At 67.2% G+C, this 227,772-nt stretch carries 203 protein-coding genes, 1 tRNA gene, 1 rRNA gene, 1 pseudogene and 3 riboswitches (1 of these 209 only partly in view); of the genes and pseudogenes, 105 read left to right on the forward strand and 101 right to left on the reverse strand.

The window, feature by feature from the left end:
• The 4 genes from rrf to AC1DNC_RS07385 form a co-directional block, all read left to right on the forward strand.
• A 5S ribosomal RNA gene (gene rrf / locus AC1DNC_RS07370) occupies window positions 1-88 on the forward strand; the annotation flags it as partial.
• A 656-nt stretch (window positions 89-744) separates the two neighbouring features.
• The gene (locus AC1DNC_RS07375) at window positions 745-1,032 is read left to right on the forward strand and encodes an HU family DNA-binding protein (protein ID WP_011776355.1); all 288 of its coding nucleotides are present in this window, start codon (window positions 745-747) and stop codon (window positions 1,030-1,032) included.
• Window positions 1,033-1,140: 108 nt separating this feature from the next.
• A complete protein-coding gene (locus AC1DNC_RS07380) occupies window positions 1,141-3,297 on the forward strand; it encodes a bifunctional copper resistance protein CopD/cytochrome c oxidase assembly protein (protein WP_476862613.1) in 2,157 nt (718 codons plus the stop codon).
• Window positions 3,297-5,258, forward strand: a complete 1,962-nt coding sequence (locus AC1DNC_RS07385) for an NHL domain-containing thioredoxin family protein (RefSeq protein ID WP_476861917.1) — start codon at window positions 3,297-3,299, stop codon at window positions 5,256-5,258. Before AC1DNC_RS07380 ends, AC1DNC_RS07385 begins: the two co-directional genes overlap by 1 nt.
• A gap of 107 nt (window positions 5,259-5,365) precedes the next feature.
• Here AC1DNC_RS07385 and AC1DNC_RS07390 read toward each other — a convergent pair whose 3' ends face one another.
• The 4 genes from AC1DNC_RS07390 to AC1DNC_RS07405 form a co-directional block, all read right to left on the reverse strand.
• Window positions 5,366-6,358, reverse strand: a complete 993-nt coding sequence (locus AC1DNC_RS07390; protein WP_476861918.1) for a hypothetical protein — start codon at window positions 6,356-6,358, stop codon at window positions 5,366-5,368.
• A gap of 141 nt (window positions 6,359-6,499) precedes the next feature.
• The gene (locus tag AC1DNC_RS07395; RefSeq protein WP_476861919.1) at window positions 6,500-8,200 is read right to left on the reverse strand and encodes a helicase HerA-like domain-containing protein; all 1,701 of its coding nucleotides are present in this window, start codon (window positions 8,198-8,200) and stop codon (window positions 6,500-6,502) included.
• Window positions 8,201-8,287: 87 nt separating this feature from the next.
• Window positions 8,288-8,989 carry a type 1 glutamine amidotransferase domain-containing protein gene (locus AC1DNC_RS07400; protein WP_476861920.1) on the reverse strand — a complete coding sequence of 234 codons (702 nt, stop codon included), beginning with the start codon at window positions 8,987-8,989 and terminating at the stop codon, window positions 8,288-8,290.
• A 63-nt stretch (window positions 8,990-9,052) separates the two neighbouring features.
• On the reverse strand, window positions 9,053-9,922 hold the full coding sequence (locus tag AC1DNC_RS07405; RefSeq protein WP_476861921.1) for an aldo/keto reductase: 870 nt from the start codon (window positions 9,920-9,922) through the stop codon (window positions 9,053-9,055).
• Between the two features lie 168 nt (window positions 9,923-10,090).
• On the opposite strand from AC1DNC_RS07405, the gene AC1DNC_RS07410 reads away from it, so the two are divergent.
• Entirely contained in the window at window positions 10,091-11,080 is a 990-nt protein-coding gene (locus tag AC1DNC_RS07410) for an LLM class flavin-dependent oxidoreductase (protein ID WP_476861922.1), read from the forward strand.
• A 29-nt stretch (window positions 11,081-11,109) separates the two neighbouring features.
• On the opposite strand, the gene galK is transcribed toward AC1DNC_RS07410, so the two are convergent.
• The 9 genes from galK to AC1DNC_RS07455 all read right to left on the reverse strand — a co-directional run bounded on the left by galK (window position 11,110) and on the right by AC1DNC_RS07455 (window position 23,280).
• Window positions 11,110-12,279, reverse strand: a complete 1,170-nt coding sequence (gene galK, locus AC1DNC_RS07415; protein WP_476861923.1) for a galactokinase — start codon at window positions 12,277-12,279, stop codon at window positions 11,110-11,112.
• Window positions 12,276-13,439 (reverse strand): galactose-1-phosphate uridylyltransferase, encoded by a 1,164-nt coding sequence (gene galT / locus AC1DNC_RS07420; RefSeq protein ID WP_476861924.1) that lies wholly within the window; start codon window positions 13,437-13,439, stop codon window positions 12,276-12,278. Before galT ends, galK begins: the two co-directional genes overlap by 4 nt.
• Before the next feature lies 1 nt (window position 13,440).
• On the reverse strand, window positions 13,441-15,684 hold the full coding sequence (locus AC1DNC_RS07425; RefSeq protein ID WP_476861925.1) for an alpha-galactosidase: 2,244 nt from the start codon (window positions 15,682-15,684) through the stop codon (window positions 13,441-13,443).
• 53 nt (window positions 15,685-15,737) lie between these two features.
• Entirely contained in the window at window positions 15,738-16,535 is a 798-nt protein-coding gene (locus AC1DNC_RS07430) for a DeoR/GlpR family DNA-binding transcription regulator (protein WP_476861926.1), read from the reverse strand.
• A 9-nt stretch (window positions 16,536-16,544) separates the two neighbouring features.
• On the reverse strand, window positions 16,545-18,686 hold the full coding sequence (locus AC1DNC_RS07435; protein ID WP_476861927.1) for a beta-galactosidase: 2,142 nt from the start codon (window positions 18,684-18,686) through the stop codon (window positions 16,545-16,547).
• Window positions 18,687-18,688: 2 nt separating this feature from the next.
• The gene (locus AC1DNC_RS07440; protein ID WP_476861928.1) at window positions 18,689-19,636 is read right to left on the reverse strand and encodes a carbohydrate ABC transporter permease; all 948 of its coding nucleotides are present in this window, start codon (window positions 19,634-19,636) and stop codon (window positions 18,689-18,691) included.
• Window positions 19,633-20,586 carry a carbohydrate ABC transporter permease gene (locus tag AC1DNC_RS07445; RefSeq protein ID WP_476861929.1) on the reverse strand — a complete coding sequence of 318 codons (954 nt, stop codon included), beginning with the start codon at window positions 20,584-20,586 and terminating at the stop codon, window positions 19,633-19,635. Before AC1DNC_RS07445 ends, AC1DNC_RS07440 begins: the two co-directional genes overlap by 4 nt.
• Window positions 20,587-20,628: 42 nt before the next feature.
• Complete coding sequence (locus tag AC1DNC_RS07450) at window positions 20,629-21,945, reverse strand: ABC transporter substrate-binding protein (RefSeq protein ID WP_476861930.1); 1,317 nt, start codon at window positions 21,943-21,945, stop codon at window positions 20,629-20,631.
• Window positions 21,946-22,158: 213 nt separating this feature from the next.
• Window positions 22,159-23,280 carry a GmrSD restriction endonuclease domain-containing protein gene (locus tag AC1DNC_RS07455; protein ID WP_476861931.1) on the reverse strand — a complete coding sequence of 374 codons (1,122 nt, stop codon included), beginning with the start codon at window positions 23,278-23,280 and terminating at the stop codon, window positions 22,159-22,161.
• Window positions 23,281-23,645: 365 nt separating this feature from the next.
• Here AC1DNC_RS07455 and AC1DNC_RS07460 point away from each other — a divergent pair, with 365 nt between their 5' ends.
• Window positions 23,646-25,859, forward strand: coding sequence for a discoidin domain-containing protein (locus AC1DNC_RS07460; RefSeq protein WP_476861932.1), 2,214 nt, complete (start codon window positions 23,646-23,648; stop codon window positions 25,857-25,859).
• A 50-nt stretch (window positions 25,860-25,909) separates the two neighbouring features.
• Here the strand turns inward: AC1DNC_RS07460 and AC1DNC_RS07465 are convergent, their stop codons facing one another.
• From AC1DNC_RS07465 to AC1DNC_RS07475, 3 genes are all read right to left on the reverse strand, one after another.
• On the reverse strand, window positions 25,910-26,836 hold the full coding sequence (locus AC1DNC_RS07465) for an AEC family transporter (RefSeq protein ID WP_476861933.1): 927 nt from the start codon (window positions 26,834-26,836) through the stop codon (window positions 25,910-25,912).
• Between the two features lie 153 nt (window positions 26,837-26,989).
• Window positions 26,990-27,418, reverse strand: a complete 429-nt coding sequence (gene panD, locus AC1DNC_RS07470; RefSeq protein ID WP_476861934.1) for an aspartate 1-decarboxylase — start codon at window positions 27,416-27,418, stop codon at window positions 26,990-26,992.
• Between the two features lie 93 nt (window positions 27,419-27,511).
• Window positions 27,512-28,420, reverse strand: coding sequence for a LysR substrate-binding domain-containing protein (locus tag AC1DNC_RS07475; RefSeq protein ID WP_476861935.1), 909 nt, complete (start codon window positions 28,418-28,420; stop codon window positions 27,512-27,514).
• Window positions 28,421-28,562: 142 nt separating this feature from the next.
• Between AC1DNC_RS07475 and AC1DNC_RS07480 the strand changes: the two genes are divergently transcribed.
• A complete protein-coding gene (locus AC1DNC_RS07480) occupies window positions 28,563-30,026 on the forward strand; it encodes an amino acid permease (protein WP_476861936.1) in 1,464 nt (487 codons plus the stop codon).
• Window positions 30,027-30,333: 307 nt separating this feature from the next.
• Window positions 30,334-33,876: a bifunctional proline dehydrogenase/L-glutamate gamma-semialdehyde dehydrogenase gene (locus AC1DNC_RS07485; RefSeq protein WP_476861937.1), complete on the forward strand. Its 3,543-nt coding sequence runs from the start codon at window positions 30,334-30,336 to the stop codon at window positions 33,874-33,876.
• Between the two features lie 512 nt (window positions 33,877-34,388).
• On the opposite strand, the gene AC1DNC_RS07490 is transcribed toward AC1DNC_RS07485, so the two are convergent.
• Window positions 34,389-35,243: a LysR substrate-binding domain-containing protein gene (locus AC1DNC_RS07490; RefSeq protein WP_476861938.1), complete on the reverse strand. Its 855-nt coding sequence runs from the start codon at window positions 35,241-35,243 to the stop codon at window positions 34,389-34,391.
• A gap of 156 nt (window positions 35,244-35,399) precedes the next feature.
• On the opposite strand from AC1DNC_RS07490, the gene AC1DNC_RS07495 reads away from it, so the two are divergent.
• Complete coding sequence (locus tag AC1DNC_RS07495) at window positions 35,400-36,764, forward strand: MFS transporter (RefSeq protein WP_476861939.1); 1,365 nt, start codon at window positions 35,400-35,402, stop codon at window positions 36,762-36,764.
• Window positions 36,765-36,876: 112 nt separating this feature from the next.
• Here the strand turns inward: AC1DNC_RS07495 and AC1DNC_RS07500 are convergent, their stop codons facing one another.
• The 3 genes from AC1DNC_RS07500 to AC1DNC_RS07510 form a co-directional block, all read right to left on the reverse strand.
• Window positions 36,877-38,037, reverse strand: coding sequence for a N(5)-(carboxyethyl)ornithine synthase (locus AC1DNC_RS07500; protein ID WP_476861940.1), 1,161 nt, complete (start codon window positions 38,035-38,037; stop codon window positions 36,877-36,879).
• The gene (locus tag AC1DNC_RS07505) at window positions 38,034-38,183 is read right to left on the reverse strand and encodes a hypothetical protein (protein WP_476861941.1); all 150 of its coding nucleotides are present in this window, start codon (window positions 38,181-38,183) and stop codon (window positions 38,034-38,036) included. Before AC1DNC_RS07505 ends, AC1DNC_RS07500 begins: the two co-directional genes overlap by 4 nt.
• A gap of 98 nt (window positions 38,184-38,281) precedes the next feature.
• A tRNA-Gly gene (locus tag AC1DNC_RS07510) sits at window positions 38,282-38,355 on the reverse strand.
• Window positions 38,356-39,186: 831 nt separating this feature from the next.
• Between AC1DNC_RS07510 and AC1DNC_RS07515 the strand changes: the two genes are divergently transcribed.
• The 9 genes from AC1DNC_RS07515 (at window position 39,187) to AC1DNC_RS07555 (ending at window position 53,658) form a co-directional block, all read left to right on the forward strand.
• A complete protein-coding gene (locus tag AC1DNC_RS07515) occupies window positions 39,187-40,578 on the forward strand; it encodes a sugar transferase (protein WP_476861942.1) in 1,392 nt (463 codons plus the stop codon).
• A 10-nt stretch (window positions 40,579-40,588) separates the two neighbouring features.
• The gene (locus tag AC1DNC_RS07520; RefSeq protein WP_476861943.1) at window positions 40,589-41,047 is read left to right on the forward strand and encodes an FAD synthase family protein; all 459 of its coding nucleotides are present in this window, start codon (window positions 40,589-40,591) and stop codon (window positions 41,045-41,047) included.
• A 115-nt stretch (window positions 41,048-41,162) separates the two neighbouring features.
• Complete coding sequence (locus AC1DNC_RS07525) at window positions 41,163-42,371, forward strand: DUF1972 domain-containing protein (protein WP_476861944.1); 1,209 nt, start codon at window positions 41,163-41,165, stop codon at window positions 42,369-42,371.
• Between the two features lie 368 nt (window positions 42,372-42,739).
• Window positions 42,740-43,186, forward strand: coding sequence for a DUF4352 domain-containing protein (locus AC1DNC_RS07530; protein ID WP_476861945.1), 447 nt, complete (start codon window positions 42,740-42,742; stop codon window positions 43,184-43,186).
• Window positions 43,186-44,484: a polysaccharide biosynthesis protein gene (locus AC1DNC_RS07535; protein WP_476861946.1), complete on the forward strand. Its 1,299-nt coding sequence runs from the start codon at window positions 43,186-43,188 to the stop codon at window positions 44,482-44,484. Before AC1DNC_RS07530 ends, AC1DNC_RS07535 begins: the two co-directional genes overlap by 1 nt.
• Window positions 44,477-49,996 carry a PKD domain-containing protein gene (locus AC1DNC_RS07540; RefSeq protein ID WP_476861947.1) on the forward strand — a complete coding sequence of 1,840 codons (5,520 nt, stop codon included), beginning with the start codon at window positions 44,477-44,479 and terminating at the stop codon, window positions 49,994-49,996. The genes AC1DNC_RS07535 and AC1DNC_RS07540 overlap by 8 nt, the downstream gene beginning before the upstream one ends.
• Before the next feature lie 117 nt (window positions 49,997-50,113).
• Window positions 50,114-50,878: a CDP-alcohol phosphatidyltransferase family protein gene (locus AC1DNC_RS07545; protein WP_476861948.1), complete on the forward strand. Its 765-nt coding sequence runs from the start codon at window positions 50,114-50,116 to the stop codon at window positions 50,876-50,878.
• Window positions 50,879-50,932: 54 nt separating this feature from the next.
• Window positions 50,933-52,372, forward strand: a complete 1,440-nt coding sequence (locus tag AC1DNC_RS07550) for a Wzz/FepE/Etk N-terminal domain-containing protein (RefSeq protein WP_476861949.1) — start codon at window positions 50,933-50,935, stop codon at window positions 52,370-52,372.
• Entirely contained in the window at window positions 52,372-53,658 is a 1,287-nt protein-coding gene (locus AC1DNC_RS07555; protein WP_476862614.1) for an O-antigen ligase family protein, read from the forward strand. The genes AC1DNC_RS07550 and AC1DNC_RS07555 overlap by 1 nt, the downstream gene beginning before the upstream one ends.
• On the opposite strand, the gene AC1DNC_RS07560 is transcribed toward AC1DNC_RS07555, so the two are convergent.
• Window positions 53,587-55,449, reverse strand: a complete 1,863-nt coding sequence (locus tag AC1DNC_RS07560) for a right-handed parallel beta-helix repeat-containing protein (protein WP_476861950.1) — start codon at window positions 55,447-55,449, stop codon at window positions 53,587-53,589. The two genes, AC1DNC_RS07555 and AC1DNC_RS07560, sit on opposite strands and share 72 nt — an antisense overlap.
• A 304-nt stretch (window positions 55,450-55,753) precedes the next feature.
• Here AC1DNC_RS07560 and AC1DNC_RS07565 point away from each other — a divergent pair, with 304 nt between their 5' ends.
• The 4 genes from AC1DNC_RS07565 (at window position 55,754) to dcd (ending at window position 59,608) form a co-directional block, all read left to right on the forward strand.
• On the forward strand, window positions 55,754-57,127 hold the full coding sequence (locus AC1DNC_RS07565; RefSeq protein WP_476861951.1) for a glycerophosphodiester phosphodiesterase: 1,374 nt from the start codon (window positions 55,754-55,756) through the stop codon (window positions 57,125-57,127).
• A 143-nt stretch (window positions 57,128-57,270) separates the two neighbouring features.
• Window positions 57,271-58,392, forward strand: coding sequence for a glycosyltransferase family 4 protein (locus AC1DNC_RS07570; protein ID WP_476861952.1), 1,122 nt, complete (start codon window positions 57,271-57,273; stop codon window positions 58,390-58,392).
• A 125-nt stretch (window positions 58,393-58,517) separates the two neighbouring features.
• Complete coding sequence (locus AC1DNC_RS07575; RefSeq protein WP_476861953.1) at window positions 58,518-58,967, forward strand: SRPBCC family protein; 450 nt, start codon at window positions 58,518-58,520, stop codon at window positions 58,965-58,967.
• A 65-nt stretch (window positions 58,968-59,032) separates the two neighbouring features.
• The gene (gene dcd, locus AC1DNC_RS07580) at window positions 59,033-59,608 is read left to right on the forward strand and encodes a dCTP deaminase (RefSeq protein WP_476861954.1); all 576 of its coding nucleotides are present in this window, start codon (window positions 59,033-59,035) and stop codon (window positions 59,606-59,608) included.
• A 16-nt stretch (window positions 59,609-59,624) separates the two neighbouring features.
• Here the strand turns inward: dcd and AC1DNC_RS07585 are convergent, their stop codons facing one another.
• The 3 genes from AC1DNC_RS07585 to AC1DNC_RS07595 are packed head-to-tail and all read right to left on the reverse strand — an operon-like array spanning window position 59,625 to window position 62,749.
• Entirely contained in the window at window positions 59,625-60,821 is a 1,197-nt protein-coding gene (locus tag AC1DNC_RS07585) for a cation:proton antiporter (RefSeq protein WP_476861955.1), read from the reverse strand.
• 5 nt (window positions 60,822-60,826) lie between these two features.
• Window positions 60,827-61,309 carry a cation:proton antiporter regulatory subunit gene (locus AC1DNC_RS07590; RefSeq protein WP_476861956.1) on the reverse strand — a complete coding sequence of 161 codons (483 nt, stop codon included), beginning with the start codon at window positions 61,307-61,309 and terminating at the stop codon, window positions 60,827-60,829.
• A gap of 39 nt (window positions 61,310-61,348) precedes the next feature.
• On the reverse strand, window positions 61,349-62,749 hold the full coding sequence (locus AC1DNC_RS07595; RefSeq protein WP_476861957.1) for an MFS transporter: 1,401 nt from the start codon (window positions 62,747-62,749) through the stop codon (window positions 61,349-61,351).
• Between the two features lie 229 nt (window positions 62,750-62,978).
• On the opposite strand from AC1DNC_RS07595, the gene AC1DNC_RS07600 reads away from it, so the two are divergent.
• From AC1DNC_RS07600 to mnhG, 6 genes are read left to right on the forward strand one after another with little or no spacing between them, the layout of a single operon-like run.
• Entirely contained in the window at window positions 62,979-66,011 is a 3,033-nt protein-coding gene (locus AC1DNC_RS07600) for a Na+/H+ antiporter subunit A (RefSeq protein ID WP_476861958.1), read from the forward strand.
• Window positions 66,008-66,574: a Na(+)/H(+) antiporter subunit C gene (locus tag AC1DNC_RS07605; RefSeq protein ID WP_476861959.1), complete on the forward strand. Its 567-nt coding sequence runs from the start codon at window positions 66,008-66,010 to the stop codon at window positions 66,572-66,574. The genes AC1DNC_RS07600 and AC1DNC_RS07605 overlap by 4 nt, the downstream gene beginning before the upstream one ends.
• Window positions 66,571-68,184 carry a Na+/H+ antiporter subunit D gene (locus tag AC1DNC_RS07610; RefSeq protein WP_476861960.1) on the forward strand — a complete coding sequence of 538 codons (1,614 nt, stop codon included), beginning with the start codon at window positions 66,571-66,573 and terminating at the stop codon, window positions 68,182-68,184. Before AC1DNC_RS07605 ends, AC1DNC_RS07610 begins: the two co-directional genes overlap by 4 nt.
• Window positions 68,181-68,726, forward strand: coding sequence for a Na+/H+ antiporter subunit E (locus AC1DNC_RS07615; protein ID WP_476861961.1), 546 nt, complete (start codon window positions 68,181-68,183; stop codon window positions 68,724-68,726). Before AC1DNC_RS07610 ends, AC1DNC_RS07615 begins: the two co-directional genes overlap by 4 nt.
• Window positions 68,723-68,998, forward strand: coding sequence for an MrpF/PhaF family protein (locus AC1DNC_RS07620; RefSeq protein WP_476861962.1), 276 nt, complete (start codon window positions 68,723-68,725; stop codon window positions 68,996-68,998). The genes AC1DNC_RS07615 and AC1DNC_RS07620 overlap by 4 nt, the downstream gene beginning before the upstream one ends.
• Window positions 68,988-69,380 carry a monovalent cation/H(+) antiporter subunit G gene (gene mnhG / locus AC1DNC_RS07625; RefSeq protein ID WP_476861963.1) on the forward strand — a complete coding sequence of 131 codons (393 nt, stop codon included), beginning with the start codon at window positions 68,988-68,990 and terminating at the stop codon, window positions 69,378-69,380. The genes AC1DNC_RS07620 and mnhG overlap by 11 nt, the downstream gene beginning before the upstream one ends.
• Before the next feature lie 80 nt (window positions 69,381-69,460).
• Here mnhG and AC1DNC_RS07630 read toward each other — a convergent pair whose 3' ends face one another.
• Window positions 69,461-69,724 carry a DUF4235 domain-containing protein gene (locus AC1DNC_RS07630; RefSeq protein ID WP_476861964.1) on the reverse strand — a complete coding sequence of 88 codons (264 nt, stop codon included), beginning with the start codon at window positions 69,722-69,724 and terminating at the stop codon, window positions 69,461-69,463.
• A gap of 41 nt (window positions 69,725-69,765) precedes the next feature.
• Window positions 69,766-70,305, reverse strand: coding sequence for a heme-degrading domain-containing protein (locus AC1DNC_RS07635; RefSeq protein WP_476861965.1), 540 nt, complete (start codon window positions 70,303-70,305; stop codon window positions 69,766-69,768).
• A 123-nt stretch (window positions 70,306-70,428) separates the two neighbouring features.
• Window positions 70,429-70,572, forward strand: a riboswitch (TPP riboswitch).
• A 69-nt stretch (window positions 70,573-70,641) separates the two neighbouring features.
• Between AC1DNC_RS07635 and AC1DNC_RS07640 the strand changes: the two genes are divergently transcribed.
• From AC1DNC_RS07640 to AC1DNC_RS07660, 5 genes are all read left to right on the forward strand, one after another.
• A complete protein-coding gene (locus AC1DNC_RS07640; RefSeq protein WP_476861966.1) occupies window positions 70,642-71,274 on the forward strand; it encodes an ECF transporter S component in 633 nt (210 codons plus the stop codon).
• A 13-nt stretch (window positions 71,275-71,287) separates the two neighbouring features.
• Window positions 71,288-72,889: an ABC transporter ATP-binding protein gene (locus AC1DNC_RS07645; protein ID WP_476861967.1), complete on the forward strand. Its 1,602-nt coding sequence runs from the start codon at window positions 71,288-71,290 to the stop codon at window positions 72,887-72,889.
• The gene (locus AC1DNC_RS07650) at window positions 72,886-73,689 is read left to right on the forward strand and encodes an energy-coupling factor transporter transmembrane component T family protein (RefSeq protein WP_476861968.1); all 804 of its coding nucleotides are present in this window, start codon (window positions 72,886-72,888) and stop codon (window positions 73,687-73,689) included. The genes AC1DNC_RS07645 and AC1DNC_RS07650 overlap by 4 nt, the downstream gene beginning before the upstream one ends.
• Before the next feature lie 129 nt (window positions 73,690-73,818).
• A complete protein-coding gene (locus AC1DNC_RS07655) occupies window positions 73,819-75,342 on the forward strand; it encodes a UDP-N-acetylglucosamine 1-carboxyvinyltransferase (RefSeq protein ID WP_476861969.1) in 1,524 nt (507 codons plus the stop codon).
• Between the two features lie 65 nt (window positions 75,343-75,407).
• Window positions 75,408-76,622 (forward strand): glutamate--cysteine ligase 2, encoded by a 1,215-nt coding sequence (locus AC1DNC_RS07660; protein WP_476861970.1) that lies wholly within the window; start codon window positions 75,408-75,410, stop codon window positions 76,620-76,622.
• Here the strand turns inward: AC1DNC_RS07660 and AC1DNC_RS07665 are convergent.
• From AC1DNC_RS07665 to AC1DNC_RS07675, 3 genes are read right to left on the reverse strand one after another with little or no spacing between them, the layout of a single operon-like run.
• Window positions 76,619-77,827, reverse strand: a complete 1,209-nt coding sequence (locus AC1DNC_RS07665; protein ID WP_476861971.1) for an O-succinylhomoserine sulfhydrylase — start codon at window positions 77,825-77,827, stop codon at window positions 76,619-76,621. The two genes, AC1DNC_RS07660 and AC1DNC_RS07665, sit on opposite strands and share 4 nt — an antisense overlap.
• A complete protein-coding gene (locus AC1DNC_RS07670) occupies window positions 77,824-78,261 on the reverse strand; it encodes a rhodanese-like domain-containing protein (protein ID WP_476861972.1) in 438 nt (145 codons plus the stop codon). Before AC1DNC_RS07670 ends, AC1DNC_RS07665 begins: the two co-directional genes overlap by 4 nt.
• Entirely contained in the window at window positions 78,258-78,575 is a 318-nt protein-coding gene (locus tag AC1DNC_RS07675; RefSeq protein WP_476861973.1) for a DUF1737 domain-containing protein, read from the reverse strand. Before AC1DNC_RS07675 ends, AC1DNC_RS07670 begins: the two co-directional genes overlap by 4 nt.
• 14 nt (window positions 78,576-78,589) lie before the next feature.
• Window positions 78,590-78,704: riboswitch (SAM riboswitch) on the reverse strand.
• Window positions 78,705-78,884: 180 nt separating this feature from the next.
• Here AC1DNC_RS07675 and AC1DNC_RS07680 point away from each other — a divergent pair.
• The gene (locus AC1DNC_RS07680) at window positions 78,885-79,646 is read left to right on the forward strand and encodes a hypothetical protein (RefSeq protein ID WP_476861974.1); all 762 of its coding nucleotides are present in this window, start codon (window positions 78,885-78,887) and stop codon (window positions 79,644-79,646) included.
• Window positions 79,647-79,654: 8 nt separating this feature from the next.
• Here AC1DNC_RS07680 and AC1DNC_RS07685 read toward each other — a convergent pair whose 3' ends face one another.
• Entirely contained in the window at window positions 79,655-80,617 is a 963-nt protein-coding gene (locus AC1DNC_RS07685; RefSeq protein ID WP_476861975.1) for an aminodeoxychorismate lyase, read from the reverse strand.
• Window positions 80,618-80,710: 93 nt separating this feature from the next.
• Between AC1DNC_RS07685 and cls the strand changes: the two genes are divergently transcribed.
• A complete protein-coding gene (cls, locus tag AC1DNC_RS07690; RefSeq protein WP_476861976.1) occupies window positions 80,711-82,186 on the forward strand; it encodes a cardiolipin synthase in 1,476 nt (491 codons plus the stop codon).
• Window positions 82,187-82,214: 28 nt separating this feature from the next.
• Here cls and pabB read toward each other — a convergent pair whose 3' ends face one another.
• A complete protein-coding gene (pabB, locus tag AC1DNC_RS07695; protein ID WP_476861977.1) occupies window positions 82,215-84,278 on the reverse strand; it encodes an aminodeoxychorismate synthase component I in 2,064 nt (687 codons plus the stop codon).
• The gene (locus AC1DNC_RS07700; RefSeq protein WP_476861978.1) at window positions 84,275-84,859 is read right to left on the reverse strand and encodes a low molecular weight protein-tyrosine-phosphatase; all 585 of its coding nucleotides are present in this window, start codon (window positions 84,857-84,859) and stop codon (window positions 84,275-84,277) included. Before AC1DNC_RS07700 ends, pabB begins: the two co-directional genes overlap by 4 nt.
• Before the next feature lie 203 nt (window positions 84,860-85,062).
• Between AC1DNC_RS07700 and AC1DNC_RS07705 the strand changes: the two genes are divergently transcribed.
• Window positions 85,063-85,833, forward strand: coding sequence for a DUF4386 family protein (locus tag AC1DNC_RS07705; RefSeq protein WP_476861979.1), 771 nt, complete (start codon window positions 85,063-85,065; stop codon window positions 85,831-85,833).
• Window positions 85,830-86,882: a S1C family serine protease gene (locus AC1DNC_RS07710; protein WP_476861980.1), complete on the forward strand. Its 1,053-nt coding sequence runs from the start codon at window positions 85,830-85,832 to the stop codon at window positions 86,880-86,882. Before AC1DNC_RS07705 ends, AC1DNC_RS07710 begins: the two co-directional genes overlap by 4 nt.
• Before the next feature lie 68 nt (window positions 86,883-86,950).
• On the opposite strand, the gene AC1DNC_RS07715 is transcribed toward AC1DNC_RS07710, so the two are convergent.
• The 4 genes from AC1DNC_RS07715 to AC1DNC_RS07730 form a co-directional block, all read right to left on the reverse strand.
• A complete protein-coding gene (locus tag AC1DNC_RS07715) occupies window positions 86,951-87,574 on the reverse strand; it encodes a LysE family transporter (RefSeq protein WP_476861981.1) in 624 nt (207 codons plus the stop codon).
• A 79-nt stretch (window positions 87,575-87,653) separates the two neighbouring features.
• Window positions 87,654-88,205 (reverse strand): dihydrofolate reductase family protein, encoded by a 552-nt coding sequence (locus tag AC1DNC_RS07720; RefSeq protein WP_476861982.1) that lies wholly within the window; start codon window positions 88,203-88,205, stop codon window positions 87,654-87,656.
• A gap of 126 nt (window positions 88,206-88,331) precedes the next feature.
• On the reverse strand, window positions 88,332-89,147 hold the full coding sequence (locus AC1DNC_RS07725; protein WP_476861983.1) for a methyltransferase domain-containing protein: 816 nt from the start codon (window positions 89,145-89,147) through the stop codon (window positions 88,332-88,334).
• A gap of 28 nt (window positions 89,148-89,175) precedes the next feature.
• Window positions 89,176-89,667, reverse strand: coding sequence for a MarR family winged helix-turn-helix transcriptional regulator (locus AC1DNC_RS07730; protein ID WP_476861984.1), 492 nt, complete (start codon window positions 89,665-89,667; stop codon window positions 89,176-89,178).
• Between the two features lie 175 nt (window positions 89,668-89,842).
• Between AC1DNC_RS07730 and AC1DNC_RS07735 the strand changes: the two genes are divergently transcribed.
• The gene (locus AC1DNC_RS07735) at window positions 89,843-92,077 is read left to right on the forward strand and encodes an MMPL family transporter (RefSeq protein WP_476861985.1); all 2,235 of its coding nucleotides are present in this window, start codon (window positions 89,843-89,845) and stop codon (window positions 92,075-92,077) included.
• A 67-nt stretch (window positions 92,078-92,144) separates the two neighbouring features.
• Here the strand turns inward: AC1DNC_RS07735 and AC1DNC_RS07740 are convergent, their stop codons facing one another.
• The gene (locus AC1DNC_RS07740; protein ID WP_476861986.1) at window positions 92,145-93,107 is read right to left on the reverse strand and encodes an NAD-dependent epimerase/dehydratase family protein; all 963 of its coding nucleotides are present in this window, start codon (window positions 93,105-93,107) and stop codon (window positions 92,145-92,147) included.
• Window positions 93,108-93,236: 129 nt separating this feature from the next.
• Here AC1DNC_RS07740 and AC1DNC_RS07745 point away from each other — a divergent pair, with 129 nt between their 5' ends.
• From AC1DNC_RS07745 to AC1DNC_RS07775, 7 genes are all read left to right on the forward strand, one after another.
• A complete protein-coding gene (locus AC1DNC_RS07745; protein ID WP_476861987.1) occupies window positions 93,237-93,968 on the forward strand; it encodes a TetR/AcrR family transcriptional regulator in 732 nt (243 codons plus the stop codon).
• A gap of 112 nt (window positions 93,969-94,080) precedes the next feature.
• Entirely contained in the window at window positions 94,081-94,533 is a 453-nt protein-coding gene (locus AC1DNC_RS07750) for a hypothetical protein (protein ID WP_476861988.1), read from the forward strand.
• A gap of 326 nt (window positions 94,534-94,859) precedes the next feature.
• Window positions 94,860-96,719: a molecular chaperone DnaK gene (gene dnaK, locus AC1DNC_RS07755; protein ID WP_476861989.1), complete on the forward strand. Its 1,860-nt coding sequence runs from the start codon at window positions 94,860-94,862 to the stop codon at window positions 96,717-96,719.
• A 2-nt stretch (window positions 96,720-96,721) separates the two neighbouring features.
• On the forward strand, window positions 96,722-97,390 hold the full coding sequence (locus tag AC1DNC_RS07760) for a nucleotide exchange factor GrpE (RefSeq protein ID WP_476861990.1): 669 nt from the start codon (window positions 96,722-96,724) through the stop codon (window positions 97,388-97,390).
• 229 nt (window positions 97,391-97,619) lie between these two features.
• Window positions 97,620-98,600 (forward strand): DnaJ C-terminal domain-containing protein, encoded by a 981-nt coding sequence (locus tag AC1DNC_RS07765; RefSeq protein WP_476861991.1) that lies wholly within the window; start codon window positions 97,620-97,622, stop codon window positions 98,598-98,600.
• 10 nt (window positions 98,601-98,610) lie between these two features.
• On the forward strand, window positions 98,611-99,033 hold the full coding sequence (locus AC1DNC_RS07770; protein ID WP_476861992.1) for a heat shock protein transcriptional repressor HspR: 423 nt from the start codon (window positions 98,611-98,613) through the stop codon (window positions 99,031-99,033).
• A 259-nt stretch (window positions 99,034-99,292) separates the two neighbouring features.
• Window positions 99,293-99,691: a hypothetical protein gene (locus AC1DNC_RS07775; protein WP_476861993.1), complete on the forward strand. Its 399-nt coding sequence runs from the start codon at window positions 99,293-99,295 to the stop codon at window positions 99,689-99,691.
• An 18-nt stretch (window positions 99,692-99,709) separates the two neighbouring features.
• Here the strand turns inward: AC1DNC_RS07775 and AC1DNC_RS07780 are convergent, their stop codons facing one another.
• Together AC1DNC_RS07780 and AC1DNC_RS07785 are read right to left on the reverse strand one after the other, a co-directional pair.
• Window positions 99,710-101,326, reverse strand: coding sequence for an FG-GAP repeat domain-containing protein (locus AC1DNC_RS07780; RefSeq protein ID WP_476861994.1), 1,617 nt, complete (start codon window positions 101,324-101,326; stop codon window positions 99,710-99,712).
• A 103-nt stretch (window positions 101,327-101,429) separates the two neighbouring features.
• Complete coding sequence (locus AC1DNC_RS07785; protein WP_476861995.1) at window positions 101,430-104,891, reverse strand: DEAD/DEAH box helicase; 3,462 nt, start codon at window positions 104,889-104,891, stop codon at window positions 101,430-101,432.
• Between the two features lie 162 nt (window positions 104,892-105,053).
• Here AC1DNC_RS07785 and AC1DNC_RS07790 point away from each other — a divergent pair, with 162 nt between their 5' ends.
• Complete coding sequence (locus tag AC1DNC_RS07790) at window positions 105,054-105,971, forward strand: DMP19 family protein (protein WP_476861996.1); 918 nt, start codon at window positions 105,054-105,056, stop codon at window positions 105,969-105,971.
• On the opposite strand, the gene AC1DNC_RS07795 is transcribed toward AC1DNC_RS07790, so the two are convergent.
• Window positions 105,968-106,510 (reverse strand): COG4315 family predicted lipoprotein, encoded by a 543-nt coding sequence (locus AC1DNC_RS07795; RefSeq protein ID WP_476861997.1) that lies wholly within the window; start codon window positions 106,508-106,510, stop codon window positions 105,968-105,970. The genes AC1DNC_RS07790 and AC1DNC_RS07795 overlap by 4 nt on opposite strands.
• 154 nt (window positions 106,511-106,664) lie before the next feature.
• Between AC1DNC_RS07795 and AC1DNC_RS07800 the strand changes: the two genes are divergently transcribed.
• Both AC1DNC_RS07800 and AC1DNC_RS07805 read left to right on the forward strand, forming a co-directional pair.
• Window positions 106,665-107,165 carry a sigma-70 family RNA polymerase sigma factor gene (locus AC1DNC_RS07800; protein ID WP_476861998.1) on the forward strand — a complete coding sequence of 167 codons (501 nt, stop codon included), beginning with the start codon at window positions 106,665-106,667 and terminating at the stop codon, window positions 107,163-107,165.
• Window positions 107,162-107,851 (forward strand): zf-HC2 domain-containing protein, encoded by a 690-nt coding sequence (locus tag AC1DNC_RS07805; RefSeq protein ID WP_476861999.1) that lies wholly within the window; start codon window positions 107,162-107,164, stop codon window positions 107,849-107,851. The genes AC1DNC_RS07800 and AC1DNC_RS07805 overlap by 4 nt, the downstream gene beginning before the upstream one ends.
• A 40-nt stretch (window positions 107,852-107,891) precedes the next feature.
• Here the strand turns inward: AC1DNC_RS07805 and AC1DNC_RS07810 are convergent, their stop codons facing one another.
• Together AC1DNC_RS07810 and trmB are read right to left on the reverse strand one after the other, a co-directional pair.
• Window positions 107,892-108,710: a DUF1206 domain-containing protein gene (locus AC1DNC_RS07810; RefSeq protein WP_476862615.1), complete on the reverse strand. Its 819-nt coding sequence runs from the start codon at window positions 108,708-108,710 to the stop codon at window positions 107,892-107,894.
• A gap of 170 nt (window positions 108,711-108,880) precedes the next feature.
• Window positions 108,881-109,804 (reverse strand): tRNA (guanosine(46)-N7)-methyltransferase TrmB, encoded by a 924-nt coding sequence (gene trmB / locus AC1DNC_RS07815; protein ID WP_476862000.1) that lies wholly within the window; start codon window positions 109,802-109,804, stop codon window positions 108,881-108,883.
• Window positions 109,805-110,019: 215 nt separating this feature from the next.
• On the opposite strand from trmB, the gene AC1DNC_RS07820 reads away from it, so the two are divergent.
• Window positions 110,020-111,249 (forward strand): MFS transporter, encoded by a 1,230-nt coding sequence (locus AC1DNC_RS07820; RefSeq protein WP_476862616.1) that lies wholly within the window; start codon window positions 110,020-110,022, stop codon window positions 111,247-111,249.
• Window positions 111,250-111,386: 137 nt separating this feature from the next.
• Here AC1DNC_RS07820 and AC1DNC_RS07825 read toward each other — a convergent pair whose 3' ends face one another.
• Both AC1DNC_RS07825 and AC1DNC_RS07830 read right to left on the reverse strand, forming a co-directional pair.
• Complete coding sequence (locus tag AC1DNC_RS07825) at window positions 111,387-112,676, reverse strand: MFS transporter (protein ID WP_476862001.1); 1,290 nt, start codon at window positions 112,674-112,676, stop codon at window positions 111,387-111,389.
• A 23-nt stretch (window positions 112,677-112,699) separates the two neighbouring features.
• Window positions 112,700-113,959 carry a M20 metallopeptidase family protein gene (locus AC1DNC_RS07830; RefSeq protein ID WP_476862002.1) on the reverse strand — a complete coding sequence of 420 codons (1,260 nt, stop codon included), beginning with the start codon at window positions 113,957-113,959 and terminating at the stop codon, window positions 112,700-112,702.
• 143 nt (window positions 113,960-114,102) lie between these two features.
• On the opposite strand from AC1DNC_RS07830, the gene AC1DNC_RS07835 reads away from it, so the two are divergent.
• The 3 genes from AC1DNC_RS07835 (at window position 114,103) to AC1DNC_RS07845 (ending at window position 118,892) form a co-directional block, all read left to right on the forward strand.
• Window positions 114,103-115,140, forward strand: coding sequence for an Lrp/AsnC family transcriptional regulator (locus AC1DNC_RS07835; RefSeq protein ID WP_476862617.1), 1,038 nt, complete (start codon window positions 114,103-114,105; stop codon window positions 115,138-115,140).
• A 61-nt stretch (window positions 115,141-115,201) separates the two neighbouring features.
• The gene (locus AC1DNC_RS07840; RefSeq protein WP_476862003.1) at window positions 115,202-116,608 is read left to right on the forward strand and encodes an MFS transporter; all 1,407 of its coding nucleotides are present in this window, start codon (window positions 115,202-115,204) and stop codon (window positions 116,606-116,608) included.
• 394 nt (window positions 116,609-117,002) lie between these two features.
• Window positions 117,003-118,892: a DEAD/DEAH box helicase gene (locus tag AC1DNC_RS07845; RefSeq protein ID WP_476862004.1), complete on the forward strand. Its 1,890-nt coding sequence runs from the start codon at window positions 117,003-117,005 to the stop codon at window positions 118,890-118,892.
• A 93-nt stretch (window positions 118,893-118,985) separates the two neighbouring features.
• Here the strand turns inward: AC1DNC_RS07845 and AC1DNC_RS07850 are convergent, their stop codons facing one another.
• The 5 genes from AC1DNC_RS07850 to AC1DNC_RS07870 all read right to left on the reverse strand — a co-directional run bounded on the left by AC1DNC_RS07850 (window position 118,986) and on the right by AC1DNC_RS07870 (window position 122,334).
• Window positions 118,986-119,636, reverse strand: a complete 651-nt coding sequence (locus AC1DNC_RS07850; RefSeq protein ID WP_476862005.1) for an MBL fold metallo-hydrolase — start codon at window positions 119,634-119,636, stop codon at window positions 118,986-118,988.
• Between the two features lie 20 nt (window positions 119,637-119,656).
• Window positions 119,657-120,667, reverse strand: a complete 1,011-nt coding sequence (locus tag AC1DNC_RS07855) for an aldo/keto reductase (protein ID WP_476862006.1) — start codon at window positions 120,665-120,667, stop codon at window positions 119,657-119,659.
• 145 nt (window positions 120,668-120,812) lie between these two features.
• Window positions 120,813-121,226 carry a DMT family transporter gene (locus tag AC1DNC_RS07860; RefSeq protein WP_476862618.1) on the reverse strand — a complete coding sequence of 138 codons (414 nt, stop codon included), beginning with the start codon at window positions 121,224-121,226 and terminating at the stop codon, window positions 120,813-120,815.
• Complete coding sequence (locus AC1DNC_RS07865; protein ID WP_476862007.1) at window positions 121,226-121,549, reverse strand: DMT family transporter; 324 nt, start codon at window positions 121,547-121,549, stop codon at window positions 121,226-121,228. The genes AC1DNC_RS07860 and AC1DNC_RS07865 overlap by 1 nt, the downstream gene beginning before the upstream one ends.
• A 9-nt stretch (window positions 121,550-121,558) precedes the next feature.
• Window positions 121,559-121,626: riboswitch (guanidine-III (ykkC-III) riboswitch) on the reverse strand.
• A 66-nt stretch (window positions 121,627-121,692) separates the two neighbouring features.
• Window positions 121,693-122,334, reverse strand: coding sequence for a HutD/Ves family protein (locus AC1DNC_RS07870; protein ID WP_476862008.1), 642 nt, complete (start codon window positions 122,332-122,334; stop codon window positions 121,693-121,695).
• Between the two features lie 144 nt (window positions 122,335-122,478).
• Between AC1DNC_RS07870 and AC1DNC_RS07875 the strand changes: the two genes are divergently transcribed.
• The 4 genes from AC1DNC_RS07875 (at window position 122,479) to AC1DNC_RS07890 (ending at window position 124,809) form a co-directional block, all read left to right on the forward strand.
• Window positions 122,479-123,078 carry a phosphoribosylanthranilate isomerase gene (locus AC1DNC_RS07875; protein ID WP_476862009.1) on the forward strand — a complete coding sequence of 200 codons (600 nt, stop codon included), beginning with the start codon at window positions 122,479-122,481 and terminating at the stop codon, window positions 123,076-123,078.
• A 145-nt stretch (window positions 123,079-123,223) separates the two neighbouring features.
• The gene (locus tag AC1DNC_RS07880; RefSeq protein ID WP_476862010.1) at window positions 123,224-123,775 is read left to right on the forward strand and encodes a YceI family protein; all 552 of its coding nucleotides are present in this window, start codon (window positions 123,224-123,226) and stop codon (window positions 123,773-123,775) included.
• A 75-nt stretch (window positions 123,776-123,850) separates the two neighbouring features.
• Window positions 123,851-124,252, forward strand: a complete 402-nt coding sequence (locus AC1DNC_RS07885) for a YccF domain-containing protein (protein WP_476862011.1) — start codon at window positions 123,851-123,853, stop codon at window positions 124,250-124,252.
• A 41-nt stretch (window positions 124,253-124,293) separates the two neighbouring features.
• The gene (locus AC1DNC_RS07890; protein ID WP_476862012.1) at window positions 124,294-124,809 is read left to right on the forward strand and encodes an SRPBCC family protein; all 516 of its coding nucleotides are present in this window, start codon (window positions 124,294-124,296) and stop codon (window positions 124,807-124,809) included.
• Here AC1DNC_RS07890 and AC1DNC_RS07895 read toward each other — a convergent pair.
• The 4 genes from AC1DNC_RS07895 to AC1DNC_RS07910 form a co-directional block, all read right to left on the reverse strand.
• Window positions 124,799-125,197 carry a VOC family protein gene (locus tag AC1DNC_RS07895; protein ID WP_476862013.1) on the reverse strand — a complete coding sequence of 133 codons (399 nt, stop codon included), beginning with the start codon at window positions 125,195-125,197 and terminating at the stop codon, window positions 124,799-124,801. The two genes, AC1DNC_RS07890 and AC1DNC_RS07895, sit on opposite strands and share 11 nt — an antisense overlap.
• On the reverse strand, window positions 125,194-125,346 hold the full coding sequence (locus AC1DNC_RS07900; RefSeq protein WP_476862014.1) for a ribbon-helix-helix domain-containing protein: 153 nt from the start codon (window positions 125,344-125,346) through the stop codon (window positions 125,194-125,196). The genes AC1DNC_RS07895 and AC1DNC_RS07900 overlap by 4 nt, the downstream gene beginning before the upstream one ends.
• An 80-nt stretch (window positions 125,347-125,426) precedes the next feature.
• Window positions 125,427-126,296, reverse strand: a complete 870-nt coding sequence (locus AC1DNC_RS07905; protein WP_476862015.1) for a DUF4031 domain-containing protein — start codon at window positions 126,294-126,296, stop codon at window positions 125,427-125,429.
• 9 nt (window positions 126,297-126,305) lie between these two features.
• Window positions 126,306-127,640, reverse strand: a complete 1,335-nt coding sequence (locus tag AC1DNC_RS07910; protein WP_476862016.1) for an FAD-binding oxidoreductase — start codon at window positions 127,638-127,640, stop codon at window positions 126,306-126,308.
• Window positions 127,641-127,802: 162 nt separating this feature from the next.
• Here AC1DNC_RS07910 and AC1DNC_RS07915 point away from each other — a divergent pair, with 162 nt between their 5' ends.
• The 5 genes from AC1DNC_RS07915 (at window position 127,803) to AC1DNC_RS07935 (ending at window position 132,035) form a co-directional block, all read left to right on the forward strand.
• A complete protein-coding gene (locus tag AC1DNC_RS07915; RefSeq protein WP_476862017.1) occupies window positions 127,803-128,213 on the forward strand; it encodes a TOBE domain-containing protein in 411 nt (136 codons plus the stop codon).
• On the forward strand, window positions 128,210-128,974 hold the full coding sequence (modA, locus tag AC1DNC_RS07920) for a molybdate ABC transporter substrate-binding protein (protein WP_476862018.1): 765 nt from the start codon (window positions 128,210-128,212) through the stop codon (window positions 128,972-128,974). Before AC1DNC_RS07915 ends, modA begins: the two co-directional genes overlap by 4 nt.
• Complete coding sequence (locus tag AC1DNC_RS07925) at window positions 128,971-129,816, forward strand: ABC transporter permease (RefSeq protein ID WP_476862019.1); 846 nt, start codon at window positions 128,971-128,973, stop codon at window positions 129,814-129,816. The genes modA and AC1DNC_RS07925 overlap by 4 nt, the downstream gene beginning before the upstream one ends.
• The gene (locus AC1DNC_RS07930; RefSeq protein WP_476862020.1) at window positions 129,813-130,862 is read left to right on the forward strand and encodes a sulfate/molybdate ABC transporter ATP-binding protein; all 1,050 of its coding nucleotides are present in this window, start codon (window positions 129,813-129,815) and stop codon (window positions 130,860-130,862) included. Before AC1DNC_RS07925 ends, AC1DNC_RS07930 begins: the two co-directional genes overlap by 4 nt.
• 96 nt (window positions 130,863-130,958) lie before the next feature.
• The gene (locus tag AC1DNC_RS07935; protein ID WP_476862021.1) at window positions 130,959-132,035 is read left to right on the forward strand and encodes an SDR family oxidoreductase; all 1,077 of its coding nucleotides are present in this window, start codon (window positions 130,959-130,961) and stop codon (window positions 132,033-132,035) included.
• A 22-nt stretch (window positions 132,036-132,057) separates the two neighbouring features.
• On the opposite strand, the gene AC1DNC_RS07940 is transcribed toward AC1DNC_RS07935, so the two are convergent.
• From AC1DNC_RS07940 to AC1DNC_RS07965, 6 genes are all read right to left on the reverse strand, one after another.
• A complete protein-coding gene (locus AC1DNC_RS07940; protein ID WP_476862022.1) occupies window positions 132,058-132,561 on the reverse strand; it encodes a carboxymuconolactone decarboxylase family protein in 504 nt (167 codons plus the stop codon).
• Between the two features lie 169 nt (window positions 132,562-132,730).
• Window positions 132,731-133,720 (reverse strand): glycerate kinase, encoded by a 990-nt coding sequence (locus AC1DNC_RS07945; RefSeq protein ID WP_476862023.1) that lies wholly within the window; start codon window positions 133,718-133,720, stop codon window positions 132,731-132,733.
• Between the two features lie 4 nt (window positions 133,721-133,724).
• A complete protein-coding gene (gene kce, locus AC1DNC_RS07950; RefSeq protein WP_476862024.1) occupies window positions 133,725-134,657 on the reverse strand; it encodes a 3,5-dioxohexanoate:acetyl-CoA acetone transferase in 933 nt (310 codons plus the stop codon).
• A gap of 19 nt (window positions 134,658-134,676) precedes the next feature.
• Window positions 134,677-135,441, reverse strand: a complete 765-nt coding sequence (locus tag AC1DNC_RS07955; RefSeq protein WP_476862025.1) for an SDR family oxidoreductase — start codon at window positions 135,439-135,441, stop codon at window positions 134,677-134,679.
• 93 nt (window positions 135,442-135,534) lie between these two features.
• On the reverse strand, window positions 135,535-136,854 hold the full coding sequence (locus tag AC1DNC_RS07960; protein ID WP_476862026.1) for an MFS transporter: 1,320 nt from the start codon (window positions 136,852-136,854) through the stop codon (window positions 135,535-135,537).
• Between the two features lie 119 nt (window positions 136,855-136,973).
• Window positions 136,974-138,032 carry a LacI family DNA-binding transcriptional regulator gene (locus AC1DNC_RS07965; RefSeq protein ID WP_476862027.1) on the reverse strand — a complete coding sequence of 353 codons (1,059 nt, stop codon included), beginning with the start codon at window positions 138,030-138,032 and terminating at the stop codon, window positions 136,974-136,976.
• Window positions 138,033-138,479: 447 nt separating this feature from the next.
• On the opposite strand from AC1DNC_RS07965, the gene clpB reads away from it, so the two are divergent.
• Window positions 138,480-141,137, forward strand: a complete 2,658-nt coding sequence (clpB, locus tag AC1DNC_RS07970) for an ATP-dependent chaperone ClpB (protein WP_476862028.1) — start codon at window positions 138,480-138,482, stop codon at window positions 141,135-141,137.
• Between the two features lie 146 nt (window positions 141,138-141,283).
• On the opposite strand, the gene AC1DNC_RS07975 is transcribed toward clpB, so the two are convergent.
• A complete protein-coding gene (locus AC1DNC_RS07975; RefSeq protein WP_476862029.1) occupies window positions 141,284-142,252 on the reverse strand; it encodes a hypothetical protein in 969 nt (322 codons plus the stop codon).
• Window positions 142,253-142,499: 247 nt separating this feature from the next.
• On the opposite strand from AC1DNC_RS07975, the gene AC1DNC_RS07980 reads away from it, so the two are divergent.
• Entirely contained in the window at window positions 142,500-142,733 is a 234-nt protein-coding gene (locus tag AC1DNC_RS07980; RefSeq protein WP_346959438.1) for a DUF3073 domain-containing protein, read from the forward strand.
• 288 nt (window positions 142,734-143,021) lie between these two features.
• The gene (locus AC1DNC_RS07985; RefSeq protein WP_476862030.1) at window positions 143,022-143,801 is read left to right on the forward strand and encodes a VOC family protein; all 780 of its coding nucleotides are present in this window, start codon (window positions 143,022-143,024) and stop codon (window positions 143,799-143,801) included.
• Between the two features lie 87 nt (window positions 143,802-143,888).
• On the opposite strand, the gene purM is transcribed toward AC1DNC_RS07985, so the two are convergent.
• From purM to AC1DNC_RS08000, 3 genes are all read right to left on the reverse strand, one after another.
• Window positions 143,889-145,058 (reverse strand): phosphoribosylformylglycinamidine cyclo-ligase, encoded by a 1,170-nt coding sequence (purM, locus tag AC1DNC_RS07990; protein WP_476862031.1) that lies wholly within the window; start codon window positions 145,056-145,058, stop codon window positions 143,889-143,891.
• Window positions 145,055-146,779 (reverse strand): amidophosphoribosyltransferase, encoded by a 1,725-nt coding sequence (purF, locus tag AC1DNC_RS07995; protein WP_476862032.1) that lies wholly within the window; start codon window positions 146,777-146,779, stop codon window positions 145,055-145,057. The genes purM and purF overlap by 4 nt, the downstream gene beginning before the upstream one ends.
• Before the next feature lie 76 nt (window positions 146,780-146,855).
• Window positions 146,856-147,182, reverse strand: coding sequence for a hypothetical protein (locus AC1DNC_RS08000; protein WP_476862033.1), 327 nt, complete (start codon window positions 147,180-147,182; stop codon window positions 146,856-146,858).
• 196 nt (window positions 147,183-147,378) lie between these two features.
• Here AC1DNC_RS08000 and AC1DNC_RS08005 point away from each other — a divergent pair, with 196 nt between their 5' ends.
• Entirely contained in the window at window positions 147,379-148,227 is an 849-nt protein-coding gene (locus tag AC1DNC_RS08005) for a class I SAM-dependent methyltransferase (RefSeq protein ID WP_476862034.1), read from the forward strand.
• 102 nt (window positions 148,228-148,329) lie between these two features.
• Here the strand turns inward: AC1DNC_RS08005 and AC1DNC_RS08010 are convergent, their stop codons facing one another.
• The 4 genes from AC1DNC_RS08010 to AC1DNC_RS08025 form a co-directional block, all read right to left on the reverse strand.
• On the reverse strand, window positions 148,330-149,277 hold the full coding sequence (locus tag AC1DNC_RS08010; RefSeq protein WP_476862035.1) for a hypothetical protein: 948 nt from the start codon (window positions 149,275-149,277) through the stop codon (window positions 148,330-148,332).
• Window positions 149,278-149,445: 168 nt separating this feature from the next.
• Window positions 149,446-149,925 carry a thioredoxin-dependent thiol peroxidase gene (bcp, locus tag AC1DNC_RS08015; RefSeq protein WP_476862036.1) on the reverse strand — a complete coding sequence of 160 codons (480 nt, stop codon included), beginning with the start codon at window positions 149,923-149,925 and terminating at the stop codon, window positions 149,446-149,448.
• Between the two features lie 89 nt (window positions 149,926-150,014).
• Window positions 150,015-150,815 (reverse strand): hydroxypyruvate isomerase family protein, encoded by an 801-nt coding sequence (locus AC1DNC_RS08020; protein ID WP_476862037.1) that lies wholly within the window; start codon window positions 150,813-150,815, stop codon window positions 150,015-150,017.
• A 32-nt stretch (window positions 150,816-150,847) separates the two neighbouring features.
• Window positions 150,848-151,009 (reverse strand): hypothetical protein, encoded by a 162-nt coding sequence (locus tag AC1DNC_RS08025; RefSeq protein ID WP_476862038.1) that lies wholly within the window; start codon window positions 151,007-151,009, stop codon window positions 150,848-150,850.
• 37 nt (window positions 151,010-151,046) lie between these two features.
• On the opposite strand from AC1DNC_RS08025, the gene AC1DNC_RS08030 reads away from it, so the two are divergent.
• A complete protein-coding gene (locus AC1DNC_RS08030) occupies window positions 151,047-152,030 on the forward strand; it encodes an aldo/keto reductase (protein WP_476862039.1) in 984 nt (327 codons plus the stop codon).
• Between the two features lie 9 nt (window positions 152,031-152,039).
• Here the strand turns inward: AC1DNC_RS08030 and AC1DNC_RS08035 are convergent, their stop codons facing one another.
• The gene (locus tag AC1DNC_RS08035) at window positions 152,040-152,564 is read right to left on the reverse strand and encodes a DUF488 domain-containing protein (RefSeq protein WP_476862040.1); all 525 of its coding nucleotides are present in this window, start codon (window positions 152,562-152,564) and stop codon (window positions 152,040-152,042) included.
• Between the two features lie 106 nt (window positions 152,565-152,670).
• Between AC1DNC_RS08035 and AC1DNC_RS08040 the strand changes: the two genes are divergently transcribed.
• Together AC1DNC_RS08040 and AC1DNC_RS08045 are read left to right on the forward strand one after the other, a co-directional pair.
• Window positions 152,671-153,333 (forward strand): uracil-DNA glycosylase, encoded by a 663-nt coding sequence (locus AC1DNC_RS08040; protein ID WP_476862041.1) that lies wholly within the window; start codon window positions 152,671-152,673, stop codon window positions 153,331-153,333.
• 38 nt (window positions 153,334-153,371) lie between these two features.
• Entirely contained in the window at window positions 153,372-153,647 is a 276-nt protein-coding gene (locus tag AC1DNC_RS08045; RefSeq protein WP_476862042.1) for a hypothetical protein, read from the forward strand.
• A 75-nt stretch (window positions 153,648-153,722) separates the two neighbouring features.
• Here AC1DNC_RS08045 and AC1DNC_RS08050 read toward each other — a convergent pair whose 3' ends face one another.
• The gene (locus AC1DNC_RS08050) at window positions 153,723-154,199 is read right to left on the reverse strand and encodes a hypothetical protein (RefSeq protein WP_476862043.1); all 477 of its coding nucleotides are present in this window, start codon (window positions 154,197-154,199) and stop codon (window positions 153,723-153,725) included.
• Between the two features lie 308 nt (window positions 154,200-154,507).
• On the reverse strand, window positions 154,508-155,344 hold the full coding sequence (locus AC1DNC_RS08055; RefSeq protein ID WP_476862044.1) for an alpha/beta fold hydrolase: 837 nt from the start codon (window positions 155,342-155,344) through the stop codon (window positions 154,508-154,510).
• 173 nt (window positions 155,345-155,517) lie between these two features.
• Here AC1DNC_RS08055 and AC1DNC_RS08060 point away from each other — a divergent pair, with 173 nt between their 5' ends.
• From AC1DNC_RS08060 to AC1DNC_RS08075, 4 genes are all read left to right on the forward strand, one after another.
• Entirely contained in the window at window positions 155,518-155,679 is a 162-nt protein-coding gene (locus AC1DNC_RS08060; RefSeq protein ID WP_175322402.1) for a hypothetical protein, read from the forward strand.
• 73 nt (window positions 155,680-155,752) lie between these two features.
• A complete protein-coding gene (locus AC1DNC_RS08065; RefSeq protein ID WP_476862045.1) occupies window positions 155,753-156,673 on the forward strand; it encodes a 2-hydroxyacid dehydrogenase in 921 nt (306 codons plus the stop codon).
• Between the two features lie 639 nt (window positions 156,674-157,312).
• Complete coding sequence (locus AC1DNC_RS08070) at window positions 157,313-162,832, forward strand: Ig-like domain-containing protein (RefSeq protein ID WP_476862046.1); 5,520 nt, start codon at window positions 157,313-157,315, stop codon at window positions 162,830-162,832.
• Window positions 162,833-162,926: 94 nt separating this feature from the next.
• Window positions 162,927-164,678, forward strand: coding sequence for a copper resistance protein CopC (locus tag AC1DNC_RS08075; protein ID WP_476862047.1), 1,752 nt, complete (start codon window positions 162,927-162,929; stop codon window positions 164,676-164,678).
• A gap of 22 nt (window positions 164,679-164,700) precedes the next feature.
• Here the strand turns inward: AC1DNC_RS08075 and AC1DNC_RS08080 are convergent, their stop codons facing one another.
• From AC1DNC_RS08080 to AC1DNC_RS08095, 4 genes are all read right to left on the reverse strand, one after another.
• Complete coding sequence (locus AC1DNC_RS08080; protein WP_476862048.1) at window positions 164,701-165,459, reverse strand: YcnI family copper-binding membrane protein; 759 nt, start codon at window positions 165,457-165,459, stop codon at window positions 164,701-164,703.
• Between the two features lie 118 nt (window positions 165,460-165,577).
• Window positions 165,578-166,432 (reverse strand): MBL fold metallo-hydrolase, encoded by an 855-nt coding sequence (locus AC1DNC_RS08085; RefSeq protein ID WP_476862049.1) that lies wholly within the window; start codon window positions 166,430-166,432, stop codon window positions 165,578-165,580.
• Window positions 166,433-166,504: 72 nt separating this feature from the next.
• On the reverse strand, window positions 166,505-166,900 hold the full coding sequence (locus AC1DNC_RS08090; protein WP_476862050.1) for a VOC family protein: 396 nt from the start codon (window positions 166,898-166,900) through the stop codon (window positions 166,505-166,507).
• A 44-nt stretch (window positions 166,901-166,944) separates the two neighbouring features.
• Window positions 166,945-167,382 (reverse strand): VOC family protein, encoded by a 438-nt coding sequence (locus AC1DNC_RS08095; protein WP_476862051.1) that lies wholly within the window; start codon window positions 167,380-167,382, stop codon window positions 166,945-166,947.
• 371 nt (window positions 167,383-167,753) lie between these two features.
• Between AC1DNC_RS08095 and soxR the strand changes: the two genes are divergently transcribed.
• Together soxR and AC1DNC_RS08105 are read left to right on the forward strand one after the other, a co-directional pair.
• Window positions 167,754-168,791 (forward strand): redox-sensitive transcriptional activator SoxR, encoded by a 1,038-nt coding sequence (gene soxR / locus AC1DNC_RS08100; protein ID WP_476862052.1) that lies wholly within the window; start codon window positions 167,754-167,756, stop codon window positions 168,789-168,791.
• A gap of 20 nt (window positions 168,792-168,811) precedes the next feature.
• Window positions 168,812-169,375, forward strand: coding sequence for a hypothetical protein (locus AC1DNC_RS08105; protein ID WP_476862053.1), 564 nt, complete (start codon window positions 168,812-168,814; stop codon window positions 169,373-169,375).
• On the opposite strand, the gene AC1DNC_RS08110 is transcribed toward AC1DNC_RS08105, so the two are convergent.
• Window positions 169,372-170,427: a S66 family peptidase gene (locus AC1DNC_RS08110; RefSeq protein WP_476862054.1), complete on the reverse strand. Its 1,056-nt coding sequence runs from the start codon at window positions 170,425-170,427 to the stop codon at window positions 169,372-169,374. The genes AC1DNC_RS08105 and AC1DNC_RS08110 overlap by 4 nt on opposite strands.
• 474 nt (window positions 170,428-170,901) lie before the next feature.
• On the opposite strand from AC1DNC_RS08110, the gene AC1DNC_RS08115 reads away from it, so the two are divergent.
• A complete protein-coding gene (locus AC1DNC_RS08115) occupies window positions 170,902-171,093 on the forward strand; it encodes a hypothetical protein (RefSeq protein WP_476862055.1) in 192 nt (63 codons plus the stop codon).
• Window positions 171,094-171,223: 130 nt separating this feature from the next.
• Window positions 171,224-172,327 (forward strand): phospho-N-acetylmuramoyl-pentapeptide-transferase, encoded by a 1,104-nt coding sequence (gene mraY / locus AC1DNC_RS08120; RefSeq protein WP_476862056.1) that lies wholly within the window; start codon window positions 171,224-171,226, stop codon window positions 172,325-172,327.
• Window positions 172,328-172,379: 52 nt separating this feature from the next.
• Here the strand turns inward: mraY and AC1DNC_RS08125 are convergent, their stop codons facing one another.
• The 3 genes from AC1DNC_RS08125 to AC1DNC_RS08135 form a co-directional block, all read right to left on the reverse strand.
• On the reverse strand, window positions 172,380-172,934 hold the full coding sequence (locus tag AC1DNC_RS08125; RefSeq protein ID WP_476862057.1) for a GNAT family N-acetyltransferase: 555 nt from the start codon (window positions 172,932-172,934) through the stop codon (window positions 172,380-172,382).
• Entirely contained in the window at window positions 172,931-173,764 is an 834-nt protein-coding gene (locus AC1DNC_RS08130) for a VOC family protein (protein ID WP_476862058.1), read from the reverse strand. Before AC1DNC_RS08130 ends, AC1DNC_RS08125 begins: the two co-directional genes overlap by 4 nt.
• Window positions 173,765-173,921: 157 nt before the next feature.
• Window positions 173,922-174,440 carry a hypothetical protein gene (locus AC1DNC_RS08135; RefSeq protein ID WP_476862059.1) on the reverse strand — a complete coding sequence of 173 codons (519 nt, stop codon included), beginning with the start codon at window positions 174,438-174,440 and terminating at the stop codon, window positions 173,922-173,924.
• Window positions 174,441-174,574: 134 nt separating this feature from the next.
• On the opposite strand from AC1DNC_RS08135, the gene AC1DNC_RS08140 reads away from it, so the two are divergent.
• From AC1DNC_RS08140 to AC1DNC_RS08155, 4 genes are all read left to right on the forward strand, one after another.
• Window positions 174,575-174,799: a hypothetical protein gene (locus tag AC1DNC_RS08140; RefSeq protein WP_476862060.1), complete on the forward strand. Its 225-nt coding sequence runs from the start codon at window positions 174,575-174,577 to the stop codon at window positions 174,797-174,799.
• 59 nt (window positions 174,800-174,858) lie between these two features.
• Window positions 174,859-175,134 carry a DNA gyrase subunit A gene (locus AC1DNC_RS08145; RefSeq protein ID WP_476862061.1) on the forward strand — a complete coding sequence of 92 codons (276 nt, stop codon included), beginning with the start codon at window positions 174,859-174,861 and terminating at the stop codon, window positions 175,132-175,134.
• A gap of 81 nt (window positions 175,135-175,215) precedes the next feature.
• The gene (locus AC1DNC_RS08150) at window positions 175,216-175,410 is read left to right on the forward strand and encodes a hypothetical protein (RefSeq protein WP_476862062.1); all 195 of its coding nucleotides are present in this window, start codon (window positions 175,216-175,218) and stop codon (window positions 175,408-175,410) included.
• Between the two features lie 45 nt (window positions 175,411-175,455).
• Window positions 175,456-175,824: a VOC family protein gene (locus AC1DNC_RS08155; RefSeq protein ID WP_476862063.1), complete on the forward strand. Its 369-nt coding sequence runs from the start codon at window positions 175,456-175,458 to the stop codon at window positions 175,822-175,824.
• Between the two features lie 31 nt (window positions 175,825-175,855).
• Here AC1DNC_RS08155 and AC1DNC_RS08160 read toward each other — a convergent pair whose 3' ends face one another.
• Genes AC1DNC_RS08160 through AC1DNC_RS08170 form a run of 3 tightly spaced genes read right to left on the reverse strand, consistent with a single transcriptional unit; the run spans window position 175,856 to window position 176,597 of the window.
• On the reverse strand, window positions 175,856-176,086 hold the full coding sequence (locus tag AC1DNC_RS08160; protein ID WP_476862619.1) for a DUF2087 domain-containing protein: 231 nt from the start codon (window positions 176,084-176,086) through the stop codon (window positions 175,856-175,858).
• A complete protein-coding gene (locus AC1DNC_RS08165; RefSeq protein ID WP_476862064.1) occupies window positions 175,995-176,375 on the reverse strand; it encodes a hypothetical protein in 381 nt (126 codons plus the stop codon). The genes AC1DNC_RS08160 and AC1DNC_RS08165 overlap by 92 nt, the downstream gene beginning before the upstream one ends.
• Before the next feature lie 27 nt (window positions 176,376-176,402).
• Window positions 176,403-176,597, reverse strand: coding sequence for a hypothetical protein (locus tag AC1DNC_RS08170; protein WP_476862065.1), 195 nt, complete (start codon window positions 176,595-176,597; stop codon window positions 176,403-176,405).
• Window positions 176,598-176,729: 132 nt separating this feature from the next.
• Between AC1DNC_RS08170 and AC1DNC_RS08175 the strand changes: the two genes are divergently transcribed.
• The 3 genes from AC1DNC_RS08175 to AC1DNC_RS08185 all read left to right on the forward strand — a co-directional run bounded on the left by AC1DNC_RS08175 (window position 176,730) and on the right by AC1DNC_RS08185 (window position 179,010).
• The gene (locus tag AC1DNC_RS08175) at window positions 176,730-177,008 is read left to right on the forward strand and encodes a hypothetical protein (protein WP_476862066.1); all 279 of its coding nucleotides are present in this window, start codon (window positions 176,730-176,732) and stop codon (window positions 177,006-177,008) included.
• 691 nt (window positions 177,009-177,699) lie between these two features.
• Window positions 177,700-178,149, forward strand: coding sequence for an HIT family protein (locus tag AC1DNC_RS08180; protein ID WP_476862067.1), 450 nt, complete (start codon window positions 177,700-177,702; stop codon window positions 178,147-178,149).
• A 105-nt stretch (window positions 178,150-178,254) separates the two neighbouring features.
• Window positions 178,255-179,010, forward strand: coding sequence for an ASCH domain-containing protein (locus AC1DNC_RS08185; protein WP_476862068.1), 756 nt, complete (start codon window positions 178,255-178,257; stop codon window positions 179,008-179,010).
• A 36-nt stretch (window positions 179,011-179,046) separates the two neighbouring features.
• On the opposite strand, the gene AC1DNC_RS08190 is transcribed toward AC1DNC_RS08185, so the two are convergent.
• The 4 genes from AC1DNC_RS08190 to AC1DNC_RS08205 form a co-directional block, all read right to left on the reverse strand.
• The gene (locus AC1DNC_RS08190; protein ID WP_476862069.1) at window positions 179,047-179,361 is read right to left on the reverse strand and encodes an ArsR/SmtB family transcription factor; all 315 of its coding nucleotides are present in this window, start codon (window positions 179,359-179,361) and stop codon (window positions 179,047-179,049) included.
• Window positions 179,362-179,365: 4 nt separating this feature from the next.
• Window positions 179,366-179,593 (reverse strand): hypothetical protein, encoded by a 228-nt coding sequence (locus tag AC1DNC_RS08195; RefSeq protein ID WP_476862070.1) that lies wholly within the window; start codon window positions 179,591-179,593, stop codon window positions 179,366-179,368.
• A gap of 136 nt (window positions 179,594-179,729) precedes the next feature.
• Complete coding sequence (locus AC1DNC_RS08200) at window positions 179,730-180,185, reverse strand: AAA family ATPase (RefSeq protein WP_476862071.1); 456 nt, start codon at window positions 180,183-180,185, stop codon at window positions 179,730-179,732.
• A gap of 63 nt (window positions 180,186-180,248) precedes the next feature.
• On the reverse strand, window positions 180,249-180,659 hold the full coding sequence (locus AC1DNC_RS08205; RefSeq protein WP_476862072.1) for a hypothetical protein: 411 nt from the start codon (window positions 180,657-180,659) through the stop codon (window positions 180,249-180,251).
• A 289-nt stretch (window positions 180,660-180,948) separates the two neighbouring features.
• Between AC1DNC_RS08205 and AC1DNC_RS08210 the strand changes: the two genes are divergently transcribed.
• The 14 genes and pseudogenes from AC1DNC_RS08210 to AC1DNC_RS08275 all read left to right on the forward strand — a co-directional run.
• Window positions 180,949-182,685 carry an ABC transporter ATP-binding protein gene (locus AC1DNC_RS08210; protein WP_476862073.1) on the forward strand — a complete coding sequence of 579 codons (1,737 nt, stop codon included), beginning with the start codon at window positions 180,949-180,951 and terminating at the stop codon, window positions 182,683-182,685.
• Entirely contained in the window at window positions 182,682-184,721 is a 2,040-nt protein-coding gene (locus AC1DNC_RS08215) for an ABC transporter ATP-binding protein (RefSeq protein ID WP_476862074.1), read from the forward strand. Before AC1DNC_RS08210 ends, AC1DNC_RS08215 begins: the two co-directional genes overlap by 4 nt.
• 495 nt (window positions 184,722-185,216) lie before the next feature.
• The gene (locus tag AC1DNC_RS08220) at window positions 185,217-185,498 is read left to right on the forward strand and encodes a substrate-binding domain-containing protein (protein ID WP_476862075.1); all 282 of its coding nucleotides are present in this window, start codon (window positions 185,217-185,219) and stop codon (window positions 185,496-185,498) included.
• A 242-nt stretch (window positions 185,499-185,740) separates the two neighbouring features.
• Window positions 185,741-187,249 carry a glycoside hydrolase family 32 protein gene (locus AC1DNC_RS08225; protein WP_476862076.1) on the forward strand — a complete coding sequence of 503 codons (1,509 nt, stop codon included), beginning with the start codon at window positions 185,741-185,743 and terminating at the stop codon, window positions 187,247-187,249.
• Window positions 187,249-188,247: an aldo/keto reductase family protein gene (locus tag AC1DNC_RS08230; protein WP_476862077.1), complete on the forward strand. Its 999-nt coding sequence runs from the start codon at window positions 187,249-187,251 to the stop codon at window positions 188,245-188,247. Before AC1DNC_RS08225 ends, AC1DNC_RS08230 begins: the two co-directional genes overlap by 1 nt.
• 261 nt (window positions 188,248-188,508) lie before the next feature.
• Window positions 188,509-189,579: a LacI family DNA-binding transcriptional regulator gene (locus AC1DNC_RS08235; protein WP_476862078.1), complete on the forward strand. Its 1,071-nt coding sequence runs from the start codon at window positions 188,509-188,511 to the stop codon at window positions 189,577-189,579.
• Window positions 189,580-189,656: 77 nt separating this feature from the next.
• Window positions 189,657-191,330, forward strand: coding sequence for an ABC transporter substrate-binding protein (locus AC1DNC_RS08240; RefSeq protein WP_476862079.1), 1,674 nt, complete (start codon window positions 189,657-189,659; stop codon window positions 191,328-191,330).
• A 123-nt stretch (window positions 191,331-191,453) separates the two neighbouring features.
• Window positions 191,454-192,431: an ABC transporter permease gene (locus AC1DNC_RS08245; RefSeq protein WP_476862080.1), complete on the forward strand. Its 978-nt coding sequence runs from the start codon at window positions 191,454-191,456 to the stop codon at window positions 192,429-192,431.
• 32 nt (window positions 192,432-192,463) lie between these two features.
• On the forward strand, window positions 192,464-193,390 hold the full coding sequence (locus tag AC1DNC_RS08250; protein ID WP_476862081.1) for an ABC transporter permease: 927 nt from the start codon (window positions 192,464-192,466) through the stop codon (window positions 193,388-193,390).
• The gene (locus AC1DNC_RS08255; protein ID WP_476862082.1) at window positions 193,387-194,340 is read left to right on the forward strand and encodes an ABC transporter ATP-binding protein; all 954 of its coding nucleotides are present in this window, start codon (window positions 193,387-193,389) and stop codon (window positions 194,338-194,340) included. Before AC1DNC_RS08250 ends, AC1DNC_RS08255 begins: the two co-directional genes overlap by 4 nt.
• Window positions 194,337-195,434, forward strand: a complete 1,098-nt coding sequence (locus AC1DNC_RS08260; RefSeq protein ID WP_476862083.1) for an ATP-binding cassette domain-containing protein — start codon at window positions 194,337-194,339, stop codon at window positions 195,432-195,434. The genes AC1DNC_RS08255 and AC1DNC_RS08260 overlap by 4 nt, the downstream gene beginning before the upstream one ends.
• Before the next feature lie 310 nt (window positions 195,435-195,744).
• Window positions 195,745-197,169: a glycoside hydrolase family 32 protein gene (locus AC1DNC_RS08265; RefSeq protein ID WP_476862084.1), complete on the forward strand. Its 1,425-nt coding sequence runs from the start codon at window positions 195,745-195,747 to the stop codon at window positions 197,167-197,169.
• Between the two features lie 96 nt (window positions 197,170-197,265).
• Window positions 197,266-198,225, forward strand: a complete 960-nt coding sequence (locus AC1DNC_RS08270; protein WP_476862085.1) for a PfkB family carbohydrate kinase — start codon at window positions 197,266-197,268, stop codon at window positions 198,223-198,225.
• Window positions 198,226-198,501: 276 nt separating this feature from the next.
• Window positions 198,502-199,110, forward strand: a pseudogene (locus AC1DNC_RS08275) (ABC transporter ATP-binding protein); the annotation flags it as partial.
• 157 nt (window positions 199,111-199,267) lie between these two features.
• On the opposite strand, the gene AC1DNC_RS08280 reads toward AC1DNC_RS08275, so the two are convergent.
• From AC1DNC_RS08280 to AC1DNC_RS08290, 3 genes are all read right to left on the reverse strand, one after another.
• Window positions 199,268-201,673 carry a P-loop ATPase, Sll1717 family gene (locus AC1DNC_RS08280; protein ID WP_476862086.1) on the reverse strand — a complete coding sequence of 802 codons (2,406 nt, stop codon included), beginning with the start codon at window positions 201,671-201,673 and terminating at the stop codon, window positions 199,268-199,270.
• 507 nt (window positions 201,674-202,180) lie between these two features.
• Window positions 202,181-202,882: an SCO1664 family protein gene (locus AC1DNC_RS08285; protein ID WP_476862087.1), complete on the reverse strand. Its 702-nt coding sequence runs from the start codon at window positions 202,880-202,882 to the stop codon at window positions 202,181-202,183.
• 25 nt (window positions 202,883-202,907) lie between these two features.
• Complete coding sequence (locus AC1DNC_RS08290) at window positions 202,908-203,576, reverse strand: MSMEG_4193 family putative phosphomutase (protein ID WP_476862088.1); 669 nt, start codon at window positions 203,574-203,576, stop codon at window positions 202,908-202,910.
• A 92-nt stretch (window positions 203,577-203,668) separates the two neighbouring features.
• Here AC1DNC_RS08290 and AC1DNC_RS08295 point away from each other — a divergent pair, with 92 nt between their 5' ends.
• Both AC1DNC_RS08295 and AC1DNC_RS08300 read left to right on the forward strand, forming a co-directional pair.
• A complete protein-coding gene (locus AC1DNC_RS08295) occupies window positions 203,669-205,057 on the forward strand; it encodes a sigma 54-interacting transcriptional regulator (RefSeq protein ID WP_476862089.1) in 1,389 nt (462 codons plus the stop codon).
• Between the two features lie 26 nt (window positions 205,058-205,083).
• Window positions 205,084-207,087 carry a vWA domain-containing protein gene (locus tag AC1DNC_RS08300; RefSeq protein ID WP_476862090.1) on the forward strand — a complete coding sequence of 668 codons (2,004 nt, stop codon included), beginning with the start codon at window positions 205,084-205,086 and terminating at the stop codon, window positions 207,085-207,087.
• A 28-nt stretch (window positions 207,088-207,115) separates the two neighbouring features.
• On the opposite strand, the gene AC1DNC_RS08305 is transcribed toward AC1DNC_RS08300, so the two are convergent.
• Complete coding sequence (locus AC1DNC_RS08305; RefSeq protein WP_476862091.1) at window positions 207,116-207,772, reverse strand: DUF3841 domain-containing protein; 657 nt, start codon at window positions 207,770-207,772, stop codon at window positions 207,116-207,118.
• A 153-nt stretch (window positions 207,773-207,925) separates the two neighbouring features.
• On the opposite strand from AC1DNC_RS08305, the gene AC1DNC_RS08310 reads away from it, so the two are divergent.
• The 5 genes from AC1DNC_RS08310 to AC1DNC_RS08330 all read left to right on the forward strand — a co-directional run bounded on the left by AC1DNC_RS08310 (window position 207,926) and on the right by AC1DNC_RS08330 (window position 212,433).
• Window positions 207,926-208,801, forward strand: coding sequence for an aminoglycoside phosphotransferase family protein (locus tag AC1DNC_RS08310; protein WP_476862092.1), 876 nt, complete (start codon window positions 207,926-207,928; stop codon window positions 208,799-208,801).
• 44 nt (window positions 208,802-208,845) lie between these two features.
• Window positions 208,846-210,321 (forward strand): HNH endonuclease signature motif containing protein, encoded by a 1,476-nt coding sequence (locus AC1DNC_RS08315; protein ID WP_476862093.1) that lies wholly within the window; start codon window positions 208,846-208,848, stop codon window positions 210,319-210,321.
• A gap of 126 nt (window positions 210,322-210,447) precedes the next feature.
• A complete protein-coding gene (locus tag AC1DNC_RS08320) occupies window positions 210,448-210,771 on the forward strand; it encodes a YciI family protein (RefSeq protein WP_476862094.1) in 324 nt (107 codons plus the stop codon).
• Window positions 210,768-212,003, forward strand: coding sequence for an RNA polymerase sigma factor (locus AC1DNC_RS08325; RefSeq protein ID WP_476862095.1), 1,236 nt, complete (start codon window positions 210,768-210,770; stop codon window positions 212,001-212,003). The genes AC1DNC_RS08320 and AC1DNC_RS08325 overlap by 4 nt, the downstream gene beginning before the upstream one ends.
• Window positions 212,004-212,091: 88 nt before the next feature.
• Window positions 212,092-212,433 (forward strand): YciI family protein, encoded by a 342-nt coding sequence (locus AC1DNC_RS08330; protein WP_476862096.1) that lies wholly within the window; start codon window positions 212,092-212,094, stop codon window positions 212,431-212,433.
• Here the strand turns inward: AC1DNC_RS08330 and AC1DNC_RS08335 are convergent.
• The 6 genes from AC1DNC_RS08335 to AC1DNC_RS08360 all read right to left on the reverse strand — a co-directional run bounded on the left by AC1DNC_RS08335 (window position 212,430) and on the right by AC1DNC_RS08360 (window position 219,918).
• Window positions 212,430-213,818, reverse strand: coding sequence for an MFS transporter (locus tag AC1DNC_RS08335; protein ID WP_476862097.1), 1,389 nt, complete (start codon window positions 213,816-213,818; stop codon window positions 212,430-212,432). The genes AC1DNC_RS08330 and AC1DNC_RS08335 overlap by 4 nt on opposite strands.
• Window positions 213,819-213,895: 77 nt before the next feature.
• Window positions 213,896-214,840 (reverse strand): hypothetical protein, encoded by a 945-nt coding sequence (locus AC1DNC_RS08340; protein WP_476862098.1) that lies wholly within the window; start codon window positions 214,838-214,840, stop codon window positions 213,896-213,898.
• 99 nt (window positions 214,841-214,939) lie between these two features.
• A complete protein-coding gene (locus AC1DNC_RS08345; protein ID WP_476862099.1) occupies window positions 214,940-216,772 on the reverse strand; it encodes a cytochrome b/b6 domain-containing protein in 1,833 nt (610 codons plus the stop codon).
• A 2-nt stretch (window positions 216,773-216,774) separates the two neighbouring features.
• Window positions 216,775-217,758, reverse strand: coding sequence for an electron transfer flavoprotein subunit alpha/FixB family protein (locus AC1DNC_RS08350; RefSeq protein WP_476862100.1), 984 nt, complete (start codon window positions 217,756-217,758; stop codon window positions 216,775-216,777).
• A gap of 10 nt (window positions 217,759-217,768) precedes the next feature.
• Window positions 217,769-218,545, reverse strand: a complete 777-nt coding sequence (locus AC1DNC_RS08355; protein ID WP_476862101.1) for an electron transfer flavoprotein subunit beta/FixA family protein — start codon at window positions 218,543-218,545, stop codon at window positions 217,769-217,771.
• Between the two features lie 122 nt (window positions 218,546-218,667).
• Window positions 218,668-219,918: an MFS transporter gene (locus AC1DNC_RS08360; RefSeq protein ID WP_476862102.1), complete on the reverse strand. Its 1,251-nt coding sequence runs from the start codon at window positions 219,916-219,918 to the stop codon at window positions 218,668-218,670.
• A 73-nt stretch (window positions 219,919-219,991) separates the two neighbouring features.
• On the opposite strand from AC1DNC_RS08360, the gene AC1DNC_RS08365 reads away from it, so the two are divergent.
• Window positions 219,992-220,534 carry an ArsR/SmtB family transcription factor gene (locus AC1DNC_RS08365; RefSeq protein ID WP_476862103.1) on the forward strand — a complete coding sequence of 181 codons (543 nt, stop codon included), beginning with the start codon at window positions 219,992-219,994 and terminating at the stop codon, window positions 220,532-220,534.
• 19 nt (window positions 220,535-220,553) lie between these two features.
• Here AC1DNC_RS08365 and purU read toward each other — a convergent pair whose 3' ends face one another.
• The 6 genes in view from purU to AC1DNC_RS08395 are tightly spaced (at most 27 nt apart) and all read right to left on the reverse strand, a layout consistent with a single transcriptional unit that may run on beyond the window.
• On the reverse strand, window positions 220,554-221,450 hold the full coding sequence (gene purU / locus AC1DNC_RS08370) for a formyltetrahydrofolate deformylase (protein WP_476862104.1): 897 nt from the start codon (window positions 221,448-221,450) through the stop codon (window positions 220,554-220,556).
• A 3-nt stretch (window positions 221,451-221,453) separates the two neighbouring features.
• Entirely contained in the window at window positions 221,454-222,827 is a 1,374-nt protein-coding gene (locus AC1DNC_RS08375; RefSeq protein WP_476862105.1) for an L-serine ammonia-lyase, read from the reverse strand.
• Entirely contained in the window at window positions 222,827-223,462 is a 636-nt protein-coding gene (locus AC1DNC_RS08380) for a sarcosine oxidase subunit gamma (protein ID WP_476862106.1), read from the reverse strand. The genes AC1DNC_RS08375 and AC1DNC_RS08380 overlap by 1 nt, the downstream gene beginning before the upstream one ends.
• A complete protein-coding gene (locus AC1DNC_RS08385) occupies window positions 223,455-226,430 on the reverse strand; it encodes a sarcosine oxidase subunit alpha family protein (protein WP_476862107.1) in 2,976 nt (991 codons plus the stop codon). Before AC1DNC_RS08385 ends, AC1DNC_RS08380 begins: the two co-directional genes overlap by 8 nt.
• Window positions 226,427-226,837 carry a sarcosine oxidase subunit delta gene (locus AC1DNC_RS08390; protein WP_476862108.1) on the reverse strand — a complete coding sequence of 137 codons (411 nt, stop codon included), beginning with the start codon at window positions 226,835-226,837 and terminating at the stop codon, window positions 226,427-226,429. The genes AC1DNC_RS08385 and AC1DNC_RS08390 overlap by 4 nt, the downstream gene beginning before the upstream one ends.
• Window positions 226,838-226,864: 27 nt before the next feature.
• Window positions 226,865-227,772 carry the 3' portion of a sarcosine oxidase subunit beta family protein gene (locus tag AC1DNC_RS08395; RefSeq protein ID WP_476862109.1) on the reverse strand. 313 nt of this gene lie beyond the right edge of the window, so 908 of the gene's 1,221 nt are visible here — the last part of the coding sequence; its start codon lies off the right edge, out of view; the stop codon is at window positions 226,865-226,867.

Genomic DNA, 227,772 nt, shown 5'->3' on the forward strand with positions numbered 1-227,772 from the left:
CGGTCCCATTCCGAACCCGGAAGCTAAGACCCACAGCGCCGATGGTACTGCACCCGGGAGGGTGTGGGAGAGTAGGTCACCGCCGGACATACATTAGGTCGAGAGCCTCCAACCACCAGGTTGGAGGCTCTCCCCCTTTAACCACCAAAACCACCGCACCCACAGCACTGGCGCCCGCACCGCTGGGTATACGCCGGTCCCTCCCCCGAAGTGGCCGGCACATCCCCAACCGTCCCTCAGCACCGGAGCCCAAACCACCGACGCTCCCTCAGCACCGGAGCCCAAACCACCGACGCTCCCTCAGCACCGGAGCCCAAACCACCAACGCTCCTGCAGCACCGGTGCAGATATCCCAAATGCTCCTTCAGTACCGGTGCGGTCCCGGACGAACCTCCCTCAGCTCCGGCCCGCGTAACCTGTCGGAGGTGAGGGAGCGTCGGTGCGTAACCTGTCAGAGGTGAGGGAGCGTCGGTTGGTAACCGGTCAGAGGTGAGGGAGCGTCGGTTGATAACCGGTCAGAGGTGAGGGAGCGTCGGTTGGTAACCGGTCAGAAGCGAGGCAACGTCCGCTGACGGCTGAAAAGGGCCTCTAACACCCTCGAAACCCGGACTTTTTCCCAGAAAAGGGCGAAAACACGCGGAATTTTGCCACCTCGGCGGTGGCAAGCTGGTAAGTTTTCGAAGAGTGGCTTGTACGCATGCCGTGTGCAGGCTTCAGAGATTAGAACCGTCCAGGAGGACATAAATGGCTAAGAACCGTAGTGAACTTGTTGCAGAGGTAGCTGGCAAGGCCGGCACCAGCCAGGCAGCCGTCAACTCCGTGCTCGATGCACTGTTCGAGGTTTTCGAGACCTCTGTCGCCGCGGGCGAAAAGATCACCATCCCGGGTTGGCTCGCCGTCGAGCGCACCGACCGTGCAGCCCGTACCGGCCGCAACCCGCAGACCGGCGAGACCATCCAGATCGCCGCAGGCCACAGCGTCAAGCTGACCGCCGGCTCCAAGCTGAAGGCTGCAGTCGCCAAGAAGAAGTAGTCTTCTTCGAACGCTTGAAAGGGGCGGCAACCCGATGGGTTGCCGCCCCTTTTGCGTTAACCGCCGCTTGACGGATTCGGCGCGCGGGCAGGGGTAGCGGACAATGGAATTGTGCCTTCTGCAGCGAAACCCCGAACCTCAGCAGCTCCCACCCCGACGGGCGGAGCTCGTGGTCGAGGAGTTGGCAGCCCGGGAATCTCCGGGCCCTGGCAGCTCGCCGGGCTGGCGGCGCTGTTCCTGGGCCTCGTGGTGGCGCTGCTCTTCTCCGGAGCAGCCGGAGCCCGCGCAGTGTCTGATCCCGGCTCACTGGTCCGCTGGGGCCTGCCCATCAGCAAGGCTATTCAAAACGTCTCCCTTGCCACCGTAATCGGTGGCCTAATCTTCGCCGTCGGCATCCTGCCCCGGAATCTTTCCGGGCGGCAGTCCAAGGCTAAGGATGCCCCCGAGCATCCCGCGTTCACGCGGGCCTTGGCCGTTGCCGCCGTCGCGGGCGTCGCGTGGACCCTCTCGGCCGTGTCAGTGCTGGTCCTGAGCTATTCGGACATCGCGGGCCAGACCATCTCGGGGGACCCGGAGTTCACCAAGTCCCTCGTCTACTTCATGACTGACATCGATACCGGCAGGGCCTGGCTTGCGGTGGTCATCATCGCCGCCGTGGCCACCACCGCGCTGTTTGGCGTCCGATCAAGGGGAGCGCTTGCACTCACGCTGATCCTGGCCCTTGCCGGGTTGGTGCCCGCTGCGCTGATCGGCCACTCGGCCAGCTCGAACGACCACGAAGGTGCCATCAACTCGCTCGGCCTGCACCTTGCCGGCGTCTCGGCCTGGGTGGGCGGCATCATCGTTCTGGCGCTGCTCTCCGGCATCCTGGGTGGCGCGCCCGGCACTGGAGCCCAGGGCAGGGCCGACATCACCGAGCCCACCCTGCGCCGCTTCTCAGCCCTCGCCGGCTTCGCCTTCGTCCTGGTCTTCGCCTCAGGCGTCGTCAACACCAGCATCAGGATCTCCAGCTGGAGCGACCTCTTTGGATCGGCGTACGGGCAACTCATCATGGCCAAGACTGCCGCCGTCCTGATCCTCGGCGGCGTCGGCCTGATGCACCGTCAGTGGGTCATTCCGCAGCTCGGTGTCAAGGGCGCTGGCCTGTCCGCCCGCCGCGTGCTCTGGCAGCTGGTCCTCGTCGAGCTCCTGATCATGGGGGCGACGTCGGGAATCGCCGTCGCGCTTGGCCGATCGGCCCCGCCGGAGCCCACCACCTTCGCCCCGGACGCGTCGCCGGCCTTCATTCTGTCCGGCTACGAACTTCCCCCGGAGCTGACTCCGCAGCGCTGGCTGACAGAATGGCGGTTCGACTGGCTCTGGGTCGCCGTCGCCGTCTTTGGCCTGGTCTCCTACTTCCTGGGCATCCGGACGCTGCGCCGGCGGGGCGACTCATGGTCTTGGTTCCGTACCGTGAACTGGGTGATCGGCCTGGTGGTCCTCACGTACATCACGTCCGGGCCGCCGTCGGTCTACGGCCGGGTACTGTTCTCGGCACACATGGTGGACCACATGGCCTTGACCATGGTGGCCCCGATCTTCCTGGTCCTGGGCGCGCCCGTCACGCTCGCGCTGCGGGCGCTGACCGCGCGGCGTGACAGCTCCCGGGGGCCGCGGGAATGGCTGCTGATCTTCGTGCACTCGAAGTTCTCGCAGCTCGTCACGCACCCGCTGTTCGCCGCGGCCAACTTCGCCGGCTCCATCATCCTCTTCTACTACTCGGACGCCTTCGGCTACGCCATGCGCGACCACGTGGGCCACGAACTGATGAACCTGCACTTCACGCTGACCGGCTACATCTTCGTGCTGACCATGATCGGCACGGATCCGTTGCCCAGGCGCGCACCGTACCCGATGCGGCTGCTGCTTTTGCTGGCCACCATGGGCTTCCATGCCTTCTTCGGCGTCTCCATCATGGGCGGCACCGGGCTGCTGGCCGCCGACTACTTCGGCAACCTGGGCCGCACCTGGGGGCCCTCGGCCCTGCTGGACCAGCAGATGGGCGGCGCGGTGGCGTGGGGGATCGGCGAAGTGCCCACCCTGCTGGTGGCGATCGGCGTCGCCGTCATGTGGTCCCGCTCCGACGCGCGGGAGTCTAAACGCACCGACCGCGCGGCGGACAGGAATAACGACGCCGATCTCACCGCTTACAACGATATGTTTGCCCAGCTCGCCGAACGCGACGCGAAGCTGGCAGAACGCAATTCAAAGCTGGAAGGACGCTGATGAGCGAAACCGTACGCACCCACCTCCGGGTCCGGGCCTCCGAACTTGTGGGCCGGGGCTGGCTGAACACGGGCGGCAAGTCCCTGGACCTCGAATCCCTGCGCGGCAAGATCGTGCTGCTCGACTTCTGGACCTTCTGCTGCATCAACTGCCTTCACGTCCTGGATGAACTCCGCCCGCTCGAACAGCAGTACTCCGACGTTCTGGTGACTGTCGGCGTGCACTCGCCCAAGTTCGAGCACGAAGCGGATCCGGTGGCCCTGGCCGCCGCCGTCGAGCGCTACGAGATCCGCCACCCGGTGCTGGACGACCCGGAGCTGGACACATGGAAGGCCTACACCGCTCGTGCCTGGCCCACCCTCGTGGTGATAGACCCCGAGGGTTACATCGTGGCGCACCTCTCCGGTGAGGGCCACGCGGACGGCCTGGCCGTGCTCATCCCCGAGCTGATCGCCGAGCACGAGGCCAAGGGCACCCTGCACCGCGGCGACGGCCCGTACGTGGCGCCGGAGCCGACGTCGGGCACGCTGCGGTTCCCGGGCAAGGCCCTCTATCTTCCGGCCGGCCGCGGAGACTCCGCTGCAGCCGCCGACGCCGGTTCCTGGCTGGTGACCGACACCGGCCACCACCGCCTGGTGGAGCTCTCCACCGACTTCGAGACGGTGCTGGGCACCTACGGTTCGGGCGAGAAGGGCTACGCCGACGGCGGCGCCGACGCGCGTTTCAACGAGCCGCAGGGCCTGGTCCTGCTCCCGGAGGAAGTCGCCGCCAAGACCGGCTACGACGTCGTGGTTGCCGACTCCGTCAACCACCGGCTCCGTGGGCTGTCCCTCGCGGACGGCACCGTCACCACGCTGGCCGGCAACGGGGTCCAGCGGCTGCTTGAGACCGGCCCGGCACGCGTGGACGAGGAGGGTGCCGCCTACGGCGCCCGGCTTGAAGCGGATCCGCTGCAGGTTTCACTGAGCTCGCCCTGGGACGTTGTCTGGTCCAGCAAGCTGAACGCGGTCGTGGTCGCGATGGCCGGCGTGCATCAGATCTTCAGCTTCGACCCCCTCTCCGGCGCCGTGAACATAGTCGCCGGCAACGGCCTCGAGGGTCTGCTCGACGGTCCGGCCGCAGAAGCCTGGTTCGCCCAGTCCTCCGGCCTGGCCGAGGACGCCGACGGCAACATCTGGGTGGCCGACTCCGAAACCTCGGCGCTGCGCAAACTCGTCATTTCCGACGACGGCGCCATCACTGTGGAGTCCGCCGTGGGCAAGGGCCTGTTCGATTTCGGCTTCCGCGACGGACCGGCCGCGGAGGCCCGGCTCCAGCACCCGCTGGGCGTGACGGTGCTGCCCGACGGTTCGGTGGCGATCGCGGACACCTACAACGGTGCAGTCCGCCGCTACGACCCCGCCACCGGGACGGTCTCCACGCTTGCCCGGGGCCTCTCCGAACCCTCGGACGTGATCGTGGACCACACCCATGTGGCCGGCGCCGAGCCGTTGCTGGTGGTGGTCGAGGCCAACAAGCACCAGCTCGTCTACGTGCCCATCCCCAAGGAAGCACAGCAGGTCGACGAAGGGGCGTCCCAGACCCACCGCCCCAAGAGCCCCGTCGCCCCGGGGCTGATGTCCCTGACGGTTCGGTTCACGGCACCGACCGGGCAGAAGCTCGACGACCGCTGGGGCGACCCGACGCAGCTGAAGATCTCCTCCACCCCGCCGGAGCTGCTGGTGGCGGGCGGCGGGACCTCCGTGGGCCTGCTCCGCACCCTGGAGCTCGCCGCCGACGTCCCCGAGGGCGTGCTGCACATTACTGCACGCGCCGCGGCCTGTGACGGCCCCGAAGACGCCGACGGCGAGATCCCGGACCACGCGGCGTGCCACCTGTACCAGCAGGACTGGGGCATCCCGGTGGTGCTGCAGGCGGACGGTGACACCGAGCTGGTCCTGGACCTGCGCGGCATGGACTAAACCGACCGGCATAGACACACGAAAGGCTGCCGCCCGCGACCCAGCTGGTCGCGGGCGGCAGCCTTTTGCGTGCCACGGGAGGTCCCGCGTGACGCGGTGCGGCAGTCCTAGTTGCTTAGCTGCGGGGTGAGCTTGACCGTGTCGCCGTCGATGTCCAGGCGGGTGGTGAAGCTGAAGTCGTGGACCGCGTTGAGCTCCGTGACGGCGCCGGTGAACAGGTCCTCCTGGCGGGCCTTGATCCGCGCCTTGCCGTCCAGTGGCGCGACCACCCAACGGCCGCCGAAGGGCTCGATGCTGACGGCAGGGTAGTCGGTGATGCTCCAGTCGATCGTCCCGTCCACCACCCGGTCGTTCGTGGCGTGGTAGAACGGGCAGTCGGGCTGCAGCCGCTGCTGCTTGTCGGCCTGGTCCGCGCAGTTGTCCAGGAACTCCTTGACCTTGGCGGTGACGGCGCTCTTGAGCCCGTCCGTGGCCTGGGTGAGCAGGTTCAACGGTGCCGAGGGCATATCCCGGCTGGCAACGGTTGTCCGGGTTGCGGGGGCGGCGAAGAACTGGCCGTTCAGGGATGCCTCGTACTCGCCAGGGTAGAACACGGCAAAGGAGTTGCGGCCGTTGGGCATGTTGACCGGGACCCCGTTGAGGGAGGCTTGGTTCGAATTCACGACGGTGACGTCGAGGACCGGCAGCGCGGACGGGACGAAGGACCAGTCGTGGAAGAAGAGCCACTGGGTGCCGGAGCGTTGCAGCAGGAACTCTGTGCGCTGTTGGCTGCCGTCGATCGTGTAGTCGATCGGAACCATCACCTGGTTTCCGCCGCGGTCCTGCGCGTTGCCGATCTTTACGTCGGAGATCTTCGCGGCCGCGGTCTTCAGCGCCTCACCGTCCAGCATGGCCGGGTTGCTTTGCGGCACGGAGGCATGCACCAGGCCGAGCGCCTTCCCGCCTTCGCCCTTCTGCAGCGCGTCCAGGTACTCACGGACCGGCTGCTGCGGGCTGGCAATGGAATTGTTCACCAGATTGATTGCGACGACGGCGCCCGCCACGGCGAGCATCAGGCCCAACAGCCACATGGCTGCAATCCTGACCAACGCCTGACTCATCTGCACGTACCTTAGGTTACCTGCACGCCCGCGGAACGCTGGTGTCAAGAGGTCCGGTTGTGACGTGCACCATTCCAGCCGGGCGGTCACGGCTTTCCGCCTGGCCGGCTGCCCGCCGGGCTGCCTAGCGCCGGCTGCCTCCTAGCGCCGGCGCCGCCGGGAGGAGGTGCCGAAGACGCCGCGGAGCAGCTCCCGGCCGATCTGGGTGCCCAGCGAGCGGGCCATGCTCTTCAGGCCGCCGCCAAGGGCGCCGCCCAGCGCGCCGGCGAGGTCGCCGGCCATTCCGCCGCCGGACTCCGGCTCCGGGGCACGACGCTGCGGCGCCCGGTCCCGTTCGGGTGCCGGTGACTGTGCCGGGCGGCTGCTGGGGCGGCCCAGGATCTCTTCCTCGATCCGGCGGGCGTCGGCGTCGACGGCGTTGGGGTCCACCCCGCCGTCGGAACCCGAACCGGAGGCGGAGCCGCCGGCTGCCGGGCCGGTGGGCGCTGCCTGCCGGCCCGCAAGCTTCTCGTAGGCGGAAACGTTGTCCACGGCGGTGCCGTACTTGGCGAGCAGGGCCGATCCAGCCACCGTGCTGGCAATCAGCGAATCGTCGCTCGGGCCCATCACTGACTCAGGCGCCCGCAGCCGGGTCAGGGCCACGGGGGTGGGTGCGCCCTTCTCATTCATGACGGTGATCACGGCCTCGCCGATTCCGGCCGACGTCAGGGTCTCCTCCAGGTCGTAGTCACTCATCGGGAAGGTGGAGACTGTCGCCTTGAGCGCCTTGGCATCCTCCGGGGTGAAAGCGCGCAGGGCGTGTTGAACCCGGTTGGCCAGCTGGCCCAGAACGTCGGCGGGAACATCCTTTGGCGTCTGGGTCACGAAGAAGATGCCCACGCCCTTGGACCGGATCAGCCGCACCGTCGTGGTGATCGCGTCGAGGAAGGCTTTGGACGCGCCGTTGAACAGCAGATGCGCCTCGTCCAGGAAGAACACGAGCTTCGGCTTGTCCAGGTCGCCCGCCTCGGGCAGGTCCTCGAACAGGTCGGCCAGCAGCCACATCAGGAAGGTGGAGAACAACATGGGCTTGGTCTGCAGGGTGGGCAGTTCGAGGCAGGTCACCACGCCGCGGCCGTCCGGCGCGGTCCGCAGCAGCTCGGCGGTGTCGAATTCCGGCTCGCCGAAGAACTTTTCCATGCCCTGCGCCTCAAGCGTGATGAGTTCGCGGAGGATGACGCCGGCGGTTGATTTCGAGAGCCCGCCGAGGTTCTCCAGCTCGTCCTTGCCCTCGTCCGAGGTCAGGAACTGGATCACCGCGCGCAGGTCTTTCAGGTCGATCAGTTCCAGGTTGTTCTTGTCCGCGAAGTGGAAGACCAGCTGCAGGCTGGACTCCTGGGTTTCGTTGAGCTCCATCACGCGGGACAGCAGGATGGGACCGAACGAGGTGATCGTGGAACGGACCGGGATGCCGGCGCCATCGCCGCCGAGGGCCAGGAATTCCACCGGGAAGGTCTTGCCGGACCAGGCCTGCCCGATGCTGTCGGTGCGGGCCTTCAGCTTCTCCGAACCGGTGGCGGCCGTGGCGAGGCCGGAGAGGTCGCCCTTGATGTCCGCCAGGAACACGGGGACGCCGGCCGTGGAGAGCTGCTCCGCCATCATGTGCAGGGTCACGGTCTTGCCGGTGCCGGTCGCACCGGCCACCAGGCCATGGCGGTTCATCATCGCCAGCGGCAGGCGGACGGGGGCGTCTTTGTGGAGTTCGCCGTCGACGATCGCGGCCCCCAGCTCGATTGTGGGCCCTTCCAGGGTGTAGCCCTTCTGGATGGTGGCGACTTTATCTGCAGTGGATTTGATGGCCATGCGGCTAGCTTAGCCGGGTCCGCCAGTGCCGACCCGGCTTCGGCCAATGTTTTATTCTCGTCCTTTTTTGCGGCCTAGCCGGCGCGGTTATTCGGCCAGGGCCTTCAGGACTTCCTTCGCCACGTCCTCGCTCGACTGGGGGTTCTGGCCGCTGATGAGGTTGCCGTCGCGGACCACGTTGGAGCTCCAGGCTGCGCCGTTTTCCACGGTCGAACCCTTCTCCTTCAGCACGTCCTCGACGAACCACGGTGTGTTCTCGCCGGTGCCGCCGCCAAGTTCCTCTTCGTTGGTGAACACGGTGAGGCGGCGCCCGGCGAAGGCGAAGGTTCCGGCGTCGTCGACGGCGCTCAGCAGGCCGGCCGGACCGTGGCAGAACGGCGCGATGATCTTTCCTGCCTTGTTGGCCTCGGTCAGCAGACGGCCCAGGTCCGCGTCCTGGTACAGGTCGGCCATCGGGCCGTGGCCGCCGGGCATCACGATCGCGTCGTAGCCGGAGAGGTCGACGTCGGCCAGCACCAGCGGGGCGGAGAGCTCGCCGTCGATCTCGGCAATGTACTTGCGGAAGCCGTCGGCGCGGTCCTGGCCGCCGGCGGATTCGGGGGCGAGGCTGACCTCGTCGACGGTGGGCTTGGCGCCACCGGGGGTTGCGATGCTGACGCTGTGCCCCGCGTCGCGCAGGGTCTGGTGCGAGACGACCAGCTCTTCGGCCCAGTAGCCGGTGGGGTGCTTGCTGCCGTCCCGCATGGTGAGGGAATCGGCGGCGGATACGACCATCAGGATGTTAGCCATGTTCTTGCTCCTGTTCTGCCGGCCACGGGGCCGGTCAAAGGTGGGGATGGGGTGGTGTGGGGCTTAGCGTGCGGCGTCGAGCTCGGCGAAGGTGGCGTCGTCGAGGACGACGCCGGCGGCGGCCAGGTTCTCTTCGAGGTGCTTGACCGAGCCGGTGCCGGGGATGGGCATCATGACGGGGGAGCGGCGCAGCAGCCAGGCGAGGGCCACCTGGGAGGTGGTGGCGCCCAGCCGCGTGGCGGCTTCATCCAGGGGGCCGCCGGGCCGGGCGAGTTCGCCGGCCGAGATCGGGGCCCAAGGGATGAAGCCGATGCCGTGCTCTTCGGCGTAGCCGAGGACGTCCTCGGAGCTGCGGTCCGTCAGGTTGTAGCGGTTCTGCACGGTCGAGACGGTGAAGTACTTCCCGGCCTGCTCCAGTTCGGCCACGCTGACCTGGGAGAGCCCGAGGGCCTTGACCTTGCCCTCTTTCTGCAGGTCGCGGAGCACACTGAACTGTTCTTCCGGATCCACTTTCGGGTCGATCCGGTGCAGCTGCAGCAGGTCCAGTGCGTCCACCTTGAGCTTGCGCAGGCTCAGCTCGGTCTGCTGGCGCAGGTATTCGGCGCGGCCCAAGGGGATCCATTCGTCCGGCCCGGTGCGGGTGAACCCGACCTTGGTGGCGATTTTCAGGCCGTCCCGGTAGGGGTGCAGGGCCTCGGCGAGGATCTCCTCGCTGATGTTGGGCCCGTATGAGTCGGCGGTGTCGATGAAGTCGACGCCGAGCTCGACGGCCCGGCGGACGACGGCGATGGCCGCCTCCCGGTTGGCGGGTTCGCCCCAGACGCCGTCCCCGACAATGCGCATGGCGCCGAAGCCCAGGCGGTGCACGGTTCCCACGTCTTTCAAGTCGATCGTCGCGGACAGATCCTGATACTGCGGGTTGTCGTTGCTCATAGTGGCGGCAACACAGTAAGGGTGCTGAGTATTCCGGCAGTGTGGCCACCGCAACGGAGATTGGCAGAAATAAGACGGGCACCGCCGTCGTTGCCACCTGTAGGCGCCCGACCGCAGGACGGCCCCGCGCACCTCCCAACTTCCCCGCTACGAAAGGCCGGCTTTTCCGTGACTGTTCCGCTTTCCATCCTTGACCTGGCAATCATCGGCAAGGGCCAGACGGCGGCAGACAGCTTCGCCGGCAGCGTGGCCATGGCGCAGCGCGCCGAGGAACTGGGCTACCGGCGCATCTGGTACGCCGAGCACCACAACATGTCGTCCATTGCCTCCTCGGCTACCAGTGTGCTGATCGCGCACATCGCCGCGCAGACCAAGACCATCCGGCTCGGGGCCGGCGGCGTGATGCTGCCCAACCACGCGCCGCTGACCATTGCCGAGCAGTTCGGCACGCTGGAAACCCTGCACCCGGGCCGGATCGACCTCGGTCTGGGCCGTGCGCCGGGCAGCGACCAGAACACCATGCGCGCCCTGCGCCGGGATCCGATGAGCGCGGACAGCTTCCCGCAGGATGTCCTGGAACTGCAGGGCTACCTGACCGGACCCACCCGCATCCCCGGTGTGGAGGCCACCCCGGGCAAGGGCACCAACGTCCCGCTGTACATCCTCGGTTCCTCGCTCTTCGGTGCCAAGCTGGCGGCGCAACTGGGGCTGCCCTACGCCTTCGCCTCGCACTTCGCGCCCAACGCCCTGCAGGACGCCGTGGCGCTTTACCGCCGCGAGTTCCGGCCGTCCGAGCAGCTCGAGGCCCCGCACGTGATCGCCGGCGTGAACGTGATCGCCGCCGATTCCGCCGCCGACGCGCAGGCGATGTTCCAGGCCACCAAGCGGGCCCGGGTGTCGCTGTTCTTCGGCAACGGCCGCGTCTTCAGCGACGACGAGGCCGACATGATCCTGGACTCGCCGCAGGGCCAGCACATGGCGCAGATGATGAAGTACTCCGCCGTGGGCACCCCGGGCGCGGTGCTGGAGTACCTGGACGAGTTCACGGCGCACGCCGACGCCGACGAACTCATCGTCGCGCACCAGAGCGCCGCGGTGGAGGACCGTCTGCGCTCCGTGGAGCTGCTCGCCGAGGTCGCGGGGCTCGCCCGCGTCTGACGCGACTGGCGGCCTAGGGTTCTGGCGGCCTAGGGTTCGCGGCGGGCGCCGCCGGCTGCCGTGACGGGAAAGATGCTCGGTGCGCTAAATCCCGCCCGGGCGAAGGCCTGGGCAATCCCCTCGCTGACCGTTTCGGCGTCGGCGTCCCGGACAAGTGCGATGGCGGCGCCGCCAAAGCCGCCGCCGGTCATGCGCGCACCGATGGCGCCCAGCTGCTGGGCGCTGGACACGGCGAGGTCCAGCTCGGGCGTGGAGATCTCGAAGTCGTCCCGCATGGACACATGCGAGGCGTCGAGGAACGCGCCGATGGCGCCCGGGCCTTCCGCCTGCAGCGCGGCGACGGTGTCCAGGACCCGCTGGTTTTCGGTGATGACGTGCCGGACACGGCGGAAGGTCTCCGGGTCCAGTACGGCCTCGGCGCGCGGCAAGTCCTCCGGCCCGAGATCCCGCAGGGCTTCGACGCCCAGGGCGCTGACCCCGGCCTCGCAGGCGCGCCGGCGGCTGGCGTAGCCGCCGTCGGCGTGGGAGTGGCTGGTGCGGGTGTCGATCACGAGGAGCGACAAGCCGCCGCTCGCGAATCCGAGGGGGACCGCTTGTGTCTGCAGGCTGCGGCAGTCGAGCAGGATGCCGTGGTCCGGCTCGCCCAGCAGGGACGCCGACTGGTCCATGATTCCGGTAGGCGCCCCGACCACCCCGTTCTCGGCAAGCTGGCCGATCCGGGCCAGCTCCGGTCGGCCTAGCTCCAGCCCCCACACCTCGTTCAAGGCAATGGCCACGGCGCACTCAAGGGCGGCAGACGAGGATAAGCCTGCCCCGGCCGGCACATCCGAGCTCAGTGCAAGGTCCAGGCCGGGAAGTGAATCGGCCGTTCCTCGCTCGGCCGCGGCGCGGGACATGGCCCAGGCCACCCCCAAGGGGTAGGCGGCCCAGCCCTGCAGGTTTTCCGGCGTCAGCGCCTCGAAGTCGAGCTCCACGACGCCGGGGAACGAATCGCTCGTGACCCGGAACAGCCGGTCCGTGCGGACGCCGGCCGCCACGGCGGTCCGCATCCCGATGGCCAGGGGGAAGGCGAAGCCGTCGTTGTAGTCGGTGTGTTCGCCGATGAGGTTGACGCGGCCGGGAGCGGACCACAGACCCTCCGGTGCGTAACCGAACTGGCTGGTGAAGAAGGCGCGGCTGCGCTGGGCAAGGTCGGTCATGGCTGTGCTGTTGCTTTCTGTGCTGGGGCTTTCTGGTTGGCGGCTTCCTGGTGGATGTCTACCTTGGCGATGGCGGCCCGGAGCCGCGCGGCCGCTGTCTCGGGCGGAATATCGGCGATGAATGCCCCCATGGCCGCCTCGGAGCCGGCCAGGTACTTGAGTTTGTTCTCCTCCCGCCGGGGCGAGGTCAGCTGGAGCATCAGCCGGACATCCTCCCGGTGGGAATGCACCGGAGCCTGGTGCCAGGCCGAAATGTAGGGCGTGGGGGTGTCGTAGAGCGCGTCGACGCCGCGGAGCAGCCGGCTGTAGAGCCGGGAGAATTCGTCGCGTTCATCGTCCGTTGTTGCGGCGAGGTCCGGGACGTGCCGGTGCGGGAGCATATGCACCTCCAGCGGCCACCGAGCGGCGAACGGGACAAACGCCGTCCAGTGCTCGCCACGGAGCAGGACCCGGTCGGATTTTTGCTCGAAGCTGAGGATGTCCTCGAACAGCGTGCCGCCGTAGTCCTCGATGGTGCGGATCAGTTGGGCGGTGCGCGGGGTGATGTACGGGTAGGCGTAGATCTGCCCGTGCGGGTGGTGGAGGGTCACGCCGATTGCCTCGCCCCGGTTTTCGAACGGAAAAACCTGTTCGACGCCGGGCAGCGCAGACAAAGCGGCCGTCCGATCCGCCCAGGCCTCCACCACGGTGCGCATCCGCGAGAGGGAGAGCCGCGCGAGGGACCCGGTGTGTTCGGGGGAGAAGCACACCACTTCGCACCGGCCCACGGACTGGCGGCTCCGGCCCAGGCCCACCCGGGCAAGGTCCTCAAGGCCCTCTGGCGCGTCCGGTCCGGACAGCGCGGGCCCGAAGGACGGGGACTTGTTCTCGAAGACGGCCACGTCATAAAGGCTCGGAATCTCCGAGGGGTTCTCCGGGGACGCCGGCGCCAGCGGGTCCAGGTGTGACGGCGGCAGCACCACCCGGTTCTGCCGGGCCGCGGCGATCGAAATCCATTCGCCGGTGAGGACGTCCTGGCGCATGGTGGCGGTAGGCGGCCGCGCTGCCGGCTCGCGAAGGTCCGGTCCGCGCTCGGGGCCGAGCGTCGTGTCGGCGTCGTCGAAGTAGATCAGGTCCCGTCCGTCGGAGAGACGGTGGGCGCGCTTGGTGATCTGGCCCATGCTAGGAGTTCCTTACGGGCTGGCCGCCGCTGGCGGGGTCGTGCACGTGGCGGACTGCGAGGAGGACGCCATGCTCGGGGTTGAGGACCGGCATCGGCATGCCGGACATTGCCAGGAACTGGCCGCTGGCCTCGATGCCGGTGCCGAGCCAGGGCGGCGGCGCGGTTTGGATGAACGCGTGGGAGTCGTCCGCAGACGGGTAGACGGCCTCCACCCGGTAGCGGCGGTCGGGCTGCAATCCCGGCAGGCAGACTCGCCCCGGCACTTCGGCAAACGACGTCGCCGTGGAGACCAGGGCGTACAGCGCTTCACTGCCGTCGTGCGCGACGACGCCGTGCAGCCTTAGGGCAGGATCGGGTTCGTCCGCCCGCACCATCCGGCCGCTGTGCAGCAGGGAACGGTACTCCTTGTACAGGGCTATCGCGTGCGCGAGCTCCGTGTGCTCGGCGGGGTCGAGTCCGCGGACATCCCACTCGAGGCCGAAGTGGCCGAACATGGCGGTGATGGCGCGGAACGACAGGTCGTGGGTGCGGGCCGTGGTGTGGCTCGTGGTGGGCCCAATGTGCGAGCCGACCAGCTCCGGCGGCACCACCATCCCGGTCCAGCGCTGGATGGTCTGGCGTTCCAGGGCATCGTTGCAGTCCGAACCCCAGACGCGGTCCGTGCGTTCCAGGATGCCGAGATCCACGCGGGCGCCGCCCGAGGAGCAGCTCTCAATTTCGACGCCGGGGTGTGCGGCGCGCAGTGCGTCCAGGAGCCGGTAGACGGCCATGGTCTGGGCGTGCACGGAGGGCCGCCCGGCGTGGCCCATCTCGGTCAGGTCCCGGTTCTGGTCCCACTTGAGGTAGCTGATCCGGTTCTCCCGCAGGAGGGCATCGAGCCGGTCGTAGATGTACTGCCACGCCTCCGGGTTGACCAGGTCGAGGACCTGCTGGTGCCGCCACCGCTCCGGCAACCGCACGTCGCCCGAGGCGCCCGTTCCCGGGTGCGGAGCCGGTCCGGCGATCCAGTCCGGATGCGCGCGGACCAGGTCCGAGTCCTCGTTGACCATTTCCGGTTCCACCCAGAGGCCGAACTCCATGCCGTGGCCTGTCACCGCGTCGATCAGTGGCGTCAGGCCATCGGGCCAGAGCTGTTCGTCAACGTACCAGTCGCCCAGGCCGGCGGTGTCGTTCCTTCGGCCGCGGAACCAGCCGTCGTCGAGCACGTAGCGTTCCACGCCGAGGCTGGCTGCGGCGTCGGCCAGCTCCAGCAGGGCCGGCAGCCGGTGGTCGAAGTAGACCGCCTCCCAGACGTTCAGGACCACCGGCCGGGGCTTGCCCGAGGCCACGCCCGGGTGGTGCGGCCGGTCGCGGAACCAGGCGTAGAAGGCCTCGCTGATGCCATCGAGCCCGGCGCCAGAGTAGGCGGCGAAGAGCCAGGGCGTGTCATAGCGCTCCGCGGGCGCCAACGTGACCTCAGCGGAGCCGAGCAGCTCCGATGCGCCGATCACCGTCCGGCCATCGCCGGCTGTGTCGACGAAGCTTTCGTGGTTCCCGCTCCAGCCCAGGTGGACAGCCCACACTTGCCCGTGGCGGTACCCGAACCCGCCGCTGCCGGCCGCGAGCAGCAGCGAGGCATCGTGGCCGGTCCTGCCGTGCCGGCCGGAGCGCACCCAGGTGCCCTGGTGGAGCGGGAGACGCTGGGGGTGGGATTCCCGGCACCAGCGGCCGGTCAAATCCAGGATTTCGTTGGCGGCGCGGCCCACCGGCAACACCGCCGCGAGTTCTTCGACGGTGTACTCGTCCGGTCCGTCGTTTGTCAGGCGGTGGCGCAACTGGAGCAGCCCGCCGTCGTTGAGCCGGATCTCGGTCTGGATGGTGATGCCGGCCTCGGGGTCGGTCTGCGTGATGACGGCGTAGCCGGCGTCGTTCACGTCGGCTGATGCCAGCCGGAGGCGCGGCGAGAACGCCCGGCCGTTGCGGTGGCCGCGGAGGCCGGGACGCCCGCGCCAGCCCGAGGACGCCTGCGGGACCAGCCCCAGCGTGACCGGCGTGTCCAGCGCCGAGTGCGGGACGGGGTCACGCAGCAGGGAAAGGTCCGGCAGGTCCGGCCCAAGGTCGGCGCCGAAGTGCAACAGGGCCGGTTCGCCGGTGCTGAAGTCAATCAGCAGCGCCGTCCCGGAGCGCCGCAGGTAAAGCGGTGCCGGGGGCGTGGTGGTGCCTGCCTGGGGATCCGCGGCAAGGTCTAAGTCCGGGTTGTGCACTGCAGCTCCTGGCGTTGTCAGGTTGGATGTGGGTCGTAGGGGGCCGGGGTGCGTCAGCCGGCAGCGGCGCCGGACGCTGCTCCGGTGGGGGCCAGGCGCAGCCGGCCGACGCGTTCGCCCAGGACGCGCCTGGCCTCGCTGCCCAGCCGGTCGTCGCTGATGAGTTCGTCTGCGTCCTCAAGCGCCGCGATGGTGCTGATGCCGAGCGTGCCCCACTTGGTGTGGTCGGCGAGGACCACCACCCGCCGCGCCGCGGCCACGAAGGCCCTGTCGGTTTCGGCCTCGAGCACGTTCGGGGTGGTGAAACCGGCGTCTGCATCGACACCGTGGACGCCGAGGAAGAGCACGTCCAGATGAAGCTGCTTGAGCGAGGACGTGGCCAGCGGTCCCACCAGCGCATCGGACGGGGTGCGCTCGCCGCCGGTCAGAATCACCGTGGATGACGAGGAGCTCTGGTGGAAGACGTCCGCAATCCGCACCGAGTTGGTGACCACGGTGATTCGTGGACCGGTCGACAGCAACTGGGCCAGCGCCCAGGTGGTGGTTCCCGCGCTCAGACCCACCGCCATGCCCTCGCGCACCTGGGCGGCCGCCTCGTGCGCGATGGCCATCTTCTCGTCCTTGAGCTGGGTTACTTTCAGCTCGAAGCCAGGCTCGTGGGTGCTGGCGCCGCCCGGTAGCTTGGCCCCGCCGTGGATCTTCTCGACCGCGCCGGCGGCATCGAGCGCGTCGATGTCCCGGCGCACCGTCATCAGCGAGACGCCCAGCATCCTGGCGAGGTCCGCGACCCGGACGATCCGTTCACGTTGGACCTCGGCGAGGATGGCTGAGTGTCGGGCTGCGGCGAGCATGTGGCGTCCTTAGAGGCTTGAGCGGCTTGGCTGTGCGGAGCCGCTGGATTGGTTGGAGTGGCTGGCGGAAGAGCCGGCGAGCTGGGCGGCGGGCGACCGGACGACGGCGACCGCGCCGGCGGCGAGGCCGAGTCCGCCGTCGAGTTCGGTCCCCGAGAGAACGTCAACGCCGTCCAGCGGCAACCGGACGTCCCGCTCTCCGTGGTTGATGCAGAACGTCCAGTCGGTCCCGTCCTTGCTGCGCCGGGAGACCTCCACCTGGTCCGGCAGGTCCGGGACCAGGGGTTGCACGCCGGCGTCGTCGCAGACGAGGGTCAGCAGTTCACCCAGCCCTTCGGGGGCCATTGTGGTGGAGACGTAGTACGAGCGGCCGCTGCCGGCACGGTTGCGGGTCACGGCGGGGGAACCTGACGCCGGGCCCTCTGCCACGGCCGCGAGGACCTCGGCGGTGGTGGCCTGTCCCAGTTCGTTCCAGCAGGAGCCGACGCCGAAGTTATCGAGCCGGACGGTTTCCGCTGCACGCAGCGGGAAGAATTCTTCCATCCGGACGCCCAGCAGCTCGCGGAACGCGCCGGGGTAGCCGCCAAGCCTGATGTGGTCATTTTCGTCCACGATACCCGAGAAATAGGTGACCACGAGGTGGCCGCCGGCGCGCACGTAGGCGTCGAGTTTCGCTGCTCCGGCGTCGCTGACCAGGTACTGCATCGGCGCAACGACAAGCCGGTAGCCGGACAGCTCGTCCGTGCTCTGGCGGAAGTCCGTCGGGATGCCGGCCCGGAAGAAGGCATCGTGCCAGCGCCGGGTTTCGGCGATATTGGAGGCGTCGACGCTCGGGTGGGAGTCCAGCTCCGAGGCCCAGCGGGCGTCGGTGTCGTGCAGGATGGCGACGTCCACCCGGCCGGATGCGCCGGTGACCGTCGAACCGCTGATTTCGGCGAGGCTGCGCAGCGCCTGGCCGAGCTGGACCACCTCGCGCCATACCTTGGTGTCCGTTCCGGCGTGCGGCAGCATCCCAGAGTGGAACTTCTCGGCGCCGGCGCGCGAGGCCCGCCACTGGAAGAACAGCGCGCCGTCGGCGCCGCGGGCCACGTGCTGCATGGCGTTGCGCAGCATCTCCCCGGGCGCCTTGGCGATGTTGCGGGGCTGCCAGTTCACCGCCGAGGTGGAATGTTCCATCAGCAGCCACGGCTTGCCGTTGGCCCAGCCCCGGGTCAGGTCCGCCGTCGCGGCCAGTTCCTGGAAGTTCCGCAGGTCCTCGGCAATCAGGTAGTGGTCGTTGGAGACCACGTCCATCTCCTCGGACCAGCGCCAGTAGTCCACCGGCTGGTGCAGGCCCATGTTGAAGCCCATGAAGTTGGTGGTGACCGGGTGCTTCGAGTGTGAGCGGATGATGGCCGCTTCGGCTTTGTAGCATTCGAGGAGTTCATCCGAGGAGTACCGCGCGAAATCGAGTTGCTGGGTGGGGTTGACCCAGGTTCCGGAGGTGCGCGGCGGCAGGATCTCCTCCCAGTCGTAGTAGCGCTGGGACCAGAACGCGGTGCCCCAGGCGGCGTTGAGCCCGTCGAGGGTGCCGTAGCGGTTCTTCAGCCAAACCCGGAAGCCGGCCGCGGCTCCGTCGGAGAAGTCCGGCTGGTTGTGGCAGCCGTATTCGTTGTGGATGTGCCACATGACGACCGCCGGATGGTCCTTGTAGCGGCTGGCGATCTGCTCGGTCAGCGCCGCGGCAGCGCGCCGGTAGTCGGGGCTGGAGGCAGCGAACGCCTGCCGGGAACCGTAGCTGTGCCGGACGCCGTCGGCGGTAACCGGAAGCGACTCCGGGTACTTGTGGCTGAACCAGGGCGGCGGAGAGGCCGTGGCGTTGGCCAGGTCAACCCGGATGCCGTTGGCGTGGAGCAGATCCAGCACCCGGTCCAGCCAGCCGAACTCGTAGACGCCTTCCGAAGGTTCCAGCAGCGACCAGCTGAAGATGCCCACGCTGACCAGGTTGACGCCGGCCTCGTTCATGAGCCGGACGTCTTCTTCCCAGGTCTCCTCCGGCCATTGCTCGGGGTTGTAGTCGCCGCCGAAGCCGAGCATCGGAGATCCCTCGGAACCGAGGCGTGCGGTGATGTAGTCCATGGCGGTGTTGTGGTGGTTGGTGGTGTTGTCCACAATTATCCTTTGCTGGAGCCGAGCGTCAGGCCGGCTACGAAGTGCCGCTGGAGCAGGAGGTAGATCACCAGGGCGGGGATGGCCGTGATCATGGCGCCCGCGGCGATGAGGTTGTAATTGGAGAGGAACTGGCCCTGGAGGTTGTTCACCGCTGTGGTCAGCGGGAGGCGGTCTCCGCTTTGCAGGAAGAGCAGCGGCCAGAAGAAGTCGTTGTAGATGAAGATGACTTCCAGCGTGCCCATGGCGGCCAGCGCGGGGCGGCACAGCGGCAGGATGATGTCCCAGTACTGGCGCCAGATTCCGGCCCCGTCAACCAGGGCTGCCTCCGTGAGTTCGGGGGAGAGCGCCTTCATGTAGTTCGACAGGACGAAGGTCACGAAGCCGATCTGGAACGCGGTATCCACCGCGATCACGCTGATGTAGGTGTTGAGCAGGCTCCCGGAATCGCTGACGCTGTACGGCAGCGGCAGCAGTTTGAACATTTCGAACAGGGGCGCGGCGAGAACCTGCGGCGGGAGCAGGTTGCCAGCCGTGAACATGATCAGCAGCGTGACGTTGAACTTCCAGCTGACCCGGCTCACCGCGAACGCCATCATTGAAGCGAAGAAGAGCACCAGGATGACCGAGGGGATGGTGATCAGGGCGGAGTTCCAGGCGTACTGGGCAAAGCCGCCCTGCGTCCAGGCCTGGCTGAAGTTGTCGAAATTAAAGGATCCCTCGAAGCTGAAGTAGCCGTACTTGTCCGTGTCCGCCTTGGGCCGCAGGGCCGTGAAGATGGTCCACACCAAGGGAATGAGCCACATGATGGCGAGCACCATGAGGAAAATGTGGATGCCGTAGTGGCGCTTGCCGCGTTTCGCGTTGGCCGGCTGGCGGGAGCCCGTACCGGCACTCCGCCCGGCGGCCGAGTTGCTCGCTGCGGGCGCATCCGTGGGCTGTGCGATGCTCATGCCTCTTTGTCCTTTCCGAATGCCCTGGACAGGTAGAACGTGATGGGGACCAGGGAAATGACAAGGAGGATGACGGCCAGCGCCGATCCGACGCCGATCACCTGACCCTCGCCGACCAGGTTTTGGATGACCAGGGCACTGATGAGTTCCAGGCCGTTGGTGCCGCGGTTGATCACGTAGACAATGTCGAATGCCCGGAGGGACTCGATCACGGTGATCACGATGATGATGACGTTCACCGGCCGCATGGCCGGAAAGATGACCCGGAAGAAAGTCTGTACCGCGTTAGCGCCGTCGATCTGCGCGGCTTCGCGGAGCGTGGGGTCCACACCCTTCAGGCCGGCCAAATACAGGATCATGACGTAGCCGGCGTGCCGCCAGGTGGCGGCGATGAGCGCGGCCCAGATGTTGACCCCGGAGTCGCCGAACCAGTCCACCGCCTGCGGGGTTCCCGCGGTGCCCAGCAGGAAGTTCAGCAGCCCGCTGTCCCGGTTGTAGAAGAGCTGCCAGATAACCCCGATCAGGGCCAGGGACAGCATCACCGGCGTGAAGAAGATGCTTTGGTAGATCTTGCTGCCGCGGATGTTCTGGTCCAAAAGGATTGCCAGCAGCAGCCCCAACGGCGTCGCAACGAGGGCGAGGAACACCAGCCAGAGCACATTGTGCTGCACGGCGGGCCAGAACGGGGGATAGTTCTGGGCGATGAATTCGTAGTTGCTCATCCCCGCCGGCTTGATGTCCTCCAAGCTCAGGCCGTTCCAGCGGGTGAAGGACAGGGCCGCCGACAGGAGCGTCGGGATCCAGACCAGGACCAACTGGATCAGGGTGGGCAGGCCCACCATGAGGCTCAGGACCCACTTATCGCGGCGGGAAAGCCGCCGGACCCGCCCCGCCGGGGCAACGGCGCGGGGCCGCACCCCGGCGGGGCTCGTATCTGATGGTGTACTCACAAGAACATTTCCTTAGTGCCGGATCGTGGTGGCCGGGAGACCCTATTGGGCGGCGTAGAGCGACTTGGCCTGGGCTTCCAGGTTCTTGACGTCCACGTTGCCGTCCTTGATGAAGGACTGCAGCGCCGGGATCATGACGTTGTTGGCCATGGCCGGCAGTGCGTCACGGTCAAAGAACTGGCTGATGCTCTTGGCGTTGGAGATGACGTCGGCCATCTTCTTGGTCAGGGGCGAGAACTTGGACGTGTCGGCACCCTTGGCGGCGGCGATATTCGAGCTGTCCACGGAGGCGTAGACATCCTGGCCTTCGGGGGTGCCGAGGTAGGCCAGGAAGTCCTTGGCTGACTGGTTCTGGCCGCCCTTCTTGGACAGCAGGAGCCCGTCGATGGGCGCCTCAACGGCGTCCCGGCCCTCCACCGCCAGCTCGGGGAACGGGAAGAAGTCGATGTCGGCGGCGACGGTCTTGTCCGTGTACTGCTGGGTGAGGAAGGACCCGAGCAGGTACATGCCGGACTTCTTGGCGCCGAGGTTCTTCGCCGAGTCCTGCCAGGTCATGCCCAGGGCGTTGGGGTTCTGGAAGGGCAGGAGTTCCTTCCAGGTGTCGAAGACATCGCTGACCTTCTTCTGGTCCCAGGATTCCTTGTGGGCCGTGAGGTCCATGTGGAACTGGTAGCCGTTCAGACGCATGTTGAGGTAGTCGAACGTGCCCATCGCCGGCCAGCCGTCCTTGTCGGCGAACTCGATCGGGATGAGGCCGTCGGCCTTCATTTTCTTGGCCAGCGTGGTGAGTTGGTCGAAAGTGGTGGGGACCTCGTAGCCCTTTTCCGCCCAGAGGCTCTTCCGGTAGAAGAAGCCCCAGGGGTAGTTGTAGTTCGGGACGAAGTACATCTTGCCGTCGGCGCCGGTGGAGGCCTTCTTCATGGCCTCGGAGTAGTTGCCGCCGATCTTCTCCCAGACGTCGTCGATCGGCGCCAGCAGGCCCTTGCCCGCGTAGTACTGCATGCGGTATCCGGCGAACCAGGTGAACGTGTCGTCCGGGCTGCCCTGCAGGTAGGTGTTGATCTTGTTCTGGAAGTCGTTGTGCGGAACGACGTTGGTGGTCACCGCGATCCCGGACTTCTTGGTAAACGCATCGGTGACGGCCTTGTACGCGGCCTTGGGGACCTCATCCGAGGAGCCCGAACCGAAGGAGACCGTCTTGCTGGCGCTGGCGGCCGGGCCGCTGCCGCCCGTGCATGCGGCCAGCAGCGGGGCGCCGGCCATGGCGATGGCACCCGCACCGAACGTCTTCAGCAGCGTCCGCCGGTCCCACCCGCCCTGGCTGGAGGCTCGGCGCAATGCGTCTTCTTGCATGGTCATGATTTCTCCTTTGAAACAGCGCGGGTGGTGTGAAGCAGCTCACATGATTATCTATCATAATCGCACAATAAGGAACGTCAAGAGGCAAAAACGAACATGACGGAACGCGGCAAGGGAATCTCGTGAAGGATGCCGCCGGAGGATGGCAGCTCAAACGACGGTCCGCTCAGCGGCACCAGCGGTACAGGCCGACGGCAGGGGCCGGCCGGCGGGCTACTCGCAGCCGATGCCGTCGCCGTCGCGGTCGAACTTGCTGCTGAAACCGGGCTGTCCCCGCCGGATCGGTGCCGCGCCGGCAGCCCGGACCGCGGTGCAGTTTGCGTAGTACACCGAGGAAGGCGCGGGCGCCGCAGGGGCCGCCGCTTTCGGGGACGACGGCGCTGCGGGCGCCGGTGCGGGCGCGGCCGCAGGGGGCGCCGCCTTCACGCCAGCCGGCGCCAAGGTCCCCGGGCAGGCAGCCAGAGTCCGGGCCATCGCGTCGTGCTCGGCCCGGGTGACCCAGAGCGCGTAGCTGGCTTTGACCGAGATCTGGCGTGCCACGTAGGCGCAGCGGTACGACTTGTTCGCCGGCAGCCAGGTGGCCGCGTCGCCGTCGCTCTTCTGCATGTTCGCTGGTCCGTCCACGGCCAGGAGGTTGAGCGGATCGTTGGCGAAGGCCAGCCGTCGGGCAGGGCTCAGCTGCTGGGCGCCTTTCTGCCAGGCGTCGCTGAGCGCCACGACGTGATCGATCTGGACTGCGCTGCTGGTGCCGGCACCGCGGAGGAAGTGAATGACCTTGGCGGTGTAGGGGTCTTTGAGGACGCCGGAGAGGACCACGCAGCCGCGGGTGCCGGGTTTCAGCGATTCCGCCGTGAGGTCCCGGCGCAACGTGTCGTTGCGGGTGTCGCAGCCGTTGCGGTCGACGTCGGCCCAGGCCTGGCCGAACTGGTCGCGCGAATAGCCGGTCTTGGGCGCCCTGCCCTTAACCGGGAGGGTGGCCAGTACGGCCAGCGCCTTGCTGGCGTAAGCCGGCCGCTTGTGCGCTGCCGAGGGCTGGGTCAAGGCTCCCTTGGGCGTGGAAGCCGATGCCTTGGGGGCGGCGCCGGCCGCGGTCGACGGCGCGGACGACGGCGCGGTCGATGGCGCGGAGGGGGAGGCCAAGGGCGCCGACACGACGGGCGGCGCGCTGTCGACGGCTGCCCTTCCGGGGGCGGCAGCGGGCCCGGCGCAGGCGGTGGACGAGACCAGCAGCAGCCCGGCGATGCCACAGGCGATCCAGTCGATGCCGCCCCGGCGGCGACCGGTGGCCGATGAAGCCATGCCGTTACCGGTGTCGCCAAAATCAATGCTGCGCAATTTTTCCCCCACTACTGGCCTGGCTGCGGCCGGTTTCCGGCCTTTCACAGCCTACCGGCGGAGTCCCCGGCGTCGTGCCGGAGCCACGCGGGGTATCCCGGCGGCCGGCGGGCGGCCCCCGAATGGAGCGCCGCGTCAAGAGGCGCTGAGCCGGCAGGGTGGCCCGGGGTAATGCAGGTCCGGCAGGGTGCAAGTAAGGGCAACAGGGCCGTAGATAATTCCAGCGCGTCCGTGCAGACTGGGATTTGATCGCCATCAACCAGCACAGCGATGCACTTTGGGGCCGGTGGCGTGCGGCCTGCGGCCGGGGCTGCCCCAGCAAGCTCCCCAAGCCTTGAACGGACCACACCGGATCTGAGGATGCCATGGCACCTGACCCTGAGCGCAAGAAACGGACCCTCCTGCCCTCCCGGCGCGCAATCCTGCTGTCGGTCGCGGGCCTCGCGGCGGTGGGTATTTGGCTCGGTTCGACCGTTGCGTTGCGCGGCACCCCGCCGGCGCCGCTTCCGCACGCCGACGGCATCATCAGCATCGAGATGGACAAGCCGGTGAACAAGTTCGATGGCCACCGGGCCATGGGGGTCGGCGTCGACGGCCTCGAAGAAAACGAAATCGATCGGGTCTGGTCGGCCCCGAATGTCCAAGCCATGAAGTCAGCCGGTTTCGGCCCGGTGAGTTACCGGCTGCGCACCGAACTGGGCGTCAAGGCGTGGCACTGGAACCCGCGCGGGACGTGGAGCCAGCCGGACAAGGAGCAGGGGTACTGGACTTCCTCCTCGGAGCCTGCGGAGGACTACGGGGTGTCGTACGGCTACCGCCTTCCCCGGCGCGGCAACACCATCGATCAAGGAAAAAACAGCGGCCACTCCCGCCTCGACGACGGCGACGTCGACACTTTCTGGAAGAGCAACCCCTATCTGGACTCCCACTTCACCGGGGAACCTGACAGCCTCAATCCGCAGTGGATCATGGTTGAGTTCCCGCAGGCCCTGCCGATGGACACCGTCCGCTTCGATTGGGGCACCCCGTACGCCACCCGCTTCAAGGTGCAGTACTGGACCGGCCGCGACGCGCGCTTCCCCGTTGACAAGGGCAACTGGCGGGATTTCCCCCAGGCCGTGCAGCAGGGAACCGGGGGGTCGCAGACGGTACGGATCGCGTCCACGCCGATAAACGCCCAATACGTGCGCATCCTGTTCACGGCGGACTCGAACACCGCCCCTGTCGGGTCCCGCGATATCCGCGACCGGCTGGGGGTCGCCGTGCGTGAAATCTACATCGGGCAGCAGCAGGCCGGTGCGTTCCTCGACCACGTGCGGCACCGGGAGTCCCAACGGCAGACGGTCATGTGGACCTCCTCGACGGACCCGTGGCATAGAAAGGACGACCTCGACAAGGATTATGAGCACGCCAGCTTCGAGCGGCTTTTTGCCAGCGGGATCACCAAGGACGAGCCCATGATGGTCCCGGTTCCGGCCCTGTACGGAACGCCCGACGACGCCGCTGCCCTGGCCCGCTACCTCGGTAAGCGCGGCTATCCGGTCAAACGGATCGAGATCGGTGAGGAACCGGACGGCCAGCTCGCCCAACCGGAGCACTACGGGGCGCTGTACGTCCAGATGGCCGCGGCCATGCGGGCCGTGAACCCGTCCCTGGAGTTCGGCGGCCCGGGCTACCAGACCACACTGCCCGACTGGGTGCACTGGCCGGACAGCAAGGGGGTCCGGTCCTGGACCGGCCGATTTGTCTCCTATCTGCAGCACCGCGGGGCGATGTCCGACTTCGACTTCTTTTCCTTCGAGTGGTACCCCTTCGACGACGTGTGCGCCAATCCGGCCGGGACCCTGCCCCAGAACCCGGAGTTGCTGAGGCGGCTGCTTAAACGCGAGGAGGATGCCGGTTTGCCGGCCGAAGTTCCCAAGGTCATCACGGAGTACGGCTATTCCTCGTTTGTCGGACAGGTCGAACTGGAGCTGCCCGGCGCCATCGTCAACGCGGAAACGTCCGCCATGTTCCTGGCGATGGGCGGGGAGAGCAGCTACTTTTACGGCATCGAACCGAACTGGGTGTTCCAGGACGAAGTCGGTGAGAAATGCGATACGCGGGGCAATCTGATGCTGTTCCAGTTCTACGATGAGTGGAAAATCCGGCCCGTGGCCGCCTACCAAGCGGCCAGGCTGGTGAACCACAGCTGGCTGGAGGCCGGCACCGGCAGCCACACCATGTTCAACACCACCAGTGACGTGCGAAACGCGAAGGGCCAGGAGCTGGTCACGGCCTATACGGTGCGACGCCCCGACGGCAAGCTCAGCGTGCTCCTGTTCAACAAGGATCCCAAACGGGCCATCACGGTCCGGCTGATGCAGGAAAAGGACGGCGACTCCCAGGTTGTTGAGGGCGGCCTTGAGCTCGACCAGTACTCCGCCGAGCAGTACAAGTGGAACCCGACACGGGGAAGGGGCAACGGAGGGTATCCGGAGCCGAATGATCCGCCGGTGAGTACCACGGTGGGCACGGACAGGCACGCCACCATAACGCTGCCGCCGTACAGCATCTCGGTGGCCACGGCCCCGGGCTAAGGCGCGGCGCATCATGTAAGTGCCGGACGCCGTCGTCGCTGTCCGTTTTCTCAGGCGAGGAGAAGGGCCACCCCGATCATGGCCGGGACGGCGACCACGGTGGTGATCAGTACGGTGTCTTTCGCGACCGTGAGTCCGGTTCTGTACCGGTTGGCCGCCACGAAGACGTTCTGCGCCGTGGGCAACGCGGAGGTAACCACCACGGCGAAGAGCGCCTGGTCCTGCATGCCGAGGGCGAACCGTGCGAAGAGGTAGGCGAGCAGCGGGTGGACGATGAGTTTGAAACCGCCGGCCAGCAGGGTGTCGGTCCGGCGTGCGGCCGAGGCCTGCAGCGGCCGGGAGCCGTTCAGGCTCATGCCGAAGGACAACAGCATGGCAGGAATCGCCGCGCCGCCGATCAGGTGGATGGGCTGCAAGACCAAGTCGGGAACCCGCCAGCCCGTTCCGGCCACCAGCAGGCCGAGCCCGGAGCCCACGATCATGGGATTGCGCAGGATCATGAGGGCGAAACTCAGCGGTGTTGTCCGGTGGGCGCTGGTCGTGGCATCGAGGGCCATGAGGAACAACGGCGTGAAGAAGGCGAGCTGGAAGATCAGCAGGGGCGCCACGTAGCTGGCGTCGCCGAGGACGAACACGGCAATCGGGATGCCAAGGTTGGCGGAGTTGGCCAGGGACGCGCTCATGGACGACACCAGGGCTTCCGGCAATGAGCGCTTCAACAGCAGGCGCACCACACCGAAGTAGATGGCAGCGGTCGTGATCGCTCCCACGGCTGTCACCAGCAGGGGAGCCGCGAAGACGTCATGGAGCTTGGCTTTGCTGAGGGTCTCGAATAGCAGCGCCGGGCTCGCCACGAAAAACGTGAGCGCGCTCAGGACGTGCCGGGCGTTGTCGCCCAAAATGTTGCGCCGGCCGACGAACATTCCCACGAGGATGATGAACCAGACGACGAAGAAGCCCGCCAATACGCCTAGCACGGGTCAACCGGCCAAGAAAACGGGGGCGGGAAAAGGGTGTGGAACACCGTCCCACAATAATCAGATTTATCCGGGATGCCGGCAGGGCCGGCCATGTGGCGACATGAAACGCCCCGGTCGGACGGGATGGGTCCGGCCGGCGGCGGCCACGCGCTAGTTCAGGGCAGCGTTGTTCAGTGCGTGCGGCGGGCGCATGAGGCCGGCGGTGTGCCCTTCGGCGGGGTCGCTGCCGATCTGGATGACTTTGTTGTCCTTATCCACATGGACCACCTTCGGGGTGTAGGCCTTGGCCTCTTCCGTGGTCATCTGGGCGTAGGTGATGAGAATGACGATGTCATTTTCGTGCATCAGGTGGGCGGCTGCGCCATTGATGCCGATAACGCCGGACCCGCGCTCGCCGGCAATCGTGTATGTCTCAAGCCGGGCGCCGTTGGTGACGTCGACGATCGCGACGAGTTCGCCGGGCAGGATGTCGGCGGCTTCCAGCAGGTCCAGGTCCACGGTGACCGAGCCGACATAGTGAAGGTCCGCGTGGGTGACCGTGGCGCGGTGGATTTTGGACTTGAACATTGTGCGATTCATAACGAGACCAGTCTAACGCCGGCACCCGCGGCGCGCTGTGAGCCAGGGTACACCGCCGTAAGGGTCCGACGACGGTGGCCGGGGGGCCGGGGGTCACGCCGCCGGGGCGATGGACGCAGCGGTCTCGGCGAGGATTTCGCGGGCGGCCACGATGGCCGGGCGCTTGGCGCTGGAGCGGCGGACCGAGGTGAAGACCGTGCGGTGCGGATTGCCCGGGAGGTCGATCAGCTGGGCCGTGGTTCCCCGCCCCGTCCAGACCAGGTCCGGCATCAACGCAACCGCATTACCCGATTCGATCAGCCGGATCTGCGCCTGCAGGTCGGCGGTTTCGAAGCGCACGTCCGGCTCAAACCCCGCACTCCGGCAGGCCTGCTCGGCCCAGTGCCGGGACGCCGCGCCCCGGGGTTCCATCACCCAGGACAGGCCCGCCGTGTCGGCGAGGGAAGCGACGGCAGGCCGGTCCGGGGAGGCGGGCGGCACCGCGAGCCGGATCGCGTCGCCGGTCAGGCGGATCCGGTCCAGTTCGGCGTAGCGGGGCGCCGCATGGCCCGGATACTGCTCGGCGATGACCAGGTCGAAGTCCCGGGCCCAGGTTTCATGGAGGGCCGTTTCGGGCTCGCGCTGGATCATCTCGATGCGGACTTCCGGGTAGCTGGCCGCCATCCGGGTCAAGGCGTCGGGCATCAGCGCCAGGGCCGCGGATTGGAAGACCGCTATCCGCACCGTTCCGGTCACGGTGGTCAGCGAGGCCGCGAGGTCGGCCTCGGCCTGTTCCAGGGTTTCCAGCAGTTGGGAGGTATGGGCGACCAGCACCTCAGCCTGCGGAGTGAGCTGGACGCGGCGGCCCGTCTTGCGCAGAAGTTCGACGCCGGCTTCCTTTTCCAGCAGGGCCAGCTGCTGCGAGACGGAAGAAGGGCTGTACTGCAACGCTTCGGCGACTTCGGCGAGGGTGCCGCGGATCTTGAGTTCGCGCAGGAGGCGCAGTCGCCGGACGTCGAGCATCGCTATTCCTTTGTGAATTCTAATGGTTATTGATTAGGAGAATTCACTTTATCTAATGCAATCGGGCTTGCATACTGTTCTCACCGAGTTACCCCCATCACAGGGTGGATTGATGGGCGCCACTTCCGAGCAGGAGACCCTGATGAGCACCAGAGAATTAGCTAAATCAATTATGCGGCGCAAGCCCATTGACGACATCGAAGAAGAGAGCAAGCACAGCGGCCTGTTCAAGAGCCTTGGCCTGTGGCAACTGACGGCCATCGGCGTCGGAGGCATCATCGGCGTCGGCATCTTCTCACTTGCCGGGCTGGTGGCCCATGGCAGCGAGAGCGAACCCGGCGTCGGGCCTGCCGTCCTGTTTTCCTTTTTGATCGCCGGCCTGGCCTCCGCCGCCGCGGCCCTGTCCTACGCCGAATTCGCGGGCATGATCCCCCGGGCAGGCTCCGCCTACACGTACGGCTACGTGGCGCTGGGCGAGGTGATCGGCTGGTTCATCGGCTGGGACCTGCTGCTGGAATACATTGCGATCGTGGCGGTGGTGGCCATTGGTATTTCCGGCTACTTCGACGCGTTCCTCTCCGGTATCGGCATCCACATGCCGGCCTGGATTACCTCGACCTTCGACGAGGGCAAGGGCGGCGTCGTCAACATCCCCGCCATTGCCGTCTGCCTGCTGGTGACCTGGATCCTTTCCCGCGGCACCAAGACCTTTGGCCGTTTCGAGCTCGTGGCCGTCGCCATCAAGGTTGTCCTGATCCTTTTCATCATCGGCCTGGGCATCTTCTACATCAACACCAACAACTACAACCCGTTCATGCCCAGCGGCTTCGGCCCGGTGCTGGCCGGCTCGGCCACTGTGTTCTTCGCCGTCTTCGGCTACGACGCGATGAGCACCGCCGCGGAGGAAGCGACCGACGGCAAGAAGCACATGCCGAAGGCGATCATCCTGTCCCTGATCGTGGCCATGCTCCTTTATGTCGCCGCGACCCTGGTCCTCACCGGCATGCAGAACTACCAGGACATCGATCCCAAGGCCGGATTCGCCTCCGCCTTCAACGGGGTCGGCCTGCCGGTGATCGCCACCATCATCTCCGTCTTCGCCGTGCTGTCCATCCTTACCGTCATGCTCACCTTCCTGCTGGGTGTCACCCGGGTGTGGTTCTCGATGAGCCGCGACGGGCTGCTGCCGGGCTGGTTCGCCAAGACCGACCGCCACGGCACCCCGCAGCGCGTCACCTGGATCGCGGGCGTGGCCTCGGCGGTGTTGGCCGGCGTCTTCCCGATCAAGGCCGTCGCGGACCTGACGAACATCGGCATCCTGGCCGCGTTCGTCGTCGTCTGCCTCTCTGTGATCATCTTCCGGTACAAGCGCCCGGACGCCCCGCGGACCTTCCGGTTGCCCCTGATGCCGCTGGTCCCGCTCTTCGGCATGCTCGCCTCGGCGTTCCTGATGCTCCAGCTGCACTGGGAGACGTGGGTCCGCTTCGGCGTCTGGCTGGTGGTCGGCCTGGCCATCTACTTCGGTTACGGCCGGAAGCACTCGCTGATGAACCCGGACAGTCCGCGGCACCAGGAGGCCGTGGAGATGCACCGGCACGTCGGCTGACCGTTACCTGGCTGACCGGCTGACCAGCCTCCGCCACCTCCCGCACCACCCCGGACGCTCCCTCAGATCCGGCACGTTTTCGCCGAACCCTCCCCCACTTCTTGGGGGAGGGTTTCGTCATTTCCCACCGGATGTGAGGGAGCGTCGCAGGGGACGGGCGGAGAGGGGGAGTGGGGGAGGACCGGCGGGGCTAAAGGTTCGAGTTTCCTAACCAGTATTGCTCAGAAAACATCGCTTTATCTTATGAAAATCCGGTCGCATACTGATTCAAGAACGGTCCACATTTTGAGAAAGAACGAGTGCCACCATGACCAACACCTCAACGGAATCCGGCCTGAACACCGGCGCGCTCGCGGGCAACGACGCCACGCATGCCGCCGTTTCGGAAGTCTCGCCCGTGCTTGAGGCCGCAGCCCTCGCCGAGGAGACCATCTCGCTGGTCCGCCGCTGGCTCACCGCGGCAGCGCAGATCCCCGTCGACGCCTCCGCCGCGCAGCTGGCCGGCGTGTTGAAGGACCCGAACGGCCTGGACTTCACCGTTGGATTCGTCGACGGGGTCGTGCGTCCCGAGGACCTGCAGGTCGCCGCGCGCAACCTCGCCGCCCTGGCCCCCAAGGTCCCCGCCTTCCTGCCCTGGTACATGCGCAGCGCGGTCCGGCTCGGCGGCACCATGGCGCCGGTCCTGCCGCAGGTGGTCATCCCGATCGCGCGCCGGGTGCTGCGCGAAATGGTCGGCCACCTGATCGTCGACGCCACCGACGCCAAGCTCGGACCGGCCATCGCAAAGATCCGCAAGGACGGCATCAAGCTGAACGTCAACCTCCTCGGTGAGGCCGTGCTCGGCGAACACGAGGCCTCCCGCCGGCTCGAGGGCACGCACACCCTCCTCGCCCGGCCGGACGTCGACTACGTCTCGATCAAGGTCTCCTCCACCGTGGCCCCGCACTCGGCCTGGGCGTTCGACGAGGCCGTGGAGCACGTGGTCGAAAAGCTCACCCCGCTCTTCACCCGCGCCGCGTCCTTTGCCGCAGGCGGCCGGAAGGCCAAGTTCATCAACCTGGACATGGAGGAATACAAGGACCTGGACATGACCATCGCGGTCTTCACCCGGATCCTGGACAAGCCCGAGTTCAAGAACCTCGAGGCGGGCATTGTGCTTCAGGCCTACCTGCCGGACGCCCTTTCCGCCATGATCCGCCTGCAGGACTGGGCTGCGGCCCGCCGCGCCGACGGCGGCGCCGCGATCAAGGTCCGCGTGGTCAAGGGAGCCAACCTGCCGATGGAGCAGGTCGAAGCCTCCCTGCACGACTGGCCGCTGGCCACCTGGAACACCAAGCAGGACTCGGACACCAACTACAAGCGGGTCATCAACTACTCGCTGCACCCGGACCGGATCCGCAACGTCCGGATCGGCGTCGCCGGCCACAACCTCTTCGATATCGCCTTCGCCTGGCTGCTGGCCAAACAGCGCGGTATCGCGGATACCGCAGAGCAGGGCATCGAATTCGAGATGCTGCTCGGCATGGCCCAGGGCCAGGCCGAAGCGGTCAAGAAGGACGTCGGCTCGCTCCTGCTCTACACCCCGGTAGTCCACCCGGCCGAGTTCGACGTCGCGATCGCCTACCTGATCCGCCGGCTCGAAGAGGGCGCCAGCCAGGACAACTTCATGTCCGCCGTCTTCGAACTCAGCGAGAACGAATCGCTCTTCGAACGCGAGAAGCAGCGCTTCCTCGCCTCCCTCGCCAAGCTCGACGACGAGGTTCCCGCCCCCAACCGCCGGCAGAACCGAGCCCTCCCGGCCGAGCCCATGCCGCACGACTCGTTCGAGAACACGCCGGACACGGACCCATCGCTGCCGGCAAACCGCGACTGGGGCCGCACCATCCTGGGACGCGTGGCGACGTCCACGCTGGGCAACGCCGCCGTCGAGGCCGCCACCATCAAGGACGAGGCGACGCTCAACACCGTCATCGAAACCGCCCTTGAAAAGGGCAAGGCCTGGGGTGCCCTCTCCGGCGCCGAGCGCGCCGAGATCCTGCACCGGGCCGGTGACGTCCTCGAGGCCCGCCGCGCCGAACTGCTCGAGGTCATGGCCAGCGAAACCGGCAAGACCATCGACCAGGGCGATCCCGAGGTCAGCGAGGCCGTCGACTTCGCGCACTACTACGCCGAGTCCGCCCGCAAGCTCGACGACGTCGACGGCGCCATCTTTGTGCCGGCGAAGCTGACCGTGGTGACGCCCCCGTGGAACTTCCCGGTGGCCATCCCGGCCGGCTCCACCCTCGCGGCGCTCGCTGCCGGGTCCGCCGTCGTGATCAAGCCGGCCAAGCAGGCCCGCCGCAGCGGCGCCGTCATGATCGAGGCGCTCTGGGAGGCCGGCGTGCCCCGCGACGTGCTCACCATGGTGCAACTCGGCGAGCGTGAGCTCGGGCAGCAGCTGATCTCGCACCCGGCCGTGGACCGCGTCATCCTCACCGGCGGCTACGAGACCGCCGAACTGTTCCGCTCCTTCCGCAAGGACCTGCCGCTGCTGGCAGAAACCAGCGGCAAGAACGCCATCATCGTCACCCCGAGCGCCGACCTGGACCTCGCGGCGAAGGACGTGGCGTACTCCGCCTTCGGCCACGCCGGCCAGAAGTGCTCCGCGGCCTCGCTGGTGATCCTGGTGGGGTCCGTCGCGACGTCCAAGCGCTTCCACAACCAGCTGATCGACGCCGTCACCTCGCTCAAGGTCGGCTACCCGGAGGATCCGGCCAGCCAGATGGGCCCGATCATCGAGCCCGCCAGCGGCAAGCTCCTCAACGCGCTGACCACCCTCGGCGAGGGCGAGGCCTGGGCCGTCGAGCCGAAGCAGCTGGACGAATCCGGCAAGCTCTGGAGCCCGGGTGTGCGCCACGGCGTCCGGCGCGGTTCCTACTTCCACCTCACCGAGTTCTTTGGCCCGGTCCTGGGCGTCATGACCGCCGAGACCCTCGAAGAGGCCATCGCGATCCAGAACCAGATCGAGTACGGACTGACGTCCGGCCTGCACTCGCTCAACTCCGACGAGCTGGCGCTGTGGCTGGAGACCGTCGAAGCGGGCAACCTCTACGTCAACCGCGGCATCACCGGCGCGATCGTTCAGCGTCAGCCGTTCGGGGGCTGGAAGAAGTCCGCCGTAGGAGCAGGCACCAAGGCCGGCGGTCCCAACTATCTCGCCGGGCTCGGCGAGTGGATCAGCAAGCCCAGCACCGCCGCGGCCACGCCGGCCCACTCCGGCGTGCGTCGGATCGAGGATGCGGCCAAGGGATTCCTGGCAGCCGACGAACTGGCGCCGCTGCAACGCTCGCTGGCTTCCGACGCCCTCGCCTGGGCCGAGGAGTTCGGCACCGCCAAGGACGTTTCCGGGCTGAGCGCCGAGCGCAACGTCTTCCGCTACCGCCCGCTGCCGGTCACGGTGCGCCTCTCGGAGGGCAGGCCGCTCGGCGAACTGGTCCGGGTCATCGCGGCCGGCGTCCAGGCGGGATCGAGGCTCGCGGTGTCCAGTGCCGTGGAACTGCCGTCCCAGCTGCGCGCCGTACTGTCCGGTCTGGGGATCGCCGTCACGGTGGAGAACGACGCCGACTGGCTGGCCGCCGTAGCCCGGCTCGCCGGAGCCGCGAAGCTTACCGTGACGCGGATCCGCCTGATCGGCGGGGACGCGAAGGCGCTGGCAGAAGCAGCCGGCGGCCGACCCGACCTGGCCGTCTACTCCCACCCGGTCACGGAGGCCGGGCGGGTGGAGCTGTTGCCGTTCCTGCACGAGCAGGCCGTCAGCATCACGGCACACCGCTTCGGCACCGCGAACCACCTCTCGGACGGCCTCATCTAGCCGCTCCGGGCGGGTGCCGCCGGCCCGGCCAGCTCCCTTTCCGTCAGACAGCATCGCCGCCGTGACCGCACCATTGTGCGGTCAAGGTAGACGAATTCGTCCGTCCCGCACCGCTCGCAGTAGGGAATCCCGACGAAGTCGTCGTCACTCCGGGCGAAGCCGGCATGCGGGTCGAGCCGTCCGAGGCTGGGGTGCGGCACGCTCTCGACGCGGCCGGTTGCAGCCAGCGGTCGGGCGGAACCCAGTGGTCGGCCGGACCGCACTGTGGGGTGGGGTCGGTTTATGGCTGGCGTCATTGCTGGCCTATCCCGAGCGCTTCCCCGGTGCCGCACGCAGCAACGTGGGCGAGCGTTCGTTTTTCGAATAGTGGTGGTGGGCCTCTGCTTGACCTTCAACAAGGTCAGGATAGGGCAAGTAACACTTGGGTTCAATGGGTGCGTTGAGACCCGTCCGGCCGAGTACTTTAGGGGGTAGCCCCGGGCCCCGGATGAGTAGCCGCCCGGGTAGGCGGGCTAGTTGGAGCGGTTCAAGGCCCGGCCGGCGATGGCCTGGGTAAGCGCTTCAATGACCTCGGTATTGGCCAGCGGATTCCGGATCAGGGTGAAGTCGACGTCGCCGACGGGCGGCAGGTCGAAACGCCGGGTAATGATTTTCAGGTCCTCCGGGACCAGCGACGACGGCATTACGGCGACGCCGATTCCCGCCCGAACGGCCGCCAGCACGCCGCTGATCTGCCGGGTGGTGCACGTAATGCGCCAGGTCCTGCCCGTGGCTTCGAGGGCGTCGATGGCCAGCTTCCTGCTCAGGCTGGGCGCGGGGTAGGCGATCAGCGGCACCGGGTCGCCCGGGCCGAGGACGGTTTGCTCAAGGCCCACCCAGGAGAAGGAGTCCTGCTGCACGACGGTGCCGTCCTTGGCCCCCGCCACCCATTTGACGAAGACCAGGTCCAGCTGGCCGGCGTTGAGGCGTTTGTACAGCTGATCGCTTTGGCCCACGGTCAGCTCAAGGTTGATCTGGGGGTAGATTTGGCGGAACTCGCGCAGGATCCGGGGCAGCCCGGTGATCGCCAGATCGTCCGCTGTGCCGAAGCGCAGCCGGCCGCGCATGGCCGAGCCGGAGAAGTAGCGGGCGGCGGAATCGTGCGCGGCGAGGATGCTGCGCGCGAACCCGGCCATGGCGTCGCCGTTGTCCGTCAGGCGGACATCGCGGGTATCGCGGGCAATCAGGGTGCGTTTGGCGGCGGCCTCCAGTTTCCTGACGTGCTGGCTGACGGTCGGCTGCGCCAGCCCAAGGCGTTCGGCCGCCCTCGTGAAGCTGAGCGTCTCGGCCACCGCCAGGAACGAACGGAGCTGGGCGGGCTCAAACATGCTGGCCCCTGGTCAGTGCGTGCCTTACTCGATCCACAATCGCCCCGTCCATTGCATTTCGTGATGCTAGTTATGCGCGGAATAGCCTTCCATTATCAATTCCGGCCAGCTTAGCGTTAAGGCAACCCCCGTAGGCCCGCTCCCTGAGGATTCTTCGTGCCACCCCCTTCGCCCCTCGAATCCGCCGAGGCTCAGCATGACCAAGCCGCGTCGGTCACCCTGCAACCCGTCACACAGCCGGTCGGCGTCGTTAGTGAGCGGCTGCCGTGGCGGCACACCTTCATATCCCTCAAGGTACGCAACTTCCGGATCTTCGCGATGGGACATTTCATCGCTGTGGTTGCCCTGTGGATGCAACGGATCGCCCAGGACTGGCTGGTGCTCCAGCTCTCCGGATCCGTCACCGCCGTCGGCATCACCGTGGCCCTGCAGTTCCTGCCCTCGCTGCTGCTCGGCCCCTGGGGCGGAATGGTGGCCGACCGCTTCGCCAAGCGCAAAATCCTGATGCTATGCCAGAGCGTGGCCGCCGTGCTGGCTGCGACCCTGGCGGGCCTGGCCCTGACGCAGCGGATTGAGGTCTGGCATGTGTACACGATTGCGCTGGTGCTGGGGCTGGTCACCGTGCTGGACCAGCCGGCGCGGCAGGTCTTTGTCAACGAACTCGTGGGACCTGCCTTCCTCCGCAACGCCATCAGCGTCAACTCCACGATCTTCCAGCTGGGCGGCCTGATCGGCCCGGCCGTCGCCGGCGTCCTGCTCAGCGCGGTCGGTGCGGGCTGGGCGTTCGCCGCCAACGCGGTGGCCTGCTGTTCCACGCTGACCATGCTGATGGTCCTCCGCAAGGATGAGCTGCACCTCACGCTGCCGGCTGCCAAACGGAAGGGCATGCTCCGGGAGGGGCTGAGCTACGCCCTGGCCAAGCCCACCATCTACTGGCCGTGGCTGATGGCCGGCTTTGTCGCGGTGTTCGCGATGAGCCTGCCCGTGCTGCTGGCAGCGTTCGCCGACCACGTGTACCACGCGGGTGCGGGCGGCTACGGGCTGCTCAACGCCTTGGTGGCACTCGGGGCGCTTGCCGGGGCGATCACCTCCGCCCGACGCCGGCAGCTCCGACTGCGCTCGGTCGTGCTGGGCGCGGGAATGTACGGCCTGATGCTCTGCCTGGCCGCTGCGGCGCCCTCGCAAGAGCTGTTCAGCGCAGCCATGGTGCTGGCCGGCTTCTGGTGCCTGATGTTCCTCACCGCGGCCAACCAGCTCGTCCAGGTCAGCGCCAACATGGGCATCCGAGGCCGGGTCATGAGCCTGTACATCATGGTGCTTATCGGCGGGCAGGCCATCGGCGGTCCGCTGATGGGATGGCTGGCCGAGCACCTGGATCCCCGCACGGCAATCCTGGTCTCCGGCGGCGTGCCGGCGCTGGCGGCCGCGGCGGTGGCCCTCGTGCTGGCCCGGCGCGGCGAGCTGACGCTCAAAGTGGACCTGGCGAATAGGCGCCCCTTGCTACGGATCGTCCGGGCCTAGACTTTCCGCGCCGGCTGCGGCTTTCCGCGCCGGAAAGGGACAGCCGCTACGCGGATCGGCGTAGCGGCTGTCCGAAAGCGGCGCAGAAAACCGGGCGCCGGCGCGGAAGCTGCTAGCCGGCCAAAGGCAGGTGCGGGTAGTCCGGCTCCCGCTGCTGGAACTCCAGCACATCCGGATTGAGCACGACGCCGTCGCGGATTTCGATCGCTCGGTGGATGGTTTCGTTGCTGTCCCAGGCTGCGGGCCCGGCGAGCACCGTCGGCAGGAACGGCAAAAGCGCATCGCTGATCTCGGAGGTGGCTGAGTTCCAGAGGTAGGACGGGCTGTGGTCCACAGCGTAGTAGTCGATGTGGTCACCCACCGTGAACATCGGCTCGGCGAAGGTGGTGGTCTTCGCCCAGGTGAAGCCCATGCCCTCGTCGCAGGACACGTCCACGATCAGGCTGCCGGACCGGAAAGCGTCCAGATCTTCGGTGCGCAGGTAGGTCAGCGGCGCGTTCGGATCCTGCAGGGTGCAGTTGACCACGATGTCACTCTCCGCGAGGAAGGGCGCCAGCGGCACCCTGCCCCGTTCGGTGATGACTTCGCTCAGGAACGGCGCCTCGCTGTCGTGGTCGAACTGTGCGATCCGCACCGAGTGGATGGGGGAACCCACTGCCGCGACCCCGCGGCTGGTGAGTACCTGCACGTCGTGTACGCCGTGGGCGTTGAGGGCGGTCACGGCGCCGCGTGCGGTGGCGCCGAAACCAATCACGACGGCACTCAGGCGGCGTCCGTAGTCGCCTGTGGTACCGGTCAGGGCCAGGGCATGCAGCACCGAGCAGTAGCCGGCCAGCTCGTTGTTCTTGTGGAAGACGTGCAGGCCAAAGCCGCCGTCGCTAGCCCAGTGGTTCATCGCCTCGAAAGCGATGAGCGTGAGCTTCTTGTCGATCGCCAGTTGGGTGATGGCTGCGTCCTGGACGCAGTGCGGCCAGCCCCAGAGGACCTGCCCGTCGCGCAGTTCGGCCAGGTCCGCCGGCTGCGGTTTGGGCAGCAGCACGACGTCGGCCTCAGCCAGCAGCTGCGCACGCGGCGCGATTCGACCGACGAGGCCAGCCAGCTGAGCGTCGGGCATGCCGAAACGTTCCCCGTAGCCCTCTTCCAGGATCAGCTGCTGCCTCAGCTCCGGGGTGATGCGTTCAAAGTGCCGGGGATGGATGGGAAGGCGGCGTTCGTCCGGCTTGCGCGTGGTGGCCAGGACGCCGAGGGTGAGGTGGTTCGGGGAACCGGTCACTTTTTCTTGGGGCTCGCGGTCTTGGCGGCGGCCACTTTGTCGAGGGAGCTGGGGGGCGCCGCAGCGGCCCTCTTGTCAGCTCGCTTTTCCTTGATGGACTTGCTGGATTTCTTGGATGCTGCTTGACGGGGGGACTTGTCAGCCATGATTGCTCCTGTAGCGGAACCGAAGAGGTTCCAGACTCCTGACGATACAGGTAGCTGCCTAACGGGCTCCTGGCGCGGACCGGAGCGGGGGAAATAACTGGAGCGGCTGACGGGAATCGAACCCGCGTATCAAGCTTGGGAAGCTAGCGCTCTACCATTGAGCTACAGCCGCAAAGGGGCCGGCAGGATCCTGTATCGGGGCCTGCTGGACAACGAGATTTACCTTACCCCAGCCGGAGGGTTTCCCAGAACAGCCACACGCCACTGAGCTCCACAAAGCAACGGTCGCTGCCCTGGCTGGCCGGTGCTGGACCCCTGCCGGCCCACTCACAAGCTCCGCCGTCGACGAAGTGCCGGCGTGAATCTTTCCAAGTAGTCAGTACACCCCTCGCCGACGCGTTCGGATGCGGCAACGGATACTTCGTGAAGCCCGGGGACTGGCGAGGGAAAGGGCCCGCGTGCCCACCCCCACTTGCTGCTTCTTGAGGCCCGTCGTTGCGTCGGGTTCGCACCGAATCCCCACGCCAATAGGTAGACCCATCTCAGTTCTGCGTAGTGCCTCCTGCCACGAAGCGTAATCCGGGGGCCAAAAGGGGTAGCGCACACTCGTGTGCGCCTAAAAGTCATCTATTTGACTAGGGGAGATCGCAGCCAACCCCTATTCACTAGAAGGTCTCACCATGGTTTGTGGAGCGCCGATCCGTGTTCATGTTTTTCGGCTATTGGATATGTTCCAAGGGCGTGCTTCCGTCTCCGGCCACGTCGACCCCTCTCCCCGAACGGCTGAAGAAGCCGCAGGCTCCGCGCTGGGGCGGGCATGAGCGAGGTCAAGCATCGCCGGCCGTTCCATGCAGTGGGCCGGCTGGCGGCTCCAACCAGGACCCATGCACGATCGCACGCTTCCCTGAGGTCCCAGCACTCGGTGTGGGACAACGAATCCCGGACTCAGACGACGGCTTCCAGGAGGGAGGTCTCCCTTCGGTGGCGAAAGTTCGCGAACCGCTTGCGACTCACCGACGTGGCGGCGATAGCCGTGTCCTTGGCTTCGGCATACCTGTTCAGGTTTGGGGTCGAGGTGCCGACCGGGGCCACAGCGGAATTCGAGGCGAGGTACGTGGCGGTTTCCGTGCTGCTTCTGGCTGCTTGGATCGCCGTCTTGGAGATCTATCCCACCCGTGACCCCCGGATCTTCGGGGTCGGTGCAGCCGAATACAAGCGCGTCGCACAGGCCACTTTGAAACTGTTCGGTGCCCTGGCCATCGCAATGGTCTTTGTGCGGTTCGACGTCGTCCGCGGATACTTCGCTGTCGCCCTGCCTTTGGGGCTGGTGCTGCTGACCGGGAGCCGGTGGTTCTGGCGACGGTGGCTGAACCTCCAGAGGCACCAGGGCAAGTACCTGTCCCGGGTGATCGTGATCGGCGACCGGCCCGACGTCGAATACGTGATCAACCAGGTCCAGAAGAACCCGACCGCCGGCTACGAGATCACAGGCGTCGGGTTGTCCACCCTGGATAAGTCCATGGAGCTCCGGCCGCCCTGGTACCGGGTGCCCGTCGTGTCGACCCTCGCCGATGTATCGAGGATGGTGGAAGTCTCGGGCGCGGACGCCGTCATCGTCGCGGGCCGCGTCCCGGGTGGCAGCACCTACATTCGGGAGCTGGGATGGAAGCTTGAGGCGACGGGGACGGAACTCGTCCTTGCTTCAACGCTCACGAACGTTGCCGGTCCCCGGATCCACTGGCGCCCTGTCGACGGACTTCCCCTCGTGCACGTGGAACTGCCGCAGTATGCCGGCGCCAAGCACGTGCTCAAGCGGGTAATGGATATCGCCGTCGCCTCCCTGGCATTGATGATGCTGTCGCCGCTGATGCTGGCGCTCGCCATCATCGTCAAACGGGACAGCGCCGGCCCCATCTTCTTCCGCCAGCTGAGGGCAGGCAGGAACGGTGAGCCTTTCTACATGCTGAAGTTCCGGTCGATGGTCCAAACAGCCGAAACGGACCTCGACGCCCTGCGCGAACTCAACGAGGGGTCCGGGCCGCTCTTCAAGATGCGGAACGATCCACGGGTCACCGGGTGCGGGCGCTGGATGCGGAAGTACTCGCTGGATGAGCTTCCACAGTTCTGGAACGTGCTGACCGGCGAAATGAGCCTGGTCGGCCCCCGGCCACCGCTGCCCGCGGAAGTCGAACGCTACGAGAAGTTCACCAACCGCCGGCTGCTGATCAAGCCCGGCATCACGGGCCTGTGGCAGATCAACGGCCGCTCCACCCTCCCGTGGGAGGAGAGCATCCGGCTTGATCTCTACTACGTGGAGAACTGGTCACTCACCGGGGACCTGCTGATCCTGTGGAGAACCTTCAAAGCCATGCGCAGCCCAGTCGGCGCTTACTGATGGAGCAACCATGACAACGCGAATTGGCTACGCGGCCGGTGCTTTCGATCTGTTTCACATTGGCCACCTGAATTTGCTGCGGCACGCGAAGGCGCACTGCGACTTCCTGATCGCTGGCGTCGTGTCGGACGAGCTGCTGGTCCAGTCGAAGGGCCGGTCACCCGTGATTCCGCTGGCCGAGCGCCTGGAAATCGTCCGAAACATCCGCTACGTCGACGAAGCAATAGCAGAGACCCTGCCCCGCAAGATCGACACCTGGCGCAGCCATCCGTTCGATGTCTTCTTCAAAGGCGACGACTGGCGGGGAACGCCGAAGGGCCTCGCGCTGGAGCGCGAATTCGCGGCGGTCGGCGTGGAGGTTGCCTATTTCCCGTACACGATGCACACGTCCAGCACCGCACTCCGAAGGACTTTGGAGCTCATGAACTCCGGGGCCCAGGAGAGGGGGGCTCTGCAAAGCCTGCCCTGAAAGCCAGCCCGGCAGCTGTCCGCACGCTTACCAAGGCAACGCCCGGTCTCGATCAACGCTCGGTCTCCATTTACAGCTCGGTCTCTATCAACAAGAAACACCTGTGGGGGTAAAAGTGAAGCATTCAACTCGCCCGTCTGACGGTTTACGGATTGCCTTGGTGGGTACGCGCGGCGTGCCGGCACACTATGGAGGATTCGAAACCTGCGTAGAGGAAGTAGGGCGCCGACTCGCGGAACGCGGGCACCGGGTGACCGTCTACTGCCGCACCGGTAACAGCCCCGGCCAGGAAGCCCGGGAATTTGCCGGCATGCGGCTGGTGCACCTGCCCGCCCTACGACGACGCTCCCTTGAGACTTTGAGCCACACCGGACTTTCTGTGGCTCACCTCCTGACGCGCCGAGCGGATGCCACGATAGTTTTCAACGCAGCCAATGCGCCCTGGCTTCCACTGCTCCGGCTGGGCCGGCTTCCGGTCGCCACCCACATGGACGGCCTCGAATGGAAGCGCGCCAAGTGGGGCCCCGTCGGCCAACGCTATTACCGCTGGGCCGAGGGCTTCGCTGTTCGGTTCTCCAATGCACTGATCGCGGATGCGGCCGGCATTCGCGACTACTACCGGGCCACCTTTGACGCGGATACCGAACTGATTTCATACGGTGCGCCGTTGCTTGCGCCCCGGGAGCCCAAAGAGCTGGCGTCCCTTGATCTGGCTTCCGGCAAATACCATCTGGTGGTTGCCCGGCTTGAGCCGGAGAACCACGTCCACACCATCGTGGAGGGCTACGTACGCAGCAACGCCAAACTCCCCTTGATCGTCGTCGGCTCCACCCCCTATGGCCGCGAATACAACGAAAAGCTCACGGCGTCAGCGGACGAAAGAGTGAGATTCCTCGGCGGAGTCTGGAACCAAGACCTGCTGGACGAGCTCTACGCCAACGCGCTGGTCTACTGGCACGGGCATTCCGTGGGCGGGACCAATCCGTCGCTTCTGCGGGCGATCGGTGCTGGCGCGGCAACAAATGCGTTCGATGTGAACTTCAACCGGGAGGTCCTCGGCTCGGCCGGGCGGTACTTCCGGGACCCGGGCGACGTCGCGCGCCTGGTAGAGGAATCGGAAGCGCACCCTGCCGATATCCGGTCCAGGGGAAGCCAGTCGAGGGACGTCGCCACGCGGTACGACTGGGACGATGTGGCCGACCGCTATGAGGCCCTCTGCATCGCCTTGGCATCCCGGACGCTGACGAGGGCGCAGGGCCGAGGCCGGGGCCGGACCGCCGCCGTGGCCAGCCACGCTCCGGACGAAAGCCAGGTGGCGTCGTGACCCGCCTGGGCCGGGGAGCTCCCGGGAGTTCTGACTCGATCCGAAGCGGCTGTGGCGCCGCTCTGCCCGTTTCCAGTAGTGCGCTTATGGAGGTCCCAATGCACCAAAGCCCGGAGGTACAGCCAACCTTCGCTTATAGGGGTTCAAGAGGCGGCCCGCTGACGAGGAAAGTCCTCGCTGCCGTCGTAGGAGCTGCCGCAAGCATCGCCCTCTTGTCGGGCTGCAACGCTCCCGTCGCGTCCGGTGTCGGGCAGGCCGGTACTGTGTCGCACTCAGACGCCGGGGCCAGTGACCCCAAGCCCACGGCGGAAGGACCGACGTTGCCGCCTGGCGGTCCGGGGTTCGTCGACAACTCCAAGGTCGCCCCCGTGGTTAAGCGGGATAACGAAAAACCCGCTGCGGCAAAGGCCAAAGCAGTGGCGGGCGGTTTCGGTACCTCGCCGGCAAAATACGACGACGGAGTGGTGGTGTCCGTGGGCGGCCTGCGCGGCGGTGTGGTGACGGCCACTGGCCCGGGTTCAATAACGGGGGCGCCCTTCGTGCACATGGATGTGACCATTAAAAACGGCGCCAGCAAGGACCTGGCGGTCTCGAGCGTCGTAGTTACCCTGCGGTACGGAGGGCAAAATATTGCAGCTGCACCGCTCTACGACGGCGCTGATGAGGCCGACTTCGGCGGCACCATCAAGGCCGGTGAAAGCCAGACGCGGGGTTACGCCTTCATGGTCCCCAAGGGCACCGACGCCGGCACCATGTTCATCGACATCGACGGCGCCCACGCGCCGGCTGCCCTCAGCGGAAACCTGCCACGGTAGTGGGCAGCCACAAGGTCCGGCTAAAAGCCTCGGCTGCCACCGGCGGCCGGGGGATGGTGGGCGGTGTCGCGGCCCAAGGCTCCCAGGCGCTCGCAAGCTTTGGACTTCAGCTTCTGGCGGTGAGGGCTCTCGGGCTCGATGGCCTGGGGCAATTCGCCATCTTGTACGGCATCATTCTTTTGATCACCGCGGTCGTGAGCGGTTTCGTGGGCGACACCCTGACCGTACTGGACCGCCACGACTCGTCGATCAGGTTCACCCTTCAGCTCTGGTGCCTCGGCCTGAGCCTTGGGACCGGCCTGTGCGGCGCCGTGGTCGCGCAGGCTTCGGGTTTGTTGGCGCCGCCCGGAGCCTGGATCTTCGGCGGCGCGATCATCGTCTTCGTCCTCGAGGACACAGTGAGGCGGCTGCTCATGGCGCACCTCCTGTTCTGGAAGATCGTGGTGGTTGACCTGTTCGGGCTCGGTGGGGCCCTGGCGGCCTTGGGCTTGGCCGCAACTGCCGGTCCGCTTGACCTGACCTCCTTCTTCGCGGCCCTGATCTGGGGGCAATTGGCGGCGCTTGCGGTCGGGATCGTGCTCCTGCCGAAAAGCGACCGCTACCTCGTTGCCAGGGCCCGTAAGTTTTCCCCGGAGGTGGCACGGTACGGGATCTGGCGGTCCCTCCAGCAGGCCGTCCGCCCCGCACTGCTGACGGCCGTTCGGGTGACGGTCACCCTCATGGTCGGACTGGCCGCGACCGGTCACCTGGAGGTCGCGCGGATCTACGTCGCGCCGATCATGTTGATGGTCAGCGGGGCATCTTCGTACCTCTTTGCAGCCTTCGCCCGGGAACACACCGTTTCGATGAAGGAGCTGCTGCGGAGGGCAGACCGGGGTGTGGCCGTGCTGACCGTCGTCGCGCTGGGAGCCGGCATCATCGCCATGGCTTCGCTGCCCAGCATCGGCAGGGTGGTGGCCGGGCAGCAACCCGATGCGGCGGCCGTCCTCGGGTGGATCGCCTACGCCACCTCCGTGGCGGCAGTAACGCCGTACGGTGCCCTAGCCGCCGTCCGGGGAAAACAGGCAGGCGTCCTCGGCCTGCGCCTGGTGGACTCCGTTTTATCCCTCATGCTCGCCGGAGCTTTCGTCGCCTTCACAGCTGGATACACCTTGGTTCCGGCGCTGATGGCGGTGGGCTCCTTGCTGGGAGGGCCCCTCATACGCAGGTTGCTCATCCGGCCCCTGCTTACTTCCGAAATTCAATCACAGGCAGTAGTTCAATATCCGCGGTCTCGAAAGGTGGCACATCGTGCATAGCAGTAAGTATCCAGCGCAGGAACACTCGTTCAGGGGGGCGTCGGCCAGGAAGGCGGGCGATATCGGCTTCCGGCGTTCCATCCGGGGCCTCGCGGGCGCAACCGCAGCCGTCGTCATTGCTGCCTTCTTCAGCGCCGGGGCCGCCGCGGCAGCGGACAACCCCCCGCCGCCACCCCAACTCCCACCAACAGTGAGCGGCGATGTGCTGCCCACCCCACAGATCAACGGCGTCGTATGGAAGACGGCGGTCATCGGCAACACGGCCTACGCGGTGGGCAGCTTCACCAAGGCCCGACCGTCGGGCTCCGCGGCGGGTACCAACGAAGTTACCCGGAACAATGCGATGGCGTTCAACATCCTGACGGGGGCAATCCTGCCCTGGAACCCAAACCTGAACGCCCAGGCCCGGACCATCAAAGTCTCGCCGGATGAAAAGAAGATCTACCTGGGCGGCGACTTCACCACCGTCTCGGGCAGCACACGCGGCAAAGTTGCGGCCTTTGACGCCGCCACCGGCGCGCTCGACCCCAACTTCAAGCCGACCGTCAACGGTTCGGTCTGGAACGTCGCGGCGAGCAACACCGCGGTCTATGTGGTCGGATCATTCGGTGTTGCCGGCGGCGCGACCCGCCGCAACATGGCCTCGTTCACCACCGCCGCAGGCGCACTGCTGCCGTGGAATCCCGCGTCCGACGACATCGTAGAGGCCGTCGTGGCCGCGCCGGACGGCAGCAGGGTCGTCGTCGGCGGCCGCTTCCAGCAGCTCAACGGTTCGCCCGTTGTCGGCATCGGGGCCGTGGATGGCGCCAGCGGCGGGCTGCTTCCCTGGACCAGCCGCCCCATTCCAACGCGGCAGGATACCAACCGCTCCGGAGTCACCGAACTGTCCCTGGTCGGCGGCGTGGTCTACGCCAGCGCAGACGGCGAGGGCGGGCACTGGTTCGACGGCCGGTTCGCCGCTGACTTCGCTACCGGCGACCTGCTCTGGCTGAACAACTGCTACGGCGCCACGTACGGTGTGTCCGTCATGGACCAGGTCATGTACTCCGTGGGCCATGCCCACGACTGCACGTCGGTTGGCACGTTCGCCGATCACGACCCGCAGATCTGGAAGCGGGCCACGGCCGACACGACCTTCGCCACCGGTACTGACCAGGGGGCCCCCGGGTCAAACATGAACTACGCCTATCAGCCGGTACCCACGCAGTTGCCGTGGTACCCCGAAGTCAACGCCGGCAGCTACACGGGCATGTACCAGGGCGGCTGGGCGCTGGCCAACAACGGAACCTACCTCGTCATGGGTGGTGAATTCACGCGGGTAAACGGGCAGAACCAGCAGGGCCTCGCCACCTTCGCGAAGCGATCCGTCGCCCCCAACAAGGTGGGGCCGGCCTACAGCCCGATGAAGCCTTCCGTTCTGTCCCTCAACTCAGGGACAACCCGGGTTGCCTGGACCGGCACCTCGGATATCGACGACGGCACTCTGACCTACGAAGTGCTGCGCGACAACGGCACGGTCCCGGTGTTCAGCATCGACGCCAAATCACCGTGGTGGGCGCTGCCTCAGCTAGGGTTCACGGACACCGGCCTCGTGCCGGGCTCCAGCCACACCTACCGTGTCCGGGTAAAAGATCCGTCGGGTAACAATTACACGGGCAGCCGGTCGGATGCGGTCGTAGTTTCCTCGGCCACGCCCAGCGCCTACGCCCGGAAGATCATCGCCGACGGGGCCACGAACTACTGGCCGCTGAATGAGCCCACCGGGTCCGTCGTCTTCGACAACGCCTCCTTCGCGGATGCCGACGCCGGCACCGGAGTCACCCGCGGTGCGGCGGGCGCCATTCCCAACGACGCGGCGTCGAACTTCGACGGCTCCGGCGCCGGGTTCGCTGCCACCCGGGGCGCCGCTCCGGGGCCCGACACGTTCACGGCGGAAGCATGGTTCAACACCACCAGCACGCGGGGCGGAAAGATTCTCGGCTTTGGCGCCTCGGCAACCGGAAACTCGGGGAGCTACGACCGCCACATCTACATGGATAACGCAGGGCATGTCTGGTTTGGCGTCTACCCCGGAGGGGTCCAGACACTGAGCACCAGCAACACCTACAACGACGGACAGTGGCACCAAGTCACCGCCAGCCTGGGCGCTGACGGAATGCACCTGTTCATCGACGGGGTCCCCGCGGGTCAAAGGAGCGACGTTACCTCCGGCCAGGCCTACAACGGCTACTGGCGCATCGGCGGCGACAACCTCGGAGGCTGGCCCAACCAGCCGGACAGCTCCTACTTCGCCGGTGCCATCGACGATGTTGCCATCTACCCGACGGTGCTTTCACGGCAGACAGTCCTCTCGCACTTCACTGCGAGCGGCCGGGAATCGAGCCTTCCCCCGGCGCCGACGGACGCCTACGGAACGTCCGTAACATCCGACCAGCCGGATCTCTACTGGAGGCTGGACGAGTCGGCAGGCAACGTGGCTGCGGACTCCAGCCAGTCCAGCAACAACGGCGCCTACCAGGGCGGCGTAACCAAGGGCGCTACCGGCGTGATCCCGGGCTACAGCGGAACAGCGGCCAGCTTCAACGGCCAGGACGCAGCAGTTGCCGGCCAAAGCTCGCTCACCAATCCGACGAGCTACTCCCTCGAGTCGTGGTTCAAGACGACCACCACCCGGGGCGGCAAGATCATCGGCTTTGGCAACAGCAACACGGGACTGTCCAGTAACTACGACCGCCACGTCTACATGCAGGACGACGGCACTCTCGCCTTCGGAGTCTGGACAGGCCAGCCGAACTTGATCATCACCCCGGTCGCCTACAACGACGGCAAATGGCATCACATGGTCGCCGAGCAGTCCAGTGACGGGATGAAGCTGTTCCTCGATGGCGCCCTGGTGGGAACCAACCCGCAGACGCAAGCCCAGCCCTACACCGGCTACTGGCGCGTCGGCGGGGACACGACCTGGGGATCGTCCAGCCCCTACTTCGAGGGCACCATCGACGAAGTAGCGGTGTACTCGAAGGCGCTGAGCGCAGATCGGGTGGCTGCCCACTACAACCTGGCCGCACCGGCCAACGTCCTGCCTGTCGCCGGGTTCACCTCCACGGGCGACAACCTGAACGTCACAGTGGACGGCACCCAGTCCAGCGACCCTGACGGGCAGATTGCGGACTATGCCTGGGACTTCGGTGACGGCCAGTTGGGCTCCGGGGCCACGGCAACCCACAGCTACACGGCTGCCTCCACGTACGTCGTCAAGCTGACCGTTACCGACAACCGCGGCGGGAAATCGACGGTCTCCCACGACGTAACTGTCACGGAACCGCCTAACCAGCTGCCGTCGGCGGATTTCACCGCTTCGGTGGCGAACCTCAAGGTATCCGTGGATGCAGCGGCGTCCCACGATCCGGACGGCACCTTGGTGGACTACGCCTGGGACTTCGGTGACGGGCACACAGCGACGGGCGTGAACACGGATTACACCTACCTGAATCCGGGGAAGTACACCGTGACGCTGACCGTGACGGACAACCGGGCCGGGACCAGCACCACCACCCGGGAGGTGACCGTGGAACGGCCGCCAAACGTGCTGCCCACCGCTGCCTTCACCCCGGCCATCCAGGGCCTTGACGGATCCTTTGACGCCTCGGCTTCAAGCGACTCTGACGGGCAGATCGTGGACTACAGCTGGGACTTCGGTGACGGCTCAACCGGGACCGGGGTAACCGCGCACCGCAGCTACGCGGCTGCCGGCACATACACCGTCACACTGACGGTGACGGATGACCGCGGCGGCCAGGCACGGATCGCCCACGACGTCACGGTCGCCCCTGCACCCAACAGGGCACCGACGGCGGCCTACGCGTTCACCACCACCGATCTCCGGGCCGCCTTCGACGGATCGGCGTCGTCCGATCCGGACGGAACGATCGACGCGTACGCGTGGGACTTCGGCGACGGGTCAACCGCAACCGGGGCCGCGTCCGCGCATGCCTACGGCGCGGCGGGAACGTACAACGTCACCCTGACGGTCACCGACAACAAGGGTGCCCGGGACGCCGTGGTCCACGCGGTCACAGTGACAGCCGCCCCACCGCCAAATGCGCCGCCGGTCGCCTCGTTCACGAGTGTGGTCAACGGGCTGAGCGGACAGTTCGACGGCGCAGCCTCATCCGATCCGGACGGCACGATCGCCGCCTACGCGTGGGACTTCGGCGACGGAACCGGGGCAACGGGGGCGACGGCGAATCACAACTACGTCAGCGCCGGCGATTACTCGGTCACTCTGACTGTCACTGACAACAAGGGAGCAACGGACTTCATCGTCCATAAGGTGACGGCCTCAGCGCCCGCGAACGCAGCCCCGGTGGCGGCATTCACGTCCCAGGTGCAGAACTTGAAGGTCAGCTTCGACGGATCGGCTTCCACCGATTCGGACGGGACCATCAGCAGCTACGAGTGGGCGTACGGGGACGGCGCGACGGGGACGGGCGCCACGGCGACCCACAGCTATGCAACCGCGGGCGACTACGACGCCGTGCTTACGGTGACCGACAACTCCGGGGCGACCAACTCGGTCACGCACCGGGTCACGGCCACAGCGGCGCCGAACACCCCTCCGGTGGCGGCCTTCACCAATTCGGCGGGCAGCCTGCAGGTTTCCTTCGACGGCTCTACGTCGACTGACTCCGACGGATCGGTCGCCGGCTACGCCTGGGACTTCGGTGACGGGGCAACCGGCACGGGAGTGACCGCGTCGCACCGCTACGGGAAGCCCGGAACGTTTACCGTCCGCCTCACGGCCACCGATGACCAGGGGGCAAGCTCCACCAAAATTGCCCAGGTGGTGGTGACGCAGCGGAGCTTCTCGCAGGATACGTTCTCCCGGACCGTCACCGGCGGCTTCGGTTCCGCTGACCAGGGCGGCGCCTGGACCAGCACTTCCAGCGCCAGCAACTTCTCGGTCAGCAACGGAAAGGGGAACATCCGCATGGCGGGTCCGGGATCGGGCCCTTCCATCTTCCAGAAGTCGGTAAGCCAGACTGACGCCGAGATTCGGGTGGCCGCCGGAGTAGACAAGGCCCCGACCGGCGGCGGAATCAATCTGTCCGTCATTGGCCGCAGCGTCGACGGGCAAGGCGACTACCGCGCCAAGGTCAACCTGCTGGCAAACGGGGGAGTCACCCTGGGCCTGTTCCGTGTGAACACCTCCGGGGTCGGCACCATGGTGGCCGCCGAGTCGGTGGTCTCAGGGCTCACCTACCAAGTCGGAGACGTCCTGAACATTCGGGTGCAGGTAACGGGAACATCCCCGACGACGGTGAAAGCCAAGGTCTGGAAGGCGGGCACTCCGGAGCCCGCGACCTGGACGAAGACGGGCACCGACTCCACTGCCGGCCTACAGGTAGCAGGCTCTGTCGGACTGTTCTCCTACCTCTCCGGGTCCGCAACCGTGGCACCAGTCGTCGCCTCGTGGGACAACTGGTGGGCCGGGGAGAGCGCGGACCAATAGCCCGGGATGCTATCCAGCCGAGGCCTCAGGCGGGCAAGACCGCCTGAGGCCTCGGCCCCCGGGGACCTGAGTTGCCACCGGAAGAACGGTGAATTGTTTATCCAAGGAAGGACCGGAATGTCGAATGCACTGAACATTTCCCGCCTGGGCTCCATCCAGGTTTTCAGGGTCGCTTTAGAGACGCTGAGGACGGCACAGAAAACAACGAAAGGTGCTCCGGCATACTCCCGGTACATTAATCGGCCGCTGGGAAGGCCCCTCGCCGCGCTGGCATATGCCTGGAAGATGACACCGAATCAAGTGACGGCGATAAGCGCGGGCCTGACATTTTTCGGCCTGCTGATTGTGGCCGCCACGCCTCCCCGGGCATTTACGTCTCTTGCCGCGGTTTTCCTGCTCATGGCCGGGTACGCGCTCGACTCAGCCGACGGGCAACTGGCCCGCTTGCGCGGCGGGGGTACCTTCGCCGGCGAATGGCTGGATCATGTGGTCGATGCTTTCAAAGCCAATCTCCTGCACATAGCGGTCCTCTTGTGCTGGTGGCAGTTCTACAAGTTGGACGCTGCTTGGTATCTGGTTCCCCTGGCCTACACCGTCGTGTCGTCCGTGTTCTTTTTCGCGGTCATCCTGACGGACCAGTTGCGCCGCCAGCACCGCGGCAGCTCAGCGATGTTCCTTCAGGGGGAGGGGCGCTCGTCCGTGTGGTATTCACTGGCTGTTGTCCCCACCGACTATGGCCTGATGATCGTGGTGTTCGGCCTGCTTTGGCTGCCGCAGGCCTTCATCACTGTCTATGCCGCACTGCTAATCGCGAACATCGTATTTCTCGGCCTGGCCCTCCCGAAGTGGTTCCGGGAAGTACGGGCATTTGCTAAAGCGTAGCCTGGCGGTTTCTGCGCACTTTTCCTCGTCAATTACTAGTTTGGATGTAATGCTATGTACTACAAACCCCAGTGGGACGGGAACTGCGATCGGGAAAATCTCATGGAGCTATCCGACTATTTGAAGGCTTTTCGGGAACGCTGGCTGTTGATCCTGGTCTGCACCCTGGTCGGAGGAGGGCTGGCGGGGCTCATTACTCAGCGCATCCCGCCGACTTACACCGGAGAAGCGACTCTCTTTCTCAAGGTTGATTCCAAGACAGGTTCCCTTTACGAGCGTTCCCAGTTCGGCCTTCAACGGGTGAAGTCGTATCCCGCCGTCGTGCAGAGCCCCGATGTGCTCCTGCCCGTCATGGCGGAGCTCAAACTGGGCGGCTCGCTGGAGGACCTGCAGGCTCGTGTCTCGGCTGCCAACCCGACCAATACGTTCTTCCTGAAGGTGCAGGCCGAGGACAGCTCCGCCGAACAGGCGGCCGCAGTGGCCAACGCGGTCGCCAAGAACCTGGCTGTGCAGGTCGGGGTATTGGAGACGGCCAAAGGCGAAGCTACTTCCGCCGTCTCGCTTGTGCAGACGGTTCCCGCCTCCCCGCCCTCGAGCAGGACCTCTCCAAGCCTGCCGCTGAACGGCGCCTTGGGGGTTCTGATAGGACTCTCGCTGGGGCTCGCGACGGCGGTTCTTGGCAAGCGGTTCGGCCAACGGATCCGCACTGCCGATGACGTTCGAGCGGCCAGCGATCTGCCGGTCCTCGGTGTGTTGAACCGCAAGGGCCGCCGCCAAACTGTCATCCCGTCCCGGCGCCGGTCGGCCCAGGATGAGACCCGGTCCCACCAGGATCTGGTAACCAACCTGCAGCTTGTTGCCGGCGGCAGGCTGCCGAACTTGTTGGTCCTCGTCTCGGAACTCGATTGGCAGGCGCAGTACTCGTTGCGGCAGGAACTGGCCGCGACCCTCGCCAGCACTGGCAGAGCCGTCTGCCTGCTGGAATCGGAGCCGCCGGCCGGCTCAGCGGACGACGCTGCGCTGCCGTCCGGTACCCGTGGCCTGGCAGATCTGCTCAGCGAAAAGTGCGAGTTGGTCGAGGCGCTTACCCCAAGTGCCGATGGCCAATTCCAGATTCTGCCGGCTGGCTCCAAGGCTGCCGCACCCAGCGAATTCGTCACGCAAAAGCGGTTCCCCATGGTGGCCAACAGGCTCCGCGAAAGCTTTGACGTGATTCTGGCGGAGGCCGGTCCGCGTTCGGCTGCACTGAGTCTCGCGATGGTGGCTCCATCTGCGGGCGGTGTTCTGCTGGCCGTGGAGCACGGGACAACCCGCAAGCGCGACCTCGCCCGCCTGCTGGCCGAAGTGAAGGCATTCGGGCTGCGGCCCCTCGGTGTTGTCATGACGTCGGTGCCGGGTTCCCGGCGCGTGCCCGTCACCGACGGATGGCGGTCGGGCGACTTCCGCGATACCGATCTGCAGTTTGAGCTGCAAAGAGTCCACGAGTACCGGTGATGCCGCCGCTGCCCGGCGCCCTCGAGCCGCGGAGAAGCGCCGCGCCGTACATTGTGTGGCTATTGACGCTGGCAAGTGTCGTTTCCTGGCGAAGGGGAGTCTATTTTTCCGGCGGGCTGGATCCCGTGGTGGTCATCAAGGCCGTCGTGGGGCTTGCGGCGCTGGCAGCCGCAGCCTGGAGCTTCCGCCGCGGCCAGGGCAGGCTGCGGGCCGGCGGCCGGACGCTGGCCTTCCTCATGGTCTATGTGTCGGTCTCGGTCCTAGGGGCGATCTCGGACGGCAACGTACCGGCGTCGCTAATACTGACCGTCCGGGTGGTGCTCATCGCCGTAACCATTGTGCTGCTGGCCGGCACGTTCCCTGCCCGAACGCTGTTGCAGTCGCTGCTGGCAATGATGGCCCTGGTGGGGCTGTGCGCGACCGTGTCCGGGCTGGAAACCCTGGGGGTTGAGGGGCGGATCTACGGTGTGTTCCCGCCGTTGAACCCCAACGAAATTTCTCTCCTTTGCGGGTTGCCGGCCCTGGGCGTGGTGCACGAACTGAGTATTGGCAGCATGAAGAACAGGACGGGTCTTCCGCTTCTGGCCGCGTTGCTGGCTGCCGTATGGATGACCGGGTCAAGGACGGGTCTTTTTGCTTTTGCCGTGGCATGCGTGTTGATCCTGCTGCACGCCCGGCGGCTTCGCGTCGGTGCCGGGCTGGCCCTCATCGCGCTGGTCCCCACGGCGTTCTTTGTTGTGACGGAGACCCCGCTGGTTTCAAGCATCCTGGAGCGAGGAGATGCGGCCGGCGCGGACTTGCTGACGCTCAACGCCCGAACGATCGCGTGGGACACCGTGCTCAGTACGCCGCCGGAGACCTGGCAGCGGTGGGTGGGCGCGGGGCTGTCCGTAAAACAAGTAGCCGTGGAGGGCCAGTACTGGCAGGACCAAGTGCTGGACAGCAGCTGGATCTCCGCGCTGGCCCAGGCCGGTGTCATTGGCACCGCGGTACTGGCGGCCTGGTCACTCTCCGCAGTGCTCGGCAGCCTGTCGGCGAGGGGTGTCCGCTCGATCACCACCCCGATCCTGGCCTTCATCCTGATTCGGAGCTTCCTCGAGAACGGCCTCGTCGATTCCAACGTGCCCTTCATCGTTTTCCTGACGGTTTCGCTGCTGGTTGAGCGTGTCAGGACCACGGGCCAGGCTGTCGGACCCGAACAAAAATGGGGCGGATCAGGCCAGCCAGGCCCCCAGGTGCTGCACGCCCGCGTTCCTTTCCAGGGCGGCCGCTACGACCGCCGGTAGGGGCTGCGCGACAGTCGCGTCCCTGGCCGTGACCTCGGAGGTGGGCTGCCAGCCGTTCAGGGCTGGCCGGCCGTCCACTACGAAGTGGGAGGATTCCTGCCCGGTGGCCGACTTGAAGGCTGGGACGGTCGTGAACACGGCGGGATTGCCCGGCCCCCGCGACCACACGACTGCCCACGCTGGGCTGCCGGCCGAGGGGCGCTGGTAGACGTCGCCCTTGGCCGATATCCCGAGTTGTTCGGCGCTGAACTGGTGGGAGTAGTCCTCCACGCAAAGAAGGCAATTGCCGGTCCCGCCGGCAAGTATGTTGTTGCGGACGGCGATCTTGGTGTTGATCCATGTCATCGTCGGGTCGGGGAACGCCTGGCGTGGGTCGTGGCCGGGCAAGGAACGGTTACTGGCCCGGCGGCTGTCCTGGACGATATTCAAGTTCCGGCCATTGCCGCTGACGGTGTTGTTCCACAGGTCCACGTGGCTGGTGTCATTGAGCTTGACGCCGTTGCCCAGATTCCCGGCGATGTAATTGTCGGCGACCAGGAACTTGGCTGAGATCTCCATCGTCAGGCCATGCCCCAGATTGGCGATCGAGTCGTTGCGCGTGATGACACCGTTGTAGACGGATTCGTCCAGCCAGAGCCCGGGGCCGGCGTTGCGCACAAACGAACTGTTGCTGAACTTGACCGTGCGGGAGCGGGTCACTTTGAAGCCGCCTGCTACGGGGGACTGGTTGAACGCTTCCGTGTTGTTTCCGTAGGCCAGCACCGAGGTGGCCTTGAAGTTGTCCGCCGTGCTGGCGCTGCCGCCCAGCATCCCGTTGCGGGCCAGGGTCAGGTTACGGAAGGTGATGTTGGCGCCGACGGCATGGATGCCGGTGCCTGCATTGTCAATGACGGCGACGTTTTCGATCGTGACGCCGTCCTTCTCCGCCGTGACCGCGCCCATATCCGGGATCGACGGCGCATACCGCCGGAACCCAACGCCCCGGACAACGGTGCCCCCGCCTTGGAGGGTCGCAGCCTTGGAAATGTCACTGGCGCGGACGCTGTGACCCGCCGGGTTGCTCCCGACATACAACTTCTTGGCGGCGTAGTCGACGAAGAAGGTCCCCGCTTTGACCTGGTCCAATGCCTGGACCTGGGCGAGGGCTTTCCCGTCGATCCAGACCTGGTCCGGGTGGGCGGCCATCGGGTGCGCGCGGTTAACGAAGGTCCAGTTGGCGGCGCTGCCGTCGGGCGCGCCACGGGTGTATGTGGGGCTCGCATCAAATCGTGCGGTCCAGCCGCTGGCAACCCAGGCATTTCCGCTCGCCACCCAGTTCTGCACCGGGACGCTTCCGTCGAACCACACGGCCTCGTGGGGATACGGCTGAATGATCAATCGCTTATTCGCCGGGACGGTAACGGTCTCGTGGTACTGCCCCTGCCTCAGCACAATCGTCTGTCCGCTGGCGGCCAGGGCAATGGCCCGAGCGACCGTCCGCACGGGGTTGGCCGACGCGCCGGGCGCCGAGTCCGATCCGTTGGGGGAAACGAACAGGGCGCCTGTTGGTACCGGGTACGCCGTCGAACCCACCGTCGGCGAACCTGCCGCGATTCGGGTGCCTGAAAGGTCCATGGCGGGCGGCGGGTCTATGACCGTCACAGCGGCGGATGGCCGCGACCCTGCCGACGCCGCCTGCACCGGCGCCGTCGCCAAGAGCGGGGCGGCCACGATCAGGGTGAGGGCTGCCGCTCCAACGGCGTGACGCCTGACGTGCAGCCGGGAAGAGCCTCGGAATCTGAGGATAGCCATGCGCAGTCCTTTGAGTGGGAATGGTTGAAGGTGAGACCGCAGAACGAGAGACCGTCCGACGATTGTTGCATGGCGGCGGGGCATCCGGAAGAAGCCCAGAGCGCCGAAATCGGGCGGCGAACGGCCTTCAGCACGACGGCGGACGCCCCTGCTGCGGCGTTGTCGGCAATTTTCCCCGCAGGGCCTACGCTGAGTAAATCACGGCGGCTTGAGGCTGGGGAGGAAGCTTTTGAGTTCTGGCGAATGCATGCCTGCGGGGCCCTGGTTGTCGAGGCGCCAGCTAGTGGCTTTGTCTGCGAGCTCTATGCTGCTGCTGCCTGTCTGGGGCTGCGCGCCGTCGAAATCCCAGCCTACCGGCGACAACTACACGATCGAGGGCCTGCTCCGCTCCGCCCCGTTCTTCGTTGCGCACCGGGGTTCCGGAGATAACTGGACCGAGCACACGGCGGCCGCCTACAGCCAGGCGATCGCCGCCGGGTCAACGGCGATCGAAGTCTCGGTCCATGCCACCAGCGACGGAGTGCTTGTCTGCCATCACGATGAGTCGACGCTGCGGCTCACCGGGCAGGACCATCGGATCAAGGATCTGGACTATGCCGCCGTGTCCGCGCTCCGGGCCGATGCGCGCCAATGGCTTGGCCCCGCGGCTCCTCTCGAGCAGATTCCAAAACTCCAGGACGTGCTGGATGCGCACGCAGCCAAACACGTAATTTTCATCGAGGACAAGCAGGGAACGAATACCAAGCACCTGTTGGACCTCATGGACAGCTACCCGCAGCCAACCGAACATTTCGTGTGGAAACAACCAGCCGCCTCGCCGTCGTACCGGGAGGCGCAGGACCGCGGGTACAAGACCTGGGGATATTTCATGGATGGTTCAGGCGGCCAGTTCCAGCGGTACGCCGTCAGGCACGACCTGCTGGGCATCTTCCACAACGCCACTGACGATGAGATCCGGCAGTTGGTCGCTTTCGGTAAACCGACCATCTGCTGGGAGGTGCACACGCGCTGGGTGCGCGAGCGGCTGACGGGCTTGGGGGTCCAGGGCATGATGTGTTCAAACATCCCGTACGTCATGGGAAGCGCCGCGCCGAGAATGGCAGACGCCTTCGGGACGGGCTTGCGCGCGGCAGGGGACCTGCCCTCCAACCTTAATTGGACAGCCCAGCCGCTGATCAAGGCGGAAACCCAATCCGTGCTCCTGGCTAACGACCCGCCGCTCAGCTACTGTCTGGGCTCAATGGCGCCAGCGGCGAGCGGGACGTACACGGTCAACTTCAACATGCGGTGGACTGGAGAACCCTCCGCCGTAGCCCGGGCAGGCCTTGCTTTCGGGCAGCACAGTGACGCTCCCTATGTGCCCACGTCGCCCGGGCCTTCCGGTTACCACGTGACAATGGACGCTTCCGGCGACCTAGCCCTCTTCCGACGGACAGAGGCTGCCTCCGGTAGCACGAAGCTGGCCACCGTCCACACCGTTCCACCGGGTGTCGGTGAATGGATGCAATTCCAGGTGGACGTTTCCCCCGATTCAATCCGAATTGCACGCCTGGACGAAGGCGGGGCTGTCGCTTCTGTCGACGACTCTTCCGAGAAGGGAAGATACTTCTCGCTCTGCAAAAACTACAGCGGTCAACCTGGAGTCGAATTCCGGCACGTGACAGTCAGCCTCGGATAAGCGAGAATCCTGCTAGAAAAGCGGGGGCTGGGCGTCCTGAGTCGGTAACCGACCCCGGTTCTGAGCTATGTGTCGGCGCTATAGGTGCTTAGTCCGCCAGGTCAGAATGATCCTTCCGACCCCATCAGGGAAAGGTAGCTTTAGTGAAAGTACTTTTTGACGGGCACTGGTGGGTCGACGGACCGGCCTCGAACCGGGAAGTCCTCAAGCAAATCGTGCTGACGTGGAGCCGCGACTACGCCGGTGACCAGATTGTGCTGGCGGTGCCGAGGAGGCACGTCGGTGCCGTGCGGAACGAGCTTGGCAAGGACGTCCAGGTGGTCCCGACGCGGCTTTCCCCGCACGGTGTCAGTGCGATTCTTGAACTCCCGCTCCTGAACCTGCGGCATAAAGCCGACGTGATGATCGCACACAACTTCGCCCCTGCATTTGGCCCGTCCGTTGTTTTTGTCCACGATTTCCTGTTTTTGACCAATCCCGAATGGTTCACATTTGCGGAGCGGCGGTACTTCGGATTTATGCCGCTGTTGGACCGCCGCGCAAAGATGATTTTCACGTCGTCGAAGAACGAGGCACAGAGGATCCGGCGGTTTTCGACGAAGGGTAAGCCGGTCCATCCGATCGGGCTCGGCGCCAACACAGGGGTTATTCATGCCGCCCCCCGGCCGGTTACTGAGTTGGCCGGGGTCCGCGGGTTCATCCTGTCCGTTGGCCGGCTCAACATCCGCAAGAACCTGGGCATGACCTTGGACGCCGCACTCGAATCCGGCCGGATCTCGGCGCAGTACCCGCTGGTGGTCGTGGGCGCTGAATCCGGCAAGGTTGCGGAGTTTTCGCCACGGCTACGCGAGGCCGTCGAGTCGGGGGCGATCCGCTTCCTCGGATACACCTCCAACGAGGAGTTGGCCTGGCTGTACTCCCGGGCGGATGCCTTTGTGTTCCTGTCCCTGGACGAAGGATTCGGAATGCCGCTCTTGGAGGCCCTTTCCTTCGGGACCAAGGTCTTGGCAAGCGACATCCCGGTGTTCAGGGAGATCATGGGTGAAGCCGCAGTGTTCGTCGATCCCACCAACCTGGCCGCCGCATCCGCGGGCATCAGATCGGTCCTCGACGCGGAACCTGACCCGGCCAGCACGTCGAGGGTGCTGGAGAAATACTCCTGGGCCGGCACTGTGCGGCGGATGCGGCAGCACCTCCGCGCCGCCAGCGAAGATCTGCCCCGGCCCGGCGCTGATTCGCCGCCACGTCCGGCTCCTGCCGGGTAACTCTTCGGTAAAGGCCCGCCGTACACGGGGCCCGCGGCAGGTCTGGCTGGATACCCTGAGTGGGTTAGCTGCAGTCTCCGGGGAACGGGCTACGTCCATCAGCCGCCCGTCAACCTAGGATTTCCGTGGCCTTTGCAGAGTACGAAGTCGTGATCCAGCGCGACGCGATGAGCGTTTACAACTTCCTGCTGGACCCCCGCAATCTGCCCTCCTGGCGGCCCGGAATCCGCGGCGTCACGCTCATCTCCGGGGCGTCCGGCTCCAAGGGCGCGGTCTATCGTCCCCTGTTTGCCGGAGCCGGAGGGCCCGAAGACGCGGACTTCGCATTGACCGCTACCCGCCCCGGCGCTGAGATCGAGTTTGAGGTCGTGTCCGGACCGGTCCGTCCGCACGGCGGTTACTACCTCAGCACGGAGAGCGACAGCACACGGGTACGCTTTGCCCTGCGGTGCCGGCCGGGCCTGGCCGTGCTCCTGAGGTACCCCAGCATCCAGCGGGCCCTGAAGGCTCAAGTCGCTGAGCTGCAACAGCTCAAATCCGTGCTGGAGCTGGAACACGTCCAGGAAGCAGCCTAGCCGCCGTCGCGGTAACAGTTGCCGCACACAGCCCGGCCGGCATTTCCTGGGGTACTTTTGATCCTGTGCTGATCTCTGACCGCGACATTCGTACCGAAATCGATTCCCAGCGGATTGTGCTGGAGCCGTTCGACCCCGACATGGTCCAACCATCGTCGGTGGACGTCCGGATCGACCGCTTTTTCCGGCTCTTCGATAACCACAAATACGCGCACATCGACCCGTCCGAGGACCAGCCCGAGCTGACCCGACTGGTGGAGGTCGACGCGGGGGAGCCGTTCATCCTGCACCCCGGCGAGTTCGTGCTCGGCTCCACCTACGAGACCGTCACGCTGCCGGACGACATCGCGGCCCGGCTCGAGGGCAAGTCCTCGCTGGGCCGCCTTGGCCTGCTGACGCACTCGACGGCAGGGTTTATCGACCCGGGCTTCTCCGGACACGTCACCCTGGAACTTTCCAACATGGCCACGCTGCCCATCAAACTGTGGCCGGGCATGAAGATCGGGCAGCTGTGCTTTTTCCGGCTCACCTCGGCCGCCGAGCACCCGTACGGTTCCGGCGAGTACGGTAACCGCTACCAGGGCCAGCGCGGCCCGACGGCGAGCCGCAGCCACCTGAACTTCCACCGCACCGAAATCTAGGCAGTCCGGAACGGCCTCAGCTGACGGGCCGGACCGGGACGGGCGTCCGTTTGGCCGGCCGGCGCAGCATCCGCACGACCGGCTCCACGAACCGGGCCGCCAGCGGGCCCATCACGGCCATGATCAGCACGTAGGCGGTGGCGAGTGCCGCGAGCTGGTGTGGCACGACGCCGGACGCCACCGCGAGCCCGGCGATCACAATCGAGAACTCTCCACGGGCGATCAGGGCCGCCCCGGCACGGAAGCGGCCGGGCAGCGCGATCCCGGCCCGCTTGGCAGCCCAGACCCCGGTAATCATCTTGGTCGCCGCCGTCAGCACGGCAAGGATCAGGGCCCAGCCGAGCACCGGCGGGATGGACGTGGGGTCAGTGTTGAGGCCGAAGACCACAAAGAAGATCGCCGCGAAGAGGTCCCGCAGGGGTTCGAGGATCCGGGTGGCGCTGTGGGCCGTGGCACCGGAGATCGCAATTCCGAGCATGAACGCGCCGACCGCCGCGGAGACCTGCATGGCGGCGGCCAGACCGGCGACGAGCAGCGCAGCGCCGAGCAGGTTGAGCAGGAAGACCTCGGAGTTCTCACTGTGCACGGCCTTGGACACGTGGTGCCCGTGGCGCAGGGCGACCACCAGCACAAGCGTGACGACAGCGAGGGAGATCCCCACGGTCTGCAGGCCCACCAGGAAGCTGACACCGGCAAGGGTGGCCGTCAGGATCGGCAGGTAGACGGCCATCGCCAGGTCTTCGAACACCAGGATGGAAAGGATCACCGGCGTCTCGCGGTTACCGATCCGGCCGAGGTCAGTGATCACCTTCGCCGCGATCCCGGACGAGGAGATGTACGTGACGCCGCCCATCACCATCGCCCCCACCAGCCCCCAGCCCAGGAGCAGCGCCAGACCCGCACCCGGCAGGAAGTTCAGCACAAGGTCCAGCACGCCGGCCTGCCAGGAGCGCCGCAGCCCGGTCACGAGTTCGGACGCCGTATATTCCAAGCCGAGCATAAGTAGCAGGAGGATGACGCCGATCTCGCTGGAAAGATGTGCGAACTCGTGCATCCCTTCCAGCTTGACCAGGCCTCCGGCGCCGAAGAACAAGCCGCCGACGAGGTACAGCGGGATGGGGGACATGCCGATCCGCCCGGCCAGCCTGGCCAGCAGGCCAAGGCAGAACACGACGGCCCCCAGTTCGATGAGGGTCAGGGCGAGCGGATCCATGCCGCTTATCCGTTGCGCAGGATGCTGGCTGCCGTGTCCAGACCTTCTTGCGTGCCCACGGCGACGAGCAGGTCGCCGGGGTGCAGGACGACGTCGGGGCCGGGCGAGGGGAGGACTTCACCCTCGCGCATGATGGCCACGATCGAGGCACCGCTGCGGGTCCGGATGCAGGCCTTGCCCATCGGCTGGTTTTGGAAGGGGGAGTCCGCGCCGATGGAGAACTGCCGGGTGACGATCCCGGGAATTTCCCGGTGCGCCTCGGAGAGCTGCATGGCCAGGCGCTGTCCGCCCAACAGGTTGCCGAGGGCGGCGGCCTCGTCGGCGGTCAGCGGGATGGAGGCCTGGCAGGTGTCCGGATCGTCCCAGGTCGAGACGATCAGCTCGGTCTGGCCTTCGCGGTACTCGACGACGCCGATCCGGCGTCCGGATGCGGTCATGAAGTCCTTGCGCCGGCCCAGGCCGGGAAGGTCTGTCTCATCCACGTTCATGCCTCCAGCCTAATGTGCCGGTGCAGTTTTGGGGCAGGTTCAGGCCCCGGGCACGACGGCGATTTCCGTCCGTCCCGGCGGCTTGACGGGCAGCATCACCAGCAGCCCGGCCAATAGGACCACCATGATGCCGAGAATTCCCCAGCGCTGCGCTTCGCCGGGGGCAACCAAGGGCGTCGCGACCGTGATGCACAGGGTGAAGAGCGCCGGCGCCAGAAAGCTGACGGCCCGGCCGGTCGTGGCGTAGAGGCCGAAGAGCTCGCCCGATTCACCGTGCGGGGCGAGCCGGGCCAGGTAGGCACGGGAGGAGGACTGGGCCGGCCCCACGAAGAGGCACAGGAACAGGCCGAACACCCAGAACGTCGTGCTGCCCGCCCAGTCCATACCGAAGAAGGAATAGCTTCCGTTCCCCAGCGCAAGGAGCACGCTTCCCGCAATGAGCAGGCCCACGAGCGAGCCGATGATGACCGCCTTGGGCCCCACACGGTCGTCCAGGAAGCCGCCCAGCAGCGCGCCCACCGCGGCGACGACGTTGCCGAAGATGGCGAAGAAGATGACCTGCTTGAGTTCGAAGCCGAAGGTGCCGGCAGCGATGATCCCGCCGAAGGTGAAGACCGCAGCCAGCCCGTCGCGGAAGATGGCGCTGGCCAGCAGGAAGAAGATGGTGTGCGGGCTGGTCCGGTAGATGGCGCGGATGCGGCGCACGAGCAGGGCGTAGGAGGCGAAGAAACCCAGCCGGGAGCCCCGGGCCTTGGGCACTTCCGGAACCGCGAGCATCACCGGGATCGCGAAGATGAGGAGCCAGAGCGCGGAGAACACAGCCACGAGGCGGATGTTCAGGCTCTCCTCGGTGGAGGCGCCGAACCATTCAATGCTGGGCTGGACGAAGAGCTGCAGCACGATCAGCAGCGCCACGATGCCGCCGAGGTAGCCGGAGGCCCAGCCGAATCCGCTGATCTTGCCGATGTTGGCGGGCGTGGAGATCTGGGCGAGCATGGCGTTGTAGTTCACTCCGGCAAATTCGAAGAACACGTTGCCAAGCGCAATCAGCGTGACGCCGAGGAGCAGGAATTCGGGGCGCGGGAAAACGAAGAAGCAGAGTCCGGTCAGGAGTGCGACGGCGGCGGTGTTGACGCCGAGCCACAGCTTGCGGCGGCCTCCGCTGTCCGAGCGCTGGCCGGTGACCGGGGCCAGCAGTGCGATGGCCGCCCCCGCGAAGGCCAGGGCGGAGCCGAGGACCGCCGAAGCTTGGTCTTCGCCGCCGAAGGCCTTGGAGGTCAGGTAGACGGTGAAGACGAAGGTGGTCATCACCGCGTTGAAGGCCGCGGACCCCCAGTCCCAGGCGGCCCAGGCCACCACCCGGCCCTTGCCGGTGGCGTGGCTGCCGGACTCGAGTTCCGAGGCCGGACGCATGGCCTCGGGGGCGCTGGCAGAGTTCATAGCCCGATGTTAGCCGTCCGTGGCATGCCGGCGGCGGAGAAACGGGCCGGCAACGACCGCTTCTTCTGCGCTTGGCTCTCGCACCGCGGTTTGCCGGGCCGGTACCTTCTGGGGCACGTCACGGAAAAACAATTTGTGCACGCTTGGTAAACTAGCCGCACCGAACCTAACCAATGCCCCGCCTGCTCCAACTTTTGACAATCGAATTCCTGACGTTGCGGAGATTCCAGTGATCACAGTCCTTGCCGTTCACTTCGCGGTGGCTGCTGTGGCGCCGTTCCTCTTCCGCAGGCTGGGCCGGAACGCGTTCTTCGCCTTGGCGGCGGTGCCGGCAGGTTCCTTCGCCTGGCTGCTTCTGCAGCATGGCGCGGTGTATTCGGACGGCGGGGCCACCTCCGTCACCCTTCCGTGGATTCCGGACCTTCGGCTGGAGCTGGCCTTCCGGATCGATGCCCTGGCCTGGGTGATGTCCCTGCTGGTGCTGGGCGTCGGTGCGCTGGTCCTGGTCTACTGTGCCCGGTACTTCAAGAACAAGGACAGCTACCTCGGCGGCTTCGGCGCCCAGCTGCTGGCCTTCGCCGGGGCAATGTTCGGCCTGGTCACCGCCGATGACCTGCTCTTGATGTTCATCTTCTGGGAACTGACCACGGTGCTGTCCTACCTGCTGATCGGCTACGCCCGCACCAGGTTGTCGGCCCGGCGCTCGGCGCTGCAGGCGCTTGTCGTCACCACCGCAGGCGGCCTGGCCATGCTGGTGGGACTGATCATGCTGGGCTCCACCGCGGGGACCTACCGGATCTCCGCCATCCTGCAGGCGGCCCCGGAACTGGTGGCCGGGCCGGCAGCGGCCGCTGTGGCCGCCGCCGTCGTGCTGGTCCTGGCCGGCGCGATCACCAAGTCCGCGCTGGTCCCGTTCCACTTCTGGCTTCCCGGAGCGATGGCGGCGCCCACGCCGGTGAGCGCCTACCTGCACGCGGCCGCCATGGTGAAGGCCGGCATCTACCTTGTCGCCAGGCTCGCCCCCGGGTTCGCCGAGACGGCGTTCTGGCTCCCGGTGGTGCTGGGCCTGGGACTGGCCACCATGCTGGTGGGCGGTTACCGCGCCCTGCGCCAGACCGACATCAAGCTCATCCTCGCCTACGGCACGGTCAGCCAGCTCGGCTTCCTGACCATGGTGGTGGGGCTCGGCAAGCCCGACGCGGCCCTCGCAGGCCTGGCCCTGCTGCTGGCCCACGGCCTCTTCAAGGCCACCTTGTTCCTGGTGGTCGGCATCATCGATCACCAGGCCGGAACGCGCGACATCCGCAAGCTCTCCGGGGTGTACCGTTCCTCCCGCGCCCTAGCCATAGTGGCGGCCATCGGTGCGGCCTCGATGGCCGGTGTACCGCCGCTGGCAGGCTTCGTGGCCAAGGAATCCGTCTTCGAGGCCTTCGTGCACCATGCCGGCGTCGGGCCCCGGGGCCCGGTGATCCTGGTGGGCCTGGTGCTGGGCTCGATCCTGACCTTCGCCTACAGCGCACGTTTCATGTGGGGCGCCTTCGCGGTCAAAGCCGGTGTGCCGGCCACGCGTTTCAAGGCCGTCAAGCCGTCGTTCCTGGCCGCTCCGGCCCTGCTGAGCCTGCTGACGGTTCTCTATGGCGCGTGGCCGGACCCGGTTGACGGCTGGATCCAGCCCTACGCCGCACTGTTCGCCGGCCACGAGGGCGCGGAGTCCGATGCCGCAGGCCACCTCGCGCTGTGGCACGGCTTCACCCCTGCGCTGGGCCTGACCGCGATCACCTTCGCCCTGGGGCTGGCAATGTTCTACGGCCGCAACGCTGTTTCCCGCGTCCAGGCCATGGTGCCCGGCTGGATCGACGGCGACCGCAGCTACCAGCGCACCATCGGGGCCCTCGACGACGCCGCCGTCTGGGTCACCGGCCGCACCCAGCGAGGCTCGCTCTTCTTCTACCTAGCCGTCATCCTGACGGTCGCCTTCGCGCTGCCACTCACGGCGATGCTGCTGGCCAATAAGCCGCTGCCCGCCACGCTGTACTTCATCGACCCCGGTTCGCCGCTGCAGCTCGTTGCCGGCGCCGGGATCGTGATCGGCGCGCTCGCCGCGGTGCGTGCCAACAAGCGTTTCCTGGCCGTGCTGATGGTTTCTGTCACCGGCTACGGGATCGCGTTGATGTTCGCGTTGCAGGGTGCCCCGGACCTGGCCCTGACCCAGATGCTGGTGGAAACCATCATCCTGGTGGCCTTTGTCCTCGCCATGCGGAGCCTGCCGGCGGAGCTGCGGGACCGTACCGGCGGCAAGTACCGGGTCATCCGGGTGATCATCGGCGCGGCGTTCGGCCTCACGATGGTCTTCGTGGCGATCTATGCCCTGGGGTCCCGCGTCGCCACCCCGGTCTCGCTGGATTTCCCGCGCCTGGCCTACGAGGGCGGCGGGGGGCTGAACGTCGTCAACGTCACGCTCGTGGACATCCGGGCCTGGGATACCTTCGGCGAGATCTCCGTCCTGGCGCTCGCCGCCACCGGCGTTGCCAGCCTGATCTTCGTCCGCGGCCGCGGCGACCGTATCGGGCCCTCGGCCTCCGTGGCGGAGGGTACCGTGGGCCGCCGGACTGACCGGCCCGCCCACACCAGGGACAACGCGGCGCTCGCCATGAGCCGGCGGTTTGCCGCGTCGACGCGCGATGCCTGGCTCGTGGCCGGACGGACCATGGCCCCGGAGCGGCGCTCGATCATTTTTGAGGTGGTTACCCGGCTGATCTTCCACTCGATGATCGTCTTCTCCATCTACCTGCTGCTCGCGGGCCACAACCTTCCCGGCGGCGGTTTCGCCGGCGGGCTCACGGCGGGCCTGGCCCTCACCATCCGCTATCTCGCCGGGGGCCGGTTCGAACTGCGCGAAGCCACCCCGGTCAGCGCCGGCGCCCTGCTGGGCATAGGCCTCGCGACCGCCGCGGCTTCCGGCGTCGCGCCGCTGCTGCTTGGCGGCCAGGTCTTTCAAAGTGCCATTATCGAACTCTGGCTGCCGGTCTTCGGTGACATCAAGTTCGTCACGTCCACCATCTTCGACATCGGCGTGTACATCGTCGTCGTCGGCCTGGCCCTGGACGTGCTGCGCAGCCTCGGCGCTGAAATCGACGAGCATTTCGAGGAACAGCCAAAGGAACAGCCGGAAGGGCAGCCCGCGGAGGAATCCGCGCAGCCGTCCGAAATCGGGGAAGCCGACGGCGCCCCGGCCGAAACCACCGCCAAGGGGAACGCATGAGCGTCAATCTGACCCTGCTGACGGTGATGGGAGCCCTGTACGCCTGCGGCATCTACCTGATCCTGGAACGCAGCCTCACGCGGGTCCTGCTGGGCCTGATGCTGCTCGCCAACGCCACCAACCTGCTGATCCTGGCCACCGGCGGCTATGCGGGCCTCGCCCCGCTGTTCAACAAGGACACGGCCGCCGGGGACTACAGCGACCCGCTCCCGCAGGCGCTGATCCTGACCTCAATCGTGATCTCCTTCGCCGTCACGGCCTTCATGCTGGGCATCATCTACCGCACCTGGGTGCTGGCCCGGCAGGACGACATCCAGGACGACGCCGAGGACCGCCGGGTGGCCGAGACCCCCAGCTTCGACGCCGAGGACGATGCCGTCATTCCCGCGGAGACCTCGGAATTCCCGCTGGTGGCGGCCGATCCGGCGGAAGCCGACGTTGCCCCGGATCCGACCGACACCGTGCAGGCCGGTGCCCGCCGGATGCCGGCCGTCGACGCCGCCGCCGAAGAGCAGCCCGGTTCCCGCAACATCACCCCCGCCCCGGAAGGAGGGACCGAGTGAACATCGCAAGCTTTGCCCCGCTCGCCGTCGTCCTCCCCATCCTCGGGGCCGCCCTGACCTTCCTGCTGATCCGGCAACCACGGGCGCAACGGACCGTCAGCATAGCCCTCCTCTCGCTGACCCTGCTGCTTGAATGCCTGCTGCTTGCCTCCGTCTGGCAGGGCGGCACGGCGGCGGTCAACATCGGCGGCTGGCTGCCTCCCTGGGGCATCGTGATGGTGGTGGACCAGTTCTCCTCGCTCATGCTGGTGGTGTCCTCCACCGTCAGCCTCGCCGTGCTGGTCTACGCCACCGGGCAGGGCATGGCCGACGGCGACAGCGACGCCCCCGTGTCGATCTTCCACCCCACCTATTTGATCCTGGTGGCGGGAGTGTCCAACGCCTTCCTCTCCGGGGATCTCTTCAATCTCTATGTGGGCTTCGAGATCCTGCTGACTGCCAGCTACGTCCTGATGACCCTCGGCGGGACGGGCCCGCGGATCCGGGCCGGCGTGACCTACGTGGTGGTCTCGGTGGTCTCCTCGGTCCTCTTCCTGATCGCGATCGCCATGATCTACGGCGCCACCGGGACCATCAACATGGCGGACCTGGCGGTCAAGCTGGTCGACCTGGACCAGGGCACCCGGAACCTCCTGCATGTGCTGCTGCTCGTGGCATTCGGCATCAAGGCCGCCGTCTTCCCGCTGAGTTTCTGGCTCCCGGACTCCTATCCCACCGCACCCGCCCCGGTCACGGCCGTGTTCGCCGGGCTGCTTACCAAGGTGGGTGTGTACGCGATGGTCCGCACCGAGACCCTGCTCTTTCCCGGGGACACGTTCAACACCCCGCTGATGGTTGCGGCCCTCCTGACCATGGTGGTGGGGATTTTGGGCGCCCTGGCGCAAAGCGACATCAAGCGACTTCTCTCCTTCACCCTGGTCAGCCACATCGGCTACATGGTGTTCGGCCTGGCGATGTCCTCCGTGGCGGGCCTGGGAGCCGCTGTGTTCTACGTGGCGCACCACATCACCATCCAGACCAGCCTGTTCCTGGTGACCGGCCTGATTGAGCGCCGGGCCGGGAGTTCCTCGGTGGACCGGATCGCCGGGCTGGCGAAGCTTTCGCCGCTGCTGGCCGTGCTGTTCTTCGTGCCCGCCATGAACCTGGCCGGAATCCCCCCGTTATCCGGCTTCCTGGGCAAACTCGGCCTGCTGCAGGCCGGCGTCTCCCTGGGGACCCCGCTGGCCTACGCGCTCGTGGCCGGCGGCGTGCTGACCAGCCTGCTGACCCTGCTGGCCATCGCCCGGGTCTGGAACCGTGCCTTCTGGCGCAAGCCCGAGGATGCCGAACATCCCGACCCCGTCCTGCTCGCCGCTCCCGCCGACGCGGCCACCGGCGACCGCGCGGGCCAGCGTAATGTGACGCTGCTGCCGCGGACCATGGTGGGTTCCACCCTGGGCCTGGTGCTGTTCGGGGTGGCGCTGACGGTGTTCGCCGGGCCGCTCTTCCGGGTTGCCGGGCAGTCCGCCGAGGAGATGTTGAACCGTTCCGCCTACATCCACGCCGTGCTCGGGGACGAGGCGCCGGTTCCGCCGATCGCCCAACCGCTGCGGCAGGAGGGCGGGAAATGACGCGCAAGAGGATCTCGCTGCGCCAGGAATTGCCCCTGCTGGTCTGGCTCGTCATCGTCTGGGGTGCACTCTGGCAGGACTTCAGCGCCGGCAACCTGCTCTTTGGCGCCTTGATCGCGGTGGTGGTGGCCCGGCTGTTCTACCTGCCGCCGGTGGAGCTGGGCGGCCGCTTCAATGTGCTGCGCGCCGTACCGTTCGCCGTGGTTTTCCTGGGCAAGGTGGTGGCTGCCAGCTTCCAGGTCCTGTATCTGGCCGTGGTGCGCGGGCCCAAGGTGATCAGCGCCGTCGTCGCCGTCCCGCTCCGCAGCCACTCCGACCTGCTGGTGACCGCTACGGGACACGTCATCTCGCTGATCCCGGGGTCCGTAGTGGTGGAGGTGGACAGGTCCACGTCCACGCTCTACATCCACGGCATCAACGTCCGCGACGCCGAGGACGCGGACAAGCTCCGCAAGGAGGTCCGCGACACCGAGGCCGGGCTGATCAGGATCATGGGCACCAAGGCCGAGCTGTCCGCACTCGAGCAGGAGGTTGGCGCATGATGCCGCTGGTGTTGACGATTACCGCTGTGGTGCTCTCGCTCGCCGCGGGCGGCGCGATCATCCGCATCGCGCGCGGGCCCTCGCTGCTGGACCGGGTGCTGGCCGCCGATGTGCTGCTGGCCATCCTGGGCGCGGCACTGTGCATCGACATGGCCGTAAACCGGCACCTGAACAACCTGATGCTGCTGGTGTCCATCTCGATCATCGGCTTTGTCGGGTCGGTGACGGTGGCCCGTTTCGTGGCAGACCGGAGGAAGCCAAATGAGTCCTGAGGCGATGTCCGCCGACGCCGTGATCGACGCCGTCTCCGCAGTGTTCATGGTGGTGGGGGCGCTGATGTCCCTCGGCGCCGCGATCGGCCTGCTGCGGTTCCCGGACCTCATGAGCCGGATGCACGCCGCCACCAAGCCGCAGGTGCTGGGATTGTTCCTGCTGCTCTGCGCGGTGGGGCTGCAGTTGCGCACCTGGTGGGTATGGCCCGTACTCCTGGTGGCCTGGATCTTCCAGCTGCTCACGGTGCCGGTCTCGGCGCACATGGTGGGCCGCGCCGGCTACCGCACCAAGCACCTGCACCCGGAACTGCTCAGCGCCGACGAGCTGGAAGCCGTCGTCCAGCAGGCGGCGGGCAAAAAAGGCTTCACCGACGACGAGTGAGGTTCCCGGCCGCGGGCAGTCCGCCCGCATGGCGGTCCGACCAGGCCGGGAACCTCAGGTACTGCTCTTAGACGATGCGCCTAGACGATGTCTTGGGTCTTGGCGAAGCGGGTGATCGCCCGCTGTGTGCCGCGGTTGGCGAGGACCTGGATGATGGCGCTGACCGAGGCCGAAATCAGCGCGAAGGTCAGGGCCTGGCGCAGCGTGGTGGGGACGTCGTCGTCGTGGCCCTTGGGCGGCTTGTTGCCGGTGGTCTTTTCCCAGACGGTGTCGACCACCTTGGTGCCGACGAAACCGGCGAGGAGGCTGACTCCAGTGCCAAGCAGTTTGATGAAGATGTTCATACTTCGTACTCCTTGCGGGAGGAAACAGGGCTTCCCCTAGCCTAGCGTCCCGAGCGGCCGAGGATTTCGGAAAGTGCCTCGACAACCAGCTCGTGGTCGGCTTTCTGCGGCAGCCCGGACACCGTGACAGTAGCTACCACTCCGGTTCCCCGCACATAGATGGGGAACGAGCCGCCGTGCGCGGCGAACTCCCGCTGGTCGAACCAGGCGTTGTCCTCCATCCTTCCTCCGGCGGCGCGGGCCCGGAGGCCCACCAGCAGGGACGGGACTTCGTACCGCACGGCGGTGCGCTGTTTGGCTTTGATCCAGCGCTCATTGTCCGGCGTGGCGCCCTCCAGCGCGGCGTGGAACAGGACCTGCTCGCCCTTGGTGATGTCGACGGCGATCGGATGGGAACGCTGCCGGCCGAGCTGCACCAGCAGCAGCCCCAGGTCCAGGGCGTCGTCCTTGCTGAACGCCTGGAACTGCAGCTCGTCGATCTCCGCCAGGATGCGGCCGATCAGCGCCGCCAGGGATCCTGGCGGTTGCGGCTCCGCGGAATCCGGGTCGAAGTCGGGGGAAGTCACTGGTGAGTCGGTCAAGGGCTTCAGCTTCCGTCAGTGTCCGGTAATCGCTTCCTGGGCCGACTCTACCAAGCGGGCCGTTGCGGGGCACCGCCGAAGAGGGCCGCCGGGTGTAAACTGGGCCAGCCCACAAGGGCGAATTACATACGACAGGGGAGCGCCGCCGTCGGGCCATCACTGGAGCAGTCCAGGGAACCGTAGGTGGGCGCTGAGAGTGCGGACAGCCGCAGACCCTCGAACCTGATCCGGTTAGTACCGGCGCAAGGGAGTCGAGTTCTCAGGGTGCCCGGCACCCGTGGCGAAAGCCGCGGCGCCGCCGGAGCGCCCTCCCCTCCTGTACCTCAGGAGGACGACATGACTGACATTTCTGCGAAGCAGACGCTTACCGCCGGCAAGTACAGCTGGCGCGTAGTCGACATTGTGGTGGCCGCGTTGATCGCTGTTGCCGGCGGCGTGATTTTTTGGGCCTGGGACCAGGGCGCCAACCTCGTGACGGGCCCGCTCACCGCGGCCTACCCGCCGCTCACCGGGCTCTACGCCGGCGGCTGGATGATCCCGGCGGTGCTGGGCATGCTCGTGGTCCGCAAGCCCGGGGCAGCCCTGTTTTGCGAGGCGGTGGCGGCCACCAGCGAGCTGATCATGGGTTCGCAGTACGGCACCACCGTGCTCATCTCCGGCATTCTGCAGGGCCTCGGCGCGGAACTCGTCTTCGCCGCGTTCCTGTACAAGAAGTTCAACCTGCCCGTGTCCCTGCTGGCCGGCGCCGGCGCGGGCCTGTTCTGCGGCCTGAACGACTCCTTCCTGCCCTGGGGCTGGAACATCGCGTACGAAGCCGGGGACAAGCTCGCCTACATTATCTTCTGCGCCATCTCCGGAGCAGTGATCGCCGGCGGACTGTCCTGGCTCGCCACCCGCGGCCTGGCCAAGACCGGGGTGCTGGCCTCCTTCGCGTCCCGCAAGGCGGCATCGGAACCTGTGTTCTCCTAAGGAACGCATCCGCATGACATCCAACGACTCCGTGCGCCCGGCCGCGGTCAGTGCCCGCGGCTGGGGCTGGCGGCACGCCGGACGGTCCCGTCCCGCCGTGAGCGGCCTGGACCTGGACATCAGCCCGGGCGAGCGTGTGCTCCTGCTGGGCCCGTCCGGCGCGGGCAAGTCCACGCTGTTGCACGCCCTGGCGGGGGTGCTGGGCGACAACAGCGCCGCAGGAACTGCGGCAGCCACCTCGGCCGCCGTTCCAGCGGAGGCCGAGGACGACGACGAAACTGGCACCCTGCTCATCGACGGCGCCCCGCCGCGGGCCCGGCGCGGCCGGGCCGGGCTCATGCAGCAGGACCCGGAGACCCAGGTGGTGCTCTCGCGGCTCGGTGACGACGTGGCGTTCGGAGCCGAAAACCTCTCCGTCCCGCCGGCGGACATCTGGCGCAGGGTGGCGGAGGCGCTCGACGACGTCGGGCTCGGCGGCCTACCGCTGCAGCACCCGACGTCGGCGCTCTCCGGCGGCCAGAAGCAGCGGCTGGCGCTCGCCGGGATCCTTGCGATGCGGCCCGGACTGCTGCTGCTGGACGAGCCCACAGCCAACCTCGACCCGGCCGGGGTCCTGGAGGTCCGCGACGCCGTAGGAAGGTCCCTGGACAAGACGGGGGCCACCCTGGTGGTGGTGGAGCACCGGGTTGCCGTGTGGAAGGACTTGGTGGACCGGATCGTCGTGCTGCAGCCCGGCTCCGGGACGGACTCCGCCGTGCTGCTGGACGGGCCTCCGGACCAGGTCCTGGAACAGGCACGGGACATGCTCATCGCCGCCGGAGTCTGGGTGCCGGGCCACGTGCCGGCCACCCGCCCCCGCAACGCCGGAGCGGACGCGGAAGGGGATGACGCTGCCGGTGAACTGCTGCTGGCTGCCGAGGGGCTGGCCGTATCCCGGGAACGCCCGCGCCGCGCCGGATTGCTGCGGGGCTTCCACACGGTTCCGCCCGCGCCGGTGCAGTCCGGCATCGCCGCCCAGGTCCGGGCGGGCCGGGCGCTGACCATCACCGGCCCCAACGGGTCCGGAAAGTCGACCTTCGCCCTGACCCTGGCGGGCCTGCTGGCACCGGTGGCCGGGGCGGTCTCCGCTACGACCGGGCTGAGCGAGGGCGCGGGCATCGATCCCTATAAGTGGAAGGCCCAGCAGTTGATCGCCAGGATCGGCACGGTGTTCCAGGAACCCGAGCACCAGTTCGTCACCGGCAGGGTGCTGGACGAACTGATGTTCGGTCCCCGGCAGCTGGGCCGCGGCGAAGAACGGGTGGACGAGCTGCTGGAACGCCTGCGGCTCCGCGACCTCGTGGACGCCAACCCCTATACGCTCTCCGGGGGCGAAAAGCGGCGGCTCTCGGTGGCTACCGTGCTGGCTGCGCACCCGCGGGTGCTGATCCTGGACGAGCCCACCTTTGGCCAGGACGCCAACACCTGGGCGGAACTGGCCTCTTTCCTCTCCGAGCTCCTCGACGCCGGGACCGCGGTGGTCTCGGTGACCCACGATGCGGAATTCAGCCAGGTCCTGGGCGGCGCCGAGCTGAAACTCGGCGCACCCCAGCCGGACGGGGTGGCGGCCACATGAGGGACGCGCTGACCCTGCGCGGAAACCACGCTTTGCTGACCCGCGCCAACCCTTTGGCCAAGTTCTCCGGCGTCGTGCTCATCACGATCGCGCTGGCGCTCTCCATCGACTGGGTGTCCGCGTCCGTGGCGCTCGCCTCCGAACTGCTGCTCTTCCCGCTTGCCGGCCTGACCTTGGCCCTGCTCTGGCAGCGCGGCTGGCCGCTGATCCTCGCGGCGGCCGTGGGCGGCTGGAGCACCGCGATCCTGGCCCCGGACCATGGACGGATCCGGCTCGACGTCGGCATCTGGTCCATCAGCGAAGGATCGCTGCAGCTCGGACTGGGCTTCCTGCTGCGCGGCCTCGCGATCGCGCTGCCGGCGGTGCTGCTGATGAGTTGCACGGATCCTACGGACCTGGCCGATGCCCTGGCACAGCAGGCGAAGCTGCCGCACCGCTTCGTGCTGGGCACCCTGGCCGCGATGCGGCTGGTGGGGCTCATGGCCGAGGAATGGCAGACCATCGGCATGGCCCGGCGCGCCCGCGGTGTCGGCTCGCACGGTAATCCCTGGCAGCGGATGAAAGCTACGCTGGGGCAAAGCTTCGGCCTGATGGTCCAGGCGGTCCGCCGCGCTTCCCGGCTCGCGGTGACCATGGAAGCGCGCGGCTTCGGCGGGGCGCAGCGGACCTGGGCTCGGGCGGCCTCGTTCAGCCGGCTGGACGCATGGGTGGTCCTCGGCGGCCTGCTGATTTCCGGCGCTGCCGTGGCCGCGGCCCTCGCTGCAGGGACGTGGAATATGGTGTTTCTCGGGCAGCAGTAGCCGGCGGATCCCTGCCCTCCGACCCCGTCATTAGAAGAAATATCGCACCAGACGAATATTTTGTGAGCTTGCCTGCAGTGCAGGGGGTTTCGTGGCGTCGGATAACTCATCCGTGATATTGATTGATATATGACTCAACAGACTGCTGAACACGTCGGCGCCGTACTGCGGGACGCCCGCGGCGAAAAGGGCTGGACCCAGGGCAGGCTCGCGGCCGAGCTGGGAACCAGCCAAAGCGCCATCGCCCGGATGGAACAGGGCAAGCAGAACCTGAGCCTGAAGATGATCCAGCGGCTCGAATCCATTTTCGGCCGGGCGATCGTCAAAGTCGGCCGGCCGCAGATGACCCACCTGCGCGTGGAAGGCGGACGGACGCTCTCCGGCGCCGTGGACGTGAACAGCAGCAAGAACGCCGGCGTAGCGCTGCTCTGCGCCAGCCTCATCAACCGCGGCACCACCGTCCTGCGCCGGCTGGCCCGGATCGAAGAAGTTAACCGGATCGTGGAGGTGCTGACCAGCATCGGCGTCGAGTGCACCTGGCTCAACGCGAACGACCTGCAGATCCGCCGCCCCGCCGTGCTGGACCTCGACTCGATGGACGTGGAGGCCGCCCGCCGCACCCGCAGCGTCATCATGCTGCTGGGCCCGCTGCTCGATGAGTCCGCCGAATACCGCCTGCCCTACGCCGGCGGCTGCGACCTGGGCACCCGCACCGTGGAGCCGCACATGCAGGCCCTGCGCCAGTTCGACCTCAGTGTGGAGGCAAAGTCCGGCTTCTACAGCGTGCAGGCGCCGCCCGCGGACGGCCACGACCGGTCCTTCGTGCTGAGCGAGCGCGGCGACACCGTGACCGAAAACGCCATCATGGCCGCGGCCCACCGCCGCGGCACCACCGTGATCCGCAACGCCAGCCCCAACTACATGGTCCAGGACCTCTGCTTCTACCTGCAGGGCCTGGGCGTGGAGATCGACGGCGTAGGCACCACGACGCTGAAGATCGCCGGCCGCCCGTCGATCAATGTCGACATCGAGTACTTCCCGTCCGAGGATCCGATCGAGGCGATGAGCCTGATCACCGCCGGCATCGTGACCAACTCCGAGGTGACGATCCGCCGGGTCCCGATCGAATTCATGGAGATCGAGCTGGCAACGCTCGAACAGTTGGGACAGCGGCTGGAGGTATCGGCGGAGTACGTCGCCCGCAACGGCCGCACCCGGCTGGTGGACGTCACCACCCAGCCCTCGGTGCTGCGGGCTCCGGAGGACAAGATCCACCCGATGCCCTTCCCTGGCCTGAACATCGACAACCTGCCGTTCTTCGCCGTGATCGCCGCCAATGCCCACGGCCAGACGATGATCCACGACTGGGTCTACGAGAACAGGGCCATCTACCTGACCGAGCTGAACCGGCTGGGGGCCCAGGTCCAGCTGTTGGACCCGCACCGGATTTACGTCAATGGGCCCACCAAATGGCGTGCGGCGGAAGTCGGCTGCCCGCCGGCCCTGCGCCCGGCGGCCTGCCTGCTGCTGGCCATGCTCGCCGCGCGGGGCGTCTCCGAGCTGCGCAACATCTACGTGATCGAACGCGGCTACGAGGACCTGGCCGAGCGGCTCAACACCATCGGCGCCAAGATCGAGTACTTCCAGGACTGACTCCGCCGGCGACCCCGCCGTTTGGGGGTAGCGCGCCGGGGCGGGTGCTGACGCACAATGGTTGCATGCGCACCTTTGGCGTGGAGGAGGAACTGCTGATCGTGGATCCCGTGACCGGGGTTCCGTTGGCACTGGCCGACGCACTGCTGCGCGGGCTGAAACCCGCCGCTGCAGCATCCGCCGCCGCCGGCCCCGCTGCTACCGATCCGGACCATGACGATTCCGGCTTCAGCTTTGAACTCAAGCTGGAGCAGATCGAGACCCAGACCGTGCCCTGCCTGGACCACGGCGCGCTGCTGCAGCAGATCCGGCAGTCCCGGGCCTTCGCGGGCCGGGTGGCCCGGATGCACGGGGCCCGGGTGGCTGCCCTGGCCACCTCGCCGCTGGAATCTGCCACCCACACGACGCCCAACCCGCGCTACGCCACAATGCAGAAGCGGTTCGGCCTCACCGTCCAGGAGCAGCTGACCTGCGGATTCCACGTCCACACCTTCATCGAGTCCCCGGAAGAGGGCGTCGCCGTCTTAGACCGCATCCGGGACAAACTGGCGGTGTTGATCGCGCTCAGTGCCAACTCGCCGTTCTGGAACGGGACGGAGACCGGCTTCGAGAGCTACCGCACCCAGGCCTGGAACCGTTGGCCGGCCGCTGGGCCCTCCATGATTTTCGGGAGCCTTCCCGTGTACCGGCGGGTGGTTACGCGGCTGCTGGAGAGCGGCGTGCTGTTTGACGAAGGGATGATCTACTTCGATGCCCGGCTGGCCCGGCACCACCCCACGGTGGAGGTCCGGGTTGCGGATGTCTGCCTGCGGGCGGAGGACGCGGCGCTGATCGCCGTCCTGGTGCGGGCCCTGGTGGAGTCCGCCAGCCGGGAGTGGCGCGACGGCGTGGATCCCGTCCCGGTGCCGACCGTGCTGTTGAAGATGGCCGCGTGGCAGGCCAGCAACTGCGGGCTGCGCGGGAAACTCCTCGACTTCGGCAGCTTCCGGCCCGCTCCGGCCGGCGAGGTGGTCCATGCCCTTGTCGACTTCGTCGCCCCCGTCCTGGCGGAGCAGGGGGAGCTTGAGCTGGCGCGGCGGGGCGTGGATCGGGTGCTGGCCAACGGCACGGGCTCGCAGCTGCAGCGTCAGGCGCTCTGCGCACCGGGGCTGGACACGCCCACCGACGACGCCGGCCTGGCCGCCGTCGTCGCCCATGCCGTCCGGGTCACGATGCTCGGCGCGGACGACGAAGAAGCATCGGAGCAGGCCGCGCTGCTCTCGCCGGTGCGCAGGAGCTAGACCTGCTTGAGTGCCTGTCCGAGGTCTCGGATCAGGTCCTCGACGTCTTCCAGGCCCACCGACAGCCGCACCACCCCGTCGCTCAGCCCGATCGCGGCCCGGCCCTCCGGGCCCATGGCGCGGTGCGTCGTGGTGGCCGGATGGGTGATGAGGGACTTTGAGTCGCCGAGGTTGTTGGAAATGTCGATGATCCGCAGCGCGTCCAGCAGCGCGAAGGCAGCCTCCTTGGCCGAGCGGCCGGGCGAAGGCGAGAGCTCCAGCGTCAGCACAGTGCCGCCGGCCTTCATCTGCTTGGCGGCCAGTTCGTATTGCGGGTGGGACGGCAGCAGCGGGTACTTGACCCAGTTGACCGCGGGCTGGGCCTCCAGCCATTCGGCGAGCCGCAGCGCCGAGGCGGAGGAGTGGTTCACCCGCAGGGCCATCGTCTCCAGGCCCTTGCTCAGCACCCAGGCGTTGAAGGCGGACAGTGCCGGGCCGGTGTGGCGCATGAGCTGCTTGACCGGGCCCTCGATGAATTCGCGGGTACCCAGGATCGCGCCGCCGAGGACCCGGCCCTGGCCGTCGATGTGCTTCGTGCCGGAGTACACGATCACGTCCGCGCCGAGCTCCCCGCAGCGCTGCAGCAGGGGAGTGGCGAAGACGTTGTCCACCACCACGGTCGCACCGGCGGCGTGCGCCAGTTCGCTCACCGCGGCGATGTCCACAATTTCCTGCATGGGGTTCGACGGCGACTCAAAGAACACGGCCGTCGTCGGAACGGCCAGCGCGGACCGCCACTGCTCGAGGTCCGGGCCATCCACGAAGACTGTCTCCACGCCCCAGCGCGGCAGGATTTCGTTGAGGATGACGAAACAGGAGCCGAAGAGCGAGCGGGCCGCGACCACCCGGTCGCCGGCCCCCAGCAAGGCGCCGAGTGCGGTGAACACGGCGGACATGCCCGACGCGGTCGCAAAGCACGCCTCGGTCCCCTCCAGCAGCCGGAGCCTTTCCTGGAACGTTGCCACCGAGGGGTTGCCGTAGCGGGAGTAGACGAACCGCTCGTCCTCGCCGGTGAAGGCGCGCTCGGCTGCGGCGGCGGATTCGTAGACGAAGCCCGAGTTCAGGAAAATCGGCTCGGTGGTCTCCTGGAACCCGGTCCGGTCGAGTCCGCCGCGGACGGCCTGGGTGTCCGGGCTCCAGCCCTGGGCGTCGGGATTGAAGCTCACTTAGTGCTTTCCTGGTTGGTGGGCAGGCCGCGGTTCTTCCAGCCGTTCACGGTCCGGCTGCCCGTTGGTCCGGGTTCACCCTCGAAGCCCTCCAGGACGTTGTAGGCGGTGAAGCCGGCCGCCGTGGCGGCGTTGGCGGCGGCGACCGAGCGGGCGCCGGAACGGCACAGAAAGACGAGCTCGGTGCCCTTCGCCTGTTGCTTCAGTTGTTCGCGCAGTTGCCGCTGGAGTTGCTCCAGGAACTGCGGGTTGGCGGCTCCGCCGGCCAGGCTCCACTGGACGAACAGCGGATCCTGCCGCTTTTCGGTGGCGGCCGCGGTGGCCGGGACACCGATCTGCGCCCATTCCCCCTCGGTGCGGACGTCCACCAGGACGGCGCCCGCCTCCAGCTTGGCCCAGGCTTCCTGCGGGCTCAGGTCTCCGGCGTAGCTCATGCGTGGCCCTCGCCAGCGAACTCCGCCCCGTCCAGCTCGTCCACCGCGTTGGCGACCGCGGCGTCGGCGCTCGCGATCGCGGCCGGCAGCACGAGCGCCTGGGCCACGATCACGGTACTGCCGTTGAACGTCGCGGAGGGGCTCCCGTGCAGCACGTAGCCCTCCGCCAGGGCGGCGGAGACACGCTCACAGAAGCTGCGGTCGTCGGGTCCGGTGAACAGGCGGTAGGCCAGTTTTTCCTCGGCCGGCGCCCCGCCGGCGGGGGACTGGGCGGGGGCTGTGGCGGGCACGGCGGATGCGGATGCGTCGGGCATGACGGATCTCCTTACTTTCACGCTTGCAGCTCGAATGGTCGATATGCCGAGTATTCACCTGAGGCACCCCGCCGCGAAAGGGAGGGTTGCCGACCGGCAAGTCAGGGCTTGGCGCCGGGTCTCATTACTCATTCAAAAACGTAGCACTGACGACGCCGGCCGCCACGGCGGCGTCGTCATGTTAAGTCACGCTCCCGCTGGCATGGCACCTTTCCCGGAGCGGTCCAATGTCGTAGTGTCACCGTTGACGCGCCTCCGGGGAACTGCCGGCGCCCATCCGCGCTCTCACACAATGAATTGGGGATCCACATGTACCTGCGACGCCTCGCGCCGATCGCGCTTTTGATGTCTGCCGCCGTCGCCCTCGCCGGCTGCGGCGGTTCGACCGCCCCGGCCGGGACGTCCCCCGCCGGAACGCCGAGCGCGGCAGCGTCCGCCACCGAGTCGCCGAGCCCGACCCCGACTCCCGAGGCAAGGACGTACACCAGGACGGAGCTGGCTGGAATCGTCGCCGGCCTTCGGGACAGCCAGGACAAGCGGCTGACCGCAATCCCGGCGGCCGAGCTGGAGAAGGGTATCGCCTCGTCCAAGGAAATGATGTCCTCGGTGGTAATCACCCCGAAGGCCTGTGCCGCGGTGGCGGACAGCAACGCCCAGATCCCGGCGGGCAGCACCTACGCCGCCGGTGGGTCGCAGTCGGCCAAGATGCGCGCCGTCACGGCAGTGACCCTTGTGGCAGTCAAGGATCCGGCAGTCCTGGCCAAGAACCTCGAGAGTTCCGCCAAGGTCAGCAAGGAGTGCGCCGACTTCACCATCGAGGTCCAGGGCCAGAAGGTCACGAACAAGACCGTGCCCTTGGACGTGAAGACCAACGCGGACAAGACGTATTCGACCCTGATGGTCCAGACGCTGCCGAACAAGGAGACCATCAGCACCTTGGTGGTCATGGGAGTCACCGGCGGGTTCTCGGCCACGGCTGTCGCCACCGGACCGGATGTCACCAAGACGTCCGCGGCCGAGCTGACCCGGCTGGTCAACGACGCCGTCAGCCTGAGCGGCGCCCGGGGCTAAGCCCCGCTCTACTCGATCGTGGCGAACAGTTCGTTGAGCTCGGACGTGAGCTGCCGCCGCCGTTCGGGGGTGCCGATTTCCTTGCCGTCGATGTGGTTCACCGGCGCGAGGAGCCGGATGCTCGAGATGAGCCAGACGGCGTCGGCGTCGTATAGGTCGTCCGGGACGAGCGGGCCGTAGCCCAGCTCCCACCCGGCGGCCTTGGCCGCGGTGAACAGGGCGCCCTGGGAGGTGCCGGGAAGGATTCCGCTGTCCAGCTGCGGGGTGATCAGCCGGCGCACGGTGCGGACTCCGCCCGCGCCGTCGTCGCTGGTCTCCAGGTGCGCCAGCAGCACGGTCGACGTCGGGCCCTCCAGGACCCGGCCGTCGGCGGAGGTGAAGATGACGTCGTCCGCGCCCTGGTGGTGGGCGTACCGGAGCGCCGCCATGTTGACCGCATAGGACAGGGTCTTGGCGCCCAGCAGCAGCCACGGGGCGCGCTCGCCCACCTCGCTGTCGTAGCCGCGGTCCAGCAGGAGGACGTCGATGCCGGTCTCGCGTTGCCGGCGGCCGGCTTCCGGGGGAGGTGAGGCCTGCACCCAGCACGTCGGCGTGGCGGCGCCCTCGACGCCGCGGCTGGCGAGCAGCTTCACCACGACTTCGTCCGCTTCGCCGTCGCCGCTGGCTTCGGCCGCCTCGCCGCGGTATTCGCTGACTGCGGTCTCGATCGCGCGGCGCCAGGCGTCCTCGGCCGGGATGTCCAGCTCCAGCGCGCGCGCCGAGCCCGCCAGCCGGCTCAGGTGGGCCTGCAGCTTGCGCGGACGCCCCCCGACCACCAGCAACGACTCGAAAATGCCGTCCCCGCGGGTGGCGCCCTGATCGGTGGCCATCAGCTGGGGCTTGGACGAGTCGGCGACGCGGCCGTTCTCAAACGCGGGATCGAGGAAGACCAGCACCGTTGCGCGGGCCGGATCAGAGGCGGGGGTAGTCATGCCTTCAGCTTAGTGCGGGAGTTGACGGGATAGGATTTGACGGTTACCCGTTCCGGAACTGTTCCGCGGGTCTGGAACTTGAGGGGTTCACCTGTGCTGTGGCCATTTTCGCTGACGGATTCGCTTCCGTCCTGGGTGATCCTGATCCTGACCGTCGTCGATCTTGGGATCCGGGTCCTTGCCCTCGGCATCATTCCCGGAAACCGGCGTCCGACCACCGCCATGGCTTGGCTCCTGATCATCTTCTTCGTCCCGGCCGTGGGCCTGGTCCTCTTCCTGCTCTTCGGGAATTTCCGGCTCTCCCGCAAGCGCCGTGCGCAGCAGGACGCGGTGAATACCCGGGTGCGGGCCGGCACGTCCGAGCTGGCCATGGTCGAAAGCCACTATGACGGCCCGGAATGGGTGTCCTCCGCGGCGGAGCTGAACAAGACCCTCGGCTCGCTGCCGATGGTGGACGGCAACCACGTGGAGCTCCTGCCCGGCTACCCGGACTCCATCAAGGCGATGGCGGCCGCCGTGCGCGAAGCCGAGTCCTTTATCAACGCCGAGTTCTACATCCTGAGTTCGGACCACGTCACGGACGACCTGCTCACGGCGATGGAAGAGGCCGCCGAGCGCGGCGTCGAGGTCCGCCTCCTGTTCGACCACCTGGGCACCCTGCGGATCAAGGGCTACAGCAAGCTCATCGCCCGGCTCAAGGCCAGCAAAATCCGCTGGCGGCCCATGCTCCCGCTGCGGCCGGTGCACGGCCAGTGGCGCCGCCCGGACCTTCGCAACCACCGCAAGATCATGGTGATCGACGGCGAAGTCGCCTTCACCGGTTCGCAGAACCTGATCGAGCCCTCCTACAACAACCCGCGGCACCGCAAGATCGGCCGGGAATGGGTCGAGCTGATGGCCTGCCTGCGCGGGCCGATCGTCACCACCCTCAACGTGGTGTTCGCCACCGACTGGCTCAGCGAGACCGACGAATCCCTGGAACACCAGCTGGCGCACCGGCCGGAAGCGCACCCCGGCAACATCACCGCCCAGGTGGTGCCCAGCGGTCCCGGCTTCATCACCGAGAACAACCTGCGCCTCTTCAACACCCTGATCTACTCCGCGCAGCACAAGATTTCGATCTGCAGCCCGTACTTCGTCCCGGATGATTCGCTGCTGTATGCGGTGACGACGGCGGCGCAGCGCGGCGTGGATGTTGAGCTCTTCGTCTCGGAAAAGGGCGACCAGTTCCTGGTCCACCACGCCCAGCAGTCGTACTACGAGGCGCTGCTGGAGGCGGGGGTGCGGATCTACCTCTACAAGGCCCCGTTCGTGCTGCACGCCAAGCACTTCACGATCGACAACGAGGTCGCCGTGCTGGGCTCCAGCAACATGGACATGCGCTCCTTCTCGCTGAACCTTGAGGTCTCGGTGATGCTCCTGGGTGAGGACATCGTGCGGCGGATCAGCGCCGTCGAGGACACCTACCGGGGCATCTCGCGGGAACTGACGCTCGAGGACTGGATGAAGCGGCCCGTGGGCGTCAAGTACGTGGACAACGTCGCCCGGCTCACCTCCACCCTGCAGTAGCCCGGCCGCCGGTGCCCCGGCGTGCCGCCTAGCCCGGCGGGAACTCCGCGCCGAGGGCCGAGAGCACGCCGAAGGCTTTGGTCCGAATCTCCTCGTACTCTTCCTGCGGCGAGGAATCGGCGGTGATGGCGCCGCCGACGCCGAGCGTGAGGGCGCTGGCTTGATCCGCACCGCGGGACACCACCAGGGTCCGGATCGCCACCGCGAGATCGGTGGCGCCGCTGAGCGAGAAGTAGCCGATTGCTCCGGAGTAGACCCCCCGCGGCGCGCCCTCGAGTCGGTCCAGGATGGCCATGGTGCTGACCTTCGGGGCGCCGGTCATGGAACCGGCCGGAAAGCAGGCCGCCACGGCTTCGGCCCGCGGCATGCCCGGCCGGAGGCGGGCATCGATGGTGCTGACCATCTGGTGGACGGTGGCGTAGCTTTCGATCGCACACAGCCTGCTGACGGACACGGATCCGGGCACCGCGAAGTGGCTCAGGTCGTTGCGGAGCAGGTCCACGATCATGATGTTCTCGGCCCGGTCCTTCGGCGAGGATTCCAGCTCGCGGCGCAGCAGCTCGTCCCGGGCGGCGTCGGAGGCCCGGCTCCGGGTGCCCTTGATCGGTTCGGCCCGCATCGCCCCGTCGGCGTCTATCCGCAGGAAGCGTTCCGGCGAGGTGCTGGCGACGGTGACGTCGTCCAAGCGCAGGTAGCTCGCGAACGGTGCGGGGTTGCGCCGGCGCAGCGCCAGGTACGCCTGCCACGGTTCGAAATCCCCGGCGGCCGCGGTGGCCGTCAGCGCCGTCGTGAGGCAGACCTCGTAGCTGTTGCCCTCCGCGATCTCGTGTTGCGCCTTGCCGATCTTGGCCTTGTACGCAGCTTCGGTGTCCCGGGCGCTGAACGCCAGGGCGGTGCCGTTACCGGCGGCGGGACCGGTACTGGCCGGTTCCCGGTCCGCGGAAGCCGCCGCCACCGCCGCCCGCGCCGTGGCCAGCCAGTCGCCGGCGTCGGGGGAGTCGAGGGCGAGCAGCCAGGCCGCGCCCTCCCGGTGGTCCAGGACAACGGCGCGGCCGGCGAAGATCAGGCTGGCATCCGCGGAGCTGGCACCGACGTCGCTGCCGCCCGTCTCGCGCTTGAGCTCGTAGCCGAGGTAGCCGAGCCAGCCCAGGGTGAACTCGCATTGATAGCCCGCCGGACCGCGCACGACGTCGCGGCCCCAGACGCCGTCAAGCCAGCGGAAGAACCCTCCCTCGGTCTGCGCGGTGGCGTTGCCAACGCGCACCTCGGTCCGGCCGGAGCGGTGCCGGGCCGACTGGCCGTAGCTGCCGCCGTCGTCCGCCAGGATGCTGAAACGGCTGCGTTCGGCGGCCTCCCCGCCCCAGCCCCGGCCGTCCTGGCCATTCGGGGGGAGTGAGGAATCCAGCCAGACCGCGTTGCGGGAGCGGCCGTAGAGCGCCTCGAAGAGCCGGGCGGGGTGCGGCTCGGCGTCGATCCGTTCGGCCCGGAGCTGGAGTCCGCGGCTGGCCGACAGTTCGGGGAGGAGTACGGGGGCCAGGGCTGGCAGGTACTGGAGGGCCTGCAGCACCTCGGCCGGGGCGGCGCCGTCGGCGAGGTTGAGAACCCGCACATCGGCCCGGGAAGGAACGTCGTCGAAGGCCAGCCACTCATCTTCCTGGCCGGCCCATTGCTCCCAGAAAGGCTCGTAGCTCGCGCCATCGCGGGCAATCGCCCGGGTGCGGCGCTGCTCGTCGGGGGAATCGGCCCAGACCACGGCGTCGAGGAAGGGCGCGGCGGCCACGGCTGCGGCGCCCACGCCCTCGACCAAGACGATTTCGGCAGGCTGCGTGAGGCGGGCCGCGCCGTCGTAGTGCCGTTCCCAGTCCCAGCTGACCCAGTGGGCCGGTTCGCCGCGGCGCAGCGGGGCAAGCACGGTGGCGGCATAGCGTTCAATGCCGGCGGCCAGGCCGTTCCAGCCGGGGTAGATGTCCTCCAGATGGAAAAGCGAGACCTTGTGGTGTTCCCGGAGCCGGGCCGCGAGTTCGATCGCCAGGGTGGTCTTTCCTGCGCCGGAGCGCCCGTCGATGGCGATGATGACGGGTGCGGGGCTCATGAACTAGAGCGTACCCGGTGCCCCGCGTTGTCCCGGTGCGGCTGGTCCGGGCTGGTCTCCACGCGCCCGCCGCGTTCCTGCAGTTGGGCCCTGACGTGCTCAAGGATGCCCGGGATGGCGGCGTGGATCAGCTCCCAGGTGTTGTCGAAGTCGGTGTGTCCGCCAAACCATGGGTCCTCAATGCCCTGGTCCAGGGGGTCCTTGCCGGCGACTGCGGGGTCGAAGCTGCGCAGCATCCGGATCTTTGCCAGCGAGGCGTGGTCCGGTGCAGCCTGGCGCAGCCAGCCGTAGTGGTCCACGTCCAGGGCGAGGATCAGCTCACGTGAGTGGAACCACTCGCTGCGCCACTCGCGGGCGATGTGCCGCTCGGAGGAGATGCTGTGGGCCGCCAGTTTGCGGGCGGCCCGGGGATCGATCGGACGGCCTGCCTCGTAGGAGGTGATGCCGGCGGAGTCGATCTCGAGGCCGGTCAATTGTGCGACGGTGGCGGCTTCTGCGAGCATCAGTTCGGCCATCGGGGACCGGCAGATGTTTCCGGTGCAGACCGTGATGATCCGGTACTGGCTCGACGTTGAGGTCATGACTAAGCATGGCGGATTCGGTGGCGTCTTGGCTAGTCGGTCGGCCGCGAATGTTACAGATGTGTCATTTCACTATTCGCAATTTGACAAGCGTTGGGGCGGGCGGCAAGGGGCGGCCCTCCTGGTCCTGCGGGTTCTTCCGGCCACCCGGCGGGAGACTTTCGGCCCTGACGTGCCGGGGTGGCGCTGGCTAGCTTTGCAGTATGGATGAGCGGCGAGTTTCCGGGCTGGCCCCAGGAGTGTCCCTCGGCGGAGCGCAGTGGCCTTGGCGGGGGCTCTACCGTTCCGCCGGCGTTGCCGCGATTCTCTTCGTGGCGCTGTTGCTCTTGGCCCTGGTTGTCGACTTCGTGTCCCCGCCGCCGGTGGATGGGGGCGCTGCAACCCTTGAGTTCATTGCGGCGAACAAGGAGCCCTACATTGCCGAGCAGATTCTTTGGATCCTGCCCGGCATCCTGCCGGTGATCGTGTTCCTGGCCCTCTTCGTAGCCTTGGCCCCGCTCGGCCGGAGTTCGGCGCTTGTCGCCACGGTCGTCGCAGGGCTGCCCTGGGCTCTCTTGCTCGCGGTGCCGGTGTCAAGCCGTGGTTCGCTCAGCCTCGTCTACCTCAGCGACCGCTACGTGGCGGCGCGATCGGCGGAGGAGCGGGGGGTCTTTGCCACTGCCGCAGAGGCCATTATCGCCGAGAACAACACTCCCACCATCGCAGGCCTTCTGTCGCCGGTGGGCATTTTTCTGGTCTCGGCGGTGATGCTCAAAGGGGTGATGCCCCGCGTCGTCGCCTGGCTCGGCCTGGCAACGGGAGCCCTTGGCGTCGTCAGCGAGGCCCTGCGGTTCGCGGCGCCCGAGTTCTACTGGGGCTACGGACTCCTGCTCTGGGCGTGGTTCATCGCCGTCGGCGTCAGCCTGTTGCGTCTGCAGCCGGGCTCCCGGGGCCGGGTCGGAAACGCGGCGCCGGCTTCCAAGCTGAGCCCGTGACGGACCGGGACTCCCCGGCCGCCCGTGCGCCAGCGCTGGGTGCGGACGGCGACGCGCCGTATGGTGCCCCGGCCGAGGCTGAAGTCGAGCCCGAGGCAGAGCGCGAGGCCGAGGCGGGTGCCGGTCCTGGTGAGCGTGAGCCAGCGCCGCCGCATCCTGCTCCGCGGGAAGAACCGCCGGCCGCGCCGCCCAAGGGAAAAGCCCCCGTCGCCCGGGCGAAACAGTTTCCGCTCGGGTTCCTGCAGTTGCTGGGCATCCTCCTGGCGGCCGCCCTCGCAGGTGCCGGTGCAGCCCTGCTGGTCGCGCGGTCCACCGGCTGGGGATCCGAAACCGTGGTCAAGCAGTACGTCGCCGGCGGCGGCGGGTCCGGCCATCCTGCCGATATCAAGGGACTGTTGGCTGCCGCGCTGCCCGCCGTCGTCTCGGTGAAGGCCGCCACCACGCAGTCGAACCCCTTCCTGGATCCGGCCGGCGGCGACCGGGTGACGGCCGAGGGGACAGGCATTGTGATTGGCAGTACGGGGGAGATCCTCACGAACGCCCATGTGGTCAGGGGGGAGGTCGGCGGCGCCTCGACGGTGACCGTGACCTTCCACGACTCGAGCACGCGCACCGCCCGGATCGTCGCCGTCGACAGCGCACACGACCTGGCACTGCTGAAGGTCTCCGGCGTGAGTAACCTGCCCGTGCTGGAGCTGGGCGACTCAGGGTCTGCGGCCCCCGGTGACTCCGTCGTTGCCATCGGCTACGCCCTGGGACTGGAAGGCGGCCCCAGCGTCACCACCGGCATCATCTCGGCCACTGGGCGCACCGCCGCAGCCGAGGCCGGTTTCGGCAGGAATTCCCGGCTGATCAATCTCCTGCAGACCGATGCCCCGATCAGCTCGGGCGACTCGGGGGGACCCCTGCTGGACGCCGCGGGCCGGGTGATCGGCGTCAACACCATGGTGGCCACGTCCACCGCGCGGACCGCCGCCAACGGGATCGGTTTCGCGATCGCCGCGGATACCGTCAAGGCACTGCTCCCGGCCCTCCGCGCCGGCGGCTAAGCCCGACGTCGGGAGGTTGGGCCGGACGCCGGCGTGAACGGGCCCGCGCGGCCGGCGCCGGCTGCCGGTTAGTGGATCACAGCCAGCAGCACGCCGACGGCCATGAACAGCACGCCGAAGGTCCGGTTGAGGATCCGCTGCCCGCGGGCGTCGTGGGTGAAGCGCTGGAAGCTCTTGGCGGCCGCCGCGAAGAAGAACCACATGACCAGGATGTCGATCACGATCACGGTGGCGGACAGCACCAGGTACTGGGGCAGCAGCGGCTGGTCCGGACGGATGAACTGGGGCATGAAGGCGAGGAAGAAGACAATCGCCTTGGGATTGAGCAGGTTGACCCACAGGCCGCGCCGGAACATTGACAGCGCGGGCTCGTTGCGCAGCGCCGCCGCCTTCTCCTGGTCCAGGTCGGGCTTGTGCCGGAACTGCTGGATGCCGAGGTAGACGAGGTAGGCGGCACCGGCGTAACGGATGATGTTGAAGGCCAGTGGCGAGCTCGCCACCAGCACGCCGACGCCGAGGGCCACGATCAGGATGTGCACCACCAGGGCGGCCTGCTGGCCAAGGATCCCCCAGATGGAACGCCGGAAGCCGGAGTTGAGGGAGTTGCTCATCGTGTTGATGGCGCCCGCGCCCGGGGTGAAGCTGATCAGGACGCCGGCGCCGGCCAGGGCCAGCCAAAGGGAGAGTTGCACCTACCAAGTTTACGTTTCCCGCCGGCGTCGGCGGCCTTGACGACGCGGCAGGCGGCCACCATGTCCCCGGCGGCCCGGGTCAGCCCTGGCGGAGTCCGTAGCTGAGGATCATGTTGCCTTTGCTGGTCTGCTGGGAGGACTGCAACTCGAGCCGGGTCAGGGGATCACCGTCATTAAAGAGCCGCCGGCCGCTGCCCGCGACCACCGGATGGACGATCAGCATCAGGCTGTCCACCAGGCCGGCGAACACCAGCTGGCGGACCAGCGAGATGCTGCTGAAGATTCCAATGTCGCCGCCCTCGCCCTTTTTCAGTTCCGCCACGAAGTCCTCCAGCGGGCCCTCGATCAGCCGGGAGTTCTGCCAGCCGAGGTCGCCGGTCAGGGTCCGGGACGCCACATATTTGGGCAGCGGATTGATGAAGCGGCCGAAATCGTCGTCCGACTTGGCGTTCGGCCAGTACTCCGCCCATTGCTGGTACCCGACGCGGCCCAGCAGCCCGGTGTCGATCCGGCCCATCATTTCGCCCATCCCGGCCCCCAGCTCCTCATCGAAGCTGTCGAACTGCCACAGGAAGGGGTCTTCCACCACCCCGTCCACGGAACTGAACAGGCCGGCCGTCACTTTGCGCATGGTTTCTCCTCGCTGCGGGGTCTTTGAGTGCACCCTAGCGGGAGTTTGGGCGGCGGGGAATGGCTGCTCCTGAACTCCTAACCCCGGCCGCGAACGATGCCGACAGGGTGGACGGTTGGCTGACGCTCAGGCCCGGGCGATGACTTCGCCGTTCGGGATCAGGAACCAGCCGTCGCCAGTGGAGCCCCAGCGGTGCCACCCGGCGGATATCCGGGCCAGATCGGCGGCGGTGGCGAACCCGTATTCGAGCGCCTGGTCCGCGAAGGCCGAGTGCAGCACCCGTTCACCCCAGACCCGGGCCTGCCAGCGCCGCTGCTGCCCGGTCGCGTAGAGCCAGTTGCTGCTCGACGGCGCGACGTCGGTGAACCCGGCGGCCTGCGCCCAGGATACGAGACGCCTTCCGGCGTCGGGCTCGGCGCCGTTCCGGCGGGCGATCCGCTGGTAAAGCTCCATCCATTCATCCAGCTCCGGCACGGCCGGATACCAGCTCATGCCGTGGAAGTCTGCGTCGCGTACGGCCACGATCCCGCCGGCCTTGGCCACCCGGCGCATTTCCCGCAGCGCGGCTACCGGATCGGTGAGGTGCTGCAGCACCTGGTGCGCGTGGACGACGTCGAACGTCTCGTTGGGAAAGTCCAGTTCGTAGAGGTTGCCGGCGACAAAGCGGACGTTGGCGACCCCGCGTTCCGCGGCCAGGGCGGACGCGTGGGCGATCACCTCGGGGGAACGGTCGACGCCGGTGACCTCGCCGGGGGCCACCAGGGCAGCGAAATCACACGTGATGCTGCCGGGACCGCAGCCGACGTCGAGCACCGAAACGCCGGGCGTCAGGTGCGGGAGGACGAATGCTGCGGAGTTCTCCGCTGTCCGTGAGGCGTGCGCGCGCACCACCGACTCGTGGTGGCCATGGGTGTAGACATCGTCGGGTTGCTGCTCGTCCATAGGGAAACGCTACGCCTCCGGGGCCGAATTAGGGCCCGGTGGCGGCTTCTTCTCCGGCGCGGACGGTGGCCTCGATCATGGCGTGCAGGAATCGCGTGGCGATCTCCAGTTCGGCCGGCGTGAAATTCTCCATGGCCGCCCCCATATGCCGGGCGAGCGGCAGGAACATGGCGCCGCCGTCGCGGTAGGCCTTGGGGGTCATCCTGAGCTGCACCTGCCGGCGGTCCGTGCCCTGCCGTTCCCGGACCACGTGGCCGGACTTGTCCAGCCGGTCGATCAGGGCGGTGGTGGCGGGCGAGCTGAGATGAAGCTCCTTGCGCAGCAGGCCCGGCGTTACCACCTGGTTCCTCGCTGTGTGCTGCATGATCACGGACAACGCGTTGAGGTCGGTGCGGTGCATGTCGTTCCGGGCGCCCGCCGAGTCCGCGTAGCGATTAGCTTCGAGGCTGAACTCCTGAAGCAGGCTGACCAGCGGTGGCGGACCGGCGGCGTCAGGGATTGCCGGCATCTCAGTTGACATGTCACCCTTCCTGCTCGGCGCCCCGGGAGGCCTGCGCTGTTAGCGCCTTCCGGAGTTTACTCCAGGCGCCTGAGCTGCAAAGTCAGATTTTTCTAGACTGTCACTTATATCGATCATGGAGATAATCTATGGTTTACTAAAGTCTACTCCGCAACGCCATCCCGAGAAGGACGCCATGAAACGCAATCGGCAAGACTCCACCCGTGTCCCGTTCTGGCTACGCTGGCTGGTGCCCGTCGTACTGGTGGTCGCGTGGCTCGGCATTGCCGGCATCGGCGGCCCAACGTTCGGGCGGCTGAGCGAGGTCTCCTCAAACGACCAGGCGTCCTTCCTGCCCGCGGGCGCCGAAGCCACCGAAGCGCAGGACTGGCAGTCCAAGTTCCGCGACTCCAAGGAGATCCCGGCCGTCATTGTGATCGAGAGCGATTCCGCCTTCACCCGGGCCCAGCTCGGCGAGGCGGCCGCGCTCAAGGGCAAGCTGGAAGCCCTGCAAGTCGGCAGCACTGTGATCGGGCCGATTCCGTCGGAGGATTCGAAGGCCGTGCAGTTTGTGGTGCCCATCGCGTCCTCCGATGAGGTGAAGACCGTGATCAAGGAGCTGCGGGACGAGGTGTCGGCTTCCGCTCCGGACGGAATGAAGACCTTCGTGACCGGGCCGGCCGGACTGACGGCGGACCTGGTCAGTGCCTTTGCCGGCATCGATGGCATCCTGCTGCTCGTGGCGCTGGCAGCGGTGTTCCTGATCTTGCTGGTCGTCTACCGCTCGCTCCTGCTGCCGATTGCGGTGCTCTTCACCTCCGTCTTCGCGCTCTGCGCCGCGATCCTGCTGGTCTTCGGCATGGCCAAGCTGGGCTGGATCCAGCTGAACGGGCAGAGCCAGGGCATCCTCTCCATCCTGGTGATCGGCGCCGCCACGGATTACGCGCTGCTCTACGTGGCGCGCTTCCGGGAGGCCCTGACCCACACCACCAACCGCACGGCCGCGGCTCTCACTGCCTGGAAGGCCGCCTGGGAGCCGATCCTGGCTTCAGGAGCCACCGTCATCATCGCGCTGCTCTGCCTGCTCTTTTCCGACCTCAACTCGAACAAGGCGCTCGGGCCGGTGGCAGCCGCGGGCATCCTGTGTTCGCTCTTCGCGGCGCTGACTTTGCTCCCGGCGATGATGGCGCTGCTGGGCCGCGTTGCGTTCTGGCCGTTCCGCCCCAAGCTGTTGCCGGAGACGGAGCGTGAGCCGGAGCTCGTCACCGGACTGGAGGGCCAGAAGGGTATCTGGCGCGCCACCGGCTCCCTGGTGTCCCGCCGGCCCCGCACCGTCTGGATCACCTCGGTGCTGCTGCTCCTGATCGCATCCGCCGGTGTGCTCCAGCTCAAGGCCAACGGCGTGCCGCAGACCGACGTCATCCTCGCCGCCTCCAACGCGGTGGACGGCCAGGACGCCCTGGCCAGGCACTTCGACGCCGGTTCCGGCAGCCCCGCCGTGATCGTCGCCGACGAGGCGAAGGCGCAGGACGTGCTGGACAAGGTTAAGGCGAGCGACGGCGTCGGCGACGCCTACCTGCTGGCCGAAGGCAACGTGCCGATCGTCCCCGGCGGCCAGGGTGCGCCCGGTGCACCCGGTGCGCCGGCTGCTCCCACGGAACCGGCGGTCCGGGACGGCAAGGTGCTGATCAACGCGACGCTGAACTACGCCGCAGATTCCAACGAGGCCGAAAACGTGGTGGTCAGCCTCCGCCAGGAACTGAAGAAGATCGACAGTGGAGCCTTGGTCGGCGGGGTAACCGCCACGGCCCTGGACACCAACACCACAGCCCAGCGCGACCTCGTCACCATCATCCCGGTGGTCCTTGCGGTGATCCTGGTCATCCTGATGCTGCTGCTGCGCTCCGTGCTGGCGCCCGTCCTGCTGGTCGCTTCGGTGGTGCTCTCCTACGGAGCCGCGATGGGCGTCTCCGCCGTCGTGTTCAACAACATCTTCGGCTTCCCGGGGGCGGACGCCACCGTCCCGCTCTTCGGCTTCGTCTTCCTCGTCGCCCTGGGCGTTGACTACAACATCTTCCTGATGAGCCGGGTCCGCGAGGAGTCCCTGAAGCACGGCACCCGGCCCGGCATCCTGCGCGGCCTGGGGGTTACCGGCGGGGTCATTACCTCCGCCGGGGTGGTCCTGGCGGCGACGTTCGCCGCCCTGGGCGTCATCCCCATCATGTTCCTGGTCCAGCTGGCCTTCATCGTGGCGTTCGGGGTGCTGCTCGACACCGTCCTGGTCCGCTCGCTGCTGGTCCCGGCCCTGGCCTACGACATTGGCCCGCGGATCTGGTGGCCGAGCAAGCTCGGCCGGCCGTCGGCTGACGCCGCCGCGCGGGACCTTCCGGCCGCCCCGGAACCGGAATCCGCCGAAGCCGGCGTCCGCTAGCCGGAGCGCCGTCGGAAGCCCGCCCGCCGGGAGCCCGTCCGCCGGAAGCCCCCAAGCGCAGCCGCCGTCACCGTCCCTGGTCCCCCCACCAGGCCACGGTGGCGGCGGCTGCTTGCGCGAGCGGCGTCGGCTGCAGGCCCAGCGCGGCCTCGCTGGCGCGGGAATCCATCACGAAGGGGCGCTCGAACTGGTACAGCGTTTCGGCCAGTTCCCGCGTCCCGGGGGAGAGCATGCCCATTGCCCGCAGCGCCCAGCCAGGGACCGCGGCCACGCGCGGCGTCCGGGCACCGGCGGCGGCGGCGAACGCCGCAGCCATCGCGCGCTGGGTGACCGCCGGCCCGGTCGGCGCGTGCCACACCCGGTTCCACAGCGCAGGATCCCGGGCCGCCTTGATCATGGCGGCCGCCAGGTCCGGCACATAGGTGAACGAATGCGGCTGGTCCGCACTGCCGACCACCATCAGGCGCCTGCCCGCCAGCACCGGCTTCAGCATGCGCTCGCCCGCGTGCGCCCCGAGCACCCGGGCGCCGAAGAAGTCGCTGGCCGCCACGCTCACGGTGTCCGTCGCGGACGCGGCCCGCGCCTCGAGCAGCGCGGTGCGGATCCCACGCTTGCCGCCCCGGGCCTCCCGCGGGCTGTCCTCGCCCATCGGCCGGTCCGGTTCGCTGTAGGAGTACAGGCTTTCCGGGAAAACGACGACGGCCCCGGCGTCGCCCGCCGCTGCCAGCACCGTCTGCTCGGCCCCGGGCAGTTCTGCGGCCCAGGCCGTGGCGCTGTACCGGGAGCCGTGGATGCAGTGGAAGACGGCTGCGGCGTCGTGGAAAAGCTCCCCGAGCATCTCCGGGCTGGAGACGTCCACGGCGTGCCTCTCGACGAGCGGATGGGACGGCCCGCCGCCGGAGCGGGTGAGCACCCGCACCCGGTGACCGGTCGCGGCGAGCTGGTCGGCAACGGTCCAGCCGACCGGCCCGGCGCCGGTGACGACAAACAGTCCAGGGTTCTGGATCTCGGGGGCTTCGGGCTGGGTCATGGGGTGCTCGCTTTCGAACGGAAGAGGAGAGCACTGCTCTCGAACTTCAGGATGCCGCCCAGCAGGAGCGAAGTCAAGAGCAGTGCTCACATCTGTAGACGCTGCTCTGCGATATGGAATGCTGGATCCATGCCGCAGACCGCCCCCGTCCCGTCCGCCAAGCCAGTAACGCCGCGTGAGCGTGCCCGGGTGCGGACCAGCCGGGACATTGTGCGAATCGGCCGGGAGCACTTGGCGCTGCACGGAGCCGCCGCGCTGTCCCTGCGCGCCGTCGCCCGGGACCTCGGAGTCGTCTCCTCGGCCGTCTACCGGTACGTCGAAAACCGCGAAGAGTTGCTGACCCTGCTGCTGGTCGACGCCTACGACGAGCTGGGGGATGCGGTGGATGCTGCCGTCGGGGCTCTCCCGGAGGATGATTTCAACGGCAGGTTCGCGGCACTCGGGGCGGCAGTGCGGACTTGGGCGCTCCGCGAGCCCGCCAGCTATGCACTGCTTTTCGGCAGCCCGGTGCCCGGATACCAGGCTCCCGCGGCTCGGACCACCGGCCCCGGGACCAGGGTGATCTTCGCGCTGATGGGCATCCTGGATGGCGCCTGGCGGGCAGGCAGCCTCGCCGGGGAGGGGCCGCCCGCTCCGGTGGCCGCGCCGCTCGCCGCGGACCTGGCTGCGATCCGCGCGGAGATGGGGCTGGCTGTGCCGGACCCCGTGCTGGCCCGCGGTGCACTGGTCTGGACTTCGCTGTTCGGCGCCATCAGTTTCGAAGTCTTCGGCCAATATGGCGCGGACACCTTCGCTGCCCGGGACGAGCTCTTCGCGCACCACCTGGCTGTCTTGGCCGGGCTAGCCGGGCTGCGTCCCTGACCCGGCCTTTCAGGCGCCCGCAGCCGGGCGGACCCCTGTTGCCTCCCCTCCGTGCTCGATAGACTGCGACTGCGCCCGAGGGGGCGCCCACGCCTGCAGGAGGGATCCACACATGTCTGAAAACAGTGAGTTTGATCGAACGGCAGCAGAGAAGCGGCACGGCTCGGACCCGGTTCCGGCCGGCGCCGAGGAGGCGGGGCTGGAGGCCGACGCCGGCCAGTATGTCGAGGGCGACTACGGTGACGCGGGCGTCGCCGGCGAGAACCCGGCCGGGGCACCCGAAGGCGAATATGCCGAGGGGGACTATGGCAGGGCGGGAGTGGCGACCGGCTCGACCGTCGGAACCGAGGAAGGCGACTACCCCGAAGGCGATTACGGCGCCGCCGGATCCACCGCCCCGGACGCGACGGCGGGGGAAGAGGGCGAATATCCCGAGGGTGACTATGGCGCCGCAGGGGCAGCGGGGGCCGGGCGCACGGGCCGCCGCGCCGGGGATGCCCTCGCGGACGAGCCTGCCGGGCGTGACGGCACCGTCCGCGACGACGCAGGCCGCGAAGGCCTCTAACTTCTCGTCGGATTCCGCGCCCGAATCGCTTTCTCGCACAGCGAAATCCTTGGCGCGGCGTCGTCGCGTTGCCCGGAAACCGCGCAATTCCGCGGTTTTCCGGCGCTGCAGGCCTCCGCGAATATGCCCGTCATCCGAAGTTGAGTCGGGTTGACTCAACTTCGGATTGACATCTCACGCGGGCTGCGTAAAGTTGAGTGCAGAGCGCTCAATAAGTGGGTGCGCCCTCGTTCTCGACGGGCTCGAACTCCGGGTATGTCCCGGCCGCCGGGCGTCCGCCGGATGGCCGGGGCCAGCAAGTTTCCAAGGAAAGAAGGAAGCAACACATGTCACGTGCAGTAGGTATCGACCTCGGAACCACCAACTCCGTCGTCTCCGTTCTCGAAGGTGGCGAGCCCACCGTCATTGCCAACGCCGAGGGTGGCCGCACCACGCCGTCGGTTGTTGCGTTCTCCAAGTCCGGCGAAGTCCTGGTCGGCGAGATCGCCAAGCGCCAGGCCGTCAACAACATCGACCGCACCATCGCCTCGGTCAAGCGCCACATGGGCACCGACTGGAACGTCGCGATCGACGACAAGAAGTACACCGCGCAGGAAATTTCCGCGCGCATCCTGATGAAGCTCAAGAACGACGCCGAGTCCTACCTCGGTGAGAAGGTTACGGACGCCGTCATCACGGTTCCCGCGTACTTCAACGACGCCGAGCGCCAGGCCACCAAGGAAGCCGGCGAGATCGCGGGCCTCAAGGTGCTGCGCATCGTCAACGAGCCCACCGCGGCAGCCCTGGCCTATGGCCTGGACAAGGGCAAGGAAGACGAACTCATCCTCGTCTTCGACCTCGGCGGCGGAACCTTCGACGTCTCCCTCCTCGAGGTTGGCAAGGACGAAGACGACTTCTCCACCATCCAGGTGCGCGCCACCGCCGGTGACAACCGCCTCGGCGGCGACGACTGGGACCAGCGCGTCGTGGATTACCTGCTGAACCAGCTCAAGGTCAAGGGCATCGACCTGTCCAAGGACAAGATCGCCCTGCAGCGCCTCCGTGAAGCCGCAGAGCAGGCGAAGAAGGAACTCTCCTCTTCCTCCAGCACCAACGTCTCGCTCCAGTACCTCTCCGTCACCCCCGACGGCCCGGTTCACCTGGACGAGCAGCTGACCCGCGCGAAGTTCCAGGACCTCACCAAGGACCTGCTCGAGCGCACCAAGAAGCCGTTCCACGATGTCATCAAGGAAGCCGGCATCAAGCTCTCCGACATCGACCACATCGTGCTGGTTGGCGGTTCCACCCGCATGCCCGCCGTCTCCGAGCTGGTCAAGGAACTCGCCGGCGGCAAGGAGCCCAACAAGGGCGTAAACCCGGACGAGGTCGTGGCCGTCGGCGCCGCCCTGCAGGCCGGTGTGCTGAAGGGTGAGCGCAAGGACGTGCTGCTGATCGACGTCACCCCGCTGTCCCTGGGCATCGAGACCAAGGGCGGTGTTATGACGCACCTGATCGAGCGCAACACGGCCATCCCCACCAAGCGCAGCGAGACCTTCACCACGGCGGATGACAACCAGCCGTCCGTGGCGATCCAGGTCTTCCAGGGCGAGCGCGAATTCACCCGCGACAACAAGCCGCTGGGCACCTTCGAACTGACCGGCATCGCTCCCGCCCCGCGCGGCGTGCCGCAGGTTGAGGTCACCTTCGACATCGACGCGAACGGCATTGTGCACGTCTCCGCGAAGGACAAGGGCACCGGCAAGGAACAGTCGATGACCATCACGGGCGGCTCCAGCCTCTCCAAGGAAGACATCGACCGCATGGTCCGCGACGCCGAGGAGCACGCTGCAGAGGACAAGGCCCGCCGCGAGGCGACCGACACCCGCAACACTGCAGAGCAGCTCGCCTACTCCGTGGACAAGCTGATCGCGGACAACGCCGACAAGCTCCCTGAAGAGGTCAAGACCGAGGTCCAGGCCGACGTCGACGCCCTCAAGGCAGCGCTCGAAGGGACCGACGACGCCGCCGTCAAGACTGCGTTTGAGAAGCTCCAGGCTTCCCAGACCAAGCTCGGCGAGGCCATCTACGCCCAGCCCGGTTCCCCCGACGGTGCCGCTGGCGCCCAGGGTGCTCCGGCCGGCGAACAGGGCGCAGCCGATGAGGACATCGTCGACGCCGAGATCGTTGACGAAGACGAGAAGAAGTAATCATGCCGCAGCACGGTAACGAAGAAGAGCACGGAGCCGCCGGAGACCGCCGCGACGAGAGCCGCGACGAGAACCAGAAGCCGGTGATCCACGACAACCGCAAGGTTGATCCGAAGACCGGCCAGGCACGTCACCCCGACCAGGAGCGCGCCGCTGCAGGGGAGCCCGACGCCGGGGACGCACTGTCCCAGGCGGAGGACATCCTCAACAGCGTCGACGTTCCGGCCGCTGAGTCCGTGGCGCAGGGCGCGGGTGCCGGGGAGGCGGAGGAACTGAAGAACGACCTCCGCCGCCTGCAGGCCGAGTACGTCAATTACCGCAAGCGCGTCGAACGTGACCGCGCCGTGGCAGGGGAGATGGCCGTCATCGGCGTCCTGAACGCCCTGCTTCCGGTGCTGGACGACGTCGACGCCGCCCGGCAGCACGGCGACCTGGCGGACGGACCGTTCGCCGCGATCGCCGCGAAGCTGGAGAACGCGCTGAAGACGTACGGCCTGGTACGCATCGATGAGACCGGCGTGGAGTTCGATCCCACGATCCACGAGGCCCTCATCCAGCAGCCCGGCCCGGACGTCGAAACCGACACCGTCAGCCAGGTCCTGCGCTCGGGCTACAAGTCCGGCGAGCGGGTCCTCCGCGCGGCCCAGGTGATCGTGGCCGTTCCGGCGTAGTCACCACCCCGCCTTCGCGGAGGAGGGGGCCCCGCCCCTACGCGTGGCGGCTATGGTCCTGCGGACCACAGCCGCCACGCTCCGGCAGCGGATCGGTCCTCCCAACACTCGCAAGCTCGTGTCGGGGCCCTCGGTCAGATCCTTTGAAGCCACTCCCCGGCCCCCTCATCCGCTACGGCGAACAGCGGTAATGTCGCCTTATCTCTTTGTACGTTGAAAGGAAACGCCATTGGCTAGCCAGGACTGGGTGGACAAGGACTTTTACAAGATCCTTGGTGTCGCCAAGGACGCTTCCGACGCCGACATCAAGAAGGCCTACCGGAAGCTCGCGCGGCAGCACCACCCGGACACCAATGCGGGGGACACCGCATCGGAAAAGAAGTTCAAGGACATCTCCGAGGCCTACTCGGTGCTCTCCGACGCCGACGAGCGCCAGCAGTACGACGCCATCCGTGCCATGGGCGGCGGCGCCCGCTTCGCCCCCGGCGGGGCCGGCGGTGCCGGTGGCGGCGCGGGGTTCGAGGACCTCTTCGGCGGCCTCTTCACCGGCGGCGGCGGACGCCACTCCGGCGGCTACAGCACCGCCGGCGGCATCCCGCCCGAGTTCGCCGACCTGTTCGGCGGCGGCGGCTTCGGCGGCGGCCAGTCCTTCCAGCGCGGACCCCAGAAGGGCGCCGACCGGACCGCCTCCACCAGCATCTCCTTCGCCGGATCCATCCGCGGCACCACCATCGGGCTGCGCGAGCCGGATGGCGAAGTGATCGACGTGCGCATTCCCGCCGGCATCAAAGACGGCCAGAAGGTCCGCGTCCGCGGCAAGGGACAATACGGCCCGGCCGGTAACGGCGACCTCATGGTCACCGTCTCGGTCAAGCCCCACGACTTCTACATCCGCGACGGCGACAACCTGCGGATCCATGTCCCGGTCACCTTCCCGGAGGCTGCCCTGGGTGCCGACATCGAGGTTCCCACCATCGACGGCGACAAGGTCAAGGTCCGGGTGCCCGCGGGCACCCCCACCGGCCGAACGCTGCGCGTCAAGGGCCGCGGGGTCAAGCATGCCAAGGCCACCGGGGACCTGCTGGTCACCATCGACGTCGCCGTGCCGAAGAAGCTGAACAAGGACGCGGAGGAGGCCGTCAAGGCGTTCGCCGCGGCCACCGCCGGCGAGGACGTCCGCGCCGGTCTGGCAGCCAAGGCCCGGCTGTAGGAGTCCTGCCATGGACATCGAGTTCGACCAGCCCATCTTCGTCATCTCCGTCGCCGCGGAGTTGGCGGACATGCACCCGCAGACGCTGCGCCAGTACGACCGCCTCGGCATCGTCTCGCCCAGCCGCGCGCCCGGCAAATCCCGGCGGTACTCGCAACGCGACGTGAACATGCTCCGCGAGGTGCAGCGGCTCTCGCAGGAGGGTGTCTCACTCGAAGGCATCAAGCGGATCCTGCAACTGGAGAACCAGGTGGCCGCGCTGCAGCACCGGGTCACCGAGCTGACCGAGGAGCTTGGCCGGCGCAGGCAGCCGCTGGACTCCCGCATCTTCGCGGCCGGGGCGGCCGGCGACGTCGTGACGCTCGCCCGCGGCCAGCGGCCCCGGCCCCGTTCCCAAGCCCTGGTGCTGTGGCGCCCCCGGGAGATGCCCTAAACCGGCTCCAAGTAGTCGGCCGGGATGAACTGAGTACTCGAGCGAAAATTCGGGTGGTTCAGACCGCATAGTCGGGTACCGGCAGGCCGTGACTTCCCGCCTGCCCGCCCGGTTGAATGGTCTTGGCAGCCGGACGGCCGCCAAATGGACAGCCGAATGACACGGCTCCAGTGCAAAATGTCGGGGGGGCACAGCACATGCTTCAGTCAACCATTCCGGGCGCGGCAGCGCCGGCGTCCGCAACGATCGCGGGCCGGCCATGAACACCGGGCTGTACGCCGTGGCTCTCTTCGGACATTCCCTGCCGGGCCTACTCCTGCTCTCTCTTGGACAAGCCATCGTGGTGGTCTGCGTCTGCTTCGATATGGTCCGGACGGTCTCCGTGCCGCGTTCCAGGCGACGCTACATCGCCAACACCGTGTTCCGGACGCTGGCGCTGCCGTCCATTATCTGCATGTCCCTCGTCGTGCTGGTCCATGCCGCGTCCGGTGCCTGGGAACAGGTGGCCGCCGGAGTCTTCGTCCTGGTGGCAGTGATCTTCCGCTGGCACCACGACACGGACGAGGACAGCTGGTGGACGGGCAAGGGGAAGGCGCTCGGACGCTGGCTTCGCGGGAAACTGGCGGCGCCGCCGGCGACCGCACCGGCCGCCGCTTGAGCCGCTGCGCGTACCGCTTCAGGCGATCGCATTAAAAATGTTCCAGCCGTCCCCGACCCGGACCCGCGGGAGCCAGGTTCCGCTTCCGCTCCGCGGGTAGAGCCAGAGCGAGCCTGCGCTGTCGCGGGCAAGGACGTCCGGTGTGCGGTCACCGTTGAGGTCCCCGGGGCTCGTCACGGCGCTCATGCTGTTCCACCCGTTGCCGACGAGCACCCGGGGAAGCCATCCACCGGTGCCCGTGCCGCGGTAGAGCCACAGCCGGCCGCTGGCCGTCTCCCGGGCCAGGACGTCGGCTGCACCGTCGCCGTCGAAATCCCCCGGGGCGACGAACGCGTTGAAGATGTTCCAGCCGCTTCCGATCCGCGCCCGGGGCAGCCAGCCGCCCGCGCCGTTGCCCGGGTAGAGCCAGAGGACGCCCGTCGCCGTCTCGCGGGCCAGCAGGTCGACGCGCTGGTCCCCGTTGAAATCGCCCGGTCCGACGATGCCGTTCATGAGCTGCCAGCCTTTGCCGGCCAGTACGCGGGGGAGCCAGCCGCCCTTGCCGTTGCCTCGGTACAGCCAGAGGTTGCCGGTTGCGGTCTCCCGCGCGACGACGTCCAGCGGGCCGTCGCCGTTGACATCCCCCGGAGTTTCGATGGCGTTGAAACCGGACCATCCGGTCCCGATCTTGATGCCCGGTGACAGGGTGCCCCGCCCCGTCCCGGGGTAGAGCCGCAGCTCGCCGGTGGCCGCGACCCGGGCCAGCACGTCGTTGTTCCAGTCGCCGTTGAAGTCCGCCGTCGCCCTGGAGAGCGCGGAGGCAGGAACCGGCAGGGCGGTGAAGCCATAGGGGTCGCAGGTGAGGTCGTAGTCGCGGACGTCGTCGTACCACTGGGAGAGATAGACGCGGCCGCCGGAGAAGCTGGCCAGCCGGCACCGGTCAAGGGCTTCGGCCGGGTAATCGAGGCGACCGGCGGTGGCCCAGACCGGAACGCCCGGCAGCCACCACGAGCCGGTGATGTCCTGCCAGCCGGCGGCATAGGAGTAGACGCCGTAGGAGTAGCCAGCATCCCGGAGGCCCCGCATCAGGCCCTCCACCACGTACCGGTTCTCACGCCGCTGCACCGGGGTGGCGGCGGGCCAGGGCTGGGCCGGACGGGGCTCCACGTCGATCCAGACGACGGGAGGCCGGAAGCCTGCCCGCTGCAGGCTGCCGACGGCGAAGCGGGCCTCGGCGTAGCCGACATTCGAGAGCTGTCCGGCCCGGGTACCCGCGGACCACGGTCCCTGCCCGCGGTAGGTGGCCAGCTGGGCCGCGGTGGGGAAAGCCGCCATGGTGTAGCCATGGGCGCGCTTATTGTTGGTGCCGACCCAGCCCACCTGGCTGGCCAGGCACGGATTCTCGGTGAAGGGCAGCCCCCGGGTCAGACCCAGCACCACAAACTGGGTGGTGGCCGGCGGCAACGGGAGCCCCAGGCCGCCCACTGCCGTCGGGCACTGGGGCCAGGAGATGTCGTGTCCATACAGGGTGGCCGCCGCGGCCGGCGGAGCGGTGCCCGGCATCAGCCCCAGCACCAGCGCCATTGATGCCAGCACCGATGCCAGCCGACGCTGCCGGCGCGCCGCCGCGCCCCTGAAACGTATCCGCGCGGCCATGGCTACCGCTCCTTCGCCCAGGCTCGTTCCGATATGCACCATTGGACACCCGGAGCGTAGGCCCGCGGTAGGGCTGGACGGCTCGCCGCCAGGGGGCTGGCCGTCAGTCGGTAAACAGTCCGGCCAGATCGTCGGCCGTCAGCGCGCCGCCGGAGAGGGCATCGCCCTCCATCACGTCCGCGAACAGCTGGGACTTTTTGGCCTTGAGCGCCATGACTTTTTCCTCGATGGTGTCCTTGGCGACCAGCCGGTAGACCATCACGTTGCGGGCCTGGCCGATCCGGTGCGTGCGGTCCACGGCCTGCGCCTCGGAGGCCGGGTTCCACCACGGGTCCAGGAGGAACACGTAGTCCGCCTCGGTGAGGTTCAGGCCGAAGCCGCCGGCCTTGAGGCTGATCAGGAAGACCGGGGCCGCGCCGTTCTTGAATTCGTTGACGACGTCGCTGCGGTTGCGGGTGCTGCCGTCGAGGTAGCAGAACTCAATGTCCTCCTCGACGAGCCGCTCGCGGACCTTGCCGAGGAAGCCGGTGAACTGGCTGAAGATCAGCGCGCGGTGGCCCTCGGCCACCAGGTCCTCCAGTTGCTCGAACAACACGTCCAGCTTGCTGGAACGTACCCCGGAGAGCGAGGGATCGATCAGTGACGGGTCCAGGCTGAGCTGGCGCAGCAGGGTCAGCGACTGGAAGATCGTGAAGCGGTTCTTGTTGACGTCCTCGATCAGGCCCAGGATCTTCTGCCGCTCGCGTTGCAGATGCGTCTGATAGACCTTCTGGTGCCGCGGATTCAGCACCACCTCAAGGATCTGCTCCTGCTTGGGCGGAAGATCATGGATGACCTGTTCCTTGGTGCGGCGCATCATCAGCGGCCGGACCCGGCGCCGGAGCTTGTCCAGCTGCGCCTTGTCACCGTTCTTCTCGACAGGCTTCTGGTAGTACTCGGCGAAGCGCTTGGGGCTGGAGAAGAGTCCCGGCGCCACGATGGAGGTCAGTGCCCAGAACTCCATCAGGTTGTTCTCCAGCGGGGTGCCGGTGATCGCGAGCTTGAAGCCGGCGGGGAGCTTCCGGGCGCACTGGTAGGCCTTGGACTGGTGGTTCTTCACGAACTGCGCCTCGTCCAGGACCAGGCCCGCCCACTGCCGGGAGGCGTAGGCCTCGTAATCGATCCGGAACAGCGCGTAGGACGTGATCACGATGTCCGCCCCGGCCATGGCCTCGGCCGGCACCGAACCGCTCTTGGCGAAGGTCTCGCTGATGGCCCGGACCGTGAGGCCGGGCGCGAACCGCGCGGTCTCGGCCTGCCAGTTGCCGACCACGCTGGTGGGAGCGACCACCAGGAACGGTGCACCGCCGGGGGAGGAACCGGGGGAGGAGCCGACGACGGCGGCCGCGGCGTCGCCGTCGTCGGCCCCCGGGGCAGGCGTCTCCGGGACAGCCGCCTCCGCTGCGATCTTGGCCGCGCAGATCAACGCCAGGGCCTGGACGGTTTTGCCGAGGCCCATGTCATCGGCCAGCACGCCGCCGAGCCCGTGGCGGTAGAGGAAACTCAGCCAGTTGAAGCCCTCGAGCTGGTAGGGGCGCAGCTCCGCGTTGAGCGTGGCGGGCAGCGGCAGGCCTTTGACGCCGCCCTCCAGCAACCCGCCGACGGCCTCGCGCCAGGCGGCCGCTTGTTCATCGACGATCCCCAGCTGTGCCAGCTCGTCCCAGAGCCCGGCCTGGAACCGGCTGATCTGGAGCGGAGCGTCCTTGTTGTCCTGCAGCTCCCGGGCCTCTTCGATGAGGGCACGCAGCTGGTGCAGCTCGGGCAGGTCCAGGGAGAAATACGCGCCGCTGGGCAGCAACATCTTGGTCTGGCCGGATGCCAAGGCGGAGAACACGGCGGCGAAGGACACCGGCTGGCCCTCGAGCGAAATCTGGATGCCCAGGTCGAACCAGTCCCGCTGGTCGGTGGCCTTGGTGGAGATCGATACCACCGGCGCTTCCTCGGCCTCGCGGTAGTCGGCAATCTCGCCCGCCGTGTCCACGGAGACCTCCCGAAGCTCGCGGAGCGCAGGGAGGACTTCCTCGGTGAAGGCCAGGGTGTCCAAACCGCTGAGTTCCGCGGACGCAGCCAGCCGTGGCGTGCCCCAGCCTCCGGTGGCGGATTCGCCGAGCTTCGGGACGACGTCCCAGGGCTGACCCACGGTCTCCAGGATCCGGGCCTCGGCAGTATCGTCCCGGTAGCCGTGGTCGCCGGGGTGGCGCCACAGCGGCTGGGCCGTGACCAGGTTCCCGGCCTTGTAATGCCATTCCCAGTGCAACCGCACCCGGTGGTCTGCGCCGTAGTTGGCCAGCAGCGACAGGGTGGGCACGGTCAGGGTGGGCAGCTCAACGGAGTCGTCGGAGGCGGTCACCCGGGCCGTCTGCTTGAGCTTGGGATAGAAACCGGTCAGGAACCGCCCCTCGTCCCGGGCCGGGATATGCAGTGTGGTGCCGCCGGTGACGAAGGTCAGGAGTTCTTCGCTGAGCCCGCCCTCCAGCGGTGCCAGCGTGATCCCGGAGTCTCCCGGCGGGATGCCGGGCAGCGCGCCGGCGGCGGAGGTCAGGAAGATCCCGTGCGCGGGGCGGCCGATGGTCCCGACCGACGCCGGATCGACTACCGTGCCCTCGACGGTGATGGTCGGTGCGAGGGCCAGGCCGCCGCCGTCGGCCTCCTCCGCGCCGAGCCGGGTGAGGTTGAGCCCGACGGCGGCAGGCTCCTCGGCCAGCCGGACGGGTTCGTCGCCCTTGCCGTGGACCAGTGCGAGGCCGATCTTCCGGGCTTCGGCCAGCAGGCTCCACAGGTTCTTGCCGGCGTAGGTGTTCAGCCCCAGCCAGGGCGCTGTGCCGGCGTGCTGGCGGTTCGCCTGGGCCGTGTGCGAGGCGAGGAATTCCTGCATCCACTCCACATGGGCCTCGTTGCACTCACGCCGGTAATTCAGGTAGCTCAGCGTGTTCCAGGAAACGTCGCCGCGGATCCACTTGCCCTTGGCCCCCATGATGACGGGCCGCGCCTTGAGCTGGCGGACGCTGCGCAGCGGGTCCCGGCGTCCTGTGTAGGAGAAGTGCGGGGCCGGCTCCTCGATCTCGAACTGCAGGGCCAGCGGGACGCCGTTGGTCGACTGGGTGATCCCCGGCCGGGCGATCAGCGGGCTCAGCGCCTGCTCCCAGTCCGGCAGGTCCAGCGCTGCCGGCTGGCGGGAAAGCCGGGAGGACTCCGCGGGGGCGAGCAGCTGGACGCGGGTGGCAGGGTTGTCCTCGGCGGCAAACAGCAGGGCCGCGACGTGCTTGCAGTCCTTGCGGACCGGGCAGCTGCAGACTCCCACCGTGCAGCTCCAGCCGCCGCCCTTTCGAACCAGCTTCGCCGTCGTCGAATACGGCACCTCGGCGCCGCCGCGGACCTTGCCGAGCATCAGGCCGGTGGCGGGATCGAAGGACATCCCGGTGACGCGGCTTCCCATGGCGTAGGCAAGCCCGGCCGCGAGGGAGCGGTCGTTGATTGCGGGGGTCTGTATTGCCAGTGCCGCACTCTCGTCCGGATGGGATGGCATGTGCGCACTACTTTCAGCAGTTGGTCATCTGATCCATCTTAGCCAGCCTGACGGGACCCGGAAACTTCGCCGGACGTTCACCTCCCGCTCGGCCGCCCGGAACCGGGCGCGCATAGCGTGGAAGGGATCGCAGCAGCATCAGACACCATCGTGAGGACCCCCATGAGCAGCAGCCTGACCGAGACCCCGACCGCCGCCGGCCACGCCCCGGTCCTGACCCGGGAGAGCCTCCACGGCGGCAACGTGGACGTCGTGGACAACAACGTGGACATCGTCAACGCCATGTACGCGGAGCTGCTCGATGCCGACGAAATCGCGGCCAGCGCCCTGCGCAGCTACTACGTGGACTTCTACCTGACCCAGGCGCTCGGCGGCGGCTTCGCCCAGTACGTCTTCACCGTCCCGGAGCGCCAAGAGATCGACGCGTATGTCCGCGAAGGGCTTGCAGGCATGGGCGCCACCGCGCACCTGGACCTGTTCAACCGCAGCGTGGCGGCCTATGACTCGCTCTCGGAGGAGGAAGCGGACGCCTACCTTGACGGCGACGCCGAGCTTGGCGACGCAGACGGCGCCGACGACGGCGGTGCCCCGCCCGAGGCCGTCCAGCTCCTGGAGGAACTCGACGACCAGTTCGAGCCGCTGCTGGAAACCGAGGACATCGTCGCGCTCAACGCCGCCTGGCTCCGCAGCCAGCCGGACCTGCTGGTCCTGGACGAGGACGAACTCAACCGGCACATCCACGAACGGGTGGCCCGGATCCCCAACCTGGCGGAGCGCCAGGCGGCGGCCGCCGAAGAGGAGCTCAGCAGCGCACCGGAGTTCGAACTGATCATCCGGGAGCTCTGCGAGGTGGCGGGTCATACCCTGCTGAAGATCACCATGGGCGACCCGAACCACGAGCACAACGGCGAGCGGGTCCTGGCCTGGCACTTCACTACCGACCAGGGCGAGTTCCTCATGCTGGAGGACGACGAGGAGGCGTACATGATCCACCCCGAGACCCGGGAGATCGTTGCCGCCGTCGAGTTCGAGGACGAGTTCGAGGGCGAGTCCGACGGCGGCCTCGGCGCCGGCGCCTAGTAGCCGCCGCCGGCGGCTGAGCTGACCATCTCGCCCGCGGGGGTTACGAGGAACCAGACACCCCCGACGCCCTGGCCGGTGACGTCGCCGGGCGCCCGGTCCTTGGCGTAGTAGTAGACGGGCATCCCGTTGATGGTCAGCTGCTTCTTGCCGTCCGGCGTGGCGATGGTGCCCACCTTGCCGGTGATGCCGTCCACCGACGGTGCCTCGGAACTGGCGAGCACCGGCGGCCAGGCGGCAATGCAGGAGCCGGTGCAGGCGCTGGTGCCCGAGTCCTTCGTGTCCTTGGTGAAGAGGTAGACGCTCATGCCCTTCGCGTCCACCACCACGCGTCCGGCACTGGTCGACGCGGTTTTCAATTCAGCGGCCGACGCCGGGGTGCTGGCCCCCGCTGTGGCCGGCGCCGCTGTGCCTGCTGCCGACGTGGTCGGCGCCGGGGAGGCCGCCGCCGTCGTCGTGGTCCCGCTGCCCCCAGCGCAGCCGGAAACGACGACGGCGAGGGCAAGGGCCGACAGGGTGGCGCCGAAGTGCTTGGTCATTTTTTGGCTCCTTGGCTCGGTGCCGGCCATCTCGCTGTCCGGCTAGCTGATACGACGGCGGCGGGTGAAGAATGGTTCAAGGGCGTTCCGTTGAACTTTCGGGCCGGCATGTACGTCCTAGTGGGGCAGAGGGACCAAGCCCGGGAGGTGCCGCATGCCGCTGGATGAAGACGTCGTGACCGCGATTTACCGCGAGCACGGTACGGCCCTGCGGCGGTTCGTCCTGGGCGCCTGCCATGACCCGCAACTGGCGGACGACGTCGTGCAGGAAACGGTGCTGCGCGTGTGGCAGCAGGCGCCGCAGATCACCGGCAGCCTGCGCAGCTATCTGTTCCGGACCGCGCGCAACATCATGATCGACAACTACCGCAAGGCCCAGCGGCGGCCGCGCGAGGCCGTGGAGCGTGAGTTCGCGGATCCTGCCGGCGCCGCGGAACGGGTCGACGAACTGCTCAACAGGGTCCTGATGGAGGAGGCGCTGCTGCGGCTCAGCGCCGAGCACCGAAACGTCCTGGTGGCCCTTCACTACCGCCGTTTCACGGTCCAAGAGGCGTCCGTGCAGTTGAATATCCCAGCCGGCACGGTGAAATCCCGGGCGTACTACGCCGTCCGGGCCCTGCGAACTATCCTCGACGAGATGGGGGTGCGGCAGTGACGGGAAGAGAGCTCCACCAACTGCTCGGCGCGTATCTGCTCGGCGGCCTGGAGCCGGACGAGGCCGTGGCTTTCGAACGGCATCTCGCCGATTGCCGGGACTGCCGCGCGGGCCTCGAGGAACTCGCCAGCCTGCCGGCGCTGCTCGACGCGGTTCCGGTGTCCGACGCCGTCGCGCTCACCACGCCTTCCAGGACGGCCGAGCCGGCACCGCTTCCCGCGGCACCGCTTGCCGCGGGGCTGCTTCCGGGGGCCCTGCTCACGAGGCTCGCAGCGCAACGTCGCCGGGTCCGGCTGCTGTGGTCCGGCGCGCTGGCGGGAGTCGCCGCGGCCTGCCTGGCAGTGGGCTTCCTGGCCGGGCCGCTGCTGGCGCAGCAACCCAAACCGGATGCCAGTTACTCGGTTGCGGCCGGCAACGGGCTGCAGCTCAGTGTGGGGCTGGTGAAGAAGACATGGGGCACCGAGCTGGCCGTCGATGGCAGGAGCATGCCCGTGGACGGCACGCTCTCGCTCTGGGTGAAGGGCCGCGACGGCGGGGAAGACCGGGCGTGCTCGTGGACGGCCACCCCCAGCGGAAAGGTGCGGATCACGGGAGCCACTCCGCTGCAGTTAGCCAGCATCGCCAGCATCGAGATGCGCAACGGCCAACAGCAGGCCGTCGCGGTCATCACGGTTCCGCGCCCTTGAGGTGGTGCGGCGGACTTACTGTCGGACCGGCGGCCGGTTGCTACATCCGGGCGAGCCGGGCCCGTACCGCCAGGAAGATGCCGTAGCAGATCAGGCCCGCGCCCACGGCGGCCAGCATGTAGACGCCGAGCGGCTGCTCACGCAGGGCCTTCAGGCCGCCGTCGAGCCCCGTCGATTCCGCCGGGTTGGCCTTCACGGTGGCGATCACGATCAGCAACCCGGTCAGCAGCAGGGCCACCCCCTTGGCGGCGTAGCCGGCGACGCCGGCAACGGTCACCGCGGTGCGGGTGTGTTCATTGGCGGGAAGGCGCAGATATTTGAGGAACGACTTCCGGAAGCCGCGGATGGCGTAGACGACGCCGGTCACGGCGACGGCGGCACCGATGACGATCAGCAGCAGCACACCGCCCGGCGCCTTCATCAACTGCACGGTGAGGTCGCTGGTGGAACGGCGGTGATCGGCATGGGCGCCGAGGGCCACCGACGCCAGCGTGAGCCCGAACCCGGCATAGACCACTGCCTGCAGGGCGGCTTTGAGCTTCTTGGCCACTTTGTCTTTGGTGGGCAGATGGCTGAAGTCGAACACCGCGTCGCTGGTCTGCCAGATGGCCAGGGCGACGCAGGCTGCGAAGGCGCTCCACAGCAGCACCGGTCCGGCCGGCTGCTTCGCTAGTTCCTCAACGGCGCCGCTGACATCAGCCTGGCCACGGCCGCCCATTGCGAGCCGGATCGCGACGAGACCGATCAGGAAGTGCAGGATGCCGGAAACGGCGAAGCCTGCCCGTGCCGCGTATTCGAGCGGCTTGGAATTGGTGACGTCCTCGGCGACTTCGGCGGCGTCCTTGAGTTCTCTTTTGATGATCGGTCCTTCGCGTCTTCAGGCTGTGCTGGCGTCTTGCCGGCGCCAACCATGCATCTTCGGTAATCGTGCCATGGGAATCTGCTGCGCAACAGCACCTTCGCCGCGGTTGCCTTTGCTCGCTCCGGGCCCGGCCCCCTGCTGGGCTGAGTAAGCCTGCGTGAGGGGTGTTAGCGGCGCCGGTAGCAGAGATCGAAGATGAGCCGCCCGGCCTCGTGGGCCTTGTTCTCGAAGCTCGTCAGGATCCGGCCTTCGAACCGCGGCGCCCAGCCGCCGGTCTCATCGACCCCCTCGTTCGGGCCGGTGTGTTCCGTGCTGACCGGCGCCCGACCCTCCTTGACCGGGGCCCCGCCGACGACGGACTCCACCCCCGATTCCCAGACCTGGGTGAGCGGGCTGTCATCGCCGCTGCGCTCGCCTTCGTGCAGGTTCTCGAAGTCGGGGGAGCCGGCCAGGACCTCGCGCACATGTACGGCGTAGTTGGACCAGTCGGTCGCGATGCGCCAGATACCGCCGGGCTTGAGCGCCCGGGCCGCCAGGTCTGCGAAGGCGGGCTGGATGAGGCGACGCTTGTGGTGCCGGGACTTGTGCCACGGGTCGGGGAAGAAGACCCAGAGCTCGGTGACTGAGCCTTCCGGGAGCATGGTGGCAAGCACCTCGGGGGCGTTGGCTTCCACCACCCGGACGTTGCTCAGGCCGCGGCTGTTGATCTTGATGAGGGTGTTGGCCAGGCCCGGGGTGTAAACCTCCACGGCCAGGAAGTCCTTGTCCGGGTTCTCCTCGGCCGCATGGCAGACGGCGTCGCCGAGCCCCGAGCCGATCTCGACGATCAGGGGCGCCTTCCGGCCGAACTCGGCCTCGGCGTCGAACACGTAGTCGGGGTGCACGGAGGTGTTGGCGATGTGTCGGGGGACCTCCACCGCCCACCGGTCCGAGTGTTCTTCCCACGCGGCCTGGCGGCGCCCCTGCAGGCGGGTGCCGCGGCGCACGAAACTGACCGGCCGGCCGCCGTAGGTGCCGAACGACGCCTGGCTGCCGGGGGTCACCGGCCGGGGAGGCTGCGGCATTTCGGGGGATTCTGGGGATTCACTCATCACCTCCAGAATAGTGGAGTTGGCGCACCCCCGGCGGACTGAAGGGCTGCCGCCCGGCCACACGGGGCAGGGCCCGGGCGTCCGTATCGCGGCTCGGACATGCTTTCGGGGCGGCGCTGCAGGCCTGCCAGAATGGGTCCGTGACCACGCCAAGAAACGCGCCCGGGCGCGCCCGCACCGCCGACGACGCCGCCCCGCCCCACCGGGTGGATCCCCTGGTGGACGCCGAGGCGGACGACGTTCCCGCCGCGGGACCCACCGTGCTCGGCAGCCGCCGGACGCTGGCCTATTTGGGCGTCTGCCTGGTGCTGATCGGGCTGAACCTGCGCACTGTCTTCTCCAGCTTCTCCGCGGTCCTTCCGGAGGCGACCTCCGACGCCGGCCTGCCGGGCTGGGCCGTCGTGGCGCTGACCACGGCCCCGGTGACCCTGCTCGGCGTGTTCGCCCCGCTCGCGCCGCGGCTGGCCCGCCGCTTCGGCGCGGAGCGGGTGCTGCTGGGAGCAATGGCCGTGCTGACCGCTGGCCTGTTGCTGCGTCCCCTGGACCTACCCGGCGCCGGGCACCTGCCCGCGCTCCTGGCCGGCACGGCAGCCTGCGGCGCGGCCATCTCACTCTGCAATGTCCTGCTTCCGGGCCTGGTCAAGCGCGACTTCCCGCACCGTCTCGGCCTGATGGGCGGGCTCTACACCACCGCGATCTGCGCGTCAGCGGCCCTCGGCGCCGGCTTCACTTACCCGCTGTTCAGGGCGACCGGTCAATGGACGGCGGCGCTGTGGTTCTGGGCGCTGCCCGCCGGCGTCGCGCTCCTGCTGTTCCTGCCGCTGGCGGTGGCCCAGCCCCACGGGCGGCACCAGATGGCCGCCGGCGGCGTCAACGTGTGGCGCTCGGCGATCGCCTGGCAGGTGACGATTTTCATGGTGCTGCAGGCGATGATGTCCTTCAGCGTCTTCGCCTGGCTCGCGCCGATCCTGCGCGAACGCGGGGTCGACGGCGGCACTGCCGGACTGATCGTGTCCGCCTCGATCGTGCTGCAGATGCTGGGCTCGCTCTTTGCCCCGGCCCTCGCCGCCCGGCTCCGGGACCAGCGCGCCATCAACACCGTGGTCGCGCTGATGACCGGAGGGGGGTTTGCCCTGAGCATCTTCGGCCCCCTGGACCTGGTCTGGGTGTGGACCGGGCTGCTGGGCCTGGGCCAGGGCAGCCTCACCGCGGTGGCCCTGACCATGATCATGCTGCGCACCCGCGACGGCCACACCGCAGCCCACCTGTCCGGCATGATGCAGGGGGTGGGCTACGGTGTCGGGTCGGTCGGGACCCTGCTGGTGGGCCAGTTGCACCAGGCCACGGGATCCTTCGCCGCGGCCGGACTGCTCTTTCTGGTGGTCGGGTCGCTGGCCGCCGTGTTCGGCTACCGGGCCGGCAAGGACCGGTTCGTCGGCGGCTGACCCAAACCCCGGCCGTGTCTGGCCCCGCCCGGCCCCGCCCACACTTCCCGGCATCCGCCGGTTGCTCTCTCACTTATGGCTGTTCTGAACCCCTCAGAGCAGCCACAAGTGAGAGAGCAACCCAGGGGCGCGCCAGGTCAGAGGGTGAGGTCCTTGCCCTTTGTTTCCGGAATGGTGAACACGCACGCGGCGGAAATGACCAGGAGGATCACCGCGTACACGTTGAACAGCTGCGGCAGCTGGAGGCTCGTGCCGAGCCACTGCTGGAGGTAGGGTGCGGTCCCGCCGAACAGAGCCACGCAGATCGAGTAGGGCACGCCGACGCCGACCGTGCGGATGCTCGTGGGGAACAGTTCGGCGTAAACGGCGGGAACGATCGCGGCGCTCGCGGCGATGAAAATCAGCATCACGGACATGCTGACGGCCAGCTGCCAGGCCGAATCCTTGAGCAGCGCGGTCATCGGGAAGTGCATGACGGCTGCGCCGATCGCCCCGGACCACAGCACCTTCTTGCGGCCGATCCGGTCCGAGAGCTTGCCCCAGAACGGCAGCGCCGCAATGAACACGATGTTGCCGATCACGCCGGCCCACAGGGCTTCGCCGCGGTCGATCTTCAGTGCGGTGGTGGCGTAGCTGGGGGCCACGACGCCCCAGATGTAGTAGATCACCGTCAGGCCGACGGTCAGGCCGATCACCTGCAGGGCCTGCTTGCGGTGGCGGACGATCTGCGGCCAGATCGGGGCGCGCTTCTCCGCCGTCGCTTCGCCGGCGAAGACGTCCGTTTCGTGCAGCCGGGACCGCATGATCAGTGCGTACAGGCCCATGGCGGCGCCGATCAGGAACGGGATGCGCCAGCCCCAGGCGTTCATCACTTCGGTGCTCAGGACCATGTTCAGCACCGCGCCCAGCAGGGTGCCGAACAGGATTCCCACCGTGCCGGAGGTGTAGATCAGGGTGGCCCAGAAGCCGCGGTGTTCCTTCGGTGCCATTTCGGACAGGTAGGTCTGCGACGACGGTAGCTCGCCGCCGTGCGCCAGGCCCTGGACCAGGCGTGCCACCAGCAGCATGAGCGAGGCCCACGCGCCCACAGCGGCGAACGTCGGTGCGATGCCGATCATCAGGCTGCCCACCGAGGCGAGCCCCACGGCCAGCGTCATGGAGGCCTTGCGGCCGATCCGGTCGCCGATCCAGCCGAACAGGAAACCGCCGAAGGGCCGCGCCACGAAGCCGACGGCGAAAATCGCAAGCGTGGACAGTACGGCGGAGGCGGGATCGGCCTTGCTGAAGAGCTGGCTGGCGATGAACGGGGTGAACGTGGCGTAAATCGCCCAGTCGTACCATTCGACGGCGTTGCCGATGCCGGTGCCGATGATCGTCTTGCGGGTGGAGGTCCGGTTTGCCGTCGGCAGGGACGCGGTTGCTGTCATGGGTTTCTCCCTCAGGGGTAGGGCTAGGAAAGGGTGGAGGCGGCGTTGGCCGCAACTGGAGCCTGGGCGGCCGCGAGGGCAGCCAGTCGGGAAACGGCGAGCTCCGCATAGAGTGCCGCGCCGTCGGACAGCACAGCGTCGTCGAACGTGGCATACGGGGAGTGGTTGAACGCGGAGGTGGCGTGGTCGGCGTCGCGGGGGACGGCGCTGAGCCCGATGAAGGTGCCGGGGACCTCGGCGAGAACCCGCGAGAAGTCCTCCGAACCGCTCAGCGGAGTGGCCCAGCGGGCGAGCCGGGAGTCGCCGAACAAGCCTTCGATGACGTTCTCCGCGGTGTGCGTCTCGTCCTCGTCGGTGATGGTGAGCGGATACTCCTGCTGGTAGTCGACGTCGACCTCGAGGCCGTGCGCTGCGGCGATGCCCTTCAGCAGCCGCGGCACGGTGTCCATCATTTTCTGCCGGGAGGCCTCGGAGAAGGTCCGGATGGTGGCCTCGATCCGGGCGGTCTCCGGGATGATGTTGCGCTTGGTGCCGGCCTGCAGAACCCCGACGGAGAGCACAACCGGGTCGAACATGTTGAACTGGCGGGTGACCATGACCTGGAGGGCGGTGACCATTTCGGCGGCCGCGGTGACCGGGTCCTTGGCCGAATGCGGGGCCGAGCCGTGTCCGCCGGCGCCCAGCACGGTCACCATGAGGCCGTCGGAGGAGCTGAGCATGACGCCGGGCTTGGTGCAGAAGGTGCCGTGCGGCTCCAGTGCGGAGAAGACGTGCATGCCGTAGGCGGCATCCACCCGGCGGCCGGCGGCGTCCAGCACGCCCTCGCGGATCATGTGGGCGGCGCCGTCGAAGCCCTCCTCGCCGGGCTGGAACATCAGCACGACGTCGCCGGCCAGCCGGTGCCGCCGTTCGGCCAGCAGCGTCGCGGCGCCGGTGAGCATGGCGGTGTGCAGGTCGTGGCCGCAGGCATGCATGGCGCCGTCGACCCTGGACGTGAAGTCCACTCCCGTCTTCTCCTGCACCGGAAGACCGTCCATGTCCGCCCGCAGGAGCACCGCGGGGCGCGTCTCCGCGCCGTTGCCGGACCCCTGGCCGCGCAGCACGGCGGTGACCGAGGTGGTGTCCGTGCCCAGGGTGATCTCGTACCCGAGCCCGTCGAGCGCCTTGAGCACCTTCTCCTGCGTGCGGGGCAGTGCCAGCCCGATCTCGGGCTCACGGTGCAGCTCGTGGCGGAAGCGGGCAAGGTCCGGCTGCATTTCCCGGGCGTCTGCGGTGATCGGCACGTGTTCTCCTTGATGGTCGGGGGAGGGTGAGCCCAGCGGGGGCTTCCTCGACTATTCTGAAGTGACGCGGTTCACAAGCCGTCAAAGGGCTGGAAAAATGCATCAAGCAGACGAATTCACATTTTTTATGCACAGGGGAGGGTCTGTTGCTTGAACTCAGCGAAGATGACCTCGCCCTGATCAACGTCCTGCAGATCGCACCCCGGCTGAGCTGGGCGGATGCCGCGGAGGTGCTGGGCGTTCACGCCACCACCCTCGCCGCCCGCTGGGAGCGGCTCCGGGATTCCGGCGTTTCCTGGATTACCGCCCACCTGATCGGCGACCCGCACCAGATGTGCCTGGCATTTGTCGCCGTGGACTGCGAGATGCACCGCCGCGCGGAGGTCACCGCCCGGCTGGCCGAGATGCCGGAAATCATCACGGTAGAGGAGGCCGCCAGCAACCGGGACCTCATGCTGACCGTCATCACGCCCTCCCTTGATGACTTCAGCACGAAGGTGGTCTCGAGGCTGAAAGAGATCGACGGGCTGCTCAAGTACCAGACCGCGCTGTGCACCAGGCTGCACGCAAGCGGCGGATCCTGGCGGCTCAATGTGCTCAGCCGTGCGCAGCAGGCCACCGTGAAGGCGCTGGCCGGGGCCGAGGCCACCGGAGGCATCCCGGCTGCCGCCCGGGAGAACCTCCCCGCCAGCCACCTGGCGCTGCTGCCGTTCCTGGCCAAGGACGGCCGGGCGACGGCTGCGGAGATCGCCCGCGGGCTCGGCAGGCATCCGGCCACCGTCCAGCGCCAGCTGAACCGGGTGCTGGCGAGCGGCATCCTGTCCTTCCGCTGCGAGGTCGCCCAACGGTTTTCGGCCTTTCCCGTCACCTGCCAGTGGTTCGTCAACGTCCCTGCCGGACGGCACGAGGCGGCGGCCGCCGAACTCCGGACCATACGGAATGTGCGGCTCAGCGCCTCCACTACCGGCCCGACCAACTTTGTGATCGTCATGTGGCTGCAGTCCCTGGCGGATGTCATGAGCATTGAACTGGCGTTGCAGCAGAAGGTGCCCGGGATCGAACTGGTCGAAAGCGTCGTCATGCTGAGCACGGTCAAACGCGTGGGCTGGATGCTGAATCCGGATTCCCGGGCGAGCGGCGCCGTCGTGGTTCCGGCCCAGGGCCTCGACGCGGCAGGGTGAGCCGTGCCGGACCGTAGGGGCGGACGCTTCCGCCGGCTGCGCCTCTTGTAGGCTGTGGCACGTGCCCCGAAAACTCCCGCGCCAGACGCGTGTTGACCCCGCCCCGGAGACCGGCGGGATCTTCCGCCGGAGCTACCTGCTGGTGAGCCTCGGCGCGCTGGCCCTCGTGTTCCTGGCGGCCTTCGAGTCGCTAGCAGTGACCACCATCATGCCGCTGGTCAGCCGTGAACTGGACGGCGCCAGCCTCTATGCGCTGGCGTTCGCCGGTCCGCTGGCGACGGGCGTCATCGGGATGGTGGCCGCAGGGAACTGGTCGGACCGGCGCGGCCCGGTCGGCCCGCTCTATGCGTCCGTGGCACTGTTCGTCTTGGGCCTGCTGATCGCCGGATCGGCAGGGACCATGGCCGTGCTCCTCGCCGGGCGGCTGGTCCAGGGGCTCGGCGGCGGCGCGATGACGGTGGCCCTCTACGTGGTGGTGGCCCGCGTCTATCCGCCTGTGCTGCACCCCAAGATCTTCGCCGCTTTTGCCGCGGCGTGGGTCATCCCGTCACTTGTAGGTCCGTTCGCCGCCGGCCTGGTGGCTCAACTGCTGAGCTGGCACTGGGTCTTCCTCGGCGTGGTGGGCCTGGTGGTGCCGGCCCTGCTCATGATTGTCCCCGCCCTTCGCGGGCTCCCCGGCGGCTCGGACGACGGCGGTTCGTCCGCCCGGCCGTGGGACTACGGCCGGCTGGCCTGGGCCGCCCTCGCAGCGCTCGCGGTCCTCGGCTTGAACCTGTCCGTGGAACTGCCGGCGGCGGGCTGGGCGCTCGCGGCGGCCGCCGTCGTCGTCGCGCTGGTGGCAGTGCGGCCGCTGGTGCCGCGCGGGACGCTGACGGCCCGCCGCGGCCTGCCCGCAGTCATCCTCGCCCGGGGACTCGCGTCGGCGGCCTTCTTCGGCGCGGAGGTATACCTGCCGTACCTGCTGGTGGAACGCTACGTCTTCACGCCCACCTTCGCCGGGCTGACCCTCACTGGCGGGGCGCTCGCCTGGGCCGCGGCCTCTGCGATCCAGGGCAGGCTCGGAGCCCGGCTGGAGCACCGCCGGGCGATCAGGATCGGCTCCGCGCTGATCCTCGGCGCCGTCCTGCTCGCGCTCGCGACCACGCTGCTGGCTTGGCCGGCCGCCGTCGCGATCACCGGCTGGATCTTCGCCGGCGGCGGTATGGGGCTGATGTATCCGCGGTTGAGCGTGATGACCCTGGCGCTGTCCACCAAGGACACCGAGGGCTTCAACAGTTCCGCCATGTCCATCTCCGACTCACTCGGCGGCGCCCTGGCGCTCGCCTCCACCGGGATCGTCTTCGCTGCCTTCACGACGACGGCGGGCGGCGGGGCCGCGCCCTTCGCGGGGGTCTTCGCGCTCACTGCGGCAATCGGCGTCCTGGGCGTGGCGGTCGCCCCGCGCGTGTCCGGCGCCGGCCCGGCTTAGGCGCGTTCCGCACCCAACTGACTCGCAGTTGTTGTCGTTATGGAGGCTCAAAACGACAACAACTGCGAGCTAGTTGGGCGGAGCCGAAAAACGGGAGGGCACACGCAGATGCTAGACTGGAGGAACTTGATGTGCAGTGATGCCCACTTTGGACTCGGCCAACCGGCCGCATCCCCTGCAGGATTCCTCCGGATTTCCGAGCGCAGGACGTGGGCTTTATTCATGTGAGAGGCACATCCTGCGTCGATGAACGCGTTCTATTTGGTCCCGGCGGCCCGCGAAAGCTTGCAGGCAGCCCGGTTGATCACCTGACTTTTCTTCGGCGAACCCCTGGTCCAACCGGCGCCGGGGGCCGATATCCGCACGGATACCGCCTGAAAGACCTTCGAAAAACATGACTACATTTGCTGCCCTCGGCACGCCCAAGGCCCTTGCCGACACCCTCACCGCCCAGGGGATCGTTGAACCGTTCCCCATCCAGGTCAAGACCCTTCCGGACACCCTGGCCGGACGCGACGTCCTGGGCCGCGGCCGCACCGGCTCCGGCAAGACCATCGCCTTCGCCATCCCGCTGGTCGCACGACTCGCTGAGCGGGAAGCCGCGCACTTCCGCAAGCCCGGCCGCCCCATGGGCCTGGTCCTGGCACCCACCCGTGAGCTGGCCACCCAGATCAACGCCACCATCGAGCCGCTGGCCAAGGCCGCCGGCCTGACCACCACCGTGATCTACGGCGGCATCTCCCAGGCCCGCCAGGAAAAGGCCCTCCGCGCCGGCGTCGACATCGTCATCGCCTGCCCGGGCCGCCTGGAGGACCTGATCCGCCAGCGCATCCTGACCCTTGAGGCCGTCGAGATCACCGTCCTGGACGAGGCCGACCACATGGCCGACCTTGGCTTCCTGCCGGTGGTCAAGAAGCTCATGGACATGACCCCCAGCCAGGGCCAGCGCCTGCTGTTCTCGGCCACCCTGGACAACGGCGTGGACAAGATCGTCCAGCGTTACCTGTCCAACCCGCTGACCCACTCGGTGGATGACCCGCAGGCAGCGGTCACCACCATGGAGCACCACGTTCTCGTGGTCAACGACCAGACCGTCAAGAAGCAGCTGATCGTCGAGCTCGCCTCCGGTGCCGGCCGCCGCGTGCTGTTCATGCGCACCAAGCACCACGCCCGCAAGCTGGCCAAGACCCTCACCGACGCCGGCATCCCGGCCGTCGACCTGCACGGCAACCTCTCGCAGAACGCCCGTGACCGCAACCTGGCCGAGTTCTCCTCCGGCGATGTCCGCGTCCTCGTCGCCACCGACGTCGCTGCCCGCGGCGTCCACGTCGACGACGTCGAGCTGGTCATCCACGTGGATCCGCCCACCGAGCACAAGGCGTACCTGCACCGCTCGGGCCGTACCGCCCGCGCCGGTTCCGACGGCACCGTGGTCACGCTGACCCTGCCGGAGCAGCAGTCCGACGTTAAGAAGCTGATGAAGGCCGCCGGCGTCGAGGTCAACTTCGAGCGCGTCACCGCCAACTCGCCGCTGGTTGCAGAACTGGTGGGCGAGATGGCCGAGAAGATCGATCCGCGCACCCGTGCGGCGTTGCTGGCTGCCAAGGCCGCCAAGCAGGGCGGTGGCACCTCCACCGGCGCCAACGCCGAGCGCAAGCGCGCCCGCCGTCAGGCTGCACCCACCGCCGGTGGCCGTGGCGGCCGTGGCGGACGCGGACGGGTTTCCGCAGAGGCCCCCCGCACCGACCTTCCCCGCGCCGAGCGCCGTGCCGTGGCCTATGAGGGCCAGGCCGCTGCCCGCAACGCCGCCGAGCGCGTCGCCGAGAAGAACCAGGACCGGGCCGACGCCGAGCGCGCCGAGCGCCGCAACGCACGGGGCCGTGGCCGCACCACTGCCTACGCGCACCACAACGATGTTCCCGCCGCTGGCGGCCGCGCCTCGGCCGGAAGGGGCTCCGACGGCCGGGCAGCTGAAAGCCGCAGCGGCTCCGCTCCCCGTACCGGCGGCGCACCGCGCACCGGTGGGGCACCGCGCACCGGCGCCGGCCGTGCAGGCGGCTCCACGGGTGGCCAGCGCGGCGGACGTCCGGCAACCGGCCAGCGCGCCGCAGCCGGCGCCAAGTCCGGCGGCTCCGCTCCGGTCTGGTCCTCCAACACCGGTGGCACCTCCGGCGGATCCTACGCAGGCGGCGGCAACGGCCGTTCCGGCGAAGGCCGTCCGGCACGCAGCGGCGGCCCCCGCCGCGCGTCGGCACCGGCGTCGAACGAACGCCGCAGCCGCTAGGCCGTAGCCGCTAATCCGCAACGACTGCTCCGAAACCGCCGTTTAGAAGGTTCATAACGGCGGTTTCGGAGCAATGGATGGGGATTTCGGGGCCTACCAGCCGCGGGCGCGCCACTCCTCCAGGTGCGGGCGTTCCGCGCCGAGGGTCGTCGGCTTGCCGTGGCCCGGGTGCACCACGGTGTCATCCGGATAGACGTTGAACAGCCGCTCGGTGACATCGCTGAGCAGTTGGGCGAACCGGTCCGGATCCTTTTGGGTGTTGCCCACTCCGCCGGGAAACAGCGAGTCGCCCGAAAAGATGTGTGCCGGGCCCTCCGGGTCCTGGTACATGAAGGCGACCGAACCCGGGGTGTGGCCGCGCAGGTGCACCGCCGTCACGTCGAACCCGTCGAAGTTCCCGACGTCGCCGTGGTCCAGGAGCACGTCGACCTTCACCGGCAGCTCCGGGGCGTCGTCCGTTCCGGCGGCCGTCTTGGCGCCCGTGGCCTCTACCAGCGCCGGCAGCGCACGGACGTGGTCCCAGTGCTGGTGCGTGGTGGCGATCAGTGCCAGTTTCGGCGTCGCGGCCGTGTCCGCAGCGGCGTCGGCGAGCAGCCCCTGGATGGCGTCGACGTCGTCGGCCGCATCAATCAGGAGCTGCGCGCCGGAAGCCTTCGCGGTCAGCAGGTACACGTTGTTGTCCATCTCGCTGACCGAAATCCGGCGGATGGTGACGTCTCGAAGCGAATGAATGAGTGAGTCCATGGGCTTCAGTCTAGGACCCGCTATTCGCGGCCCTGCGAGACCCAGTTGGGGTCCGCAGCACGGGATCCGACGACGGCGTCCGCGGCAGCGTCGAGCCGTTCCAGCTGCGCCGGGGTCAGCTCGAGCGCCAGGGCTCCCCAGTTCTCATCGATCCGGGCTGCCTTGCGGGTGCCGGGGATGGGGACCACGGGCAGTCCGAACTGGCGGCTCTGGGCCAGCAACCAGGCCAGCGCCACCTGGGCCGGCGTCGCGGCGTTGTCCGGGGTGCTGAGTTCCGCGGCGACCGCCTGGACCGTGGCGACCACGGCCTGGTTGGCATCCAGTGCGGTCTCGGCGAAGCGGGGGATATTGCGGCGGAAATCGTTGCTGCCCAGCTTCGACGCGTCGACCGTGCCGGTGAGGAATCCCCGGCCGAGCGGCGAATACGGCACAAAGCCCACGCCGAGCTCGGCGGCGGCAGGCACGATGTTGCGTTCCACGTCGCGGCTCCAGATGGACCACTCGCTCTGGACTGCGGCGATCGGGTGGACGCTGCTGGCCTCGCGCAGCTCCTCAGCCGTCACCTCGGACAGGCCAAGGTGCTTGACCTTCCCGGCCTGTACAAGCTCCGCCATGGCCTCCACGGTTTCCACAATCGGAACGCGGAGGTCACGGCGGTGCATGTAGTACAGGTCGATGGTGTCGGTGCCCAGGCGCTGCAGGCTGCGGTCGACGGCCTGCTTCACGTAGGCGGCGTCGCCGCGGATGTCCGAGTAGCCGGTCGACGGAGTTCCCACCAGGGCGAACTTGGTAGCCAACTGCACCTCGCCGCGTCGATCCTTGAGTAGCTTGGCGATCAACTCCTCGTTGCTGCCCCCGCCGTAGATGTCCGCGGTGTCGATGAAGCTCACACCCGCGTCCACGGCATGGTGCAGGGTGGCCAGGGCCTCGGCCGGATCCACTTCGCCGTACACCGGGGTCAGGGCCATGCCGCCGAACCCCAGGGGGCTGACGCTGAGGCCGTCGCCGAGCTGGACTGATGCTGCCGTCATCTTTGAACTCCTTCGTTGCCGGAATTGCCGTCCCAGCCAAGAACTCCGGCAGGCGCGCGGCTATTCCGACGCTCCTGCCCAGTTCGTGTTGGCGGCCGGGCCTGGGACACGGCGTGTCGCCCCGGAATCCCGCCTCGGCCGCGGACTAACCGGGCGGGAGCGTACCGTGCGGAAGTGAACGGGGCGGGTCGGGTTCGCCGGCCGGGAGCAGCTTCAGGCCCGCCGCGCAGCCCACGATCCCGGCAATGAACAGCAGCTTCAGCGGGCTGGCGGGCTCGACGCCGGTGGCCATCGCCCAGCCGACCGTCAGGGCAGCCCCGATTCCCACCCAGACGGCGTAAGCCGTGCCGAGCGGGATGCGCTTCACCGCCACACCCAGCCCCACCATGCTCAGCGTGGCGGCCACCGCGAACACGAGCGTGGGCAGCGGCCGGGTAAAACCGTCGGAGAGTCCCAGCGCTGTGGCCCACACGGCTTCAAGCACGGCGGAGGCGAGCAGGATCAACCACGCCAGCGTCGTTGCGGGTGCCCCGGCCCGCCCGATCCCCGGTTCGGCCATCACGCCACAACCTTCAGGCCGACCACGCAGGCGACAATGCCGCCGAGCAGCAGGATCCGTCCACCGGTCGCCCGCTCAACTTTGGTGGCCATGGCGTAGGCGGAGGTCAGCACCACGCCGACGCCCACCCAGACGGCATAGGCGGTCCCGGTCGGGATGGACTGCATCGCTATAGCCAGGCCGCCGGTGCTGGCCAGGACGGAAACGAGGAAGAGGGCGGCCGGCGGGATCCGCCGTCGGCCGGTGGCCTGCGAGGTCCGGTGCAGGGCTGCGGCCCAGACGGCCTCCAAAGCGCCGGAAAGGATGAGAATCAACCACGACATGACTGCTCCTGTGGCCAGTCTTGTCGCGTGCCGGGTACTGAACCGTCGTCCGGAGGCCACCAAAGGAGGGGCCTTGAATCCAGCCTAGCAAGCCTGGTCGGGAACTGGCCGGTCGGTGCGGCCCGGGCGAAGGACGAGGAAAGCTAGCCGGCGACGTTCCCCGCGTCCGGCTCAGACGGCTCGGCCGGCTCTGCCGGATCAATCGAGACGACGGCGAGGAAGCCGCGGCCGAGGATTTCCGGGGTGCCGGTGTCAGAGCCGACGACGGCGTCGTAACGCTCCAGCGCCTGCGGTGCGGCTTCTCCGGCATCCGTGTCCGCTCCCGTGCTGACGGTGGCCTGTCCCTGCAGCAGGATGCCGAACTGGCCGGCAAAGAGCGGGTGGGCGCGTTTCTTGGAGAGCTCAATGATGGACGTGTAGCCCTTGAAGGCGCCCGTGCGGGTGATGACGTTCAAGTCCCGGATGTCGCCGGTCGGCAGGGCGCCGGCAGCCTCCGCATCGCCGGAAAAGCGGTACGGCCGGTACTTCTCGAGCGGATGCTCGGCACCGTCCACGGTCAGGGCCAGCAGCTCGCCCTCGACCACCGTGAGCACCCGTTCCATCCCGGCGAACCGGGAGAAAGCACCGGCCCGCGTCACCTCGGCGATGCTCACACGCCAGTCCCAGCCGTCGCCCGCCGCGGCACCCGGACCCGCGTTCTGCGGGAAGCTGGCCACTTCGCGGGTCACTCCGCCGCCGTTGCGCCAGGGGACGGGCTTGAGCTTGGCGTACCGGATAATCTCCATCCACCCAGCCTAGCCGCCGGCAGCCAGGCGTTCGCGTCAGTCGCCGAGCCCCCACTGAGCCGGCCCGGGATCGTAACGTCGGCGGCACGTTCCGGGCGGACTTGCTAACGTCAAAGCAGCGAAAAACTGCGTAGGGAGCCGGAAATGTTCGTCAAAGTGTGCGGCCTCAGCACCCCTGAGTCGGTGCGGGCCGCAGTCGACGCCGGGGCCGACGCCGTCGGCTTCGTGTTGACCCGCAGCCCGCGTGAGGTGTCCCCGGACCGGGTCCGCGAGCTGCTCGCCGAGGTGCCGGCAGGGCTTCCTGCGGTGGGCGTCTTCCGGCATGAGGCCGCGTCCGAGGCCGTCGCCGTGGCCCGCGCGGCCGGACTGGAATGGGTGCAGTTGCACGGCGACCGCACGCCCGGTGATGTGCGTACGGTGCACGAAGCCGGGCTGAAGCTGATCCGCGCCGTCACGATGTCCGCAGCCCGGGAAGACTTTGCGGACTGGGGCGAGGAACTGTTGCTCATCGACGCGGCCGTGCCCGGCTCCGGGGAGGCCTGGGACTACGCCTCGGTCCGCGCCCTCGGGCTGGAGGACCGGGAATGGCTGCTGGCCGGCGGGCTGGATCCGGCCAATGTCGGCGACGCCGCCGCGGCGGCCGGCGCCTGGGGAGTGGATGTTTCCTCCGGCGTCGAGCAATCCCGCGGCGTCAAGGACCTGGCCAAGATCAGGGCTTTCGTGACGGCGGCCAAGGGCCTCTAGCCGGAAACCTGGCGGCGGCACTCCACCGCCATCGCCCGCCCTGCCGTCGGCACCTATCCCCGCGGGGGCTTCCTCGTTAGCATGCTTCTTGACGACTTCTGAATCCCGGCGGGCCCGCCCGCCACGTATGCGAAGGAGAACGGCGATGACCCTACCCAATGGATTGACCCCCGGCGTCTGGACGTTGGACATGTCCCACAGCGAGATCGGTTTCAGCGTCCGCCATGCCGGGATCAGCAAGGTCCGCGGCCGCTTCAACGAAGCCTCCGCGGAGGCGCGGGTCCGGGAGTCCCTGGCCGATGCCAGCCTGCACGCCACGATCAAGACCGCCAGCTTCGACTCCGGCGACGCCAACCGGGACGGGCACGTCCGGGGCCCGGACTTCTTCGACGTCGAAAACTACCCCGAGATGACCTTCCGTGCGACGTCCATCAGGGGCGACGGCGAGGACTACGTGCTCACCGGCGATCTCACCATCCGCGGGGTGACCAAGCCGGTGGATCTGGAGGTCGAGTTCACCGGTGTCGCGGTTGATCCCTTCGGCGCCACCCGGGCCGGTTTCAGCGCCGAGACCGACATCAGCCGCAAGGAATTCGGCCTGACCTGGAATGCAGCCCTCGAAGCCGGCGGGCTGCTGGTCAGCGACAAGGTCAAGATCAACCTCGAAGCGGCCCTGGTCAAGCAGGCCGACGCCTAGCGGCCATTCCGGATCAGGGGTTGATCAGGGCAAACCCCTGATCCGGATCCGCGGCCGGCGGGAGAGAATGGAGCCATGAAGACACTGCTCAACATCATCTGGCTGCTTTTCGGCGGCCTCTGGCTGGCGCTTGGCTACTTCTTTGCCGGCATTGTCTGTTGCCTGCTGGTCGTCACCATTCCTTGGGGGTTGGCCTCGTTCCGGATCGCGTCCTACACCCTGTGGCCGTTCGGCCGCATGGTGGTGGACAAGCCGGGCGGCGCCGGCGTCTTTACCCTGCTGGGCAACGTCATCTGGCTGCTGGTGGCCGGCATCTGGATCGCGATCGGGCACGTGGTCACGGCTTTCGCCATGGCCATCACGATTGTGGGCATCCCGCTGGCCATCGCCAACCTCAAGCTCATCCCGGTGTCCCTGATGCCGCTGGGCAAGCAGATTGTGCCTACCGACCGGCCGTTTGCGGTCAGCTACCGCTAGCGCCGGGAGCCGAGCAACCCCAGGAAGCCGAGGGACGAGCAATGCCAGAGTCGACAATCCCGGTGGTAGGAACCAGCGACGATGAACTGATGCTGGTCATCACCCGCGAGTTCCAGGTTCCGGTCCGGGCGGTCTGGTCCGCTTTGACCGATCCGGAGCAGGCGCCCGCCTGGTGGGGGCCGCGCGGCTTCCACACGCCGCGCGAGAGCATCGATGCGGACCTGGAAATCGGCGGCCTGTACCGCGCCTGCATGATCCAGGACGCCACCGGGCAGCAGTACTGGTGGAGCGGCGTGCACACGGATATCGAACCGCCGAACTTGTTCGTCTTCACCCATGCCTGGGACAAAGCCGACGGGACGCGCGGCTTTGAGACGGAGGTGACGTTCCAGCTCGAGGAGATCGACGGCGGCACCCGGATGACGTTCATGCAGGGGCCTTTTGACACGGCAGAAAACCGGGACGCCAACGGCACAGGCTGGCGGGAGTCCTTCGACCGCCTCGCCGAGCACCTGCGCAGGGGCGTCGGGTCCAACCCGACAGGGGCTACTGCTTGAGCGCGGCCGACTCCCGGATTTCGTAGCTGAGGCCCTGGAGCTCTTCGTCGGCTTCGTTGACCTGAATCAGGTAACCGTCCGGATCGCGCACCGTGAAGAACCGGCCGAAGGTCTCGTCGGTCACCGGTGAAGTCTCGTAGCCGGCTGCGGCCAGGCGCTCCGCCAGGGGTTCGAGGGGCTCATCGCTGGTGAACTGCAGGGCCACCGACCCCGCGTCGTCATGGGTGCCCGGGTCCTTCGCGATATGCAGGCCCAACGAGCCACCGCCTGCGCGAAGTTCGGACCAGGTTCCACTCGTCGCCTCGGACCGTTCGGCCAGGCCCAGCGCTGCGTAGAAGGCGCGGGATGCCTCAACGTCCCGCACGAACCGGATCGGGGTAATTCTCATTCGCTTTCACCTTTCTCGTTGTCCAGGGCCCGGGTCAGGACGTTTTCCACGAACGCGGAGAGGGACAGGCCCTCTTCGATGGCGGCGTGCTTGACCCGCTTCACCAGCGGCCCCGGCAGGTAGATATTGAACTGCACCTTCTCTGTCATGGCTAGGATGCTAGCAAGCTAACCCACGGGCCACAAGGGTTTTTCTCAGCAGCTTGCCCGCAGTTTCGTCCGGATCCGGTTCAGGCGAGTTCGGCCCGCAGGTTCCTCCGTGCGGCGTCCTGCCACAGTTCGCGGCCCCGGGCGGTGTGGAAGAGCGGGTCCAGTTCGAGCAACTGGCGTACGACGGCGGCGCGTCCCGCGGCGAAGTCGGCGTCGCCGATGTGCGCAAAGTCTTGACGGACGGCCGCGAGGTAGCGGGCGTAGGCCTCGGGTTCACCGCCCAGCACGGAAAGGTCGGCGTCGCTGAGCAGGGCGGCGGGCCCGTCGTCGGGATCCGGCCGGTGGTCCGCCGTCATCCGGACCAGCCGGGCGACCTCCTCCACCTCGTCCGCGGGAAGCCCCGAGTGTTCCAGCCGCTCCTCGGCGAGCCGGGCCGATTCCTCTTCGTCCTCGCCGGCGATGCCGCGGTAGACGGCGTCGTGGAACCAGGCCGCGAGCAGGACACTGCGGGGCGGGCGGGCCGGCGCCGTCAGCAGGTCCAGGGCCTCCAGTACGGCGAGCAGGTGGGTGCGGCCGTGGTACTTCCGGTGCTCCTCGCCCCAGCGGTCCAGCAGGTCCAGGAACAGCGCGTCGTGTCCGGGAAGCACCTCGTCCCACCGGGTCAGCAGGGGAAGCTTCAACGAACCGTTGCGCCGCCGCGCCGGGATCCGCAGGCCGCTTTCGATCAGCTTCCGGACCAGGACGCGGCCTTCCACGGGGATGGCGCCGGCGGCCACGAGCGCGCCCAGGCGGGCCTCCGCCACGTCGTAGTGGTCGCCGTCGAACGCGCGCTCCGGGATGCCTGCGGCGCGGGCGAACGCGTGCAGTTCTTCGAGCGAGCTGTCCGAGATGAGGTGCGAGAAGTGGGTTCCGCGCGCGGGCCAGAGCGGCGGATCAAGGTAGACGGCCATGCAGGCAGTCTACGAGGCAGCAGGCAGGATGTTCTGGTTGCCGCGGAAGACGTTGCCGGGATCGAACTCGCGCTTCACCTGCGCCAGCCGGGCATAGTTTTCCTCGCCGAAGGCGGCGCGGACGCGGGCCTGGCCCTCGTCGCCGACGAAGTTCAGCCAGACGCCGCCGGTGGCGTAGGGGGCGATGTTCTGGCGGAACTCTTTCACCCAGGCTTTCGCAGCCTGGCCGGCCGCCGCCGTTGCCTCCATCCCGTAGGGGTGCGTGACCCACTTGGCGCCACGGTTCTGCAGCGGCGTCTTGGCTGCGGCCGGCCCCGCCACAGCCCCGCCCCAGCGGGCCACCAGGTGCTGGGAGTACGGTCCGGGCAAGTGCCGGGCCGCATCCACGATTACGTCCAGGGCCGCATCCGGCAGTTCGTCATGGTAGTCGGCGCTCCAGTAGTGGTAGAGGTCCGGCGGGTCGTCGATCATGCACTGGAAGTCGGCATAGTTCATCTCGCCCACCAGGTCCACGGCCGGCCCCAGTTCACGGAACGGCACCGCATGCTCCGCGCCGGCTGCAGCGTCGCCGGCGTAGAGGTAGGCGAGGCCCACTGCGGGTTTGCCCACCAGGTCCTCCGGCACAAAGGGCTCCGGCGGCGCGGTTATGAACACCAAGGCGCTGCCGACGGCGTCCGGTGCGGCCAACGACAGGTCGCGGTAGGCGCGGGCAAGATCGGCTGAGGCATCGCCGGGCCACAGCATGATCCCGGCTTGGACCGTGGGCCCCAGCTCGTGCAGCCCGAAGGTGAACTTCGTGGCGACGCCGAAATTACCGCCGCCCCCGTGCAGCGCCCAGAATAGTTCGGGGTTCTCCTCGGCGCTCGCGGTGACGCGCTCGCCGGCCGCCGTGACAAGGTCCACCGAGAGCAGGTTGTCGCAGGCGAAGCCGTACGAGCGTTCCAGCCACCCGGATCCGCCGCCGAGGGTAAAGCCGGCCACGCCGGTGGTGGAGGCGCGGCCGCCGGTGCTTGCGAGGCCGTGTTCCTGCGTGGCCCGGTCGAATTCGCCCCACGTGACGCCCGCCCCCACCGTCACGGTCCTGTTGTCCGGATCCACGGCGATGGACTTCATCGGGCGGACGTCAACCACCAGCCCGTCGTCGTTGGTGGACATCCCGGCCACTGAATGACCGCCAGCGCGGACCGCGACGTCGAGGTTGTTGGTTCCGGCGTAGGCGAGGGCTTCGGCCACCTCGGCCGCGTCCGCGCATTGTGCGATGACGGCCGGGCGCCGGTCGATCATGGCATTGACAAGTTTCCGAGCTTCGTCGTAGTCCGAGTTGTCCGGCCTGACCCATTTCATGGCAGTGCTCCCTAGCCGACCGCGGCCTCACCCCACCTAAAAATCGTACGGCTGCCGCGGCCGCTGGGCTACAGCGGCGGCTCCTCACCGGGACGGCCGCTACTCCCGAGAATGAGGTGGATTTGGTGCTGAATCTTCGCAAATGCGGGCTACTGTGTCTCTATGCCTAGTTTTCGCGTCTCAGAAGCCGCCCGGTTCCTCGGCGTCAGCGATGACACCGTCCGCCGCTGGACCGAGAACGGAAGCCTCACGCCGCTCAAGGATGAGTCGGGGCGGCTCGTCGTGGACGGCCTGGAACTCGCCCGGATGGCCCGGGAGCAGGCAAAACTGCCTGAAGACCCGGCGCGCGCCGGAAGCTCGGCCCGCAACCGCTTCGTCGGGCTGGTCACCGCCATCACCGCGGACACCGTGATGGCGCAGGTGGAACTGCAGTGCGGACCGTTCCGGGTGGTGTCGCTGATGAGCAGCGAGGCCGTCCGTGACCTCGGCCTGGAACTCGGCTCGGTGGCCACCGCCGTCGTCAAAGCCACCACGGTGATCATTGAAAGCCCGCACGGAAAGGCCCTCATTTGAACCGGATTCGGAAAGCTGCCGCCCTCCTGCTTGCCGGAGTCTTGGCCGCCGGGGCGGCCGCCTGTGCCGCGCCGGCCGGCGGGGGAGGCCAGCAACTGACGGTGTTCGCTGCGGCCTCGCTCAAGGCGCCCTTCACCGCCTTGGCCAAGGAATTTGAGAGCACCCACCCCGGCACCAAGGTGGTGCTCAGCTTCGCCGGGTCGGCCGACCTCGCCACCCAGCTCGGCCAGGGCGCACCCGCGGACGTCTTCGCCTCCGCGGACGTGAAGAACATGGCTAAAGTCGCGGACGCTGGTTTGGTGGAGGGCACACCCCGGAACTTTGCCAGCAACGTCCTGGCGATCGCGGTGCCTCCGGCCAATCCCGCGAAGATCGGAACCTTCGCCGACCTGGCCAAACCCGGAGTCAAAGTGGTGGTGTGCGCGGTCCAGGTTCCCTGCGGCGCGGCCGCGAAAACCGTCGAGGGGAAGACCGGCGTCGCCCTCAAACCGGTCAGCGAGGAATCCTCCGTAACGGACGTGCTGGGCAAGGTCACCTCCGGGGAAGCCGACGCCGGACTTGTCTATGTCACCGATGTCCGCGCCGCCGCGGGCAAGGTCAAGGCGGTCCCGTTCCCCGAGGCGGTCGCCGCCGTCAATCACTATCCAATCGCGGCGTTGAAGAGCAGCCGGAACCAGGACCTGGCAGCGTCGTTCCTCTCGGCGGTTGCCGGCGCGTCGGGCCGGAAGATCCTCGACGACGCGGGCTTCGGCAAGCCGTGACCCGGCACGGCTACAGCGGCATTCCACGCTGGGTGCTGGCCATCGCCGCCGTCGGCGCGCTGTTTGTCCTGCTGCCGCTCGTCGCCATGGTCGCCAGGGTCGACTGGCCGCGGTTCATTCCCCTGCTTACCTCGGAAGCCTCGCTCACGGCCCTGGGGCTCAGCCTGCGCACGGCGGCGGCCAGCACCGTGCTCTGCGTATTCCTCGGCGTCCCGCTGGCCCTGGCACTGGCGCGGGCGGAGTTCCGGGGCCAGCGGCTGCTGCGTTCGTTCGTGCTGCTGCCTCTGGTGCTGCCGCCGGTGGTGGGCGGCATCGCACTGCTCTACACCTTTGGGCGGCAGGGGCTGCTGGGCCGCAGCCTCGAGCTTGCCGGCATCCAGATCGCGTTCTCGACGACGGCGGTGGTGCTCGCGCAGACCTTCGTCGCCTTGCCGTTCCTCGTGGTCAGCCTGGAAGGAGCATTGCGCTCCGCCGGCAGCCGGTACGAGGCCGTGGCCGCCACCCTCGGTGCCCGACCCACCACGGTGCTGCGCCGCGTCACCCTGCCGCTCGTGCTGCCGGGCCTCGCCTCCGGGGCCGTGCTCTCCTTTGCCCGCAGCCTCGGTGAATTCGGCGCCACCCTCACCTTCGCCGGCAGCCTCCAGGGGGTCACCCGCACGCTGCCGCTGGAGATCTACCTGCAGCGGGAGACCGACGCCGACGCCGCCGTCGCGCTGTCGCTGTTGCTCGTCGCCGTGGCGGTCATCGTCGTCGGACTCAGCTACCGGGGGCCGTCGCCCGTCGGGCGCTCGTCGAGGAGCTCTGTGGCCGGCAACGCAGCGGACGGGGAGGCGGGGGCATGACGTTCACGCTCGACGCCGCCGTCGCCGCCCGCGGCTTTGACGTCTCGCTGAGCCTAGACGAGGGGGAAACGGTGGCGGTGCTTGGGCCCAACGGGGCCGGGAAATCCACCCTGCTCTCCATCGTCGCGGGCCTTCTCCGCCCGGACGCCGGACGGGCGCAAGTGGACGGGCGGACGCTCTTCGATTTGGGGCCCGGGCTGAACGCCTGGACAGCGCCGCACCGCCGCGGCACCGCGTTGCTGGCACAGGAGCCGCTGCTCTTCCCGCATCTGAGCGCCCTCGACAATGTTGCCTTTGGTCCGCGCAGCGCCGGTTCCCCCCGGGCCCGGGCGCGGGAGACCGCCCGGCACTGGCTCGCGCAGGTCGACGCGGCAGACCTTGCCAGCCGGCGCCCTGCCGAGCTCTCCGGGGGGCAGGCCCAGCGCGTGGCGGTGGCCCGGGCGTTGGCCGCGGACCCCGAACTGCTGCTGCTGGACGAGCCGATGGCCGCCCTCGACGTCCACGCGGCTCCGCTGCTGCGGCGGTTGCTGAAACGGGTCCTGGCCGGGCGCCGCGCCATCATCGTTACGCACGACGTCCTGGACGCCTACATGCTCGCAGACCGCGTGATCGTGATGGAACAGGGCCGGATCACCGAAGCGGGCCCCACCCGGGACGTGCTCCAACGCCCCCGAAGCCGCTTCGCCGCGGGGCTGGCGGGCCTCAACCTCGTAGCCGGCACCGTCACCGCCGCCGGGCTCCGGACGGCCGCGGGCCAGGAATTCGCCGGCCGACACGAGGATCCACCGGTTCCCGGCCAAGGCGGCGTGGCGGCGTTCCCGCCGTCGGCCGTCTCCGTCTTCCTTTCCGAGGCGCACGGCAGCCCGCGGAACTCGTTCCCCGTCACGGTGACCGATCTTGAACCGCACGGCGACCAGATCCGGGTCCGGGCCGGGGAACTGTCCGCGGACGTCACCCCCGCCGCGTCGGCCGATCTGGGCCTGGCTCCGGGGGTGGGCGTCTATTTCGTCGTCAAAGCGGCCGCGGTCTCGATCTACCCGGCGTAGGCCCGGGGTGGGCATAGGGCCGGGGCCGGGTTGGGGCGTGCACCGGCCCCAGCCGTAGGGTGGATAAAGGCCCGCCCCGCAACCAGGAGGATTTACGTGCACGACAGCTCAGCCCATGGACGCACCGCACTGGTGGTCGGAGCCAGCGGCATTGCCGGCTCCGCCCTCGTCGACCTCCTTGCCGGGACGGGGTGGGAAGTCCTGGCCTTGTCCCGCGGCGGCGTTGCGCGCCCCGGCGCGCGGCCCATCCGCGCGGACCTCGGCTCACCGGAAAGCCTGGCGGCTGCGCTGCACGGCGAACGCCCGACGCACGTGTTCTTCACCGCCTGGTCACGGCAGGACACGGAGCGGGAAAACATCGAGGTCAACGCAGCCCTGTTGCGGAACCTGCTCAACGCTTTGCAGGACAGCCCGGTGAAGCATGTGGCCCTGATGACCGGGCTGAAGCACTACCTTGGCCCGTTCGAGGCCTATGCGGCGGGCGAAATGCCGGACACGCCCTTCCACGAGGAGGAACCGCGGCTGCCGGTGCCCAATTTCTACTACGCCCAGGAAGACGAACTGTGGGCGGCGGCCGAACGCCAAGGCTTTAGCTGGTCGGTGCACCGCGCCCACACGGTCATCGGCCACGCGGTGGGCAACGCGATGAATATGGGGCTCACCCTCGCGGTTCAGGCGTCCATCTGCAAGGAATTGAACCGGCCATTCATATTCCCGGGCTCCGAGACGCAGTGGAACAGCCTCACCGACATGACCGACAGCGGACTGCTGGCCGAACACATGCTCTGGGCAGCGACGGCGGAAACGGCAGCCAACCAGGCCTACAACATCGTCAACGGCGACGTCTTCCGCTGGCGCTGGATGTGGCCGCGGCTGGCCGCATACTTCGGCGTCGAAGCGGCCGGTTTCGAGAAAGAGCCCCGTCCGCTGGAAGAGCAGATGCGCGGGATGGAATCGGTGTGGGCGGACATGGCCGCCCGGCACGGGCTCGCCGAACCGGACCTCGCGCGGGTTTCCTCGTGGTGGCACACCGACGGCGACCTGGGCCGAAACATCGAGGTGCTGGCCGACATGAGCAAGAGCCGCCTCGCGGGCTTCACCGGCTACCGCAGGACCCTGGACTCGTTCACGGCGCTCTTCGACCGGCTCCGGGCGGACCGGCTGATTCCCTGACCGCGGCGTCGGTCGGAGTTGGCTATTCGGCTTTGGTGCCCTTGCCCTTGTCCCGGACCGGGTGCTGGCTGACAATCGAGACCCGGTTGAAGGCGTTCATGGTGATGGCGAGCCAGCTGACCGCGGAGAATTCGGCGTCGCTGAGGTGCTTGCGGGCCAGACGGCCTTCGTGCTCCCGGGCTTCGGCGTCGGAGATGTTGGTGATCGCCTCGGCCAGGGTCAGCGCTGCACGTTCCTTCTCCGTGAAGAGATTCGTGTCGCGCCAGGCCGGGAGCACCGCCAGGCGCTGCGCCGATTCGCCGTTCTTGACCGCGTCGCCCACGTGCAGATCCAGGCAGAAGGCGCAGCCGTTGATCTGCGAGATGCGGACGTTCAGCAGTTCGATCAGTGTCTGGTCCAGCCCCGCCTCGTCTGCGGCTTCCTTGGCCTTCAATCCGAGGCCGTTCAGTGCGCGCCACGCGGCGGGGTGCGCCTTGTCCAGGAAAACGCTGCGGGTGCTGTGCTCTGGTGCCGAGGTCTCATCCATGGGTCCCAGATTACAGAGGTCGCCGCCGCCTCGCCCGCGCGTCATGTGACAAGCTTGTCAAACGTATGACAAGCTTTACCCGTAGCCACTATTCGATCCGGTGGTCGGTTCCTTGGGGGAGCCGACCGCCGGATCGCTTCTTTTGGCGGGGCATGCCCGTCCGCCCGTGTCAGGGACGGGCATGTCCGGCGGTGCGGGCCAATTCGGATCCAGCCGCGGCCAGGGCGTCCGCGTCGCTGGCCACGATCAGGCCAGCAAAGTTGTCCGCATAGTCGCCCAGGTCCTCATGGACGGAGCCGACGACGGCGTACACCGGCGTGGTGCCGCTGCGGGCCAGGATGGCGGCGATGATCTTGCCCTGGCCGGTCTGGGAGTCCAGCCGGCCCTCGCCGACCACCACCGCGGTGCTGGAGGCGGCGCGGGCATCGAAGCCGAGCAGGTCCAGGACATAGTCCGCGCCGGACACCAGCCGCGCACCGTACTGCGCCCACATTCCACCGGAGAAGCCGCCGGCCGCCCCGGTCCTGGCCACCGGCCGGGGATCCCGGCCCAGCTCACGGGCAAACCCGTCCGCCTGCTCTTCGAGCCGCCGGGTCAGGGCCTCCACCGTGGCAGAGTCTGCGCCCTTCTGCGGCCCGAAAACCCGGGCCGCATCGGCGAAGCGGGTGGTCACGTCGCTGAGGACCACCACCTCGGCGCCGTCCAGTCCGCCGCGTTCCTCGATCGCGGTGATCGCCCCGGCCCCGCCATCGGTTGTCGCGGAGCCGCCCGCGGCCACCAGCACGCGCCGCGCCCCGAGCCGGACAGCCTCCGCCACCAGCACCCCGGTGCCGTATGTGCTGGCCAGGACGGGGTCACGGTCACCGGCGGTGGGAAGGTGCAGTCCGCTGGCGAACGCAAGCTCGACGACGGCGGTTCCATCCGGGGCCAGCGCGACGACCGTTTCGACGTCGTCGCCCCAGGGGCCCGTCGTGCGGACCCGGACCGGCCGGGCGTCGAGCCCCCGGACCAGCACATCGAAGGTCCCCTCGCCGCCGTCGGCCACGGGCAGTTCGACGGCAGCCGCGCCGGCCGCACGGATCCCGGCGGCAATGTGGGCGGCGACGTCGGCGGCCGCGAAGGTCCCCTTGAAGCTGTCCGGGGCGACCAGGATGCCCACCGGCCTAGAATCCCACCTTGTCCCGGCCCTTGAGCTGCAGCATTTCGCGGGCCTCGTCCGGGGTGGCGATCTCGAAGTTGAGGGCCTCCAGGATGGTGCGGATCCGGGTGACTTGTTCGGCGTTGGACGCGGCGAGCTGGCCGGGGCCGATCCAGAGCGAGTCCTCCAGGCCCACCCGGACGTGGGAGCCCATGGCCGCGCCGATCGTGGCGAGGGGCATCTGGTTCTTGCCAGCGCCCAGGATGGACCACTGGTAGTCCTCGCCCAGCAGGCGGTCCGCGGTGCGGCGCATGTGCATGAGGTCCTCCGGGTGGGCACCGATCCCGCCGAGCAGGCCAAATACGGATTGGACGAACAGCGGCCCGCGGGCCAGGCCGCGGGCGTGGAAGTGGGCCAGGTTGTTCAGGTGTGAGATGTCGTAGCACTCGAATTCGAACCGGGTGCCGTTCTCGTTGCCGATGCCGAGGATGGTTTCGATGTCCTGGAAGGTGTTCTTGAAGACCAGGTCGCGGCTCTTCTCGAGGCCTTCGCGCTCCCACTCGTGGCCGAACTCGGTGAAGCGCTCCAGCATCGGGTAGAGGCCGAAGTTCATCGACCCCATGTTCAGCGAGGCCAGCTCGGGTTTGAACAGCGCGGCCGGCTGCATGCGCTCCTCCACGGTCATGTGGGGGGAGCCGCCGGTGGTGAGGTTGATGACGGCGTCGGTGTTGCGCTTGAGCTTGTCCAGGATCGGGGCGAAGTGCTCCGGATCCTGCGAGGGACGGCCGTCCTTCGGGTCGCGGGCGTGCATGTGCACAATCGCGGCTCCCGCCTCGGCGGCGCCGATCGCGGCGTCGGCAATCTCATCCGGGGACACCGGCAGGTGCGGTGACATGGACGGGGTGTGGATGGCGCCGGTGACGGCGCTGGTGATGATGACTTTGCGTGCAGCAGCCATGGGGTCGCTCCTTCGGGGGTCAGTAAAGCTTTTCGGTGTTGCCGTCGACGGCGAGGGCCTGGCCGTTGACGTTGCGGGCCAGGTCGCTCGCGGCGAAAGCGGCCATGTTCGCGATGTCCTCGGCCTCGATCAGCCGGCCCAGGGATGACTGGTTGTGGTAGAGCTCGGAGACCTGCTCCGCCGGGAGGTCCAGCATCTGCGCCTTGGCGGCGATCACGGCGTCGATCCGCGGGCCGTTGACAGCGCCGGGGCAGATCGCGTTGACCCGGATCCGGTCCGGGCCCAGTTCGATCGCGAGCGTCTTTGTCAGTCCGACGACGGCCCACTTGGACGCCGAATAGGCGCTTCGGCCGGCCATGCCCAGCCTTCCGGCCGCCGAGGAGAGGTTCACGATCGAGGCACCGTCGCCCTTCCGAAGCAGGGGCAGCGCGTGCTTGATGCAATAGAACTGGCCGTGGATGTTGACGTCGAAGGTGGCCTTCCAGGCGCCGGCATCGAGAGTCTCGAGTGGCCCGGTGGGCCCGGCGATGCCGGCGTTGTTGACCAGCACGTCCAGGCCCCCCAGCTCCGCGGCTACCGTGGCCATGAGTTCGCGGACCTGACCTTCGTCGGAGACGTCGCTGACAGCGGCGGCGAGGCCGTTGACGCGGGCCTTCTCGACGGCGTCGGGGTCGATGTCGGTGACGAAGACGGCGGCGCCGAGTTCCTGGAACTTCTTGGCGATGGCCAGGCCGATGCCGTTGGCGCCGGCGGTGACCAGGACGCGCTTTGCGGTGAAATCCATGGGTTTTCCTTGCGATGGTGGTTCGGGGACGCTCCGCCGGTGCGTTGTGGCGCCGGCGGAGCGTCAGTGGTGGAGCGTGTGGTGGCGCCGCCCTTAGTGGGCGGCGGGGATGCCCTCAGGCTTTTCGGTGCCGCGCTTGAGCATCAGGGACAGGAGGGCGCCGATGACGCACATGCCCACAATGAACCACAGGCCCGAGAGCTTGGAGCCGGTGGCATCCTGCATGAAGCCCATGACGTACGGGCCGAGGAATCCGCCGAGCAGGCCGATGGTGTTGACGAAGGCGATGCCGCCGGCGAGGGCTGCGCCGCTGAGGCGGGTGGCCGGGTAGGTGAAGAGGATCGGCTGCAGGGCGAAGAAGTTGAACGCTGCGAGGCAGAACCCGATCATGCCGAGCAGCGGGCCGCCGACGGCGCCGAGCGCGAAGCCGGCGATGATGCCGATCATGGTGCCGGTGACCAGGAGGCGGGAGCGCCTTCCGTCGGTGGCGAAGCGCGGCACCAGCAGGGCTCCTGCTGCGGAGAAGATCCACGGGATGGCAGTCAGCAGGCCGATCTGCAGCGGGTTGAGCTTGCCGTAGGTTCCGATGATGGACGGCAGGAAGTAGGACAGGGCGTAGACGGCGATCTGGTGGGTGAAGTAGACGCCCACCACCAGCAGGATCTGCTTGTCCTTGAGCGCGTCGCGCAGGCGGTGGTTGCCGGAGGCTTCGGCGCCGGCCGTCTCTTCGGCGGCGATCCGTGCTTCGAGGTCCGCGGCCTCCTCGGGGCTGAGGAACTTGGCCTGGCTGGGACGGTCCGGGAGCTTCTTCCAGACGACGTAGGCGAGGACGCAGGCGGGCAGGCCCTCGACGAGGAACATCCACTGCCAGCCGTGCAGGCCGCCGAGGCCGTCCAGGGTCAGCAGCAGGCCGCCCAGCGGGGCGCCGACGATGTTGGCGATCGAGACGCCGAGGAGGAACATGCCGTTGGCCTTGGCGCGGTCCTTGACCACGAACCACTGGGTCAGGAAGTACATGACGCCGGGGAAGAGTCCGGCCTCGGCGACGCCGAGCAGCATCCGCATGATGTAGAAGGACCACTCGCCCTGGACGAAGGCCATGCCGGCGGAAATGATGCCCCAGGTGATCATGATCCGCATGATCCAGAAGCGTGCTCCCACCTTGTGCATGATCAGGTTCGAGGGGATCTCGGAGAGGGCGTAGGTCAGGAAGAACAGGCCGGCGCCGATGCCGTAGGCGGTGGCGGAGATGCCGAGGTCGATCTCCAGGCGGTCCTTGGCCATGCCGATGTTGGTTCGGTCCAGGAACGCCATGATGTAGGCGCCGATCAGCAGCGGCATGACGCGGCGCAGGATCACGCCGTTAATCTCCTGCGGTGTGCGCATCTTCGTTGGTGCGGATACAACTGACATAGGTCTTCGTCCTTGAATTGGGGTCAGGATTGATGATCAGGATGGACAGCGGGCAGTATTCCGTCGGCAGTCGGAGCTGCCACGGGGTGAATTTCAGTCGGTGTTGCGGTGTTGCGGTGTCAGGAGGTGGCGGGGGTGCAACCGCAGGTGCGGCCGATGTGGAGGCGGTGCCGGCACACCAGGGAGGTGTAGCTCCGGGACGGGGCTTCGATGCGGTTGAGCAGCATGGCGAAGGCTTCGTGGGCCATTTCCTGCTGCGGCTGGACAATGCTGGTGAGGTTGATCAGGCCGGAGCGGCTGTGCGGAAGGCCGTCGCAGCCGGCCACAGCCACGTCGTCCGGGATCCGCAGGCCGCGTGCCAGCGCGTACTCCATGACGCCGATGGCGAGCTCGTCGCTGCCGCAGACCACCGCCTGTGGCGGGGTCCCGGAGGCGAAGAGGCGTTCCGCGGCCAGCCGGCCGCCTTCGTTGTTGACCCGGGTGCTGATCTTGCGATCCCCGCTGATGACGACCCCGGCGGCTGCCGCCGTCCGCACGAACGCCTGTTCCCGGGCCAGCGAGGCGGTGGAAAAACGGGGGCCGATCACGGTGGCGATCTCGGTGTAGCCGTGACCGAGCATGTGCTGCATGAGCAGCGTGGCCGCGGCGTCGTCGTCGATCCCCACGAAGTCGGAGTCCAGGAAATCCGCCCGGCGGGACAGGCAGACGTAAGGAATCCGGGCGGCCCGCAGGGTGCGGAGGGCCCGCGCGTCGTCCCGGAGCGAGGCGGCGAGGATGACGCCGTCCACCGCCCGGTTCGCGAGCGTGGCGGTGACCTGGGCCAGGACTTCGGGGTCGTCCTGGGTGGTGGCGACGAAGACCTCGTAGCCGGCGTCGGCCGCCGCGGAAATGATGCCCTGGGCCCAGCGGGGGAACATCGGGTTGATGATGTTCGGCAGGACCAGCCCGACCACCCGGGTCCGCTGCAGATCGGTGGACTGGGAGGACTTACGGGGCCTGAAGCCCAGCTCGTTCGCCACGTGGATGATGTGGCGCCGCGTCTCCGGAGAGACGCCGGCCTTGCCGTTGAGGACGTAGGACACTGCGGCGGAGGAAACCCCCGCGGCGCGGGCAACAGCGGCCGCCGATACCGGCGCAACCGGGCCGTCGGCGGTGACAGTGCTGGCTTGCTCCTGCATCCTGACCCTCCCTCGCGTCGGTTTCTGTCCTTGTGACCTCAGTTACAGTAATTAGCCCGCACAACGTTAAGCAACGTTAAGTGGTCTGGCCTCTGGTGGGCCGGTTTTTGCCGCTCCGCCGAGGGGGCATGCCCACTCTTTCGCCGCCTGATCGAGGGGACATGCCCGGTCCGGGCTTCGAGCGGTGGACATATTCGGATTATGTCCACTGGTCGGCGCCCAGGATGGGCATGTCCGGAAGGGCGGAAGGCGGCCGCGGTACATGCCCACCGGACTGCCTGAGCGCTGGGCATGTCCGTCGGACCGGGCGCCCCGCGGCCTCCGGGGGACTCCGGCTCTAGACAGCAGTTTCGCCGTGGGCAAACATGGAGCCAAAGGGGCCGAATCCAAAGTTGAGCGGGTTAGACTCAACTTTGACGACAGTCTTATCCCCGGAAGGAGCTCTCTTTGGACGCGAAATTCACCACCAAGAGCCAGGAGGCTCTTTCGGCAGCAGCCATGAACGCCTCGACGGCCGGCAACCCCCAGCTGGAACCGGCCCACCTGCTCAAGGCGCTGATGGACCAGCGCGAAGGGGTGGCCGTGGCGCTCCTGCGCGCCACCGGGACCGATCCGGATGCTGTCAGCGTCCAGGCGAGCACCGCCATCAAGGCGCTCCCGTCGACCTCGGGCAGCTCGGTGCAGCAGGCCCAGCTTTCCCGCGCCGCGATGCAGGCCATCAAGAACGCGCAGAACGAGGCCGAACGCCTTGGCGACACCTTCGTCTCCACCGAGCACCTGCTGCTGGGCCTCGCGTCCGGCAGCGACGACGTCGGCCGGCTGCTGCGCGACGCCGGCGCCTCGCACGAAGCGCTGCTCGCGGCGCTCCCCGGCGTCCGCGGCGACCGCAAGGTGGACAACGCCGACCCGGAAAACACCTTCCAGGCCTTGGAGAAGTTCGGCACCGACCTGACCGCGATCGCGCGGTCCGGCAAGCTGGATCCCGTCATCGGGCGCGACGCCGAGATCCGCCGCATCATCCAAGTGCTCAGCCGCCGGACCAAGAACAACCCGGTGATCATCGGCGAGCCCGGCGTCGGCAAGACCGCCGTCGTCGAAGGCCTCGCCCAGCGGATCGTGGCCGGCGACGTGCCGGAGAGCCTGCGCGGCAAGACCCTGATTGCCCTGGACCTGGCCTCTATGGTGGCCGGAGCCAAGTACCGCGGTGAATTCGAGGAGCGGCTCAAGGCGGTGCTGGAGGAGATCAAGAGCTCCGAGGGCCAGATCGTCACCTTCATTGACGAGCTCCACACCGTGGTGGGGGCGGGCGCGTCCGGGGACAGCTCGATGGATGCCGGCAACATGCTCAAGCCGATGCTGGCCCGCGGCGAGCTCCGGCTGATCGGCGCCACCACGCTGGACGAATACCGCGAGAACATCGAAAAGGACCCTGCCCTGGAGCGCCGCTTCCAGCAGGTCTTCGTCGGCGAACCGAGCGTGGATGACACGATCGGCATCCTGCGCGGACTCAAGGAACGTTACGAGGCGCACCACAAGGTCTCCATCTCCGACTCTGCCCTCGTGGCCGCCGCCACCCTGTCCAACCGGTATATCTCCGGCCGGCAGCTGCCGGACAAGGCGATCGACCTGGTGGACGAGGCCGCGTCCCGGCTGCGGATGGAAATCGATTCCGCCCCGGAGGAGATTGACCAGCTGCGTCGCCAGGTGGACCGGCTGACCATGGAGGAACTGGCCCTGGCCGGCGAGACGGATCCGGCGTCGGTGGAGCGCCTCGCCACCCTCCGTGCGGACATGGCGGACAAGAAGGAGGAGCTCGCGGCCCTGAATGCCCGTTGGGAGGCCGAGAAGGCCGGCCTGAACCGTGCGGGTGACCTGCGCGCCAAGCTGGACGAGCTGCGGTCCGCAGAGGAAAAGGCCGAGCGCGAGGGCGACTTCGAGACGGCATCCCGCATCCTCTATGGGGAGATCCCGGCCCTGGAGCGCGAGCTCAAGGCCGCGGCCGAAGCCGAAGCTTCCGTGACGGACAAGTCCGGGCAGATGGTGGCCGACGAGGTCACCGCGGACGATATCGCCGAGGTGATCTCGGCGTGGACCGGCATCCCGGCCGGCCGCATGCTGCAGGGCGAAAGCCAGAAACTGCTGGAGATGGAGCACGTCCTGGGGGAGCGGCTGATCGGCCAGGCCAAGGCCGTCACCGCGGTGTCCGACGCCGTGCGCCGCGCCCGTGCCGGCATCAGCGACCCGAACCGGCCCACCGGGTCCTTCCTCTTCCTGGGTCCCACTGGCGTCGGTAAGACGGAGCTGGCCAAATCGCTCGCGGACTTCCTGTTCGACGACGAGCGGGCCATGGTGCGGATCGACATGTCCGAGTACTCGGAGAAGCACTCCGTGGCGCGGCTGGTCGGGGCACCTCCCGGCTACGTGGGCTACGAGGAAGGCGGCCAGCTGACCGAAGCCGTCCGCCGTCGCCCCTACTCCGTGCTGTTGCTGGACGAGGTGGAGAAGGCCCACCCGGAGGTCTTCGACATCCTCCTGCAGGTGCTCGACGACGGCCGCCTCACCGATGGCCAGGGCCGCACCGTGGACTTCCGCAACGTGATCCTGGTGCTGACGTCCAACCTCGGCAGCCAGTTCCTCGTGGACCCGGGGCTGGATGCCGCAGCCAAGCGGGACGCGGTAATGGCGACGGTGCACGCCTCCTTCAAGCCGGAGTTCCTGAACCGGCTCGACGAGGTGGTCCTCTTCGACCCGCTCACCGTCGAGGAACTCGCCGAGATCGTGGAACTGCAGGTCAAGGAGCTCGGCGAACGACTCAAGGGCCGCCGCCTGACCCTCGAGGTGTCCGAGGGCGCCCGGGCGTGGCTGGCCGTCACCGGCTTCGACCCGGCATACGGCGCCCGGCCGCTGCGCCGCCTGGTGCAGCGCGAGATCGGCGACCGCCTGGCCAAGGCCATCCTGGCCGGCGAGATCTCCGACGGCGACACCGTGGTCGTGGACACCGCGCCGGACCTGATGGAGCTGACGATGGGCGGTCCGGACGTGTCCGACCGCCCCGCCGGCGGCGCCTCCACCGGAAGCGGGCTCTCGGTCCGCCGCAAGGAGTAGGCGCGGGGTCCCCCCGGCCGCCGGTGGCAAACGCGAAGGGCTGCCAGCCGTTCAACGACGGCGGCAGCCCTTTTGCGTGCCCCCGACCCTTTTTGCGTGCCCCCGACGCGGGCCGGGGGTCCGCGCTAGCGCGGGTCGGTCCAAACCTAGAGCCGGGGGATCAGGGATTCCTTGATGACGTTCCCGCCGTCGGCCACGAAGTAGCAGTCAACCCTGCGGTCTCCCGTGCCCCAGCTGGAGGAGCTGGGGTAGGCCAGTTTGTAGCTGAACTGGTAGTCGCGAGACTTGTCCGTCAGCGGCGCTGCCTTGCAGGTGTCCAGTGCCTTCTGCTTCAGCGGCTCGCGGCCCGGGTAGGCGTCCGAGGCGGCGTACCTGTCCACCGCGACCAGCTGCGCCGAGTGCCCGGTATCGCAGGCCACCACGGTGGAGGTTGGTGCGTTCGCGTCGAAGTCCTTGAAGCAGTCCCCGAGCCGGAAGTCCAGCGGATTGACGCCCTCCAGGGGCAGCGGGCCACGGCTGGCGGGGGCCGCGGAGGAGGCTTCGGCCGCGGGGGCGGGGGAGGTGCCGGCCTCCGGCTGCTTCGCCGTGCCCAGTGAGGTCAGCCACCAGATCACCAGCCCCAGCACGACGACGGCGGCCAGCGCGGCGCCGACCTTTGCCAGGCCCCACCGGTTGGCGGTGGCCCACACGGCATGGCCGAACCGTCGGCCTCCGGTGCCCAGCTTCCCGCCGAATTGCCGGGCGCGCGGTCCCAGGTCCGAGGACTTGAGCTGCGCCGCCTGGGCTGAGAGCAGCTTGCCGAGCTGGGAGGCGCCGGAGGCGGTCCTGCGGTTGCTGGTTCGGGTTGCCGCCTTATCGCCGCGAGCCTCCGACGGCGCCGCCGGCTCTGGCGGGGTTTCGGGGCCGGCTGCTGCGGGACGCGCTGCGGCGTCGTTGCGGGCCACGAGCGGCACCGCGGAAGTCGGCGGCGCCGTCGGCCGCGGTGGAATATATATGGAGGAGGGGATCCGAACCGGCGGGGCCGGCCGCTCGCCGGCGTCGTCCGCCGGGGGAACTTCAGGCATTCCGGCATCGCCGCGCCTGGCGTTCTCGCCGCTCACAGGCTTTTCGGTCACTCGGGAATTCACCTCTTCCGTGCGTACTTGCCGGGGCTGGACGTCCGGCGCGGGCCGCGTTTCCGGGAGCCCATCAAGAGACTCTATCGAAGATGCGCGCCGGGCCGCATGCGCAGGCGCCCGGGCGGCAAGCAGTGACAGCCGAAAGCATGTAATCTAGGTGTACGACAAATTGACCAAACATTCCGGGGCCTCACTAACGCCAATGGTGACCACCTCCGGTCCGAGTACAAAAGGGGGTCACGCCATGGGGCGCGGCCGTCAAAAGGCAAAAGCTACCAAGCAGGCTCGGGATATTAAGTACTATTCCCCGAACACTGACTACACTGCGCTTCAGCGTGAGCTCAAGAGCTCCGAAGGTCGCGCACCGAGTCGTTTTTCGAGTGAGCCGGTTGAGCCGGACTATTCGGCCTACGTGGATAAGTACGCGGACGATGTGGAAGAGGACGACGACGAGGTAGATTCTCGTCGGATAGGTTAGTCGACACTTCTCCAGGGTTCCCTTGCCAGGGCAAGGCACCCACCAAGTTTTTAAGCCCGTCGGGCATGCCTTCTCTGGGGCGTGCCCGGCGGGTTTTTCGCGTCCCCGCGCCCGGGCGCGACGCCCCCGCCCAGCGCCGTTTAGACGGTTCCGTGCCCACTCGACGTATCGGAACATCGAGTGGGCACGGAACCGTCGAAGTGGCGGCACGGAGTCGGTTGCCGCGCCACCCGCCGCGGGCTAACTTGGACTTGCCGGACTGCCCGGCGTTCTTCGGGAAGGACTTCCATGGCCATTCGTTCCGGGTTTGCCCACGGTGAGGTCTGCTGGGCGGACCTCCAGACCTCCGATGTGGCCGCGGCGAAGGAGTTCTACGCAACCATTTTCGGCTGGCGGTATGAGGACCTGCCCACCCCGGATGGCCGCAGCTATTCCCAGGCGTTCCTTGACCAGGAACTGGTGACCGTCATCGCGCCGCAGAACCCGCAGCAGCAGCTGTCGGCGGCCCCGGGGCAGTGGAACGTCTACCTTTCCGTCGACGACGCCGCCGACCTCGCCGCCGAGATCCCGCATGCCGGCGGAGCGCTGGAGTTCGGCCCCGAAAAGGTGGGTGGGACGGGCGTGATGGTCTTCTTCGCCCCGCCCGGCGGCGGCACCACGGGCGCCTGGCAGGCTGGAAGCCACCTCGGCGCGGGACGGGTTGAGGAACCCGGCGCCCTGGCCTGGGCGGAGTTGCTGACGCCCGAGCCGCAGGCCGCCGTCGGATTCTTCCAGCAGCTGTTCGGCCACGAGGTGACGGAGTACCCGCAGGACGACGGCGGCACCTACACGACGCTGATGGTGGGCGGCGCCGAGGTGGCGGGGATCGCCACTGTTCCCGCGTCAGGGAACGCGCTCAAGCCCGGGTGGCAGGTGTACTTCGGCGTGGCAAGCGTCGCGGATGCGGTCGCAGCAGCCGTGGCCGCGGGCGGCACGGTCGTGGTCGAGCCGGAGGACGTCGAGGAAGCCGGCACCATCGCGACCCTGGGCGATCCGCAGGGCGGCTTTTTCAGCGTGCTGGAGATTTAAAGCAGATCGAGTGCTCCGTATCTGCCGTTTAGAGGGGTCTAAACGGCAGATACGGAGCACTCGATTCGGGTGTGCGGCGCGTAAGCCTTAGGCGTAGGCGTTGACCATCCGGACGGCGCCGCCGTCGACGCCCTTGGCGCCCTGGACGTAGTCCGGGCCGGTCCGCACGGCTGAATCGGAGTCTTCCCCGACGGTGCCCATGATCCACGAGGGCAGGCCGCGGGCGTTGAGGTGGTTCACGGCGGCGTCGGCGGCTTCGGGGGAGACGATCGTCACCATGCCCACGCCCACGTTGAGGGTGCGCTCGAGGTCGGCCAGCGGAACGTTGCCCAGCTGGGACACCAGCTTGAAGATGGCGGGCAGTTCCCAGGTGGCGCGGTCCACGGTGGCCAGCAGGCCCTGCGGCAGGACGCGGGCAAGGTTCGCGGCCAGCCCGCCGCCGGTGACGTGGCTGAAGCCGTGCACGGCCCGGCCGGCGGCGGAGCCGTCCACCGGGAAGGTGCGGGCGAGGTCCAGGCAGTCCGCGGCGTACACGCGGGTGGGTTCGAGGAGTTCCTCGCCCAGGGTGCGCTCAAATTCGGAAACGTGCCGGTCCAGGGCCCAGCCGGCGTGGTTGACCACGCGGCGGACCAGGGAGTAGCCGTTGGAGTGCAGGCCGGAGGATGCCATGCCGATCACCACGTCGCCGGCGCGGACGCGGTCCGGGCCCAGCAGCGCGTCGGCTTCGACCACGCCGGTGGCGGCACCGGCCACGTCGTACTCGTGCTCGCCCAGCAGGCCCGGGTGCTCGGCGGTTTCGCCGCCCACCAGGGCGGTGCCGGCGACCGAGCAGGCCGCCGCGATGCCGCGCACGATGTCCGCGATGCGCTCCGGGACCACCTTGCCGCAGGCGATGTAGTCGGTCATGTAGAGCGGCTCGGCGCCCACCACGACGATGTCGTCCACCACCATGCCCACCAGGTCGAACCCAATGGTGTCGTGGATGTCCATGGCCTGGGCGATGGCCACCTTGGTGCCCACGCCGTCGGTGGACGTCGCCAGCAGCGGACGCTTGTAGGTCAGCAGCCTGGAGACGTCGTACAGGCCGGCGAACCCGCCGACGCCGCCGATCACCGAGGCGTTGTGGGTCGCCTTGACGGCGTCCTTCATGAGTTCGACGGCGCGGTCGCCCGCTTCGACGTCGACGCCGGCAGAGGCGTAGGTGATCCCGGTGTTCTGGGCGTCGTTCATGTCAGCGGCCGTGGAGGCGGAAGTCATACTGGCTCTTTCTTGTCGGCATCAAGCTTGTCGGCGGGTACGCGGTCGGCGTCGGTGAGCAGTTCTTCGAATTCGGCGTCGGGTCCCGGATCGCAACCCGTGGCGCCGGCTTTCTCGGCGGGATCCTCGTCGGCCGGGACGGCGGCGTCGGACACGGCGTTTGCAGCGGCGTCGCCCGCGGGCGTCCCGGTGGCCGGGCTCGCGGTGGCAGAAGACCCGGACGCTGCGGGGGCCGCCGTCGTGGGCAGGCCACCCAAGTCCGTGCGCTCCAGCAGGTTTTTGCCGAGCTTGTCGGCCCCGGGCAGCTCGATTGGGTACTGCCCGGTGAAGCAGGCCGTGCACAGGCGTTCGCGCGGCTGCCGGGTGGCGCCGATCATGCCGTCCTCGGAGATGTAGGCGAGCGAGTCCGCGCCGATGGCCTGCGAGATTTCCTCGATGGTGGCGCCGTTGGCGATCAGCTCGGCGCGGGAGGCGAAGTCGATGCCGTAGAAGCAGGGCCACTTCACCGGGGGGGAGGAAATTTTCACGTGCACGGCGGCGGCACCGGCTTCGCGGAGCATCCGCACGATGGCGCGCTGGGTGTTGCCGCGGACGATCGAGTCGTCGACCACCACCACGCGCTTGCCGCGGATCACGGACTCAAGCGCGTTGAGTTTGAGCCGGATGCCGAGCTGGCGCAGGGTCTGCGAGGGCTGGATGAAGGTGCGGCCCACGTAGGCGTTCTTGACGAAGCCGTGCGCGAACGGGATGCCGGATTCCTCGGCGTAACCGACGGCGGCGGGGGTGCCGGATTCCGGCACCGGGATGACGATGTCCGCTTCCTGGGTGTTTTCGCGGGCCAGCTGGCGGCCCATCTCCACGCGGGATTCGTACACGGAGCGGCCGGCAATGGCGGCGTCCGGACGGGCAAGGTAGACGTACTCGAAGACGCAGCCGGCCGGCGTCGGCTCGGCGAAGCGCTGGGAACGGACGCCCTGCTCGTCGATGGCGATGAATTCGCCGGGTTCGATCTCGCGGATGAAGCTCGCGCCGACGGTGGCGAGGGCCGACTGTTCGGACGCCACCACCCAGCCGCGCTCCAGGCGGCCGAGGACCAGCGGACGGATGCCGTAGGTGTCGCGGGCCGCGTAAAGGGTGCCTTCGTCCATGAAGACAAAGCAGAAGCCGCCCCTGATCTTGGGCAGCAGCTCAATGGCGGTCTCTTCGAGGGACTTGCCCTCCTCGCCCTCGAGCAGGGCCGTGACCAGGGCGGTGTCCGAGGTGTTGCCCTGCTTCATTTCGCCGGTGAGCTGGCCGCCGTTGCGGTCCACGATCATGGCCTTGAGCTCGGCGGTGTTGGTCAGGTTTCCGTTGTGCGCCAGGGCGACCGTGCCGGTGGCCGTTGCGCCGAGGGTGGGCTGGGCGTTGGCCCAGTGGCTGGCGCCGGTGGTGGAGTAGCGGCAGTGGCCGACAGCCAGGTGCCCGGTCAGGGTGTTCAGCGTGGTTTCGTCGAAGACCTGGGAGACGAGGCCCATGTCCTTGTAGACGTTGATCCGCTTGCCGTCGCTGGTGGCAATACCAGCCGACTCCTGACCGCGGTGCTGCAGCGCGTACAGCCCGTAGTAGGTGAGTTTTGCTACCTCTTCGCCGGGAGCCCAGACCCCGAAGACGCCACATGCGTCCTGCGGGCCTTTTTCGCCAGAGAGAAGGTCATGAGAAAGTTTTCCATCGCCGCGTGCCACTGGTCGATTATCTCACGTTGTGCGCTAGGACTTTTCCGGGGGCCGGTTTATGACCTGACGTTCGGTGTCCGCCCGCTTAGGCGCGATCCTCGTCGTCGGTGTCCGGAACGGAGTCCGGAACCGATTCGACGACGGCGCGCTCGGCCCGGCGGACGCTCAGCCGGTCCAGCACGAGGGCGACGGCGGCACCCAGGATAGCGCCACCGGCGATGCAGAAGGTCAGGAAGAAGCCGAAGACCGAGTTGGCGTCATAGCCCTCGTCGCCCGGCAGCCCGTAGGCGATGACGGCGGCCACCACTACGCCCAGCAGCCCGCCCAGGATCAGGAACGGCACGTACTTCGGAGCGCGACGGACGGTGACGGAGCGGCGCTCGGGCGCAACGGGGGAGTCTTCAGGAGCCATGCGGTTAAGCCTACTGCCCGCACCGGCCCTGCTTTGGCGGCGGCGATTTCGCGCCGGTTCCGGACCGCCGCTACCCGGATCCGCGGCGCGGCTGTCCGATTCCGTGGCAGAAATCCGGGACCCTAGCGGGAACCCGGGCGGCGGGGCACACTAAGGGGTGGGGGAGGGTGCGGTCCGGACTTTTTAAGGACGCACCATGTCAGTTGCAGCGGACAGTATCCGGGACCGTCAGCGCATCATCTGGGACCAGTTCGCGGCGGGCTGGAAAAAGTGGGACGCGGAACTGCTCGGCTGGCAACAACCCTTCGTCGACGCCGTGATCCAGGACGCCAGGCTCCAGCCCGGCTCCATGGTGCTCGACGTCGCCTCGGGCACCGGCGAGCCAGGGCTCACCGCGGCGACCCTGGTGCCAGACGGTGAAGTGGTCCTGACCGACATCTCGGCCGGAATGTTGCACGTGGCCGAGGACAAAGCGTCCGCACGGGGCCTGGCCAACGTGAGCTTCAGTGTCTGCGACGCCGCAGAGCTGCCCTTCGACGACGGCACGTTCGACGCCGTCCTGTGCTGTTTCGGCGTCACGTTCTTTCCCGACATGAAAGCCGCCCTGCGGGAGATGGTGCGGACGGCCAAGCCCGGGGCGAGGATCAGCGCCGCCGTCTGGGGCCGGCCCGCAGAAAATCCGTGGGCGAGCCTCATCCTCGGCACCCTCGCTCATCATACGGAACTGCCTTCCCCGCCCGCGGACATGCCCGGACTGTTCCGTTGCTCCGCGCCGGGAGTCATGCCACGGATGTTCAGGGACGCCGGCCTGACGGACGTTGCGGAGCGAAAGGTCAGCACGGACCTGGTGCATGACTCCCCGGACAGCTACTGGGAGTTCATCGCTGATATCGCGACCACGGTGGCCACGGGCCTGGCCATGGCGGACAAGGAAGCACGGTTGCTGATCCGCTCCGACGTGTTCCAGATGCTGGGCCGCTATGGGCACCAGGGCGCGCTCAGGCTCCGGTCGACGGCGACGATCGTGGCGGGCACCCGGGCGTAGCTCTTGTCCGCGGCGAATTCCGCGCCGGTTACGGACCGATGCACCCCGGATCCGGGCCGCGGCTGTCCGTAACCGGCGCGGATTTCCGGAAGCAGCGCGGCATCACCGGCGGCATGCCGGCCTGACCAGCCGCGGGACCCTGTGGGCAGCGAGGAACGCCGTGAATTTCGCCGGTCCGGAGATCTCGGTCCAGGTCCAACGGATGACCCGCCGCCCGGTCGCCCGGATCCGGTCCTCGCGGCGCTTCTCGTCGATGACGACTTCTGCGGGGGTCCGTCCCTGGAGGTACTCGGCCTTCTGGTACTTGACCAGGCCGTCGAATTCCCCGCACAGCCGCTCCTCCGGCCACTCAAGATCCGTGTAGGCGGCCAGTCCGCGGGCATCACGGATGGGTGTCTGCAAGCGAGGGGGCTCGAAGCCCAGCCGATGCATTAGCGCGCGGCTCACCGATTCCCCGGGAGATCCCGACGCAGGGTCTGCGAAGTCGATTGCGGCCCGGATTCTGCGCGCCGCTGCCGCGCTGTAGTTGGTTCCGATGCCGTCTTCGAGCTCCTCCTTGCTCAGTGCAGGCAGCCCAGGCTGCGGACGCAGCACGTGGTCAAGTACCGCGACGGCCTGTTCAAATGACTCGAACGCCGCCAGATCCAGGACGGTCCGGAGCCGCCCCGTGACCAGCAGCCCCCGGCGCTCTTCGACCTGCAGGGACGTCTGGTCGGCGTAATGCCGACGGACGCCCGCCCGCGAGCGGCCACCGCCGTCGTCGGAGGTGCAGGCATGCACCAGCGTGGGGCGGCCCAGCACCGGAAGGTCCCACAGTGCGGCCGAGGACTTCCGGCAGAACACGGTGCGGCTTTGCAGCGTCGAGGCGGCCGCCTGGATCAGGAGCGGGTACCGGTCCCAGCTCGGCAGCGCGTCCCAGGCCGCCGACTGAACGTAGACGCCCCGCCTGATTCGGCGCAGCTCGCCCGCCGCGGCCCGACGGCACAATTCGCGGGCGTCCCGGCCGAGCCGTGCCGAGTCGCTGCTGAGAATGAGCCCGGGAAGTTCCATGCCCCGATGCTGTCCTGCCGCCCGGTCGTCGGCAACGGGGCCGACGGCGGATGTGGACAAGTCCTGCTATGCCCTTGGATTTCCGCTGCGCTTTCGGACGCAGGCAGGCCGGATCGGGCGTGCGCCTGTCCGGAAACGCCGCGGATATCCGAAAATGGCGCGGACTCCCTAGACCCCGAGCTCGTCCTTAAGCGCCGCGACGTGGCCCTCTGCCTTGACCTGGTACTGCGCCAGCTTCACCTTGCCCTCGGTATCGAGGACCACGGTTGAGCGGACGATGCCCTCGGTGATCTCGCCGCGGACCAGCTTCTCGCCCCACGCGCCGTAGGCGAGGGCCACAGCGTGGTCCTGATCGGCCAGCAGCGGGAAGGTCAGGGCAAAGTCGCCGGTGAAGTGCGCCAGCGCCTCGGGGGCGTCAGGGGAGATGCCCAGAACTTCGTAGCCGGAGCCCTGCAGGGAGGCCAGGCTGTCGCGGAAGTCGCACGCCTCGGTGGTGCATCCGGGGGTGGCGGCCTGCGGGTAGAAGTACACGATGACGTTCTTGCCGCGGTAGTCAGCCAAGGACACGGGCTTCCCCTCGGCGTCGGGCAGCGTGAAATCGGGGGCCGGGGTTCCGGGCTGAAGCTTGACGGTGAGGTTCTGGCTCATGGGAGTCCTTCGCTTGGTGGCGGCTGGAAATTGGTCTGTGGTGCACAACACCCCGGGCGGATCCGGTATTCCGGCGCTCCAGCAACCGATCAGGGAGCCGTGCGCTGCCCGCTGGTCCAGTCGAACGCCGAGGCCGCCGGCGCCTTGTATTCCAGGCCGACGCGGCCCGCGTAGCCGAGCTCGCGGCTGCGGGCGATCCACTGCTCCAGCGGCAGCCCGCCGGTTCCGGGAGCGCCGCGCCCCGGCGAATCCGCGACCTGGATGTGGCCGAAGTCCGGGGCGTACCGTTCGATCACGGCGTCGACGTCGTCGCCGTTGACCGAGAGGTGATAGAAATCGGCGAGCAGCTTGACGTTCAAGGCGCCGGTTTCCTCCCGCACCCGGTCGATCACCCGCACGGCGTCTTCGGCCGTGCGGAGCGGGTAGTCGGGGGCTCCGCTGACCGGCTCGAGCAGCACGGTTCCTCCGATGCGGGCCACGGAGGAGGCGGCGGCAGCGAGGTTCTCTATCGCGAGCTCGTCCTCGGCCTCGGCGGCGTGCCCGGACTGCCGGTTGCCGTAGAGGGCGTTGAACGAGGTGCAACCGAGCCGGCCGCCGATGCCTGCCACCACCTCGATGTTGTCCCGGAACTCGGCGGAACGGCCGATCCAGGAGACGAGGCCGCGGTCGCCGGCGGGCATGTTGCCGGCGTTGAAGTTCAGGCCGGCAAGCTGGACTCCTGCGTCCGTGATCGCGCGTTCGAAGGGGTCCAGCTCGGCGTCGCCGGGCACGGACTCTGCGAACGGCCACCAGAACTCGACGGCGTCGAAACCGGCAGCCTTTGCCGCAGCAGGCCGTTCGAGCAGCGGGAGGTCATCCAGCATGATCGAGCAGTTCACGGAATAGCTCAACGCGGTTTCCTTCCGGTCCGGGCGTGAATGCCCTATCTCTTGCGCGGATCCTTCCGGGCGGCCAGGCCCACCAGCGCGCCGATAGCCAACCCGATCAACAGGCCGGTAAAGGGCTTGTCCACGGTGGCCACGCCGACGGCGAAGCCGATGGCCGCGCCAACGAGCATTCCGATCCACAAGGACTCGTACTTCACAGCCTCAGGCTAGCAAGCCAACGCCTATAGTCGGATGATGGAACAGCGAATCTTGGGCAAGACCGGACGGCACGTCTCCATCATTGGCCTGGGCACGTGGCAGCTCGGTGCAGACTGGGGCAACGTGGATCCGGCGCAGGCGCAGGCCATCCTGGCCGCCTCGGTGGACGCCGGCGTCACATTCTTCGACACCGCGGACGTCTACGGCGACGGCCGCAGCGAGCAGGCCATCGGCACCTTCCTCGCGGACAACCCGGGCCTGGACATCACGGTAGCCACAAAAATGGGCCGACGGATGGAGCAGCGTCCGGAAAACTACAACCTCGCCAACTTCCGCGCCTGGACGGACCGGTCCCGGCGGAATCTCGGCGTCGAGCAGCTCGACCTGGTCCAGCTGCACTGCCCGCCCAGCGCCGTCTTCAGCAACGCCGAGGTGTACGACGCGCTGGACACCCTCGTGGCCGACGGCGCCATCCGGACCTACGGGGTCAGCGTGGAGCGGACCGACGAAGCCCTCGAAGCGATGCGCCACGACGGCACAGCCAGCGTGCAGATCATCCTGAACGCCTTCCGGCTCAAGCCGCTGGACGAGGTGCTGCCCGCTGCGGCAGCCGCCGGCGTCGGCATCATCGCCCGCGTGCCGCTCGCCTCCGGGCTGCTTTCCGGCAAGTACACGGCCGACACCTCCTTCGCGGCGGACGACCACCGCAACTACAACCGGACAGGCTCGGCGTTCGACGTGGGGGAGACCTTCTCCGGCGTGGACTTCGGCGAGGGACTCAAGGCCGTGGCCGAGTTCGAACAGCTGGTGCCCGACGGCGTCAGCACCGCACAGGCGGCTCTCGCCTGGATTGCCGCCCAGGACGGCGTCAGCACGGTGATTCCGGGCGCCCGAAACGTTGAGCAGGCGCGCGCCAACGCCGAGGCCGCGACCGTCAGCGGCATCGACTCCACGTTCGACGTCGGCGTCCACGAGGTCTATGACCGCTACTTTCGCGCGGCAGTCCACCCGCGCTGGTAGCCGCGGGCGCTACTCGGGCGGGTACCAGACCCGGCGGCCGTCGACGCGGGCGAACGAGGTCAGGGTGTGCGGTTTGGCGGACGTTGCCGACATGATGTCCAGCACCTCGACGTTCCGCACCAGCAGCGCGTCGCCGATCAGGGACCGGTGGCAGCGCCATGGCACGGCCTCCGCGCACATGATGGCGGCATCGCTGTGGCGTCCGCGCTCCATCAGCTGTTCGACGGCGGTGGCGAACGCCTCGGTCTGCATGTAATCCGCGTAGCCACGGAACGACGCGTTCCGCCAAGCGCCGTTAGGACTGTCTTTGGTGGTGTGCCGCAGGCCGCCGAGGGATTCCATCCGCCGGTACGTGATCCCGCTGGCCCGGACGCTCGCCGCGAGTGCGTCCGCATTGAACTGCGGATTGTGCCGCGACTTCGGGACGGTGCGCACATCGATCAGCTTCTTGATGCCGTGGGCCTTGAGGATGCCGATGAATTCCTCGATGGGATGAGTGGAGTGCCCCACCGTGAAGATGGTCGTGTCCGTCATCTCCCCATGCTAGAGGGGTGTCAATGTCCGTGCGGAAGCGACGCGGATAGTCTGGTGGACCTAGAAGCCGCCAAGCTGCCAAGCTGCCAAGGGAACGGACCGGGAGATGATTGCACCCTCGATCGATGACTTTGTAGACCGGCTCGCGTCCGTGCGGACCGGGCCCGGGTGCGCCAACTTCCTCGACCACTCCGTGCCCGCGAATGCGCTGCGCCGGCGGAACCTGGCCATCTACCTGCAGGAAATGCGGGAGCGTTCCCCCAAGGTGCTGCTGCTGGGGGAGGCACCGGGCTTCCGCGGCATGCGGCTCACCGGGGTTCCGTTCACGAACCGCACCATCATGGAGGGGCCTGCCAACGCCTTTGGTTTGTTCGGGCCGGGGAAGGGCTACGTGCTGCCGCCGGATGCGGCTGGAGTTGCCGCGGAGCCGACGGCGACCGTGATGTGGGACGTGCTGGCCGAGCTGGGATTCCTGCCGCTGCTCTGGAGTGCGTGTCCGTGGCACACCCACGTGCCCGGGAAGCCGTTGTCCAACCGCACTCCCAACGCGTCCGAGGCCGCGCTGGGAACCCCGTTCTGGCAGGCGCTCGCGGCGGAATTTGCGATAGAAACGGTGGTGGCGGTGGGCAACGTGGCGCACCACAGCCTGCAGCGCAGCGGCCTGGATGTGACGAAAATCAGGCACCCGGCCCACGGCGGCCGGTCCGGCTTCAAACGCGGACTCGAAGAGCTGATCGCAGCCGGCGCCGGCGGTGAGTGTCCAAGTTAGTGTGGGAGAAAGTCCATCCCCGGATGAAAGGCAGTGCCATGAGTGATCCGAACGAACCGAGCAACGATCCCGCCGGCCTGCGCGGGCCCGGCGACCCGGAGGCCGCGAAAGCTCGCCAGCAGCAAGGCGACGACGACGCCGTCGAGGCCCGACAGCCGCACGCCGAACCTGGCAGCGCCGGCAACATCCGCGAGGAACAGCAGACCCAGGCCGCCGGAACCGTGCCTGCGGCCTACATCGGGTCAGGCGACCCGACGTCGGACGACAAGCCGGAAGACGCCGTCGACGCCGGCGGGTGGGACGACGAGGTCTAACCGTCCGTAACCGAGCGCAGGAAAGCCAAGGGACTTCCCTTGGCTTTCCGGTGAGGCGATGTCAGCGCCTAGTCGTCAGCGCCGGACGGTTCCCTCCTTGCTCATTTCCCAGCGGGTCCAATCGGACCAGTGCTTGCCGGTGCGCACGCGGAACGAAACGAGTTGGTACACCTGCTCGCTGTTGTGGCGGCCTTGGATTGGCACGCGGTCATAGCTGTGAATGGTGACCGAGTCGTCGGGGCGGTTGAAGGACTGCCAGAACGTGGACCTGCCCAGGAAATCGTCGTTGCGACCGCGCTCGTCTTCATAGCGCAGCTGCCTGATCTGCACGGCCTTGTTGTCCTTGCAGTCCACCCTGATGCGGAAATCGACCCAGTGGTTGCGCTCGGTGGGCCTCAACGGTTCCACCGTGCAGCCACGAAGCGAAGTCGAGGCATCGGCCGGGGCGGCGAGGGCGACAGGGCCGCCGATAAGCCCCAAGGTGACGGCCGAGACCAGGGTGAACCTGGCCGCCAGGGGGCGGGTTTTTGTTGAAGGGGTAGTAACGGACATTTCTTTTGGTGCTCCTACTGGAGGATGCGGATCTACAGGGGCGGACGGCGTGCGCCGGTCGCGACCACGCAGCGGTGGCACCGCCTATGCGGTGGCACGCCGTCCAGTACTTATTTAGCTTGCCCGTGCTAACTGGGGGCCCAGGCCGAGGCTGCAGATGGCGCTCCCGGTACGTTAATCGTGCGCCTGCGGACACGCCTTCGCCAGTCCCGCGGCGCTTTCTGAAAAGCGCCACGGAAACGGACGGGGGCACCCCGGACCCGGGGTGCCCCCGTCCGGAACCGGTGCGGAAACCGCGGCGGCGGAGGCTACTTCGCCAGGAACCCCAGCAGCGCCTCATTGACCTCGGCGGCGTGGGTCCAAAGCATTCCGTGCGGGGCGCCGTCGATCTCCACGTACTCCGCGCTGGGCAGGGCCTTGGCGAAACGGCGGCCGGTGACGTCGATCGGCAGGATCTGGTCCGCGGTGCCGTGGACAATCAGGGCCGGGACGTCGATCTTGGGGATGTCCCCGCGGAAGTCGGTGAGCCAGGTGGGCTGTGCGGCGGCCGACGCCGTCGGGCCGCCCGCGGTGGCGGTGTTCCAGCCGGCCCGCATGACTTCCTCGCTGAGCCGCGGGGTGCCCAGGAAAGTGTCGCTGTTGTAGAAGTTCTTGAAGAAGTCGGTGAAGAAGGCGTAGCGGTCCGCCGTGACCGCCTCCATCAGCCCGTCGAACACGGACTGCGGGACGCCCTCCGGGTTGTCCCCGGCCTGCAGGATGTAGGGCTCCAGCGAGCCCAGGAACACCGCCTTCGCCACCCGCGCCGAGCCGTAGCTGCCCAGGTAGCGGCCCACTTCGCCGGTGCCCATCGAGAAGCCGACGAGGACGGCGTCGTTGAGGTCCAGGCTGGTCATCAGGGTGTTGAGGTCCGCGGCGAAGGTGTCATAGTCGTAGCCTTCGGTGGGCTTGCTGGACTGGCCGAAGCCGCGGCGGTCGTAGGTGATGACGCGGTACCCGGCGGCGAGGAGTGCGGTGGTCTGCTTCTCCCAGGACGAGCCGTCCAGCGGATAGCCGTGGATCAGGACCACCGGCTGCCCGGCCCCGTGGTCCTCGTAGTAGAGCTCGACGTCGGTGCTGTTCTCGGTTCCAACCTTGATGTATGCCATGAAAGCGGTCCTCTCGGTCTGAAGTCGGTGCGTGCGTCCCGTGGTGGGTCCCACTGTAGGAACCTAACGCCTCCGCCGGACAGGGTGTTCCACGAATTTGCTCCCGATACCCCTGGGGGTATAAATTGGTCGTAGACCACCGAGGTCACAGACCGAGCTAAGGGAGACACCAGATGTGCCGACAGGTTGCATGCAAGAAGTGCGGTAAGACCACCTGGGCCGGTTGCGGCCAGCACGTTGACCAGGTCATGCGCGGCGTCAAGAGCGCGGACCGCTGCAAGGGCCACGCCGACGAGCCCAAGACCGGCTTCTTCGCCAAGCTGTTCGGCCGCTAGGAACATCCGGCGCCAGGCGACGGCGGCGGGTGGCCGCCGTCGTCCGGCGCCCCGGCCTACTAGGCTGGCAACTATGCCGAAGAAGATCACCGTCAGCCTGCCGGACGCGACCCTGCGTGAGTACCTCCCGCCCCACCCGGACGTGACCATCCTCGAGTGGGACCTGTCCGGCGAAGCGCCGCAGCCAAGGATCGACATCGTCGTGCCGCCGTACATGGGCGGGTGGGCCCCTCTGCGCGGACTGGAAAACGTGGAGACGGAGCTGGTGCAGAGCCAGTCGATCGGGTACGACGGCGTGGAAGACTTCCTGCCGTCCGGCCGGGTGCTGGCGAATGCCGCGGGTGTCCACGAAGCATCCACCGCCGAGCTCACCCTGGCCCTGATCCTGGCCAGCCAGCGGGAATTTCCCCGGATGCTGCTGAACCAGCAGGAGGGCCGCTGGGAGAGCCGCCCCACCGCCAGCCTCGCGGACCGGCGGGTGCTGATTGTTGGCTACGGCGGCGTCGGCAAGGCGATCGAGGACCGGCTGCTGCCGTTCGAAACCTCTGTCACGCGGGTGGCCAGCAAGGCCCGGTCCGACGCGCGCGGCCAGATCCACGGCATCGATGAACTGCACGGCCTGCTGCCGGACCAGGACATCGTCGTCGTCGTCGTTCCGCTGAGCGAGTCCACCCGGAACCTCATTGACGACGCCTTCCTCGCGGCGATGCCCGACGGCGCGCTGCTGGTCAACGTTGCCCGCGGCCCCGTCGCGGACACGGAGGCGCTGGTCAAGCACACCGCCTCGGGCCGGATCCGCGCCGCCCTGGACGTCACCGACCCGGAGCCGCTGCCACAGGACCACCCGCTCTGGTCCACCCCCGGAGTCATCATCAGCCCGCACATCGGCGGAGCCACCTCGGCCATGCGCCCGCGGATGGGGAAGCTGCTGCAGCGCCAGATTGAGCTCATGCTCGCGGACGAACCGCCTGCGAACGTCGTAATCGGCGGCTAGGCAGGTCCGGGCCGGCTGAGGGGGAGGGAGCCCGGACTGGGGTGCCCCCCTTTTTGGCGTCTGGGCCCTCGGCACGGCCACAAACGCAGTCCACGGACACTCAGGTACCGCTCCCGCCGTGTCCAGGGGCCGCCCTGCAAACTCGCCAACCAAATCTCCGTGGTTGCGGCCCGGTTTGTACGGATGGGCACAAATTTCCGCGCCGCAGGGCCCCGAGCTGGGTCGATGCCCCCTCCAGCGGCCGTGAATGCCGCCCACGGCGCCGGCTGTCGCTCCAGAATCCATGGCAGAAACACCCCCGGCGGTGGGTGAATTCCGCTCCTCGGGAGGGGTCCCGCGCCGGCGCGGGCGCCCGCCGTTTCCCCGCATAGGCAGTCCGGGCCGAGTAGCCAGCCCCAGCGTCCGCGTAGAAGCTGCGCAAACACGGGTACAGGTGGCCGGAAGTCCGGTAGCTTCTACCCGCGCTCGCGGAGAAACCCCCACCTTAGCCTCTGGCTTGGCAGCTTCTTCAGCCAGACCATTCACTGAAAATTGGGGGGAATCATGCAATCCTCTGCCCGTCCACCAGTACGACAAGTTTCCAGGCGTCGCCTAACCAGACCGGCCGCCGTCGCGGCTCTCGCGCTCCTGGCCAGCAGCATGGGCCCCCTCGTCGGGACGCCCAGCATCTTCGGCCCGGAAGCGGCTCAAGCCGCGGTTCCCGCGAGCGCGACCGATGAGTCGAAGGTCCCGCACTACTTCGGCCCTTACCCCAACTGGGCAAACAGCCCGCAGACCCTAGCCGACGCCATGGTCAAAATCAGCGTCGGAACCCCCACGCCGGTCCTGTACGGCAACCCGCTGGTCGAACGCAAGTACGCGACCGACTGGGCGAAGCCGACCGGTGAGATGGGTCCGGTGCTGGTGATTCTGGACCACACCAAGCTGCCCGCCGGAACACTCAAAGATTTCCAGAGCTGGAACCAGGGCACCGCCGGTGGCAGCCCCACCACCTCGGCCGGCAACATCTTCCACGCGCTGGTGCTGCGGCCGACCGGCACCGCCGGGGAGTACACCGTCGTGTACGCCAGTGACGAACTGAAGGTGCCGACGCCGACCGTTGCCACCGGCGAGGTCGAGACCTACGCCGTGCCGCCGGTGGCAGTGCAGAAGGACGACGTCATCGGCTTCTACGGCCAGGGGGTGCCGGTCGACACCGAAGTCCCCGCCAACGGCGACGCCCTGAGCACGCCGGCAAGCGGTGACCCGACGATGACCACCAACGTGGCGCCGGCCAAGGACAGCACGGTCAAGCTCGGAGCCTCCAACTACCCTGACTTCTCCCACGACCGCACCTACTCCTTCGGCGCCGACGTCACGCCGACCATCACCGACCCGGGCACGGGTGCGGAAGCCACCGCCTCGGTAGACCCGAAGACCGGAGCCATCTCCGGAGTCACCGTGACCAGCCCGGGTGCCGGCTACGCGGTCCCGCCTACGGTGGAAATCACCACCGCCGGAGTCACCCCCACGGCGGTGGCGAAGGCCACCGCCAAGATCGCTACCGGCGTAATCACCAGCATCGACGTCAACGAGACCGGTTACGGATTCTCCAAGCCGGCCGTGACCCTGACGGGAGGCAACCCCACCGCGGGCTCGGAGGCCCACGCCCTTGCCAGCGGGACGGTCGACAACCTGAAGCTGAACGACGGCGGCAAGGGCTACCAGGCCCAGCCGCTGGTGGAGATCTCCAAGCCTGACCTCGCCGACGGCGAGCAGGCCACCGGCAAAGCGACGATGGACGCTAACGGCGTCGTCACCGGCGTCGAGATTGCGAACGGAGGCAGCGGCTACACCTCCGCCCCGACCGTGATCATCAGCGACGCCAGCAAGAACGCTCCCGAACTCGAGGCCAAGGTTGAGGCCACCATCGGCATTACCCGGATCGACGTCACCGACGGCGGCGCGGGCTACGACTCAGCCCCCACCGTGACGATTGCCGACACGGTGGGAACACCGGACAAGGGCGCGAGCGCCACCGCGAAGGTAGCGGTCAAGGGCTCGGTCACCGACATTGTGGTCACCAGCCCCGGCGCCGGCTACCTCACCCCGGGAATCAAGAAGTTCGTCGACACCCTGCCAGGGGAGGGGGAAGCCAACGCCAACGACCTGGGCCAGTACATCCCGGTCGCGGTGCCCGACACCACCACCTACCCCGGCACCGACTACTACGAGATTGCCGTTGTGCAGTACCGGATGAAGTTCCACCGCGACCTGCCGGCCACCCTGCTCCGCGGCTACGTCCAGCTCTCCACCAGCGTCGTCCCGGGCAAGAAGGTCGCCCTCGGCAACGCCAACCTTGACCCGGCACTGCCGGATACCCCAATCAACTTCACTGGCGTCGACGGGCCGCATTACCTTGGCCCGACCATCGTCGCCACGAAGAACCGGCCAGTCCGGGTGTTGTTCCGCAACCTGCTGCCCACGGGCACGGACGGAGACCTGTTCCTCCCGGTGGACACCACGGTGATGGGTGCGGGCGCCGGTCCCCAGATGATGACCCTCGACCCCAAGACCAAGATCCCGATGGACATGGCGAAGGACGAGAAGAGCGTCCTCGACGGCGTGCGCAACCCGATGTGCGGGCAGACGCCGAAGCCGACCACCTGCTACTCGGAGAACCGCGCCACCCTGCACCTGCACGGCGGCATCACTCCCTGGATCAGCGATGGCACGCCGCACCAGTGGGTCACCCCGACCGGTGAGAACACCGCGTACCCGAAGGGTGTCAGCGTCAGCAACGTCCCGGACATGCCGGATCCCGGCCCCGGTGCGGAAACGTTCTTCTACACCAACCAGCAGAGCGCCCGGATGATGTTCTACCACGACCACGCCTGGGGCATCACGCGGCTCAACGTCTACGCCGGCGAGGAAGCCGGCTACATGATCACCGACGACACCGAGAAGAAGCTGATGGCTCCCGGCGGCGCCCTCGAAGGCCTCGGCATGGGCACCCAGCTCACCATCCAGGACAAGACCTTCGTGCCCAGCGCGAAGCGGATGGCCCAGCTCGACCCGACATGGGACGCGAAGAAGTGGGGCGGCGAGGGCAACCTTTGGCAGCCGCACGTCTACATGCCTGCGCAGAACCCCGGCGACCCCAGCGGGATGAGCGCATTCGGCCGCTGGTTCTACGGACCGTGGTTCTGGCCGCCGGCTAAGGACGCCAAGTACCCGCCCATGGCCAACCCCTATTACGACCCCAACTGCGACCCGAACACCGCCGACTTCTGTGAGCCGGCCCTGATCCCGTCCACACCCAACAATTCCGTCGGCATGGAGGCCTTCCACGACACACCCGTCGTGAATGGCACCGCCTACCCGACCAAGACCCTGGACCCGAAGACCTACCGGTTCCGGATCCTCAACGGCTCTGACGACCGGTTCTGGAACCTTTCCTGGTACGTGGCAGATCCCGCCACGGGCACCGAGGTGGCGCTGAAGGCCAGCGAGGTTTCCATGGCGCAGACGGATCCGGTGGTCACCCCGACGCCGGACACCACGAAGAGCCCCAAGGGCCCTGACTGGATCCAGATTGGCAACGAAGGCGGCTTCCTGCCGACCCCGGCCGTGGTCCCCGCCCACGAGACGACGTGGATCACCGACCCGACCCGGTTCGACGTCGGCAACGTCGACCAGCACTCGCTGCTGCTGGCACCGGCCGAACGCGCCGACGTGATCGTCGACTTCTCCGCCTACCGGGGCAAGACGCTGATCCTCTACAACGACGCTCCGGCGGCGTTCCCCGGCCGGATCCCCGGCTACGACTACTACACCAACGGACCGGACATGTCCCCGGCCGGCGCTCCTACTACGCTGCCCGGCTACGGACCCGACACCCGGTCCGTCATGCAGGTCAAGGTTTCCACCGCCGCACCGGCGCTGGCCTTCGACCGGCCGAACACCACGGCTGACCAGATGGGCAAGCTGATGGCCGCGTTCGACCACCACACCGACGCCGCCGGCAAGCCTGCCGGGGTCTTCGAATCGAGCCAGAACCCGATCGTGGTTGGCCAGGCCGCATACAACCAGGCCTACGGGAAGAGCTTCGTCGGCAGCGGTGCCTGCAACGCGGCGATCACCCCCGCCGCCAAGTGCGACGGCTTCGCCCGGATCGCCGAGCAAGGAGGAGACAAGTTCAAGTTCGACACCCTGTCGGGCAACCAGCTCAGCATTCCGATCGAGGGCAAGAGCGTCCACGATGAGATGAACTCGGCGAACTTCGACGAGTGGGGACGGATGAGCGGCAACATCGGATTGGAGGCCCCGGGAGCAACGCCGCTGCTCCAAAACGTCATTCTGTATCCCTTCGTCAATCCCGTGACGGAGAAACTCGACGGCACCAAGGGGACGAACAGCCTCGACGTGACCCCGATTTCCACAGCCGCCGACGGCACGCAGATCTGGAAGATCACCCACAACGGCGTGGACACCCATCCGCTGCACTTCCACCTCAACGACGTGCAGGTGTTGAACAGGGTCACCTGGGACAACATCATCATCCCGCCCGAACCGACAGAACTGGGCTGGAAGGACACCGTGCGGGTCAGCCCGCTGGAGGACACGATCGTGGCGGTTCGGCCCATCCTGCCGAAACTCCCGTTCGCCATCCCGGACAGCAACCGGCCGCTCAACCCGATGATGCCGCTGGGCGCCAAGGGCTCTACCACCGGCCCGAACGGATCCGAAGCCGGGTTCAACAACACCGACACCAACGGTGACCCGATCGACCCGATCAGCAACGAGATGACCAACTTCGGCTGGGAGTACGTGTGGCACTGCCACATTCTCAGCCACGAGGAGATGGACATGATGCGGCCCATCTCGGTCAGCGCGCCCCGCACGCTGCCGGACGCGTCGGTGTTGAGCTTCACTCGACCCACGAGTGATGTGCTGCTGAGCTGGACCGACGGGACCCCGATTTCGATCAACGATCCCACGACCTGGGGTAACCCGAAGAACGAGATCGGCTACAAGATCGAGCGGGCGCCGCTGGTCAACGGCAGGGCCGGCACCTACGCCCAGATCGCCACCACCCTGGCGAACGTGACCACCTACACGGACAAGACCGCCGGGACCGGGCAGTACGCCTACCGGGTCACGGCGTGGAACGCGGCCGGGAACACGGTGTCCGCACCGGTGCTCACCGCGTCGTCGACGCCGAGAGTGACCGCGCAGAACCCCGCACCAGGGGCGACTGCGGTGGCGAGCAATGTCCGGCCGACCGTCACGTTCAGCGAGGCTGTCACCGGCGTCAGCAACACGTCGTTCACGTTGAAGCAGGGCGCCACGTCGGTTCCGGCGTCGGTGAGCTACAGCGCGGCGTCACGGACGGCCACCCTCGTCCCGACGTCGGCGCTGGCCGCTGACAAGACCTACACGCTCTCCTTGACCACGGACATCAAGAGCGTGTCGGGCGGATCGCTGGCCGCGACGAGCTGGGACTTCATTACCGGACCCCGCCCGACGGTCACCTCCACCAATCCCGCCGCCGGAGCCACCGGCGTCGGACTGGGCACGGCCACTGCACGGACCCCGCTGCGTGCAACGTTCAGCGAGCCCGTGACCGGCCTGCCCACCAGCGCCGCCAGCACGTCCAACTACACCCTGAGGCTGGGGTTTGCGACCATCGCCTCGAAGGTGACGTACGACGCCGCCACACGGGTCGTGACGCTGGTCCCGGACGCACCGCTGGCCAGTAACCGCACCTACACCTTGACCCTGAGCAGCGGAGTCAAGGACCTGGCCGGAAACCCGCTGGTTAGCAAGTCGTGGACCTTCACCACCGGTGCCGCACCGGCACTCATTGCCCGCACCCCGGGGGTCAATGCGGCCAGGGTCAGCCGGACGGCGAATGTCACGGTGGCCTTCAACAAGGCGGTCATCGGGTTGCAGAGTCCGGCCATGGCGAGGGGGAAGTTCACCATCAAGCGGACGACGACTGGCGCTCCGGTCCCCGCAGCCGTCAGCTACTCGAGTGCCAGGAGGGTTGCAACACTTAACCCGACCAGCACGCTGCTGGCCAATACGAGGTATACCGTAACGCTCAGCAGCGGGATCAAGGACGGTGCCGGCAACCAGCTGGCCCCCGTTTCCTGGACCTTCATAACCGGTAAATAGCACCACCCGCAGCGCACCGCCGCCCGGCATCCAGAGCCGGGCGGGGGTGCGCTCGGCTTTTCACGCCACTGCCATGCAGGACAAGGAGACGATCGTGTCGACAGGAACGCGCCAGGGGCTCCGGGGGCGGGGATTCCTGCACCGGGGAAACCAGGGCCAGGGAAACCTGCGCCGGGGAACCCGCGGCCGGGGACCGCTGCGCCTTCGGCTCGCCCGGCTGCTGTTCGCCGTGCTGGCCTTGATGCTGGTGCTGCCTCCGGCCCCGGCCTGGGCGCACGCTGAGCTGTTGTCTACAACGCCGGCCGAGGGTGCGGTGCTGGCCGCTGCGCCCGGCTCGGTTGAATTCGTTTTCGGCGAGCCGGTCTTCCTGGTCCCGGACGGCTTCCAGCTCTACGACGGCAGCGGCGGCCACCGCACAGTCCCGGCCGAAGCGGTGGATGCGGTTGTCCGGGTTAGCCTGCCGCCGGACCTTGGGGAGGGCAGCTACGTGCTCGGCTGGCGGGTGGTTTCCGAAGATTCGCACCCCGAGTCCGGGATGCTGTCCTTCTCTGTGGGCCGGGCCGGCGGACAGGTCCCGGCCATTGCAGAGCACGACGCCGGACCCGTGGACGTCCTCTACGGGGTGCTCACCGCTTTCGGCTACGTGGGCTTGTTCTCTTTGGTGGGTCTCACCGTCTTTGACCTGTTTGTCGCCCGCTCCACGGGGCCAGGGCGGCCGCTGTCCGCGGCGGCTGCCGCCGTCGCCGTGACCTCCTACGTCCTCCTGGTGCCCCTCACCGCGGTGCGGGAGCGCGGGCTGGGTCCCGGCGCGCTATTCGACCCGGGGGTCCTCAGCTCGGGATGGCCCGGGGGGCCGGTCTGGACCCTGGTCCTCGCCGCCTCGGGGGTTGCGCTGATGCTCCTCCGGGTACGGTTGCCGCGCCGGGCGGGCTTCTGGACGGGGACGGTGGGCGCCGTGACCGCACTGGCCTCGGTGCTGCCCGTCGGCCACACCCAGACCTTCGGACCTAGCTGGCTGGTGATGGGCGCCGACCTGGTCCACGCCGCCACAGCAGCGGTCTGGTTGGGCGGTCTCGTGGGCCTGGTGCTGCACCTTGTCCGCGCCCGACGGCGGGACGGCGATCCGGCCGAAGCTTCCCTGGTCCTGGGCAGGTTCTCCACGCTGGCCGGTGGCCTCGTCGTCCTGCTGGGCGTCACCGGGACCATCCTCGGCGTGGTGATCGTCGGCTCGGTGACGGCGCTCGTCGGAACCTCCTATGGACTGCTGCTGTTGGCCAAGCTTGGCCTGGTGGCGGTGATCGGCGGCCTGGCGGCATGGAACCGGTTCGGGCTCGTCCCTCGCGTGGCCCGCGAAGGCACTACGGGGAGCGCCTGGCGCCGGCTGGCACTTGCCGTCCGGCTGGAGGCGGCCGGGGTGGTAGTGGTCCTTGGCCTCACCTCGGCTCTGACGCTGCAGAATCCCCGGGACGTCGATACCGCCGCTGCACCCGTTCCGGCAGCGGCCGGGGTCGCCGCCCCGGCCGGCACACCGGTGCTCGCCGAGCTCGGAACCGGCCACCTGACCGGCCGGTTCAGCCCGGGAAAGGTGGGGGTAAATGTCATCACCTTCAAGCTCACCGACGCCGGGGGCGCCCCGATTGTGCCGCTTGCCCTGCCGCAGGTCAGCCTGGCCGAGCCGAACCTGAGCCTCGGACCGCTGGCCGCCAAGGTCGAGCCGGGGGAGACGCCGGGTAGCTACCGGGCTGAGGTCGTCCTGCCAGCAGCGGGTCAGTGGAAAATCACCGCCGCCGTCCGGGTGAACGAGCTGGAACAGCCGGCCGCCGTCGTCGACGTGGTGGTGCGCTGAGCTGGTTACTTAGCTGCCGTGGCTACTTAGCTGCCGTGCGGCTGCGGCCGGTCAGGACCAGTGCCAGCGCGGCTGCGCCGAGCACGCATCCGGCGGCGCCCAGGACAAGCCCCCACACCGAGGCCCCGTCGCCGGCAGTCTCTGCGGCCCGGCTGGCGGTGGCCTGGGGCGCGCCAGCTTGGGACCCGGCAGCAGGAGCCGTTGCGGCCGGAGCGGCGGCTGCGGTTCCGTCTTCGGCGGTGGTGGTGAAGGACGGCGCCGGGTGTTCGGGTTCGGGCTGGCCCTCGGCGCTTTCCTCGTCCCAGTTCACGACGGTCCCGTCGGTGAGGGTCTGGGCTGCCTTCAAGGTGACGGTCGTGCCCGCCGCGGGGAGCCTGCCGACGGAGAGTGAAAACGCCTGATATTCGTTCTTTCCCAGCTGGTGCGTTGCGTCGGCGGTCCAGACCACGGAGGTCGGGGCCTTGGTGACGGTCGTCCCGGACACGGTGACCGGCTTGGGCAGGTCGCCGGTGATGACCTGGGCACTCCAGCCCTCGACAGGTTTGACCGAAACCGAGGTGAAGGGGGTGTCCGTGGGCAGCTTGACCTCAAGTTTGCTGGTCTTCGCGGTCTTGGATTCATTCGGAACGTTGAACGTCAGGTGCGTGTAGCCGTTTGCGCCGGTGTCGTCAGGGTTCACGCTGACGTGGGCGGACGCGGCGGTGGCGCCCATGACAATGATGCCCGCTGCCGCGGAGGCCGCAGCGATGGTCTGGAGGGTTCCACGGATTGGGGTATTCATGTCTATGCCTTTCGAGAATCGGTAGCCGGGGGCAGCGGGCGGGGTCGGCAAAGCAGGGATGAGGGCTGGCCGCTCGGACGGCGGTAGGAGGTGGCCGCTCCGGCGGGCTCAGTCTTGTTCACCCGGGTTCCGGTACCGGGCTGGACACACCGGAACCTGGCGCCCCGTTCTGCGCTCTTTGGGCGAGCTGCTGGGCCTGCCGTTGGTGCACGCCGGGCAGCCAATCCAGCGGGGCCGATGGACCTAACCGCGGGTCGTCGGGCTCAACGCCGTCCCGCAGGGCTGTCACGTAGGCGCGATCCTGGTCTATTCGTGTCCGCAACTGTCCGGCTCCGCTGACCGAGCCATGTCCCGGGACCACGGCGGCGACGTCGTCGGCCACGCCGTCGAAAAGCCGCAGCGCGGCGAGATAGTCCTCCACCGGATCCGCGGCGTTCAGATCGAGGAACGGTATCAGAATGTCGGAAAGCATGTCGCCGGCGACCAAGATGCCGCGCTCCTGGATCAGCAGCGCCCCGTGGCCCGCGGCATGGGCCTGATGCTCGAGGATCCGGACCGCGGGGCCATCCCAGGGGATCTGCGTGGTGCCGGTGGGCAGCGCGGTGATGAGGCCGAGGAGATCCAGCGGGATCTCCTCGGCGAAGTCCGGCGGAAGCACTCCGGCTACGCGGGCTTGCCAGTCCGGCTGCGACAGCAGTTCCTGGATCGGTGCCGCGCAGCGGGCTGTGGCGTAACGGGGCGCGTCGCCGAAGTCCGCGTGCCAGAGGACGTGGTCCCAATGAGGATGGGTCGAAAAGCCCGCCACGACGGGCTGGCCCAATTTACGAAGCTCATCCGCGAGTGCCGCCAATTCGCCCGTTGTTATGCCGGGGTCAATGAGCAGCGCGCCGGCCTGTTCTTGAACGATGACGCAGTTGCTCTGCAAAAACTTGCTCTCATGGACCAGAACGCCCTCTGCGACTTGCTTCAGCACGACGTGCCCTCCCCCTCGTGGTTGGTAGTGCCTGCCGAGACGGTATTCCCGGGCGGTGGGGGAGCGCAAGGACTACGGCGCCCTTCTTTCGCCCGGGGCGGGAGAATTTCCGGGCCCGGCGGTGTCCACCACACAGAACCGGTTGCCTTCCGGGTCGGCCAGGATGACGTAGTCCGAGTCCGCCGGCTGTTTGTCCCAGTGCACCCGGGTGGCGCCGAGCGCGAGGAGCCGCTCCACTTCGGCAGCCTGGTCATCGGCGTAGAGGTCGAGGTGCAGGCGCGGTGGGATCTGAAGCGCTGCCCGGACGCGGTCCAGCGAAATGCACGTGCCTGCCCCGTCCGGTGGCTGCAGGATGACAAAGTCGCCGCTGGCCTCGTGCCGAGGCACGTAGCCGAGCGCCGCCTGCCAGAACCGCATCTGCCGCTCCAGGTTGTCCACCCTGATGACGATCGAACCTATGCTCAGCATCTGGCCAAGCTACACCCGGGTCAGCTCCGCGCGCGGCCGGTCCCTCAGCTTTTCTTCAATTCCTCGGCGAGCATCACAATGATGCCGCTGGGGCCGCGGACGTAGCTGAGCTTGTAGATGTCCTTGTAGGTGGCCACCCCGCGCAGCGGATGACAGCCGTGCCGCGCGGCGATTTCCAGGGCTTTGTCGATGTTCTCCACGGAGAACGCAACCCTGTGCATGCCGATCTCGTTGGGCAGGGTGGGCTCCGTCTCGATCGCCTCGGGGTGGAGGTACTCGAAAAGCTCAAGGCGGCCGAGGCCGTCCGGCGTTTGCAGCATGGCGATGTTTGCGTGATTTCCGTCCAGGCCGACGGCGGTGTCCGTCCATTCGCCGCTGACGGTGTCACGGCCGATCACCGTGAGGCCGAGATCGGTGAAGAAGGCGATCGCTGCCTCGAGGTCGCGCACGGCGATGCCGACGTTCTCCAGTTTGATGCTCATGCGCACACGCTACCGAGCCGGGCGCCCGCAGTTCCAGAGGCGACGGGCGGGCCGTGGGGCGTCCGGGCCGGCCACGCTGCGCCAGCGCCGGCGGCTTCGGGGTGACGCCGCCGGCACAGGCCGAGGGGGCGCTATCGAATGCGAGCGATGGAAGACAATGCCGCGTCGAGCGCCTTCGTTTCCCACGGCCGCAGGTGACGCCGTTGTGCTTCCTCGAGACGAGTCGGCTCGCCCGGCGTTGACGTCCTGGAACGATTCTGAAGGGGATTTCTCATTGGCCTGCTTTTCTTTGTGAGGGGTAATTACCAAGACCCACTCAACAACCTCAAGTTGACTTGAGGTCAAATCCGCCGCTGTGGCATACTTCCCGAATGCCGCAAACCATCCCTGATTCCCTGATGTCTGTGGGCGAGATAGCCACCCGCGCCGGTATTACCGTGCCCACGCTGCGCTATTACGAAGAACGCGGGTTGGTGTACTCCCAGCGGACCAGCGGCAACCAGCGTCGCTACAAGAGGATGACTCTTCGGCGGCTGGCCCTGGTTTCGGCCGCTCAACGGGTGGGACTGTCAATCGAACAGATCAAAACAGTGTTGGACAGGCTTCCCCGGGACAAGGCCCCAAGCCAGGCCGACTGGTCGGAGATAAGCCGCGAGTGGGCTCAACTTGTAGAGCGGCGGATCCGTGAACTACGTGTACTGGAAACTTCCCTGGAGAGTTGCATCGGCTGTGGTTGCCTCTCCCTGCAGCGGTGCTCGTTGGTGAATCCCGGGGACACGGCTGCCGGCGAAGGAAGCGGATCCCGCTGGTCCCGCAGGGCCAGCGAAGCAGGGGCCGGCCCCAGGTCGCCGCTCGAGGACCTGCTCACTAGCCTCAGCGCACTTCCTGAATCGGAACCGCGAGACGCGAATCTGCGGTTCCTGAACGCCGCGGGGGACGCCGCCTTGCGTCGGAACAACGGCCCAGAGCATGTCACGGGGTCCTGCTTCGTATTTTCTCCCGCCTTCGACCAAGTTCTCTTGTCATTCCATCGCAAGGGGCAGTTCTGGGTGCAGTTCGGCGGCCACATCGAGTCGACGGACGCATCGGTGGCGGAAGCCGCCCAGAGAGAGACTCGCGAGGAGTCAGGAATAGCCGAACTTGTCCTGCTCTCTAGCGCGATCATGGATCTTGATCGGCACGATCTGAATTCGGGGTTCTCGTGTGCTGCCCATTGGGACGTGGGGTTCGCTGCCGTGATCGCCCCGGATGCCGAGATCTCGGTGAGCGATGAAAGTGAGGACGTCCGATGGTTTCCGATCGACGCACTGCCGGCTCAGGTGCCGGCAGGCTTCGGCGCGCGCTTGGAACGCGTCCGTCTCTCGGCGATGTCCTTGCGTGGGGGAGCGGTGGGAGCGGGCGATCAATGACGCGGCGTGAAGGCTGGGGCGTGGCGCTTGTTGCCACAGCCGTTTTCGCCTTCTGGTGGGCGACGGCCATTTGGGGCGCACCTGCCTCAGACGCCTACGGCCGGCAAGTCGTCTTCTTTCACCGGGGTGTTTCCGGGTCTGCGATTACCGGATGGATTCAGCTGCTCAGTCTGCTCGGCGGCGCCGTGGGCGCGTTTCTGCTGGTCCCCGCGCTGATCGGCCGCATCCGCCAGCGGTGGATCCGGCGAAGCGTGGGATGGACAGCGTGCGCCGGCTCCATCCTGGCGGCGCCTTACCTTGCAGCGGTCGTGCTTGCCGCCTATTTTGGCGCCGCTGGAATCGGCGACGACGTTGAACTGGAGGCCCCCACCGGTCAATCCGTACTCGTAACTCAGGACGGGTTCGACGGCGACGTCGTGGAGATCTTTACCAAGTACGACGAGTTCCACTACGTCAGGCACGGTTCCGCTGATGAACTGGCTGGGTTCCCTCGGGTCAAGGACCGGGATTGTCGGCTTCTAGCCACAAACGCGCGCCTACGGCTCACGTGCGGCGCCGACTCCGTGACCATAAACCCCCGTTAGATGCCGTAGTCAGCGGTGAGTGTTTTGGTGGTTCCGTCGAGGCGGATGAGTCCACCGTGGGGAAGGATCCACTGGGGCCGGGTATGGCCGAAGGGAACTCCGACGCAGACGACGGCGTCCGGGTTGTACGCGCTGACCTGCTCGATGATTACCTCGCGCTGTTCCGTCCGCAGGCGGGCTCGTTCGTCGGGTGCCGGAACTGGTGCGCCCAGTTGGCTGACGGGTGGACGGGCGACGAGTACGCCGGCGGCGGCTTCAAGGATTCCCCGCTCGCCCAGGGCCCGTACCCATCTCTTGACGTCGTCCGCGGCCGGCAGCACCTCGCTTGTCTCGAAGAGGAGGATCGCCCCTTCGAGGTCGCCAACGGCCGGCATCCGGTCAGCCATCGCAATTTGGTCGATCACCTCGAGACAGCCGCCCCACGACCGTCCTTCCACAACCGTCTGAGGACCGGACCAGGCCCACGGTTCCGTCGCCTCGCGGACACCGAACTGGGTCAGGGCGCGAGGGTCTGTCCAAGCGACGCCGTAGTCTTCTGACTCTCCGGGATCAGACAACTCGATGGTTCCGCCGTCGATGAGTGCGGCGCGAAGCGAGAGAAGGTGCACGCTGTCCACGTGCGGACCTGCTCCAAGGTGCACCTGCGTGGAGCCGCCGTAGTAGCTGGGGATCCCGAGACCCCACAGGAAGTTGTGCAGGTTCGTGTTGTCGCTGTAGCCAAGGAACGGCTTCGGGTTGCTGGCGACGACACCGGCGTCGATGTGCTTGATGACCGTGATCTGGTCATTGCCCCCAATCGTCGCAAGAACGGCCCGGATCGTTGGATCGGCGAAGGCCGCAGTGAGGTCGGCAGCCCGTGCTTGGGCGCTTGCACCGAGTTGCCGCGTAGTCGGGTACTCGACTGGAATCAGCCCCGTGGATTCCGTTAGCCGCCGCATAGCCTGCTCGTGGACCGCCTCCGAGACTGCCGGGGCCGCAAAAGCCGGAGAGAGGATCGCGACCCGATCGCCGGGGCGGGCCTTCGCCGGGGCAGCCAGTTTCTGTGACGTCATCAGATCATTAGAGCAGTCGGTCATCCCATCTCCTGGCTTCCACGCCGGCCCGGACGCGGCGCTGCTAGCGTTTGTCGCGTGGATGCATTCACCTGGCACGTGCCCGCTCCGGCCAAAGGTGGCAAGACCTGGACTCAACTTGCCAAACTTGTCGCAACCAGTGACGTCCTGCTGCACGGGTCGCAGGCACCAGGTCTTACGTCGCTTACCCCAAGGGCGCCCCTCGACTTCAGCCTTGACGACTTTTCAAAGACGACAGCCGTCTATGCGACCGAAGACCCGTCATGGGCGGTCGCGTACGCGATCCGTTCATCGTCCTGCCGACGCTTCCTAAACGCCTGCTTCTATCCTGGCACCGCGGCCGGAGGGTGGTCGGAACGGCGTATCTTCCTCTCGTATGCTGCAACTGCGGACGGCCAGCCTCCTACCGAGCCCGGGGTGGTCTACGTACTTCCGAGCAGAAGTTTCACAAGGATGCCCAGCTACACGGACCCCATCCTTGGTCCGATCACCGAATGCCAGTTCATCAGCACCGAGCCCGTTCCTGTCATGGCCGAAATCGCCGTTGAACCCCATGACCTGCCGCTCGCCCCGGCGCTCCACGACTTCGAGGCCGTGTCTAGCCGTGCGTCTGCCATGCCTGGGGGATTCCCCTGGCTCAAGTGAAGAGTTCTTGACGCTGGTACTGACGAAACGATCGGCTAGGATCGGCGTCGAACGAGTCGGCGGGGGTGCCCGGCGATCCACCCGAGTCATGAAACGGACCTAGTCCGGGAAACAGAAGGGGCGCCTCCCGATGATTGCGCTGCTGATCGCCGCTGCTTTGGCCTTGGTCCTGTCGTTGAGCGGCACGCCAGTCCTCGCCCGCTATCTGGTTAGGAAGAAGTACGGCCAGTTCATCCGCGACGACGGCCCCACCACCCACCACACCAAACGTGGCACGCCCACCATGGGCGGGGCGTGGATCATTGCTTCGGTGGTGATCGCCTACTTCGCCACGCACGGGACCATGGCGATGCTTGGTCCATCGTCGGGCCCAACAGCGTCGGGACTGCTGCTCCTCGTGGTCACGGTCGGCATGGGCCTCGTGGGATTTTTCGATGATTACATCAAGGTCTCCAGGCAGCGCAGCCTCGGGCTCACCGCGCCGGCGAAAATCGTCGGCCAGACAGCCGTCGGGGTGACGTTCGGCGCACTCGCGCTCAACTTTCCCGATGAGCACGGACGCACTCCAGCCTCCACCGCAATCTCCTTCGTTCGGGACACTTCCTTGGATTTGGCCTTTGCCGGGCCGCTGATCGGCGCGGTCCTGTTCATCCTCTGGTCCATTCTGATCCTCACCGCGACGTCCAACGGCGTGAACATCACCGACGGACTGGATGGCCTGGCCGCGGGAGCGTCGATCCTTGTCTTCGGCGCCTACATGCTGATGGGCATCTGGCAGTTCAACCAACGGTGCGCTGACCCCAGCGTCCAGTCCAATATTTGCTACCAGGTGCGGGATCCGCTCGACCTGGCCCTGATCGCGGCTGCGCTGTGCGGCTCCCTCGTGGGATTCCTCTGGTGGAACACCACTCCGGCGAAGATCATCATGGGCGACACCGGATCACTCGCCCTTGGGGGCGCAATCGCGGGCTTCGCGATCCTCTCGCGCACCGAGCTGCTCCTCATCATCATGGCCGGCCTGTTCGTCATGATCACCCTCTCCGTGATCATCCAGGTGGGCTTCTTCAAACTCACCGGCGGCAAGCGCGTCTTCCTCATGACGCCGCTGCACCACCACTTCGAATTGAAGGGCTGGGAACAGGTCACCGTCGTGGCCCGCTTCTGGATCATCGCGGGTCTTTTCGTCGCCGTCGCACTTGGAATCTTCTACGCCGAATGGGTGGTGCTGCTGTAAGCCTGCGCTCTCCGTTAGAGAACCCCGGGACGCAGGGCGTTCCGTTTTGTCATCACCAAGGTGTCCCTCGAAGATCGACGTCGCCGTTTGGCCACTCACTCGCATCTCGCGTGGACGAACAGATAAGCATGGGCCCGCCTTGGGACACGATAACCGAGCTCTGGTCTACTCGGGACAGGCACCGCTCCGTGGCATGCACCTGGACCCATCCCGTCGACTCGTAGAACGGGACCACCTCTTTTCGACATCCGAGGAAACCGAAGTCGGCTCCGACCTCGCTACGCATCGCCTCTTGGGCGCGGCGCATCGATCGGCTGCCGAGGCCAAGACCGCGAAAACGATGATCAACCAGCACACCTCCTGTGCCAGCCACGACGACGTCGTCCGTTCCCACCGAGATCACCCGACGTTGAAAGCCCACGTGCGCCGCAAGTTCAGAGCCTCGGTATGCCAGCACATGGAAATCCGCCGGCGAGTAGCCGTACGGCGCGTCCGGATTCCATTGGCCGTAGTCGCTCAAATACTCACTGTCGAATAGGACTTCCAGGGCCGCAAGTTCCCTCAGGTTGAGGTCTTGATGCCGCCGCAGCTGAATTGCGTTATTCAAGCGGTGACCGCGCTAACCGCGACGACGCCGCCCCACGGGTACCGGATCACCGCGCTTCTGAATCCCGGGGTATTTGAGGGGGCCATTACGATGCCGCCCCCCAGATCCGCCGCCTTGTCGGCGATGTCGTCTGCGTTGTCGACCGAGAAATTGACACTCCAGTGCGGAGGGATATCCGTGCCGTCGGTGGTGGTAGCCACTGCCACCATCTGGCCCTCTCGAACCCACCGCGAAAAGGTGGCGTCCGGCGAAGACTTCAGCTCCCAGTTGAACATCGCTTGGTAGAAGTCCCTTGCCTTTTGCAGATCCGGAGTATGCAGCGAACTCATTGCCCAACAATTGGGCTGGTCGACGAGTTCGACGCCGCGATCGTCGCCAGCCTGCCTTAGGCAAAACATGACTCCGGAGGAGTCTGCAACCAATGCCGTGGGCGTCGGGGCCTCAAAGTTTGCGAGCCCGCGGCCACCAGCCTGCTCAGCAAGAGCCACTGCCCTCCCGACGTCGTCCACACGGATATGGGTCAGCCATCCCGCTGGGGACTGCGGTGGAGCCTGCCCCACACCGGCCACCAAACGTCCGGCCAGACGAGCAGGGTAGTACTCACCTCTGAAACCCGACATCAGAATCGGTTTGTCGAAGCTCCAGCCGAACAAATCACCGTAGAAATCGACAGCGGCCCGGGGGTGCGGTTGCCATGTATCAACCCAACATGGCGCACCTGTTGAGGAAAAATCTCGCGAAGACATAAACAGCACCCCAATCAACCTCGCCGGCTCGCCCTGGCTCAGGGTTTCCGGTAAGCATACTTCGGGCGGCGGAGCTGAACCCACGTTATGGTCCTGGCCCCGAGCCTTCGCTGGGTCGACGGGAGCCTTGCGGACGAATGGCCCCGCGGTTACGACAAAGGGAGGGAACACGATGCCAGCCATGGCGCCCACTTCATATGGACCCAGGTCTGCCGGTGTCCAGCAAATCAGTAGGCGCTCTTTAGTCAGCTGGCACTACGAACGCGAGCCGCTGTTCCGGCGCCCATACGTAGGTGTCATCGCACCGATAGCCCCTTAGCCAGGGCTGCCCATCCACGACACGGAGGTAAAACCCCTTGGGGTACTCCACGTCCTCGCTCAGCGGCTCCGAGGCGACATGAATTGCTCCGGTCGGCGCACGGCCAGCGGACAAGACAGAGTCCGGTGCATTCGTCTGCTCCATGATTGCCAAGCGGAGGTAGGGGCCCGCCACCAGGGGGCAAAGTTCGAGGCCTTGGTTCCTCGCAGCGGTGAAGACCCGTGACTGAATCGCACCGCGCTCAAAGCCAAGCTCTCCTACCGTTCGTTCCACTATTCTCAAGCTTCGTGCCAATGGGGCGTCGAAGGAGGGGTGGGCGAGCAGCGTCTCGGCGTGAGCATTGAGCATGACGCCGGCGCTGTGTAGCAATTGCAGGACCTCAGCTCGCGACTGGCCGCCCGCTTGAACCACGAACCCGTCACCGTGCACTGTGCTCACCATTCACCGATTCTCCATCAGCACCGGAGTGGGTGCCGGCAGCGACTGCCTTCTGCACTGAGGCCGTCCAGAATCATCGTTCCAACGACATCTCTACCGCCCTCAATCTCTACGAGACCGACCTGCACCGAGCCCGAGTGGAAAACAATCACGCTGAACTACTGGCTGAGCAGCAGCGTACCCAGAGACTCATCGTCGCAGGAAACGTCGTTAACGCCGCCCTCACCGGCGCAGCCATCGGAACCATCCGGCACGAGGGCGCCCGCACACGAGCCGCCAACGCAGCCAACGCAGCCAGCGCTGCGGGGACAAACGAACAACTCAAGAAGCCCCGGACGGTGCACCTGAAGAAAGGCTGGTAAAGCCTGCTGCGTACGGGCAGCCTTCCTGCCAGTTACCTTCGTCGTGCGAGAATCGCCGCATGGATGAGCATGATCGGCAGATGCGGGAACAGCAGTTGATGATCGTTGAGGCGCTGGTGGAGGCTATGAATCAGCGCGACGAAGTTTTCCGGGTGATCGACGAATCAGAGGACGTGGACGAAGCAATCCATCGCGTGGGTCAACTGTTGGGGGTGGAAGAGGGGCCCAGCCGGGCCGTTCTCGACCTGCAGGCTAGGAGATTCACCCGAGACCAGCGTCAGGCACTCGCTACCCATGCAGACGAACTTAGATCACGGTTGGCTGATGGTCGTTAGGACTCGGCGTCGACGTCCCTTATTGCTGCTCGCCCACTCCGTCGAAGGCACGTTTCACCAGCACACCGAACAGGGGAATTGATGACCGCAGGACGATGGGCATTTCTCTCGGTTGCCGCAGTGCTCCTGATCATCTCCCTAACTCTCGCCCTTCAGGGATCGACCGGTCTGTGGTTCACCGCGGTGGCCATGGGCATCGCGATCTTCACCACCCTGCGGTCGGGATTCAAGGAACATCGCCGGACCCAGGGCAGCTCAGCGCCAGAAGACCAGTGAGCGATTCTTCACCGGGCAGCGATCCGGCTCAGTAGAGTGGCACGCATGAGTCTCGAATGGGAACAAGTAATTGTCGATTCGGCGCGGCCGGCTGAGCTTGGACATTGGTGGGCCAAAGCTTTGGGCTGGGTCGTGACTATAGACGGTGACGATGAGTTCGAAATTCGTTCTGCACCGGACCGGTTGCCGGGGTTGGTCTTTGTGCCGGTGGCAGATTCGAATGTTACAAAGAATCGTCTTCACCTCGATTTTCGGCCGGACGATCCAGCGGCTGAGGTCGAGCGGATGATCGCTTTGGGTGCCCGCAGGGTCGATGTTGGTCAGGGCGAGCAGCCGTGGACTGTACTGGAGGATCCAGAAGGCAACGAGTTCTGTGTTCTGGGACCCCGAAAGAAGGCCAGTTCCGACAGCTGAAACTTCGGGCTGACCGGACATGGGCGGACCTTCAAGAAATGGGCTCTTGGGAAGGACTCTGCCGCCGGGCAAGCCAGTACGACGTTCCACTGCGCGTTCGCTCGACTAGACCTGCGTCAACAAGATAACGCCGGAGAACAGCAACCTCATCGGCATACTCGACGAGTCGTTCATTGAAGGCCCGCTCGTCGAGCTCCGCGCTCGAGAGCCTGCGTCGAGATCCATTCCAGGAGTTCGTAACGCTGAGGCAGGGATGCCGGATACCTGTCTATGCGGCCGTCGACCAGAAATCGATCAAGACCCCGTCGATTTTGGTTTCCAGCCGGAGCATTAAGCAGCGCACGGATGTGCGGCACGTTCACTTCAGATCCACCGTGTTTCCGGCCTACTAGCTTGGATTTCTCAAGGTCAACTAGGGCCTTCTGCCTCTCGGCGTTGCTGAGCCCCACACCGCTGGCGGCGGCTTCAGCTAAGACCATCTCGGCGAACGCAATTCGAGACCTGTTATTTGCGAGCGCCGCGCGAATGCGGCGCCATTCGTTTCCGCTCACGTCGACCCCATCTTTGGCGCTGGTTACTTAGATGTTGGGATTTGAGTTACGAAGCGAAAGAATGCCCTTGACGGCGAAGGTGCAGCCGGCGAACAAAAGGATGACGGCCGAGGCGACGCTGTACCAAACCCCGTTGGAATTCAATGCGACGTACACGCCGATGAGAGAGAAAACAACTGCCCCCAGCGACCAGATGAGCGTTGCCCTCATGGTGTTATTCATGACATCAGCCTAAGGGCTGCTTTGATTGGTTATGCATTCGACCGCGAATGGCGATCGTTGATCGGGTTCTCGGCCGGTGTTACCGTGAAGGCGATTGGGGGTGGCGAAGTGTTATTGCTCGGGTTGGCCTTATTGGAGCGCTTTGTCCACGCCGACGTCGCGTTCCGCATGGCGGCCAACGAGAGTTTGCCGCCGGTAACGGATCTCGTTCTCCTTGCGCTGATTGCTGCCGTGGCGAGCCTCGTGGCCTACACCTTCCAAGCACTGCTCCATACCGTACTGGGGGTACGAGCCGATACCGACGGCCCCGGCCAAGACGAGCAGCCCGGTACAGGCTCCCTGTCCATGGCACGGTCCGCACCCGTAGGCGGGACAGGTCCCCGCGCCCCGGCGGACGCCGTCGCCGCCTAAGCAGCAGTTTCCAAGCAGCCCAATAAATTCCTCCTGCCGCCGGCAATCGCGCCGCGCAGCCGGGAAATGCCTTCGCGCTGCACGCGCTGTTCCTGGGCGGCCTCAGAACACTTCGCTGACTGCCACCACAAGGAACTCATCGTCATGTCCCCCCATTCCCTCCATCCCTCTCTCCGCAGCAAAAAGCACCCGCGATACCGCGCACCGGATCCACGTCGCCTAGGACTGCTGTGGGTGCTCGCCCGCCGGACCTCCCGCCGTGCGGCTACGCGCGCCACGCTGTTCGGCGGGTGGGTCTGGTTCGCGGCCGGCTCGCTGATTGGATTCGAAGCGTTCGAAATCGTCGTCGGCACGTTCGCGTTAGCTCCAGAGTTGCTCCCACTCGCAATCCTCGGCCTCGCGCTCACTTGGTATTTTCGCGGTCACGTTCGACGGGTTACCTCACGCGCCCGAGCACGTCGACGCCTCAGGCGCGTGTATGGAGATGTCAGCTGATCCGCCCGCAGGAGGAGATCCGTCAACGGACCGTTGAGCTTCCCGGCGCCAAGCCATGCCTCATGGGCAGCGTGGCTTCTGCCGTCGAAAGAGGGATCGTCATGACCTCTTGCCCAGTTCAGGAAGCCGGACCTCGAGGACCCCTGGACGACACGGGTCGAGGCCATCGGTGAGGCCAAATGGCAGGATGATCTTCATGACCACCGACCGAGACGTTCCGTGCCTGTTTTGCCGCATCGTCGAAAGAGAAGTACCTTCCAATATCGTTTATGAGGACGAGACGGTGATGGCATTTATGGACACCAGCCCGGTTACTCCCGGGCACGTGTTGGTAATACCCAGAAATCATGCCTCCGGGCTCGAGGATCTGGATCCTGAAACGGGCGCCCGTATTTTTCGCGCGGGTCACCGACTCGCGAACGCGATGCGGCGGACCGGCCTTCGCTGCGAGGGTATAAACCTATTTTTGGCCGACGGCGAGGCTGCCTTTCAGGAGATTTTCCACGTTCACCTGCATGTGTTCCCGCGATACCAAGGCGACACTTTTCGAATCGACGCCGACTGGCAGCTCCGGACAGTGGGAGATCTGGAGGAGTCTGCCGCCCAAATCCGCTCCGGTCTTGAATCGCTCGGCCCTTCCGCGTAGCACTACCCAGAGCCAGGGAAGCAGCGGTGACTTGAGCCCTAAGGGCTTAAGCCGCCGATTATCGGACGCCTGAAGGCTCGCACGGCTCGTGCGATGCTGGTGTGCATGGAACCCCTGGACATGGAACGCCGCGTTGTAGAGGCAGCAGAGGCGCTGGCTCGATCGCTCGGTGGCAACCCAAACCACACCGTGGCAGCCGCCGCCATGGACACCAACGGCCGGATACACACAGCTGTGAATGTCTACCACTTCACCGGCGGGCCCTGCGCCGAGCTTGTCGCGCTGGGGGTTGCGGCAACAGCCGAGGCTGGTCCCTTGGTCGCGATGGCGGCCGCCGGCGATGGAGGGCGTGGTCTCATTCCGCCGTGTGGCCGCTGCCGGCAGGTGATGCTCGATCTGCACCCCGATATTCTCGTCGCCGTCCCAACCGTCACTGGCCCCCAGATGCGCCCCGTCGCCAAGCTCCTCTCGGACACGTACTTCTTTCCAGACGCCCAGGCCGAACGAGTGTTCCGATTCAACCGACGCTACTATGACGCCGTCGCCAGCGGACGGAAAACCTCTTCGGTCCGCTGGGACGAGCAGATTGCAGTTGGTCCTGCGATTTTCTACTTCGAAGATGATGCGGGGTGTCCGCCACTGCACGGGAACATCCTTGAGATCCAGCGGTATCGGATCAATGACCTGACTCCCGAGCGGCTCCGCCTTTCGAACGGCGAAACAGTCGACGGCTACCTCGAAGCTCTTCGACGGCACTACCCGGCCATGCCGGCCGACGCATTCGTCGACGTCGTGGACTTCCAGGTAGCTTCTTCCGACCCCGATCACGCCGACGACGCACGGAACGCCACCGCGCGGTGAAGGAACCCAGAGCGGGATGCCGTTGGCAAGCGCCCGCTAGTCCGCCTCCGCCCTGATTTCAGCCAGGAGGGTGTCTATCGTGAGGACCATCGAGAAGGGCAGCAGTCGGTAGGTTTTGACGGCCTTTCCGTCCGCGCCAAGTTCCAAGGTGCCTGCGACGAACCCGGCGCTTTCCAATTTGGACAGGTGTAAATACAGAAGTTGCCTGGACATTCCCATTCGACGTGCGAGCTCGCTGACATGCAGGTCCTGCTCAGAGAGGGCCTCAAGTATTCGCAGCCGAGGCACACTGGCGAGAGCGCCCAGTTTCTCGGCAAGGGACTCCGGCCCAGGGGATGCTGACGGATTCACCGAACTAATTGGGGACGTCGCTCAGCGTCTTCTCCACGCCGGCCACCCTATTGTCCAACGACTCGAGCCTGAGGAGCAGCTGGCGGTTGAGCTCGACGTTCTGCTCAAGCTGAAGCCGCAGTTCGCCGTCGGCGTCGCCCTTTCCCCGGGCGATGATCATGTTGGTGACAGTGCCAAAAACTATGCCCACGATGATGATCCAAGCAAACCAGGGAAGTCCAAAGTAATCCACAGCATTTCTCCTCAGGTAGGTGCTGAGCCCCCACGTGAGGCCCGAATGCTCTTCGAGACAAATCTACGAATTGCACATGCAAGATTATTATTACATGCAAAGCTTGCGGCGCATGCTACGGATTACGCCTGTGCGTTCAGATCTGATCGGACGCCACGATTAGACGTTCGACCTCATCGGCCAGTTCTGGGACCGGTCGACGGCCATCGAGTTCGAGGGCCGCGCCGTTTCGAAGCAACGGTTCGACGTCGAGAACGTATTGGCGGATCGCGGACTGGTCTGCCTCTGAGTTGCCGTAGGGATTGTTCCTGCGAACCGAGACTCGCTGGATAAGGACTTCAACCGGCGCGCTCAGGAGAACAACAGCGGAGAAGCGGTCATAGAACCGACCCTGGTTCTCGACAGTCCCCGAAACAACTACGGACGAAACAGAAGCGAGAAGTGCCGACATACGTGGTTCGTCCCATGTGCCGTCGGGAAGCACCCAGGCGTCGTAGTCCGTGTCGATCGTTCGGTAGCCACGCCGGGACAACTCATGCAGCACAGCGGTCTTTCCCGCCCCTGACATGCCAGTGATCAGAATCCGAGACATGCGTGCCAGCGTAACCGGTGCGCCAGGTGTCCGTATGCCGATCCGTGAGCGTCCATCTGGAGACTACCGGGACGTCTTTAGCTGGCTGCGATAGCCTTCCAACGCACCGATGATCGGGCTGATAATGCCGGTGTGCAGGCCAGCATCTGAATTCTTGGCGACTTTGTGATCACCCTCGGCAAGCTGACCGACTAGAGCGGCCTTCACCTCGGAGCGCGATACGTTCTCTGGAAGCTTGAACGCAAGAACGTCAAAGTCCCGCTCCTGAAAGTGCGGAACAGATGCACGCACTCGCCCATGGTCGGGGTTGTCACTTGTCAGATGCAAGTGTGATCGCAACTCCGGGTCAAAGCCGGTGACGCCGACGTATGCGATCGCTCCATCAGCAGTATCAACCCACACATAAAGCCACGACCCGGTCGGTCTGACATGCCCCTGGCGAACTGCTATCAACCGTTTCTCAAGACCCTCCATCGACTGAGGATAAGGCCCCGCAACCGGTCTGCCCGTAAGCCGGTCCCTCATCGAACCCCTGCCGTCAAATCTCGAGTGCCCCACTCATCCAACCTTCGAGGAACCGAAGAACGTTTGCTCCGTAAGGAGGTGCCTAAGCTTGTTGGGGAGACTGTAGGCACCTATCCACCACCGTTCCCGCACCAAACTCCCGAATCCGCCCTGAGAATAACCCCGTCCCCACCCAGCATCCGGACGTAAACTGACCTCCGGACCACCAATCGGGGGCCGTGCAAGAACTGGAGACCGGATGCTCTGGAAACTGCTCGTGCAATACCTGCGGCCGCAGCGCGCGCTGCTGCTCGCCGTCGTCGTCTTCCAGCTGGCCGCCTCCATCGCCTCGCTGTACCTGCCCACCCTGAACGCGGACATCATCGACCAGGGCGTGGCGCGCGGGGACACGGACTACATCCTGCGCACCGGCGGCGTCATGCTCATGGTCACCCTGCTGCAGATCGCGTGCACCATCGCCGCCGTCTACTTCGGCGCGAAGGCCGCGATGGCGCTGGGCCGGGACGTGCGCGGGGCGATCTTCAGCCGGGTGGCGGAGTTCTCCGAGCAGGAGGTCACCCGCTTCGGCGCGCCCAGCCTGATCACCCGCTCCACCAACGACGTCCAGCAGGTCCAGCAGCTGGTGCTGATGTCCGCGACGCTGATGGTCACCGCGCCCATGCTCAGCATCGGCGGCGTCATCATGGCCATCCGCCAGGACGTGCAGCTGTCCTGGCTGATCGCGGTCAGCGTGCCGGTGCTGCTCATCGCCGTGGGCCTGATCGTGACCCGGATGGTGCCGCTCTTCCGGCTCATGCAGACCCGGATCGACACGGTCAACCGGGTGCTGCGCGAACAGCTCACCGGCATCCGCGTGGTCCGCGCCTTCGTCCGCGAGGACATCGAGACCTCCCGTTTCGGCCGCGCCAACGAGGACGTCACGGACACCGCCCTGCGCGCCGGCCGGCTGATGGCGCTCGCGTTCCCCACCGTGATGCTGGTCCTGAACGTCTCCTCCGTGGCCGTGATCTGGTTCGGCGCGTACCGGATCGAGGACGGGTCCATGCAGGTGGGCACCATGATCGCGTTCCTGAGCTACCTGATGCAGATCCTGATGTCCGTCATGATGGCCACGTTCATGGCGATCATGATCCCGCGCGCCGCCGTCTCCGCGGACCGGATCGGGCAGGTGCTGGGCACCGAATCCAGCGTCCGGCCGCCCGCGCAGCCGGTCAGCCTCGCCGGCGCCGCCCGCGGCGAACTGGAAATGCGCGACGTCGGATTCGCCTACCCGGGTGCCGAGGCGCCGGTGCTCTCCGACGTGGACTTCACCGCCCGCGCCGGGCAGACGACGGCGATCATCGGCTCCACCGGCTCCGGCAAGACCACCCTGGTGAACCTGATGCCGCGGCTCTTCGACGCCACGTCCGGCTCGGTGCGGATCGACGGCGTGGACGTGCGCGAGCTGCACCCGGACCAGCTCTGGGGGCACATCGGCCTGGTCCCGCAGAAGCCCTACCTGTTCTCCGGCACGGTCCGCAGCAATCTGCTCTACGGCAAACCCGACGCCACCGAGGACGAACTCTGGCGGGCGCTGGCCATCGCTCAGGCCGAGGACTTTGTCCGCGCGATGGAGGGCGGGCTGGACGCGCCGATCTCGCAGGGCGGCACCAACGTCTCCGGCGGGCAGCGGCAGCGGATCGCGATCGCCCGGGCGCTGGTGAAACGGCCCGAGCTGTACATTTTCGACGACTCGTTCTCCTCGCTGGACACCGCCACGGATGCCCGGCTGCGGCAGGCGCTCAGGCAGCACACCGCCGGTGCGACGATGGTGATCATCGCCCAGCGGGTCTCCAGCATCGCGGACGCGGACCAGATCCTGGTGCTCGACGACGGACGGATCGTCGCGCACGGCACGCACGAGGAGCTGCTGGAGACCTCGGAGACGTACAACGAAATTGTGAACTCCCAGCTGGCGGCGGAGGAGGCGGTATGAGCAAGGTCGAATCCCAGCGGCCGACGGCGGGCGGCGGCGCGGGCGGCGCCGGCACTCCCGGTTCTCCGGGTGCCGGCCGAGAAGTCCCGCTGCGGATTCCGCGGCCGCGCGGTGGCCCCGGCCACGGCGGCCCGTTCGCCGGGATGAACGTCCCGGCGGAGAAAGCGATGAACTTCGGTCCGTCCGCCCGGCGGCTGCTAGGAGAACTGCGCCCCGAGCGGCTCTGGCTGGCGCTGGTGCTGGCCCTCGCCGTCGTCAGCGTGACGCTGTCGGTGATCGGCCCGCGGCTGCTGGGCGAGGGCACCAACCTGATCTTCGCCGGCGTCGTGTCGAAGCAGCTGCCCGCCGGAGTCAGTAAAGAGCAGCTGATCGCGCAGCTGCGTGCCGCGGGGGAGAACCAGAAGGCGGACATGCTCAACGCCATGGCGCTGACGCCCGGCACCGGGATCGACTTTGCCGCGTTGTCCGCCGTGCTGCTGTGGGCGCTGGTGCTGTACGTGCTGGCGTCGTCGTTTATGTGGATGCAGGCATATATCCTCAACGGCGTGGTGCAGCGGACCGTGTACCGGCTGCGCGAGCGGATCGAGGCGAAGATCAACCGCCTGCCGCTGCGCTACTTCGACACCGTGCAGCGCGGTGAGCTGCTCAGCCGGGTGACCAACGACGTCGACAACATTTCCCAGAGCCTGCAGCAGTCCATCAGCCAGGCGGTGACCTCGTTGCTGACCGTGGCCGGGGTGCTGGTGATGATGGTGATCCTCTCGCCGACGCTGGCCATCATCGCGCTGGTGACCATTCCGCTGACCCTGGTGACGACGGCGCTGATCGCCAAGCGCTCACAGAAACTCTTCGTGGCGCAGTGGAAGAACACCGGCGAGCTGAACGGCCAGATCGAAGAGACGTACACCGGGCACGCGCTGGTGAAGGTCTTCGGCCGGCAGCGCGAGGTGGAGGAGACGTTCCGGCAGAAGAACGCGGAGCTGTACCAGGCCAGCTTCGGCGCGCAGTTCATTTCCGGGCTGATCATGCCGGCCATGACGTTCATCGGGAACCTGGTCTATGTGGGGATCGCCGTGGTGGGCGGCCTGCAGGTAGCGTCCGGGGCCATGCAGCTGGGCGACGTGCAGGCGTTCATCCAGTACTCGCGGCAGTTCACCCAGCCGCTGGCCCAGCTGGGCTCGATGGCGAACCTGCTGCAGTCCGGGGTGGCGTCCGCCGAGCGGGTGTTCGAGCTGCTGGACACCGAGGAGCAACTCTCCGACCCGGATGTGCCGCTGAAGCCGGAAACGACGCGCGGTCGGCTGGTGTTCGAGGACGTGTCCTTCGCGTACTCACCGGACAAGCCGCTGATCTCTTCACTTTCTTTGGTTGCCGAGCCCGGGCAGACCGTGGCGATCGTGGGGCCCACCGGGGCGGGCAAGACCACGCTGGTGAACCTGATGATGCGCTTCTACGAGCTCGACGCCGGGAAGATCACGCTCGACGGCGTGGACGTGGCGCTGATGTCGCGGCACGAGCTGCGCTCGCGGATGGGCATGGTGCTGCAGGACACCTGGCTGTTCGGCGGGACCATCCGGGACAACATCGCGTACGGCCGGCCGGACGCCTCGGAAGCGGAGATCCTGGAAGCTGCCAAGGCGACGTACGTGGACCGGTTCGTGAAGTCACTGCCGCAGGGATACGACACCGTGCTCGACGACGAGGGTGGCAATGTCTCTGCGGGGGAGAAGCAGCTCCTCACCATCGCCCGGGCGTTCCTGGCCCGGCCGTCGGTGCTGATCCTGGACGAGGCGACGTCCTCGGTGGACACCCGCACCGAGGTGCTGGTTCAGAAGGCGATGAGCGCTTTGAGGAGCGACCGGACGTCGTTCGTCATCGCCCACCGGCTCTCCACCATCCGCGACGCCGACCTCATCCTGGTGATGGAAGCCGGGCAGATCGTGGAGCAGGGCACGCACGCGTCACTGCTCGAGGCCGGCGGGGCGTACGCGCGCCTGTACGAGGCCCAGTTCGCGGCGCCGGTGGCGGAGGTCTAGGGGCCGGGAGGGCATCGTTCCAGTCCCGTGCTGAGTTTTCCACTGATGCGATGCCTCCGGCACAGAAGTCGAGGGTGATGTCGTTCTCCGCATATGGTGTCCCTCTCCCGATGGCCGCGAGACAGCCGCCCCTCACCCAAGGGCGTTGCTCCATCCGTCCAGCGTGGCGGCCGTGCGGCTGACCGGTATTGGAGCTGCGGATGGTGATGATCCGCCGTGGCGCGGGGGACGTCTGTCCTCAACGCCAACAAACCTTTTGACACTGCCCAGATAACGCGGGTAACTTTGATCACACGCTCTAGGTAACGCGAGTTACCTAGAGCGTTCACCCCAAATCCCTCCGTGCTGGCGTCACCCAGTTCAACGAAGACCACTGGAGTATTCAATGGCGGATATCGCCCCCTTGAACAGGGGCCTGAACTGGTCTCCGGCGCCGCCCCGGCGGGGAGCAGCCCGCGTTTGCAGGGCGTCCGCGGGGCCCTGGCTGGCGTGGGTGTGGAGAGTGATCCGGAGCTGGTCGTGGCCGAGTTTGCGGTGGGCGACGGCGGCATCAAGGAACGCGGTCTGGCCATCCCCGGGGACATCGCCGTGATCGGCTTCGACAACCAGGAACTCATTGCCGCCTACCTCAGGCCCAAGCTGACCACAGTGGCTTTGCCGTTCGAAAAGATGGGCGCTCTGGGAGGCCAGACGCTCGCTGCTCTTACAGCAGGACAGCCGATCACTGCCGGCCAGCAGTTGGTCGACTGTCCGCTGCTAGAACACTCTTCGGTCTGACCGCGAAATCAACGTCGAAGAGCTTACCCAACCCACCGTTCACCTTGCTGATGAAGACAGGAAAGAGATAACCCATCATGACACAACCCAAAATCTTCCGGACGGGCCGCCAGGAGTGTGCCCAGAAAATGAGCTCCTGAGCACCCTGCAGCACCCTGTCCGACTTCAGGCTGCTCCTCCACGCGAAAACACCCCTACCTCACAGGTTCGCGGACCCCACGCACCGTCATGAAACGAGAACAATGAACAGCGTCCCCTCCACCCTTGAGACCTACAGGCCGGCCATGCACTACGCTGCCAGGGACACGTGGCTTAACGATCCCAACGGACTCGTCTTCCACGAGGGCATCTACCACCTGTATTACCAGAACAACCCCTTCGGAAACGTCCACAGCAACATGTCCTGGGGCCACGCCACCTCCAAAGACCTGGTCCGCTGGGAGGAACAACCGGTAGCCATTCCCTGCGATGACAACGAGGACATCTTCTCCGGCAGCATCGTGGTGGACACTGCCAACACCAGCGGATTCGGCGCCGACGGGAAAGCCCCGCTGGTGGCCATCTACACGAGCGCGTACAAACCGGGTTCCCCTCACCAGGGCACCCAGGCCCAGTCCATCGCGTGGAGCGTCGACGACGGCTACACCTGGACCAAGTACGCCGGCAACCCAGTCCTGACGAGGAATTCCCCGGAATTCCGGGACCCCAAGGTCTTCCGCTACAGCGGTCCGGCCGGCAGCTACTGGGTAATGGTGGCCGTCGAAGCGCACGACTTCACTGTTCTGCTCTACCGCTCCGAGGACCTCAAGAACTGGGAATACCTCAGCACCTTCGGCCCTGCGAACGGCACCGGTGGCATCTGGGAATGCCCGGACCTCTTTGAGCTGCCGCTGGACGGCGACGCCGCGGCTACTAAATGGGTCCTGACGGTAAACATGAACCCGGGGGGCCCAAACGGCGGCTCCGCAGGCCAGTACTTCGTGGGAGAGTTCGACGGCGTCACGTTCAGCTCAGAGACAACCCTCACCGAGGGGATGGAGGACCCGCAACGCGTAACCGACTACCAATGGCTGGACTGGGGCCGCGACTACTACGCCGCCGTCTCGTTCAGCAACGTCCCAGCCGGCCGGCGGCTGATGATCGGCTGGATGAACAACTGGCAGTATGCCAACCACATTCCCACATCGCCCTGGCGCAGCCCCATGAGCCTCGTCCGGGACGTGTCCCTCGTTTCCGTGAGCGGGCAACCCCGGCTCGTCCAGCAACCCGTGCCGGAAGTGAGAATAACGTCGCAACCCGGTCCCGTGAGGCGGGTGACCCTAGACGGTCCCGCGGCAGTTGACGGCGGCGCGGCAGTGCAACTCGTTGACGTCACCTTCACGCCCGGTAGTGCCGATGAATTCGGCCTTGTGGTCCGGGGGTCAACCGACGGCACGGTCGGGACGCGGATCGGGATCCGTCCCGGCAGCGGAGAACTTGTAGTGGACCGTACCCGCTCCGGTGACACCGGCTTCCATGAGGCCTTTCCGTCCACCAGCCGCGCCCCGATTGCTGCCGGACCGGACGGCAGCTACACCCTGCAGATCTTCGTTGACCACTGCTCGGTGGAAGTCTTCGGGAGCGCTGGGCTCGTCGCCATGACCGAACTGATCTTCCCCGCTGCCGCCCAAACATCCCTCACCCTATACTCCACCGGCGGCACAGCGGACGCTGCGCTCCAACTCACCGACTTCGGAAAGGACGTAGCCTGATGGAACACCGCAAGCTGGGTTCCTCCGGCCTGTACATCAGCGAAATCGCCTACGGGAACTGGTTCACCCACGGTGAGCAGATCGACCAGGCCGCTGCGACGCAGTGCGTGAAGCAGGCGCTGGACCTGGGCATCACCACTTTCGACACCGCCGATGCCTATGCCGGAACCCGGGCCGAGGAAGCGTTGGGCCAGGCGCTCAAAGGAACACGCCGTGAAAGCGTGGAGATTTTCACCAAGGCCTACTTCCCTACTGGGGAGGGCCGGAACGACCGAGGCCTGTCCCGAAAACACGTCATGGAGTCCATCAACTCATCGCTCCGCCGGCTCCAAACTGACTACGTCGATCTCTACCAGGCTCACAGGTACGACTACGAGACCCCACTGGAAGAGACGATGCAGGCCTTCGCCGATATTGTCAGGGCCGGGAAAGCGCACTACATCGGGGTGTCGGAGTGGACGGCAGACGAGATACGGTCCGGAGTTGCCCTGGCCAACGAACTTGGCTTTCAGCTCATATCCAACCAGCCGCAGTATTCCATGCTGTGGCGCGTCATCGAACAGGAGATCGTTCCTCTAAGCGAGGAACTGGGCATCGGCCAGATCTGCTGGTCGCCGCTCGCCCAGGGAGTCCTTACCGGCAAGTACGCCCCCGGTGCGGCGGCTCCTCAAGGCTCCCGCTTCCGTGCCGACAACGGCGATCTCAAGGACGACCACCGCTTTCTCGGCGAGGACATCCTCACCCGCGTCCAGAAACTGAAACCCCTCGCCGAAGAGACCGGACTGTCCATGGCAGCCTTCGCTGTCGCATGGGTACTGCAGAACCCCAACGTCTCAGCGGCCATCGTCGGCGCATCCCGGCCCGAGCAGCTCGTCGACAACGTCCGTGCCGCGGGAGTCAAACTCGACCCTGAACTGCTCCAGAGGGTCGATGACATCCTCGGCCCCGTGATCGAGAGGGACCCGGGCAAAGTCGAATCCTTCAAGAACCGTCCCTGAACCGCCCTGCTAGCCAACGAGGGGCGGCGGCGCTGGACGTTCGGGCTTAGCCGCACTGCGTCCGGAGCGCTGCCCACCGCACCCCGGATGGAAACCTGCAACTTACACCCATCGACACGAAAAATTTGTTGACACCCGGGAGTAACGCGGGTAACTTGAATCACAGCCGCTAGGTAACGCGAGTTACCAAAGCGGACCGGGCCGACTTTCTCCCGTTAGCGCCGGCATCACCAAGCTCAACGACGACCACTGGAGCATTCAATGGCGAAAACCACCTCCCCAAGCAATAGGGGCACTGCCAGGCCGCGTGGGGTCACCATGAATGATGTCGCTAAGCACGCCGGAGTGTCCCGAACGGCTGTTTCATTCGTGCTGAGCAACCGCGAAAACGCGAGCATTTCGGAAGAGACGCGGACCCGCATCGCCGACGCGGTTCAGGCGTTGGGCTACCGTCCGAACGCCGGGGCGAGGGCGCTGGCATCCCAGCGCAGCGACTGGTACGGAATTGTCACCGAGATCGTAACCGCACCCTTCGCTGTGGACATCATCAAAGGCGCTCAGGACCAGGCTTGGATTGACCGCAGATTCCTCCTTATCGCCCCCTCGGACCAAGGTGTTGCGGCCGGCCCCACCCAGGGCATGGAGGATGCTGCCGTTGAGAAGTTGCTGGAACAGCGGGTCGAAGGTTTGCTGTATGCCGCAACGCACCACCGCGGCGTGCATGTGCCCCCAAGCGCTCACGAGGTGCCCACGGTGCTCATCAACTGTTTCGACCTGGATGGGAAGCTGCCCTCGATTGTCCCCGATGAACGGGCAGGGGGACGGGTCGCCGTCGAACGGCTCCTCCGGGCCGGTCACACCAGGATCGGTGTGATCAATCTGGACCCGCACATTCCGGCGGCTGTCGGGCGTCTGCAAGGAGTCCGCGAGGCCTTGGCCGAGGTGGGTCTGGAGCTTGATTCGGAACTGGTGGTGGCCGGGTACGCGACCGCCGATGGCGGCTACGACGCTGCCTGCCAAATCCTTGACCGGTACCCCGCCAAGGACAGGCCAACCGCCCTGTTTTGCCTCAATGACCGCATGGCCATGGGCGCCTACGACGCCATCAAGGAACGCGGCCTGGCCATACCCGGGGACATCGCCGTGATCGGCTTCGACAACCAGGAACTCATTGCCGCCTACCTCAGGCCCAAGCTGACCACAGTGGCTTTGCCGTTCGAAAAGATGGGCGCTCTGGGAGTCCAGACGCTCGCTGCTCTTACAGCAGGACAGCCGATCACTGCCGGCCAGCAGTTGGTCGACTGTCCGCTGCTAGAACGCTCTTCGGTCTGACCGCGAAATCAACGTCGAAGAGCTAACCCCACCCACCCTTCACCTTGCTGATGAAGACAGGAAAGAGATAACCCATCATGACACACCCCAAAAACTTCAGGTCGGCCCGCATCGCCGCGGCCGGACTGGCGGTAGGCGCGATGTTGCTGACCGGCTGCGTAGCCAATGTCAACAAGCCCGCAGACGGTGGCGCCGCGACCAACGCCAGTGCGTTCCTCACTATCCCGCGTGAGGACATGGGCACTTTCGTGCGGAACTTCAACCCCTTCGCACCGACGGTCAACCCGATGGTCCAGCAGTCCATTTACGAGTCTCTCCTGGTCTTCAACCCGGCCAGAGGCGACACCGTGCCGTGGCTGGCCACCGACTGGAAGGCAGCCAAAGACGGAAGGTCTATCACATTCACACTGCGTGACGGGGTGAAATGGTCCGATGGCCAGCCGTTCGTCGCCGACGACGTGGCATACACCTTCGAGCTTCAGAAGAAACTCAAGGGTGGCTACGAGTACCTCGACGCCGTGACCGCAGAAGGCAACAAGGTCACGTTCAAGTTCAACAAACCATGGTCACCCGCCCTGTACGACGTCGGTCAGCTCAGCATCCTGCCCAAGCACGTCTGGTCCGCGCTGGCTGATCCGGAAAAGGACGCCAACGCCAAGCCCGTCGGCACAGGGCCCTACACGGAGGTGGACAGCTTCCAGGCCCAGTCCTTCGTGCTGAAAAAGAACCCCAACTACTGGCAGCCGGAGAAGCAGAAGATCGCCGGCATCAAGATGCTCGCCTTCGCTGGGAACGACGGCGCAAACCTCGCTGCCGCCAATGGTGACGTGGACTGGGCCCCGCAATACATCCCGAACATCGAAAAGACGTTCGTCTCGAAAGACAAGGAACACCGGCACTATTGGTTCCCCCCGACGGGTGCCATGATCAACTGGCAACTCAACACCGCCAAGGCACCGTTCAACGACGTTGATGTCCGTAAGGCATTGAGCATGGCTGTGGACCGGGACCAGGTCACCAAGATCGGTATGAGCGGTTACGCCCAGCCCGCGGACTGCACCGGCCTCTCCGGAAATTACGAGACGTGGAAGAACACCCAGGTCAAGGACAACTGCACCTGGACCAACCACGACGTCCAAAAAGCCAACGACCTCTTGGACAAGGCCGGCTACCCGAAGGGCCCCGACGGCAAACGGACGCTCAAGGACGGTTCTCCTTTCCAGTTCAAGATCTCCGTGGGTGCAACATCGTCCGACTGGTTGTCCGTTGCCAACGTGATCTCCCAGAACCTGGCGGAGGTGGGCGTGACCGCGAAGGTGGACTCCCCGGACTGGGCCGCTGTGGTGGCAGGGTACGAAACGGGTAACTTCGACTCCGGCATTGTATGGAGCGCCAACGATCCGAGCCCGTATAAGTACTTCAACACCTCCATGTCCACCAAAACGGTGAAGCCTGTGGGCACGAAGACGTTCGACAACTACCACCGTTTCGGCGATCCCAAAGCCGATGCTCTGCTGGCGGAGTTCGCTGCAGCGACGGACCAGTCCAAGCAGAAGGACATTGCCAACAAGCTGCAGGACGAATACGATGCCGTCGCGCCGCTGGTGCCGCTGTTTTCCGGGCCGGAATGGGGGGCGTACAACGACACCCGCTTCACCGGCTGGCCGACTCAGGACAACCCTTACGCCACCCTCTCGGTCCGCGCACCCACCACGGTTCTCGTGCTGACCAGCCTGGAACCGCGCAAGTAGCGTCACGCGCAGCATGAGGCCGAACCGCCCTCATGCCACCCACGCCCGACGGCCTGGCCAATTCGAAAGCCGGCCGTCGGGCGTACCCCACCATGTTGACCACTCCCGAATTGGAGGGAAACCGTGCGCTTCATCCTGCGCCGCCTGGGTTTCTACCTGCTCGCCTTCTGGGCATCCATCACCCTGAATTTCCTGCTCCCGCGCTTCATGCCCGGGGACCCCGTATCACGCATGTTCGCCCGCTCCCAGGACAGGATGCAGCCCGAACAGATCGAGGCCCTGCGCAAGCTGCTCGGCGTGGACGACCGGCCCATCTGGGAGCAGTACGCCGGCTACCTCCAGAACATCCTCACCGGGCAGATGGGGGTATCCATTTCACGATTCCCCACCCCCGTCACCGAGGTCATCTCGTCCCAAGTCGGCTGGACCCTCCTGCTCGGTGGGACCGCCCTTGTCATAGCCGCCGTCGTCGGTAACCTGCTCGGCATCCTGGCAGCATGGCGCCGGGGCGGAGCCATCGATTCGGTGCTGCCTCCCCTGTTGGTCTTCATCGGATCCTTCCCGTACTTCTGGCTCGCGATGGGCGCGCTGTATCTGTTCGGCGTCGTTCTGGGCTGGTTCCCAATCCGCCACGCGTTCACGGATGGGCTGGAGCCCGGCTTCACCTGGGAGTTCATCGGCGACGCCGCCGCCCACCTCGTGCTCCCGGCGCTCACGATCGTGCTGGTCTCCATCGGCGGCTGGATGCTGGGTATGCGGAACACCATGATCGCCACCAACTCTGAGGACTACATCACCATGGCGGAGGCCAAGGGCCTACGCCCCGGACGGATTATGCTCCGTTACGCCGCCCGCAACGCGATGCTGCCTTCGGTGACCAGCTTCGGCATGGGCCTGGGTTTCGTGGTGGGCGGCGCCCTTCTCACGGAGGTCGTATTCGCCTACCCCGGCGTCGGCTACCAGCTTCTGAACGCCGTCCAGGGCCTTGACTACCCGCTCATGCAGGGCCTGTTCCTGACCATCACCGCCGCCGTACTGCTGGCGAACTTCCTGGTGGACATTCTCTATGTCCGCCTCGACCCCCGCGTGCGCAGCAACTGACCATTGCGTACCCAGTAACCAAGGGACCGACCATGACCAGCGTTATCCTCCAGCAGCCGATCGAACCAAAAGCTGCACGCAAAACCAACCGCGGTTTCATCCACGGACTTATTACCAACAAGAAGGCCATGACAGGCATGGCCATCATGCTCGTCTTCATCGTGCTGGCGCTGGCCGCGCCGGTACTGTTCCCCGGCGACCCCTCCCGGATCACCGGCATGGCCTCGCTGGAACCGGACGCTGAGCACTGGCTCGGAACCACCGCCAAAGGCCAGGACGTGCTCGCCTTGACCATCTACGGCTCCCGAAGTTCCCTGCTGGTAGGCCTTACAGTCGGGTTCGCGTCCACCTTTATCGGGATTCTGGTAGGACTGGCATCGGCCTATTTCGGCAAATTTATCGACGAAGCGCTGTCGCTGCTGACCAACGTCTTCCTCCTCCTTCCCGGACTGCCGCTGCTCGTCATCCTGGCTGCCTTCCTGCCGCCGGGGCTGGGCACCGTGATCCTGGTACTCACGGTCACGGGATGGGCAGGATCAGCGCGCGTCCTCCGGTCACAGGCCCTGTCCATCCGCTCCAAGGATTTCGTGGCCGCCGCCGTCGTATCAGGTGAGAGCGCCGGGCGGATCATGTTCCGCGAAATTCTGCCAAATATGGCCTCGATCGTGATGGGCACGCTGCTTGCCTGCGTCATCTACGGTATCGGTGCCCAGGCCGGCCTCGAATTCCTTGGGCTGGGAGACGTCAGCACCGTCTCCTGGGGCAACAACCTCTTCTGGGCCGGAAACGAAGGTGCCCTGCTCACCGGGAGCTGGTGGGTATTTGTCCCTTCCGGCCTCTGCATTGCACTGGTGGCCTTCGCCCTGGCCCTGGTCAACTACGCCGTCGACGAAGTAACCAATCCGCGGCTGCGGAAGATCCGCAAGCCCGCCACCACCGAAAGGAGCACCGCAAAGTGACTGTCTCTCAAGTCTCCTTCGGCTCCCACGAAGCAGTCCTCGACGTCAAGAACCTCACCGTCAAGTACATTGGCGACACCCGCTCGACCACTGCCGTGGACAACGTCTCCTTCAGCATCGGCGTAGGTGAGGTGTTCGGGCTGGCCGGTGAATCCGGTTGCGGAAAATCAACCATCGCCAACTCAATCATGCGTCTGCTCAAGGATCCGGCGAAGATCACCGCCGGCAGCATCTCCTTCGGCGGCAAGGACGTCCTGGCCATGAGCCAGGATGAGCTGCGTCGTTTCCGCTGGCAGGACGTTGCCATGGTGTTCCAATCCGCCATGAACTCGCTGAACCCGGTGCTGACCATCGGGGAACAGATGGCAGACATCTTCACCACACACGCCGGCTACTCCCGTAAAGAATCCCTTCGACGCGCAGCACAGCTGCTGGAGCTCGTAAGAATCGATCCGGCCCGCCTCAAGTCGTATCCGCATCAACTCTCCGGGGGGATGCGGCAACGCGCCGTCATCGCCATGGCCGTAGCACTGAAGCCATCACTCCTGATTCTGGACGAGCCCACCACCGCGCTGGACGTGGTGGTGCAGCAGGAGATCATGGCCCAGATCAAGGACCTCCAGCGCGAACTGGGATTCTCCGTCCTGTTCATCACCCACGACATGTCCCTGATGGTGGAACTCTCGCACCGCATGGCCGTCATGTACGGCGGCCGGATCGTGGAGACCGCAAAAGCCCACGACATCTACACCACGCCCGGGCACCCCTATACCAGGGCCCTCATGGGCGCGTTTCCGCCGCTTACCGGCCCACGGGTTCCACTCAAAGGCCTGCCCGAAGGCGTGAAGTTCCAGAATATCCCGGACCTCGCCGAAGTCGCTCCGGGCCACTTCGTGGCCCCATTTGATGCCGACGCCGAAGCCGCCGTTTTAGAAGGAGCAGCACAATGAACCAGACCGCACACTCCGCGGCAAGGCCGGACACTTCACCCCAGACGCCGGCTCTTGAAGTGCGGGGACTGGGTAAGTCCTTCCGCATCGGCGGCCTATTCTCCAACCAGGCAGTCCGGGCATTGCACGGCGTCGACCTGACCATCGGCCGTGGGGAAATCGTGGCACTGGTCGGGGAATCCGGGTCGGGCAAGAGCACCCTGGCCCGCTGTGTGGCCCGGCTCGAGAAACCCAGCGAAGGCGCCATCCTGCTCGACGGCGTCGACGTCCTCAAAAGAGACCGTTTCCAGGCCTCACGCATGTTCCGATCACAGCTGCAGATGGTCTTCCAAGACCCCTTCGGCTCCCTAAACCCCGCACACCGGATCGAGCACTTCCTCCGACGGTCCCTTGCGATCCACGGCAAAGGCGGCACCGGCCAGCGCGGTTCCGAAGAGCAGACCACGCGCCGCCTTGAAGAGCTCTTGACCACCGTGGGGCTTCAGGCCGACATGCTCAACTCCTACCCCCATGAGCTCTCCGGCGGGCAACGTCAACGAGTCTCTATCGCGCGCGCGCTCGCCGTCGAACCAGAAGTCATCCTCGCCGACGAACCAACGTCCATGCTGGACGTATCGGTCCGCATCGGGGTGCTAAACCTGATGCGGAAACTTCGCGATGAGCAGGGCATCTCCATGCTCTACATCACCCACGATCTCGCGTCCGCCCGGTACCTCGCGGACCGGACCGCCGTCATGTTCGCCGGCGAGATCGTTGAAGAGGGCGAATCACTGGACCTGCTGGCCAATCCGGCCCACCCCTACACACAGTTGCTGGTCTCAGCGGTCCCGGACCCATCCCGGGCCGGGTCATACGACCCAGTTCACCGCGCCAAGCTCAGGCAGGCCGTCATGGCTTCCACCGCCTGCGACTTCGCAAATGACCCCCATCAGCCCTGCTCATCTGAGGAACCCGTCCGGCATCAGGTGGGTGACCCCCTCAACCGCCACTGGGTCCGCTGCCACCTCTACCGTCCACGCGCTGGCGCCAGCGGCCATGCCCTGGCGACAGAACCCCTGCCGAAACCACAACCTGCAGACGGGGAAACTCTCTGAAAATCCTGTTCCACGAACGGGTCAACCACTCTGTCTTAGCAGGATCCCCTCAGATTCAAGCCAAATGAGGACCTGCACTGCCCAAAAACATCATCATCCATGCAGCCGAAGCACCGAAGCTGCCCACCGAAAGGGAACCATGGAAGATTCCCCCGCCGTCTCCCGGCGTGCACTCCTGACCGGAAGTGGAGCCGTTGCCCTCACCGGGTCACTCGCGCTTTCCACTACATTCTCCGAGTCAGCGGCAGCCGCGCCCCCAAACAGTCCCGGCACCGCGCAGGCCATGCCGCTCTCAAAAGGACCAACCCGTATGCGCCCGACCTATCACTTCAGCGTCCCCGACAATTGGAAGAACGACCCTCAGCGGCCCATTTACATCGACGGCGAATACCACTACTACTACCTCTACAACGGCGATTACATTCAGGGTGGTGGAGGTACGTCGTGGCGCCGTGCGACCACCACCGACCACGTCTCCTTCCGCGACCGCGGCGTCGCCATCCCCAAATTCAGCAATGACAACGGCGACTGCTGGTCAGGATGCCTTATCGTCGACGAACGAAACACCGCCGGCTACGGTGAAAATGCCGTGATAGCCCTCGTTACACAGGCACCACAGGGCCGTCAGGCCCAGTATCTCTGGTACTCGACGGACCGTGGGCGCACATTCCAACCCGGTGGCACAGCCCCGGTACTGCCAAACCCAGGTGTGCAGGACTTCCGCGACCCGAAGGTAATTTGGGACGCGGACCGGGGGCAGTGGTTCATGGTCAACGCCGAAGGGCAGAAGCTTGGCTTCTACACATCTCCCAACCTGCGCTCTTGGCAGCGCGTCGGCGAATTCGTCCGCACGGATCTTGGGGTACTTGAGTGCCCGGACCTTTTCCGTATGACCGCCGACGACGGCACTTCCCACTGGATTCTTGGCACCAGCGCCAACGGCAAGGGCAGGGGGCTGCCGGCCACTTATGCCTATTGGACAGGGGCCTTCAACGGCACCACCTTTGCTCCTGACCATGCCGAGCCGGAATGGCTGGATTACGGCTATGACTTCTACGGAGCAGTGACCTATCCCCATCACGACTCCTCCGGTACAGAGGATGCCGCCCTGCGCAGGGCGCTCGGATGGGCGAACTTCTGGGATTACCCCCACAACACTCCGACATTGGCGACCGACGCTTACAACGGCGATGACATGATCGTGCGCGACATCCGCCTCAAGAAGGGAGTCGGAAGCTACTATCTCGTCTCATCCCCGACAGCCGGCCTGGACAACTACGTCAAGCGCAGCCACCGACTTGGTGATGTCGCGGTATCGGGCACTCACGACCTCGATATCCGATCGCTGGCCTACGACCTGACCTGTGAAATCGTATGGGATCCGGCGACCCCGCCAGCCAACATCGGTCTCGAGATCTGTCGTGCAGCTGGCGGAGGTCGGCATGTCGCCGCCGGTGCGTTCCTCCGCGGACCTTTCGCGTACCTCAACCGGCGACCCACTATCAACCCCACCGGCGGCGAGAGCCAGACGCCCGTCGACCCCTCGGCAGGGCGCCTCACACTTCGTGTCCTCGTAGACAGCACAAGCGTCGAAATGTTCGTGGGAGACGGACGAGTCGTGCACTCCCATCGCGTATTCCCACTCGAAGGGGACAACGGCATCCGTCTCTACGCTCACGAAGGAACTGCCACTTTCCGCAACCTCACGATCAACGAAATCAGCGCGGCACCTTAACCCAACCCGAAACGTTCCGGTAGGTCATTCCGTACAGCCATAGACCGCCAGAATGACCTAGACGCTCCCGTACTATCACTTGCCCGAGAGACAAACATGGATAACCTCAAAGCAGCACTGCATTATGCCCAACAACCCCTCGACGTGGTCGTTGTCGGAGAAGCGCTGATCGACGTGGTCACCACCCCGAGTAGCCAGGTAGAGCATCCCGGTGGATCGCCGGCCAACGTCGCCTACGGCCTCGGGCTCCTCGGCGTCTCCACAGGCCTGCTCACGGCCATCGCGCCCGATGCACGGGGAACGTCGATAGAAGACCACCTCCGCCGGGCAGGAGTAACGCTCCTGCCCGGGTCAAAATCCCTCGCCCGTACAGCGACGGCCACAGCAACCCTTGGGCCTGACGGTTCCGCCGCCTACGACTTCGACATCTACTGGGACCTGCCCCCAAAAGCGCCAGCCTACTTCCCCAAAATCCTCCACACAGGTTCCATAGCCACGTTCCTGGACCCTGGCGCCACGGCCGTCAAAGCCCTGCTGGAACAAGCCCACAAGCATTCCACCATCACCTACGATCCCAACATCAGGCCATCCCTGCTTGGCAGTCATGCCGAAGCCAAAGCGACCTTCGAAGAACTCGTCTCCCTGACCGATGTTGTGAAACTCAGCGACGAGGACGCCCATTGGCTCTACCCCGGGAAAACACTCGAGGAAGTCGCAGGCCATATCCTCCGACTGGGCACCGGACTGGTAGCGATAACTAAGGGAGCTGAAGGCTCCCAATTCACCTCCTGTGCCGCAAGCATCACTATCCCCGCTGTCAAAGCCAACGTTGCGGACACCATAGGCGCCGGGGACTCCTACATGGCTGCACTGATCCTGTGTCTCCTCACTCGCCGAACCGACGGCTTCGCCCCCGGGGTGTTGGAGCAACTGGGACGCACGGCAGCTGCGGCGGCGGCCATCACCGTTCGACGGGCCGGAGCAAACCCGCCGACCCTTGCCGAACTGAGATCAGCAATGGAAGCACCTACTTTCGCGCCTAATACTTTCGCCTAGACCGTCTCCGCCCGTGGGCTGCGGAACTAATTGACACGAAGGTCCCTGCTATGGCCGTCATAACTGCCCGGCGAGTCACGAAGTGGGACCAGAAAATAGCCGCCCTCCAAGCCTGTCACAGTCGCCTGAATCACCTGAGCGGGAATTGCCAAGCCCCGGATACCGTCCCGGCTCAGCTTTCGAGCCCGCCACGCTCCAGCGTCCGTCCGAGCGACTGCCGCGGAAGATCCTGGCCTACGTGGTCCGCGGCGCCGTGACGAGCAGACAAGTCCAGGGCTGGTGAACCTGATGATGCGCTTCTACGAGCTCGACGCCGGGCGGATCACGCTGGACGGGGTGGACGTGGCGCTGATGTCGCGGCACGAGCTGCGCTCGCGGATGGGCATGGTGCTGCAGGACACCTGGCTGTTCGGCGGGACCATCCGGGACAACATCGCCTACGGCCGGCCCGGCGCCTCGGAGGCGGAGATCCTCGAGGCGGCGAAGGCGACCTACGTGGACCGCTTCGTGAAGTCCCTCCCGCAGGGCTACGACACCGTGCTCGACGACGAAGGCGGCAACGTCTCGGCGGGGGAGAAGCAGCTGCTGACCATCGCCCGCGCGTTCCTGGCCCGGCCGTCGGTGCTGATCCTGGACGAGGCGACATCCTCGGTGGATACCCGCACCGAGGTGCTGGTGCAGAAAGCCATGAGCGCGCTGCGCTCCGACCGGACCTCGTTCGTCATCGCCCATCGCCTCTCCACCATCCGCGACGCCGACCTCATCCTGGTGATGGAGGCCGGCCAGATCGTGGAACAGGGGACGCACGCCTCACTGCTGGAGGCAGGCGGGGCGTATGCACGGCTGTACGAGGCCCAGTTCGCGGCTCCGGTTGCGGAGGTCTGAGGCGCGACGGGACTGTGGTTAGGGCGGAGAAGTGGCTGGGCGTCCGATTTCAATCGCCGTTGAGGCCAAGGCATCCAAATTCGCAGCTATCCATCGAGGGGCATGCTCGGCAGTCCTACGCTGGGCACAGCCGGGTCATAGATGGTCACCAACCCTGCTATGAGTGCGTCATGGCCGCGGTGTCCCAGTTTAACGTCTCATCGACTAATTCCTGGGCATGCAGGTCGTCGTCACGGACATCCAAGTAGTGGCGGAAAGCAGGATGGATTCTAAACTGAACGGGCCGGCTCGATCGCTTTGAGAGCCTCTCGGCCACCTTCAGCTTTCTTCTGGCCGCTGTTTCACCTTCGACGTAGACGAAATCGCCATCGGCTATCTCGATTCCCAGGAAAGAGGTTTTTATCAGCCACGATTTAACCTCGTCAGCGTTGTCCGCTCCCGCGAGCGCCTCACCAAGTTCTGCTTCATTCAGTGTTGAATCCATTCCCGCAAACTCGTAGAGTATCTCTTCAAGATCAAAACTCTCCGCTTCGCTTTCCACGAGGAGGGCTTCTATGGCGAACTTCGAGTACTGACTCTCCGCCAGCACTATATCGGCTTCCTGGATTGATTCGTGTTTCCTGTTAATGGCAGTGGTGAGAGCCGCGTTGGCAAAGTAGATCAAGTCCCGAGGTCGCGGCAGCGTGCGCCACAGCATGTAGTCCCGAGTCGGTGTGCCTTTTACATCCGGGACGAAGACATCGTTCCATAGCTGGTCGCCGGTGTGACGTTTGTTTTTCACCTTCTTGGCGCCGTATCTTTCCTCAAGGATGCGGGCGAGAAGCTCAGGATCCTCCCAATGGACTGACAGCTGGCCGATCTTGTCGGGTTCCCTGGCGAAGTTGGACATGACATCGAAAATGTCCGTCCGGAGAAAAACACTCAACGTCAAATTGACCGGGGCATTGTCTCGGTCGCTCCGGGAAAAATCCTTTTCCATCTTGCCGCTGCTAGTCAAGAGGGTAAGTAGGAACTTGGACATGAGCTTGTAGTCGGCCCCGGTCTCCCAAGCCTTGTCGAGGTTGTCAATTAGCACCGCCACTCTTCCGAACTCGTGCAGTGCGGCGCGAAGTGACCTCTTTAGGTTGTTGAGCGCATGAACTCGTAGCCCGTTCGCAATGAACTGCTTTTCATCCTCCGACGGGTCCAATCTTTGGGCGAGGAGGTTTGCCACTACTTCTTCCAAACGATCCGCCAAATCGCTGTCCACGTTAATACCAAGGTTTTCGAGCTCAATTTCCAGAGTGCGCATTGGGGTCCCCTCAGCTACTCCTGCGGGTTTGAGACGTGCGGCTCGAACGGCATGAATGGCAATCTCGGAGTAAATCAGAAAGGTCCATAGGTTTGAGACCAAATAGTCGGACGACGAAGTGGTCCTGAGTCTCTGCAAAAGTTCCAAGAGCCCTGTCAGCTCGTACGAGGACGGCTTGATCGGCACGACGAGGTTACGACGATCCTTCTGGAGTTCGGCAACCGCCTGAGTCATCGTGGCAGATTTTCCGGTGCCCTTGCGGCCAACAAAAACTTTCGCTTTGCCGTCCAGTATGGCCCTGAACTCACTGGTCTCGATGAAGTAGTCGTTTAGATCATCTGCCTCATACTCAGCGACGTACTGTCCAAAAGACCGGATGGGGAGTTCAATATCCAGCGCCAAGCGACCGAGGCGTTTATTAGACCCGTTTGGTTTCGGCAGGTTGGCAAGCCAATTCCGGACATGCTCTTGGAGCGAGGCGGAGGTCGGGTAGGCAAAAAGAAGATCTTTATAATCCAGAGGTGCCACGAATCCGCTCTCAACGACCATGAGCAGCGGCAAGTCTAAACCGTAGGCCACGCCAGCCAAGAAGCTAGCCCTAGCATTGTGTTGGCTGGCCCGTACACGGGTTGGCGGGAGTAGATGAAAGATGGCGGCCGATGAGCGGTAGATTTCCCGGACGTAGAACTGCAACGGAGCGAGCCCCAAGTCGTCGCTCGCTCCCAGGACCTTGAGCGTGGTATCTCGTTCGAGCATTTTGCTCAGGGATGTTGCCGCATTGGTCTTGATAGGAAGGGATGGGGCAAAGATAGCGCTCGGTTCACGTGCGCTGGCCCCGGCAAGCAAGGTGTCGAAGAGCTTTGGCTCATCCATGTCCGGTCGCTCGGTGAATATTCGAGCACTCAACTCCTCCGAGTTGCCGTTGTAACCGAACCGCCCAACCGTGGAGAGAAGCGAAAGGTCATTCCACACCCGCAATGCACCTTCATCGGTTTCATCCAGGACCAGCCAGAGAACCTTGTTTTTACCCAAAGCGTAGCCCGCTTCAAAAAGCACATTGCTGTTCATGGTACTAACGTCTGCTACGACAGCCGAGGAGCTGTCAATCGCCTCGCATATTGTGGCAATGAGCAGTTGGCCCTCAATTGCCAAACTTTCCCAGCCCCGGGCTATCAGTCCGCGCTCATTGAGTGAGGTTACGGCATCTCGTAGAGTCTCTGCTCGGAGAGGCGGATAGCCTGCGTATGCGAAAAATATGCCTTCGGGTTCCATGGCACCAGAATCTCATGCTTTGCGTGAATAGCACGGGTGCATTCGGATGCGGCGTTCTGTTTCTTCTCATTGGGTGCACATGAGCTCTCAACCAGCGCATAGTCAGTGCCCGCGAGGTTGGCGATACAAGAGACGCTAGCGACTTCTCCAAACGGGAGCCAGCATCGCATCCTGTTCGCAACCGATTCCGTTGTGGTTATTGACCATGCAGCAGTCCGAGAGGTGTTTGCGAAGTCTTCGACACTTAGGAGAAAAAGTGTCATTTTTGCCTTGCCCCGAATGGTCTCAAACCACGACTCACCCACCGCCATATGAATATGGCCGTCCACTGCCGGCAAATACTGACCCAAAACGGTCGTTGTTGATCAAGAGGACTGCGAGCGGTCTTCGAGGGGCTGAACCCATGCTCGGCCAAGGGCCTAGATGCGAGCCACGTCAAAGGTTGCGGTCTCAACGAGGTTCAGTCAATAGGTTTCTGACGCTCCGGGGCGTGGGGCCTGAAAGCCCTTAAACCAGCGGCCACGGGTACCGCATGCCCGTCCGGTCCACCGGCAGCGCTCCCGCGAGCAGCATTCGATGGACGCGGCGCTGCAGGGCGGTGACCTCGTCGTCGTCGAGCAGATCCGCCAGTTCGGCAGGCACGGCCTCGGCGAGCGGGGCGATGTCCGCAAGCAGGGCATCGGGGATCGGTTCCCCGGCGAAGTCCCAGATCACCGTGCGCAGTTTGAAGGCTGCCGAGAAGCAGAGGCCGTGGTCGATACCCCAGATCCTGCCGTCGTCGCCGCGCAGCACGTGCCCGCTCTTGCGGTCGGTGTTGTTGGCGACGAAGTCGAACAGAGCGACCCGGGCCAGCTCAGCGTGTGTCTCCGGGGCGTCCTCGAACAGGGTGAAGTAGTGCTGCTCGAAGTCGCACTCGATGAACCACTGCAGCGACCCGACGCCCAGGGGAGCGTCCCCGCGGATCACGGTCGGCGGGACGAAGCCCCAGCCCAGCGCCTCGCTGAGCAGGTAGGCCGCGCGCTCGCGCTTGTAGAGCCCGGGCTCGAAATCGGAGAGCGGGCGCTCGCCGGCCTCCGGCTTGTAGACCGCATAGCCCTCCTCCTCGCCGCAGGTGACCTGGACCAGGAACGTCTGGTTGCTGCTGCGCGGGATGAGGCCGAGCAGTTCGATGCTGCCCTCGGTGAGCAGGGTCAGTTCCCGGCCGGACACGGTCCCTCCCGCCTCGGAAGCAGCTTCATGACGCCCGGAGCCCGCTCAGTGGTTCCGCCGTCGAATTCACCATGTGCACCGCGGGATCTTGGCCCTCCACGAACGTGATGGCCGAGACCGAGCCCGGGCTGATCATGATCCGCTGGAACAGGTCCAGCGGCGTGCCCAGGGCGTGCGCCACCGCTGCCTTGATGGGATCGGCGTGCGAGAAGCACACCACCACACCGCCGGCGTGGGCAGCACACAGCGCCTCCATCGCCCCCACGATGCGGGCCTGCATTTCCGGGAAGCTCTCGCCGTCCGGGAAGCGGAACTGGGACGGACTGTGCTGCACGGTCTGCCACTCCGGCAGGGCCGCCAGATCGGCGATCGCGGAACCGGTCCAGCCGCCGAAATCACACTCCAGCAGCCCGTCGTCGTGCTTCACCGCCAAACCGGTGCGGGCCGCCGTCGGCTCCGCCGTCTCGCAGGCGCGCTCCAGCGGGGAGGAATAAAGGGCGTCCACCGGCAGGCCGGCGAGCCGGTCCGCGACCCGCTCGGCCTGCTCCCGACCGCGGTCGGAGAGGTGCAGCCCCGGAGCCCGGCCCGGCAGGACTGAGCCCGTCGTCGGCGTCTGGCCGTGGCGCACCAGCAGCAGGAGGGTGGCCGGACGTGCGGGCGACGGAGGAGGAGTTGATTCGGTTGCTGTAGCCATCGATAACAACCCTACGTCCGCACCAACCACCATGCGCAGGAATCTCACCAAATCCCTCGATTCCCCGCCGGGTACAGGTCTACGGTGGAGGAGTGAGTGATCGCCCCGAAATCTTCACTGTTGGTGAACTGCGCGCCTCCGGGCACGTCCACAAGGACCTGCGCCGCGAGATCCGCGACAACCTGCTGGCCGCGCTCGCCGCCGGCCGCGACCCCTGGCCCGGGATGTACGGCTTCAGCCGGACCGTCCTGCCCCAGCTCGAACGCGCCCTGCTGGCCGGGCATGACGTCGTCCTGCTCGGCGAACGCGGGCAGGGCAAGACCCGGCTGCTGCGCACCCTGGCCGGGCTGCTGGACGAGTGGTCGCCGGTGATCGAGGACTCGGAACTGAACGAACACCCCTACGACCCCATCACCGAGCACTCCCGCGCCCTGGCCCTCACCGAGGGTGACCGGCTGCGGGTGGCGTGGCGGCACCGCTCCGAACGGTACGTCGAGAAGCTCGCGACGCCGGACACCTCCGTCGCGGACCTGATCGGCGACGTCGACCCGATGCGGGTGGCCGAGGGCCGCCGCCTGGGCGACCCGGAAACCATCCACTACGGCCTAGTGCCGCGCTCCAACCGCGGCATCATCGCCATCAACGAACTGCCCGACCTCGCCGAGCGCATCCAGGTCTCCATGCTAAACGTGATGGAGGAACGCGACATCCAGATCCGTGGCTACGTGCTGCGGCTGCCGCTGGACGTCCTGGTGGTCGCCTCCGCCAACCCGGAGGACTACACCAACCGCGGCCGCATCATCACCCCGCTGCGGGACCGCTTCGGCGCCGAAATCCGCACCCACTACCCGATCGAGCTCGACGACGAGGTGGCCGTCATCCGGCAGGAGGGCCACCTGGTGGCCGGCGTCCCGCCCGTCATCCTGGAGATCCTGGCCCGCTACACCCGGGCGCTGCGGCAGTCCCCGGCGATCAACCAGACGTCCGGCGTGTCGGCGCGGTTCGCGATCGCAGGCGCCGAAACCGTTGCCGCCGCGGCCCTGCGCCGGGCCAGCGTGCGCGGCGAGGACGAGGCCGTCGCCCGGATCATCGACCTCGACGCAGCCGTGGAGGTCCTTGCCGGGAAGATCGAGTTCGAATCCGGCGAGGAAGGCAGGGAGCAGGACATCCTGGACCACCTGCTGCGGATGGCCACCGCCGAGGCCGTGCGGGCGCACTTCCATGGGATCGACATGGGCGACCTCGTCGCCGCGCTGGACGGCCACACCACGGTCACCACCGGCGAACTGGTCACCGCGCGGGAATTCCTGGAGGGCCTCCCGTCGCTCAACGGATCGAGCCTCTACGACGAGATCGGTGAGCGGCTCGGCGCCACCAACGACGGGCAGCGCGCCGCCGCCGTCGAACTGGCCCTCGAAGGCCTCTACCTCGCCCGCCGGATCTCCAAGGACTCCGACGACGAGGCCACCGTTTACGGCTAGGTGCCACCAAGGATGAGGAGGCCGCCATGAGTGTTCACCACCGGTCCCGGTACAGCCGGTACGCGGGCGGCCCCGATCCGCTCGCGCCGCCGGTTGACCTGACGGAGGCGCTCGACGCCGTCGCCGAGGACGTGATGGCCGGGTACTCGCCGCGGCACGCCCTGCAGGAGTACCTGCGCCGCGGCGGCCGGAACCGGGAAGGCCTGGACGAGCTGGCCGGCCGGGTGCAGAAGCGGCGCAAGGACCTGCTGGGCCGGCACAAGCTGGACGGGACGCTGAACGAGGTCCAGAAGCTGCTGGAGACCGCGGTGCTGGAGGAGCGCAAGCAGTTGGCCCGCGACGTCCGGATGGACGACACGGACCGCGCCTTCCGCGAGATGCAGCTGCAGAACCTGCCAAAGTCCACGGCCGCGGCGGTCAACGAACTCGCCTCCTATGACTGGCAGTCCAGCACCGCCCGGGAAGTCTACGAGCAGATCAAGGACCTGCTGGGCCGCGAGATCTTGGACCAGCGCTTCGCCGGCATGAAGCAGGCGCTCGAGGGCGCCACCGAGGAGGACCGCGCCGCCGTCGCCGAGATGCTGGGCGACCTCAACGAACTGCTCGACAAGCACCGCCGCGGCGAGGACACGGACGCGGACTTCCCGGACTTCATGGCCAAGCACGGCGAGTTCTTTCCGGAGAACCCGCAGTCGGTGGAGGAGCTGATCGATGCGCTCGCCCAGCGCGCGGCCGCCGCCCAGCGGATGCTGCGCTCCATGTCCGCTGAGCAGCGCGAGGAACTGATGCACCTCTCCGCCCAGGCGTTCGGCTCGCCGGAGCTTATGGCACAGCTGGGCCAACTCGATGCGAACCTGCAGGCCTTGCGCCCCGGTGAGGACTGGTCCGGCTCCGAACAGTTCAACGGCGAGGAGGGGCTGGGCCTCGGCGACGGCACCGGCGTGCTGCAGGACCTCGCCGAACTGGACGAACTCGCCGAGCAGCTCTCCCAGTCCTACAACGGCTCCCGGCTGGATGACCTGGACCTGGAGGCCCTGGCACGCCAGCTGGGGCAGGATGCGGCCGTCTCGGCGCGGACGCTCGCGGAGATCGAGAAGGCCATGCACGACGGCGGCTTCCTGCAGCGCGGCGCCGACGGGGACCTGAAGCTCTCGCCACAGGCTATGCGGCGGCTGGGCCGGTCGCTGTTGCGGGACACCGCCAAGCAGCTCTCCGGCCGGCAGGGCCGCCGGGACACCCGGATGGCCGGCGCCGCGGGGGAGCAGACCGGCTCCAGCCGGCCGTGGGAGTTCGGCGACGCCGAGCCCTGGGACGTCACCCGCACCATCACCAACGCGATCCGCCGCACCATCGCCGACGGCGGGGACCCGCGCCGCGGACTGCGGCTGGCCGTGGACGACATCGAGGTCACGGAAACCGAGGCCCGGCCCCAGGCCGCCGTCGCGCTCCTGGTGGACGTCTCCTTCTCGATGGCCGCGGAGGGGCGCTGGGTGCCGATGAAACGCACCGCGCTGGCCCTGCACCACCTGGTCTCCACCAAGTTCCGCGGCGACCGGCTGCAGCTGATCACGTTCGGCCGGTACGCGCAGTCCATGGACATCGGTGAGCTCACGGCCCTGCCGGCGCTGCGCGAACAGGGCACCAACCTGCACCACGGGCTGCTGCTGGCCGGCCGGTTCTTCCGCATGCACCCGTCCATGCAGCCGGTGCTGCTGGTGGTGACCGACGGCGAACCCACAGCGCATCTGCTGGCCGACGGCGACTCGTGGTTCAACTATCCGCCGGACGCCGAGACCATCCGCGTCACGGTCGCCGAGCTGGACAGGCTGGGCCGTGCCGGGGTGCAGGCGACGTTCTTCCGGTTGGGCCACGACCCCGGGTTGGAGCGCTTCATCCAGAAGCTGGCCCGGCGGGTCGACGGCCGGGTGGTGGCGCCGGACACGGGAGACCTGGGCGCCGCCGTGGTCGGCGAATACCTCCGGGCGCACTTCCGCGGCCGGGCGTTCGGCGACGACGACTGGGCGACATAGGGGCTGCGGGGAAGTCCCTCCCGCTGGCTTATTCGAGACGGACGGCGTACGTGACGTCCTCGGTCCGAAGCTCGTGCACAGTCGCCTGCCAGTAGTCGGTCCTGCCGTAGTTTGAAGGCTCGAAGATGGACTCCCAGGACGCCTCAATTTCCGTCCGCAGGTCATCGGGCCACGTGCTGGGCGCGCGGTGATCGACGCCGCGCGCATCGAGCCGGGACCCCAATTCATCCAGCACGACGTCGAGCCGGTTACCGTACGCCTCGTCGCTCTCGCCCGGCAACGGGATCACGTTGGGGGACACGTTGAGAACCTGATGCCAATCGCTGAAGTGCGACAGGAGTACACGGTTGCGGGGAATCCGGCAGGTCAGAAGCACTTCTCCGCGCGCCAAGCGGCAGCAGGACATCAGATCCCGGCGCTGCTGCCTCGCCCACAGCCACAGTGCCCCGGTGCCCCGGGTGGGGAGGCGCCGGTTCATCTGACGAAGCATCCAAGCGTAGGCGTCTACGAACTCCGGCTCGGCCCGGCGAGGGTCGGGCAACAGTCGGCCAGTGGAAATCAGCTCGTCGAAGGCATCCTCGGTCTGGATCGTGTGGAGCAGCAGGATGGGCGCGCCAATGTCGTAAGGGATCCGCCCGGGCGGGACGGCGGCACTGCGGAGCGCTGCGCGGATGGGGAAATTCATGCACTGATCATGCGGGCGCCCACTGACACTCAGTGCCAGACCGCTAAATGACGGCCCTCGCGTACAGTCGTACACGCAACATTGAAGCGACCGGCCATGGGACGCATCATGCTTCGCGCGACGGCAGGAAGGCGGATCATTCACATGGCGGACATGCCCCCAGCCACCGTGGACGTCAGCGCCGCCGTCGTCCGTTCCCTGCTCCGCGCCCAGCGCCCCGACCTCGCCTACCTCCCCCTGGTCCGGAACGCCAATGGCTGGGACAACGTGACGTTCCGGCTCGGGGACGAGCTGGCCGTCCGGCTGCCCCGCCGTGCCGAAGCCGTGCCGCTGATCCTGCATGAGCAGCTGTACCTGCCCGGAATCGCCAAGCGCTCGCCGGTTGCGGTGCCGGTCCCCGTCCACGCCGGCCGGCCGACGTCGGACTTTCCCTACCCGTGGAGCATCGTGCGGTGGATTCCCGGTGCCCCGGCAGCCGAGGCCGGGGCACCTGATCGCGGACTGGCCGCCGAGGGCCTTGCGGCCTTCCTCGGGTCCCTCCATATTCCAGCCGTCGCCGGAGTCCCGGTGAACCCCGTCCGCGGTGTGCCGCTGATGCACCGTGATACCGCAGTTCGGGAGCGGCTCCAAGACAAGGAACGCTATCCCCGGGCCGCGGAACTGGAGGCAGTCTGGGCACGGGCCTGCGCGGCCGGCGCATGGGACGGTCCGCCGATGATGCTGCACGGCGACCTTCACCCGGCCAACATCCTCCTCGATGCTTCCGGCTGGCTGACCGGCGTGATCGATTTCGGCGACGTCGGCGCCGGGGATCCGGCCGTGGATCTTGCCGCCGGGTGGTTGATGTTCGACGCCGGCGCCCGCCGGCGCTTCCGTGACGCCCTTGGACCGTTCGTTGACAAGGACAGGTGGACCCGGGCGCGCGGCTGGGCCCTCGTGTTATCCACTGCCATGGTCAGCACGTCCGACGACAATCCGCTTATGTTCTCCGTGGGGACCTTCGGGATCGGACAGGTCCTGGACGGCTGATTTTGCGCGGCCAAATTGTCAGTGGCTCCTGAGATGCTGTGGGTATGGACGACCGGGCAGTAGCGGAGACATTGGAGGCCATGGAGGCCTCAGTCGCCGTGCTGTCTGACTATGCCGGCGTGTCCGGGACCGCACGCACGGCCGGGGGCGGGGCGGGGTCCGATCCGTTGCGGGAGCAGGCGGATGCGTGTCTCGACGGTTTGGCTGAGGTGGGCCGGTTGGAGGCACGGCTTGCCGCTCTGAAAGTACATTTCGCCGACGCATACGTGGCCGCTGCCGGGGCCGTGGCGGAACAGGCGTCCTCACCGCAGGAGCGCACCGCCTGGCAGATGGCCGTGACGGCCGAGGTGGCCTGCGTGTTGACGGTGGGCGAACGGTCGGCCGCGGCGCTGGTGGCCGAAGCTGCCATGTTGACCTCCCGGTTGCCGCTGACCCTGGCAGCGCTTCGGGCGGGGAGTATTTCGTGGCAGCACGCGCGGGTGATGTGCGATGAGGCCACCGGGCTGGAACCTCCCGCTGCGGCGGCCCTAGAGGCCCATTTTCTGGACCCGCAGGCCCCGTTGGCCGCGACAGGCTGCCCGGCGGGGGAGCTGGTGCCGGCCAGGTTCCGGGCCAAGGCGCGCAGTTGGCGGGAGCGGCACCATCCGGTGAGCCTGGAAGCCCGGCACCGCAAGGGCGCGGCCGAGCGGCGGCTGGAGTTCGCTCCGGACCGGGACGGCATGGCCTGGCTCTCGGCGTACCTGCCGGCGGACGCGGCGGCTGGGGCTTGGGCGCGGGCCACGGAAGCGGCCCGCACGTTGCAGGGCCCGTCCGAGACCCGAACCCTGACCCAGCTGCGCGCGGATGTCGCCACGTCCTGGCTCCTGGCCGGGGTGGCCGAGGGCGTCCCTTCGCCGGCCGCGCAGGTCCTGGTGAGCGTTCCGGTGCTCTCGCTGCTGGGCTCGGGGGAGGAACCGGCCACCCTGGACGGGTACGGCCCCATTCCGGGGAGCATGGCCCGCCGGCTGGTGGCCGACGGGGCCGGGTCGTTTCTGCGGGTGCTGACCGATCCGCGCAGCGGGGCGCCGCTGGAGATCGGCCGGACCAGCTATCGGATTCCGAAGCCGATGCGGCAACGGCTGCGGTTGAGGGACGGCCGGTGTCCGTTTCCCGGGTGCGGTAACCAGTCCCTGGACAACGAGGCGGACCATCTGCTGGCGTGGTCGGAGGGCGGCGGGACCGGCATCAGCAACCTGGGCCAGCCCTGCCTGAAGCACCACCGACTCAAACACACCACGCCCTGGAGGCCGACGGGCGCGACCCGGGACCGGCCGCCGGGCTGGATCTCGCCCTCGGGCCGGTCCTACGCGAGCGAAGGTCAGGACTGGGAACCACCCCGCTGGCCAGACTCCGGAAGCGAAGGCACGGACGAGGACGAGCCCGACTCTCCGGAAGGCTGGCAGGCGAGCTGGCCTTCGGGCATCGAGCCACCGATGCCGGTCGACCCCCTCCCTGACGGTGCACTATTCACCGCCGCATAGGGCCGCCTGTCCCGCCTGCCCCGGAAGAATATCCGCCACATTCCTGTCGGATCGGGGCAGAGTAGTTCGTAGTAATGGTGAGCGGCCGCCCAAGAGGGGTGCCCCAACCACAGGAGATGAGGCGAGATGCAGTATTTGCTTTCCGTGATCCACGACCAGCTTGAGCTCGCGCCGTCGGACGAGATGGCGGCCATCGACGAATTCAACGACCGCCTCCAGGCCGACGGCCACTGGGTCTTCGCCGGCGGCCTTGGCTTCCCCAACACGGCCACCGTGATCGACAACCGGGGCGCCACGCCGGTGGTGACCGACGGCCCGTTCGTGGAGACGAAGGAGTTCCTCGCGGGCTTCTGGATCATCGAGGCGCCCGACCTCGATACTGCGCTCAAGCTCGCCGCCGACGGATCCAAAGCCTGCAACCGCAAGGTCGAGGTGCGCGCGTTCCTGTGAGCGGGATCGACGTCGAGGATGCGGTCAACGAGGCCTACCGCGCGGAGTGGGGCCGGCTAGTGGCCGCCCTGACCCGACGGTTCGGGGACCTCGACCTCGCCGAGGAGGCGGCGGCCGAGGCGTTTGCCGCCGCCGTCGAACGGTGGCCCTCCGACGGCGTCCCCGCGAATCCCGGCGCTTGGCTGACCACCACCGCAAAGCGCAAGGCCATTGACCGCATCCGGCGCGAGAGCAAGCGCGACGGCAAGCACCAGGAGGCCCAGGTGCTGTTTGAAGACCAACCGCCGGAGCCGCTCGGCGCCGTCGACGACGACCGGCTCCGCCTGATCTTCACCTGCTGCCATCCGGCGCTGGCCATGCCCGCCCGGGTGGCGCTGACCCTGCGGATGCTGGGCGGGCTGACCGTGCCGGAGATCGCGCGGGCCTTCCTGGTGCAGGAGAGCACCATGGCGCAGCGGATCACCCGGGCGAAGGCCAAGATCAAGGCCGCCCGGATCCCGTACCGGGTGCCTTCCGTGGAGGACCTCCGGGGGCGCGTATCCGGCGTGCTCGCCGTGCTCTACCTGATCTTCAACGAGGGCTACCTGGCCACCGGACCGGAATCCGACCCCGTCCGCGCCGAGCTGACCGCCGAGGCGATCCGGCTCACCCGCCTGGTCCGCGACCTCCTGCCCGACGACGGCGAGGCGGCCGGGCTGCTGGCCCTGATGCTCCTCACCGAGGCCCGCCGGGCCGCCCGGATTTCGGCCACCGGTGAGCTCGTCACCCTCGATGAGCAGGACCGGGGCGGCTGGGATGCGGCTCTGATCGCCGAAGGCCACGCCATGGTGCGGGAGCGCCTGACCTCCGGGCAGCAGCCCGGTCCGTACCAGCTCCTGGCCGCCATCAATGCCGTGCATACCTCTGCGCGCGACGTCCGGGACACTGACTGGTCGCAGATTGTCGCGCTCTACGACAGGCTGGCAGGGCTGGACCCGTCGCCGGTGATCGCGCTCAACCGGGCCGTGGCGGTGGCGGAGATGGACGGGCCCGGGGTGGCGCTGGCCGCCGTCGACCGGCTGGCAAACGAGCTGGTCGGCTACCACGCCTACTACGCCACCCGGGCCGAGTTGCTGCGGAGGCTGGGACGCGGCGCCGAGGCACGACTCGCGTACGACAAGGCGATCGAGCTGGCGGGCAATTCCGCCGAGGCAGCCACCCTGAAGCGCCGCCGCGACCAGTTGGCCTCGTGAGCCAACGGCTAAAAGGGCTCTTGCGCGGCGCGGCGGCATCGGCAAGGATGTACGCCATCCCCCGAGCCGCGACAAAGGAGTCGACGCCATGACCAAGTACCTGATCTCATTTCCAAGTGCCGCCATGGACGTCCCGGAGGAGGAGATGCAGGCCGTTTCGGATGCGTCGCACGCCGTGGTCCAGGAGGCCAAGGACGCGGGCGTCTGGGTGTTCGGCGGCGGCATCGACGAGAGCATCCCTCCGGTGATGGTGGACGCCGACGGATCGGTGCGCGAGGGCACCTACCCGCAGACGGCGCAGCTTCAAGGCGGCTACTCGGTGCTGGAACTGCCCTCGTATGAGGCGGCCCTGGAGTGGGCCGCGAAGTTCGCGACGTCCTGCCGTTGCGCGCAGGAGGTGCGCGCCTTCGGGTACGACCCCGCCAGCTAGGTTCCGGCGTCCGTCTTCGCATACGACGCCGAGACCCGTCGGTAGACCGGGGTCAGGAAGGCGAGCAGCGCAGCCGCGATCAGGATGATCCCTGATATCAGGAACACCAAGGCGATGCCGCGGGACGTACCCTCGCCCAGCAGCGGGGCCAGCTGGGCTGCACCTTCAGCGGAGCGCGCGTACGGGATGATCCACACCTGGGCGATCGGTGCGATGACGAAGGCGGTGATCGGCGCTGCCGCGGACTCGAACGCCATGGCGAATCCGAAGACCCGCCCCTGCCGGTGAAGGGGCACCACCCTCTGGATGACGGTCTGTTCGGCCGCCTCAGCCACAGGCACCAGGACGAGATACAGCCAGATCCCGGCGACGTACAGCCACGGCCACTCCCGCAGGGTGAACACCGCGCCCAGAACCCCCATGAGGACGACGGCGACAAGGAGAGTGCGCAAGGGGTTGGACCCAAGTCCGAACTTATTGACCAGCGCCCCGCCCACGATGAAGCCGGTGGCACCAAGCGCCAGGAAGGTGCCCCACAGCTCCACGGAGAACATTTCCAGGCCGTAGGGATCCATCAACGCCATATAGACGCCACCGATGAAGTTGTTGAAAGTGGAGAACAGGATCAGCGCGAACAGTCCGGAAACGGCCCATACGGCGGCCAGGGATCCCCGCAGGTCAAATCCGCCTTTCGCATCCGTGGCGGCAGCGCGGACCTCCTCGGGCATGCGCAGGGTGAGCACGTGCAGGAAGGCCAGCGCCGTCAGTGCGAGGGCGACGACGATTGTCCAGCCCATGCCCAGCAGCCCGACCGACACTCCGGAAAACACCGACGTGACGATGAACATCAGGCCCTGCACCATGCCCACCAGCCCGTTGGCGTTCGCCCGCCGGTCCGGCTCGATGAGGATAGTGACGGTCGCCGCGAGGGCGATGTTGCGCATGTTTTCCACGACGGCGCCGAGCAGGACAACCAGCATGAACGCCCAGAACCACGGCTGCGCCAGATCCAGCAGCGAGTCGCCGGGCGTCAGCAGGAACATGGCCCCGGCGAGCAGGAACATTGCCAGGGTAAAGGCGGCCGCAAAACGCATGACGGCCAGCTTGCGGAAGCGGTCGACGTAGGTGCCGAAGCTGATGCTGGAAAGGGCGATCAGCAGCATGTAAGAGCCGCCGACGACGCCGGTGGCGATCACGTTGCGCGTCCCCAGGTACACCCAGAACGTCAGCGCAAACCACAGGTAGCTGGTGGTGATGTTGGCGAGGCCGGTGTTCGCCAGGATCCCGAGAAAGGTGCGGTGGCGTTGCTCCGGGCTCCGCGAGGGCACGTCGACGGCGTCGGCAGCCACAGCGGCCGTCTGGCGGACCGGTTCCTGCTCGGTCATGGGTCCCAGTCTACTAACGGCCAACCGGGAGGGACATCGCCCCGTCCGACGGAAAAGGACGCGCTGCTACGGCAGGATCACTCCGTGGGCACGGCCGGACGACGGCGGGCCAGGACAGATCGGGCTCCCAGGCCCGCCAGGGCGATGGCCAGGGCCAGCAGGACAGTGGGCAGTGCTCCGCCGGCGGGTCCGAGGGTGGCCGCGAGGATCTGCCTGCTCATCAACAGCATCTCCTGCAGGTCGCCGGCCGCCACCCGCGTTCCCAGGACGTAATTGACGGAGATGAACAGGGCGGGAACCACCCACAACAGGGCCAGGTCCGCAAGCCACACCACCGCGCGCGGCCAAGGACGAACGCCGCACCAGGCCAAGGCGCAGCCGACCAGGACGGCGGGGACCCAGCGGGCAAGTAACGGTACTACGGCCGGGATGTTGAATGGCCCCACGAAGCCGACTACCCACTCCATCAGCCACGATCCAAACGGTACGGCCATCAGTCCGACGCCCAAGGCCACCAGGGCCCGCGACTTCGCGGAGAGCAGCAGGAGCGCGACGAGGGCCGCGGCAAGGGATGAGACCGTGCCCGCAAGCAACCCGGCGAAGTAGAGGCGGGCCATCGTTCCGTCGGCCAGCCCGCCGTCGAGCACTGTGAAGGACTGCACCGTCGCCGTGAACTGGACGCCAAGGACGCCGGCCGCCGCGCACCACACCGCCAACCGCCGTCGGGCGGGGGACCAGAGCCGCACCGCCAGCCCTGCTGCCGCGCCGCCCACGGTCAGGAGGGCCACGATGGTGGTGAGTTCGTACTGGCTCAACGGCAGCAGGGTCACGGGCATCTGGTCCGGTGCAGTCCCGGAGGCCCACATGTTCTGCAGGGGGAGCTGGGCTCCGGTGACCAACCAGGGGCCCAGCCCGAGAATCCCGGCGAGGACGCCGATCAGCACACTCCACAATGCGTCCCGGGCGGCAGACCGGCCAGGGCGGCTATCGGGGACAGTCGTTTCCGTCGCTTGTTGGCCCACGGAGGCTCCTTGGTGTGAGAGTCAGGGGAACCAGCGCAGACCGCGCCAGCCCACCCGGATACTATACCGAATGGATTAACCCGTCTGGGTGGGCCGTCCCTAGCGGCTGCTCACCTGCCCGAACGCCTTCGCGATGGGTGCGAGCACGAGCGGACGGGCGGCGTACCAGCCCGCCGTCGTAAGGGCGATTGCGGCCGCGAAGAGCCAGAATCCGGCCCAGTTCACTTCGTCCGTCCCGCCGAACATGTGGTTCAGGTTGCGCAGCGCCCCGGTGGCGAATACCAGGAACACGTGGACCAGGATGAACAGCACGAAGAACAGCATGGTGGGGAAGTGCAGCGCGCGCGCAACCTCCACCGGGTAGGCCTTGTTGAGCGACTTCGCGTTCTTCGGCCAGAATTCGCTCATCCGCACCCCGGTGATCGCCGCCAGCGGAGCCGCGACGAACACCACCAGGAAGTACATGAGCTGCTGCAGGCTGTTGTAGTTCACCCAGCCGGTCTCCACGGGCCAGTCCAGCGTCATGTACTGCAGCAGCGCAGAGGCCGCGTTCGGGAAGACCTCCCAACTGCTAGGCACGATCCGCACCCAGCGGCCCGATGCGAACAGCAGCACCACAAAGATGAGTCCGTTGGCCAGCCACAAAATGTCGAGCGATTGGTGCAGCCACAGGTTGATGCTGATCTTCTTGCCGCCGCGCTTCGGCGTCCAGAACGCCGGCGGCTTCTGCTGCGTGCGAACCTGGTAGCCGGAGCGGATGATGAGCACCATCAGGAAGATGTTCAGGAAGTGGGTCCACTGCGCCCACCAGGGGAAACCTGGCTCGGCGCCTTGCGGCAGGGCATACTCGCCGGGGTACCGCCTGAGGAACTCCGGCACGCCCGGCAACGTCGTGACTCCGCGCGCCGCGAGCATCAGGATTCCGGCGGCAACTATGGCGCCGACGGCGAGGAGCACCACGCGCTTGATCCACTGGGCCAGGGTGCGCGACCCGTAGAGCTTCGGCTCGGCCTTAGGCGCGACGGGCTTCTCGGGCTTGGCAGTGACGGGTTTCTCGGCGGCGGGCCCTTGGACGGTGGGCTTCGGGACGGGCTTTTGGACGACGGGCTTTTCGGCGATGGCGGGTGTCGCTGACGCAGGGACGGCGGGCGTGGCGGGGGCGCTCGCGGTCAGCTGAGGTTCGGGCGTGGCGGGCGTTTCCGCCATGGTGGCTGCAGGTGCCGGTTGCTCGGCGGTGAGGTCTGGGGCGGTCTGTGCCGCCGGAACCGGGGCGGTCTCCGCTGCGGCGGTGTCAGGCGCCTGTGCCGCGGGGGTGGTGGCAGTGCGCGCCGGAGCGAGCCCGGCCGGGGGCCACGGCTCGCCACCGGGGACGCGGGGGAGTCCGCGACGAAGCGGGACGCCTCCCGGCGTCGGGAGCGCGGAGGCAGCGACCGGGCCAGCTGCAGGCGACGACGTCGGGGGTTCTGTCACCGCGGCGGCAGCGGCGGGAACAGGCCCGGCTACCGACGCGGGCTCTGCGGCGGCCGCCGGCGCGGCAGTCGTGGTGGGCGCCGTGGCCGGAGCCGGGAGTGATGCGGGAACCGACACCGAGACTTCGCCCGCGGGCGGCCAGGGTTCGCCGCCCGGTACGCGCGGCAGCCCGCGGCGGATCGGCCGGACGGCGGTGCCTCGCGAAGGAACGTCCACTCGGGGCTCAGCAACCTCCGCGGCAGCAGCGTCGACGGCAGGTACCGCAACGGAAGGTACCGGGGCGGGCGCCGGCGTCGTGCCCTGCGCGGTTTCCGGCGCCGTCTCCGCTGACGTCTGCAGCGCGGGGGCGGCAGTAGCGGCGGCGGAGAGAAGGCGTGCGGGTTCTTCGCCGGCAGGGGGCCAGGGTTCGCCGCCCGGCACGCGCGGCAGGCCCCGTCGGATGGACCCGGACTGAGTGGCCATCCCTAGTTCTTCCGAGCCTCGAGGGCGCTGATCAGCTGCGGGACAACCTTGAAGACATCGCCCACCACGCCAAAGTCCGCGATCTCGAAGATCGGCGCGTCCGCATCCTTGTTGATGGCGACGATGGTCTTGGCGGTCTGCATGCCGGCGCGGTGCTGGATCGCGCCGGAGATGCCGAGTGCGATGTACAGCTGGGAGGACACGGACACCCCGGTCTGGCCCACCTGGTGCGCAGACGGGATGTAGCCGGCGTCCACCGCGGCGCGCGAGGCGCCGATGGCCGCGCCCAGGGTGTCGGCGAGTTGCTCGACCAGAGCGAACTGTTCCTTGGAGCCAAGGCCGCGGCCGCCCGCGACGACCTTGGCGGCGCCTCGCAGCTCCGGCCGTGAGGTGGCGGCGGCCGCCTCCTCGAACGACTCGATCCGGGCGGCCGGCTTCCCGGAGGGCGTTACGGACAAAGCCTCCGACGCCGGCGGACGGGCCGCAGCGCGCGCCTCGATGGAGCCTTGGCGGACCGTGATGACCGGCGCCCCGAAGGTGGCCGTGGAGGTCACGTTGTAGGCGCCGCCGTAGACGGAGTGGTGTGCCACCACGCCCTCGTCGTCGCGCGATACACCCACGGCGTCGACGCAGACCGCGGCCCGCGAACGGGCGGCGTAGCGGCCGGCCAGATCCCGTCCGTTCAGGGAATGCGAAATCAGGATCGCGTCCGGCTGAACCTGCTCCGCTGCGGCGGAAAGCGCGTCAACGGCCGGCACGCCCAGGGCGGACGGGTCCTGGGCCTCTGCGATGAGCACCTGCGCGGCACCCAGCTCCGCGGCCTCCGCTGCGGCGCCGCTCCCGGTTCCGGGAGCGGCGAGTACCAAGGCAACCGGGGTGCCCACCGAGGCGGCGGCACCGAAGAGCCCGGCTGCGGCTTTCTCGAGTTCACCGGAAGTCCGGGCTTCGACGACGACGAGGATTGCGTCACGAGGGAATTCAGTCATGTCCTTGCTCCTACGCCAGTCGGTTTTCGATCAGGAAGTCGGCGAGCTTTTCGCCGGCGTCGCCGTCGTCGACGATCTTCACACCGGCCTCACGCGGCGGCTTCTCGGCCACGGCCAGCATGATGGAGCGGGCTGCGTCCGGATCCTCGGCCTCGACGCCCAGGTCAGCGAGCGTCAGGACCTCCAGGGGCTTCTTCTTCGCCGCCATGATGCCTTTGAAGTTGGGGAAGCGGGGTCCGGGGAGGGCTTCGGTAATGGAGATGACCGCGGGCAGTTGCGCGGAGACCTGCTGCACGCCGGCTTCGACGCCCCTGGTGCCGGAGACCGTACTGTCGCTGATCTGGACGGAGCTGAGGCCGGTGGCAAGGGGCACGTCGAGCAGTTCCGCGAGCATCGCCGGGATCATGCCGCCGGACCCGTCGGTAGAGAGGTTGCCGGTGATGACCAGGTCGAATTCAACGCGGCGGATCGCTGCCGCGAGGGTTTCCGCGCTCAGTCCAAGGTCGGCGCCCCGGAGCGCCTCGTCGCAGACATGGACTGCGCTGCCGGCACCCATTGCCAGCCCCTTGCGGATTGTGGCCGTCGCCGCCTCGGGAGCCATGGATAGGACGGTGACCTCGGTGCCCTCGTTCGCGTCGGCGTAGCTCAGCGCCAGTTCCAGGGCGCGCTCGCCGATTTCGTCAATGACTGTCTCGCTGGCTTCCCGGTCGGCGAGGCCCGTCTCGAGGTTCAGTTTTCGGTCCCCGTAGGTGTCGGGGACTTCCTTGACTAGGACGATAATCTTCATCGATGGCTCTTCCTGTGGCGGGCATGTCGCCACGGGGGAGACATGTCGGATCTCCCTAGAGTCTACGAAAGTGCGGCCACCTCGGCTTGCAGGGCGCGTGTCGCCGCACCCAAGTGCACGGTCTAGTAGTCGTCCTCGGCGGCCGCAATTGCCTTGTCCGTGAGGATGGGCATCATCCCGAGCAGCGCGAGGGTCAGCACTCCCATGATTCCGAACATGGCCTGCAGGCCCAGCCATTGCGCCAGAAGGCCGCCCGCCGCTGCGCCCAGGGGCATGGTGCCCCACGCCAGCAGGCGGTAAGCGCTGTTGACGCGGCCCAGCAGGCGGTCCGGGGTGATGCGCTGGCGCAGGGACACGGTGATGACGTTCCAGAGCACCACCAGCATGCCGCCAACGAAGAGGATTGGCCCGAGGACGTAGGGGTTGCTGGTCACGGCGGGCGCACCAACAAGGAGCGCACCGCCCATGATCGTTAGGGCCAGGGACTTTGACCGGCCCAGCCTGGCCTCGACCCGCTCGGCAATGAACGAGCCGACGAAGGCGCCGAGGGCCGAGGCAGTCAGAAGCAGGCCGAATCCCACCTCGGAAAGCTGCATGGCCGACGTCGGACCGACGGCAAACAACACCAGGACGGCGAAGGCGGCGCTGGATGCAAAGTTGAATATCCCGGTCATGCCCGCCAGCGTGCGAAGGATTTTCTGGTTCCAGAGGAACCGCAGGCCCTCGCCGACGTCGAACCGCAGCGTGGTTTTCTGCGCCCGCTCCACACGGAAACCCCCCGGAACCAGGAGCAGGCCACCGACAGCCGCCAGCCACAGTGCCGCCGGCACGGCGAAGCCCGCGATGACACCCGCGGCCACAAGCAGCCCGCCCAGCGGGGGACCTACGAACTGGTTGGCGGTGAGCTCGACGGCGTACAGCCTGCCGTTGGCGCGCGACAGCTGATCCCGGTGCACCAGCTGCGGCAGGATCGACTGCGCGGAGGTGTCGTAGAGCGTTTCAGCCACCCCCACCAGCAACGCGACAACGTACAGGGCCCAGATGGAGCCCAGGTCCAGCAGGATAAGAAAAACCAGCAGCGCAGGCAGCACCCCGCGGCCGAGGTTGGCCCAGAGCATCAGTTTGCGCCGGTCCAGGCGGTCGGCCAGCGCCCCGGCGGTGAGGGCGAAGAGCAGCCAGGGAAGTGTTGCGGCGACGCTCAGCCCGGCGACCAGGGTGGGCGATTGGGTGAACTGGATTGCCAGCAGCGGCAGTGCGATCTTGAAGACGCCGTCCGCGAGGTTGGACAGCCCGGAGGCGGTCCACAACCTCCAAAAGGACGCCCCCAGCGGCGCGCGGACCCGAGCCTCAAGCTTCGTTGCGTGACTGGTCATAGCTGAACCCTGCCGCATCGATTGAGAAAATTCAAGGTGGTTGAATTAAGTGCATCGATCATAGGATGGGGACATGACGGACGCAGCGCCGACAGGCACGAACGTGGAGAGACCTGCCGCCAGCGCCCGTGAGGTGAAGGCGCTGGCCCACCCGCTGCGCCTGCGGATCCTGCGCCTGTGCGGGCTTCACGAACTGACCAACAAGCAACTCGCCGACCGGCTGGGCCAGGATCCGGGGACCACGCTGTACCACGTACGGCAGTTGCTGGCCGCCGGATTCCTTGAAGCCGCCACGGTCCGCGCCGGCGAGAGCGGCGCCCTGGAGAAGCCGTACCGTTCCACGGGTCGGTCGTGGAACCTCGATACCGCACTTAGCGATGCCGGTCCGGACGGCCCGCTGGCACCGGTCGAGGCGTTCCGTGAAGAGCTGGCGGAGGCCGGACCGGACGCCCTCGCCAGCCTCTCACGCTTCGTCCTGCACCTCTCCGACGCCGACGCCGACGACCTCATTCAGCGCATTCAGGCCGTGCTGAACGACTACACCGACAGTGACCGGCGGCGGCTGGACCAGCCGGCGTACGGCGGAATCTTCGTCCTCCACCGCTCGCCGGACTAGGTTCAGGCACGCGGTTCGGCTACCTCAGCACCACCGTCCTGTTCCCCTGCAGGACTACCCGGCCCTCGCAGTGCCAGCGCACGGCGTTGGACAGGGCCTTGCACTCGGAATCACGCCCCGCGGCCACGAGCTCGTCCGGGCCGTAGGTGTGGTCCACCTCCACCACCTGCTGGGAAATGATCGGGCCCTCGTCCAATTCGCCGTTGACGTAGTGGGCGGTGGCGCCCACGGTCTTCACGCCGCGGGCATAGGCCTGGTGGTACGGCTTGGCGCCCTTGAAACTGGGCAGGAACGAGTGGTGGATATTGATGGCGCGGCCATCCAGCTTCCGCGTGAGGCCATCGCTGAGGACCTGCATGTAGCGGGCCAAGACCACGAGTTCGACGTCGAACTCATCGATGAGCTCCAGCAGCCGTCCCTCCGCCTCGGGCTTGGTGGCGGCCGTGACGGGCACATGGAAGAACGGGATGCCGTGCCATTCCACCAGCGCCTGGTGGTCCGTGTGGTTGGAGACCACGGCCACCACATCGACGGGGAGCTCGCCGATCCGCGCCCGGAACAGCAGGTCGTTCAGGCAGTGCCCGAACTTGGACACCATGATCAGCACGCGGCGCTTGGAACCGTGGGGTTCCAGCCGCCAGCTCATCCCGAAGCGCTCGGCCACCGGGGCGAACGCGGTCCGCAGGGTGTCCGCGGTGGACGCATCGCCGACGGAAGCGAAGTGCACGCGCATGAAGAAGTGCCCCTCGGAACGTTCGCCGAACTGCTTGTTGTCGATGATGTCGGCGCCCTGCTCCAGCAGGAAGCCGGAGACGGCGTGGACAATCCCTGGCGTCTCCGGGCAGTCGAGCGTCAGGACATGCTCCACCGTGGTGACCGGCAGCGGGCGGGAAATTTCAGTCTGGATCGCAGTCATGGCTCAGCACTCGATCACGTTGACGGCGAGGCCCCCGCGGGAGGTCTCCTTGTACTTGGTTTTCATGTCCGCTCCTGTCTCACGCATGGTTTTGATGGCCTTATCCAGCGACACCTTGTGGCTGCCGTCGCCGTGCAGCGCCAGCCGGGCGGCGTTGATGGCCTTGACGCTGGCGATCGCGTTCCGTTCGATGCAGGGAATCTGCACCAGGCCGCCCACGGGGTCGCAGGTCAGGCCGAGGTTGTGTTCGATCCCGACTTCGGCGGCGTTCTCCACCTGTTCGGGGCTGCCGCCCAGCACCTCGCAGAGTCCGGCGGCGGCCATCGAGCAGGCCGAACCCACCTCGCCCTGGCAGCCCACTTCCGCGCCGGAGATGGAGGCGTTGATCTTGAACAGGATCCCGACGGCGGCCGCCGCCAGCAGGAAACGGACGACGCCGTCGTCGTCGGCGCCTGGGACGAACTTGGCGTAGTAGTGCAGCACCGCGGGCACGATGCCGGCCGCGCCGTTGGTCGGCGCGGTGACGATCCGGCCGCCGGCGGCGTTCTCCTCGTTGACCGCGAGGGCGAAGAGGTTCACCCATTCCATGGCCCGCAGCGGATCGGTGGTCCCGGTGTCCGCGGACAGGGTCTGGAAGAGCGACGGAGCCCGGCGCGGGACGTTCAGCCCGCCGGGAAGGATTCCTTCCGCGGCGCAGCCGTTGTCCACGCACTCGCGCATCACGGCCCAGAGCGCCAGCAGCTTCTTCCGGAGCTCGGCTTCGCTGTGCCAGACGAGCTCGTTGGCCAGCATCACCTCGGAGATGGACATGCCCTCCCGCCGGCAGACGGCCAGGAGCTCGTCCGCGGTCGTGAACGGGTACGGCAGCACGGTGTCATCTGCCACCACCTGGTCGCCGGCGTCGGCGTCGCCATCCACCACGAAGCCGCCCCCGACCGAGTAGAAACTCCGTTCGCTGAGCACGGCCCCGGTGTGGTCCAGGGCGCGGAAGGTCATGCCGTTCGGGTGGGCGGGCAGGGACTTGCGCCGGTGCAGGACCACGTCCTCGTCCCAGTTGAAGTCCACCCGATGGTCCCCGCCGATCCGCAGTTCGGCATCCAGGGCGGCCGCGGCCACCTGGTCGTCGGCGGTGGCGGTGTCCACGGTTTCCGGGTCCAGGCCCTGCAGGCCCAGCACCACCGCCTTGTCCGAGCCATGGCCGCGGCCGGTCGCGCCGAGCGAGCCGAACAGCTCGGACTGGACGCGGACCGTGGCGCTGAGCTGGCCGTCGGCTTTCAGGCCGTCGGCGAAGAGCTTCGCCGCCCGCATCGGGCCGACCGTGTGCGAGGACGACGGCCCGATGCCAACGGAAAACAGGTCCAGGACGCTGAGGGCCATCAGGGAACCTCGGGGGAGGCGAACTCCCTCATCGCATCCAGGAGCCAACGGCCCAGGAAGTCCGCGAAAGACGCCCGGGGGAACAACCGGAAGCTCTCCTCCCCGCTCTTGAGCAGGACCACCGGAATGTTGCCGACCTCCGTGGCCAGCGCGGTCCCGGGCTTGAGGCTGCGCGGGTGAAGGTCCAGGGCACAGCCCTTCTCCAACACGGCCCGGGCCAGCGGGCCGGTGAGTTCGAACGTGGTGCGGTTCGCGGAGAGGTCCACCACCTGGCCCGGGGCGTCACCCAGGGCGGAGGTGAGGGAGCCGAGCAGCTCCCCGCCGAGGCTGTCGTGGGCGTCCTCCGGGGCGACCACCAGGAACTCGGACGGTCCCAGCCAGAGCACGCTGACCGGCTCCGTGCCGGCCACCTCGCCGCAGCCGGCGGGCAGGCCGCCGGTGACGGACGCGATCCTTGCCGCGGCTTCCGACCGCGGATCGACGCGGACCCCGGCCATGGTTTGGAACGGGATTTCCTTCAGGGCCACCGTTCCGGGGATGGAGCCGGTTTCCAGTGCCCCGGCCAGGCTTGAGGCGGGGCTGCGGCGGATTTCCCGGAGTCCATTGATGCCGGTGAGTGCTGCGGTGTTAGCCATCTTTGCGGGTCCCTTCGGGGTCAAACAGTACGGTTTCGGCGACGACGACGTCGACCAGCTGGTCGCCGGCGGCGGCCACGAGGGTCTCGCCGATCCGGTTGCGTCCGTTTTTGATCAGCGCCAGGGCAAACGACCTGCCCAACGCGGCGCTGTGGTAGCTCGAGGTCACGAAGCCCTGCATCGGGACGGCCCCGAAAGCGGGGTTCGTGGTGATCCCTTGTTCCACGAGCTGGGTGCCCTCGGGGAGACGCAGGCTCGTGTCCACGGGCAGGACGCTGACCAGGTGCTTGCGGTCCTCGCGCCCGGCGTCGGCCCTGGCGTAGGAGCGCTTGCCGATGAATTCCTTGGCCTTGGAGACCACCCAGTCCATCCCGGCATCCTGCGGGGTGACGGTGCCATCGGTGTCCTGGCCGACGATCGGGTAGCCCTTCTCGGCCCGGAGCACGTGCATGGTTTCGGTGCCGTACGGGGTGATGTTGAACGCTGCACCGGCCGCGGCAACGGCCTCCCAGGTGTTCAGCCCGTACCAGGCAGGCACGTTGATTTCGTAGGCGAGTTCGCCGGAGAACGAGATCCGGCAGATCCTGGCCTGCACGCCGGAGGCCAGCGTGGTCTCGCGGAACGTCATGAACGGGAAGGCCTCTGCGTCGAGTCCGCCGCCGGCGGCGAGTTCGGGTGCCACCTTCGCGAGCACCGCCCGGGATTTGGGCCCGACGACGGCGATCGTGGTCCACTGCTCGGTCACCGAGGTGCAGTGCACGTCCAGCTCCGGCCATTCCGTCTGCAACCATTCCTCCAGCCAGTCCAGCACCTTCGCGGCGCCCCCGGTGGTGGTGGTCATGAAGTAGCGGTCCTCGTCGAGGCGGAGGGTCACGCCGTCGTCGAAAATCATGCCGTCGGCCATGCACATGACGCCGTAGCGGGCCGAACCCGGGGCGAGCTTCTTGAACGCGTTGGTGTAGATCCGGTTGAGGAACTCACCGGCGTCCTTGCCCCGGATCTCGATCTTGCCGAGCGTGGTGGCGTCCATGAAACCCACGGACTCCCGGACGGCGGCGCATTCGCGGAGCACCGCGGCGTCCATGTCCTCGCCCTCCTGTGGGAAGTACCAGGGGCGCTTCCACTGCCCGACGTCCTCGAACAGCGCACCCTGGGCGACGTGCCAGGGGTGGATCGAGGTGACCCGTGCGGGGTCGAACAGCTCGCCGCGCTGGCGTCCCGCGAGTGCCGCGAAAGCCACCGGGGTGAAGGGTGCCCGGTAGGTGGTGGTGCCGATGTCGCCGATGCCCCGGGATGCCTCGCCGGCCTGCCGGAGGGCCGCCGCGATGACGCCGATCGCGTTGACGCCGGAGGTCTTGCCCTGGTCGTTCGCGGTGCTGATCGAGGTGTAGCGCTTGATGTGTTCGACCGAACGCAGCCCGGCCCCGGTGGAGCGCAGCACGTCGGCCACGCTCTGGTCCCGCTGGAAGTCGACGAAGTGCTGGTGCCAGTCGTCGGCGGTGCCCTCCTGGCCGGGAACCAGCCAGAGCTGCCGCGTGGGGGCGGACGCCTTCGGCTCGGGGAGGACCAGCGGAACGGTGACTGCGGTCGGATTTTCGGGGGCGAAGCCGGCGGCGATGGCCGCGGCGGCGCCGGCGGAGATGCCCTCGGCGAGGCAATCCCCGAGGTCGAAGCTGCCGCGTCCGGAGCCGATGGTCTGCTGGTTGGGAACGACCGTGCTCGGCACGAAGGCCGCCAGGTCCTCGTCCCAGCGCAGCTTGCCCTGGCGCTGGGAGTGGAGGTGGACCAGCGGGCTCCAGCCGCCGGAGACGGCCAGCAGGTCGCAGGCGATCTCCTCGATGCCGGAGGTGAGCTCGCCGTCGTCGTTGATGCTGCGGATGGTAACGGTGTCCAGCCGGCCGTCGGCGTCCGCCCCGGTGGCTGCGACGGCGCTGCCGATCAGCACCCGGGTGCCGGATTCGGCGGCCGCCGCTGCAACGTCGCTGAGCCTGGCGCGGGCGTCGACGACGGCGGCAACCTTGACGCCGGCGGCGCGCAGGTCCGCGGCGAGGGCGTAGGCGCTGTCATTGGTGGTGCCGATGACGACGCGCTTGCCCGCCGCCACCGCGTAGCGGTTGAGGTAGCTGCGGACGGCCGAGGCGAGCATGATGCCGGGCCGGTCGTTGTCCTCGAAAACCAGCGGACGTTCGTGGGCCCCGGGGGCGAGGACCACCTGCTTGGCACGGACGTGCCAGATCCGCTGCCGGGACACCCCGGACGCGGCCGGGCTGGAGAGGTGGTCGGTGCGGTTCTGGACGGCGATGACGTAGTTGGCGTCGTAGGCGCCGAAGGCAGTGGTGCGGTTCAGGACAGTGGTTTCGGCGCCGGAGACGAGCTCGGCTTCGACGTCCGCGACCCATTCCAGCGCAGGCTTGCCTTCGATGCTCTCGGCCAGCTCGGGCGAAGTCGATCCGGACAGCAGCGCGCCGCCGAGTTCGGGCTGGTCGTCCATCAGGATCACCCGGGCGCCGGTGCGGGCTGCCTCGCGGGCGGCCGCCAGGCCGGCGGGCCCGCCGCCGACCACCAGGACATCGGTGTGGACGTACTTCTTGTCGTACTCTGCCTGGTCATCGGCGGGGTCCAGGCGGCCCAGGCCGCTCAGCCATTCGGCCTTGAGACCGTCCACCAGCGTGACGGTGGTGGCCGGGAGCATGGATTCGGCCACGTGGCCGGGGAAGCGCGGCTCCACCCGGACCAGGGCGTTCGGTTCCTCCACTCCGGCGGCCAGGATGCCGCGGGGACGGTCCTCGTAGAGCGAATTGCCGGCGGCGATCCGGCCGTTGGCGAGCAGGGCCGAGGCCAGCGTGTCGCCGGGGTGGCCGGTGAACTCCTCGCCGTCCACGGTGAAACGCCAGGAGATGGTGCGGTCGATGCGGCCGCCGGCGGCGAGACGGGCGTTCTGGGAAGTCCCTGGTTTCTGGGAAGTCACTTTGTTGCTCCTTCCGGGGCAGTGGTGCTGGTGGTCGTGCTGGTGCCGGCGATGTCCGGGGCGGCGTTGCCCGTGGTGGTGCTGTCAGCGGCGGTGCTGGCAGTACCGGACTCGGTGGTGGCGGCCTGCGGGGCGGCGTCCGGGCGGGGTGCGCCCATCGGGTAGACGGCCTGGATCTCGTACGTGACGGTGTCCCGGAGCATGTTGAACCACTGGCGGCAGCCGGTGCTGTGCAGCCAGCGCTCGGCGAAGGCGCCCTTGGTGTTGTCCCGGTAGAACAGGAATTCGGCCCATTCACGGTCGGTCAGTTCATTGGGGTTTTCGGGGTAGGGCACGTGGGCCTGGCCGCCGTAGTGGAACTCGGTCTCGTCGCGCGAGCCGCAGTTGGGGCAGGAAATGAGCAGCATGTGCGTCTTCTACTTTCTGGTGGGCGGCTAGTGGGCCACGGCGGCGGCGCCGTGTTCGTCGATCAGGGCTCCGGTTTCGAAGCGCTCCAGTGCGAACGGCTTGTTCAGCTGGTGCGGGGTGCCGGTAGCGATGGTGTGGGCGAAGGTCAGGCCGGCGGCCGGGGTGGCTTTGAAGCCGCCGGTTCCCCAGCCGCAGTTGACGAACATGTTCTCCACCGGGGTGGTGCCGACGATCGGGGAGGCGTCGAGGGTGGTGTCCACGATCCCGCCCCAGGTCCGGAGCACGTGGGCCCGGGCGAAGATCGGGAAGAGTTCGACGGCGGCAGCCATCTGGTGCTCGATCACGTGGAAGGAGCCGCGCTGGCCGTAGCCGTTGTAGGAGTCGACGCCGGCTCCCATGACCAATTCGCCTTTGTGCGCCTGGGAGACGTAGACGTGGACGTGGTTGGACATGACGACGGTGGGGTGGACCGGCTCGTGCAGTTCGGACACCAGGGCCTGGAGGGGGTGGGACTGGATGGGGAGCCGGAAGCCGGCCATCTCCGCCAGCACCGAGCTGTGCCCGGCAGCCGCCAGGCCGACCTTTTCGGTGTTGATGGTGCCGCGGTTGGTCTTGACGCCGGTCACCCGGTTGCCGTCCTTGACGAAGCCGGTGACCTCGCAGTTCTGGATGATGTCAACGCCCAGTTCGTCGCACTTGCGGGCGAAAGCCCAGGCGACGTGGTCGTGCTTGGCGATGCCGGCGCGGGGCTGGTACGTGGCGCCCATGACCGGGTAGCGGATGTTGTCGCTGATATTCAGGATGGGGCAGAGTTCCTTGACCTGCTGCGGATCCAGCCATTCGGCGTCGACACCGTTGAGCTTGTTGGCGCCCACGCGGCGCATGCTCTCGCGGACGTCGCCCAGGGTGTGGGCGAGGTTCATCACGCCGCGCT

It is taken from the genome of Arthrobacter sp. 01N442 (genome assembly GCF_056399345.1).

Excerpts from the sequence above, each read along its gene's own strand:
- AC1DNC_RS07375 (WP_011776355.1), top strand. The coding sequence starts at position 745 with ATGGCTAAGAACCGTAGTGAACTTGTTGCAGAGGTAGCTGGCAAGGCC.
- AC1DNC_RS07385 (WP_476861917.1), top strand. The coding sequence starts at position 3,297 with ATGAGCGAAACCGTACGCACCCACCTCCGGGTCCGGGCCTCCGAACTT.
- AC1DNC_RS07390 (WP_476861918.1), bottom strand. The coding sequence starts at position 6,358 with ATGAGTCAGGCGTTGGTCAGGATTGCAGCCATGTGGCTGTTGGGCCTG.
- AC1DNC_RS07395 (WP_476861919.1), bottom strand. The coding sequence starts at position 8,200 with ATGGCCATCAAATCCACTGCAGATAAAGTCGCCACCATCCAGAAGGGC.
- AC1DNC_RS07400 (WP_476861920.1), bottom strand. The coding sequence starts at position 8,989 with ATGGCTAACATCCTGATGGTCGTATCCGCCGCCGATTCCCTCACCATG.
- AC1DNC_RS07405 (WP_476861921.1), bottom strand. The coding sequence starts at position 9,922 with ATGAGCAACGACAACCCGCAGTATCAGGATCTGTCCGCGACGATCGAC.
- galK (WP_476861923.1), bottom strand. The coding sequence starts at position 12,279 with ATGACCGACCTTGCCCAGCGCAGCCGCGCCTTCTTCACCAGCCAGTTC.
- galT (WP_476861924.1), bottom strand. The coding sequence starts at position 13,439 with ATGGGCCAGATCACCAAGCGCGCCCACCGTCTCTCCGACGGACGGGAC.
- AC1DNC_RS07430 (WP_476861926.1), bottom strand. The coding sequence starts at position 16,535 with ATGCTCGCCGCAGCCCGACACTCAGCCATCCTCGCCGAGGTCCAACGT.
- AC1DNC_RS07440 (WP_476861928.1), bottom strand. The coding sequence starts at position 19,636 with ATGAGCATCGCACAGCCCACGGATGCGCCCGCAGCGAGCAACTCGGCC.
- AC1DNC_RS07450 (WP_476861930.1), bottom strand. The coding sequence starts at position 21,945 with ATGACCATGCAAGAAGACGCATTGCGCCGAGCCTCCAGCCAGGGCGGG.
- AC1DNC_RS07460 (WP_476861932.1), top strand. The coding sequence starts at position 23,646 with ATGGCACCTGACCCTGAGCGCAAGAAACGGACCCTCCTGCCCTCCCGG.
- panD (WP_476861934.1), bottom strand. The coding sequence starts at position 27,418 with ATGAATCGCACAATGTTCAAGTCCAAAATCCACCGCGCCACGGTCACC.
- AC1DNC_RS07475 (WP_476861935.1), bottom strand. The coding sequence starts at position 28,420 with ATGCTCGACGTCCGGCGACTGCGCCTCCTGCGCGAACTCAAGATCCGC.
- AC1DNC_RS07480 (WP_476861936.1), top strand. The coding sequence starts at position 28,563 with ATGAGCACCAGAGAATTAGCTAAATCAATTATGCGGCGCAAGCCCATT.
- AC1DNC_RS07485 (WP_476861937.1), top strand. The coding sequence starts at position 30,334 with ATGACCAACACCTCAACGGAATCCGGCCTGAACACCGGCGCGCTCGCG.
- AC1DNC_RS07490 (WP_476861938.1), bottom strand. The coding sequence starts at position 35,243 with ATGTTTGAGCCCGCCCAGCTCCGTTCGTTCCTGGCGGTGGCCGAGACG.
- AC1DNC_RS07505 (WP_476861941.1), bottom strand. The coding sequence starts at position 38,183 with ATGGCTGACAAGTCCCCCCGTCAAGCAGCATCCAAGAAATCCAGCAAG.
- AC1DNC_RS07520 (WP_476861943.1), top strand. The coding sequence starts at position 40,589 with ATGACAACGCGAATTGGCTACGCGGCCGGTGCTTTCGATCTGTTTCAC.
- AC1DNC_RS07545 (WP_476861948.1), top strand. The coding sequence starts at position 50,114 with ATGTCGAATGCACTGAACATTTCCCGCCTGGGCTCCATCCAGGTTTTC.
- AC1DNC_RS07550 (WP_476861949.1), top strand. The coding sequence starts at position 50,933 with ATGTACTACAAACCCCAGTGGGACGGGAACTGCGATCGGGAAAATCTC.
- AC1DNC_RS07555 (WP_476862614.1), top strand. The coding sequence starts at position 52,372 with ATGCCGCCGCTGCCCGGCGCCCTCGAGCCGCGGAGAAGCGCCGCGCCG.
- AC1DNC_RS07560 (WP_476861950.1), bottom strand. The coding sequence starts at position 55,449 with ATGGCTATCCTCAGATTCCGAGGCTCTTCCCGGCTGCACGTCAGGCGT.
- AC1DNC_RS07565 (WP_476861951.1), top strand. The coding sequence starts at position 55,754 with ATGCTGCTGCTGCCTGTCTGGGGCTGCGCGCCGTCGAAATCCCAGCCT.
- AC1DNC_RS07585 (WP_476861955.1), bottom strand. The coding sequence starts at position 60,821 with ATGGATCCGCTCGCCCTGACCCTCATCGAACTGGGGGCCGTCGTGTTC.
- AC1DNC_RS07590 (WP_476861956.1), bottom strand. The coding sequence starts at position 61,309 with ATGAACGTGGATGAGACAGACCTTCCCGGCCTGGGCCGGCGCAAGGAC.
- AC1DNC_RS07595 (WP_476861957.1), bottom strand. The coding sequence starts at position 62,749 with ATGAACTCTGCCAGCGCCCCCGAGGCCATGCGTCCGGCCTCGGAACTC.
- AC1DNC_RS07605 (WP_476861959.1), top strand. The coding sequence starts at position 66,008 with ATGAGCGTCAATCTGACCCTGCTGACGGTGATGGGAGCCCTGTACGCC.
- AC1DNC_RS07615 (WP_476861961.1), top strand. The coding sequence starts at position 68,181 with ATGACGCGCAAGAGGATCTCGCTGCGCCAGGAATTGCCCCTGCTGGTC.
- AC1DNC_RS07620 (WP_476861962.1), top strand. The coding sequence starts at position 68,723 with ATGATGCCGCTGGTGTTGACGATTACCGCTGTGGTGCTCTCGCTCGCC.
- mnhG (WP_476861963.1), top strand. The coding sequence starts at position 68,988 with ATGAGTCCTGAGGCGATGTCCGCCGACGCCGTGATCGACGCCGTCTCC.
- AC1DNC_RS07630 (WP_476861964.1), bottom strand. The coding sequence starts at position 69,724 with ATGAACATCTTCATCAAACTGCTTGGCACTGGAGTCAGCCTCCTCGCC.
- AC1DNC_RS07640 (WP_476861966.1), top strand. The coding sequence starts at position 70,642 with ATGACTGACATTTCTGCGAAGCAGACGCTTACCGCCGGCAAGTACAGC.
- AC1DNC_RS07645 (WP_476861967.1), top strand. The coding sequence starts at position 71,288 with ATGACATCCAACGACTCCGTGCGCCCGGCCGCGGTCAGTGCCCGCGGC.
- AC1DNC_RS07650 (WP_476861968.1), top strand. The coding sequence starts at position 72,886 with ATGAGGGACGCGCTGACCCTGCGCGGAAACCACGCTTTGCTGACCCGC.
- AC1DNC_RS07655 (WP_476861969.1), top strand. The coding sequence starts at position 73,819 with ATGACTCAACAGACTGCTGAACACGTCGGCGCCGTACTGCGGGACGCC.
- AC1DNC_RS07660 (WP_476861970.1), top strand. The coding sequence starts at position 75,408 with ATGCGCACCTTTGGCGTGGAGGAGGAACTGCTGATCGTGGATCCCGTG.
- AC1DNC_RS07670 (WP_476861972.1), bottom strand. The coding sequence starts at position 78,261 with ATGAGCTACGCCGGAGACCTGAGCCCGCAGGAAGCCTGGGCCAAGCTG.
- AC1DNC_RS07675 (WP_476861973.1), bottom strand. The coding sequence starts at position 78,575 with ATGCCCGACGCATCCGCATCCGCCGTGCCCGCCACAGCCCCCGCCCAG.
- AC1DNC_RS07680 (WP_476861974.1), top strand. The coding sequence starts at position 78,885 with ATGTACCTGCGACGCCTCGCGCCGATCGCGCTTTTGATGTCTGCCGCC.
- AC1DNC_RS07685 (WP_476861975.1), bottom strand. The coding sequence starts at position 80,617 with ATGACTACCCCCGCCTCTGATCCGGCCCGCGCAACGGTGCTGGTCTTC.
- pabB (WP_476861977.1), bottom strand. The coding sequence starts at position 84,278 with ATGAGCCCCGCACCCGTCATCATCGCCATCGACGGGCGCTCCGGCGCA.
- AC1DNC_RS07700 (WP_476861978.1), bottom strand. The coding sequence starts at position 84,859 with ATGACCTCAACGTCGAGCCAGTACCGGATCATCACGGTCTGCACCGGA.
- AC1DNC_RS07705 (WP_476861979.1), top strand. The coding sequence starts at position 85,063 with ATGGATGAGCGGCGAGTTTCCGGGCTGGCCCCAGGAGTGTCCCTCGGC.
- AC1DNC_RS07720 (WP_476861982.1), bottom strand. The coding sequence starts at position 88,205 with ATGCGCAAAGTGACGGCCGGCCTGTTCAGTTCCGTGGACGGGGTGGTG.
- AC1DNC_RS07725 (WP_476861983.1), bottom strand. The coding sequence starts at position 89,147 with ATGGACGAGCAGCAACCCGACGATGTCTACACCCATGGCCACCACGAG.
- AC1DNC_RS07730 (WP_476861984.1), bottom strand. The coding sequence starts at position 89,667 with ATGTCAACTGAGATGCCGGCAATCCCTGACGCCGCCGGTCCGCCACCG.
- AC1DNC_RS07735 (WP_476861985.1), top strand. The coding sequence starts at position 89,843 with ATGAAACGCAATCGGCAAGACTCCACCCGTGTCCCGTTCTGGCTACGC.
- AC1DNC_RS07740 (WP_476861986.1), bottom strand. The coding sequence starts at position 93,107 with ATGACCCAGCCCGAAGCCCCCGAGATCCAGAACCCTGGACTGTTTGTC.
- AC1DNC_RS07745 (WP_476861987.1), top strand. The coding sequence starts at position 93,237 with ATGCCGCAGACCGCCCCCGTCCCGTCCGCCAAGCCAGTAACGCCGCGT.
- AC1DNC_RS07750 (WP_476861988.1), top strand. The coding sequence starts at position 94,081 with ATGTCTGAAAACAGTGAGTTTGATCGAACGGCAGCAGAGAAGCGGCAC.
- dnaK (WP_476861989.1), top strand. The coding sequence starts at position 94,860 with ATGTCACGTGCAGTAGGTATCGACCTCGGAACCACCAACTCCGTCGTC.
- AC1DNC_RS07760 (WP_476861990.1), top strand. The coding sequence starts at position 96,722 with ATGCCGCAGCACGGTAACGAAGAAGAGCACGGAGCCGCCGGAGACCGC.
- AC1DNC_RS07770 (WP_476861992.1), top strand. The coding sequence starts at position 98,611 with ATGGACATCGAGTTCGACCAGCCCATCTTCGTCATCTCCGTCGCCGCG.
- AC1DNC_RS07775 (WP_476861993.1), top strand. The coding sequence starts at position 99,293 with ATGAACACCGGGCTGTACGCCGTGGCTCTCTTCGGACATTCCCTGCCG.
- AC1DNC_RS07780 (WP_476861994.1), bottom strand. The coding sequence starts at position 101,326 with ATGGCCGCGCGGATACGTTTCAGGGGCGCGGCGGCGCGCCGGCAGCGT.
- AC1DNC_RS07785 (WP_476861995.1), bottom strand. The coding sequence starts at position 104,891 with ATGCCATCCCATCCGGACGAGAGTGCGGCACTGGCAATACAGACCCCC.
- AC1DNC_RS07790 (WP_476861996.1), top strand. The coding sequence starts at position 105,054 with ATGAGCAGCAGCCTGACCGAGACCCCGACCGCCGCCGGCCACGCCCCG.
- AC1DNC_RS07795 (WP_476861997.1), bottom strand. The coding sequence starts at position 106,510 with ATGACCAAGCACTTCGGCGCCACCCTGTCGGCCCTTGCCCTCGCCGTC.
- AC1DNC_RS07800 (WP_476861998.1), top strand. The coding sequence starts at position 106,665 with ATGCCGCTGGATGAAGACGTCGTGACCGCGATTTACCGCGAGCACGGT.
- trmB (WP_476862000.1), bottom strand. The coding sequence starts at position 109,804 with ATGAGTGAATCCCCAGAATCCCCCGAAATGCCGCAGCCTCCCCGGCCG.
- AC1DNC_RS07825 (WP_476862001.1), bottom strand. The coding sequence starts at position 112,676 with ATGACAGCAACCGCGTCCCTGCCGACGGCAAACCGGACCTCCACCCGC.
- AC1DNC_RS07845 (WP_476862004.1), top strand. The coding sequence starts at position 117,003 with ATGACTACATTTGCTGCCCTCGGCACGCCCAAGGCCCTTGCCGACACC.
- AC1DNC_RS07850 (WP_476862005.1), bottom strand. The coding sequence starts at position 119,636 with ATGGACTCACTCATTCATTCGCTTCGAGACGTCACCATCCGCCGGATT.
- AC1DNC_RS07855 (WP_476862006.1), bottom strand. The coding sequence starts at position 120,667 with ATGACGGCAGCATCAGTCCAGCTCGGCGACGGCCTCAGCGTCAGCCCC.
- AC1DNC_RS07860 (WP_476862618.1), bottom strand. The coding sequence starts at position 121,226 with ATGGCCGAACCGGGGATCGGGCGGGCCGGGGCACCCGCAACGACGCTG.
- AC1DNC_RS07865 (WP_476862007.1), bottom strand. The coding sequence starts at position 121,549 with ATGTCGTGGTTGATTCTCATCCTTTCCGGCGCTTTGGAGGCCGTCTGG.
- AC1DNC_RS07870 (WP_476862008.1), bottom strand. The coding sequence starts at position 122,334 with ATGGAGATTATCCGGTACGCCAAGCTCAAGCCCGTCCCCTGGCGCAAC.
- AC1DNC_RS07875 (WP_476862009.1), top strand. The coding sequence starts at position 122,479 with ATGTTCGTCAAAGTGTGCGGCCTCAGCACCCCTGAGTCGGTGCGGGCC.
- AC1DNC_RS07880 (WP_476862010.1), top strand. The coding sequence starts at position 123,224 with ATGACCCTACCCAATGGATTGACCCCCGGCGTCTGGACGTTGGACATG.
- AC1DNC_RS07885 (WP_476862011.1), top strand. The coding sequence starts at position 123,851 with ATGAAGACACTGCTCAACATCATCTGGCTGCTTTTCGGCGGCCTCTGG.
- AC1DNC_RS07890 (WP_476862012.1), top strand. The coding sequence starts at position 124,294 with ATGCCAGAGTCGACAATCCCGGTGGTAGGAACCAGCGACGATGAACTG.
- AC1DNC_RS07895 (WP_476862013.1), bottom strand. The coding sequence starts at position 125,197 with ATGAGAATTACCCCGATCCGGTTCGTGCGGGACGTTGAGGCATCCCGC.
- AC1DNC_RS07900 (WP_476862014.1), bottom strand. The coding sequence starts at position 125,346 with ATGACAGAGAAGGTGCAGTTCAATATCTACCTGCCGGGGCCGCTGGTG.
- AC1DNC_RS07905 (WP_476862015.1), bottom strand. The coding sequence starts at position 126,296 with ATGGCCGTCTACCTTGATCCGCCGCTCTGGCCCGCGCGCGGAACCCAC.
- AC1DNC_RS07910 (WP_476862016.1), bottom strand. The coding sequence starts at position 127,640 with ATGAAATGGGTCAGGCCGGACAACTCGGACTACGACGAAGCTCGGAAA.
- AC1DNC_RS07915 (WP_476862017.1), top strand. The coding sequence starts at position 127,803 with ATGCCTAGTTTTCGCGTCTCAGAAGCCGCCCGGTTCCTCGGCGTCAGC.
- AC1DNC_RS07930 (WP_476862020.1), top strand. The coding sequence starts at position 129,813 with ATGACGTTCACGCTCGACGCCGCCGTCGCCGCCCGCGGCTTTGACGTC.
- AC1DNC_RS07940 (WP_476862022.1), bottom strand. The coding sequence starts at position 132,561 with ATGGATGAGACCTCGGCACCAGAGCACAGCACCCGCAGCGTTTTCCTG.
- kce (WP_476862024.1), bottom strand. The coding sequence starts at position 134,657 with ATGGCTGCTGCACGCAAAGTCATCATCACCAGCGCCGTCACCGGCGCC.
- AC1DNC_RS07955 (WP_476862025.1), bottom strand. The coding sequence starts at position 135,441 with ATGGATTTCACCGCAAAGCGCGTCCTGGTCACCGCCGGCGCCAACGGC.
- AC1DNC_RS07960 (WP_476862026.1), bottom strand. The coding sequence starts at position 136,854 with ATGTCAGTTGTATCCGCACCAACGAAGATGCGCACACCGCAGGAGATT.
- AC1DNC_RS07965 (WP_476862027.1), bottom strand. The coding sequence starts at position 138,032 with ATGCAGGAGCAAGCCAGCACTGTCACCGCCGACGGCCCGGTTGCGCCG.
- AC1DNC_RS07980 (WP_346959438.1), top strand. The coding sequence starts at position 142,500 with ATGGGGCGCGGCCGTCAAAAGGCAAAAGCTACCAAGCAGGCTCGGGAT.
- AC1DNC_RS07985 (WP_476862030.1), top strand. The coding sequence starts at position 143,022 with ATGGCCATTCGTTCCGGGTTTGCCCACGGTGAGGTCTGCTGGGCGGAC.
- purM (WP_476862031.1), bottom strand. The coding sequence starts at position 145,058 with ATGACTTCCGCCTCCACGGCCGCTGACATGAACGACGCCCAGAACACC.
- AC1DNC_RS08000 (WP_476862033.1), bottom strand. The coding sequence starts at position 147,182 with ATGGCTCCTGAAGACTCCCCCGTTGCGCCCGAGCGCCGCTCCGTCACC.
- AC1DNC_RS08005 (WP_476862034.1), top strand. The coding sequence starts at position 147,379 with ATGTCAGTTGCAGCGGACAGTATCCGGGACCGTCAGCGCATCATCTGG.
- AC1DNC_RS08010 (WP_476862035.1), bottom strand. The coding sequence starts at position 149,277 with ATGGAACTTCCCGGGCTCATTCTCAGCAGCGACTCGGCACGGCTCGGC.
- bcp (WP_476862036.1), bottom strand. The coding sequence starts at position 149,925 with ATGAGCCAGAACCTCACCGTCAAGCTTCAGCCCGGAACCCCGGCCCCC.
- AC1DNC_RS08030 (WP_476862039.1), top strand. The coding sequence starts at position 151,047 with ATGGAACAGCGAATCTTGGGCAAGACCGGACGGCACGTCTCCATCATT.
- AC1DNC_RS08035 (WP_476862040.1), bottom strand. The coding sequence starts at position 152,564 with ATGACGGACACGACCATCTTCACGGTGGGGCACTCCACTCATCCCATC.
- AC1DNC_RS08040 (WP_476862041.1), top strand. The coding sequence starts at position 152,671 with ATGATTGCACCCTCGATCGATGACTTTGTAGACCGGCTCGCGTCCGTG.
- AC1DNC_RS08045 (WP_476862042.1), top strand. The coding sequence starts at position 153,372 with ATGAGTGATCCGAACGAACCGAGCAACGATCCCGCCGGCCTGCGCGGG.
- AC1DNC_RS08050 (WP_476862043.1), bottom strand. The coding sequence starts at position 154,199 with ATGTCCGTTACTACCCCTTCAACAAAAACCCGCCCCCTGGCGGCCAGG.
- AC1DNC_RS08055 (WP_476862044.1), bottom strand. The coding sequence starts at position 155,344 with ATGGCATACATCAAGGTTGGAACCGAGAACAGCACCGACGTCGAGCTC.
- AC1DNC_RS08060 (WP_175322402.1), top strand. The coding sequence starts at position 155,518 with ATGTGCCGACAGGTTGCATGCAAGAAGTGCGGTAAGACCACCTGGGCC.
- AC1DNC_RS08065 (WP_476862045.1), top strand. The coding sequence starts at position 155,753 with ATGCCGAAGAAGATCACCGTCAGCCTGCCGGACGCGACCCTGCGTGAG.
- AC1DNC_RS08070 (WP_476862046.1), top strand. The coding sequence starts at position 157,313 with ATGGGCCCCCTCGTCGGGACGCCCAGCATCTTCGGCCCGGAAGCGGCT.
- AC1DNC_RS08080 (WP_476862048.1), bottom strand. The coding sequence starts at position 165,459 with ATGAATACCCCAATCCGTGGAACCCTCCAGACCATCGCTGCGGCCTCC.
- AC1DNC_RS08090 (WP_476862050.1), bottom strand. The coding sequence starts at position 166,900 with ATGCTGAGCATAGGTTCGATCGTCATCAGGGTGGACAACCTGGAGCGG.
- AC1DNC_RS08095 (WP_476862051.1), bottom strand. The coding sequence starts at position 167,382 with ATGAGCATCAAACTGGAGAACGTCGGCATCGCCGTGCGCGACCTCGAG.
- soxR (WP_476862052.1), top strand. The coding sequence starts at position 167,754 with ATGCCGCAAACCATCCCTGATTCCCTGATGTCTGTGGGCGAGATAGCC.
- AC1DNC_RS08110 (WP_476862054.1), bottom strand. The coding sequence starts at position 170,427 with ATGACGTCACAGAAACTGGCTGCCCCGGCGAAGGCCCGCCCCGGCGAT.
- AC1DNC_RS08115 (WP_476862055.1), top strand. The coding sequence starts at position 170,902 with ATGCCCAGCTACACGGACCCCATCCTTGGTCCGATCACCGAATGCCAG.
- mraY (WP_476862056.1), top strand. The coding sequence starts at position 171,224 with ATGATTGCGCTGCTGATCGCCGCTGCTTTGGCCTTGGTCCTGTCGTTG.
- AC1DNC_RS08135 (WP_476862059.1), bottom strand. The coding sequence starts at position 174,440 with ATGGTGAGCACAGTGCACGGTGACGGGTTCGTGGTTCAAGCGGGCGGC.
- AC1DNC_RS08145 (WP_476862061.1), top strand. The coding sequence starts at position 174,859 with ATGGATGAGCATGATCGGCAGATGCGGGAACAGCAGTTGATGATCGTT.
- AC1DNC_RS08150 (WP_476862062.1), top strand. The coding sequence starts at position 175,216 with ATGACCGCAGGACGATGGGCATTTCTCTCGGTTGCCGCAGTGCTCCTG.
- AC1DNC_RS08155 (WP_476862063.1), top strand. The coding sequence starts at position 175,456 with ATGAGTCTCGAATGGGAACAAGTAATTGTCGATTCGGCGCGGCCGGCT.
- AC1DNC_RS08170 (WP_476862065.1), bottom strand. The coding sequence starts at position 176,597 with ATGAATAACACCATGAGGGCAACGCTCATCTGGTCGCTGGGGGCAGTT.
- AC1DNC_RS08180 (WP_476862067.1), top strand. The coding sequence starts at position 177,700 with ATGACCACCGACCGAGACGTTCCGTGCCTGTTTTGCCGCATCGTCGAA.
- AC1DNC_RS08185 (WP_476862068.1), top strand. The coding sequence starts at position 178,255 with ATGGAACCCCTGGACATGGAACGCCGCGTTGTAGAGGCAGCAGAGGCG.
- AC1DNC_RS08200 (WP_476862071.1), bottom strand. The coding sequence starts at position 180,185 with ATGTCTCGGATTCTGATCACTGGCATGTCAGGGGCGGGAAAGACCGCT.
- AC1DNC_RS08205 (WP_476862072.1), bottom strand. The coding sequence starts at position 180,659 with ATGGAGGGTCTTGAGAAACGGTTGATAGCAGTTCGCCAGGGGCATGTC.
- AC1DNC_RS08210 (WP_476862073.1), top strand. The coding sequence starts at position 180,949 with ATGCTCTGGAAACTGCTCGTGCAATACCTGCGGCCGCAGCGCGCGCTG.
- AC1DNC_RS08215 (WP_476862074.1), top strand. The coding sequence starts at position 182,682 with ATGAGCAAGGTCGAATCCCAGCGGCCGACGGCGGGCGGCGGCGCGGGC.
- AC1DNC_RS08225 (WP_476862076.1), top strand. The coding sequence starts at position 185,741 with ATGAACAGCGTCCCCTCCACCCTTGAGACCTACAGGCCGGCCATGCAC.
- AC1DNC_RS08230 (WP_476862077.1), top strand. The coding sequence starts at position 187,249 with ATGGAACACCGCAAGCTGGGTTCCTCCGGCCTGTACATCAGCGAAATC.
- AC1DNC_RS08235 (WP_476862078.1), top strand. The coding sequence starts at position 188,509 with ATGGCGAAAACCACCTCCCCAAGCAATAGGGGCACTGCCAGGCCGCGT.
- AC1DNC_RS08240 (WP_476862079.1), top strand. The coding sequence starts at position 189,657 with ATGACACACCCCAAAAACTTCAGGTCGGCCCGCATCGCCGCGGCCGGA.
- AC1DNC_RS08250 (WP_476862081.1), top strand. The coding sequence starts at position 192,464 with ATGACCAGCGTTATCCTCCAGCAGCCGATCGAACCAAAAGCTGCACGC.
- AC1DNC_RS08260 (WP_476862083.1), top strand. The coding sequence starts at position 194,337 with ATGAACCAGACCGCACACTCCGCGGCAAGGCCGGACACTTCACCCCAG.
- AC1DNC_RS08265 (WP_476862084.1), top strand. The coding sequence starts at position 195,745 with ATGCGCCCGACCTATCACTTCAGCGTCCCCGACAATTGGAAGAACGAC.
- AC1DNC_RS08270 (WP_476862085.1), top strand. The coding sequence starts at position 197,266 with ATGGATAACCTCAAAGCAGCACTGCATTATGCCCAACAACCCCTCGAC.
- AC1DNC_RS08280 (WP_476862086.1), bottom strand. The coding sequence starts at position 201,673 with ATGGAACCCGAAGGCATATTTTTCGCATACGCAGGCTATCCGCCTCTC.
- AC1DNC_RS08290 (WP_476862088.1), bottom strand. The coding sequence starts at position 203,576 with ATGGCTACAGCAACCGAATCAACTCCTCCTCCGTCGCCCGCACGTCCG.
- AC1DNC_RS08300 (WP_476862090.1), top strand. The coding sequence starts at position 205,084 with ATGAGTGTTCACCACCGGTCCCGGTACAGCCGGTACGCGGGCGGCCCC.
- AC1DNC_RS08305 (WP_476862091.1), bottom strand. The coding sequence starts at position 207,772 with ATGAATTTCCCCATCCGCGCAGCGCTCCGCAGTGCCGCCGTCCCGCCC.
- AC1DNC_RS08310 (WP_476862092.1), top strand. The coding sequence starts at position 207,926 with ATGCCCCCAGCCACCGTGGACGTCAGCGCCGCCGTCGTCCGTTCCCTG.
- AC1DNC_RS08315 (WP_476862093.1), top strand. The coding sequence starts at position 208,846 with ATGGACGACCGGGCAGTAGCGGAGACATTGGAGGCCATGGAGGCCTCA.
- AC1DNC_RS08320 (WP_476862094.1), top strand. The coding sequence starts at position 210,448 with ATGCAGTATTTGCTTTCCGTGATCCACGACCAGCTTGAGCTCGCGCCG.
- AC1DNC_RS08330 (WP_476862096.1), top strand. The coding sequence starts at position 212,092 with ATGACCAAGTACCTGATCTCATTTCCAAGTGCCGCCATGGACGTCCCG.
- AC1DNC_RS08335 (WP_476862097.1), bottom strand. The coding sequence starts at position 213,818 with ATGACCGAGCAGGAACCGGTCCGCCAGACGGCCGCTGTGGCTGCCGAC.
- AC1DNC_RS08345 (WP_476862099.1), bottom strand. The coding sequence starts at position 216,772 with ATGGCCACTCAGTCCGGGTCCATCCGACGGGGCCTGCCGCGCGTGCCG.
- AC1DNC_RS08350 (WP_476862100.1), bottom strand. The coding sequence starts at position 217,758 with ATGACTGAATTCCCTCGTGACGCAATCCTCGTCGTCGTCGAAGCCCGG.
- AC1DNC_RS08355 (WP_476862101.1), bottom strand. The coding sequence starts at position 218,545 with ATGAAGATTATCGTCCTAGTCAAGGAAGTCCCCGACACCTACGGGGAC.
- AC1DNC_RS08360 (WP_476862102.1), bottom strand. The coding sequence starts at position 219,918 with ATGACCAGTCACGCAACGAAGCTTGAGGCTCGGGTCCGCGCGCCGCTG.
- AC1DNC_RS08365 (WP_476862103.1), top strand. The coding sequence starts at position 219,992 with ATGACGGACGCAGCGCCGACAGGCACGAACGTGGAGAGACCTGCCGCC.
- purU (WP_476862104.1), bottom strand. The coding sequence starts at position 221,450 with ATGACTGCGATCCAGACTGAAATTTCCCGCCCGCTGCCGGTCACCACG.
- AC1DNC_RS08375 (WP_476862105.1), bottom strand. The coding sequence starts at position 222,827 with ATGGCCCTCAGCGTCCTGGACCTGTTTTCCGTTGGCATCGGGCCGTCG.
- AC1DNC_RS08380 (WP_476862106.1), bottom strand. The coding sequence starts at position 223,462 with ATGGCTAACACCGCAGCACTCACCGGCATCAATGGACTCCGGGAAATC.
- AC1DNC_RS08390 (WP_476862108.1), bottom strand. The coding sequence starts at position 226,837 with ATGCTGCTCATTTCCTGCCCCAACTGCGGCTCGCGCGACGAGACCGAG.